We start from the raw sequence: 230,686 nt of genomic DNA, 5'->3' as shown, positions 1-230,686 counted from the left end.
ACCAAGAGCGGATCAGGCTTTACGGGACGTAAAGTGAAAGGCACGATCCACTGGGTAGAGGCTACTCAAGCGGTTCCTGCCGAATTCCGTTTGTATGAGCCTTTGATTAACGCAGAGGACACGGAAGAGATTGAAGAGGATGCATCAGAAAAAACATTCCTTGACCAATTGAATCCGAACTCTTTGGAAATTGCTCATGGCTATGTCGAGCCGAACATGAAAGAAGCTCAATCGCAGGACAAGTTCCAATTTTTCCGTCATGGTTATTTCAGTGTCGATCCGAAGCTTTCCAAACCGGGTGAGCCTGTATTTAACCGTGTTGTATCGTTAAAAAGCTCTTTCCAATTGCCTAAGCAATAGGCTGTTGGAAAGTGTGGGAGAGATGGTAGCTTTGTGCGACCAGTTGAAAAGGAGTCTGCCGTTGGCAGACTCCTTTATTTTACGCATGCACGCTCTTTATACATTTGGCGATACTTGCTAACAAGCCAGAAGGGAAGAGGGGATACCTCATTCCTCTAGTGTTGTTAAGGGGCACTTTCTATTCGTTTGTGCCCGCTGGCAGTCCTGGCTGATAACCGTTCTTGTACAGCATGTACCACATAATGGAAAATCCCGCAGAGCCAAGTAGGGCGAAAAAGACCCCTGCATGGTACATCATTTCTCCACCAAAGTTCTGGAATAGCCAACCTCCCGCAAAACCTGCTACGATACCGGATATACCACTCCAGGTCAAGGTATATACGGCCTGTCCGGATGATCGGTATGCTGCAGGGGTAAATAGGACGGTCAACTGGGTGCCTACATAGAAGTATCCACCGAAGGTGACGCAATGAAGTGCCTGAATAAACACGATCTGAATCGGGTCTGTGGCCAGAGCCATCAGTTCCCACCGTAAGGCAAACAGCAAACTGACGAGTGCCAAACAACCTACCATCACGGTCATCTTTTTCTTCAAGAAGCGATCAAACAGCAAAAATACAATAATTTCGAATACCGATGACATAAAAACAGCAAAACCAAGCATCTGTTTGGACCCACCCAGCTCGGTGATGTACAGGGACATAAAGGCGCTGTTGATCGAATTTGGGATGGATACAAGGATGCCCAATAAAATAAAGGATATAAAGTATCCGTTCATTAAAACGCTGCCAAAGCCACGCAAATGAATAGTTGCTGTCTCCACAGAGCTTTTTAGTGGTGGGATCGACAAGGTGCAGATCAATGCAGCCAGAAGAAGTACCGTAAAGATGGTGGATATGCTGGATATCCCCGTTTGGTCAATAACGATGCCGGCAACTGCTGCTGTCACAGCCCAGCCGAAGGAGCCCCATATACGGAATGCACCAAATTTCCGGTCTGTGCCCTCAATATAGCTGAGAATTAGACTGTTGCTTTGCGCAAATAAAGGGCTTTGGAAAAAATAAAAACCAATCATCGACACATAAATCATGATATACGTATGGACATGAAATAAAGCTTGCAACAATAACAATGTACCTATAATCATAAATAGCAGAATACGTCGGAGGTTACGGCTCCGGTCGCTTGTATAGCCCCAAAAAGGGTTCGCGAATACGGATACAAAAGGTCCGATAGCCATCAGACTCCCGATCTCCAGCTTGTCCATGCCGATATCTTGCAGATACAACGGGAAGAAGCTGGAGAAAATGACCATAGCTCCATATAGAAAAAAATTATACAGTTTTAAGGAATATAGAGGAGTCTCTTGAATTTCTCTCTTTTGCAAGACAAGCCATTCCTTTCTTAGCCCGATAGAGAACTGCGCATCGATGCCGATCTGTGGGAGGTTCTTTATTCCAATGTATCATGTGTTGAAAGGGTTAACAAACCAATTAATTAACAATTATGTAATAATTAAATTTTGTTCAAAAAGTTCATGATGCACATTTGCAATTGTTTTCAGAAAAAAAGGAGGGCATATTTGTGAAAGTGACTGGTATTATCGTCGCAGGAGGACGTTCCAGACGAATGGGACAGGATAAGGCTCTGCTTGAGATTGATGGAGCCACTATGCTTGAACGGATGTATACTACATTGCAGCAGGCGGCCCAGCGGGTTGTAGTAGTCACTCGTGACAACCAAGGATATGGCCTGAGTGGTATGGAAACTGTGTCTGATGTTTTTCGGGGTATGGGGCCCTTGAGTGGTATCCATGCAGGATTATCTGCATCTACTACGGAGTGGGGGATGGTTGTCGCTTGTGATATGCCTTTTGTACAGCCAAAGGTGCTACATGATCTGCTCGCTGTAACTAAGAAGTGGACGGAGTTGCAAGGAACGAGGGAACCAGCATTGCAAGCAGTGATACCTTCTATGAATGGACGTATACACCCGTTGCTGGCTGTATACCATCGGAGCGTGCTACCGTCTGCCGAGGAATGTTTGCGTAGTGGACGGCTTCGTCTCACCGATTGGTTGGACAAGCTGAACGTTCGTTATGCGACAGTAGAAGATTTGCCGGGAGTGAGTGAAGACATGTGGCATAAGGCAGTGTTCAATATGAACAATCCGCAGGACTACCAGCTTGCTATAGAGCAGTTGAAGCATAGTATAAAACAGACCACGCAGAGCGTGAAGAATTTAAAGGAAATGCAAGAGGATTAGGAACGTACAAGCTTCCTGTTCAGGGACTATTTAGGAGAGAAAATACCAGAGAAATATAATGGGTTAAATTTGGGGGAATATATTTATGCTGGAAGCTATTATCCATGCCCTTTTATTGGCGCTGGGTTTGATTTTGCCTTTGGGGGTACAAAATGTATTTGTGTTTAATCAAGGGGCGTGCCAGTCGCGGTTTCGCAATGCATTGCCTGCTGTCATAACAGCGGGTGTCTGTGACACAATCCTGATTACGCTTGCGGTTGGGGGCGTATCTCTTATTTTGCAGCAATTTCTATGGCTCACGAACGTACTCTATGCGGCGGGCTGTTTGTTTCTGCTGTATATGGCCTGGACTTTATGGAGATCGAAGGCAGCTTCCTCGGGAGAAAGTCAGGCGATGCGGCCGAAACAACAGATGATTTTTGCCGCTTCGGTATCGCTATTGAATCCACATGCCATACTGGACACGGTTGGCGTAATTGGAACCAGCTCCCTTCAATATGACGGCGGGGAACGCTGGGCCTTTGGTCTAGCCGCCGTGTCCGTATCTTGGATATGGTTTATCGGTCTGGCAACGGCGGGGCGTCTCGTGGGACGTATGGATTCAGAAGGGAAGTTTGGGACTGTGCTCAACAAAATATCGGCACTGATTATTTTAGGCTTGGCCATTTATATGGCGATAAATTTCATTACCAGTATGTGACCCAATCCTTGTTAGAGGAAATACTTCAATACAGCGAACACCCCGCTCAAAGCAAAGGGAACACCGATCAAAAATAGCATAAAGGCCAGACAGCCTGCACCATTTATACCGCCTGCAATTCGGGCGTCCCGAGGGTTGGATGGATTGTAAATCGGAAAAGCGCATAGTTGGAATATAGAACATTCGGAATCGGAACAACTGTGTTTGTGGTATGAAAATGAGCGAATGTGTAGATGAAATAAAAAAGTGACGCTGAATTACAACAGCGTCACCGTAATGCCTTGCTCCAGACGCTTCACGTCCTGGAGCTCGATCTTCCCGGCCATGGCGTGCAGAGCTGCCGCTGTGCCGCAGGCCGCTCCCTGCCGTAGCATGGCAGGGAGATCCAGCCCCGTAGCTGCGCCGGTGACCAGCCCGGCGACCATGGCGTCACCGCTGCCGAGCGCGCTGACAATGTCCGCGTCTGGCAGGCTCACGCGGTAGCGCGCATCATGCGTTACCGCCAGCGCCCCGCGCGCGCCGAGCGAGATAACGGCCAGCTGCGCTCCGGCTTCCAGCAGCTTCGCTGCCGCCGCTTCAGCGGCATCCGGGCGCGCTGCGTCGATTCCCGCAAAGTGGGCGGCCTCGTCCTCGTTAGGCTTCACGAGGTCGGGCTTTCCGCGCATCCCCAAGCGCAGCGCCTCACCGCTCGCGTCCAGCGCCACCCGCGCGCCACGTGCCTTTGCCAGCGTGCACAGCTCGGCGTACAGATCGGGCGGACAGCCGGGTGGCAGGCTGCCGGAGAATACGACCCAAGCCGAATCCTCGGCAAGGGTCTCGATTTTGCGCCGCAGTGCGGCTAATTCAAGCGGCCCAACGGTCGGTCCGCTCTCAATCAGCTCGGTCTGCGTGCGCGCGGACGGGTCGAGCACGGTAATGGCGAGACGGGTCTCCCCATGTGCCGTTTCAATGAAATCGGCGCTTACGCCTTCCGCGCTCAACCCGTCAATGAGCAGCCGTCCGGTGTGTCCGGCAGCAAACCCGGTTGCTCGTACTGGCTCGCCTAGTGTGCGAATGACGCGGGCGGCATTCACGCCCTTGCCGCCCGGTACCGTCAGGCCGCCTTCAATGCGGTGGACGGCATTCAAACCGAAGCCTGCAACTGTGTAGATTTTATCCACAGCCGCGTTAAGCGTTACGGTGGTAATCACAAGGCATCACTCCTTTAAGATCAGCAATTTGCAGCATTTGGTGCCATTCGCTTATGCTAAGATATTAGCTTTAATCCCAATGCTGCGGCAAGAATCATGGCGATGAATAAGACACGCAGTACGCTTTTTTGTTCACCGTACAAGAACATGCCTGTAATCGTGCTACCAACCGTTCCGATGCCTGTCCATACGGCATAGGAAGTCCCCATAGGCAAACTTTTCATGGCATAGCTGAGCAGGGAAAAGCTAAGAACAAAGGATAAGACCATAAGCACTAAGGACTTCCAGCCTTTGCCCACCGTAACTCCCTTCATACCAATGACTCCTAATACTTCCGAGCATCCCGCGATAACCAAAGCAATCCAAGCCATTATGCGCCACTCCCTTCCTGAACATCACGGTCGGTAACTAACTTCAGGCCGACCACACCTGCCAGCAAAAGGGCGATTAACAGCGTTTTGGACCATTGAAACGGTTCCCCGAATAGCAGCATTTCGCCTACGACCGTTCCCCCTGTCCCTAGTCCAGTAAATACAGCATATACCGTGCCTACAGGCAAACGCTTCGCAGCCTTCATGATCAAATAAAAGCTGGCCACCACAGCCAGCACGGTTACAGCCCAGGCGAGTATAGAATCCGCATGCTTCAAACCCGATACCCATACGACCTCAATCAGGCCGCCAACAAAGACGTAAATCCAACTGCGATTCATGATGAATATTCTCCTCAAAAATAAATTTTATAAGTTCGACGGCTTCATGCTTCATGAGGTGAGGTTAACGTAATCCCACGCCAAAAAATAGGCCATGCAGCGTCCAGTCTTCGGTGGTAGTTGACGCTTCCACTGTACAGGAGCTCCACCATGACTCCGTCCACCAGTGTCATAAAGGCTAAAGCCACATCCACTGGCTCCATATGCCCAAAGGGTTCCCGATCCCGTGCATTACGGAGGTGACGAGTTAATTTTCGCTCCATTTTGTCCAGAAAAGGATTAACAATATCCAGCACCTCGTTATACAACGATACAGGCGGAAAGAAGGAAAAGCGAAGCATAAACTTGGCTGAGTCGTTGCTCTCATATTCCTGTCCCATCCAAAACAAGAAGTCATGCAGGGTATGCTTAAGCGGCTGATCTTTACGTTCCGTAAAGTACTCGAAAATACGTAGATTCTGCTCTTGAAAAGCATACCTCGCTACCTGTAGGAACAGATCCTCTTTGCCTTGGAAATGCGCGTATATAGACGGTTTTCGGATACCGACCTCAGCGGCAATACTGCTCAAGGATGCTCCTTCATACCCATTGGTGGCAAATTGAAAAAGAGCGGCCTTTCGAATCTCTTCCATTCCCATTATTGTCACCTACCTAACGTTCGTTAGTTTATTCTTGCACGAAAAAAAGTAAGTGTCAACCCAGCATCATTGTGTTTTGTATAAAGCTTTTCTTTGGATTTTTTTATCAACATTTTAATAAAAAAGTGGGAAGAAATAAGGGGCTCATGTACAATATAATGAAGAATACTTGTCGAATGCAGTCCACTGGAAGTGAGGTTAGTTATGAGGCGAAGCTTACTAGCCGTATTGATCGCGGCTATGGTGTTTATTATTTATTATTTTGGCTTGTTTAATTACATCGGCAAAAATGAAGGAACTGTCATCAGTATTTTTTCCACCCTGACAGTGATCTCCATCAGTCTGATTATTTTTACGGAGAATCGTAATCCCTCCACTACGATGTCCTGGATTTTGCTGCTGGCATTGCTGCCAGTCGTTGGACTTCCTCTCTATTTTCTGTTTGGGCAAAATGTATTCAAGCGTCGCAAGTATGATAAAAAGGCATTGCGTGACCAACAGGCTTACGACCGCATAGAAAAGGATGCTTTGCGAGTCAAACGGGATCTGACCTGCTTTACAGATGAGCAGCAGCAGTTGATGCGTTTGGCCCGCAGACTGGCCCGCTCCCCGATTTATTTTGCGACCGAAACTCAAATTCTGAACAATGGAGATGAAACCTTCTCCACTTTGCTAGAAGAGCTGCGCAAGGCGCAGCATCATATCCATATGGAATATTACATTTTCCGTTCGGATGATATCGGTACCAGCATTCAGAAAATTTTGATTGAAAAGGCTAAAGCGGGTGTTAAGGTTCGGTTTATGTACGATGCGGTGGGCAGTATTCAGTTGTCAAAGTCATTTTTGAAAGAAATGAGAGATGCAGGAGTAGAGGTTGTTGCGTACGGCGGCGCTCGGATCTTGTTCTTCTCCAGCCGGGTAAACTATCGTAATCACCGTAAAATTGTAGTCATCGACGGTAATATCGGATTAATTGGTGGTCTAAATGTGGGAGATGAGTATCTCAGCCGCAACAAAGCCTACGGCTTTTGGCGTGATACGCATATGATTGTGAAGGGCGAAGCTGTGCGGACGTTGCAGCTTATATTTCTACAGGATTGGCTTCACATGACGGGTGAGTCGGTGCTCGATAGCGAATATCTGTCTCCCAGTATTGAACCCATTACAGACGGAGGCGTGCAGATTATTGCTAGCGGCCCGGATAATGAGCGGAGAGTGCTTAAAAATCTGTTTTTCTCCATGATCACGTCCGCCCGAAAATCAGTCTGGATTGCCACTCCTTATTTTATCCCGGATGAAGATATCCTGACTGCCTTACGGATGGCTGCCTTGTCCGGGTTGGACGTACGTATTCTGTTTCCCGCAAAACCGGATAAATGGCTACCTTTTCTCGCGTCTCATTCGTACTTCCAGTCGTTACTGGAGGTTGGAGTCAAGGTATATGAATATGAAAAAGGGTTCCTCCACTCCAAGCTCCTCATCATTGACGGGGAAGTTGCGACCATCGGGACAGCCAATATGGATATGCGTAGCTTTCATTTGAATTTTGAAGTTAACGCTCTGTTAATTCAAACGCACAGTGTGCAGCAGATGGTAACAGACTACGAACGAGATTTGCATTCTGCCAGTCTGATCGTACGCGAAGAATTCATGAAAAAACGTCTGTTCAAACGTTTGATGGAATCGCTCGCGCGGCTGCTTTCACCGCTGTTGTAGGTCATAAACGAATTCGCTACAGCACTATTCGGTAGTTAAAATGTAGTAAAGCCTAAAATATCCTGTAGACGGTATATAATATCTTTCCAAAATGTTGAATGATCCTCGTAAGCTGCTAGATCCAAGCTGTATTCAGCCCCCTGATTATTCCATAGCTTATCGAAATAGGCCGCAACCTGTCGGGTCAGCTTGCTGTCCGCCGGAGCGGCCACCCACAATTCATTTTCCAGATTCAAATCATCCAGATTACGGGGCGTCAGATTGGTAGAGCCACCCCAAATGATATGCTCTCCTTGCGCCTTGGCGATATAAATCAGTTTGGTATGGAATTGCTCATGGGTGGTATGATACCAGCGAATTTGAATGTTCCCGCCCGATTTATCGGACAACTCTTGGGCGACCGGACGATTGGGGATGCCGATTTTTTCCTGACCAAACGCGTTCTCATTGGGGTCCAGCAGTAATTGGATGTTTACACCGCGCGCAGAGGCATCCAGTAGGCTATTCAATACTTTGCGGTCAGCCAAATAAAACATGCCCATATGAATGCTGTCACCTTTCTTCGTCTGCCCGATGCCATCCAGAACCGAGGTGTACACCTTGCCCTCAGTTAGATATTTGATTCGATAGCTGTCCTTACTCGATGGAACTTTGGGTTCGGCCTGTGGTGTATAGGCAGGAAGCTGCCCACCGCCCGAAAAGTCCAACACCGCCTGTTCCGTTTGTAAAATGTCTCCGATGATGGGCCCCTTCACCTCCAGCGCTACATTGGAGTGGTAGGCGCTCGCGTCGTGCACATTGCCTGTAGAAATGAGCGCTGTCTGTTCGCTGACAACCAATTTTCGGTGATTGGCCTTGACGTTTAACAGCTTAAGATAGGAGCGAGCCGTAACATCCGGTCCGTCACTGGCCATCAGGTTGGGAATCCAGCCTGTGCCTTGCTGCCCGAACCATTGGAAGAAGGTACGCCACACCGCCGAATAGATGGGTGTAGAGTCCCGCAGGGGATCTACATCGGTCTGCACGACCTGAATCCCTGCTCGCTTCATATTTTCCAACAAAGGGTTGGGAGCAGAATTGTAGTTGGTATTGACTTCATCTGTAATGAAAAAGATAGGCATATCAGGATGAGCTTTCTTTTTGGCAATAAGATGATCGGTCATTTGTGCGCTAACTTGGGGGAAGTGCTGACCTTTATGCTTATAGTCGTTGAACAGAAACAGATCGATGACGATAAATTGCTCGGCTTCATCAATGATCCCGAGCATACGCTTCAAAATTTGTCCTTCATGCTGTGCAGTACTACCATCCCCGGTGGGATAGGTCAAATCCGTCCAGAAGTTTACCTCATGGGTTGAATACTCCTGGCTCTCATAAGAGACGAACGGAGGCAAGGGTTTATGGGTCTGATACAGCATGACGGCAATCAGCCAAAGGATAAGTACCAGAATGGCGATTTTAAGGGCACGGCCCTTATGCCTGGATTTTCTTTGATATTCCGGCTTAGAATGCAGCGGATCACGTGTAGTCATATGACGATCAACTCCTCAATTGGATGCTGCATTCCGTTTTACCGTGCCGGAACATGCAGTTTTATGATGGGATACTGTCAAGTTATTAACGCAAGTGTGCAGGATTGACGCGGATACTGAATGAAATGAAGGATGTTTTACTATTCGTTGAGGACATATGTCCTTTATAGAGAGTCTGCCCTATAATTTAATATATAGAAAAGTCATTTACATGGGGAGAATAACGATTTATGAGAGGAATCTTGTTTGCTTTTCTGGGAGGAGCGTGTATTACGCTACAAGGTGTAGCGAATACACGGATTAGTCAGGATATTGGTACATGGCAGGCTGCTGCTGTTACTCAGCTAATAGGGTTTATTTTGGCAGCATTAGTCTGGATGTTTACAAGGGATGGCAATGTGGCTGAAATGAAACAGGTGAAGCCAATGTATCTTTGGGGCGGTGCCTTTGCAGCTATTATTATATTTAGTGAAGTCACGGCGATCCAACATATTGGGGTTACGTTCACGATCTCGGCGTTGTTGATTGCGCAGTTGTGTTTAACCTTTCTGGTAGATATTAAGGGATGGTTCGGTATAGTGAAGCAAAAGATGAAGCTGCCACAATTTATAGGTATTGGTATGATGATCGCGGGTGTAATTATTCTGAAGCTTTAAAATAGAAATTTAACTTGTAAAGAAAGCTTAGAATGTAGAGATTGAAGGTGAGCTTAGGAATGAGAGAAATTCAGGATCAAGAGCAGCTAAAATATTTTTTGCAGCTGCATGAGTTGGAATCCATACTCTACGAGCCACTACATCCTTATTTGTCGTTGCATCGTTTGGAGCAAGGGGAAAAGCTCTGTTTACAGGGGGATCCCATTGAGCATCTATATATACTGGTGCAGGGCAAGGTCAAGATTTATACCAGTTCTACAGAAGGGAAAACCCTGATCCTTTGCTTCAAAACACCGATCGAGGTCATAGGAGATGTTGAATATATTCGGAATAGTCACGTCATCAACACGGTAGAGGCAGTGTCTCCGATCTATGTGATCGGTATTCACCACCAATGGATGAACAAATACGGCAAAGACTATGCTCCTTTGCTGCAATTTCTATTGGATGTTGTCACGCGAAAGTTTTGCCTGGACTCCGACTTTTCCAGTTTTAATCTCATGTATCCGGTGGAAGTCAGACTGGCGAGCTACCTGCTATCGGTTTCTTTTGACGAATCGAATACAGCTTTTCATGAGGAATTACGGGCATCCAGTCTGGTAGATGTGGCGAATTTGATCGGAACCAGCTATAGACATCTCAACCGTGTTATTCGCAAAATGATTGAAGATGGATGGGTTGAACGGACAAAAGGCTATATTGTCATTCGGGACAGAAAAGGTTTGAGTGAACTGGCAGGACATAATATTTATGAATCATTGTAATAGGAGCATGTAGTAAAAAACAGAAGAATATCAAGGATCATCAAGGGAGAGTTAACATATGTTATTAGGAATTGTATTGGCGGTTATCGCAGGTGCCTTGGTCAGTCTGCAAACGATATTCAATAATAAGGTGAATGAACGGACAGGATCGTGGGCCACAACAACATTGGTGCTGGGCACAGGGTTCTTGGCTTCCTTACTCGGGAGTCTTATTTTTGAAGGGAAAAATACATTTGCTTTACAGCATATGCAGCCGTGGTACTGGTTCAGTGGCATGATTGGTGTCGGTGTTGTGTTCTGTCTGGTACAAGGAATGAAGCGACTTGGCCCGACCTATGCGATCTCCATTGTATTGACAGCGCAATTAGGGACCGCCCTGTTGTGGGATTCATTAGGATGGCTAGGATTAGAGAAAATTCCGTTTACCATTAACAAGCTGATCGGTGTATTGGTCATTATCGGTGGTATTCTTGTGTTCAAATTTGGACACGGGCGTACGAAGGAGCAAGGAGAAAGCATTTCATCTGTACCTGATTCGATGAAGGGATAAAGGAGAATGTAATGACCTTTATCTTGCTGGGATAGGGATCATACTTTCGAGTAGGCATTTTGTAGAAAAGCTGCAGCTCAATTAGGGGCGGCTTTTCTGTAAAGTTTCCGAAATAACTGGTTTATTGCGTATTTTGAACATGATCTATGGGGGAGAAAAAATGTTCACGATCGTGTATATATTTTCCCATCCATGATACAATGAGAGTATCTTAAAATAGCCACTTTAAGGGCATACGATATTTGTATAAGAGACGATAAATAGATCGGTTACCGTGTTCGGGAACGGTCTTATTTGTGCTTCTTGAACTTGATACAATAAACAGAGTGACTTTGGATGAGGTGGAACATAGATGAGTAGTACAGAGAATAAAAAAGGAGCACCTGACGGCTTTAACAGATCCGGCTCTTTGTTGCCTGCCGCGCGGACAGGCGAACGGAAGATTGAGCACGTCCGCCTTTGTTTGCAAGAAGATGTGGCCGGACAAGGTATCACCAGCGGGCTGGAGCGGTATGTCTTTAAGCACTGCGCTCTGCCGGAGTTGCATTTTGACGAGGTTCGCCTGGATACTACTTTTTTAGGACAGGCTGTACGAACACCGTTGCTTATTAGCTCCATGACAGGCGGCAGCGCCGAGACAGGAGCGATTAATGAGCGATTAGCAGAGACAGCGGAGAGACGCGGCTGGGCATTGGGCATCGGCTCGGTACGGGCTGCGGTGGAAAGGGAAGAATTGGCTCCAACCTTTGCAGTCCGCCGTCTGGCACCCAGTATCCCGATCCTTGCCAATCTGGGTGCGGTGCAGCTGAACTACGGATTTGGCGTGGACGATTGTCGCCGTGCAGTAGACATTGCTGGAGCAGATATGTTGGTGCTGCATTTGAACGGATTGCAGGAGATTTTCCAACCCGAAGGGAATTTGGATTTTAGCGGCCTGCTTAATCGTATCGAGGAGTTGTGTCGTCAGCTTTCAGTGCCTGTAGGAGTGAAGGAAGTAGGTTGGGGCATAGATGGCGAGACGGCATCAAGACTGTATGATGCGGGTGCAGCCTTTATTGATGTCGCTGGTGCAGGCGGGACAAGCTGGAGCCAAGTGGAGAAATTTCGTAACCCTGATCCTGTGCGTCGCGCGGCGGCGGAAGCGTTTGCGGACTGGGGCAATTCGACCGCTGATTGTATCGTGGAAGTCAGAGCCGCTCAGCCACATGGTGCTCTGATCGGCAGCGGTGGACTGAGAGACGGTGTCAATGCAGCGAAGGTGCTTGCTTTGGGAGCTGACATGGCAGGCTTCGGGCGTTCTTTGCTCGGTTCTGCGGTTGCCTCTAGTGAAGCGCTGGAGGCACGTTTGGAGCAGGTCGAACTGGAACTCCGCACGGTCATGTTTGGCATTGGGGTAGATGGAATAGAAGGGCTCAAAGATACGACTCGACTAAGAAAGAAGGTAAATGGATGAGCGGACTTATTACATTGGTTCCGATGAATGCGGAGCAATATGATCGATTTGAACAACGCTCGCTTGCCGACTATGCGGATGAGAAAATCCAAGCAGGTACATGGACGGTTGAAGAAGCACCAGAGCGAGCGGCAGAAAGTTTTGCTCAATACCTGCCACAGAGACTAGACACACCTCATGCTCACCTGTATATGTTGATGTTTTCCGATGACGGGGGGCAGAGTCAGGAGGAAGCTGGCTACATCTGGTTCAATATTACGGACGGCGTGCAAGGAGAAGAAGCTTTTCTACTGGATATCCTTGTAGACGATTCATACCAGGGGAGGGGTCTAGGTACGATGGCGATGGAGGCTTTGGAACAGGAGGCTCGCAGGCTGGGAGCTGTCCGCATCGGGTTGCATGTATTTGGGCATAATGAGCGAGCTTTGCATGTATATCGCAAGTCGGGCTATCGGATTACAGATATCCAGATGAGCAAAGAAATCTAAATAGGGATATAGTAAAATCCTGAATTCCATAACCGTATGCTTGCCGCGTGTATAGGTTCTCATATATAATGTGGGTTGGTAAACTAACGGATGGCATAACGCATATTTTATATAAACGGGAGTTGTTCTGATTATGGCTTTAAAAGCGGGGATTGTGGGCTTGCCGAACGTGGGCAAATCAACACTTTTTAACGCAATAACGCAGGCGGGTGCGGAATCCGCAAACTATCCATTTTGTACGATTGACCCCAACGTAGGCGTCGTTGAAGTACCGGACGAGCGGTTGGATAAGTTGACCGAACTGGTTGTGCCGAATAAAACGGTGCCAACGGCTTTTGAATTTGTTGATATTGCAGGACTTGTGCGCGGTGCGAGCAAGGGCGAGGGTCTGGGTAACAAGTTTCTGGCTCATATTCGTGAAGTGGATGCGATTGTACATGTGGTACGTTGCTTTGAAGATGAGAACATTACCCATGTAGACGGCAAAATTGACCCGATCAGCGACATTCAGACCATTAATTTGGAACTGATTCTGGCGGATATCGAAAGCGTAGACAAGCGTATTGAACGTTCCCGCAAAAACATGAAGGGTGGCAACAAGCAGTACACCCAAGAAGTTGAAGTGTTGGAGCGGATCAAAGAAACGCTATATGCTGATAAACCTGCGCGTAGCTTAGAATTGTCGGATGAAGAACGGCTGATTGTACGCGATCTTCATTTGCTGACGATGAAGCCTGTACTCTATGCCGCTAATGTTAGCGAAGATGGCGTAACGGAAGCCGACAGCAATCCATATGTGCAAAAGGTACGCGATTTTGCTGTGGCTGAAAATGCAGAAGTGGTGCCGATTAGCGCCAAGGTAGAATCTGAAATTGCTGAGCTGGAAGGCGAAGACAAGGCGATGTTCCTCGAGGAGCTGGGATTGGCTGAATCCGGATTGAACCGTTTGATTAAAGCAGCATATCGCTTGTTGGGCCTGTATACGTATTTCACAGCAGGTGTGCAGGAAGTACGCGCTTGGACGATTCACAAAGGAACGAAGGCACCGGGTGCTGCGGGCGTAATTCATACGGATTTTGAACGCGGATTTATTCGTGCCGAGGTTGTATCCTACAACGATTTAGTCGCTGCTGGTTCGATGAATGGGGCCAAGGAACGGGGTCAGCTTCGTCTGGAAGGTAAGGAATATGTAGTGCAGGACGGAGACGTTATGCATTTCCGTTTTAATGTTTAATATAAAATTTCTAGAGTACAATACTCGATTCGGATATATAAAAGACGATGTCTCAAGTATGTGTGTTCTAAAATGTGCTAGATAATGCGGTCGCTGCCTATATTAGGGCGGCGACTTTTTTTATTGAATTACATGTCGTGTGGATTTTTGCAAAATCCTAAATTAGTCAGTATTTCTTGTAGCTAATTCATGAATTAGTTGGTATAATAAAGAGCTGTAGCCAGTGAAATTGAAGCTGGCTTCATATTAATTTAACTGAAGAGGTGAATCGCTTGTTGGACCGATTGCAATCATTGGCGGACCGCTACGATAAACTGAGCGAACTGCTCTGCGATCCGGATGTAGCGAACGATAGCAAAAAACTTAGAGATTATTCCAAAGAACAGTCTGATTTACAGCCTGCTTATGAAGCATATACCGAATATAAAAATGTCGTTGAAGAGCTGGAAGCTGCAAAAACCATGCAGGGTGAAAAGCTGGACGACGAGATGCGTGAAATGGTCAAAATGGAGATTGAAGAACTGAGTGTTCGTAAGCGGGAGCTGGATGAAAAAATCCGTATTTTGCTGCTGCCGAAGGACCCGAATGATGATAAAAACGTTATTATTGAGATTCGTGGTGCAGCGGGTGGTGACGAAGCAGCACTATTCGCAGCTGATTTGTACCGGATGTATACCCGTTATGCCGATACCCAAGGCTGGCGTGTAGAGCTGATGGACGCGAACATGAATGATCTCGGGGGCTTTAAAGAGGTTATTTTCATGATTAACGGCCGCGGTGCATACAGCAAAATGAAATTCGAAAGCGGCGCACACCGCGTCCAGCGGATTCCGACGACGGAATCAGGTGGACGTATTCATACATCGACATCTACAGTATCCGTTATGCCTGAGGCAGAAGAAGTGGATATTGAAATTTCCGACAAGGATATTCGCGTGGATACGTTCTGTTCCAGCGGTGCGGGCGGACAATCCGTTAATACGACCAAGTCGGCGGTGCGTGTAACGCATATGCCAACAGGTATTATGGCAACCTGTCAGGACGGAAAATCCCAGAACTCCAATAAGGAGAAGGCGCTGCAAGTTTTGCGTGCCCGTATTTCGGATATGTTGCGTCAGGAAGAGGAAGCCAAATATGCAGGCGAGCGTAAGAGCAAAGTAGGTACCGGGGACCGCAGTGAGCGTATCCGTACCTACAACTTTCCGCAAAGCCGTGTAACGGATCATCGTATTGGACTAACTATGCATAAGCTGGACCAGGTGATGAACGGGGAGATCGAAGAAATCGTATCGGCGCTCACGATTGCAGAGCAGGCTGATTTGATGGAACAAGAGGTTTAAGTTTTGGGGAACGAGCGCGATTGTGTGTATCGGATGTCGCCGGAACGAAACATGAGTGTCAGAGAAGCCTTGGTTGAGGCTTCTTCTTTTTTAGGAAGCTGTGGCGTTCTGGAGCCCCAGCATAATGCCCGTTTGTTGCTGGAGCATGTGCTCGGATTGGAAGGTACGGCGTTTTACGCCGCTCTGGGTGATCCGTTCCCTTCCACCGCCAAGGAGGCGTGGGAACGGATCATAGCCCGCAAAGCTGCGGGTGAACCGGCGCAGTATATTATCGGACGGCAGGAATTTTATGGCCGCCCGTTCGCGGTTTCGCCGTCGGTGCTGATTCCGCGCCCCGAGACAGAACTGCTCGTCGAGGCGATACTCCAGCACGGCGATCGGCTGTGGCCAAGCGGTGCTCCTCAGGCGCTCGACATCGGCGCGGGCAGCGGTGCGATTGCCGTGACGCTGGCGGCTGAGCGACCGAGCTGGCGCGTAGCGGCAGGGGATATTTCGGCTGCCGCGTTAAAAGTAGCGGCTTATAACGCTGCTGCGAACGGCGCAGCCGTAGAATTCCGCGAGGGCGATCTGCTGGCGCCATTTGCGGGAACGACGGTGGACATTCTCGTGTCCAACCCGCCGTACATCCCGGCTGCTGACATCGCTGGCCTACAGCCGGAGGTCCGCGACCACGAGCCACGGATGGCGTTAGATGGTGGTCCTGACGGGCTCGGCCCGTATCGGGCAATGCTGGAGCAGCTCGGACTCCTTCAGACTCCGCCCCGGCTAATCGGGTTTGAGCTGGGGATGGGACAGGCCAGAGACGTGGCTGGCCTGCTGGAACAGGCAGGTCATTGGAAGGATATTATAATCGTTCCTGACCTTGCAGGGATTGAACGACATGTCCTAGGCGTCTCGGAGTAGTGGTGCATTTTCTTTTTGCGAGTCTTTCCTTTAGAATAAGAGGAGTATGACCGAGAAACGGCTCAGGGGGAAATCATGCTTCAGAAATTGAAAAAAATTGACGGTCCGGTTATCTTTATTCTGGTTTTGCTCATGGCGATTAGTATCATAACGGTATACAGCGCAGGTAGGGGCCCTACGAACTTGGCAGAGCACGGCAACGACTATCAAAAGATGATCGGGTATTATATATTGGGTTTTGTGGCGATCTTGGGTTTAGCGATGGTCGATTTTCGGATATTCATTAAAAAAGCCCTGTACGTATATGGAGGCGGAATATTCCTGTTGGGTCTCGGATTTTTTGGTGGGACGGTTAACAACTCTCAGGGCTTTCTGAAAATTGGTGGCTTGAATCTTCAGCCTGCCGAGGTATTCAAGCTGGTTCTTATCATTTTTCTGACTTATATGCTGATCAAAAAGCGCAAGAGTAGGCTGTATTTCATTCAGGATGTTCTTCCAGTGGCTCTGGTGAGCTTTGTCCCGTTTGCCATGGTTATGGCACAAAATGACTTGGGTAATGCGCTTGGTTACATTGTCATCGTCATTGGTATGCTATGGATTGGTAATGTGAAGGCATCCCATGCGTTAATCGGATTCATCGTATTTGCAGTCGCCGTTGGCGGCGGGATCAAAGCTTATATTTCGTTTCACGATGAGATTGATTCCTTTATGAAGGGGATTGGCCGTAGTCACTGGGTTGAGCGGTTGGACCCTTGGTTGGTACCGGAAGAGGCAACCGCGAAGGCGTCTTATCATACCAAAAATGCCAAGCTGGCGATAGCCTCTGGCGGGATGATGGGCAAGGGCTTTTTGCAAGGAACCTCGGTACAGTCCGGGCGTGTTCCTTATACGTATGCGGATTCTATTTTTGTGGTCGTAGCGGAGGAATTTGGCTTTGTAGGCTCTTCAGTGCTGTTATTGTTATATTTTATTTTGATTCACCGAATGATCCTGATTTCGCTGGAATGCCGGGATCGCGCCGGACCGTATATTATTGTCGGGATTGTGTCCATGTTACTGTACCAGATTTTTGAGAATATTGGTGCGTTTCTGGGCATTATGCCGCTTACGGGGATTACGCTCCCGTTCATAAGTTATGGTGGTACCTCGTTGCTTATTAACATGGCTAGTATCGGCTTGGTTATGAGCATTAAGGTGCACGGCCAAGAGCTGGAGGATGATCTGCCACAGCCTTCCAGATTGAACTTGACGAAGGCGAAAAAAGCCTAGTACAGTTGGATTGTGGCTAGATACTGATTGGTATTTGTGTGTGAGTTGAAACGGTGCAACGCGAGAGTCCAGATTGTGAAATCTGGGCTTTTTTATATTCCTCGGCGAGGGTCTGAAGCTTGGTGTAGCATGATTCGAGGGTGTATTGAAGAAAATCTGTAAAGTGGTTATGAATATTTTACAAGACTTATAGGTTTAGACTCTCCCAAACCGGACAAACTGATAGACATGATAGAGTTTGGGTTTGGGGGGGCGAAGATGAGAAGTTGGGTAAAGCAAGCTGCAATGATACTATTTTGTATTTCGATATTAATGATGTCTTGGGAAGGTCAAAAGACGGATGCTGCTATGACCATGGGAACAAGAGGAGCCTTAGCATCAGGAGTGACTACAACAGGGCTGGAGGTGATTCCACACGACTCCATTCGACTGCGTATTTTGGCCAACTCGGATCGCCCGGAGGATCAGCTAGTTAAACGCGAAATACGGGACGCTATTGTGCAGCAGATGAATGCTTGGGTGAGTGAGTTGGAAAACCCGCAAAGCTTAGACCAAGCCAGATCATTGATTGATGCTCATTTACCTGAAATTGACCGTTTGGTAGGTACGGAACTGGCTCGTCGCGGCATTGCGTATGATCATCAGGTGGAACTGGCGAGCGTACCTTTCCCGACGAAAATGTACGGTGGTCTTGTCTACCCGGCAGGGAATTATGAAGCGCTACGGGTTACGCTGGGGCAAGGAAAAGGTCAAAATTGGTGGTGCGTGCTGTTTCCTCCGCTGTGCTTTATTGATGCAGGCAGTGGGGAAGCAGCGGCACAAACGGTATCAGCAAAAACGGATCATGGAGATAGTCGGACGAATACCATTGACAAGGAGCCGGAAGTGCGTTTTTTTCTGTGGGATGCACTTGCGGGACTGTGCAGCTGGGTGAGTGGCTTGTTTGCCTAAACGTTGAGGAGTGTAAGTTTCCCCATATGCTATAATGGAGCTTACGATAGATATACACATGGCAGAGCCAAATAAACTGATCTTTCAAAGTAGCCTTATAGGATCAAGCGAAATCACTGGCCTGTATACGACAATAAGATATGGGATGATCTGATATGAGCGATAAATTGAATCAAATGCAAGACTTGCGCGGAGATTTTGTGCAAAAGGAAAAATCGGAGCAAAAGCTGGACGAACAGGGGAATTGCGAGCTGAAGCAGGCATTGAAGTCTTCCCATACCCAATGGTGGGATGTAAGATGTTTGGTTCCTGTGAACAACACTGACGGGGGTGTTTCTGACGAAACTTCGGCTGAACAGACTCGGATCGCGGCGGAAAAAGGCATACGCGAGGCTGCTGTACTCCTCCAAGCTGGAGAGACGGTAGCCTTTCCTACAGAGACCGTGTACGGACTGGGAGCCGATGCTCGTAGTACAAAAGCGGTGGAGGCGGTATTCGCTGCCAAAGGACGCCCTTCCGATAACCCGCTCATTGTACATGTTTCTGATGCTGATCAATTAGAGGGTATGGTAGCAGAAATAAACGATACAGCCCGGGCGCTGATGAATATGTTCTGGCCGGGACCGCTGACTCTCGTATTGCCAGTGGTACCGCAGGCACTGTCATCGCGTGTAACGGCCGGGCTGGACACGGTTGGTGTGCGCATGCCAGATCATCCGATAGCGCTGCGCTTGATCGCTGAAGCGGGTTGTCCGTTGGCTGCGCCAAGCGCCAATCGTTCGGGAAGACCCAGTCCCACTCTTGCACAGCATGTGCGGGAGGATCTGGAGGGCCGCATCGGCGGCATTTTAGACGGAGGCCCCACAGGTGTGGGGCTGGAGTCCACGGTGGTGCAGGCGGCTGACGACGGAACGGTCACCATCCTGCGCCCCGGCGGCGTGACGGCTGAGCAGCTCGCTGCAGTTGCTCGCGCCGTCGTGCTGGACCCGGCGCTGGCCGCTACGCCCGGGGAGGATGCCGACAGCCCGGCGCCGCGCTCGCCGGGCATGAAGTACACACACTACGCGCCGCGAGGCCGCTTGAGCGTGGTACAAGGCCCGTCGTCCGTTGAGGTGACGGGCTGGATTCGCGCCGCGCTGGCGGAGGCTTCCGCCAGCGGAGAGCGCACAGCAGTGCTCGCGTTCGACGAGCATACCGCCGGCTACGCCGGAGAACGCGTCTACACGCTAGGCAAGCTGGACGCGCTCCATGAGGCAGCGCAGCGCCTATACGGCGTGCTGCGCCGCTGCGACGAGGACGGCGTCACCTACATTTTGGCGGAATCCTGTCCGCCGAAAGGATTGGGCGACGCCGTTATGAACCGCCTGCTTAAAGCGGCAGGTCACCGAATCGTCCGCCTGTAGCTTCTGTCGAATCAGAGCCTCTTATATTAAATTTTCCTCCCTCCTCGTCTCGGTATTGGGTACTTTCAGTGCATGCTTGTACTGATTTGCCTCTTGTCCGCATAACGTGTACAAGAACAGACGGATAATGGAGGGATGGAGTATGCTGGCAGCCTCTGCCCATGCCGGGCAGGTTGTAACGATTCTGATCATGGCGGTAGCGCTAGGAATGGATGCGTTATCGCTGGGCGTAGGGATCGGCATGAAGGGGATACGCCTGCGAGACGTGCTGCGCATCAGCACTGTTATTGGCTTTTTTCACATTCTGATGCCATTGCTGGGAATTTTCACAGGCCATTATATGAGTTCTTTATTAGGTCATGTGACGACCTACTTCGCAGGGGGGCTACTCATCCTTTTAGGCGGGCATATGGTGTATAATTCCTTCAAAGGGGACGGCGTACAGGTATTGGATCATCGTTCGCCTTTAGGTCTTTTGCTGTTTGCACTTGGGGTGAGCGTGGATTCATTTTCTGTAGGAGTGTCACTGGGGATGTTCCAGAGTGATCTGGTGCTGTCTGTTCTGGCATTTGGTTTTTGCGGGGGAGCAATGGCGATGTTGGGCCTGCTGCTGGGTCGCAAGGTCAGCCGCAATCTAGGAGATTACGGGGAAGCAGTGGGCGGTGCCATTTTGCTGGCATTCGGCTTTATGTTTATGTTTTGATTTTAGCGCAGACAGTGTAAAATAAGTGCAGGGTTAAAGTAAGGGATTAGGATTATAGTAATCCTCTGTTTATATATTTTTTAACATACGGGGGGTGAAAACGTTGAAGAATATCTTATTTGTATGCACTGGGAATACCTGTCGTAGTCCAATGGCTGAAGGGATGCTGCGTAAGTTGGCTGCTGAGCATGGACTAGAACTGGAAGTGCGTTCTGCGGGAGTGGCAGCGATGGAAGGCACGCCGATATCCCGACATGCAGAGGCGGTTCTACGTGATCACGATATATCCGATCAGATCACTTCAACCCCTTTGAGCGACGGGCTTGCCGGGTGGGCACATCTGATCTTAACCTTGACGCAAGGACATAAACAGCACGTAATTCAGCGCTTTCCCCAAACGGCGGGCAAAGTATTTACGCTTAAGGAATATGTGGAGAACCGGGATGCGGTGTTGAATGATGTACAGGAGTTGGACGGTTTATATGCTTCACAGCAGTTGATGGCTTCACTTGGACAAGAGCTATCGGCGCAGGAGCGTGAACGAATGATTGAATTACACCAACGGATTCCGGGCTTTGATATTTCAGATCCGTTTGGCGGTTCACGAGAAGACTACGATGTCACAGCTGCGGAAATCCGCACGGCGCTGCATAAGCTGCTGGACAAGCTAAAGGCCTCTTCCGAATAAAATCGCTCTTACTCATCTATTTTGTACGGAATCTGTTGATTTTCGACGGTTAATCCGTTAAGATAAGGTGGAAAAATGAGAATCCGATGTAACTGGCGACAAAAGTGGGATTAACCACGATGGAGCATCGGATATACGGCCGGTCGCCTGGGCAAAAGAGCAATTCCACATAGGTGTGGACTGCTCTTTTTTCATATACAAGTTATGCCAGATGTTTAGCTGAGGGTTGATTCCTTCAAAGGTTCTTCCATTTTTTCTGCTCGAAATCTGAAACATCGGCTATAATATAGTGAGATTGTGATCAGGAGAGAGTGTGTTGAACTTGGGGCATGAGACCGTGCCTAGTCTCTGAGAGGCTGTTCAACCAAAGGAGGTTCCAATGGTGGGACAATTGGATCATGAGATTTCGCTAGAAGCACAGACCACTTCTGTTGTGCGGGAAATCGCAGAAGCAGCCAGTCTCAGGGCTGGTCGCCTGCTGGTTATCGGCGTTAGCACAAGTGAAGTGGCTGGAAGTCGAATTGGCACGGCGGGAGCGCTCGATGTGGCTCAACAACTGTTATCTGGAGTAGAGTCCGTTCGCAGGCAGTATGGCTTTGATGTAGCGTTTCAATGCTGTGAGCATTTGAACCGAGCGTTGGTCGTTGAACGGGCTGTACTGGAGCGACTGGGACTGATGGAGGTTGCGGCTGTTCCTGTTCGTACAGCAGGAGGCTCTATGGCTACCGTCGCCTATCGTTCTATGAGCGACGCGTGTTTGGCGGCGAACGTGCAGGCTCATGCCGGGATAGACATCGGCGAAACGCTGATTGGCATGCATCTGCGACCGATTGCTGTTCCGTTTCGCCCAAGCCTTCGCTGGATTGGCGAAGCACGTGTGACAGCGGCGTTCACCCGTCCTCCACTTATTGGCGGACAACGGGCGGTGTACAGTCTGGAGCAAGAAGTCGGCGGAAACTGCGATTAGCATTTGGCATGGCGGCATGTTTGTACTAATCGTTTTTGCAATGATGATGAGGTACCCAACAGAGGAGCAGGCGTTAGCTTGTATACCCAACAATTGACTATGGAGAGGGAGTAATCAATCATGATGGAACACCTGCGTAAAAGTGACCCAGCAGTGATGGAAGCAATGGGACTTGAACTGAAACGACAACGCCACAATATCGAGCTAATCGCATCCGAGAACATTGTCAGTGAAGCAGTAATGGAAGCCATGGGCTCCGTGCTGACGAATAAATATGCTGAAGGTTACCCAAACAAACGCTACTATGGTGGCTGTGAGCATGTAGATATCGTTGAAGACATCGCACGTGACCGAGCAAAAGAACTGTTCGGCGCTGAGCATGCTAACGTGCAGCCTCACTCTGGAGCACAAGCCAACATGGCGGTGTATCTGGCAGCTCTCAAACCTGGAGATACTGTACTGGGTATGAATCTGGCGCATGGTGGCCATTTAACACACGGAAGTCCGGTTAACGCTTCCGGCTTGTTGTATAACTTTGCTGCCTATGGTGTCCGCGAAGACAACTTCCGCATCGACTACGATGAAGTGCGCAAGGCAGCCTTCAAGCACCGCCCTCGTCTGATTGTAGCTGGCGCGAGTGCATATCCGCGTACTATTGATTTTGAAGCTTTTGCTTCCATTGCCAATGATGTAGGTGCTTTGTTCATGGTGGATATGGCACATATCGCAGGTCTTGTGGCAGCGGGAATTCACCCAAGTCCAGTTCCGCATGCCCAATTTGTAACAACAACGACACACAAAACGCTGCGTGGTCCGCGTGGGGGTCTGATTCTGACTCGCAAAGCATGGGCGCAAGCGATTGATAAAGCTATTTTCCCTGGTACTCAAGGGGGGCCACTGATGCATGTGATCGCGTCCAAAGCGGTTGCTTTGGGTGAAGCGCTCCAGCCATCGTTCAAAACCTATGCGCAAAATGTAGTCCGCAACGCACAGGTGCTGGCTGAAACACTGTTGGCTGAGGGCATTAACATTGTATCCGGTGGTACGGATAACCATCTGATGCTGTTGGATACGCGCAATTTGAATATCACAGGTAAAGAAGCGGAGCATGTATTGGATTCCGTGGGCATCACGGTCAATAAAAATGCGATTCCTTTTGATCCGACCAGTCCATTCGTAACAAGCGGGATTCGTATTGGTACACCTGCTGCAACATCTCGTGGGATGGATGAAGAGGCTATGGTCAAAATCGGTAAAATCATTGCTGAAACCCTTAAAAACCCGAAAGATGATACTGTATTGTCCAAAGCAAGCCAAGCGGTTGGCGAGTTAACAGATAAGTTCCCGATTTATTCAGGAACTCAATACTAATTCATCGACATTCATAATCTTTATGTTATAGGCTGTTTTCCTTCCGTAAGCCGGAGGAGAGCAGCCTTTTTTTGCTTCCAAACGACTCGAAACTTACATTTTTGGGTAATAAGCGATTACAGTAAAGGTTTATGTGCGCTTTCCTTTATATCTACGACAAAGGAGTGATTACATTGAGTCAAAGAAAATCCGCGCAATTATTGCAGCAGCTCGTATTTGTGGGACCGATGGCGTTGTTTTTCGTCTTGATTATGGTCATTCCGTTCCTGCTGGGGCTGTATTATTCCATGACGAACTGGGATGGAGTATCTGAAAATATCCGATGGCTCGGGCTAGGGAATTACGTTCATATATTTAGGGATGATCCAGATTTCCGTAATGCGTTCTGGTTTACAGTTCGGTTTACCGTATGTGGTGTCATTCTAACGAACCTGATTGGCTTTTTCCTAGCCTATGCACTTACCAAACCGTTGCGTACCCGTAATGCACTGCGAACTGTATTTTTTATGCCCAATATGATTGGCGGCTTGCTGCTCGGCTTCATCTGGCAATTTATATTTGTACGCGGCTTTTCTGCGGTAGGGGAGGCAACAGGGCTTTCCTTTTTTAAACTGCCGTGGCTGGGTGATGGGCCAACTGCTTTTTGGGGAACTGTCATTGTGTTTGTATGGCAATATGCAGGTTATCTCATGGTTATTTACATATCTTCGTTAAATAATGTCCCGTCTGCCCTGATTGAATCGGCTCAAATTGACGGCGCGGGCCGAAGACAGATTTTGCGTCATATTGTAGTGCCACTTATTATGCCAGCGGTGACCGTCTGCTTGTTCCTGGCGATATCCTGGTCCTTTAAAGTATTTGAATTGAATTTGGCTCTCACAAAGGGGGGACCTTTCAAGTCGACAGAGTCTGTAGCGTTGGACATATATAATGAAGCGTTTACAAATAATCGACTTGGATTGGGAACTGCCAAGGCTATGATTTTCTTCGTGGTCGTTGCGATCATTACCAGCATTCAGGTGCGTCTCACGAAGAAAAAGGAGGTCGAAATGTAATGGAAAAAACGTCAAACTACCGTTTGGGCACATGGGTTGCTGAAATATTGCTTATTGTGATCGGGTTAATTTTTCTGGTTCCATTCTATTTTTTGCTCGTAAACTCCGTTAAATCCTTTGGTGACATTTTGGCCCATTCCGCTTCGTGGCCGACAACCTTCCGTTTTGAAAACTATGCTAACGCCTGGAATAAAATAAACTTTCCCACAGCACTGGGGAATTCACTGATTGTCACGATCGTCAGTAATGCGCTTTTGCTGCTCATCAGCTCGATGGCCGCTTACCAGATGGTTCGGCATGACACTCCTTTTAATCGGTTTTTATTCGGTTTACTTGTGGCAGCAATGGTAGTTCCCTTTCAATCGATTATGTTGCCGCTTATGGAAGTGTCCAACGTATTGAGCTTAAACAACAGTATACCAGGACTGATCCTATGTTACCTGGGTTTTGGGGCGCCTTTATCCGTTTTTCTTTTTCATGGCTTTATTAAAACGGTACCTATTGAGATCGAGCAGGCGGCAAGGGTGGACGGTTCATCCCGGTACGGGGTGTTCTTTCGCATCGTTTGTCCACTCCTGCTGCCTATGTTCGTAACTGTGCTTATTTTGAATACCTTATGGATATGGAATGACTATCTGTTGCCTTCGCTCATTTTGAATGATCCTGAGCTGCGCACCATTCCGATTGCAACCTATATGTTGTTTGGTCAGTACACCAAGCAATGGGACTTGGCGCTGCCAGCACTGGTGTTGGGGATCACGCCAATTGTTGTGTTTTTTCTGGTGATGCAAAAATACATCGTTTCTGGCATTGCAGCCGGTGCGGTCAAAGGCTGAAGGGAGGGATATCCGATGAAAAGAACAGCGTTGCTTGTCATCTCCTTGATGGTGCTGCTCGCATGTACACTTGCAGGTTGCGGAAATACGAAGGCTCAACAGAGTGAAACGAAAACGATACACATTTATCAATTCAAAGTAGAGATTTCGGAACCGCTAAATAAGCTGAAGGCAGAATATGAAAAAGCGCACCCTGGCATCAAGTTGGATATCCAATCTGTCGGTGGTGGTACGGACTACGGTGCTTCGTTGAAGGCTAAATTCGCATCAGGCGATCAGCCGGACATTTTCACAAATGAGGGCTACCAGGACCGCGATACGTGGTTGGAGTACTTGGAGGATTTGTCGGATCAGCCATGGGTAAAGGATCTGGACGATTTCGCTCGTAAGCCGATGACGGTTAACGGTAAGATTTATGGACAGCCTATGAACCTAGAAGGATTTGGTTTTGTTTATAACAAGGATTTGTTCAAAAAAGCGGGCATAACCAAACTACCTCAGACGATAGATGAACTGGAGGAAGCGGCCAAGCGACTGAAAGCGGCAGGGATTATACCTTTTGCTAACGGGTATGCGGAATGGTGGGTTCTGGGGAACCATTTTATCAATATTCCGTTTGCCAGACAGCCGAACCCGGAAAGTTATGTTGAGGATTTAAACAAAGGAACAGCTCGCATCCCCGGTAACCCGGTGTTCGATCAGTGGGTGAAGTTGCTTGACCTGACTATAAAATATGGGAACCGCAATCCGCTCACGACGGATTACAATACACAAGTGACGCTGTTTTCGACAGGTAAGGCTGCTATGATGCACCAGGGGAACTGGACGCAACCGCAAATAGATGGAATTAATCCTAACTTGAATTTGGGTATTCTGCCTGCGCCTATAGACAATGATCCCTCCACAGGAGGTAGACTCGCGGTGGGAGTAGCCTCGAACTGGGTGGTCAACAAAAATTCGCCTGTGAAGCAGGAGGCAAAAGAATTTCTCAATTGGTTGGTCACATCAGAAACAGGCAAGCATTATATCACCAAGGAGTTTAAGTTTGTTCCCGCCTTCAAAAGTATTACGTCCAGCGACGAGACGACAGGCGATCTAGGTGCAGAAATATCTCGGCATGTGAGGGAAGGCAAGATATGGAGTTGGAACTTCCAACGCTTTCCGAAGGGGCTGAATCAGGATTTAAGCAGCAGTATGCAAGCCTATATTGCAGGGGTTATCACAAAGGATGAAATGCTTCAGCAATTTCAGGGGGCATGGGACAATTTGAAGTATAGATAAACACAGATGAAAAGCTTTCCGATTCATTTATTGGATAAGCTTTTTCATTTGCATACTATTGTATATAAATTGCTTTTATTCAAAAAAATATTCATTTGAGAGAATGATCACATTAATATGGAATCAATTGTATTATTATTTGTTAAGAGATTTTAAAGTCACAAGGCGAGGGGCTAGATTATGGATTATATTAAACATCCAATAACCCTGAAATTACTAGGACGTATGTGGATGCTAATCCGTCCTTATAAAGTACAATTTTTAGTGAATATAGGTGTGATAATAGCTTCAGTTGTTTTAAGTCTTGCTCAGCCTTTATTATGGGCAAAAATTCTTACTTCCCTATACGATCAAAATCTAAATGAACTATATAAATTTACATTATTTTTTATAATATTCTTTTTGATTCAAACAATGGTCAATATTGGTAGGGCACATTTTTTTTCGTTTTTAAATGAATCTATTATATTAAACTTAAAACAAACGTTATATAAGAAAATAATGAACTTATCAATTTATGACTTTGACAAAATAGGTGTGTCTGAATTTATTTCTAAGTTGCATAATGATACTGAGGTAGTTGCCGACGTCATTGTGGGTAAGTCGGTACACTTTATCGTGAATTTACTAACGTCTTTGGCTATAGGTGTAACTCTTTTTTTCATTGAGTGGAAATTAGCTCTCTTGATTGTTGCCTTAATTCCAATTTTATATTTCATTGTAAAGTTATTTTCTAAGCATATTAAAGCTAGAAGTACCGAAGCTTCAAGTATTAATGATTATATATATTTCATAGTACAGCAGTCTTTTATTGGTATTAAGGAAATTAGAAATCTTAATATACGAGATCAGAACTTAGTTAACTTCGGTACTGCTACGGAAAAACTTAAAGTGAAAAAAATCAAAATCGTACATTTACAGGCTATTTCTCAAAACCTCGCTCAGATTATTAGCTTCATCATCCAAATTCTTATAATTTTAATAGGTGCATATCTTGTTGTTGAAACTAAAACATTATCTATAGAAATTTTTATCGCTTTAAACACATATTCATTTCAATTAATTAATTCATTAATGCAAGTTACAGAATTCAATACTGATTTTCAAAGATTAGTTGTATCACTTGAAAGAATATTTGCTGTTATGGATAGAAAAGAATACAACTTTGAATTAGAAAAGGTGGAGATAACGGATAATTTAATTGGAGGAATAAATTTTACAAATGTGTCTGTATCCTATGAGACGGATCGTGTAATTCTCGACAATGTAAGCTTCGAAGTATCACCTTTTTCCAAAACAGCAATTGTAGGAAGAAGTGGTGCTGGGAAATCAACAATTTTCAATATATTACTTAGATTTTATTCACCTTTAAGTGGTCATGTCTATATTGATAATTATAACTTACAAGAAATTGATGAACTTAGTCTTAGAAAGTATATTACGCTTGTTCAACAGGTACCCTACTTTTTTGGTGGATCAATAAAAGAAAATTTGCTTGTCGCTAATCATGATGCCACTGTTGATGACCTTTATGAAGCATGTAAAAAGGCCTACATTCATGATGCAATTATTAATTTGCCAAATGGGTATGAAACAATAATTGGTGAAAACGGTACCAATTTATCGGGTGGGGAGAAACAAAGGCTTGCAATTGCAAGAGCAATATTAAGAAATACTAGGATTATTTTGTTAGATGAACCTACTTCTTCTGTAGACAATGAGTCACAGTACTTTATTAATAAGACCCTTAACTTACTTTCTCATAATCATACAATAGTCATTATAGCGCACCATCTATCTAATATTATTGATTGTGACAAAATAATCATTCTTGATAAAGGAAAGGTTATTGAGAGTGGTATCCATACTAGTTTAACTAGTAATAAAAATTATATAGATCTGTTTAGTTCTGAAATGCCAATCTAACAATAAGGAGGGAGAAGGTGATTCGAACCAATACTTTTGCTTGTAGACCTGTCAAAATTGTTGTTTTAGATAGCGGAATAGATTTAGAGAAAGGGGGGCTCGTAGAGCATGTAAAGGAATCTATACATTTCAGTTTCGATAATAATGGTTTTTTATTGGAGGAAGAACAATTTTCATATAATAATGATCATGGAACAGCAGTTGCAATGGCCATTAGGCATATCACGCCAAATGTTGAATTTATAAGTATGAACATACTAAATGAACAACTAAGATCTGACGGAAGATTATTATTGTATGCTTTTAAGAGGGCAATAGATTGTAATCCTGATATTATACACATGAGTTTGGGGACGAAAAAACTTAGGTATGCAAAGCCGTTAAAAAAATTGGCATGTGAAGCTAGGAAACATGAAGTCTTTGTTGTAGCCGCTGCTAATAATAATAAAGTTAGATCCTTACCTGCTAGATTAAAGAATGTTATTGGTGTCTTGGGCTTATCTAATTTAAATCCTGAACATTATTGTTTTACTAATAAATATTTTTATGCTTGCGATAATGTTAATGATGTCAGGAGAATTGGCGAAATACCAAATTATAAGTATTTAGTGGGTTCCAGTATAGCAGCAGCATTTATAACTGGTCATATAGCCAGATTAATTAGCAAAAGAGACTTTAGGTATGATGAAATAAATTCATTATTAAAAAGAGGGATTATGGGAGGGGAAGTATGAGTACACTGAATTATATGTTAGGTAAAACCGTAGAGGAGTGGAGAGCAGAAGAAGGGAAACAAATTACTTTTTGTGTTACTGAGGACTGCAACTTAGTTTGTAAGTACTGTTATATAGTAGGTAAAAATCATAAAAATAAAATGACATTTGAAATTGCCAAAAAGGCGGTAGATTATATACTGAGTCATCCGGAATATTTTCCAGAAAAAGCGGTGATTTGGGATTTTATTGGGGGCGAGCCATTTCTGGAAATTGATTTAATTGATAAAATTTGTGATTATATAAAAATTCAGATGTATCAATTGAATCATCCCTGGTTTAACAATTATCGTTTTAATTTCTCGTCGAACGGTCTTTTATACCATACGCCTAAAGTTCAGAGATTTATTAAGAAGAACCATAGTAAGTTGAATATTGGAATTAGTGTAGACGGAAATAAGACCAAACATGATATGCAAAGGGTTTTTCCTGATGGTAGTGGTTCATACGATCTTGTGAAGAATAATATTTCGTTGTGGCAGAGACAGTTTCCGAACAGTCACACTAAGGCTACCTTTTCACATGATGATTTACCACATCTTAAAGATAGTATAATTAGTTTGTGGGAATTAGGAATAAATGATGTGTCAGCAAATGTAATATTTGAAGATGTGTGGGAAGAAGGAGATGACCAGATTTTTGAGGACCAACTCAAAGAATTGGCAGATTATATTTTAGATCACGATCTATGGAAGGATCATAATGTAAGATTTTTTGAAGAAAATTTAGGTAAGCCACTTGATGAGGAAAAGCTAAATCAGAATTTTTGTGGAGTTGGGAAAATGCTTGCTATAGATTATAAAGGTGACTTTTTCCCGTGTGTTAGATTCGTTGATTATTCCTTAAGTAACAGACCTGGATACTCCATTGGTAATATACACACTGGAATTGATAAAAACCGTTTAAGACCTTTTATGTTACTTAATCTCCAAAATCAAAGTACAGAAGAGTGTATCAATTGTGAAGTTGCGTCTGGATGCGCATGGTGTGTTGGGCATAATTATGACACTGCATCTACTGATACCATATTTCAAAGGGCAACGTTTATTTGTAAAATGCATAAAGCAAATTGTAATGCGAATGATTACTTCTGGAACAAGTTTGAAAAAAGAACGGGAATAAAGCCATCAGTATCAGTACCGGATGGGAAAGAGAAGTATTTAATGTTTTTGGAATCGGATCATATAACAACGCATTGTTCATACAAGAGTAAAATCAGATCAGAAAGTGAATATATGGATGAGGAGACTTATAAGCTTGGACTGCAGTTTTGTAAAAATCACAACTTAACGCCTATTCTATTAGGAGACTTTCCTTACGCTGATGCATCAATACTACGAATGAGTGAAACTAATTATCACAAAGGTAATAAATTTATACAAATTTTTGATAACGACGTATATCAAATTCAAAATACACAAATAGATAAAAATGATAATCAATTATGCATTCTCAAAATAAATAAGGGGAATATAACCAGTATAGAAGGGCTTATTAAAGTTTTAAAGCCTAACTTTAATAGAATTAATCTTATTTTAGATGATATCGAACTTTGGAATAAAGAAAACTTGGAGAGTTATGAAAGAGAGTTAAGTAAACTCTCCACGTTAATAATTAAAAGTTACAAAGAGGAAAGCCCCTTGGAGATTAATGTACTGACTGATATTCTAGAACTGGATAAAATGTGTAACTGTGGTGCTGGAGAGAATACATTCACACTTGCTCCCAATGGAAAAGTTTATATGTGCCCTGCTTTTTATTTTGAAGACTCTGAAAAATATATGTGCGATCTTGACCTAGATAATAAGTTGATAACAAAAGAATTAGTGGGCTTGGGACAATCACCATTATGCAAGGAATGTGATGCATTCCACTGCAACAGATGTAAATATTTGAACCATAAACTCACGACTCAAATTAATGTACCTTCTGAGATTCAATGTATCATTAGTCATATTGAAAGGGAATGTTCAGTTCAAATTAAAAATTGTCTGGAGAAAGAAGGCATAACGTTTAGAAATAGTTTAAAAAGTGTTGATTATTTAGACCCTATTCATAAGTTTTATAAAACAAAGTCAAAGCAATTGATTAATTAATAACTTTTATTAACTAAGGAGTGTAAATCATGAAAAATGAAATGGTAGGGGTCGTTCTGGAATCCGAAAAAGAAGAAATCTTGCAATTGTATGAACGTAAAACTGCATTGCAAGAGCTAATCAATTCTTTTAATGATACTGCAATGATTCATGATAATTTATATGAAAGGATTGTAAAAGATCTCGGTCAGACTATGGTAGCTATGGAGAACTGGTGGGCTTGTACTTCTAAGAAATATCAATGGAAAAGACACCCTGACTCTAACTGGACCATTGATTTTAATACTAATGAAATAAACTTGGTGAGGAGTGAAGTAAATGCTTAATGATTAGACAATTACACCTGAAAGGAGGTGAAAAAATGAGAAATTTATTTTCTAAAAAAAATATTGGAAATAGAGAAGATGTTCAAGGTTATTGTGGAACATGTAGCTTTTCCTGTACAGGTGGCTGTGCAAGCACATGTACTTTTTCATGTAGTTCAAATTGCACGTATACATGCAGTGGAAAAGCGGTATGGTAATCTCATAATTAATTAACAAATGCTTGGACAAGAGACTGTCAGTGACAGTCTCTTGTCCATTGAAACTGTAGTATAAGTAGCACCTATTAATGAAACATACTAATTTTAGCTTATGATTTTTGTACATATACAGCCTTTAGTGTAAAAGCGCGATTAGAATGATATAATAGTTAGGATTTATGAAGGATACTCGCTAACTTATTAAAAACAACACAGTATCTGAAGAAGCAACGGAGGGAATATATTATGGCGAAACTGGTGGTTTGTGATCACCCTTTGATCCAACACAAACTTACATTTATCCGCGATGTGCGGACCAACACCAAGGATTTCCGCGAGCTGGTGGATGAAGTAGCAACCTTGATGGCTTATGAAATTACACGGGATATCCCGCTGGAAAGCATTACGGTGCAGACACCGGTTGCTGAGACAGAAGGTAAAGTGATTTCCGGACGTATGCTGGGTCTTATTCCGATTCTGCGTGCAGGCTTGGGTATGCTGGATGGCGTAGTAAAACTGCTGCCTGCAGCAAAGGTGGGCCATGTGGGACTGTTCCGCGATCCTGAGACGCTGCAACCCGTAGAATACTATACGAAGCTGCCTACAGATGTAACTGAGCGCGAATTGATCGTGATTGATCCGATGCTTGCAACGGGTGGCTCTGCAATTGCGGCGATTGATGTGTTGAAAAAGAGAGGCTGCACTCAAATTAAAATGATGAATCTGATTGCTGCTCCTGAAGGAGTCAAAGCTGTGCAGGATGCACATCCTGATGTAGACATCTATGTCGCTGCACTGGACGAGCGTCTGGATGATCATGGATATATCATTCCGGGTCTTGGTGACGCGGGAGACCGCTTGTACGGAACCAAGTAGACTGCCTTTGGCAGTTCGGTAAAATCTATGGACGTTATACAGGTCCTTATTTTAAATAATGGAAGATCTGTGAAGCGGACATTTATTATGAAAAGGGGTTCAACAGAAAATGTCCAAAATCAAAGTGATGACAATTTTTGGTGTGCGTCCGGAAGCAATTAAGATGGCTCCTCTTATTTTGGAGCTTCAGCGTCACCCGGAGCATATCGAGTCCGTGGTATGCGTTACAGCTCAACATCGCCAGATGCTTGATCAGGTTCTGGAAGTTTTCAATATTCACCCTGATTATGATCTGGACGTAATGAAGGATCGCCAGACACTGAATGAAATCTCCATGCGGGTACTTCAAGGTCTGGAACCTGTATTGCGTGAGGCCAAGCCCGATATCGTGTTGGTTCACGGTGATACACTGACGACTTTCCTCGCCAGCTATGCAGCCTTTATGCAGCAGATTGAAGTAGGGCATGTGGAAGCGGGTTTGCGAACGTGGAACAAGCTTTCTCCATATCCTGAAGAAATGAACCGTCAGCTCACAGGCGTGCTGTCTGATCTGCATTTCTCGCCTACTTCTTTATCGGCTGGAAATTTGCGGAAGGAAAACAAGCCTGAATCGCGAATATATGTTACAGGCAATACAGTAACTGACGTATTTCAGTATACGGTTCGCCAGGATTACGAGCACCCTGTACTGGAGTGGGCTCAGGGCAAACGCCTGATTCTTATGACAGCACATCGCCGGGAATCCCAAGGGGAACCGCATCGTCAGATTTTTAATGCGGTTAAGCGAATTGCGGATGAGTTTGAGGATATCGCTATTGTTTATCCGGTTCATCCGAGTCCGGCTGTGAAGGAACCTGCATTTGAGATTTTAGGCAACCATCCGCGTATTAAGCTGATTGATCCGCTGGATGTCGTGGATCTGCACAATTTTTACCCACATACACATCTGATCCTTACGGATTCCGGTGGGCTTCAGGAAGAAGCGCCTTCGTTCGGAGTACCTGTTCTGGTGCTGCGTGATACGACTGAAAGACCGGAAGGAATTGAAGCGGGCACCTTGGAACTGGTGGGTACGAACGAAGAGAACGTGTACAATCGGACCAAGGCACTTTTGACAGATTCCGCGTTGTACGATTCTATGAGTCAGGCAGCGAATCCTTACGGCGATGGAAAAGCATCAGTAAGAATTGTCAATGCGATTTTGCACCATTATGGCGTTCAATCCGAACGTCCTGAAGAATTTCACACAATGTTCACAAAAGGTGTTCGTCCGATATAATTATTCTTTACAAGGCAAGCATACAGTTAAACTGTACGGTTACCAAGGGATACAGCAATTTAAGATGCTTTGTCGTTTGATTTTATACTTTAGGGCGCTAAAATATCTCAATTGACAAAGCATCTTATATTTAAGTAAAATGGACTGGAATTGCAGGGGTGACATGGAAAAGTGGTCAAACCTTCCAAGCAAAACAACAACCGAAATAACACCGGGAATGCCTTCAAGGCAATTGGATTGGTGAGCGCGATCGGCATTGATTTGGCGATATGCACATTGGGTGGTTTCTATGCCGGAAAGTGGCTCGATGCTAAACTTGATGGCTCCGGAATTTGGATTGGCGTAAGCGTTCTCGCAGGCTTGGTTGTAGGCGCATTAAGTATTGCCCTTGTGATCGGAAAGGTATTGAGGGATAACCATGAATGAGATGACCCGTATGCAAAAAATGTTATGGATCGTAGCGCTTGGTATTATGGCTCTGTGTTTCCTGGTCTCCGCCTTCATGCCCCAACATCGTGACATTGCTCACGGAATCATTCTGGGAACGGGAGTAAGCTGTCTTAATGTGCTGTATATGGCCTACAAAATTCGACAGGTTGCGAATGCAGCCGCCGGTGAAGGCAAGAAGAAAAAGGTGGGCATTGGCTTTGGCGTTCGAGTAGGGACCTCTATTTTGGCAGTAGTGCTGGCGCTAGAATTTCCAGCCTATTTCCATGAGATCGCTGTAATGGCAAGCCTGGTGACTGGACAATTTCTTCTTTTAATTATAGGCATCATATTCGCGCTACAGGAAAAATGATGGCTCAACTGAGAAAGGGGTGAGAAAACATGTTGCATGAATCACCGATTATCGAATTGGGCGGATTTAACATTGACTTGTCCGTCATTATTATGCTGGTTGTGACTTGCGCGATTGTATTTGGACTGGCATTTGCTGCAACGCGCAATTTGTCTGTGGACAATCCAAGCAAGCTGCAAAATTTTATGGAATGGGTCGTCGAATTCGTTCAAGGACTGATTACCAGCACGATGGATTTGAAAAAAGGGAAGCCATTCCTCTCCTTGGGGATGACGCTGATCATGTTCATCTTCGTCGGAAATATGCTAGGCTTACCGTTCGGGATTGTGACCGAGTTCGATAATGCGCAAAGTGCCCAAGTATTTGGACATGAAATCATTCCAGTCAAAGAAGCATTAGAACAAGCACAGGCGTCTCACCCGGGCGAAGCTGCCCATGTAGGTATCAGCTGGTGGAAATCACCTACCGCAGATGCAGGGGTATCCATTGGACTGGCTTTGATGATCTTTGTCCTGGTTCATTTCCTGGGGATTTTCCGTAATACCAAAGCTTACTTCAAGCATTACATTCAGCCATTTCCATTCTTTTTGCCAATTAACTTGATTGAGCAGTTCTCAAAACTGTTGACACATGGTATGCGTCTATTCGGTAATATTTTTGCCGGCGAAGTTTTGATCAGTGTTCTGCTGAAAATGACAGCACTTGGTGTGGGAGGTATGGTTGCTTCCGTATTGGGACTCGTGGTCTGGCAAGGATTCAGTATTTTTGTCGGCAGTATTCAGGCGTTCGTCTTTACCATTTTGACGTTCGTATATATTTCGCAGGCAATTGACACGCATGAAGAAGAGCATTAGTTAAAATTAGTTTCGGGTTTTTAGTTAAGTTCAGGAGTACGCTTCGCTCTTAACTGCAAATACATGTACAACACAAATACACATCTCTAAGGAGGATTTTTTAAATGGGAGCTTGGGCATTAATAGCAGCAGCTATCGCAGTAGGTTTGGGTGCGCTCGGCGCAGGTATTGGTAACGGTCTGATTGTAAGTAAAACAGTTGAAGGTATCGCTCGTCAGCCTGAGGCTAAATCAACTTTGCAAACGGTAATGTTTATCGGTGTAGGTCTGGTTGAAGCCTTGCCTATTATCGGGGTCGTTCTGGCGTTTATTTTCTACGCTAAGGCATAATAATTTGAAACTTGCAAGGTTTGGCGGGGAAGGCCACAGCCATCCGCGCCTTCTTTGTTGCTTGGCTTAAGGGATAACTAGGACTGACGTTCACCGGAAAGGAGTGACTTCAATTGAGTTTAAATTGGACAAGTATCGTTTTCACAATTATTGCATTTTTGATCTTGTACTGGTTACTAACGCGTTATGCATTCGGACCTCTCTTTTCCGTTATGGAGAAGCGGCGTCAGCTTGTATTACAGCAAATGAATGAAGCGGCACAGACGCGTGAACAGGCTGCTGCTTATGTTGAGGAGCAAAAGCAGGCTCTCCAGCAGGCACGTAAGGAAGCGTACGACATTATTGAGCAGTCAAAACAAACAGGTAACAAACAAGCGGAGCAAATTATTGTTCAGGCTAAAGACGAAGCTGTCCGCCTGAAAGACGAAGCTGTTCGTGAAATCACAAGCGAGCGTAATAAGGCGGTTGCCGAACTGCGCAGCGAAGTGGGTAAAGCTTCGGTACAAATTGCTTCCAAACTGATTCAAAAGGAAATCAAGGAAGACCAAGTCCAGGGAGAGCTTGTCGACCAATACCTTAAAGAGGTAGGAGGCAAAGCATGAGCCGGGATACGGTAGTAGCCAAACGGTATGCGAAAGCTTTGTTTGAAGTGGCAGAGCAGGAACAGACCATTATGGAAACCGAGCAGGAGCTACGTGCTTTTGTAGAGGCTGTATCGGGGGATGCTGAAATCCGTAAATTCATTAATTCTCCTAACATTACGGAAGCGGTCAAGCTTCAAGTTCTGGCTAACAGTTTTGAAGGCAAGTTGTCTGCCTCGCTAATTAACACGATCAAACTGTTGATTCAGCGTAGTAGAGCAGATTTGTTTGAATCTCTCCTTGCCGGATACCTCGATATTCAGGAATACAAGCTGGGACTTGCTCATGCAAAGGTGTATTCGACTTATGCTTTAAGTGATCAGGAAAAAACAGCGGTAGCCGAGGAATTCGGAGCCCGTGAACATAAAACAATCCGTGTGGAAAATATAGTGGACCCGAGTCTGCTGGGCGGATTAAAAGTGGTTATCGGCGATACATTGTACGACGGCAGTCTGGCCGGCAAGCTGGATCGTCTCGAGAAATCCTTTAACAGACGAGTATAGAAGATAGGGGTGAACACACTTGAGTATCAAACCTGAGGAAATCAGTTCATTGATTAAAAGTCAGATTGAACAATATAAAAATGATATCGAGGTCGTTGAAGTCGGCACTGTTGTTGAAGTCGGCGACGGTATTGCCCGCGTCTACGGACTGGAAAAAGTTATGGCCGGTGAATTGGTTGAATTCGACACTGGCGTATTGGGCTTGGCGCTCAACGTGGAAGAAAGCAATGTCGGTGTTGTTATTTTGGGTCAATTCTCCGACATTCGTGAAGGTGGTCAAGTAAAACGTACAGGCCAGATCATGCAGGTCCCTGTAGGGGAAGCAATGATTGGACGTGTAGTTAACCCATTGGGGCAACCAGTAGACGGTAAAGGACCGATTGCTACAACAGAATTCCGTCCGGTTGAAAGTCAGGCTCCAGGCGTTATGGCCCGTAAATCGGTACATGAGCCTATGCAGACGGGGATTAAAGCTATTGATGCGATGGTTCCAATTGGTCGTGGTCAACGTGAGTTGATCATCGGTGACCGTCAAACAGGTAAAACATCTATCGCAATCGATGCAATTTTGAACCAAAAAGGTAACGGCATGAAATGTATTTATGTCGCTATTGGTCAAAAACAATCCACGGTAGCTCAAGTTGTTGAAACATTGCGTCGTCACGGTGCGCTGGAATATACGATTGTCGTTACGGCATCAGCTTCCGAGCCATCACCATTGCTGTACATTGCTCCTTACTCTGGCTGCGCTATGGGTGAGTATTTCATGTACAAAGGCGAGCATGTCCTTGTTGTTTATGATGACTTGACTAAACAAGCGTCAGCTTACCGGGAATTGTCCCTGTTGCTGCGTCGTCCACCGGGCCGTGAAGCATATCCGGGTGACGTTTTCTATCTTCACTCTCGCTTGCTGGAACGTGCAGCGAAGCTGAATGATGAGTTGGGCGGCGGATCACTTACCGCATTGCCGTTCATCGAGACACAGGCTTCCGACGTTTCTGCATATATTCCAACCAACGTTATCTCCATCACAGATGGACAGATCTTCCTGGAAGCTGACTTGTTCTATGCAGGACAACGTCCGGCGATCAACGTAGGTATTTCCGTATCTCGTGTAGGTGGTTCAGCTCAGATTAAAGCAATGAAAAAGGTAGCAGGTTCCCTGCGTCTGGATCTTGCTCAATATCGTGAGCTTCAAGCGTTCTCCCAATTCGGGTCCGACTTGGATAAATCCACAAAAGCCCGTTTGGATCGCGGCGCACGCATGATGGAAATTCTGAAACAGGGTGTTAACCAACCGCTTGCTGTAGAGCAACAAGTAGTGAGCTTGTATACTGCTGTAAAAGGCTTCCTTGATGATATCCCTGTAGCGGATGTAAAACGTTTTGAAAAAGACTTCCTGTCTTTCATGGTGTCTGACCATCAGGACGTGCTTCAATCTATCCGCGACACGAAAGACTTGGTGGCTGATAACGAAACGGCTTTGAAGGCAGCTATCGAGAAATTCAAAAAATCATTCGCCACGTCGGTATAATACATTGGAATTTGCCTGTTTATGATGAAAGATGTTCTAAGGAAGCGTGCCCTCCGGGTTTTGGCTTCCTTGGCATGTTTTACCCTCAATAACAGGCCCTTTAACATATGCCCGGCTGGATTTGAATCTTACGAAGTTAGCTTTGGCTTTGCCAAAGCTTGAAGGTGGTGAAATCATGGCAAAAGGTATGCGCGAGATTAAACGTCAGATTAAAAGTGTGCAGAGTACGAAGCAGATCACGAAAGCGATGGAAATGGTCGCTGCATCCAAGCTGAGAAAAGCTCAGGAGAAAGCGGAGTCGGCTCGTCCTTACTCGGAAAAGCTTAAGGAAGTTGTGAGTAGCATTGCTTCTGGAGCGAATAACATCAAGCATCCAATGCTGGAAACGCGTCCGGTTAAAAAGACTGCTTATCTCATCATTACATCTGATCGTGGTCTGGCTGGTGGTTATAACGCCAATATTTTACGACAGGTTACGCAGACGATTTCTGAACGTCACCGTTCACAGGATGAATTTGTGATTTTCATCATTGGACGAAAAGGACGGGATTATTTCAGACGTCGTGAATTTCCTATCGCTGAATCGGTAACAGATCTGTCGGATACACCTGCTTTTGCAGATATCAAAACGATTGCAAGCAAGGCTGTACAAGGCTTTGAACTTAAAGAATTTGATGAGCTTTATCTATGCTATAACCGCTTTGTCAACGCATTGACTCAAATTCCAACAGTTGACCGTCTGTTACCAATGGCAACACCGGATTCAGCTACAGCTTCATCCTCAATTAACTATGAGTATGAGCCTTCACCAGAAGGAGTGCTGGAAGTATTGCTACCGCGTTACGCGGAAACGCTCATTTACGGCGCTTTGCTGGATGGTAAAGCTAGTGAACTGGGAGCGAAGATGACGGCAATGGGATCTGCTACGAAGAATGCTTCCAAGTTAATTGGTGAGCTTTCCTTGACCTATAACCGTGCTCGTCAAGCGGCTATTACCCAGGAAATTACGGAAATCGTTGCAGGGGCAAGTGCTCAGTCTTAATCAGGCTTATAGCGACTGTTTTATAGCAGAGTCTACACTATTATGATAAATTGCGGGCGCAAAACAAATCAGAGTGGTTCGGATTTGCGGCTGTGCAAGCTTGTAGGAGGGAAACCAAAAGATGAACAAAGGACGCGTAGTGAGCATCATGGGTCCGGTTGTCGACGTTGAGTTTGAACGTGGACAGCTTCCGGAAATCCTGAATGCCATTCATATTGGGACTGTGCTGGAGAGCGGAGTCAAAATTGACCTGACGCTCGAAGCTTCAAAACATCTAGGTGACAACCGTGTGCGTTGTATTGCCATGTCTTCCACAGATGGTTTGGTTCGTGGAGCTGAAGCCATAGATCTGGGAGCACCTATTTCAGTACCTGTCGGCGAAGCAACTCTTGGACGCGTATTTAACGTACTTGGAACGCCAATTGATAATGGTGCTGATATGAGTGAAACGGCTAGAAACCCAATTCACCGTCAAGCTCCTTCTTTCGATGAGCTGACAACTCAAGCAGAGATGCTCGAAACCGGTATTAAAGTTATCGACTTGCTGGCTCCTTATGCCAAAGGTGGTAAAGTCGGATTGTTTGGTGGTGCTGGTGTAGGTAAAACCGTAACCATTCAAGAATTGATTAACAATATCGCTCAGGAGCATGGTGGTATTTCTGTATTTGCGGGTGTAGGTGAACGCACACGTGAAGGAAATGACTTGTACCATGAAATGAGAGATTCCGGCGTTATCAACAAAACAGCGATGGTGTTCGGACAAATGAACGAGCCTCCGGGTGCACGTTTGCGTGTAGCTCTCACAGGTCTGACGATGGCGGAATACTTCCGTGACCAAGAAGGCCGTGACGTGTTGCTCTTTATTGATAACATTTTCCGCTTTACCCAAGCGGGTTCTGAGGTTTCTGCCCTGTTGGGACGTATGCCTTCAGCAGTAGGTTACCAGCCTACGCTGGCTACTGAGATGGGTCAATTGCAAGAACGGATTACTTCTACTAAAAAAGGTTCCGTTACTTCCATTCAGGCGATCTACGTGCCTGCGGATGACTACACTGACCCTGCTCCTGCTACAACGTTTGCCCATTTGGATGCTACAACGAATCTGGAACGTAAAATTTCCGAAATGGGTATTTACCCGGCGGTTGATCCACTTGCATCAAGCTCCCGGATTTTGGCTCCAGACGTTGTGGGTGAAGAGCATTACAATGTAGCGCAAGGGGTAAAACAAATTTTGGCCCGCTACAATGAGCTTCAGGATATCATTGCCATCCTGGGTATGGATGAGCTGAGTGAAGAAGATAAAATGTTGGTAGCACGTGCACGTAAAATCCAGCGTTTCCTTTCTCAACCTTTCCACGTTGCCGAAACATTTAACGGCTTCCCAGGTAAATATGTGCCGGTTAAAGAAACTGTACGAAGCTTCAAAGAAATTTTGGAAGGCAAGTATGACCACCTTCCAGAAGCGGCCTTCCTTTTTGTAGGAGCCATCGAAGAAGCAGTTGAAAAAGCTAAAACACTGTAAACATACAGGCAAAGATTAGCCGAGCCTTACGAAGTGAGCTGTCTGCGGACAGCTTCCAGGAGGGATTCAAGTGAGCACGTATTTACTAGAGATTGTGACGCCGGAGCGCCTGGTCTATACAGAACAGGTAAACAGCATCAGTGTTCGCGGCTCGGAAGGCGATCTTGGGATTTTGCCCGGACACCTTCCCTTGGTCACTCCCTTGAAGATTGCACCGATACGCATTAAAATCGGTGGTCAAACTGAAGTGATCGCGGTCAATGGGGGCTTTCTTGAAGTCCGCAAGGATAAAGTGGTCATTTTGGCTGAGAGTGCGGAACGTTCCGAAGAAATTGATGTGGAGCGTGCCCGTGCGGCAAGGGAGCGGGCAGAACTGCGGCTCCAGAGCAAGCAGGAACAGATAGATCATCATCGGGCGGAAGTAGCTCTGCAACGGGCGCTTAACCGTCTAAATGCTACAAGCATCAGAACCAATAAGAATTAATATTGGAGTTTAAGTGGAATTTTAAAAGGGTTCGGCATAGTATACGGATGGAACGACAAGGAGACCAATTCATAACTTCTGCCAGAAAATGTCCGGTAGAGGGTGAGGAGGAACCTTGCTTCCTTCGATCACTGTGATCGGACTCTTTTTTTAGCTGTTATTACCAAATGTACAGTCCTATTTCTTGCCTGGCTGCTAGGTATTTAGTACCTTTTAAATTCACGAAACAGAAGTGATTAATCACATTTTGTCGAAATAAATGTCCTAAAAACAGAAATAGCACTGGCATATTAGGCGTTCGCCGAGTATTATAAAGAAGTCTGTGACGCAGATGGGGGGAATTATGGTTGAACGGGAAACAGCAATTGGCTGAACAGCTAAGTCAATCGGCGAGTATGACCGCGCTGATCTCTATGATCGTATCGCTCCTCTGTATAGCATTAGCTTGGTGGGCTTTACAGAGCTTAAAGCTGGATTTGTTAATCCGACAACCCAAAGGACCGCAGGGCAGATTGCTGCACTTGTTTCTTGCTATTATTTTGGGACAGTTGGTTTCGGGGTTCCTGTTGAGCTACATCTCTTGGAGCCAGATGCTCTAGAATTTGTTTTAACATGAAGTAGGCGGGTTATATGACCTTATGACTGTGTCTCTGCGGGAATTGTCGAATAACATCGCGTCATATTGTTAACAATGGTAAACAAAAGAACCATACATGTATAGCTGGCTGAATCAGTTAGAGTACAATGGTCGTCAAGTACAAAAAAACGCTTGTATACTTGTTTTAATCAGTGGTATGATGGCAGTTAGGGTATTAGTAAAATCTTGTTTTTTTATGTAATGAAAAAGCAAGGCATGAAAATAGCGGAATATGTTCTTTTTTTCCAGAATGGAAAAGAGAAATGACGCGCGGAGGGAACCATAGATGAGCAAATTTATCGTCCGCGGTGGCAACAGATTGACCGGGAGTGTCAAAGTCAGCGGAGCCAAAAACTCAGTTCTGCCGATCATCGCCGCTTCTCTGCTAGGAGAAGAAGGAGAAAGTGTCATTATTGATGCACCTCCTCTAGACGATGTGATGACCATTAACAAAGTGCTGGAGTCCTTAGGAGCAGGCGTTACATACCAAGATGAGGTCATTCGTGTTGACGCGCGGAAGATAATTTCCTGTGAAGCCCCTTACGAGTGGGTTAGGAAAATGCGCGCTTCATTCTTGGTTATGGGACCGTTGCTTACGCGTTTGGGACGTACAAGAATCTCGCTTCCAGGCGGATGCGCAATCGGAACGCGACCCATTGATCAGCATTTGAAGGGTTTTGAGGCATTGGGCGCGGAAATTAGCCTGGGCCAAGGTTTTATTGAAGCTAAAAGTAACGGGCGTCTGCGTGGAGCTAAAGTTTATTTGGATGTAGCCAGCGTAGGGGCAACCGAGAATATTATGATGGCCGCTACTCTTGCTGAGGGCGTAACTACCATCGAGAATGCTGCTAAGGAACCTGAGATTGTTGATCTCGCAAATTTCCTGAATGGAATGGGTGCCAAAGTACGTGGTGCGGGCACGGGCGTTATTCGTATTGAAGGCGTTGAGAAGCTGCATGGTGTAAAACATACCGTCATTCCCGACCGGGTAGAAGCAGGTACTTATATGGTTGCTGCTGCGATCACAGGCGGGAACGTATATGTAGAAGGCGCAATATCCGATCATTTGGGTCCGGTTATTTCCAAGATGGAAGAAATGGGTGTAACCATTCAACCTGATGAGAACGGAATTCGTGTCATTGCAGATAAGCCGTTAAAAGCCGTTGATGTTAAAACGTTGCCTTATCCAGGTTTTCCTACCGATATGCAGTCACAGATGATGGCACTTCAGCTTGCCGCTGAAGGAACGAGCATTATTACGGAAACCGTGTTTGAAAATCGTTTCATGCATGTGGATGAATTTCATCTCATGAATGCGGAGATTAAGGTCGAAGGCCGTTCTGCCATTGTAACGGGTAATGCTAAGCTGACAGGTGCGAAAGTAACCTCTACAGATTTGCGTGCAGGTGCTGCGTTGATTCTGACCGGACTCATTGCAGAAGGTACAACGGAAGTATCCGGCGTACATCACATCGATCGTGGTTACGTTCATTTGGCTGAGAAGCTGACCGGATTGGGAGCGGACATTTACAGAGTGACCGTGGAAGAGTCCAAACTGGATCATTCACCCAGTACAGAGCGCGTAATGCCGGAAGAGGCGTCTGGGAATCTGTTTAAGAAGATTCAGCCTTCCCTCGCCTAAGCTTTAACGCATGTAGCTTCATGTTGCATACGTATATTCTTAAACAACGAAGAACCAAGTCCGAAAGGACTGGTTCTTTTTATTGTTTATAGCCAGTCTTTTTCATTCTTTCAGTTCTCTTAAAATGGTTCTATCAAAGTGGACGACTTCATATGATTGAAAATATCTGCTGGAGTATATCTATACTTCCAGCCGGACACTTAGCCCTTTGATGGAGGTTTCAGCCTATGAAAGATTCGCAGGTTCGCATCCGTATACCCATTCATCATCCTAAGGAACATCGCCAGGCTTTATTTGCGGAGGAAGACACTGGCTCTATAGCTACCTTGTTACAGAAAAATAAGCTTATGCAACAGCAGCCGGACGCAAGAGGTACATTGCCGACTGGCGTCAAGCCCAATCGGGGTACAACAGCCGTGCCTTCCGCTGTGAACTCTGTTGATACGGCTCTGCCTATCGCTGGAGTAGCGGCCCATGACACACGCGCTGCAAGCCCGCTGCCGCACCTGCGTCCTTCCGCCGGGCGTGCCCCACGCTGGGGCAGCCGCCGCCCATGGCTGCCATTCGCCGCCATGGCAGGGGTGCTGGTGCTTGCCATGGCTGTGCCCGCGCTAATGGCGTGGCCTCGCCAGACGGCGCAGCCGGTGCCGCCAAGCAGCCGCACGGCAGTACCGGCTGCGCCTAGCGTGACGGCAAAGGGTGAGACGCCCGTCACGCGCTTACCGGGCGTCCCGCCGATGCCAGCGGTGCCCGCTGCGCCAACGCGTAGCGTACCGGTGGCGGCAGAGCCAGACGTGCGTGTGTATGTCACGTCCACCGGTCGCACGGAGACGTTACCGCTGGAGCAATACATTGTCGGCGTAGTAGCTGCCGAAATGCCGCCCAGCTTTGAGGGGGAGGCACTGAAAGCGCAGGCCATAGCCGCGCGTACCTTCATTGCCCGGCGCTTGCTGGCTGATGACACTAGCGGTGCCCCTGCGGGAGCAGATGTGACGGATACTGTTAAACATCAGGCTTATATCTCCAAAGCTAAACTTACTAGAGAATGGGGGCATTCTGGTAAATCCGCAGAGCTGGCTAAAATTCAGCAGGCCGTACGAGACACCAAGGATACGATCATGGTATATGAAGGCAAGCCCATTACGGCATCTTTTTTTTCTACTAGCAATGGCTACACCGAAAATTCAGAGGATGTGTGGGCGAAGGCAGTGCCCTATTTACGAAGCGTATCAAGTCCATGGGACAAGCAGTTGGCCCCGCGTTATTCAGAAACCGTCACACTGAGTCGTCAAAGCGTGTTCGATAGATTGGGGTTAAGTCGTACTGCAATTGCCGCCTCTACTGGAGGAGGAAGTATGCCAGAGATTCGTATACTCTCCAAGACAGAAGGACATCGCATCAAGAAGATTGAAGTTGGTGGCTCAATCTTTACGGGACCGGAGATCCGTAACAAACTGGGGTTGCGTTCGGCTGAGTTTACTTGGAAGGCTGAAGGGGACCGGATTGCTATAACAACCTATGGCTATGGTCATGGTGTTGGTATGAGTCAGTGGGGAGCCAATGGAATGGCCAAAGAAGGTCATACTGCCACTCAAATACTCCTTCACTATTATACTGGCATTTCTTTTGCGCAAGCCTCTCGTATTCTAAGTTAGTAAATATTTCGAAACTTTGAAGTATAAAAGAGTTGCACCCGGTAACACTGGTTACTGAGGTGATGAGCAAATGAATGAACAAAATAAAAACCAGAACCAAAACCATGAAGAAACACCCAAAACCTTTCAGGGTGGAAGAGCTTCACGGCCGTCTTCGTGGAAAAAGCTGTTGTCCAAAAGGTGGGCATACCCGGCAGCCTACATTGCCGCAGCAGCCATTATACTAACTTTAGTGTGGGTCTATCAGGATGCCAGCCAGAAGTCTTTCAAACCTGACCCAGCTAGTCCATCGGTACAAAGCACAAGTGCAGTGAATACCGATGTTAACGGACAACAGCCAGAAAGCGTGGAAGTCGTTGCCCAGTCGGAAAATATCGCATGGCCAGTGGCAGATGCTGGCGCAGTACAGGTCGTAAAGCCGTTCTTTGATGAGAACGCGACCGCTGATGAGCAGGCGGCAGCTATGGTAGAGTACGATAAAACATTTACCGCTAACACTGGGATTGATCTTTCCCGGACTGACGATCAGGCGTTTGAAGTAAGAGCCGCCCTGAGTGGCAAAGTATCTCGTGTGGAACAACATCCGCTGGTAGGTAATGTCGTAGAAATTACGCATGATAATAATCTCAAAACGGTGTACCAAAGCTTGAGTGATCTGAAAGTAAAAGAAGGCGATCAAGTGAAACAAAACGATGTGATTGCTTCAGCGGGTCGTAACGAGCTTGAAAAGGATTTGAAAACACATTTGCATTTTGAAGTGTATCAGGATGACAAGCCTGTGAATCCAGCAGGTCTGCTTCCTAAAAAATAAATCTGGTCATGGCTTTGCATGCAAAGCGGGGAATCCATATTCCCTGCTTTTTTCTTGTGTAGTTTTTGTGCATAAGGTAAACATAAGCTGCTTTTGCCAAATAAATAGGCCTTCCGAAGCATGTCTTCCCGCCAAACCGCGAATATATAGGCACGCTCCTCATATAATGTACCAAACTATCCACAGTAGGGAGGCGGGAGCGTGCACGATTACATCAAGGAACGGACCATCAAAATCGGTCGCTGTATCGTGGAAACAAGGAATACGGTCCGTACGATTGCCAAGGAATTTGGTGTCTCCAAGAGCACGGTGCATAAAGATCTGACCGAACGGCTGCCTGAAATCAACCCGGATCTTGCCGATCAGGTGAAGCACATTCTTGAATACCATAAATCCATCCGCCATCTGCGGGGGGGAGAAGCCACGAAAATTAAGTACAAAAAAACGAGTGGCAAACGAAGGGAGATTCTCGTTTCCGGCAAGTCCTAAAAATATATAGTGAATTGGCTGGCAAAGCCATTGAATCAACCCCCTGAAGTATGATATGTTAAAAGATGGTACAAGACGAAAAATGACATGTAACCGTAGGTTTATACATATATTTGCCGCTTCTTGTCGAATCTTAGCTTTTTAAAATATCACTTTGGGGGCCTTTTTAATATGTTCAGTAATGATATCGGTATCGACCTCGGTACGGCCAACGTGCTTATCCACGTCAAAGGGAAGGGGGTTGTTCTTGACGAACCTTCCGTTGTCGCGATAGAAAGCGATACAAAAAGAGTCCTGGCTGTCGGAGAGGAAGCGCGCCGTATGGTGGGACGTACTCCTGGTAATATCATAGCCATCCGTCCATTACGTGATGGTGTCATCGCCGATTTTGAAGTAACAGAAGCGATGTTAAAATATTTTATCAATCGGGTGGGGGGGAAAAGCTGGTACAGCCACCCTCGTATTCTAATTTGTGCGCCAACGAACATTACCTCAGTGGAGCAAAAAGCGATTCGTGAAGCGGCGGAACGTAGCGGGGCCAAGGAAGTATTTTTGGAGGAAGAGCCAAAAGCGGCTGCCATTGGAGCAGGAATGGATATTTTTGAGCCTAGCGGCAACATGGTAGTGGATATTGGTGGCGGAACGACTGACGTTGCAGTCCTCTCTATGGGGGATGTCGTAACAGCTTCTTCCATTAAAATGGCAGGGGACAAATTTGATACAGCCATCATGAAATATGTAAAAACGAAGTACAAGCTTCTGATCGGAGAACGTACGGCTGAAGATATCAAGATTGCTATCGGAACTGTGCATCCGAGTGGACGTCGTGCAGAGATGGACATCCGTGGACGGGATATGGTATCCGGATTGCCCAAAACGTTAAGTATATCTGCAGATGAAGTGCAGGATGCACTTAGAGATCCTGTGTCAGCGATTGTTGCTGCGGCCAAGTTTGTATTGGAGCAGACCCCACCGGAACTGTCAGCTGATATTATTGACCGTGGTGTTATTTTGACTGGTGGCGGTGCCTTGCTTAGCGGATTGGACGAGCTACTTGCTGAAGAACTGCGCGTTCCCGTACTGGTTGCCGAAGATCCGATGCATTGTGTTGTTAAAGGTACAGGAATTATGCTAGATAATTTGGATCATGTGGTTAAGAAAAAGTTCTAATCTGCCGATAGTGACTATAAGAGACTCGTGTGCGGTCAGGCAGGTTGCCTAGCATTTTGGCCTTCGTGCCTCCGCGCGAGCATATGATTTTAGCAGAGTATAGGATTGGGGTGCACGTTACATGTTGAGAGGTTTATATACTGCGGCCGCCGGATTGATGACACAACAACGACGCCATGACACCGTGACGCAAAATATTGCTAATATGAATACGACGGGATACAAACAGGAGAACAGTGTTCAGCGTTCTTTCCCCGAAATGCTTATTTCCATGACGGGTGGTAACCCTGATAACCCGGACCGTACGGTCGGCAAGCTCAATACTGGCGTTTTTGCTGAGGAAAGCCTCTCCCCTTACATTCAGGGAGCATTAAAGGACAGTGGACAAGCGACGGATTTTGCGATACAGTCCAATATTAATGTGAACGACCCAGCTACTGGTCAACCTATGGCTTTTGATCAGGCGGGAAAATTCATCAATGCTAACGGTGAAGTCACCTACCGTCCAGAAGCGTTTTTTTCGGTGCGGGACAGTAATGGTAATGTTCGTTATACACGTGACGGGCATTTTCAAGTAAATGGAGCGGGAGCATTGCTTTCATCGACTGGCTCAGCGGTGCTGGATACGAATGGAAAACCAATTCAATTGACCGGGGCTGTCTCAGCGCTTAAAGTAAATGAGCGGGGCGAATTGGTAGATAGCCAGTCCAACCAGACGTTGGGGACGACGCTCGGTATTAGTGTCATTGATCGTCCGTATCAGCTCGTTCGTGAGGGTAATGGGAATTTCCGCCTGAATGATACTGATGGTGCTACAGCTAGAATGATGACCGCTAATGATGCTGTATCCGTTCGTCAAGGTTACCTGGAGGTATCTAATGTAGATGCTTCACAGTCAATGGTGGATATGATGGCTGCGTTAAGAGCGTACGAAGCGAATCAGAAGGTAATTCAATTTTATGATAAAAGCTTGGACAAGGCCGTTAATGAAGTAGGCCGTGTATAACAGGGGGTAAGTGATGAACAACTCCATGATTGGTGCAATGGTATCTATGGCCAGTGTGCAGCAGCGTTTGGATTTAATTGCCGATAATATTGCCAATGTCAATACAGTTGGTTATAAGAGTAAACAGGGTTCCTTTGAAGATGTATTGGCCAATGTGAAACAACAGCCTTCAACGTATCTCCAAAATGGACGGGCCATGCCGCTCGGTTATAATTTGGGCTACGGAGTTAAAACGGCTGCAATCATGAAAAATATGGAGCAAGGTCCGCTCAAGGAGACGGGACTTCCTACTGATCTGGCGATCCAGGGTAATGCCATGTTTGAAGTTCAGGGAAATGGGCAAAAAGCTTGGACCCGTGATGGTAGCTTTCATTTTATTCCTGATCCGAATGATAGTGCGACGATGATGTTGACCACTGCTGAAGGTTATTCCGTGCTGGATAACAATGATGTTCCTATTACAGCTCCAGCGGGTTCCAAGGTGGCTATTAACTCGGATGGCGAGTTGCTGATTCGTGCTAATGGAATTGGGGATCCGACAGTTGGTCAGAGAATCAAGCTAATGGATGTACAGCGTCCAGAAGGACTGGAACAGCGGGATGATAACCTGTTCGTGTTGTTGAATGGTGTGACAGAGGCAAATGTATTCGGAGCTGCAGGTGTGGCAGGTGCTGTTCCAGCGGACGTATCTGTGCGTTCCGGTTATCTTGAGGAATCTAATGTGGATTTAGCGGGCGAAATGACGGATATGATGCAAGTTCAGCGGATGTATCAACTGGCGGCACGGGCATTAACTTCTAGCGATACGATGATGAACATGGCCAACAATCTGAGGGCTTAAGGATTTGGTGATGAAAGAAGAACAATCTGATTCCCGTCCGGTGCCTGTAAAGACGAAGTCCCGCTGGCGTACTGCTCGTTATTTCATAGTTCCGTTGCTGCTCCTGTTATCGCTGTTAGGCGGCTTAATTGCAGGATATGTAATTGTAGGTAAGCAAGGGTTGTCAGGCGTATTCGAGTGGAAAACCTGGCAGCATGTCATTGATCTTATTTTTGCGCCTTAAGTTTACTTTAAAAGAGTGGGGTGGCGGGAAAAGACCGCTCCGCGAATGATTTGATCTTACGATCGCTGTTGCAACGCGATTTTCCTAATTATTAAGTTTTTAGATGTGAAAATCCCGTTGCAAAGGCGAACGCTCACGCTTCTCCAGATTCAAATCCTTCGCTCCGCTGCTACCCGCCATTAGTGCCACCCTTATTAAAATAAACCACCCGCCATTGTGTGGGGAGTATATAAAAACAAAACCCTGTGCCAACGGCGCAGGGTTTTGTTCGTCTTCAATGGCAGGAAACTCCCACGCATGGATTGCGGTCAGTGAAGGCCATCGCAGAGGCCTTCACTTTTGTTCCGCCTTTCCCGACAAGCGAGTATTATTGAAGCGACGCTTTTCTTTTGAGCTAAAAGTAACTCGGCAGAGGGGATGGAATCGTTCTGAAGAAGCGATAGCTTCGCCTTTAACCTCGGATTTTACCCTTGAATTCTTATACAATGGAAAATCCGAGGTTAACAGCGATCGGAAGAATGATCCATCCCCGTAGTCCCTCCCTTTAGCTCAAATGAATTCCCGCTTTACACCATATTAGGAGCACTCAATATGGTACTTCCGCGTAATTTTCTTTTTGCATCTGATAACTGTATAATGATGGGGAAGTTTATAACACTGCGGGGTAAAACCAAGCACGGGCAAAAGGGCTTCTTCGCGCCTCAGGTTGCATAACCGGCGGAAAAAGCCCCTTATCTCAACCTCCACTTCTGCAGTAGGTGAAGGATATCTAACATTGTTGCCGCCAAGAGCTGTTTTTATACAGCGTAGGCGGGGTAATATTATGCTTGCAGTAACTCATGATTGATACAGAGTCAGACCTGCAAGCGGGAGGAGTTATTAAGGTAAATGGACAAATTGCAATTGGATGTTAATCAAATTCAGGAGATTATCCCACATCGAGCGCCATTTTTATTGGTGGATCGTATTATTGAGCTGGAGGAAGGGAAAAGAGCAGTAGGCATTAAAAATGTAACGATGAATGAGCCTCATTTCATTGGACATTTTCCGGGGTATCCCGTTATGCCTGGTGTGTTGATTACCGAAGCACTGGCTCAAGTTGGGGCAGTCGCATTACTGCACCTAGAGAGCAATCGTGGCAAAATCGGATTCTTGGCAGGATTGGATGGTTTCCGTTTCCGAGGACAGGTGGTTCCTGGGGATACGTTGACGCTTGAAGTGGAAATCACTCGTTCCAAAGGCGCATTTGGCAAAGGGAAAGCTACGGCTAAAGTAGGCGATACGGTAGTAGCTGAGGGCGAAATTATGTTTGCTTTATCTGACCCTCCCCAATAAATAAAGCTCTTCCGACATAAGCACGAGGTCTGAACCGAGTGCAAGTGTACATAGAAATCCTGTTTTGATAAACCAAAAATGGAGAGGGGAAATTCCGTATGACGCAGTTGAGTAAAAAAGCATTAGAAGGCATTGAGAGCTGGCTGCAAGACCCTTATATTGATGAAGAAACCAAACAGGAGTTGCGCGCATTGGAAGGCAACGAGCAGGAACTGGAGGATCGCTTTTACAAAGAGCTGGAATTTGGCACAGGCGGTCTGCGTGGAGTGATCGGAGCAGGGAGTAACCGGATGAACCGTTACGTCATCGGACGTGCGACTCAAGGGTTGGCTCGCTATATTTTAGAACAGCATGCTGGTAAAGAAGGCAAACCTTCGGTTGTTATTGCACATGATTCGCGTCACTTTTCGCCAGAGTTTGCTCTGGATGCAGCTTTGGTGCTGGCAGGCAATGGTATCGTGGCTAAGTTGTTCCCTTCCTTGCGTCCAACGCCACAGCTTTCGTTTAGTGTACGTCATTTGGGAGCCAGTGGAGGGATCGTTGTAACAGCCAGTCACAATCCTCCTGAGTATAATGGATACAAGGTATACAACGATGAAGGGGGTCAGCTTGTTCCTGATCAGGCTGAACAGGTAATTAGTTATATCCGTGAGGTTCCTTCTTTTGCTGACATTCGCAGTCTGACACGTGAGGAAGCAGAGGCACAGGGATTGTTGGTTTGGCTTGGAGAAGAGGAAGATGAAGCGTTTGTAGATACGGTAGCCAGTGTGAGTGTGAACCGTGAGCTGATTGCAGCCGGACCAGGCAAAAACTTCAAAGTTGTGTTTACGCCTCTCCATGGCACTGGAAATGTACCGGTTCGTCGTGTACTGGAGAAAATCGGCTTTGAACAGGTGCATATTGTACCTGAGCAAGAGCTGCCAGATGCTGAATTTTCGACTGTTAAGTCGCCAAACCCGGAAGAACGCGATGCGTTTAAACTGGCAATTGCGCTAGGTGAGAAAATTGGTGCAGATCTGTTGATCGGAACAGACCCTGATGCTGACCGTATGGGTGCAGTTGTGAAAAACCGTGATGGCGAATATGTAGTATTGTCCGGTAATCAGTCTGGTGCGATCATGGTTTACTACTTATTGAATCAGCTGAAAGAAACAGGCAAGCTTCCGAATAATGGGGCTGTTATCAAAACCATCGTAACCAGCGAAATGGGTGCAGTTATTGCCGAACATTTTGGAGCAACCGTGTTTAACACGCTAACTGGCTTCAAGTATATTGGCGAGAAAATGAACCAGTTTGACCAAACTGGCGAGTACACCTACTTGTTTGGCTATGAAGAGAGCTATGGTTATTTGGCAGGGAATTACGCTCGCGATAAGGATGCTGTCTTGGCGGCTATGCTGATCGCTGAAGCTGCTGCTTATTACAGCACACAAGGTAAGACGCTCTATGATGTTTTACAAGAGCTGTACGAGCAGTTTGGCTACTTCCTTGAGAAGCTGGAGTCTCGTACTCTTAAGGGTAAGGATGGAGTAGCACAGATTCAGGGCAAAATGACCGATTGGCGTAGCAACGCGCCTCAAGAGATTGCAGGCGTGAAGGTAGATAAGGTACTGGACTACTCACAAGGTCTGGACGGTCTTCCACAGGAAAATGTACTCAAATTCTTACTGGAGGACGGTTCGTGGTTTTGCCTGCGCCCTTCGGGAACAGAGCCGAAAATCAAAGTATACTTTGCGGTACGCGGTTCCTCGCTGTCAGACGCGGAGCAAAGAATCAGCCACCTGGTCGATGCTGTTATGGCTCGCGTAGACGCTTGAGAAAAATCCCTTTATAATAGAATAGGTTAAGGTAATTGGATAAGATATAGTAATCGGTGACCTCTCACGGCAAAGGGCAGTACGCCGTGGAGGTCATTTCTGTATTGCAGAATAACCTGGAAGAGGCTTTGGGAAAATAGGCTTATTCCGGCAACGGAGGATTTTGCAAAATTCAATGAGTGACCTACCAAAAGGTTGAGTACGACAAGGTGGGCAGCATTGAATTTTGCAAAATCCCGAATATTAAGGAGGTTCTTTGGTGTATCAGAAATGGCAATATTGGAATACGGCTTCTCGAAAATGGTTATGGATTTTGGTGGCTGTCGGCTTGCTGGCTTCCATTCCAGTCATCGCCGATCGTGTGAAGACAGAATCCTCGAGTAAAAAAGTAGAGATTGTATTCGATTATCGGGATTTGACGGAGGCAGCCTCGTATCAGGCTCATCCGCAGGACTATCTGAATGAGCAGCTTGACCGCTTACAGCAAGCGGGTGTGAACAGCATGGCGATGTATGAAAGTACGTTGGATGATTTCCGTAAAGCGGGCCGTGTCGTAACCTATACGACTCAGAACGTTGCCGATATGGAAAAACGGCTTTCACCTGCAAATGAGAATTTTACGTATATTGTTTTTGCTGACAAAGAAAATGCGGAGGCATTAAAGCCGTTAATTTTACGTACGTTTACAAGCCTGGACATAAATGTAAAACCTTGGACTTATCAGGGACAGGAAGGGTTAGTTGTGGAAACATCTCCAGAGGATGCGTACCTCAAGCCCATGCAGCCTGACCCGATTGCGATGAAGCAGCTTCGGAGCAAAGGATTTTTTATTGTTCCACGGATGAGCGACAGTCTTCCTTACAACCAGGAGTTGACAGAAGAGATGCTTGCTTCCTTTCAGCAGAATGGTGTAAAACGCATTTTGTTTGAAGGTGATTCAGTCAAAGGCTTCACCGATAACGAGAAAGAGCATAGCTTAGCGGCATTTGCTAAATTGCTGAACAAATACGATATTGGCCTAGCTGCTATCGAAAACTTAAAAAAACCGCAAGCAGGCTTCAATAAGCTCGCTTACGATATCCACTATAACGTTGTGCGTTTATACTCATTGAGCGATAAAGATGCAACGCTGGATGTGGAAACGTTGGCCGATCGTTTTGCTCTGGCTACCAAGGATCGTAATATTCGCATGTTGTATCTGAATACCGCGCCTAGCCGTAGTATTGCTGAAGCCAAGGTGAAGGATTCGGTAGATAACCTGATCCACAGCTTGGACAAGCCGGGTAACGCTGTACAACGGATGGAGAAAAAGGGGTTTGAACTCGGACAGGCTGAACCATTCCAAGTAGTCGATTCGTCCATTCAGCGCTATCTGAAAATGATTGTCGTACTAGGTGCACTGGCATTCTTCTCCATTATGGTGTCCTATTTCGTCCCGGCATTGACTTTGCTGGCATTTGCACTCGGTTTGGTAGGTTCAGCAGGACTTTATGTTTTGAACTCCAGCTTGATGGAGCAAGGTCTAGCCCTACTCGCGGCGATTAGCGGACCAACGGTTGCAATGATCATTGCTGTGCACACGATTAGAATTAAACGTGAACAGGGGTCTGAACTTTCTGCAGGTCAGCGTTTGATTCAAACGCTTATACTGTACGTACGGACAGCGATTTTGTCGCTGGCTGCAGTACCATTTGTTATTGCTCTGTTGAATAATATTGCTTACAGCCTTGTGCTGAACCAATTCAGAGGTGTAAGCTTGCTTCACATTCTGCCGATCTTCTTGGCAGCGATATATATTTTCTTTTATCGTGGCGTTTCTATACGAGAGGAAATTTCCAAGCTGCTACGTACGCCGATTACTGTATTGTGGGTGATCGCACTGGCTGTTATCGCAGCCGCAGGTTATTACTATTTGACTCGTACTGGAAATGCGGGCACAGTGTCGAACACGGAGCTGGCATTCCGGAACTTCCTTGAAAATGCGTTTGGTGTACGTCCACGCAATAAGGAATTTTTGATGGCTCACCCACTGTTTATTGCAGGAGCGTTCCTGAGTTTGAAATATCGCAAAGCAATCTATTTGCTGATTATAGCTGCTATTGGTCAAGCCTCTATGGTGGATACCTTTGCTCACATTCACTCTCCAGCGGCACTGTCGCTTAGTCGCGGGCTGTTAGGATTGGGCTTCGGTCTGGTGCTGGGAATCATCGCAATTGTCGTGTGGCAAGTGCTGGAAGGGTGTTGGAAGAAATGGTCACCACAGCTCAAACGATAATCATCTCGGGTTATTACGGCTTTCACAATAGTGGGGATGAGGCGGTGCTCAAGTCGATTTTGACAGCTTTAGAGGAGGAGAGCCGTCAGGCGGGTATCACGGTCAAGCCTGTTGTTCTATCTTCTGACCCTGCTTGGACACAGAAAATGTACGGAGTAGAAGCTGTACCGCGGATGAGTTTGGGGGAAGTTCGTAGAGCGATTAAAAACAGCGATGGGCTAATAAGTGGCGGCGGGAGCCTGCTCCAGGATGCAACAAGCCCTAAAAGTATTCCGTATTATCTGGCGATTCTGAAATTGGCCCAATGGGCTGGAAAGCCGACATTTGTATATGCTCAGGGCATTGGCCCGGTACAACGGAAGATATTTTATCCTATGATCCGTTCTGTGTTTCAGCGCTGTGAATATGTTTCTGTAAGAGATGAGCAGTCTGCCGCACTACTGGATACTATGAAACTAAAGAACCCGGTTGTTGAAGTTGTTCCTGATCCGGTAATGGGGCTTCCATTGCCCCCAGGTTCCGAGCTGCATAAAGCAGCAACTGAGACTGATCAGGATCAACCTCCGATCGTTGGCGTATCTGTACGTTACTGGGATAAGGAATGCCGCGATTTGAAGGCTATCGCGGAGGGCTTAAAAAAATTAGCTGCTGAGCGCCGTGTACACTTACGCTTTTTACCTTTCCATCTGCCTGATGACGAGCAGGCTTCAAGGATGGTAATGGATTTGTTGGGGGATATTAGGGGGACGGGAAGCCTTGTAAGCATGTGTGATCAAGTCACCGATCCTCAACAGATGCTTTTGGAAGTCAGTCGTTGCAGTTTGATGATCGGGATGCGATTACACAGCTTGATCTATGCAGCATCCCATCAGGTGCCTCCGTTAGGGATATCCTATGATCCTAAAATTGATCATTTCCTCAGCCGTGTCGGTAGCCAGCCTGTAGGCACTACAGAGGCACTGGATGGACAAAAACTGGCTAATGAGTCTATGCGGTTGCTGGATCAGCGAAGTCAATGGATCGAGAGCCAGGGAGCAGCCATTGCTTTGTTAAAAAGTGAGGCTCGCTTACCGGCGCAGCATATCGTTAATTACTTGTGTCGCAAAGGATGATGGATACAGTGACAGTTGATAAGGTTACGAATGTGCCTACCGTCCCGATTTTCGGTGTTCCGGTATCAAGGCTTAATATGAAAGATACATTAAATGTATTAATTCAAGCAGTGGAGTCTCGCCGGCCCCATCAAGTGATCACTGCCAATCCGATAATGGTAATGGCAGCATTGGAAGATCCAGTGTACATGAACGTTATGAAACAGGCGGAGCTGATTGTCCCGGATGGGACCGGCGTAGTGTGGGCTGCAAACTATGTAGGACATCCTGTACCTGAGCGTGTAGCGGGCTTTGACTTGTTACATGAATTACTTGCAGCTGGCGAAAACTATCATTGGAAGGTTTATTTACTGGGATCAACATCTGAGGTGATTCAAGCGACCGCAAAGCGGGTACATGAGCTTTATCCCGCAATTACGGTTTGTGGCAAGCGTGATGGTTTTTTTGGACCAAAAGAGGATGAAGCCGTAATTGCAGCTATTCGTGAAGCAAATCCTGATTTATTGTTTGTAGCACGTGGAGCGGACACACAGGAACCCTGGATTGGTAAATATAAGGAAAAGTTGGGTGTACCGGTGATGATGGGGGTTGGCGGCAGCTTCGATGTTATATCAGGCAGAACCAAACGCGCACCTAAATTGTTTCAAAAGCTACGGGCTGAATGGTTATATAGACTCCTCAAAGAGCCAAGCCGTTACAAAAGAATGCTTGCGCTGCCGAAATTCGCCGCGAAAGTGATGCGCGAAAAAGAAAACGTCACAAAAGTGTGATAAATAGCTTGAATCTGCCTCCAAAACCCGCTAATTTGCCAGAATATGAAGCTTGGTATTTATTTTTGATCAGAGTATAATTCAATGCGGTTACATCTGAAAAGGGATTGCTTTAAAATTGGGGGTCGAATGATCAAATGTTATTGATCTATATTATTGGGTTCATCATGGCACTGGGACTTGCGCTGTTACTGACACCGCTCGTCAAGAAATTCGCTGTGAAGGTTGGAGCCGTCGATGTACCGAATGCCCGAAAAGTACATACCCGAATTATGCCGCGTCTTGGCGGACTGGGGATTTTCTTGGCATTTCTGTTGTCCTTATTGGCGGTGTTACCTTTTGTGCCTGACGGAATGCTGTCCTCTCGGGATATTAACTTTATCGCAGCCTTTCTGATTGGCGGTACGCTGATTACACTGATTGGTGCTCTCGATGATCGTTTCGATCTCAATGCAAAATTGAAATTTTTGGCTCAAATTGCCGTTGCGTGTATGGTCGTGTTTGCTTTTGATATTCGTGTAGATTTTGTAAATGTACCTTTTCAGGATGCATACTCATCTTTGGAAAGCTGGATTTCCATTCCACTTACGATTTTTTGGATCGTAGGTGTAACGAATGCCATCAATTTGATTGACGGTCTGGATGGACTGGCTGCAGGTGTCTCAGGCATTGCGATTGGAACTATTTTTGTGATGTCGATATTGATGGGTAATTACATGGTAGCTATGCTTTGCCTTGTGCTGCTGGGCAGTATTATCGGATTCTTATTTTTTAACTTTCATCCTGCAAAAATATTTATGGGTGATACTGGGTCATTATTTTTAGGTTTCTGTCTGGCCATGCTATCCATGCTTGGTTTCAAGCAAATTGCTATCGTATCTTTTATTACGCCATTGATTATTATCGGTGTACCATTGTCAGATACATTCTTTGCTATCATTCGTCGCAAGTTGCAGAAAAAACCGATTTTCTCTCCGGATAAAGGTCATTTGCATCACTGCCTACGCGAACTAGGTTTCAGTCACAGACAGACGGTGTTGATTATCTACGGTATTGCTGCATTTTTCGGTGTATTGGCCGTGATTCAATCGTCTGCTGCGCTTAATGAAGCGAACTGGGTCACCTTTGTCGTGATTTGTATTATGATGTTCTTCCTACAGATCGGTGCAGAGGTTATTGGTCTTGTTGGCAAAACCAAACGCCCAGTTATTAACACACTGATTCGGTTGTTGGCTAAGCCAGATTCCCAGACGCGTTCGAAATTATAATTTTAATTTAAAAGTAAGCCTTCAAGCTTGGCGGTATACCGCGGGTTTGAAGGCTTTTTTGATGTTTGCTGTAAAAAAACTCCCTCCTTTTTTGAGAATTTACTAATTTTTTGTATGTTTACTACCGATAAAAAAAGTATTGAATGATTACGTACCCCAAGGTGCGACAGAATCAAAGGAGGACAATGATTTGAAACGATTGCTATCCATGTTGCTGACGGTTGGTCTCATCATTGGCTTGGTGCCGGCGGCCCTGGTAGGTACGGCTCATGCTGCGACAGGAACTTATTTCATTTTTCCAAATGAGAAGTATGATGCGGATTCGGCCAGATCGGTGAACACCGACCGTATTACAGTTAACGGTACGATTAACGGAGTGAACGGAAGCACGATATCATATAGTGTATTCCAGCTCTCTAAAAATGGAACGACCCTTAATGTGGTGAATAAAAATGAGAGTCAAAAAGGCGGAATTACGGTCAGTGGCTCTACACTTCAAATTACAGACATCAAACTGTTTCCTGGTTTGAACCGAATTACATTCCAAAGTAGCCAAAACTCGGCTGAGATGAAGGATTCTATTTACGTAGAGTACCAGGATGGACCCAAGGTTTATGATCTGTCTGCTACGCTGAATGGTGAAACAGAACAATTAGTAGAGAACCAGACAGCTGTGTTAACAGACGCTCGCAATAGCGGTACGGATGATGTTAAAGTAGTCATTCAAGGTACGGCGCCTAATGCCGACAGTGTAACGCTTACGTCTGCAAAAAGCAGTAATACGTATAATGTATCCTCTTACACTGGCTATAAACTAACAGGTAGTGTGGTACTCAGTCCAGGTAAAAATATAGTGAATATTAAAGTGAATAACGGAACTCAGGCTCTTACAGTTACACGTGAAATTACGATTTATACGGGAAAACCGGAATTCTCTGATTTGACCTTGAATAAGGATGGGAATGTTTCTGCCGATCTGACCACTTCGCCTGACTTTACCGTATCGTCTACAAGTGGTGTGGTTTTAAAAGGTAATGTTTTGGTGCCAGGCGGTCCAACCGATCCAGGAGTTGCCACAATCAATGCGCGTTTTACCGATGTGAGTAACAATGGTAGCGCTGTGGGTAGTGCGACTGGAGTTGATGCCACAATTGATACTGCAAATGTGGTTACATCAAATGGTTATAAAGTATATCCATTTCAGGTGACTGTACCTTCAGAAGCTGTTATTGATCATTTGACCAGGGCATCTCTGGGCATAACCTATACGGATAGCAGTACACCTCCAGCTCCATCGGCTGTCCAATTTACATTGCGCAGCAGCACTCAGCCGTATATTGATGATATTAACTATCTTCCTGATTTTAATAATCAATTGTTGAGCAGAATTAAGGGAAGCGGGTCTGATCAAGCAGCTGCTATAGATGAAGCTCTGAAATTAACTGGAAGCTCTATGAAGAACAAGACTACAGATGCTCCATCTGTTCCTGTTGGTATGGAGTTCATCGTTGTTAACGGTGCACCTTCTTCAATTAGTGAACTTTCTGGTGTGTCAGTTCATACTGTAGGATCACCTCAAGATGTGATTCGGACAATCAATGGTAAGTCAACACAAGTGAAGAAAATCGTTGCTTATGTAGACACTTTGCCTAAAGAAGGACAAAACGTACTGAATTTTTACCTGAATGGCGACTCGACCAAATTAATTAAAGCAACGGTGAATCTGTTGCAGGGTCCGTTCATGAAATACGATACGATTTATGATGGGCAACAAATTCCGTTAAATACATCCAGCTCAAACTTGAATACCTATAAATTGACTCAACTGGGCTACTTTAAAGGTAAATTGCTTGATGTGAGCAACGCAGCGGATATTCATTACACTGGAAGTAACCGAAATGTATTCCTGTATGTTAATAATGTATTGGTTGATCTGGATGGTTCAGGAGCGGACTTCAAGCTTGCTGCTTCCTCAGAGACAGCCGCAGCCAATGCCTTGGCGAACGGGAATAATGAAATCAAGTTTGTGTACAAGCCAGGTATTGAGTACAGCAATACGGTAAAAGTAAACTTTACACAGACGAATATTCCAGTAATTCCTGTTCCAAATACACAAGGAATCATCCCTTTTACACCAGTTAGCGGCTTGAGCAATACACCGAAGTATAGCGAAATTGCTCCGAAATCAAAAGATGCTAATTTCACCAAAGTGGATGATACTAACTACAATACATCTCTGAAAAATATCAATGTATTTGGTACTTTCAGTATTGCCGATTTGGGTAAAGCAGATCAGGTAAATGGTTCGTTAAGTGATATTGCCAATAAAGATCAATATATTTTGGAGATTAAGGGATCGGATGACAGTGAATTCAACTGGACGTTGAGTAACGAGTTTTTCTCAGCAGAAGATGCTAAGACAACATACAATTCCGGTTCTACTACAGATAAATTTACTAATAAAGATTTAAAAGACCTGCTTGTGTACTACCATCCGGACAAAAAGTATTTCAGCTTTGTGTTGAAAAACCAAACTATTTCGCAAGATGGAACACCAGTAGCTTATAACATTACCTTGTACAATAGCGGCAAGAGCGGACCATTTGCTACTTTCCGACTGCAAGTATCAGGTCAATCTACATCTTTTGATATTTTGCGTCCGCTCCCTGAAAAGAGAATCGTGAATCAAAACTTTGTGCAAGTTGTTGTGAACGCAGGTAACGCAGATAGTGTTATGGTAGGTAAGGAAAAAGCGGTTCAAGAAGGATTTGATTCTGACTATGATGGTACCGTTGATTACCCATCAACTTACAAAGCCATCGTAACAGGTCTAAAAGCCAACAAAGATAATAAAATTGACGTAGTGGTTACAGTAGGCAAAGAAAAACTGAAACAGACCATTACTGTTAAATATGTGCCTACAAATATTCCTGGCGAGCAGTACATGGAAGCGATGAAAACATCGCACAAAGTGTTCGATGGTAATCTTACACTTGCTTTTGCGAAGGGAACGAGTCTAATTCGCCGGGATTACGATCAACCACAGCAATTCAAAAACCAGGTTTTCTCTGGGCATACTTTGTACTTTGCGATAGCAAATAGCGAAGATGGTGTGGTAGACCGTCATGAATTTGAAACTGAAAAAGCATTGTCCGATATGCGGAGCTTGATTGCAGACGGAAGTAGATACTTCAACCGGGATTTCCCAAGTCGTTTTACCAAGTCCAGTCCAGTATTCTGGATTGACCCAGGTACCGCAGATGATATCAAAACGGATGCTTACGATCCAGTGACATATGGTGCTGATCCTTATCAATTGGCTAACAAGTCGCAAAATGACAGCAGCAAGATCAAAAACTTCTACTGGCGTGACCCATCTAACGAGTTAGTACCTTCCAAGCGTGCTACATTGACGCTGACGTATGATAGTAGTATTGCTCAAGATGCAGGGAAACAAATGTCGGTGTTCTATTTTGATTCTGATCTTAAAGACTGGCAGAACATTGGTGGTGTGGTGGATCCGAAAAAACACACCATTAAAGTACCGTTTGATCGTTTCGGTTACTATGTAGTTGCTAAAGTTGGAGAAACGTATAGTGATGTCATTAAGCACAAATACGCCAGAGATTACATCGAAGCCATTTTGGCTAAAGGTGTCATGAACCCAATGGATCCAATTAATAGCTTTGGACCTGACAGCTACATTAAAAGAGGCGAATTTACGTCTATGATCGTCAAAGGTCTGCAAATTCCGCTTAATTTCAGCGGAGCGAAGCATTTTGACGACGTGTCTATTCCAAATACGATATCAGCAGATGCGCTCTATGATTATCGTTATATTGAAACAGCTGCACGCGCTGGTATTGTCAAAGGTTCGCAACCAAGAATCTTTATGCCGGAAGATGTAATCACACGCCAAGATGCAGCAGTCATTATCGCTAAGGCATTGAATTTGAAGCTTGAAACAGATCATGACAAGATCATGAAGAATCTGTCTAAGACCTTTAAAGATGCAGACAAAATTGATTACTATGCACAGGCATCTGTGTTGGCTATTGCCAAGAAAGGCTTTATTACGGGTTCACCTGTTGATGCAAGCGATCTGAAAAAAGGATATATGTTTAATCCTACTTCTCTGACCTTGCGTGGAGATGCAGCCATTATTGTAGCTAAAGTTATGGCTGATAAAAAGCTGCTTCCTAAAATCTAATTAACAAAACACCTGAAATTATTAAACATCCCTCCATGCGAAATGGAAATTCCCTTTCATATACATGAGAGGGATGTTTTTTATAAATCAGCTATTTGACTGGAATTAAGGGCCTATGCCATAATATCAATGAGGTAAGAACTTTAGATTAGCCTTACAACGTTTTTTATTTTGGATATAGCTTAAACGTCTGTAATTAATTTCTTTTTTTTAAGCTTTTATCTCAAAATGTGTTTATTATTTTTTTATATGTTTTTTTTGCGCATTTATCTGAAACTTTACGCTTATTTCATCGTAGTAGTGGATGTGTGTGCTTAAATATTACATAGAGAAGTGAGTGGGGAGTGATGAGATGTCTCAGTTTTCAATACGCCGTCCTGTAACAGTATTTATGTTAATTATTGCTTTGTTAATCGGGGGCGGTATTTTTGCGTTAAGACTTCCTGTAGAGCAAATGCCGGATATGAAGCTGCCATTCGCTGCAGTGGTGACTAGTATTCCAAATGCAACGCCTACAGAAGTTGAGGAATTGGTTACTAAACCTATTGAGAAAAGTCTGGCTTCTATTGAGAACGTGGATAAAGTCATGTCCGAGTCTTCAGAAGGAACATCTATGGTCATGATTCAATTTAACTGGGGAGTAGATATCAATCAAGCAACCCTCGACATGCGAGATAAAGTTGATGGGGTTAAAGGGTCTCTTCCCAAGGCGGCTAATTCGCCGCGTGTCCTTAAGGTGGATCTCAACGCAACGCCGGTTATTACGCTCTCTCTTACAGGAGACCAGGATATTAACAAGTTGAAGCCTATTGCTGAAGATATTATTGAGCCGCGGCTTGAAAGAATTGCGGGAGTAGCTGCAGCCAACATGTCAGGTGGGCAAACTCGGCTTGTGAAGATTACCGTAGATCAAGCCAAACTTCAAAGCTATGGCATTACGTTAGATCAAATCAGCCAAGCGCTATCGTCTAATAACGTAGCGGGTTCTGCTGGTTCGGTGTACCGAGGCAATACAGAAATCCAACTTCGGGTTCAAGGTGAATACAAAGCTGTTTCAGAAATGGGTGAAACGCCAATTCCAGTAGGGAAGGGAAGCATTAAGCTAAAGGACATCGCGAAAGTTGAAGATTCCTTGGATGATGTTACAACCATTTCTACCTATAACGGAAAGCCAAGTATCAATATTTCTGTTACTAAAGCTACAGGGGGGAATACCCTTTCAATCGCCGATTCTGTAAAGGATAGTTTAGATTCGATACGGAAGGAATTGCCTCCGGGAACTCAATTGGAGATGGTAACAGATGCATCCAAACCCATTAGCGACTCCGTACACTCATTAGTAGAGCATGCTATATTGGGAGTTATTATCGCAGCTATTGTGTTGCTGTTATTTTTGAATAGTATACGTTCTACCATTATTGCTACTATCGTTATTCCAATTTCCTTCGTAGCTACGTTTATGATGATGTATTTCACCGGACAAACCATTAATATTATTTCACTGAGCGGTTTGCTTCTGGGGTTAGGATCCTTTGTCGATTTTGCGGTTGTTATTATTGAGAATATTTTTAGACAGCGACATGAAGGGAAAAGCATGCTACAAGGGGCTATTGATGGCTCCAAGCAGGTGGGTAATGCCGTTATGGCATCTGCACTTGCGCAGATCGTAGTATTTTTACCAGTTGTTTTTGTTGACGGAATTGCGGGAGTTCTATTTAAACCGTTGGCGTTAACAGTTATTTTCTCTCACATTGCAGCCTTGCTTGTATCCCTTATGATTGTGCCGATGCTGGGCTCACGTTGGCTACCTACCGTGCCAGATGAATCCATTTATTCTTCAGGTACTTATAAGGGTGTTAACCCTATTATGTGGTTTAATATTGGCTTCGAGAAATTTAAGAGTGGGTATCGCCGTATACTGAAGTGGGGAATTAACCATAGAAAATCTGTGTTAATTATTACTTTATTAATGTTTGTGGCAGCTGGGGCTCTAGTTCCTTTCGTTAAGGCTGAATTTATCCCAGCATCCGATACTGGGGAATTCACAATTAACGTGAAACTTCCTAATGGAACGGTCTTGGAAGAAACGGAAAAGGTTGTTCAAGATATAGAAAAAGAAATTTTGAAAGTTCCGGATCTAGATAAAATGACAGTGACTGTTGGTTCTGGTGGCAATTCTGGTTATTCAGGGGCAGCTCCAACTAATTCGGCGGATCTAAGCGTAACGCTGAAGGATGGACATCAGCCAACAGATGGTGTAGTTGAGGGCCTTCGTAAGAAATTTGATAGCATTCCGGATGCAGAGATTACAATGGCGTCTACAACAGGCCTTTCAAGCGGAGCGGCTGTTAATATTAACTTAAAAGGTGACGATATTGACGTCCTGAGAGAACTTTCAGACAATCTCGTTGCGGACGTAAAAAACATACCGGGTACGGTCAATGTGAAAAGTACCTTGAGTGCTGTTCGCGAAGAATATGAGATTACCGTTAATCGGGAGCTTGCGAGTCGATATGGCTTATCAGCAACTCAAATTTTATCAGCAGTGAATACTTCTTTTAATGGATCAGTCGCCACAAGCTATCGTACAGGTGAAGATCAGATTGATGTGAAGATATCGTTGCCAGAGCAAAACCGCCATGATTTGTCAAATCTTAAAGCCTTACGGATTACCACTTCGCAAGGTATTGATGTACCTTTGTCTTCCGTAGTAAGTATTGATAAACGGACTGTACCCGATACTGTTACTCGTGAAGACCAGACACGTCAAGTACAGATTACAGCTGATATTGATGGAACAGGGGATATTCTTACTATTAATCAAAAAATAGATGCTCTTTTGAAGAGTACTCACTTCCCAGAAGGCTACAGTGCAGACACGGGTGGTGGACAAAATGAACAAATGCTGGAGTCTTTCATGAACTTGGCGATAGCTATTTTGCTATCTGTCGTGCTCATTTATATGGTTATGGCAGGACAGTTCGAATCGTTGCTCACACCGTTTGTTATTATGTTTTCCGTTCCACCTACGGTAATTGGTGTGCTTATCGGTTTAGCTGTAACCGGGGCGAGCCTCAGCGTTTCAGCTTTGACGGGTTACATCATGCTCGTCGGTTTGGTCGTCAACAATGCCATAGTTATGATTGACTTTATAATTCAGCTCCGAAAAGACGGCCAAGATCGGGATGAAGCTATTATTCATGGAGCGTCTGAGCGGTTGCGTCCGATTTTGATGACCACGCTGGCTACTGTACTAGCTTTGATCCCAATGGCATTCGCTACAGGAGAGGGTAACGAAACACAAGCACCGATGGCAGTTGTTGTTGTATTCGGGTTATCCTTCGCAGCTGTTATTACATTGATTCTTATTCCGGTAGTCTACGTCATCATGGATAATATGATACAAAAACGTAAGAATCGGAAATTAAAAAGACAAGCGAAGAGAGAATTAAAAAAAGAAGCGAAACTACAAAAAAGTGTTCATATATAAGGTGAGGTGGAGAAACATAATGAATAAAAAAAGTGCTCTGATTGCTACAACTTTGCTTTTATCAGTTGCATTAGCGGGTTGCGGTGGGGGAGAGGCCCCTGCCGCACCGACTACGGCGCAGCAAGCCATTCCAGTTCAAGTAGCAAAAGTGGCTAAAGGTAGTATTAACGATTCAACAGGTATTATTGGAAGCTTTGCTCCCAAAGAGACAGCTCAGGTGTCTCCGAAAATTAGTGGTAAAATTCAAAGTATTAACCTTACAGTGGGCCAAAAAGTAAATAAAGGCGACACATTGTTTACTATAGACCAAAAGGACTTGCAAGACTCGATTAAGCAATCCCAGGAGTCTTACCAGGTTGCCCTGGCCAATTTAAAACAAGCAGAGTCAGGTGCGGCGCAATCGGTACAGCAGGCAGAATCCAGCGTGGATCAAGCCAAAAGTGCGCTTGTCCAGCAAGACAACACTATCACCCAAGCTCAGACCAGTCTGGTCGATGCTCAGAGTTCCGTGCGTGATGCTCAAAATACGCTCAACCGCAACCAACAGTTGTTTAGTGCGGGTGCTCTATCACAATCTGAGTTAGAGCAGTCTCAAATAGCGCATAGAAGGGCTTTAACTGCAGTGGAGAATGCGCAGATAACACTTCACAATGCACAAACGTCCAAGCAAAGTGCGCAAACAACATATAGCAATGCTCAAAAATCATTACGTCTTGCCCAACAGAAAACAGGCATTGACGTAGCTCGTGCTTCTGTCAATCAAGCTAAGTCCAGTTTAGACACAGCACGTAGCCAACTGGTGGATACTGTGGTCAAAGCTCCGATTTCCGGTACGATATCGGTAGTAACAGGAACCCAGGGGCAAATGGTTAGTGCACAATCCGCGGTTGCTACAATAGCGAATACCAATCCTATTATTGCTAAAGTTAACGTTTCTGAATCTGAGCTTCTCAAGATGCAGGTGGGTTCATCTGTGACTGTAGGCGTGGACTCGTTAAATAAGCGAATTGAGGCCAAAGTATCGGCTGTCAATCCGGTAATGGATAATGATCTGAAGGCATACCCTGTTGAGGTATCAGTTCCTAATGGTTCTGGCGAATTAAAATCAGGGATGGTTGTAACTGTATACATGAAATCAGAAGCTCCTAAAAACATTTTGGTATCGCAGGATGCCATTACGGAGCAGGCAGGGAAAAAGTATGCTTATGTAGTGGAAGGAACAGTGGCTAAGCGGGTAGAGGTGCAGACAGGCCAGGAAAGTGCCAAACAGGTTGAGGTAACCAAGGGGCTTGCTGAAGGACAAAATGTTGTCGTTAAGGGCGTTAGTCTGCTTACGGATGGCGCGAAGATTAATGTAGTGAAGTAATTTGTCGCGGCTATATTTACGGTAAATCACTGTTACTCCGTCATTTCTACTACCTAAAGTGTATTAGAGTATTAGATTTCAAGGGAATCTATAGACTTTATGTACTTTATATATTCTATGGATAATTCTTAACGAATATACTCCATTAAAGGCCGATTTCATGTACGAAAATAACCCTTGTACATTTAAGGTTGATAAGGTAAAAGTTGTAGGATGACGGAGGAACAGGTTCAATAGTATAATTATGACTGTGGAAAGCGGAATACATAATTCAAAAAAATAATTTTTTTTTTGAAACAGACGCAACTTTTTGAACCCATGCTACGTCTAATTGGGTGAGTATGAAACAAAGGGGTACAAAAGCGTAAAGACAAAATTCGCTAAAAAAAATCTTTACTGCATTGTTATCACATTGTATAATACTGGAGTACGTCATAAATGGACGCTTTCTTTCAACTAGATTCCAAGCTTCTGTGATATTGTCACAGATATCATTTTATAAGGGTTCTCATAAAGCTCGGAAAGGAGGTGTAACGACTGATGAGTGACAAGATCCGACAAAAAGACAAAAATAATATTTCTGGTTATATTCAAGGAGGAGAAAAAAAGGTTATGACAAAGTTTAATAAAAAAATGATCAACGTGCTGGCAACAGCAACATTGGTTGCTGGTGTAGCAGCTCCAATCGCAGCATTGACTGCACCAACTGCAATCCATGCATCTTCTAGTTTCACAACTGTGAATACTCCTACTATTAGTGGAAACGCTGAAAACTTCACTAATCTTGATAGCAGAGTGAAAATTACAGTGAGCAAAGCTTCTGTAAGAGATGGCTCTTCTTTTACTGTTACTTTGCCTAAAGGTTTTTATTTTAACAGCAGTGATGTTGCGAAAATTGCTGGTGTAACTGGAACACAAAATGGCCCAGGTAGTGTAAGTGATGCTACTTATGGCTTAGGTGTATACGCTGATTTTGATGATAATAAAGATACTGGTATTAAAGTTGATCCAATCATCAACAATTATGACACTGATGGTAAACCAGTTAATGTAAACTCTGCAAAAATTACTTTTACGGGTCAAGATAACATTAAAGATGATGTTACTCTCTTCTTGAACTTCAGTAGAATTAATGTAGCTGGTCCAAGTAACGGTCCAGTTAAAGCAGCAATTGATGCTGCTTCCAATAGTGGTTTGACTAGTGGCGAAATTACAATCGCAAACGTTGTTTCTTCCGGTCAAGTTTCTCTTGCTGCAAACGATACAGTTTCTAGTGAAGATAACTTCACTGCAACATTGAAAGTTAAAGAGGAAACTGCAGGTTCTTTGACAGGTAGTAACTACATCAAGTTGAAATTGCCAAGTGGTTTTAAATGGGATGCTTCTGGTACAGCAGCAATTCTTTTTGGTGATATAAAAGCTGCTGACATTGATGCTAAATCCGATGGTGATACTCTTACTGTAAGATTGAAAGGTACTGTGAAAAGCTCCAAACAAAATTCTTTCCAATTGCCAGTTAAATTCCATGTAGATGATGAAACAAATGCTAAACAAGGCGATGTTACTGTTAGCGTTTCTGGTAATGCAACAACTGATGTTAGCTCTCTTGTTGTTGGTAACTATGGCGAAATCGGTGGTGGTGTTACTGTAGCTACTCCAACAACTATCCTTGCTGGACATGACGAACAAAAAGTTGGCGACATCGTAATTAAAGAAACTGTTGCTAAATCCTTTGTAAAAGGACGTACTGTGACTTTGCGTCTGCCTGAAGGTGCTCGTTGGCAGGAAACTTTCAAGAGTAACAACCCAGGAAACAGCTTCGCTGGTTCTATGGAAAATACTAACGGATTGGGTGGAGCAGAGGTATCTTACACTGACTCTGACAAACGTACTTTGAAACTGACTTTCAACAACCCTAACAGCACAACTGACGCTGGTACTTTGAAACTGAGAAACGTTGAAGTTGCTACGCAACCTGGTTTCTCCGGTGATCTGAACGTTGAAGTTGCTGGTAGCCAAGGTCTGAGCGGTAATGTTAAGGTTGCAACTGTGAAACAAGCAGTTACTCTGGCTGCTGCTTCCAAACCAACCCTGACAATCGGTCTGGGTGACCAACAAGTTGGCGATATCACAATCACTGAAGCTGCTAAAGAAGCTTTCGTTAAGAAAGACGGTAGCCGTGAAGTAATCTTGGAATTGCCAACAGGCGTACGTTTTGCTTCTACTCCAGAAGTAAAAGTTACAGCTGGTGACGTTAAAGTGAAGAGCGTATCTACTGATACTTACGGCGAAAGCAACAAAGGCCGTCTGAGCTTCTACATCGACAGCGAATCTGCTACTCCAAGTACAATCACAATCTCGGCTCCTAAGCTGACTGTTGACCGTACTGTAGCTCAAGGCGACATCGTTGCTAAGCTGAAAGGTAGCGCAGTATCTTACACTGCATACAAAGGCGCAACTGACAACACTCAAAACTGGAAAGATAACAACACTGCAGCTGCTGAAGTAGCAATCGCAACTGTTGGAACTCCAGCTCCAGGTGCTACTAAAACTAAAGCTGTCTTCACATTGGGAAGTACTTCCTACACTGTGAACGGCGAAACTAAAACAGCAGAAGTAGCTGCTTATGCTGAAAACGGACGCACTTACTTGCCAGTACGTTATGCAGCTGAAGCTCTGGGTGTATCCCCACAAAACATCCTGTTTGACAAAGCAACTTCCACAGTTACCCTGATCAAAGGTAGCACTGTTGCTCAAATCAAACTGAACACAAACCTGTTGACTGTTAACGGTTCTGTGATTCGTATGGACGTTAAAGCTGTAACTAACAAAAACCGTACTGTACTGCCAATCGCTTGGGTGAGCAGAGCGCTGGATGCATCCATCACTTATGATGCAACTGCAAAAACAGTTACTGTTGAAAACAAAAACTAATTTAAGAGCAACTCTTTTGAGTTAACTGAATTAGATGAGAAGAGGGTTCCTTTTGGAGCCCTTTTCTTTTATTAGTCTTATTGACAAAGGAGAGAAATTATGAAACGTTTTGGAGTGGCAGTACTGTCCACACTGGTTCTTTCTTCTGCGTTCGCCAGTCTTGCAGGAGCTCAACCAGGTGATATAAAGGTTATTATTAACGGCGTAACTCAGCAATATACCCAGTCCCCGGTTGTTAGTCAAAATACAACCTTGGTGCCTCTGCGTGGAGTTTTCGAAAGCTTGGGTGCGAAAGTCGATTGGGATAGCAAAGCTAAAAAAGTGACAGCATCTAAAAATGACGATACGTTAACTTTAAATGTTGGTTCTAAACTTGCTTATAAAAATAGTAATCCTGTACAGCTTGATGCAGCTACTCAAATTCAAAAGGGTCAAGTACTCGTTCCTTTACGTTTTGTGAGCCAATCATTAGGCGCCAAAGTAAATTGGGATCAGACTACACGAACAGTGACCATTTCGAATCAAGGTAGTGGTAGTGCTACTGACACCAATAGCTTGTCTAGTAAGCCACTTGCAGCTCCTGTGACCAAAGTTACTTATGATACTTACTATAATAACTCCTTGACCTATGACGATGCAGTCAAACTGGCTATTGCTGATAGTACTTCAGTGAAAACAGGAGAAGTGAGTATTGATCAGGCAGGAAAAATTTTAAAAGAGACAGGCAAAAATATTGACTTTGTTCCAGCAGAAGCAGGTAATGAGGGTCAAGATAAAGCTTACAAAGGTTATGCCCAAACGAACCTTAATTATGAGGCTACCAAGAAGAATCTGGAAATGACCAAAGAAAGTATTGAATATAATGTAAAAGATCTTTACAATAAGCTCCTTCAAAAGCAAAATGCCGTTAAGCTGGCTGCTTTGAATATCGAAGATGCTGAGCGCAAGCTTAAAGTTGCACAAATTAAAAGAGATAATCAAATGTCGAGTGATTATGAGGTCACGCAAGCGACTAATCAGTTGACTCAAAATCAAGCTGCTTTAGAGAAGGCAAAAAAAGATTTAGATAGTGCATATGTATCTTTGAACCAAGTGATTGGTTACAAACCAGAGCAACGTTATGAACTGAAGGATAAGCCTGTCTATTCTGAATTTAAAGATAATGTAGAGACAAAAGTAAGCCAAGTACTTACTAGCAGTACTGCTATTTGGTTGAGTGAGCAAAAAGTGGATTTGGCTGAATTGAGCTTGAAGCTTTACAACTTCAATACTCCAGGAAATACCCCTTATGAAGCTGAACAACTTAATGTTGAAAAAGCTCAATATGCTACAGAAGGCACAAAGAGACAACTCGAAGAAGCTGTAAGAACAATTTATAACAATATCAAAGCATTGGAAAGTCAATATTCACAGATTCAAGCTGGCTTAGTGAGTGCTAGAAGTGCGGCTGATATGGCTAAGAAGCAATTTGATGTTGGGTTGGCTACAGAGCTTCAGGTTTATGAAGCTAATTTGAAAGTAACTACTGCTGAGCAACAGGCGGAAGATATAGTTTCAAGTATTGATACTTTGAAGGTGGCTTTCAATAAGCCTTGGGCTATGCAAGGTTCCACTGGAGCAAGCGCGCAATAATTAAAACTTAACTATACTTGCTATAACCTGCTGTAGGAGGACTTCATGAAATCACGCTATAAAGTATCGTTGGCTGCAGCTTTACTTGGGGGAGGAATTGTAGCAGGCTCCTTAATGAACAATTCAGTTAACGGAGCCTCCAGTTCTGGACAACCTGGTACAGCTGATGATCCAGTCGTAACCAAAAGCTATGTTGACCAAAAAATTGCCCAGGCAATCAAAGGTGGAGTGCCCGCAAGTAACACGAGTAGTAAAACGACTAGTTCGCCTACTCCAGCGACAAACGCTACCTCTAACACAACGGCGTCAGGAACTTCTAGTGCAGGAAAAACTTCCACACCAGAGCAGACAGAGGTTTTAAAGGTTGTTGATGTAAAGCCTGGTCAAAAACTGATTGCCAAAGCAGGCTCGGAATTTATTTTACGTAATGGTTATGCTGTTGTGTATAGTATGGACGCCAGTGGGGCTATTGATATTACTTCTGGAACGGAAATTGTTCATAATCAGGCTGTCGAAAAAAATCATTTATTATCGTTTCCTAGAGAAGGAAGAGGTATTCAAGTAAAAGAAGGTCAGAAGTTTGGTCTGGTCGTTATGGCACGAGGCGGTTATACTGTACAATAAACTGTTTTGTATATAAGCTGCTTTCGGCGGCTCTTTTTCTTAAATACTGTTTGGGATAGCAAATTGTTCTTGGCTAAGTTGAACCTAATCGCTGCACACTAACCCCATGAAAGACAATACATTTAGTGGAGGGTGTATACGATGGCGTCAAGAGGTCAAAGGCGATTAATTCCCGAAAGTCGTGCCAGGTTAGATGATTTGAAGTATGAAATCGCTGCTGAGTTTGGGCTACCTGTTTATAATCCCCAATATACACATATACAACCTAAGGCTGACAGTGAATTTGCTGCAGAATTGGGGGAGTTTGCGGGGGGCGGGAATGTAGCATGGCGTGATTTAACTTCAAGACAGAACGGTTCGGTTGGTGGTGAAATTACTAAGCGACTGATACAATCTGCTGAACGTAGCTTATCTGAATATGGTACATTGTAAGTTGCAATAATTTCTACAGTTTTTGAACATATAGTAGCGTAAAATCTGGGGTAATTTACATGTAAATCAAAAATGGTTTGCATGTAGATTTACCCTAATTTCGAATGTTGTCATTGGGTGACACGAATTGACACCTTGTTTTAAATAAGATATCATGGCATTTGAGGCTTGTACGCAACCTTTTCCTACCGGAGAAGGTTCATTTTTTATTAATCAGGTGTAACAAGATACCTCCCGCCATTTGATGGCTTGAAGGTATCTGAATAATGCCATTACCATGTCAGGATTTTTTTATTAAATCCTCATGTATTTTAATTGTGGGAGGTTGAAATTCATGTCTGTAAAAGGCCGTCATTTGTTCACGTCCGAGTCTGTAACAGAAGGCCATCCGGATAAAATCTGTGATCAGATATCCGATGCTGTATTGGATGCCTTTCTGGCTAATGACCCTAATGCACGGGTAGCATGTGAAGTATCGGTAGCTACTGGTCTCGTTCTCGTCATTGGTGAAATCAGTTCCAAATCGGAGTACGTGGATATTCCATCCATTGTACGTAATACGATTAAGGAAATTGGCTATACACGTGCGAAATACGGTTTCGACTATAATACTTGCGCTGTATTGACTTCTTTGAATGAACAGTCGCCGGACATCGCTCAAGGGGTTAATGCTGCCTTGGAAAGCCGTGATCCTGCTGAAGTAGATAAAGAAACGGAAAACATTGGGGCTGGAGATCAAGGATTGATGTTTGGTTTTGCTACGAACGAGACGCCGGAGTTGATGCCTTTACCTATCGCTATGTCTCACCGTATTGCACGGCGCTTGTCTGAAGTGCGTAAGGATGGAACACTGAATTACCTTCGTCCTGACGGTAAAACCCAAGTAACGGTAGAGTATGAAAATGGTAAACCTGTTCGTATTGATGCTATTGTAGTTTCTACGCAGCATGCGGAGGATACTACTTTGGAGCAAATTCAAGCAGACATCAAAGAAAAGGTTATTTTGCCAGTTGTTCCTGCCGAATTATTGGATGAGCAAACCAAGTATTACATTAATCCGACAGGACGCTTTGTTATCGGTGGTCCTCAAGGAGATGCAGGTCTGACAGGTCGTAAAATTATTGTGGATACGTATGGTGGTTATGCACGTCACGGCGGGGGAGCATTCTCCGGTAAAGATCCGACCAAAGTGGACCGTTCCGCTGCTTACGCTGCTCGTTATGTAGCGAAAAACCTCGTAGCAGCTGGATTGGCAGACAAAGTGGAAATTCAGCTTGCTTATGCCATCGGTGTAGCTACGCCTGTTTCGATTAACGTCGATACATACGGTACGGGTAAAGTGAGTGATGAGAAGCTGGTTGAATTGATCCGAAATAACTTTGATCTGCGCCCAACAGGTATTATTCGCATGTTGGATCTGCGTCGTCCAATTTATAAGCAAACTGCTGCCTACGGTCACTTTGGACGTACAGATTTGGATGTACCATGGGAGAGCGTAGATAAAGCTGAAATTCTAAAAGAACAAGCGGGGCTGTAATTCCTCGTATGTTATCAAAATAAAAGCAATAACCCAAAAAGACTGTTTCATGCTTTGCATGAACAGTCTTTTTTTGATGTGTTTCGCTGTTAAGTACGAATTTGTTCTGATGTACCGAATGCTGAGTGACTACTCGGATATCGGAGCATGGTCCAATAAATTTTTAAGTAAACGACAAACCTTTTGCAGTTCCTTGTACTGCTCCAAATACGCAAAAAGGGCTTTCAGGAGACCTTTCTGAGGGTTCGATTTCAGAGCCTCTTCCTTTAAATGAGCGTAGATTTGCTGACACTCCTGTTTCTCCTCTGAACTCCAAGAAGACAGCAGTATACTGTCTTCCAAAGAGTGGAGAAGGCTGTTAATTTGACGGCCTTGATCAAAAGGATTACTTAGAGCACTTTCGGGTAACCAGCCTTGCTTGCTCCAGAACAAATGTGGAGCTGAATCAGCATTGTTCAGGCTGGTTGCCAAGGAACTGGATAAGAAGATAATAAACTGTGTCAGATGTTCAATCGTTTCATCATTCATGCGATCGGCAAAGAAGCGAATATATTCAAACACAATGCTTTTAAGTACAAAGGTCACGTCCCATGCATGATCTTCAATGCTCGGTCCAAAAATATCAATCAGGCAGTCGCGAACCCATCTGTACAATTTGTATTCATGATTCTCGAATGCGTAATTAAGTTGTTCATTCTGGAAAATAAGCATGGAAGGCTCAGGAAGATCCATCATGAGATACACTTTGTTTTCAACGAGATTTTTCAAGTAAAGTACAATAAAACCATGTAGTTTATCGTGCTTAGAAAGATCAGGTTTACTGTAGAGAGCCCGGATGTCTTGTTCAATATTATTTTCCAGAATGATACACATTTCTAGAGGGAGTTCTTCTTTTCCCTGAAAATATTTATAAAAGGATGCCTTCGCCATCCCACTTTCTTTGGCGATTTCTTCAACAGATGTTGAATAATAGCCTTTTCTGGAGAACAGCCGAATGGCGGCCTGTAAAATATCATTTTTTTTGCTTTCCATACATACTTCCCCCTAGGGACCGACTAACTCGACAGCATGCGAACTCACTTCATACATCATAAAGATTGATCAGGTGTGATAACTGTGTGCTGCTGTCTTTTGAGTTGACGGCGCATCTTGTATTTGGCCATGATCATATACAAGGACGGCACGACAAACAAGGTTAACAAGGTCGAGAATAACAAACCGAAAATGACGGTAAACGCCAGTGGCTTAAAGAGCAGGCTTCCCAATAGTGCCAACGGAATCATACCTACAATGGCGGCCAAGGATGTCAATAAAATTGGTCTGAAGCGAGCGGCGGCCGCCTGTATTACGGCTTCCTTTAATTCCATTCCTTCATGTCGTGCATCCTCGATAAATTCAATTAACACAATCCCATTCCGCACAACAATGCCCGCGAGTGCAATGATTCCCATGATGCTCATAAAACCGATAGGCATATCGGTTAAGAAAATACCAATAATCCCGCCGGCTGCTGCCAGGTACACGGTCGTCATAATAATAATAGGAATGGAGAGAGAATAAAATTGCATAGTAATCAAGAGTAAAATGAGCAAGACTACAACGATAGCCAGCTGTCCTAAGTCCTTGAATATGGTCGATTGGTCAGAGGTTTCCCCACCAACCTCCCATTTGTAGCCTTCTGGGAACTTCATTTGCGCCAGCTTACTTTCAACATCAACCATCGCTTCGCTTGCAGTTCGTCCGTTCAAATCGGCTTCCACCGTAATCGTCCGCTCCATATTGTAATGCTTGATTTGCTGAATAGCAAATGACGGCTTAATCTGGACAAGCTGGTTTAATGGAATTTGCTTACCAGCTGCATTAACTACACTTAATTGTTGGAAAAGCTTACTTGGCTCCTCGTCGCTGTGATTCAAATACATTTTAATATCTACCAGACTGTTTCCAGTATCAAATTGACTGACTTGGGCTCCTTCTTTTAATAGAAGCAGGGTGCGAGTCAAATCTGTGTAACTTACCAGGTATTGATCCATCGCTTGTTTGTTGACCTCAAGCTCCAGTGCATATCGTTCAATTCCTATATCATCCACGATGCCTGTTGTGCCCTCTACTGTCGCGATCTGCTCCTTTGCCTTTTGGGCAAGAGTTTGCAGTTCATTCAGATCCTGACCTGAGATACGAATAGAAACGGGCTTACCCACTGGAATCCCGAGACGAGGAACATACATCGTAACTGTAACTCCAGGGTAGGATTTCTTAACATGTTGTTCCCAAGCATCAACTGTCGTATTGAGATCGAATACGTTTTCTTTGCCGACGACAGCAATCTGCCCCACCGTTTCGTTATAACTAATATTTCCACCCGAACTATTAATGTCACTAAACAGTTGTGGGGCAGTCCCTCCAGTGCTGTAGACGACCTTGGAAGTTTCAGGTTGCTTTTTCACCCAGCCTGCAAGGTCTTTAACGACCTGGTCCGTTTCCGCAATTGAAGTGCCTACAGGCATTTTTACATTTAGTGCAACATGAGGATCTTCCGACTCAGGAAAAAGTTCAACTGAGGTAAAGGGAACTAATCCATAGGCGGCTGTTCCAAGCATGAGTCCGACCATGGCTGTCAACAAGGGACGCTGAATGACCTTAGGCATCAGTTTTTGTGAATAGAGCTTGTTTAAAGAATGAATCTGCTGGCCGAGCAAGCCTGCTGGTTTAGATTTACCCTGAGGGTGACGAGCCTGTCTGCGCTTCTCATACCATTCTCGAAAAATAGGGATGATGGTGAGCGACATGATCATAGAGGCAAGCATGGTCAGGGAGACAATAGCAGGAATAGGTTTAATAAAGGCACCTACATTTCCAGGAAGAAACAACAATGGCGCGAAAGCTGAGATGGTAGCCAGAGTTGCAACCAAAATAGAAAGCATGACCTCTTTGGTACCTTTTACAGCTGCGACTGAGGGCGATTCTCCTAATTCCGTAAGTCTACGCTCAATATTATCATTTACAACTACGGCATCATCCACGAGTATGCCGAGTACGATGATCAGACCGACAACGGAAATCTGATTTAGAGTGATGCCGAACATAGGCAAAAAGATAATGGCAATCGAAACCGAAATAGGAATGGCCAGTGCAACAAATGCAGAGGTGAGCAAATTCAGCCCCAACATACAAACGAGAATAACGGCCACAATCGCAAGAATCGTTTCACGCTTTAAGTCGTCAAAGATATGGCTTACCTGATCCTTTTGTGCAAAAAGAGTTTGAAAGTGAACACCTGCGGGGAGTGTTTTTTCCAGTTCTTTGAGCTTGGTATTGACCTTTTCGCTCATAGAAGGGATGTCTGTGCCTGTTTCTGCTCCAATACTTAACGTAATGGCCGGTTTACCCTCTACATAGGCAAAGTATTCTGTATTAGGATGGGCCAGCTCCGTTATGCCGATATCTCTCAAATAAACAGGATTACCCTCTTTGGTGCGTGTCAAAAGGACCTGATTCAATTCATCAGCTTTTTCGGTCTCGCGAACAATAAGTTGATAGGTACGTCCGTTGTATTCAATATTACCAGTAGGGACCCGATCAATTTGAGCCTGAATCGCTTGAGCCACTTGTCCCCACGAAAGCTGGTATTGCTGAAGTTTCTGATTGTCAATATGGACACGTACTTCTTGATCAGGGAGACCATTGAATTTGACGCTAGATACGCCAGAAATGGTATTGAGCTGATCTTTCCAAGTCGTTGTTAAATCATTTAGTTTATACAGCGGTGTGGAAGAGTCAGCCGTCAGGGTATAGGAGCCGATAAAAGAGCTGGTTAGTTTGTCATTTACAACAGGTACTTCAACGCCTTGAGGAAGATCAGCTTGTGCATCTTGCACTTTTTTACGCATATCATCCCAAACCGTTTGAGGATCAACTCCGTTTTTGGATTCGATTAAAATAGAGGAGAATCCGTTACCAGAAGTCGAACTAATCGTTTTAACACCTTCAACTTCCTTAATGCGTTTCTCCAGCTCTTTAGTTACGGTTTCTTCTACTTTTTGTGGTGAAGCACCAGGGTAGACTGTTGTTACCATAGCATTCTGTATGGTGACATCCGGCATTTCCTGCTGTGGTAACTGGAAAAAGCCGAAGATTCCGACCAAAATCAGCATGACAAAAAACAGCAATGTAATTTTTCGTTTTTTTACGATGTACTCAATCATGGGCGTCCGCCTTCCTCCGACTGAATCGCATTTCCATCAAACAGGTTTTCTGCCCCTTTAACGATAATACGTTCGCCTTCACGAAGTCCCAATACGATTTGCAACTGATTATCTACAACCTGATTACCAAGCTCCACAGGGGTTTTAACAGCTTTTCCTTGAATGTCTTTGAAAATAAAAGGCTTGCTTCCCGTGTTAATGACTGCTTCGGCAGGAACGAGAATCCCATTCTTGTCGGTCACCTGTTGAGCAGCTTTAATGACCTGACCGGGTAACCAGTCTCGCTGTGGATTGTTTATAACAATCTCTACGTTAACCCTTCCTGTGTCGGTGCTGGTTGAAGGATAGACGTTAGACACCGTACCTTGACGGGTCTCTTCATAGAGCGCCACTTCTACTTGTTGACCCTTTTTCCAATCCTTAATTTCACTGTCTGGTACAGGAAGTAGTACTTTGAGGCGGTCGATGGTGCCTATGCGATAGACGGCTTGCCCTGACGCGACCAAATCACCTGTATTCACGATTTTTTCTAAGATTACACCGTTCACAGGAGAGATTAGACGTGTGCGTGAAAGTGCAAGTTCTGCCTGCCCCTTGGCAACAAGGGCTTTTTCGTAGTTGGCATGGGCTTGTTTTTGGGAAGCCACAGCCTGTTCACTGGCCGCTAGGGCTTTGCTTTTACCTGCAAGCGCATCTTGAAAGGAAGCTTGGGCGGATTGATGATCTTCGGCTGTGGCCCCTTCCAGCAAAAGGGACAGGGATTCCTTGGCTTGTTCCAAGTCTTTCAGGGCTGCGGTAGCATTCAGGTGAGCATTTTCATTATCTGATGCGGTAGCAGCGCCTGCCTCAAACAGCTTCTGTGTGCGCTCGCTATCCGTCTTGGCCTTGTTATAAGCGCTTTGTGCCTTATCTACAGTAGCTTGCGCTTGTTGTTTCTCTTGAGCACGTGCGCCTTTATTGACCTTGTTAACATTCGCGCGAGCTCCTGTAATGCCGGCATCGGCGGATTGAATTGCGGAGGTAGCAGCCTGTAAATTAGCCTGTGCGTTATCAATACCAGCCTGTGCCTCCAAAATGGAGGCTGTCGCCTGTGCAACCTGCAGTCTATAGTCAGCGTCATCTAGACGGGCAATGGTTGTACCTTTCTGTACAGCCGTCCCGGTAGTGATTTCTGCGCTAGCGACGATACCTCCGTTCTGAAAAGCCAGTGTACGTTCTTCATAGGCTTGAAGAGTGCCTGACAAGTTATAGGCAGTATGAAGTGGCGTTGATTTGACGATTGCGGTCCGCACAACGGTTGGCTGTACAGATGAACCTAGAGCGGCATCTTTTTTTTCTGTAGAACATCCGGTCATTGCGATGCACAGGGATAAAGTAGATATGATGATGGCCCGTTGTTTATTCATGATTATCAATCCTTCCGATAGGGTCATAATTAGAGAAGTGAACTAATAAGTATTATTTGAACTAACGAGTTCAAATGTATTATAGTGCGCCGATATTGCATTCGTCAATTCATCGTTTTAGATTTTATGAATTAGTTGACGGGACTTTCGTAACTTTTGCCTATATAATAAGTCTATTAACATAAGAGGATTTTTTTGTTTATTGATAGAGTACATGCGCGGAACAAAACCGTTTAAATACATTGAAGATGGGAGCTATTATCCAAATGTTTTTAAGTAATAAGAAACAGAGTGAAGTGAAAGTTAATGGCAGAGGAATCGCTAAAAGATGGGCCGTGTTAACACTGGCAGGGGTATTATGGGTCGGTCCAGTTGCTGGAACTGGGGCTCTAATCCCCTTGAATGGCTGGATGTCTGCTCCAATCGCAAGTGCAGCCTCTGGTTCAACTGTAAAATTGGGAGAAGAGATCATTACTTCGGGTGCAACATTATTGAAATATCGTTTTAAAGGGTCCAAAGGAACAGCACTGGCTGATATCATTCGAGTAGACTTGCAAAATCCGTACGTTAAGCTGGATGTCATGACGGGGAAGAATGGACAGTTTACGACCCGGCAGAGCACAGGCGGCATGGCAAAAGAGACTGGAGCGGTTGCTGGTGTAAACGGGGATTATTTTAATACCTCAAGCGAGGGAGCTCCGATCGGTGGACAAGTATCCAAGGGTGTGTTGATGTCTACTCCATCTGATTTAACGGGCATGTATGCCTTTGCTGTAACCAGAGATGGTTCTGCGATGGTGGAGCAGTTTACTTTTGAAGGAACAGTAAAAGCTGGAGACGGGTCGTCTTTCTCTTTGGCGGGGATGAACAAGGCTTCGTATTCGCCTGAGACGAGTGGGGGCAGTTATAGTCACTCTAATGCTATGTATATTTATACATCTGCTTGGAAAGCAATTGAGCGGCCCAAAAACAGTTCGACAACGCCTACCGAGGTATTGGTACAAAATGGTGTGGTTACGCAAGTCTCCGACAATGCTACATTGAATATGACCGTTCCGCAGGATGGCTATATTTTACGTACTCACGGTAAAGCGGCTGATTATGCCAAAGCGCATCTGACCGTGGGACAGACCGTAGAAACGAGCTATCGCCTTCGTGTTAAATCGACAGGGAGTGAAGTAGATCCTTCCAACCTTCAGATGATGATTGGTGGACATACCATATTAGTAAATGACGGTCAGAAAACCTCCTTTTCCCGGAGCACAACAAGCATAGGCGGGACGCGTGCGCGTACAGCTTTAGGATATTCCCGTGACAAGCGTTACGCTTATGTCATTGCCGTTGAGAAGAATGGGAACAGCGTTGGTGTATCCCTGAGCGAGCTGCAAACGCTGATGAAAGATATTGGCGTCTGGAAGGGTATGAACCTCGATGGGGGCGGTTCTACGACCATGGTGACTCGTGATTTGGGAGATACGACAGCGGGACTTACGTTCAATACGGAATATGGTACAGAGCAACGTAGTATCGTAAATGGAGTGGGGGTATATACCAATGCTCCTAAAGGAACGCTCAAAGGTTTCACCATCAAGGGCAATAAAACGCTGCTGATTGGTCAGACCGGAAGCTATTCCTTCAAAGGCTATGACAACTACTACAATCCCTTCGATACCTCAAAAGTACAAGTGACGTGGAAGTCCAGCAACCCGGCTGTTGTGTCAGTGAGCGGCGGCGTTGTGAAGGGAGCCAAACCGGGAACGGCTACTTTAACCGCATCCAGTGGCTCAGCCAGCGCTACAACTAAGGTCACCGTGCTTGGAGCAGATGAAATTTCATCACTCACCGCAGGAAGTGGAACTGGCTCGCTTACCGCTGGAGCTAAAATCGCTGTACCGGTAACGGCAAAGACAAAAGATGGACAGAGTGTCAGCATTACGTCAGATGCGCTCAAATGGGAGTTCATTGGCTTTAAGGGAAGCGTTAAGGACAATCAACTTACAGTAAATACGGTGGATGCAGGCGTGAAAACGGGCTATGCCATCGGTCGCTATGATGGTTTCAGCGCTGTCGTCTTCTTGTCTGCTGGCGGAGCAAGTACGAACAATTGGGAGAACTTCGAAAATGTTTCGTATCCGATTGATTTTACTTCGAATGTGGAAGGTGTTACCGGCACAGTGGCTGTTGTACAAGGAGATGGCGACCATGCCAATTCCAAAGTGCTGGAACTGAACTACGATATGACAAATGGCAGTGGTAAAATGTATGCTTACGCCCAATTGAACGGCACGTCCGGGAAAACGCTTGAACAGGCGGCTACTTCCATCTCAATTGATGTCAGAGGGGATAAGAGTCTGAACTGGCTGCGTGCGGAGCTAGAGGATGCCCAAGGCAAAACAGCATATATTGATCTCGCTAAAGTGATCGACTGGAACGGTTGGAAAACCATTAATGCAGATATGAGCGGTTTGAATATTTCGTATCCAGCGAAGCTGAAACGTCTTTATGTGGTCAATGTGGCGGAAGGTCAGGACGAGCGTGCTAAAACAGGCAATGTTGCTTTTGATAATATTTCTTTTAATACACCGGGAACGGTCGGCACAGAAGGACTTAAAAAGGGAACAGCTCAAATGACGATCGGACAAAAATCAATGACAGTAAACGGAACACCTACAACAATTGATGCAGCTCCGATGACTCGCGATGGTTCAACGTATGTTCCGATTAAGTATGTGCTGGACGCATTTGGCGGACAAGCCAAATGGAATGCGGGCGATCAACGGATCACCGTTATGCGCGGTGGTGTGCTGATGGATTTGATCGTAGGGAAAAAAGAAGTTGTTCTGAACGGGAAGCGTCAAAGTACTGATGTTGCACCCGTTGTGCTAGGGGGTAGGACTTTAGTCCCGTTGAGACTCGTGTCTGAGCAGTTAGGAATGACTGTAAAATGGGAACAAGAAACGAAGACCATCACCCTTCAATCATGATATGGTATGATATATACTTGAAATGCTAGGATTGGAGTAGAACATTTGTGGACTTTCAAGCCGATATCATAGACCGAGTCATTAAAAATGCCATCCAGGTGATGGAGAACAGCAAATATCAGATGTTCGAAATATTGGACACGGCCCGGACCGAGCTGGTCACGTTAAATCAGGAGCTCCAGAGCGTCTTGAAGGAAACAGCAGAAACGATCGAAAAGGTGGACCAGCTGGAAATGAACTATCGGCGGTCCCGCATTCGGTTGACTGAGGTCAGCCGTGACTTCGTTCGCTATTCGGAAGAGGATATCAAGCAGGCTTATGAGAAGGCAACACAGCTTCAACTCGATGTGATGATTTTCCGCGAGAAGGAAATGTATCTCAAAGCCAGAAGAGATGATCTTCAAAAGCGGGCCAAAAGTGTTGAGGCTTCTGTCGAGCGCGCCGAAACCATCGGTTCGCAGATGGGAGTCGTGCTGGAATATTTGTCGGGCGAATTGGGACAAGTGACGCGGATCATCGAATCGGCTAAAAACCGGCAGTTTATTGGTCTGAAAATTATTTTGGCTCAGGAAGAGGAGCGCAAACGCATATCTCGTGAAATTCACGATGGACCTGCGCAGCTCCTTGCGCATCTAGTGCTTAGGACGGAAATTGTAGAAAGAATGATCGCCAAGCAGGAATTTAAGATGGTTCAGGACGAAATAGTAGACTTGAAGAAACAGGTTCGCTCCAGTCTTGAGGAAATGCGAAAGGTCATTTTCAATTTGCGTCCTATGGCCCTGGATGACCTGGGACTTATTCCGACGCTCCGGAAATATGTGCAGGATTTTGAAGAAAAAACGAAGATTAGATCGCTTTTTGAAACAAGGGGCAAGGAACACCGTCTCTCTTCCGCGATGGAAGCAGCCATTTACCGTCTGATCCAGGAAGCTTTGACCAATGCTGCCAAGCATGCTTATCCTACCTATGTGCTTGTTGAGATTACCTATCAGGCGCAGCTTGTAAAAATCGTGGTGCAGGATAATGGTTTGGGCTTTAAGCCAGAGCTTTTTCAGCAAAAAAGCAAAGATCATGGGCATTTTGGTCTGATTGGTATGCGGGAAAGGGTTGAACTGCTCGAGGGGAGAATGGAGATCGAATCAGCTGAGAATCAAGGCACCAAGATAGTGATTCATATCCCAACCAACGTGGAAAAGGGAAAGGAGTAACAACATGGAAAATCAGGAAATTAGCAATACACCCATCAAAGTTCTCTTAGCGGACGATCATCAGTTGTTCCGTGAAGGACTTAAACGTATTTTGAATATGGAGGACGACATTGAGGTCATCGGAGAATGTGGCGATGGTATTCAAGTGTTGGAATTCTGTAACGTAGAGAAACCGGATATTGTTCTGATGGACATTAATATGCCAATCGAAAATGGTGTAGAGGCAACCGAAAAACTGCGTGAGATGTTCCCAGATGTCAAAGTGATCATTTTATCCATTCATGATGATGAAAGCTATGTATTTGAGACGTTGCGCAAGGGAGCCAATGGTTATCTGTTAAAGGATATGGAGGCCGAGTCCCTCATTAATGCTATTCGTTCGGTTCATGAAGGCTATGCGTTTATCCATCCGAAGGTAACAGGTAAGCTCATTCAGCAACTCCGCCGGATGACCTACTTGAATGAAACAGGGGCTATGGCTGAAGGTCATACGAAGGAAGCCGGCGTGAAGTTTGTCGCAGGTGAGAATAATCCATTGACCCGTCGTGAAGCTGAAGTATTGCGTCTGATGGCTGAAGGTAAGAGCAACAAGATGATCGGTGAATATTTATTCATTAGTGAGAAAACGGTCAAAAACCATGTCAGCAGCATTCTGCAAAAAATGGAGGTTGATGACCGTACACAAGCGGTTATTAACTCAATCAAATATGGATGGGTTACGCTGTAAAGTGTAGTTTTTTCAGGCATTAGACGATGCAGCTGCTAATAGATATGAATGCTGTACCGCCTTTCACTCCGGGCGATATGTCCGCTCATACAGAAACCCAGTACATAACCGTGACACCTCTTCCTGTTATACGGCATATATTGTCGCTATAGGAGGAGGTGGAACCCTCGTGACGGCTCACTTGGTTTGGATATTGCTTATATACGGTGTGGGGGCCGCTGTCGTGCATCTTATGTATATACGACAGGCGGTTCAGGCTTATCATAATGGCGAAGATTCATGCGCGATATCTTCAGGTCATCGCGCGATTCGCTATATTGTGATTACGTCCAATGACGGAGATCGTGTGGAATGGGTGATGCGTTCGTTGAACATACTTGCCTGGCTGCACCGGAGGCCGCTACATGTGACGGTACTGGATGATGAATCTATGGACGATACGCTACCGATTCTGACACGGCTAGTGCGCTATAGTCATATGGATGTTTCAGTCATTTCAAGTCGTTTTTCACCGGGGAACCCGGTTTTACCGAAGTCAGGCGGTGAAAAGCAGGTTGTTATTGATCTTAGAACAGTCAAGTCGTTGGCGGACGCTCCGCTTGTTCCTTAGCAACAGGGGATTGTGGACATCGTGGTCAAAATCGGATATAAATGTTTATAAACAGTTGCATAGGCAAGACAACAGGGATATCGTTGAGATCTACTTGATGTGAAGCACACTTCAGGCTATTAGCCACAGAAGTGTGCTTTTTTGCTGTTCTCTGGGGTGATAAGAACCCAAAAAGTAATGAATGGGGGGAGAAGGGGAAGGTGAAAATTGCAGTATATGCAGTGAGGTATAAGGGGAATTGGAATCTCCGATTATCTGTGGATATTCGAGTAGATATGACATGGTGGATGAATCCAGATGAGGGGCAGGGGAATGTTGTCGAAAGGTGGGTGTTATTAGGAGATGAGCTCCCCTTGTCCTGGGGAACAAAGCTGTGTGAAACATTTAAGGAATTAGTAGGTATGGAGCGATGGGGGAAACGGCAGTGGTGGGCTTATATTATCGCACAGCTAAAAAGTGAACTGGCTCTTGAACCTTTTGACGGAGAACGAATTTTATCTGGAAGAGTAGAGAATATATGCATTTGGGATCATGTACAAGGTTGGACTTCTCGCACAGAAAGTGGGGATGAGAGACGAGAAACAAAGGGAGTTTTACGTTCTATTCAAAAAAGGGACCTCGTCACGGGAATGGATGGATTGGAGAGGGAGTGTTTAACACGACAAGCGAATGAACTGGCTAATTTGTTGTCAGGACGCCAGTTACTCGTTCCAGAAGTCGAAGCGCTACTGGCAGAGGCAGCGCCAGGTTTGGAGCGTACTTGGCGATCCGCTGCACAACTTGCATATCTGCAAGGCCGACTCAGCTTTGCTACTGGCCTCGATCCAGCACCTCGCACGCGCTGGTCTGCCGCGCGTACGCATGAACTCCGCTGCAACCGTTGTGGCAGCGGGATAGTGCACCGCACGAGCTGCGCATCGTGCGGCCGTAAGGCGTGCGCCTACTGCGAGACATGTCTCGCACTTGGACGCAGCCGTGAATGCTCGCTGCTGCTGCGCGGTGCAGCGAAACCCGCGCTGCCGTGCACAGCAGGCATAGCCCCGGCGACGGAACTCGACCGCTGGGGGCTAAGCCCAGCGCAGCGTGCCGCCGCCGAAGCGGCGCTGCGCTTTTTAGCCGCACCGCACGGCGAAGTGCGGGGACATTTTCGCCCGGAAGGCCGTGGGCTCCGGGCGTTGTTCCGGCGCGGCATGGTTGCGCGCCGGGGATCAGAAGCTGCCTCTTCGCAGAGCAGCAACCTTGCCCGTAGCAGGCAGCCTTCGCCGAAACCTGGCGAAGGTGCGAGGCACAACGCTGCTGATCAGCAGGTGCCTGGTACTAAGGTAGAGCGTTTTTTGCTCTGGGCCGTAACGGGCGCAGGCAAGACGGAAATGATGTTTCCGCTCTTGCAATATGTGCTAGACCACGGAGGAACGGCACTTGTGGCAACACCACGCCGCGACGTGGTACTGGAGTTAGCCCCTCGTTTGGCCATTGCTTTTCCCGATGTGAGCATGGTGACGCTCTATGGGGGAAGCGCAGAACGCTGGCAAAGGGGACAGCTGACACTGGCAACGACACATCAGCTATTGCGTTATCGTCAAGCTTTTGATTTGGTTGTGATTGATGAGATTGACGCGTTTCCTTATCACAATGATCCTATGCTTGCCTTTGCTGCACGAGCAGTATGTAAGCCGAAGGGGAAGTTTATCTATTTGTCTGCTACACCACCGCAATCCTTGCAGAAAGAGGCTGCACGAGGTCTGCTGCCACACGCCAAGGTTCCCGTTCGTTTTCATCGTCATCCTCTACCTGTCCCATTTCGTTTGGGGGCTGATTCAGTGCAACAATGGCTGCAAAAAGGTCGGCTTCCCGCATCCTTTATTCAACGCCTACGCGTATCCATACAACGTGGGGCACAGGTTTTCCTGTTTGTGACACGAATCTCACATATTCAGGGACTTGTGAAGCTGCTGATTAAACATTTGCCTTATGTACCTATTGCGGGCACCTCCTCACAGGATGAAGAAAGAACCGCTAAAGTACGCTTATTTCGAGCTACTGAAATACGTGTTCTGGTTACAACGACTATTTTGGAGCGAGGGGTAACTGTTCCACGGAGTGATGTGTACGTATTAGACGCGGACAGTAGTCTTTTTGATGAAGCCTCTCTTGTCCAAATGGCTGGTCGCGCGGGCAGGTCCAAGGATGACCCATGTGGAGTTGTTATTTTTACATCCCCCCAATGGACACGAGGTCAAAAAAGAGCAATTAGACAGATTAAACGTATGAATGAACTGGCTCGGAAAAGAGGATACCTGAAGGAGGCGAAGCACTAAATGCATTAAATAAAAAAAGTTTTTTTGGAAATGTGAAACCTGAAACAATGTCGGTACGTAAGCTACCAAGAAAGGTGCATTCTGATATGGAAATGATTCCAACAACCCGTCTATTTTTGAATTGGTTATTCCATCGCCAGTCCCAAACATGTATGGCTTGCGGCACTCTCACAGGGCGTTTTTCCGAATTCCCCGGGATTTGTACTTCTTGTTCACTTCAAATTCCTTGGGTTTACGATATTCGTTGTGTTTATTGTGGACGTCCGACGTCTTGCCCGGATTGCGTAAGGCTTGACCGATTAGTACGTTACTATGTGTGCAATCGGAGTGCAACCAGCTATACACCGATGATGAGAGAATGGATTGGGCAGTTCAAATATCGCGGGAATGAAAAGTATGGTTCCCTGCTGGGTGAGATCATGAATCGAGCCTATCAGGCGATGAGGTATGAGTTTGCAGGTCTTAAACATTCTCGTTTCAAGCGATCTTTGTGGAGTGTGGATGTAGTGACCTGTGTTCCGGTAAGTGAGAAGAGGCTGACAGAGCGAGGTTTCAATCAGGCTCGGATCTTGGCAGAAGAGATTGCTAAGCGGAATAAGCTCCCCTTCCTATCTTTACTTGCTCGTCCACAAGATACAGGCAAACAAAGCTTTAAATCAAAAAAGGAACGCATGAACACAATGAATAATGCGTTTTCTGTTCACCCCAATATGACAAATTTACTGAAGTCTTTTATTTTAAAAGCTAAATCTCAATGTGTTACGGAAAATAAGCTTTCCGTTACCGTTTTGCTTGTTGATGATATTTATACAACGGGGAGCACATTGCAGGCGTGTGCACGTGTTTTGAGAGAAAAGGCATTAGAGCAAGGAATACATTTGACTATTTTTTGCCTGACCTTAGCAAGATCATAAGTCTAAATATCTGGTATTCCCCATGAAATTTCGCTTGAAACTATGAAAAAAAGGTTATAATTCTCTTGAAAGAAGGGTTAAATGATAGAGCAAGAAGTCTTTTAAGCCGTACAATCAGCAGGATTTGACAACAAGCTAGAGAGAGGTATATAATAAAAAATATAGAGACAAACAAAAAGTAAGGAAGTGAGGGATGAAAACAGAATATTTCAATTTAGAGGTTGATTTTTTTGGAAAAGAGGAGTACAATTTCTATCTGTTGATAGCTAACATGATTGGTAATAAGTGATTAGCTAATGACTAAAGAGCGGACATTGGGAGTGTCTCGCTCAGTAGTAAAGCAGTTAATTAAAATTTAAAGTTAAAAAGAGGAGAGAACAAATCATGAAAAACGTTATGAAAAAAGTAGCAGTATCTAGCATGTTGGCAGTAAGTTTGGGTGCAGTATCTTTGTTGAGTCCACTTGCAACAGGTCAAGTAATGGCGAAATCCGGCTCCGATTACGAAAAACAACAATTGGAAGACCAAATCATGAGAGAGCAGCAAGAAGCAGCACAAAAAGCATTTGAAGCTAAGTATTTTAAAACTGAAACTACTGAAAATGCAGCAACTGTAACACCGGCTCAACCAGCTACTGAGAACAACAATCAAGCAACAACCACAAAACCAGTAACGACTACAAATGAAGCACCAGCAACTGTAAATACAATCAAAGTAAATGTTCAAGAGGGCGAAACACTGGCTTCTATTGCTGAGAAATACGGTGTAACTGTTGAGGAATTGGTTAAAATTAACAACCTGGTTAAAGTAGGTCAAGAACTGCAGGTACCGCAAACAAAAACAAATAAATAATTATTATTATAAATGTATAATGAAGTATGGTTTTTAAACCAAGCGTTTGACTATAGTATACGGGAAGGCCACTATTAAAACAATGCTTTTTTGAATAATTATTTGTGAAATAGCTTGTTTTTTTGGGTTGCAAATTTCCACTGGTGCATCTAGCTTGGTTTCAGATAGGTTATAAGTTGAGATGATGTTAGGTCCATGAGATTTATGAATACCCACACTCCATGTGCGGAGCATTCGTATGGCGCCGTTCCCCCGGATTTACAGGACTTTCTTATTGTCATTCGGGGCACAGGTGAACATGAATTCTTCTGAGGATTGTTTCGCCCGGTTTTTCCCTCATCTTGATAATTAATTTCTACATTTACTCATATTCATATAGCTATTTTAATTGTATAATGAAGCGCTATTCCCGAAAACAACTGGAATGGCGCTTATTTTATTTTCTATCTAAAGTAGGGAGCAATGTTTGACGATAAATAGACACATGCAATAGGCTGAACATTAGCTTCCATGAGCTTCTTTATTTTATGTCATTGCATATTGATGCATATAGATGTTAATAAAATTTCACTGATGGATCTTTCTCTCTTATACTCTTATTATGATAACTTATAAGATGTGCGATTGTGTAAAATCTGAAAATCCCTTTTTGAAATATTTGCTAGACGAGGCTCTCCATTATAAGGTAATGTAAGGATAAAAGTATTTTAAAGATCGGAAATTGGAAAGGGGCGCTACAGAGGATGAATTTGGATAACTGTCCTCGATGTGGAAAGCTGTTTATTATGAACGTCAGGGGAATCTGCCAGAACTGTATTAAAGAAATTGAGATTGAATACGAACGCTGTGTCAGACATATACGTGAGAATAAGGGCATTCATATGCATGAGCTTTCGGAGGCTACTGAGGTATCCGTAAAGCAAATCACGACATTTATACGCGAGGGACGTATTTCCATTGCTAATGCGCCCAATATGACGTATCCTTGCGAGGTATGTGGGATACCGATTCGTGCAGGACATATGTGCGATTCTTGTCGAACACGTCTGACTAAAGACCTGCATCAGGCTGTGCGCGAAAGTAGTAATCAGGATCAAAGTAATAATATGGGCTCAGGTACCTACAGCGCGATTGATAAACTTCGTGGAAAGTAGTACAGGGGAATTAAAAACGCATTCAGCTATTCAAAAAGTTTCAAATACCGCCGATAATCTTTATAGAGCTTATCGGTTTTTTTATTTTTAGCAACCATGCACAAAATAAAGAAGTGAGGCATAATACGAACCATGTTCGACGCTATGTCGTCTGATACATTCTGACCATATCAAATAACTAAGGAAGGTGGAAGTTATGAAAATTAACGAGACCAACCGCATCGGAGCTATTAATCCATACCAACGAAATATTGAAACAGGACGTCAAGAGGAGCTTAAGAAGTCTCGCCGCAAGGACGAGGTCTCGATTTCTCCGGAAGCGATGGAAATGCTGAACCGCAGCAGTGATGCAGATCGTGTTAAGAAAATTCAGGAGCTTAAGCAACAAGTAGCTTCGGGAACCTATCGTGTAGATGCCGATAAAATTGCAGATAAGCTGTTACCTTACTTCAAGCAGTCTTCCGAAAGCTAGGTGAAGGAATATGCCTTTAGAGCGTTTGATTGATGTGCTGGAGCAGCTAGATCAAAAGCATCTTATCTTATTAGAATTAGCTAAAAGTAAGAAAAAAATTGTTATGGAAAATGATATGGATAGCCTGGTTCAGCATTTGAATCAGGAATCCAGACTCCTTAAACAGGTGGAACAGCTAGAGGAAGCTCGTATGGAGTTTTCGTTTGAGCTTCTTCGTGAACGTGGTATTAAGTCTCAGCTTAACTTGACTATAACCGAGCTGGCACGCCTTGTTTTTGATCCTGAAGATAAGAACAAATTCCTCAGTGTCCAGAGCCGCTTATCCCACACTCTCTCAGAATTAAAGAAAATTAATGCAATCAATCAAAAGCTCATCGAGCAATCGTTGGTGTTTATTGATTACTCGTTAGATCTACTTGTAGGTCGTCCTAATCAGGAGATGACTTATATGCATCCAGATCAGAAAAGTAATCAACCTGCACGACCTGGATTGTTCGACACTAAGGCTTGATCCGAGGAGGAAAATAGAGTGCCATCCACATTTCATTCCATAGAAACAGCTAAAAGAAGCCTTTTTACACAAACGGCAGCTTTAAATACAACAGGACACAATATAGCTAATGCCAACACAGAAGGCTATACACGGCAAACGGTTAAGATGAGAGCTTCTATACCTATGGAGGCATATGGTATTAACCGTTCTAATGTGCCTGGTCAGTTGGGAACAGGTGTTGAATTTGATGCTATTGAACGCATTCGTGAGAAGTTCTTGGACAGTCAGTACCGCGGAGAAAATACTGAGCTGGGTAGTTGGACAATTAGAAGTAACACACTTGATAAGCTACAACAGATTATGAATGAGCCGTCTGATACAGGGATTCGCAAGGTTTTGGATAACTTTTATAAATCTTGGTCTGATTTAAGTAAAGACCCAGAAAGTGTAACCGCACGAACTATTGTTAAAGAAAATGCGCTTGCGTTGACTGATGCAATGAATCATATGAGTAAACAGTTAAGCAATCTATCTGCGGATTTAACCTCAAATGTGGAGGCTAAGTCTAGCGAGCTACAAAGTTATGTGAACTCCATAGCGGACCTGAATCAATCAATTACTAAAATTGAAGGCTTGGGAGATAACGCTAATGATCTACGTGACCAGCGTGATTTGATCGTCGATAAAATTTCGAAGATCGTTAATGTAACGGTAACTGATACTGATCAAGGCTACAACGTTAATATGGGTGGTCAAGCATTAGTAACTGGGTTTGCACCGACTACTGGTATTAACGGCGCTTTTTTACAAGCTGCTTTTGCTTCCAATGATTTGCAAGGAGGCGAAATACATGGAATGATCATTTCCAGAGATCAATTTGTAGCAGATTATACTGCACAAATGGATAACCTTGCTAATACATTGGCCAACGGTGATATTTCTGTAACGCTACCTAAAGGCTCAGTATTGCCAGAAGGCACTGTACTGAACGGAGTGACTTATACAGGGACCAATCGCACACTTCAATCGGATTTAACAGTTACGGTTAAAGGTCTTAATGGTTTGCATCAATTGGGTTATACCCAAGAGGATAAAGATGCTAACGGTAATATGGTTGCAGGTAAACCTTTCTTTGTAGCTTCAAATAATGGCGGGGCGATAACGGCAGGCAACATCACGTTAAATACTGCTATAGTAGATAATCCTAACGCCATTGCAGCATCCCTTCGTGTAACAGGCACTGCTCCTACTGAGGAATTGGTTAAAGGCAATAATACATTGGCGTCCCTCATGTCCAATTTGAAATTAAACAATTTCACTTCTGTTTCTACAGGGAACAAGGCTACTATTGATAGCTTTTTCAGTTCTATGGTTGGTCAGTTGGGTATAGAGGCTCAAGAGGCGACAAGACAGACACAAAACTCGACAGCCCTCGTATCTCAGGTTGAAACTATGCGCCAGTCTGTGAGTGGTGTTTCACTGGATGAAGAAATGTCCAATATGATCAAGTTTCAGCATGCCTACAGCGCCGCTGCTCGGTTTATGACCACATTCGATCAATTATTGGATAAATTAATTAACTCCACAGGTGTAGTGGGAAGATAAGGATGATTAAATATCTTGTGTTTTTATATACAGGTGGTATTTAGTTACGGAGGGGTGTAATTATGCGAGTTACTAACAATATGCTGAGCTCACAGCTTCTGCTGAATTTGAATCGAAATTCTGAGCGTATGAATAATACGCAAAACCAGATGGCGACTGGACGTAAACTGAACAAGCCCTCTGATGATCCTGTAGGGATTACGTATTCCTTAAGGTACAGGTCTGAATTGTCTTCAAATGAACAATACCAACGGAATGTGGACAGCGCAGTGTCTTGGCTTGATTTTAATGATACGGTCATGGATCAGGCAGGCCAAATTATGCAAAGAGTACGTGAACTTACAGTACAGGCCTCTACGGGAACTAATCCACAATCTGCGCTGGACAGCATCAATAAAGAAATTGGCCAGCTTAAGGAACAAATGATTGATGTTGTGAACAGCCAATTGAATGGGAAATATATATTCAACGGTCAAACCTACGACAAGAAGCCTTATGACCTCCCTTTGAATGCTGATAATACGCATGATACGTCTGGCGCAGCATCCATTGCTACGGATACAGGAAATGTTAATTTTATAGTGGGTGAAAATGTAGCTTTGCCCATTAACGTTACTGGTAATGAAGTCGTAGGAACAAGCACGGATGCCGATAATTTATTTACAATTTTTAATCAGCTATCTGCAGCTTTGGCAAGTGGTGATATTAAAGCGAGTGGGGATCAACTGGCCAATATTGATACGCGTATGGACAAAATGCTGAAAGTCCGGTCGGAAATGGGAGCTAAATCCAACCGTGTGGAGTTAATGCAAAGCCGATTGAGCGATCTGGAAGTAAACTTAACGGACTTGCAGTCTAAAACGGAGGATGCGGATTACGCTGAGCTTTTAATGAATTCCAAGATCCAAGAGAATATTTACAATGCTTCTTTGTCAGCTGGAGCTAAAATAATATCCGCATCATTGGTTGATTTCTTGAGATAGTCTAAGGAGGGGGAGAGATGTCCATCATTCCGACACTTCAGATCCGGCAAACTCCGGCTATCCTGCATATTGACGCAGACCCTGGGCAGTATTCGATTCGACAGCCCTCGGCAGATATGGAATTAACGACACGCCGTGCTCAACTGGAAATTCATCAGTATAAGCCACAGCTGACCATAGATCAAAGTGCAGCCTTCTCTGCCTATAACGGTGGCAATTACCTTGAGATGAATAATCGAATCTATTCAGGGGTGCCACAGATATTTTTACAAGCTCTTGCACATAAAGTGGAGCAAGGTAATCGGATGGCGGATATTCACATTCCTGGGAATACTATAGCCAATGTTTTTGGAGAGGATACTGAAACGCATGTGCTTCCTGAATTTAGGGGTCCAGCATCTATGGATAATGTTGATATTCATGTTGAAACGCGTGCACCTGATATTGCCTTTACACCTGCTGTATCGGAAATGCATGTGACCGTTAATCGTCCAGAAATTGAGTATACTCGGGGGAAACTGGAGATTTATATGCAGCAGTATCCATCAGTGGCCTATATTCCACCTGAAATTGATGTCGCGATGTAAAATAAGTTAAGGTTATAGAGGTTATTCAAGCCATCTATAGCCTTTTTTTTATAATAAAATGTATATATCTGATTAAATATTGGAGGAATATTAGTGATTATATCCACATCTATTTGGGGTGACATTGAAGTTAATGAAAAAGAAGTATATCGTTTTGAAAAAGGAATTCCGGGATTTGAGGAGACGACCGAGTTTGTGTTGCTTGATCAGGATGAGGCACCCTTTTACTATCTCCAGTCCCTTCAGCAGAAAGAACTATCTTTTGTCTTAGTGGATCCTTTTATTTTTTATCCTGAATATGAGTTTGAATTACCTGATAGTGAAACGGAAGAATTGGAGATTGAATCTAATTTAGTCGTACGCAGCATATTAACATTACATGAGCAGGTAGAAAGCTCAACGATCAATCTATTGGCACCTTTGGTATTCAATCCTGATAATAGGAAAGCCAAGCAGGTTGTTTTGCACCAGTCTCCGTATTCGACCAAGCATTCACTGCAACCCACTAAGGAAGACGAAACCATCCGTTCAAAGGAAGGTGAATAATCATGCTGGTACTTTCGCGTAAGAAAGGCGAGTCTATTATCATTCAGGATCACATTGAGGTGACGGTGCTCGGAGTAGAGGGAGATACAGTGCGTATAGGGATTTCGGCTCCCAAACAGATGGACATCTTTCGCAAAGAAATCTATTTATCCATTCAAGAGTCCAATCGTGAATCTGCTGCCCATACGCAGTCAAATTTGGATGCTTTGCGCAAGATGATAAATAAAAATAACGAAAAATAAAAAAAAACCTAAAATGCTATTAAAAGATCGACGAGAATGTCGATATATATAGTACAAGCTATTACGGAGGGGCGGCCGACTTCAACGAATAGCTGTAACAACAATAAACCACATGGATGTGGGACATTTACCTTCAGGGAGGAAATTTAAAATGATTATCAATCACAATATCGCTGCAATGAACACGCACCGTCAATTGAACGCGAACACTACTAACACAAACAAAGCAATCGAAAAGCTGTCTTCTGGTCTTCGTATCAACCGTGCTGGTGACGATGCTGCTGGTTTGGCAATTTCCGAAAAAATGCGTGGTCAAATCCGCGGTTTGGATATGGCTTCCAAAAATGCTCAAGATGGCATTTCTTTGATCCAAACAGCTGAAGGCGCGCTGAACGAAACACACAGCATTCTGCAACGTGTTCGTGAACTGGCTGTACAATCTGCGAATGATACAAATACTGATGCTGACCGTCAGGAACTTCAAAAAGAAGTAGCAGAATTGACAACAGAAGTAACACGTATCTCCACAGATACTGAGTTCAATACTAAAAAATTGTTGGACGGCGCTGGTGTCAGCGGTGCAGTTTTCCACATTGGTGCTAACATCGACCAAAATATTAAATTGTCTATTGGGAACATGAGTGCTGCATCATTGGGTATTTCCGCTGTTTCTATCTCCACTCAAACAGGCGCTAACGCAGCTATTTCAACTCTGGATGCTGCTATTAAATCGGTATCTTCCGAGCGTGCTAAATTGGGTGCAAACCAAAACCGTTTGGAGCACACAATCAACAACCTGGGAACTACTTCCGAGAACCTGTCTGCTGCTGAATCCCGTGTTCGTGACGTAGACATGGCTAAAGAAATGATGAACCAAACGAAAAACAATATTCTTGCTCAAGCTTCCCAAGCTATGTTGGCACAAGCAAACCAACAACCGCAAGCCGTTCTTCAATTGCTTCGTTAATCGTTTTTTTAATGGAACTGCTGAGATTATTCTCAGCAGTTTTTTTTATGCGCCCAGTATGGATCTATCTATAGGATTAAAGCCTCGAATGGCGAAGGCAGCAGTAGTCATTAGCTTTAAGAAGTCATATCCACCGTAAGGTGGGATTGGAAGGAAGACAACAGGAAATCTCCGACCTGAGGAATACGAACTTCATACAAGGCTAGCGTTTATTTATTAAACCAAAAAAAATCTACTGCCAAAGATGTACGTAAGTAAAAGAATCAGAGTATGTTTTACACAAGTAAGGTTGCTCCTTTTAGGTTGTCCTGTTAACCGAGTGAAGAACAAGTGGGAAGTGTGTGATGATAAAGTCCATGCTTAGGAGAGATCGGCGAGCTTGCGACCTCATGTATGACATGATACATCGAGGAATCGACTAGGATAATTAGGGTGTGAGGCAGTGCTTAAGAAGATAGTTGCGAATTTTAGCTTAATTCGGTACCATGTTGGAATGAAATATGTTAGTGCCTTCTAGTTTTGTTGTGGAGACTAATTATCCTATATTAAGGAAGTTAATAGTGTAAATGAAGATCCAAACGTTCAGTGTGGAGGCAAGCTCTCATTAATTATACAATTGAATCCTTGAACCGAATTTTTTGTGGTAAGTAAGAGCCTGATAATCATTGAAACACTCGACTTACCATAGGCTCGCTCGTTCGACATGGTAAGGATACCAGGAGGGGAGTGAAGAGGTGGTTATGACCAGGGTCTTGGAGTTTATGGGTAGCGTTGTAGGAATCGGAGTTTATTAGCACAATTAATCTCATTATTTTTTTAAAACTTTAATTAACTTTTTGGGAAACAAGGATTGGATTTTTTTAAATATGAATGAATTTTAAGGGGTGTAAAAATTTGAATATCGGAAGCATAATTGACAGCAAGTGTGACGGTCTGAAGGCGTTAATAAATGAGGTTAGAGATAATGAGGTTGGCGTATATATCCTCTCAGACGTATATCCGGAAAATTATTCTGATAAATACCATCTTGAAATCCCAGTTGGCACTAAGTCCTTGTATCTTGATATACGTTTGAGGACTATTATCAAGAAGGATGAGCTAGAACTTATTACCACTATATCGTCTGTGTTGCTTGAGAAAGTTTTACGCTTGGATATTCTTTCTAAAGTAGAAGGGTATTATGAATTATTCCATCTTGATAAAAATAAAGAATTTAATTTGGAATCTTCTACGGTATCATATGGTGGGCGTGTGTATGACGAAAAGGAAATGAGGAGTTTGGTGGACTCTTCCTTGGACTTTTGGCTAACCGCTGGCCGTTATAATAAACAATTCGAAAAAGAATATGCAGAGTTTTTAGGTGTAAGATACGCCCTCCTTACTAACTCCGGATCTTCGGCTAACCTCCTAGCGTTTTCTACGTTGACGTCCCCAAAACTGAAAGATCGTCAGATCAATCCGGGAGATGAAGTAATTACGGTAGCTGCAGGGTTCCCAACGACTGTTACTCCAATCGTTCAGAACGGTGCTGTCCCTGTTTTTATTGATGTTGAATTAGGTACATATAACATCATTGTCGATCGTATTGAAGAAGCTATCACGTCGAAGACAAAAGCTATTATGATTGCACACACAATGGGAAATCCATTTGAATTAGACAGAGTTATGGAGATCGCTGAAAAATATAATTTGTGGGTGATTGAAGATAACTGTGATGCTCTAGGTTCTACATTTAATGGGAAACTCACAGGTACGCACGGGCATATCGGTACATCAAGCTTTTACCCTCCCCATCACATGACTATGGGTGAAGGTGGAGCAGTCTATACTAATAATGCTCTGCTAAAGTCAATTATTGAGTCATTCAGAGACTGGGGAAGAGATTGCTGGTGCCCATCAGGTTGTGATAATACTTGCAATAAGCGTTTTGGTTGGGAATTAGGCTCGTTACCATATGGATACGACCATAAATACACCTACTCTCACATTGGTTATAATCTACGTGTTACTGAGATGCAAGCAGCTATCGGAGTGGAGCAACTTAAAAAGGTCCCCACTTTTACTCAAGTACGTAAAGATAACTTTAAGCGGCTATATGAAGGTTTGAAGGATTTGGAAGACTACTTCATTCTTCCAAGAGCAACTGAAAACTCTGATCCTAGTTGGTTCGGTTTCATTCTGACTGTGCAGGACGGCGTAAAATTTACGAAAAATGAGATTGTTTCTTATTTGGAAGCAAGTCGCATCCAAACGCGCATGTTATTTGCTGGGAATCTAACTCGTCAACCTGCATTCAACAATGTTAATTATCGAATTAGCGGTGACCTTAAAAACACCGATAAAATCATGCGTGATACTTTTTTGGTCGGAGTATACCCGGGATTAACCGAGGAGAAAATTGAATATGTAGTGAGTAAGATCAGATCCTTTGTATTAAATAGAAAATAAATTTAGAGGATATATATTGAAGATGGTTATTCTTGCAGGAAGATACTGAACATGAATTAGCGAACGTTCCCCTCTTAGACTGAAACAACGTTTGAAATCATACGATGGATAAGGAGAACTCTAGGAAAGAGAATCGTTCTCAGTGTGGCCCCTATGGCTTTTTGGATCAGAGTGATAGCCGTTTAACAAACTGAGTAGGAATTCATTCTTCCTCGGGTTCCCGCAGATCGCGGGAACCTTGTTTTATTTTTACAGTTGAGCCACTTAGTTGAGAAGTGGAAAGCCTAATCCCCAACACGTACGGTCTATATGGAATTCTTCACTACTAAAGAGACAAATTTGTGTGATATTGCGATTACCGAAGCGAGAGTTCATTGACCAAGCCGTAAAAAATATGCTCGCTTTACCTTACTACAAAGGGTTAGATATCTATTACTCGGCTTGGAGATCTGTAGCTCTAAAACGTAATTGAGAGAATGATGGAATTTGCATGTAGGTTATCATACTATCTATCTTCCTTTCCTATATTCAAAAGGGGTGAGTGACCCAGTTACCATGCAGGAGTTTCTCGCTAGTAGCCCGGCACAGTCAAGTCTGGGCGAGATTTGGCAAAAAAGGACTCTATGCTTACTTCGAGATCAATGTTCCGACCTAGTAACAATTTATCGGGAACTTAAATTGTTACTCGGGTAATTAAATGTTATTGAACGTGTCTCTATCTAATATGTAAAATTTGAAATTTTCATTACTTTATAGACTGCTTCCCTTCCGCTATTTCCAAACTCCCTCCATCTGGCTTCCTTTCTCAATTTGTAAACGACCTTTTCTGTTACGCCAATGTCTCTAGCAATTAACACACTGATTCATTTTTCGATGACATCATACATATTATCATGAATTTTATGATTGAGTTCTGTACTAAGTAGCTATTGCCCGTTCCATCTCATTCTATCTACTGATCTATCGTAAGGTGCAATAGCTATTGTGGCAAAGAGGAAAGGTAAAGGGATTCTACTGCCCAAGATGAGATATATTTGCCCGTCAATATGAATTGAAAACACTATTGTAATCTGCATGTCGATGAGTACGAACATTGGAAAGTACAGCAGGGTGGAAACCTCATGTATGTGTTGATGAGTAGGGTTAGCCCATAGCTCTAAATATTTACATCTTGACCCACAATTTCATAAGTCCAGTCTAACTTATGATTATCAACTGACCGATATATATCCTAACTGATTCGTAAATGCGAAATGAGAGGAATACACGATGAAAACAATTGCTTTATGTATGATTGTAAAAAACGAGCAAGAGTATCTTAGAAGATGTCTTGATAGTGTAAAGGGCAAAGTAGATCAGATTGTAATTGTAGATACAGGTTCAACAGATGAAACTGTTAATATCGCTAAAGAATATACTAATGATATACATCATATGGATTGGAATAACAATTTTGCTGCTGCCAGAAACGAATCCATTAAATATGCCACTACAGATTATATTTTAGTGCTAGACGCAGACGAGTACTTAGAAGAATCCGCTGATTTACAAAAAGAAATCGCATCAGGAGCAGATTACTATTTCACAAAAATACACAATATTATGTCGTCTGAACGTGCTCTAAACCATTTGGCAATCCGGATTTTTTCAAAAAATAAAGACCTGTATTATCAAAACCGTCTTCATGAACATTTGAACATTATGGACGAAGAACATAAATTGATAAGTGGACAAGCCGGTCTTGTTATTATGCATACTGGCTACACAGATGAAATGATGGAGGGAAGGGAAAAAGCCAAAAGAAATCTCCCTCTTATGTTGAAGGAAGTTGAAGAAAATCCGACGGTGTATAACCTGTTTAATATGGGAAGAACTTATATGTGGGTCGGTAAACATGAAAAAGCAATAGCCTTTCTGAAGAGAGCTTACCCAATGAGTAAGAACTTAACGATCGCTTCAGATTTGATTATAACTTTATGTCGAAGCTTAGGGGAAATGAAAAGGTATAATGAGGCTCTACAAATTTTGCAAGAAGCTGTAGTGGTTCATCCTAAAGAAGTAGACTTGCTTCATCTACAAGCTCTTTACTTTATGGAAGCAGGATACTATAGAGATGCAATAACTACGATGACAAAATGTCTTGATATTGGTGATCAAGGGATCACCGTTACAGAAGGCCATGGGAGTTATATAGCACACTTTAGATTAGCAGAATGGTATGAACTGCGAAATGATTTGACGAAGAGTTATGAACATATTTTAGAAGCTTTTAAGCTGAAAAATGACTTTGCGCCGATTATGGGGAAATATTTTAAAATCATAGAGAAAGCAAATGTTCCATTAGAAGAAGTATTCGTAAGTACAAACCAGTTGTATCCGATATCAAATAGTGGTCAGCTGGAAAAAATGTTAGAAGTGATGTATCAGTTGAGACATCCCCTCTTGCAAAGATATCTGACAGAGTATAACGTGACTGTTCAAGATAATGTAATGGCAACTGCGCGGCAATATGCTAGAGATTATGAGGGAGCGCAGGCCTTGTGGTTGGAAATAGCGGCGGATGTTGATGAGCAGAACGGAGAGGATATTTTATTATTGTCCATTATCCTCAAGGATGAAACTCTATTTAGAAGGGCCAAACCATTATTTAATCTGAGTCAAAAGGAACAAAAAAAATTATACAAAATTTTGATGAATGAAGTTTCTGAAGATACAAAATTAACATCACATCTCGAGAATATATTAGAGAGAGCAGTGATACATCTAATTCGATTACAGGAATTTGAAACCTTTGAAATAATACTGGATTATTTGTGGCAAGGTAGTGTTGATGTAAAAGTTAAGGTTTGTGAGCATCTTGTTGCCTATGGTTTCAACGAGATAGCTATCGATCTATTAGTTAAACTGTTTGAACAATATCCAAGAAATATAAAGATTATTGAAATGTTGGGTGATGCTTGCCTTAGGTCGAATTATATACAAGATGCACAGCTCTTTTATACAAAACTACTTGAAGTTTGTGATGATTATGTGGCTTATGAGAGAGCTTACGAGCTATATGAAAGAGTGGATGATCAAATTGCAAAGAATTCTGTCCTAACTCAAATAAATCGTAAGTTCCCATTCTGTTCATGGTCTAAACAGAATTTTAATAGATAATATAATGCTAAAAATAAGGAGTTTATTATGGAAAATTTTACAACAGAAACTAAACCTCGTCTGGTAGCTCTGTGGCCAGAATGTTTAAATGTTCATCTGACTAAAGATCTCGGAATGATACCGTTTATTCTTCATAAGTATCATAATTATGATTCTGCAATAGCATGTTATGGCATTGAGGATTTCCCTTATATAGAGGCAGAAGTGAAGGGCTTAAAAATTGATTTGGTTGAAAATAGAGGTGACATCTTAACTGATGGTAATGATTATCTTGCAAAAAAGGCAAAAGAGATTGATATATTATTCTTAATAGGTATATATCCATTTACGCTGAGTTGGATAGTGAATTATAAAACCCTTAATCCGGAAGGTAAAATTTATTTAAAGCTGGATGCAAATATCTACTGGATGAATCGTATTGACTTAACGGATAATCTATTTGAAATACTTAAAAAGTGCGATGTAATCAGCGTTGAGAACAAGAGATTATATCATTATTTGAATAAAAAGTGGCCCTTAAAGATAGAGTATATTCCAAATGGATTTTATAATTTTTGCTCAAGTCCTAATGTGAATTTCGAAGAGAAAGAAAATGTGATTTTAACAGTTGCAAGAATTGGAAATCATCTAAAAGCCAATGAAATTTTATTAGAAGGATTCAAATTAGTTGCTGAAAAAATTCCAGATTGGAGACTTAAACTGGTAGGGAATGTTGAAGACCATTTCATTCAATATATTCATCAGTTTTTCACTGAAAATCCGGAGCTTAGAGACAGGGTTGAATTCGTCAGTTCAATAGAAAACAAGAGGGTTTTAGAAAACGAATATCGGCGAGCTAAAATTTTTTGTTTAACCTCAAGAATGGAAGGATTCCCGTTAGTTTTCACGGAAGCAGCTAAAGGGGGATGTTTTATTGTTTCAACCGAACTTGACTCGGCTTTTGATATTACCAATGACAGCACATTTGGGGAGCTTTTTCCTATAGATGATTCTCATAGACTGTCTGAAATATTATTAGAGGTTTGTAATGACAACGTGAGACTAGAACAGACGACTTATGAAATTCAAAACTTTGCAGAGACTAATTTCAGTTGGACTAATATATGTAATAAGCTTGATCTTTTATTACATTTAAATTAACGGGGGAACTCCAGTGATCGAAATAACATTTCAAAATGATGAAGTGAAGTTAATAAATACACAAAATAATGTTTCGGTAACTGTTTTACATTTCGGTGGGATTCATAATAACCATACAACGATAAGTTCTCCAAAGCTGCTACAGGAATACATTCATATGTTGGAAAACTATTCAACTATCCAAAAGTACACTTACGGCGAAACTACCATGATTGATATCGTGGCACTTACAAGTCTTATATACAACGAATTAATGGCTGGAAAACATACTGAGATCAGGGCTCTAGAGGTAGGAAGTTGGTTCGGATGTTCAAGTTATTTCTTTGCAAATAGTCTCAAAACATTCTCAGATAGTAATATCTTATTCTGTATGGATACGTGGCAGGGCAGTCCGGATACAGCAAGCCATAATATTGCAAATTATGAAAATGCATTCGAACATTTTAAGAGTGTAATGAGATATACCGGTGTTTACGATAATATAAAGCCTATTGTGTGCGATTCAACGGTGGGCATGGACATTCTACAGGATGATTATTTTGATATTATTTTTGTGGACGCTAACCATACGTATGACTATGTTTATCAGGATATAATCAAAGGAATAAGAAAAATTAAAGTCGGCGGACTATTAATGGGGCATGATTGTGAGTGTTATGCAGATGAACTTCCTCCTCATCTTTTGCATGGTGACAACAAGCATTTAGACGGTATAGAGGGTTATCATACAGGAGTAATTAAAGCCTTGGATGATATTTTTGGCAGATCCTATAGTCGGTTCAATCAAAGTCTTGTCTGGTATAAGAGAATAACTCAAGAAGACAAGGATATGTTGTTAAAAATGACTTCTGAGTTTGACTATGATCGAGAAGGTATTGTACAGCTGGTTGAAACTATGAAGGAAGCTATCCAATTTATATATAATAACATTTCAGAGGGAAAATCAGAAACACTTCAAACACTTATCTATGATACAGTGCAGGCAGCAAATCAACTGGAGAAAGAAATAATCCCGCTTTGCGAGAAATGTAATAACAAAGACTTAAAAATTAATACTAATGTGTTAAAAAGTTGCCTTCTGGATTTTCGAATTGCGTATGATAAGGATTTCCCACAAGCACTTTCTGTGCTGGAATCAAGAGTTATCGAAAGTTTCAATGTCTGGGTAGAATGTTTCACTGAAAGTGGAATATAACCATTTTCATATGTGATTTGGTGGGGTCGTTGTGTTTGAATATTCAGATAGGGAAGTGAATAGAGATGAAAGTTGTTATTTTGGCAGGGGGCAGAGGAACACGAATTAGCGAAGAATCCTATATAAGACCTAAGCCTATGATTGAAATCGGTGATGCGCCAATACTGTGGCATATCATGAAGACCTATTCTTATTATGGATATAATGAATTCATTATCTGCTTGGGTTATAAAGGTTATATTATTAAAGAGTATTTTGCCAATTATTATCGACATATGTCAGAAGCAATTACCTTTGACTTCTCCTCTGGCTCTGGAAACACTGTAGAAGTTCATCAAAATTCAGTGGAACCATGGAAAGTCACTTTGGTTGAAACGGGTTTAAATACAATGACTGGCAGTCGTATAAAGCGTATTGAACCTTATGTGGGGAACAATTCATTTATGCTCACCTATGGCGATGGTTTGGCAGATATTAATATTGGGAAGCTGGTAAAGTGCCATAAAGAAGGTGGCAAATTGGCTACGATTACTGGCGTACAACCAGATGGAAGATTTGGTCGACTTGAATTGGAGGGTGAGTCCGTTACAGGGTTTACTGAAAAAGTAAAAGGGGATGGAGGCTGGATTAATGGCGGGTTTATGGTCTGCCAGCCTCAAGTTTTCAATTATATACAAGATACTGAGAAAACAATTTTGGAGCAAGAACCTTTGCAAAACCTGGCACGTGATGGGGAATTGAACGTTTATAGACACCACAGCTTCTGGCAGCCTATGGATACTATACGTGAAAAGATTATCCTTGATGAGCTTTGGGAGAAACAGAAGGCCCCCTGGAAAGTATGGTCGGATTCATAAAACGTAATCTATGGAGTGGAATATGTTTAAAATAACTTTAAGCACAGATGATCTGCAAAATTATGTTTTTCAGCAGTTAAATAATTTTTATCCAGATAATCGTTTATTGAATAAAGATACATTATTCAAACAATCATTTAATCATGCGCTCGAACGTACGGAGTATTGCTTTCAGCATGTAGCCTTACAAGCATATCATCGCAAAGGGACTACATTTTTCTCTCATCTGCATTCAGATCAGTATACTTTGTTTTTATGGTTTTTATCCAACTCGGTATGGAAGAGATATGAAGATACTGAACTGGCATCCAAGCTTTTTAATCTAAACAAGACTTTAAATGGTGTATTATGCATGTATGATGCGGGGATGCCAAACATTTTTCTCATTGTACATGGTGGTGCTGTATTAGGCAAAGCATCCTACAGTGATTTTTTTGTGTGTTATCAAGGATCTACTGTAGGTGCCGTTAATGGAATCTATCCTAAGCTAGGAAAAGGAGTTATTTTGGCTCCTCAGTCATCGATTATCGGTGATTGTACTGTAGGGGACCTGGTTACAATTGGAAACCAGGCTTTGCTGAGAAATAAAGATCTGAAGAGTAGGTCGTTGTATTATCGTCATATCGATACTGGGCAACATTATGTTAAAAAGTCTAGCACATCTTGGGTGCAGTCGTTTTTCAATGTCCCAATCATACCGAATGGAGATGATCTCTAAAAGTGAAGACAGTCTTAATCAGTGGTGCAAGTGGTTATATAGGCCTTCACATAGCACAGTTACTAAGATCCAATAATTATAAAGTTATCACGGCCACACGGGACTCGGATGGAGATATTATGATGGATTTCTCAATTCCATCCAAGGTATCTGTCTTAAATTATCATGGTATTGATGCGATGATACACACGGTTTCACCAACTGAAGATCTTTACAGACATGATCCTTATCGTGCCTTATCAGAAAATGCAGCTGGAATACATGCAGCAATCGATTTCTGTAAGAATAATAACATTCGTGACTTTATATATCTCTCCAGTTTTCATGTTTTTGGCAAACAAAGTGGACTATTAAGAGAGGATTCCTATGTCACGCCAAGTAATGATTACGGACTTGCACATTATACAGCTGAACAAACTGCCAGAATGTTTGATCGTAACAAACAGATCAATGCATGGATAGTCCGTCCTTCTAATCTTTTTGGAGTCCCGGCAAATTTAGGGAAATTCAAGAGATGGAATTTGGTACCTTTTCTGTTTTGTAAGGAAGCAGTAGAGCAACAACGAATAACCCTTTTAACTCCAGGTAATCAGATTCGTAATTTTGTAGGCATTTCTGATGTGTGTAAAAAAATACTATGGACACTAGAGAAAAAACCGGTTGATCGTGTTATACATGCTTATGGAAAGGAAACTATGAGCATCTTACATTATGCAAATCTTGTTAAAAAAGTTGCTTTGGAAAAATTTAATCTTCCTGTACAGATCATTCGCCCAGAAGGAGATGACCAGGTCGTTCAATTCCAATTTACAAGTTTATATAACGATTTAGAAATTTTACCGGAAGATAATATAGAAATATTTGTGAATGAGATGCTGAAGGCCCTTCTTACGCATTGATATAAAGGAATACTCAAATATAATAGGTTGAATATCGATTTGGTTGAAGGTACGAATGGAAAACGTATTTTTGACTGGGTTAACTCACTGCAAAAGTTTGTTAACCACGAACAGACTTGTTATTAAATAGCTTGTGGCACATTATAGGGGGATATTGATGTTAATTCATTCTACACCTTTGAACCAAGCAGCAGTAATTGAACTAGAGCCTATTAAAGACAATCGGGGGTACTTTGCTAGAAGTTTTTGTAAAGAGACAATGATAAACTATGGGATTTCTTTTGAAATGACTCAATCTAACGTGACATTTAATCAGAATGCTGGGACTCTTAGAGGTATGCACTTTCAATTACCTCCTTATTGTGAAGATAAAATTGTTACTTGTTTTAATGGCGCAATCTATGACGTTATTATAGATCTAAATCGTGAAAGCTCTACGTTTGGAAAGTGGTATGGTCTAACGCTATCTGATAAAAATTGCTTATCTTTATATATACCCAAAGGATTTGCACATGGCTATAAAACAATGACAGATAATACAATAATCCACTATTTGATGAGTGAAAATCATACTCCTTCCCATGAGTCTGGGGTTCGTTGGAATGATCAAGTGTTTGGTATAAATTGGCCTGAGAGCGAGCGTTTAATTATTTCAAAGAAGGATGAAAGTTGGAAAGACTTCGATATGAATACCGATGGAGTTTCAGTTTCGTTACAAAAGGGAGAGTAAGATGGATAATTATACAGCTACTCAACTCCTTCAGTCTTTGCAAGCTGGACATGAAGGAATCAGGCATTTGGACAATTGTATTCAAAATGGTGAATTAAATATTTCGGATCTTGCAATACTGGATGATCTGTCAGATTTATTGAGTGTGGTGGAGAATTCGACTGCTACAGTATCTACTCCTAACCGTGTGAAGGAAATTAACGCTAATATTATGTTTTATATCAATGAGCTTAAAGAGAATGCAACTCATGATAATGTGGAACTATTTTTATATGATTTTCGCTTCCATTTTAGTTCATTGTATAGAATATTGGAGTTTGAGGTTGCCTATATTGCAGAGGACTTGGTTAGCAAACGAGATTATCCGCGGTTCTATCCGGAAATAGGAGTCGTGGATCATGATGATATTTCTGCAAGGGGTGCGAATTCACTCTGTAAAGTCAGTATCGTTTTATTAGCATACAATAACCTCGATTATACGAGAGATTGTGTGGAGAGCATTTTAATGAATACTAATAATGTAGATTATGAATTGATTTTAGTAGATAACGGATCTACAGATGGAACTAAAGAGTATTTTGATTCTATTCCAGGTGCGAAAGTTATCCATTTAAAATATAATATACATCTTGTTAAAGGATTCAACATGGGCCTGATGGCAGCAGAAGGGAAATACTCTGCTGCTGTATGTAACGACTTTATTTTTACTCCAAATTGGTTAGAAAACTTAATTATTTGCATTGAATCAGATGATCAAATCGGATTTGCCTCTCCAGGAGCAACCTCTATTTCTAACTTGCAGCAGATTTCTATTCCGTTTATATCCAAAGAAGATTTTCAAGAAAAAGCTAAAGAGTACAATGTAAGCGATCCCTCTAAATGGGAAGAACGGGTGGTATTACTACCTAACGTTTTATGTTGTCCAACAGCACTTCTAAACAGGATAGGATATTACGATACTCGCTTTTTCCGTGGTGAATTTCTGGATGATGATATAAGTTTTAGAATTAGACGTGCTGGTTATAAGCTCATATATTGTGGAGATACAGTAACGCATCATTACGGTAGTCTGACTACGGTAACTGACCATCAGACCAATTCTCTTGAAGAAGGTCGGGAAACATTCAAAGAAAGATATGGACTTGACGCTTGGATGGACGCGCGTATGAGTTCGACATACCTAGATATAGAGGCTAATCTTCTGTCCGGGGTGAATTCAATTCTAGGTATTGATGTAAAGTGCGGAGCTACTTTATTGCAAATAAAAAATCGCATTTGGTCAATACATGGAAATAAACCAAAATTATCTGTTTGTACTACTGAGCGGAAGTATGATGTGGATGTTAGTAGTATTGCAGAACAAGTATTTCCTCTTGATAGTTTAAGCCAGCTACCAGAAGTTATGAAAAAAAGTATTGACTTAGTATACATTGAAAAACCACTGGATTGTTATTCAGATAATCTGGAAACCATCTTTAATAGCCTTTCTCACACAATGAATGCTAATGGTAAGTTGGTCTTCACGGTTAACAACATTATTAGTATCGAGTCATTGTATGAAATGTTGAATTCGTCAAATTCAGTTCATAATCGTAAAATCTACATTCGAGATATGGTTTGTGCACAAGCAAGAATTAATGGTTTTGAACTTTATTCAATTGTGAATTATGCCCCACAACGTAATCCTGAGAGTGACCAAATGGTTGAGAACATAGCTCAGTTTTTGGGTAATGGAAGAGAAAATGAAGTGAATTACCTGAAGTCCTTATTGAATAGTACGTATGAAATATATCAAATGAGCTACATTGGAAATGAATCTATATGAAAGTAGAGAAGCTTGTATGAGGAAATCTGGTATTGTAAATCGCAACTTTTGGTTCGGAAAACGTATATTTCTTACTGGTCATACAGGATTCAAAGGAGGTTGGCTTAGCCTATGGCTTCATAGTATGGGTGCACATATTACAGGTTATTCTGTGGATATCCCCTCAACTCCATCTTTATTTGATTTAGGTAATATAGGGGATGTTCTGGTCGAGTCTATAACAGATGGGAATGTAACAGACTTTGAAAAGCTTAAACAATCCATGCAGAAGGCAAACCCTGAGATCATTATTCATATGGCAGCACAACCCCTGGTTAGAAGATCATATGAAAGTCCTGTCGACACATACGCCACAAATGTAATGGGTACAGTTAATGTAATGGAGGCTGCGCGTAGTTGTCCTTCGGTACGTGTTATATTAAATGTTACAACAGACAAATGTTATGAGAATCGGGAATGGCAGTGGGGGTATCGCGAAATTGATGCATTAGGTGGATATGATCCATATTCTAGCAGCAAAGCTTGCTCAGAGCTGGTTACCTCAGCCTATCGAAGCTCCTTTTTCCAATCTTCTAAAATAAAGGTAGCTACGGCGAGAGCTGGCAACGTGATCGGTGGAGGAGATTGGGCAGAAGATCGACTGATTCCTGATTTGATTAAGTCATTAAGGAATGAAGTCCAGATTCAAATACGAAATCCTGAAGCTATCCGACCTTGGCAACATGTGCTTGAACCATTATCAGGATATTTACTGCTTTGCCAAAATTTATATTTGGAGGGTAATGATTTTGCTCAAGCCTGGAATTTTGGACCACGGGATAATGACATCAGATCAGTTGAATGGGTTGTTAAACAAATGCTTAGCAAATGGCCTTATGAGCACCCAGGATATCAGGTGGTAAATCAAGACCTTAAACATGAAGCCAATATGCTTAAATTGGATCACTCCAAAGCACTTAATGAACTTAATTGGTCTCCAAAATGGGGTCTCGATAAAGCGTTAGATGCTACTGTCCAATGGTTTATCGATTATTTACGAGGTAGAGATGTAAAGGAACTGTGTGAACAACAGATTGCTCAATATGAAGCAGATTGTTTGGATGATTACAAAATATCAGTTTTAATATAAATGTCTTCTCTGAATGCTTTTTTTTCGAGTTGATGTCTATTCGTAATATGATTATTCGGATTATATGACAGAAATCCGTTTTCTGAACCTTGGAGTTGGCTGAGCGAAATGGCCATTACAGCCTGCCGTAGTTCACATATGCAAGAAAGGGATAACCCTCAAACGACCCGCTTGAGGGTTGTTCCTTTCTTGCATATCTATTAAAAATAAATCGGTTATAAGATTGCATTCCACTCGGCGCACAACGTATAAAGGTAATCAATTTTAACTATTCTATTCAAACTCATGCATTGCGAACCGATAAATATAATAAATAATCCCATCGGAGGTTGCAAGATGAATCTACAGTTTTCTCTTTCAACAAATGCGGTGAGTGGCAATACAAACGGGATAAGTCAACATAGCGATTCTGTAGCTCATCAGGACAGCCAACTAATACAAGCTGTGAAAAGTGGTTCAGAGTTAAGCAAGCTTGAAAGGCAGGGAGTTTCATTCTCCATGGGGGATGAGCAACTTATTAAGGCAATAGATAGAGCTGTTAAAGCTCTTCAAGGACCTACAACCACGTTAGAAATGAGTGTGCATGAAAAAACACACCAGATCTTGGTCAAAGTCCTCAATAAAGACACAGGGGAATTGATTCGAGAGATTCCTCCTGAAAAAACGCTTGATTTAGTAGCAAAGATGATGGAGATTGCAGGAATTCTCATAGATGAAAAAGTATAAGGAGGCAATTAGATGCGTATAAATGGTTTTTCAGGAATGGATATAGACAGTATGGTGACCTCTTTAATGACCGCGAAGAAGTCTCCATTAAACAAGCTGAATCAGCAGAAGCAGACATTAGAGTGGACGCGTGATAGTTACCGTGAATTAAATACTAAGATCGTTCAGTTTAGCGATAAGTTGCGCGATTTAATGACTAAGTCTGACAAAATGAACACTCAGAAATCGACGTTAACTGGTAATACAACGGCTATTAAAGCGGAAGCTAATGCTGATGCTAGCTCTACACCTATGTCTGTAGTCGTTAACAAGCTAGCAACAAAGTCCAATATGCAAACCTCTACAGGCCTACGTACTGCCGGAAGCAGTACGGCAGATGCTACTAAAAATACAACATTGGAGCAAATTGCAGGTGGCAGTGCGTCAGATACTTATGAGTTAAATATCAATGACAAAACAATCACTTTTCTTAAAACTGATACAATATCTGCAGTGATGACCCGTATCAATTCAGAAGGGGCGAACGTGACAGCAACCTTTGATGAAATCAGCGGCAAGTTCTCCATTACAGCTAAAGATTATGGGGATAGCAATAATATTAAATTAACAGGTGCAGATAAGCAGGTTAAAAGTAGTACGCTCATGGACTTATTCCAAATTAGTTCTACAGATGTAAAGGCGGCTGAAAAAGGGGAAGTTATAGTAACGAATACGGCGGATTCGAGTTCCAAAACTTATAATCCTGATAACAACTCCCTTGTCGTTAATGGAGTGTCACTGACTCTGTTAGAGACCACGGGAAGCACTGGACCGGCTAAAATTACAACCCAATCAGATCCAACAAAAGCTATGGAGACCATTAAATCTTTTGTGGATACTTATAATGACCTATTAAGTACATTTAATACGAAACTAAGTGAACAAAAGTATCGCGATTTTCCTCCACTGACAGCCGATCAAAGGAAAGACATGAAGGAAGATGAAATTAAGCAGTGGGAAGAAAAGGCGAAAAGTGGTCTTCTTAAAAACGATTCCATAGTAAGTTCTGCTGTGTCTTCTATGCGTATGGTTATTTCCAGTAAATTAGGCGATTTAAGTTCGGTTGGTATTACTACAGGTCAATATTTCGAAAATGGTAAATTACAAATTAATGAAGAGAAGCTGAAAGCTGCTTTGACGACAAATCCGGATAAGGTTATGAATATATTCAAAGGGTCGTCTGATGTTGTAAACAGCAAGCCTCTCTTTAGCGAATTAAGAAGTAAGCTTGATACTACGTTAGACATGTTTGTAAAAAAAGCAGGTACATCAAAATTCGATACAAATGCTAGTATGACCTTAAAGGCTGACAGTATAATGGGAAAGCAGCTTAAAAACTATAACAGCGATATTACAGAGATGACCAAAAAACTTGCTGATGCTGAAAAACGGTATTACAAGCAGTTTTCGGCTATGGAATCGGCTATGAACAAGTACCAGTCGCAGTCGTCCAGTTTGACAAGCTTTTTACAATAGTTTAGAAAAGGGTGATTCGTTTGATCTCATCTCCTTATGAAAAATATAAACAGTCTTCGGTGCAGACCTCTACCCCGGGGCAGCTCATTATTATGTTATATGATGGTGCCATTCGGTTCGTAAAGGCCGGTCTTGATGGAATATCATCCAATGATATTGCTAAAGCAAACATAAACCTGGGTAAAGCCCAAAGCATTATTAGTGAGTTAATGTCTACGTTAAACTACTCGTATGATATTTCCAAAAATTTATATGCTTTATATGAATATATGAACTATTTATTGATTCAAACCAATATCAAGAAAAAGATTGAGTCAGGTGAGGAAGTTCTGGGTTACCTGCAAGAATTGCGTGAAACTTGGATTGCAGTGAACAAGCTAACGGCAGGTATGTCATTGTCAACGGAACAGTAAGCTATGATAAATGACGCTTTATCTCAATTAGAGCAATTAACCCAACAATTCATACTTCGACTGAATGAGACAAATTACGAGGAAGTTGAGATTTTTGTCGAAGTTCGTCAGATGAAGGTGGATAAACTGCTGAGTGTCTTGAAAAATACGCCTATGACAGCGGAGCAAAAACAGAAATTAGAGTCTATTCTAAGCCACGATGCAATAATTGATCAGCACATGCAATCGCTGAAACAGGAAGCCCAAAATTGGCTTGTCCAGCGAAATATGGCCAAATCGCAACGTAATGCTTATGAATCTAACTATACGCCTGATAGCTTTCTGATGGATCGTAGGAAATAAATGTTAAAAGCTCTCTCCCAACATTGTTGTACGGTGTGGTGAGAGCTTTTTAATATTTGTGAAAGTATCTAATGTAAAAAAATGTAGAGAGAATGTAAATCCTAATTTGATAATCTGGGAAGATTAGAGGATATGATGAATATTAAACCAGCAGAGCAAAAAAAGGAGCTAGCTATTTACAATGTTGAATGATTCCAAAATATTATTTGAATTAGAAAGATTAGTATTAGACACTGGACTGTGTATGCTAAAAACTCAAAAAATTATGAGAGAGGGCGTATTTGACGATCAAGTTATATCAACTATAAATATTTTGATTGATGGTATTGTGACAATAGACAAATTATTACGTTCCCCTTCATGTGTGTACATTTTTGATGAAGTAAATGAACTATTCAATGAAGTCGGGAGTATGTTTGAAGAGCTTGTCTTAACATATGAAACTAATAATTCGGATAAAATTGTAACTCTTTATAGTGATTGCTTAGTTCCTAAGTACTTTGAGTTTAGAAATAATCTCAGTAATTATATAGACAAAGCCACAGGAACACAGAGCATTGTAATCAGTGGTATTAATCTCATTTCAATGAACATTAATAAACTAATTGATGCTTCAAAAGCTAGAATAGTAGCATTTATCTCTGATGAACCAGAATATTACGGAGAGTTTATTGAAAATATAGCTGTTGTAAACTCACAAGAAGTTGAGAATATTATTGTTAATTTTCTAATTATAACTGATAATTATTTTTACTCTAAGGCTACAACAATTATAGATTTGAAAAAATTTGTAGAGAGTTCGTATGATTTTGAAACTTATAGAGCCTATAAATCTTTTATTTCCTATAAGCATGATGATAATACAGTAAATGGTTTTGTTACAGGGCTTTCTTATGCAGAAGTAGGAATAGATATAAATGAATTAGAGCCTTATAATGCTGTGAATTTAGCTGTCTCAAGTCAAGATTTATACTATGATCTTCAATGGGTAAAATCTTTTGTAGAAGAGCAAAATGCTGATTTTGCATTTGTAGGTCTGAGTTACTATAGCTTTGAATACGATTTATCTAAAAGCAGCATGAGAGATAGAATGAAAATTTATTCCTCGTTTCTAGAACAAGAGACCGAAAGAATATCACCTGAAACTGAGTTGTTTAAACAAGTTGCTAATAAAGTTTTTAAATACAATTTTATAGAAATACTCTATGACATCCTTAAGGTTGTAGGCGAATCATGGTGGGATAATTATGTCAGTCGGATAATGGAGAAAAATGACAAGGTAAAAGGGGAAGATATCGCCTTTAAGGATTGTTCCAAAAATTACCCAAGTACTGTTTTGAAAAATATAGAAATATTAAGAGAGATAATCTCACGATTGCAAAGCAAGAATATTAAACCTATTTTAGTGGTATGTCCAACCAGTAAGTATTATTACAATTTTTTCTCTTCACGTATAAAGAAAGATTTCAAAGAGAATATAAAGAAAATTATGGATGACTTCAAAGTAGATCTTATAGATTTATTTGAATCCGACAGCTTTGACGACAATGACTTTTATGATGTATCACATCTAAATAAAGAGGGATCCAAAAAGTTCACTTTAATATTAAAAAGATATTTAAATAATGTTTTCGAGGGAATAAAAGCTGAAAGCAGTTGAATATAATTGCAAGATATTCTCGGAAGAACACCGCTTTACCGAGGCCATAATAAATCATACCAATGAACTTTTGAAAGGGTTGCTTAATGACCTCACTTCTGAACGAATATGGGTTTCATCAAATCGCAAAATCTTCTTGGAGGGGAATCATCTTATGAAGATATTACTAACTGGAGGGAATGGGTACATAGGAACCCATATTTGTGTAGAGTTAATTAAAGAAGGGTATGAAGTGATCATATTAGACGATTTATCGAGAAGTCATTTTGTATCCTTCAATAATTTGTGCGAATTAGTTGAGGAAAAGTAAAGTTTCATCAGGTAAACTTATTGAATTTAAACGATATCGACTCTGTATTTAGAGAAAACGATATTGAGGCTGTTGTGCATTTAGCCGGATATAAATCTGTAGCCGAATCTAATCGTAACTCTCTTAGGTATTATCATAACAATATGGTTGGAACCATTAATTTATGCGAAATAATGCAGAAGTATAAAGTGAAAAAAATGCTATTCAGCTCTTCTGCAACAGTGTATCGCCCTAGTAAAGAAGGAATATTTTCCGAGAACTCTCCTACAGGGAGTCCTAATCCGTATGGTCGCACTAAATTAATGATAGAACAGATGCTCCATGATCTCTATTTGTCAAATAATGAATGGAGTATAGCGCTACTAAGATATTTCAATCCGGTTGGAGCCCATCCCAGTGGAAAGCTGGGTGAAATTCCACGGGGGGTTCCTAATAATTTAGTGCCATACATCATCAAGGTATTACTGAAAGAATTACCATTTATAAATATATTTAGTAATTATTACGAGACAAGAGATGGGACAGGAATTAGAGACTATGTTCATGTAGTTGATCTTGCATTAGGACATGTGTCTGCCCTGAAAAAAATAAGCTCAATGACTGGTATTGAGACGTATAATCTGGGTACCGGTAAAGGCTATAGTGTACTGGAAATTACATGCATTTGAAGAGTTAACAAACAAGCGCATTCCGTATAGGTTTGTTGATAGAAGACCAGGTGATGTTGCTGTAAGTTATGCTAACCCTGCAAAAGCTAATGAAGAATTAAACTGGATTGCCCAACGAGGCATTGAAGAAATGTGCGTAGATACCTGGCACTGGGAGATGAACAGGCTTGGAGTCCAAGCCTAGTTGTTGAGAGAAAATTGTATTTGCTGAGGTCGTGAATGAGGAGTTTGGAATATGTCTTTAACCTGATGAATAACAGTTCATGGATGCTTCTAGAATAGAAGTGCGGTTTAGTAAATCATTTTTAGAATTCTTTGCTTATTGGGGACATGCAAACATAGCCCCCCGTTCAAAATCCAGATGGAGATGCCAAGCTTGATCCAGGTTGTCAAACTCAATATGCGTGAGTTTCCATGGTTCTTCCAGTTGCAACGCCACTTTGAACATATCCATGATTAAATAAATGTTCATTGCTACTTACTGAGGTCCACATCGTCAATCCGCTCCTATTAACGTATTACTGAGCAGTATTGACTATTTTTTTCTAGGATTCAGACTTTCAACCATTAAGTATAGCGACGAAGCTACTTTTAGTTATTGACTATTTACCCATTGTATTATATATGGAATAACTATACATGAAAACATTATCAATTCCAATTGACAATGGATAACTTTGGGTGGTATAGTCGGAAATGTGGGCGAGAGCTTCACTTCATTTGATGACGAAGGGAATGTTAGTGCATGCAAGGTAAAGTAAAATGGTTTAACGCAGAAAAAGGTTATGGTTTCATTGAAACATCTGACGGCGGCGACGTATTTGTACATTTTTCCGCAATTCAAACAGAAGGCTTCAAAACACTTGAAGAAGGACAAGACGTGGAGTTCGACATTGTCGAAGGCGCACGTGGACCACAAGCCGCTAACGTAACCAAATTATAATCATCCCCGGCATAGCCGACCTACATAATTGGTAAGATGGTTAGCAATGGATAACGCGCTAGCAACTGCCCTGGAATATACTCCAGGGCTTTTTTATGTTATCTAATTACATAAAAAAGCCCCTTACCCAGTGGTAAGGAGCTTAACACAATAGAACATTTACTCTAGAGAACCGTCAAAGTCAGCCATCTCCACAAAAATGGTATTGGAGGAGGCAGATTGTTTCTCTACGCTTCCGTCTGGATAACGGAATTGATAGCGCAGGATAACCTGGGCGATCAGATACGCGCGGAGCGCAGATTCGATGTCGAAAGAGAATACGATGGAACTGCTTTGTGGTTTGGATCAAGCCGACCTAACGGAATACCTTGGAGCAGGTTAGGATGCGGAAGTGGCACAGAATTCACGGTGACCGTTCGTAGCAAAAGGAAATCTTCGGCTGCAAATGGTGCAGTGAGCAAGAGCTCTTCCAGTGGGGTGTTTCCGATGTTTTCCACATGGACGGTAAAGGACAGGGTATCTTCTTGGCCGACACGCAAAGCGCTGGAGCTAAGCGTAGGTTTAGGGATGGCTGCAATAACGGTCACGCCGACGGTGTTGGTCTGGGAGGTTTCCTGAATGGTCTCTCTTCCACTACGACGTGAGGTATATTCGATGGTGGCCTGGTTGCTGAATGTTCCATCTGCAGGTGCTTCACGGATTTGTGCCTGTAATGTAAGGGTGAGCATCTCCCCTGGTGCAATATCCGGGAGCGTGATACCTGCAGCGAGATTAGCGCCTGGCTGTGCTTTTTCTTGAATAGTCAGGCTGTTGGGTACATAAATGAGTCCATGCGGCAACGGGTCTGTGAACAGCGGATACTGAGCTGGGATTCCTCCTTTGTTAGTAATCTGTATGGTGAAGGTGAGTGTTTCGCCTACAGAGGCATCCGTGGTACTCACCTTTTTAACTAATTCGAGCAGTGGGAATACAACTGGGATCGTAACGGTATTGGTATTCAATGTCCCCGATACGACTCTTCCTCCAGGTAACGTAAACGAGTAGGCAAAGGCAGCTTGATTTACGATGTAGCCGGATGGAGGCGTCTCTAATACGGTCACTTGATAAGTCAGTGTCAATGACTGTCCGGGTTCCACAGACCCAAGGCTAACACCGACAGTAGGATCGGTTCCTGACAGTGATTGACCGTTCAACTGTATGCTGTCAGGAATCAATAGAGTCCCGGCAGGAATGAAATTTTGCAGTGTAACTTCGGATGTTACGTTGCCAAAGTTGTTGAGCAGTACCGTATAAGCAAGGCTTTCTCCTGCGATGGCCTCCGTATTTTCCGTAGAGATACTTGCGGCAAGCTGTGGATCAAAAACAGTTATAGTCACGGTGTTGCTGGTAACCTCGCTCGCACCGTCACTGCCAGCATATTGACGGAGCATTGATATCAAAATGTACCGTCGTCTCCGTTTATTTGAGAAGCGAAAAAATTAGTTGAAAAATTATTAGGCCCAGACAGCGCAGTCAAACTGGATGTGGTAGGTCCAAACAACGCACGGTCACCAGTGATGTCCACGTCACCCTCTTGGGCGCTAATCAGCGCCCTTCCACGCAAAGTCCCCTGTATAGGCGTGGCAAAGCCACTCACCACCACATTGACCGAGCCTGTAGCGGTACTGACCCCTTCACCACCAACACGTAGCGACAGGTTACGGAAGGGCAGAGATGGGTTGTTGTACACCACAGCCAGCGTCCAGCCGGCATGGTTGGTGTTGGTGGAATCGGGAACCGTGATGGTGCCCGTCACATTTCCGACCGTGTATGCCCCTGCACCGCCTTGAATGACCAGATTTGTGACATTCGCTGTTCTCACATAGGTACTGAGACTGGTGACGTTGACTGATGTTGCAGATTCAGGGCTGACCGTAGTAGATAAAGCAGGTGTCTGAAATGTGACCGGGTTGCTGGCGCTGGACAATACATTGGTACTGCCGTTGGCATAACTTCCTCCCCAAATAAGCTCAGCATACAGCACCGTACTGCCCGCAGGGAGCACAAGGAATGCTGTCGATGAGTTACTGGTAAAGACAGAAGTCGTACCGAATGGATACGTGCCGAATCGAGAGGCTGTATTGGTTGTGATGAACGCGCCAATGCTGGTCGTCGTTCCTGGCACTCCTACCGAATTAGAGCGTGCCAGCCCAAGTGTATTCCCTATAAAGGTGACAGCCCCCGTCTGGTTCGTTACGTAACGCTGAATAAAAGCCATGGATTAGCTTCCTACTTTCCATCTCTTCCAAATCCGTTATCTTGGGATCTCCGTATAGGGAAGAGCCAGCTAGGCTGGGTGTAATAATCCTTTCGTATAAATTGTCTGGATTGTAACCAGGCCTTGCATACCGCACAAGTCCATGTACCTGTCCAGCGGGGAATATTTATATATGCACTCATTATTCACATATGTATGCAAATCAATTTTAAACATATCTGTTTTCAAAGAATGACGTTATCGGAAGTGTTTTAGCGAAAAAAGAAGAATTTTGTAAAATAGCTTCGAAATGTTGGTCTCTTTTTTTACTTGGCGTTAACAAATGTGCTATACTGGAGGAGCAAAGGAGGCGTGCCCTATGAACTTAACAGTACGAGGTCAACAGATCGAGGTTACCGACGCTTTGAAGGACTACGTTGATAAGAAATTCAGCAGACTTGAAAAGTATTTCGATGCACCCCCGACGTCTGATGGAAGTGTAACGTTAAGCACAACCAGAGATTTGCACACTGTAGAAGTAACCATTCCTTTGCCGGGGCTTGTACTCCGTGCCGAAGACGAGAGCGATGACATGTATGCATCCATTGATGCCGTAGTAGACAAGCTTGAACGGCAAATTCGCAAGCACAAAACCAAGCTAAACCGAAAATTCCGTCAGGAAGGTAGTTTGAAAACCCTTTTTGTGGAAGATCCGGCAGGTGGCGTGGCTGTTGCTGAAGATGAGGATGTAGAACTGGATGAGCTGGAAGTCGTCCGCACCAAGCGTTTCTTATTGAAACCTATGGATGTGGAAGAAGCCATTCTTCAAATGAACATGGTTGGACATAATTTCTTTGTATTTTCCAATATAGACAACGAAGAAGTTAACGTAGTTTACAAGCGCAATGATGGTAAATACGGTCTGATCGAACGGGAATAGCCTGTAAGTAGGAACTTTTTACATTTTAAAATGAATAGAACGATTTCGATTGAAGCATGCTTCATGGATATTAGGAAAATGAAAACAACACGAGCCTTATCCTTGCGAACCTGGCGGGATAGGGCTCTTTTATATGTTTTTTTTGTAAATATAAGGAAATTTTAACTTGGATAAGTGTAACGAAGTTGTGTATTTCGTGCGTCAATTGTTTTGGTATCTTTAACCGGATGCAAATCTGGAGGCTGCTTGTGTTGCGGCATGTCCTACAAACTGTTACAATTTATGCAAAGAACATCGCACGATGGGCTGGTACAGCCGGGCCTGTCAAACATATCGGGAATCAATTTCATCATGGACCCTTTCTTATTGTGAAATTGATTCTATTAATTGTTTTGCGCGAAAGGGGTAAACCATGCTAGGAATTGTTAAGAAAATCTTCGGAGATACCAATGAACGTGATGTTAAGCGTTTAATGAAGACGGTTGAACTGATCAATAAGATAGAGCCGGATTTCGAAAAGCTCTCGGATGAGGAGTTGCAAGCGAAAACGGCAGAATTTAAAGCTCGGGTCGAACAAGGGACTACGGCTGAAGAAATTTTGCCGGAAGCTTTTGCAACGGTTCGCGAAGCGTCCAAGCGGGTGCTGGGTAAACGTCATTATGACGTACAGATGCTCGGCGGTATTGCGCTGCATGAAGGTAAAATTGCCGAGATGAAAACCGGTGAAGGTAAAACACTGGTAGGAACACTGCCGGTTTATTTGAATGCTCTGTTGGGCAAAGGCGTGCACGTGGTTACGGTCAATGACTATTTGGCGCAACGTGACAGCGGAGAAATGGGACAGATTTATAACTTCCTGGGAATGTCCGTAGGGCTGAATTTGGCCAACATGGATCATGCCGCCAAGCAGGAAGCGTATGCTTGTGACATCACGTACGGTACAAACAATGAGTTCGGGTTCGATTATCTGCGCGATAATATGGTGCTTTACAAAGAGCAGATGGTACAACGTCCGTTGTACTTCTGTATCATTGATGAAGTCGATTCCATTCTCGTCGATGAAGCTCGTACACCATTGATTATTTCAGGACAAGCTCAGAAATCGACAGAGCTGTATTTCGCGGCCGACCGTTTTGTGAAGAGCCTGAATGTTGAAGAAGATTACACGCTAGATATTAAGGTGAAGTCGGTTGCTTTGACCGAAAACGGCGTATCCAAAGCTGAAAATTTCTTTGGTCTCGAAAACTTGTACGACCAGGAAAGTGTTACAATCAATCATCACATTGTACAGGCATTGAAGGCTAATGCTATTATGCGTTTGGATGTGGATTATGTCGTAGCTGACGGTGAGGTTCTGATTGTCGATGAGTTTACAGGTCGTCTGATGGCTGGACGCCGTTATAGTGATGGTTTGCATCAAGCCATTGAAGCGAAGGAAAACATCATTGTACAAAATGAAAGCATGACGCTAGCGACGATTACATTCCAAAACTATTTCCGTATGTACCGCAAATTGGCGGGGATGACGGGTACAGCGAAAACAGAAGAAGAAGAATTTAAAAAAATATATGGTCTGGAAGTACTCCAAATTCCAACGAATCGGCCTAACCAGCGTGTAGATATGCCTGATGTTGTATACAAGAGCGTAAAAGGCAAATTCCATGCAGTGGTAGATGAAATCCTGGAGCGCAATAAAAAGAACCAACCGATATTGGTAGGTACGGTTTCTATTGAAAACTCGGAGCTTCTTTCTGAAATGCTGAAACGCAAAGGCGTTCGTCACAAAGTGCTTAACGCCAAGTATCATGCTGAGGAAGCTGAGATTATTTCCCGTGCAGGTGAAGCTGGCGCAGTTACCATCGCTACCAACATGGCTGGACGCGGTACTGACATCGTACTGGGCGAAGGCGTATCAGAACTCGGTGGTTTGCACATCATCGGTACAGAACGCCATGAATCCCGTCGTATTGATAATCAGCTTCGCGGACGTGCAGGACGTCAGGGTGATCCGGGCTCTACACAGTTTTACTTATCGCTGGGCGATGAGTTAATGAAGCGTTTTGGTGCGGACAATGTACTGAATATGATGGAGCGGTTGGGTTTCGAGGAAGACCAACCTATCGAGAGCCGTATGATTACACGTGCTATCGAATCAGCTCAAAAACGTGTCGAAGGCAACAACTTTGATCAGCGTAAAGTCGTTCTCCAGTATGATGATGTAATGAACCAGCAGCGTGCTATTATTTACAAGCAACGCCGTGAGGTGCTGGAATCAGAAAACATCAAGGAAATTGTGTTTGACATGATCAAGCCTGTCATTGAACGTGTGGTGGAAGCTCATTGCGGTGATGACATTCCTGAAAACTGGGAACTTGAAGAAGTAGCAGAGTATGTGAACAACAACCTGCTTGAGGAAAATACACTTACACGTGACGACCTGTGGGGCAAGGAAAAAGAGGAGATCGTGGATATGATCTTCGAGAAAGTTACCAACAGATACCACAGCCGTGAAGAAATGATTGGCGAAGATATGGTACGCGAGTTCGAGAAAGTTATCGTACTGCGTGCAGTCGATAGCAAATGGATGGACCATATTGATGCTATGGATCAATTGCGTCAAGGTATTCACTTGCGTGCTTACGGCGGTACCGATCCGCTGCGCGAGTATCAATTTGAAGGCTTCGAAATGTTCCATGCTATGATTGCTAGCATCCAAGAGGAAGTAGCGACATACATCATGAAAGCACAAATTGAATCCAATCAAGAGCGTCAAGCTGTCATCGACGAAGACAAAATCTCGACGAGTGGTGAACCCGCGGCTCCTAAAAAGAAATCCGCTCCTTCGCGTCCGCGTAGAAAATAACGGATTGAAATTAAGGGAGAAATCTTGAGATACACTATTCCCTGCAGTGCATATAATGGCAGGCGGCAGTTCAACCACTGACCGTCGGCCATTTTGTGCCATACAGGGGTGAGACTGATGTGTTCAATTTATAGCTCTTCTGTTTGAGGGTCAGTTTGAATATTGATGAATGGCTAGATTGCTCTCAATTCTTTTAAAACAATTATGACAAGCAAGCAGGTATCTGCTTGTTTGTCAGTTAATTCAGCAGTTAATCTGGCTCACATAACCAGAGCCAGTTATTTAAAAAGCAGTTTGACTTTACGGCGTTTACGGCGGTCGGTAGCGAAGCGGAGGATTTGAATCTGGAGAAGCGTCAGCGTTCGTAAGATCAAATCATTCGCGCAGCGTCTCCTCACCCAGCCGTAACTCACAACGCTCCACTCCCCCTAACCATATATTAAAAGGAGAATGACATCATGATTGATCCAAGTGTAAAGCATGATTTGCGAGAAATAGGCAAGAAACTAACAAACCTTAGGGGGTCTCTTTGACTTAGATCTCAAACAGGAAATGATCGCAAACTTTGAAGTAAAGATGGCTGCACCTGACTTTTGGGATGATAATGATAAGGCTCAAGGTGTAATTGCAGAAATGAACGCTGTTAAGTCATCAGTAGACAGCTATGAACAGCTTCGTCAGGAATATGAAGACGCTGGTATGATGGCTGAGCTGGCTGATGAGGAGGGCGATGAAACACTGGCTGGAGAGATCGAGAACAGTGTCACTTCTCTGCTGAGTAAGCTTCAGGAGTTTGAATTGCAATTGCTTTTGAATCAGCCGTATGACAAACTTAATGCCATTCTGGAGTTGCATCCGGGAGCAGGTGGAACTGAGTCCCAAGACTGGGGACAAATGTTGCTACGGATGTATACACGCTGGGCAGAAAAACGGGGCTTTAAGGTAGAAACCCTGGATTATCTAGCGGGTGATGAAGCAGGGATTAAGAGCGTAACCCTTTTGATCAAAGGTTACAATGCCTACGGCTATTTGAAAGCAGAGAAAGGCGTGCATCGGCTTGTTCGTATCTCTCCATTTGATTCCTCCGGCCGTCGACATACATCGTTCGTATCCTGTGATGTGGTGCCTGAAATTGCGGATGATGTGGACGTTGAAATCCGCACGGAAGATCTTAAAATTGATACGTACCGGGCCAGTGGTGCGGGCGGTCAGCATATTAATACGACTGATTCAGCCGTTCGGATTACGCATTTACCTTCCGGTATTGTCGTGACCTGTCAGAATGAACGTTCCCAGATCAAGAACCGAGAGCGTGCCATGACGATGCTCCGTTCCAAGCTCTACGAGCGTAAGATCGAAGAGCAGCGTCAGCATTTGGACGAAATCCGCGGAGAACAGTCCGATATTGCATGGGGCAGCCAAATTCGCTCCTACGTGTTCCATCCATACAGCATGGTTAAGGATCACCGTACTAGCGTGGAGACTGGTAACGTAGGAGCTGTCATGGATGGCGATCTCGATCCGTTCATCGATGGTTACCTGCGCAGCCAAATTAAGCTGGACGCAGAATAATAGCCTGTACGTTTTCCTACAGTCCGCAGACCATGTGCCTGCAGACTGTAGGAATTTTTGTGTAACGGTATTTTTTAACTAAAGGAGAACACGAATGATGTCTCAATTAAATCCTCCCGCTGCTCGCCGAAGACGACGCAAGCCTCTGATTGCCGCCAGCGGACCCGCACGCAACGTGACCGATATTTTACTGATTATACTCGGATCTTTCATTACAGCGCTGACCTTTAACATGTTCTTGCTCCCGAACCGGATTGCATCCGGGGGGGTATCGGGCTTGTCTATCTTGGGCGAGGAGCTGTTTGGCCTGGAACCAGCCTATACGCAGTGGGGAATGAATATTCCGTTATTTATAGCAGGGGTCCTGCTGTTAGGGAAAAAATACGGTTTGCGTTCTCTGCTGGGAAGTATTATGCTGCCACTATTCGTTTATGTGACGAAGGACTGGGCAGTTCCGACAACAAATCCGTTGCTGGCTTCGCTATATGGTGGAATCGGAGTAGGGTTGGGTTTGGGTACCGTGTTTCGGGGCAGGGGCTCGACGGGTGGACTGGCTATTTTGGCGCAGATTATTCAAAAGTATACGGGGTTTAGTCTTTCTCTCTGTGTCATGTTGATGGATGGCACAGTGATTACACTGGCTGGTTTCGCCCTCTCGCCGGAACGGGCGCTGTATGCGTTGATCGGCTTGTTTGTAACGGGCAAGGTCATTGATGCCGTGGAAATGGGACTGAGCTACTCCAAAGTGGCTTACATCATATCGAATCAGAAAGAAACGATCACGCAGGCTATTTTGCAGGATCTGGACCGAGGATTGACAGAACTGGCGGGACGGGGCGGTTACACGAACGAAGAACGTCCTGTGCTTATGGTTGTAGTCGGACAAAACGAGGTAACTCGCCTTAAAACGCTCGTCCGTTTGGTAGACCCGGAGGCTTTTGTGATTATTAGTAATACTCGTGAGGTATTGGGTGAAGGGTTTAAGAGGGAAAGCTGAAACAAAGGGGCCTGTCTGAGGCATGCTCTTAACTGAATCCATGCAGGAGAGCCCACTAATATAGTAGGCTCTTCTCTCTTCAGTATGGCTTTACTAGATTCATTTTACTAATCGTTCAAGCCAATTTGCAGGTTGTCCTTGATTAAAATACGAGGTTGGCGTTCCTTTCACCCCTGTTTTGACCATAAATAGACCGCCTGCTAAGGGTTGATCGGCACTGTCGTCATCTTGAGCAGTTGTAATATATAACTCATCCAGATGTTCACCGCCAAAAGCGCACGAAGTCACACAATTGACGGGAAGCGACACCTCAGCAATCACTTCTCCATGAGCAGGATGGATACGGGAGACACGTTTACCACCCCATCTCGCGATCCACAACATGCCCTCTGCATCGATGGTCATGCCATCTGGATACCCTTCACATTCATCCAATCTAGCCACCAGTTGCTTATCCTTAATAGTGCCTTGCACCACATCGTAATCGAAGGAGACCACCTCCAATGTTGGAGTATCAATGTAATACATTGTACGATGATCTGCGCTCCAGGCTAATCCATTAGATATGGAAGCTTTACCAACCAGTAAGGAGACCTTGCCTTTTGTGTTCAGACTATACAATGCTCCTTGCGCATGTTCGCCATTTAGACTCATGGTTCCTGCTAAAAAACGTCCGGCAGGATCGCATTTTCCATCATTAAAACGATTACCTAGTCTACCTTCCTCAGGATCATGAATTAATACTTTGGCCCCTGTCTCAATATCTAAACAATATAGACCGCTAATCAGCGCTACGATCACTTTATTTTTGAGATAAGGTACAACTGCACCAATATGTTCACCAACATTTATTGTACGATCTGTGCATGTAGAAGGATCGTAGATATGCAATTGAAAGCCTTTAATATCGACCCAAAATAAACGTTGAAACCGCTGATCCCAGCTGGGACCCTCGCCTAACTTTGCTTTTGCATCTATAACGATATTCGCTGTATATGTTTCGATGTGTAACACCCCTAACGTATAGGTTTATTTTCGACCCCAATTATCCGCTTCAGCGGTTCCTCTGAGCAGATTCACTAGATGCAGTGCATGTGATTTCCTCTTGTATGTAGTGCTACATGTACTCCCTTCATGTTCAACAAGTCCATAAAGTGCAGCAAATGACCAATCGAGATGAACTCCAATAAGTGAGATCATGTAAAGGGAATATCCCCCTTATTCTTTATGCAAAGTGGCAAGCTGTATTCAAGAAGTTCGCTGTCTATTTTTTTATTTACTTTATTATAGCTCGTATAGCTTGTCGGTCAAAAGAATAGACAAGAGCGCATATTTTAAATTAGGGGGAATAACATGACATGAGGTGTTGTATTTATATAAATAGAGTCGTATAATAATACATATTTCATACGAACGGAATGGAGGAAGGTCTGTGAGCAGCAAGTTAAAAGTGGCAATTGTCGGTTCCACCGGGTATGGCGGGGTGGAGCTGATTCGTTTTTTGGTTCATCATCCGCAAGTAGAGATTGTATCTGTTATTTCTTCGTCCAGCACGGGTGTCCCAATCAGTGACGGATTTCCACATCTGACGGACATTGTGGTGCAGGATTTGGACGGTGTCGAAGTCCACGAAATTGCTGCTAAGGCCGATCTGGTTTTCACTGCTACGCCATCGGGCGTTAGTACCAAGTTAGTGCCGCAGCTTCTTGATGTCGGACTGAAGGTCATTGATCTTTCCGGGGACTTCAGGCTTCGAAGCGGGGAAACGTATGAAGCATGGTATAAAAAGCCTGCAGCTTCACCCGAATATCTCAAGCAAGCGGTATACGGACTCAGTGAGGTGTATGCAGAAAAGCTGGCGGGCGTTTCTTTTATTTCAAATCCAGGCTGTTATCCGACTGCAACATTACTGGGGATTATTCCTGCGCTGAAAGCGGATTGGATCGACCATCGGTCGCTGATTGTGGATGCCAAATCCGGTGTATCCGGCTCGGGTAGGGGAACAAGCCTCGTTTCGCACTATGCGGAAATGAACGAGAATTTTAAGGCTTATAAGGTGAATAAGCACCAGCACATCCCTGAGATCGAACAGGTACTGGGCGATATTGCGGGCGAGGACGTTACGATTACGTTTACAACACAACTTGTTCCTATGACCCGAGGAATTATGAGTACGATTTATGTCACGCTGAAGGGTGAGCATACAGATCAAGATCTTATCGGGTTATACCGGGATTATTATAAAGGCCATCCTTTTGTCCGTGTACGTGGCGAAGGTATATGGCCAGCAACGAAGGAAGTAATGGGTTCGAATTACTGTGACATTGGTTTTGCAGCAGATGCCCGAACCGGGCGTCTTACGATTATTTCTGTCATTGATAATGTTGTGAAGGGTGCCGCTGGGCAGGCGATTCAGAATTTAAATTTGATGATGGGATGGGAGGAGAACCTCGGGCTAGGCTTCATACCGGTATATCCGTAAGTAGCAAGTAACTGCAACATGGATACGGATAACGGCAGCGAGCGGGAATTTGGAATACAAACAGCTGTCATTCATCGAATATGTTGCGAACGAGGGCACATAATTATGGGCAAAGTAGAGTTTACAGTAGTAAACGGGGGTAACATCGTAACTCCGCGTGGTTTTACAGCCGGAGGATTACACTGCGGGCTAAAAAATTCGAACCGCAACGATATGGGCGCGATTCGTTGTGAGGTAGAAGCGACAGCTGCTGCGGTGTACACCACCAATGTGTTTCAGGCTGCACCGCTGAAGGTGACCCGCGAGAGCTTGGCAGATGGTCGATTGCAGGCAGTAGTGGTGAACAGCGGAAACGCTAATGCCTGCACGGGACAACAAGGAGAGCAGGATGCCTACGCTATGCGTTCGGCTGCGGCTCATGAACTGGGTGTTGCTGAGAGCAATGTAGCCGTCGCCTCGACAGGCGTGATCGGCGAGCATTTGAAAATGGATTGTGTGCTTGAAGGTATATCCTCCTTACCTGACCGTATGAACGGGGCAAACGATGGAGCAGAGCAATTTACCCAAGCCATTCTGACAACGGACTTGGTTAAAAAGGAAGCATGTGTGGCGGTTGAAGTGGACGGTGTGACCGTGCACATCGCCGGGGCGGCCAAGGGATCGGGCATGATACATCCGAATATGGCAACGATGCTCGCTTTTATGACCTGTGATGCAGTAATCGGACAGACGGCGCTTCATCAACTATTAAAGCAGGCAACGGATACCAGCTTTAATATGATTACGGTGGATGGGGATACGAGCACGAACGATATGCTGATTGCTATGGCAAGTGGGCTGGCTGGCAACCGTGAACTGCACGTAGGGCATCCCGATTGGGACGCTTTTGCCGAGGCGTTCACCTATATCTGCCGAGAACTGGCGAAGGCAATTGCTCGCGATGGAGAGGGTGCTACGAAGCTAGTAGAGGTGTCTGTAAGCGGAGCGGTAAGCGATGCGTCCGCTCAAGCGATAGCCAAGACGGTGGTTGGGTCTAGTCTGGTCAAGTCAGCCGTCTTCGGAGCAGATGCGAATTGGGGACGGATTATTGCGGCCGTAGGGCGTGCTGGAGAGCCAGTTAATCCAGAAACGGTAGATATTCGCTTGGGTGATATTGTTGTGCTAAGCCAATCAAGTCCGGTTGCTTTTGATGAAGAAGAGGCGCTAGCCTATTTGCGGGGAGATACGGTGCAAATTATTGTTGATTTGCATCACGGAGACGGAACCGCTACAGCATGGGGCTGTGACCTAACCTATGATTATGTGCGGATTAACGCAGCTTATCGGACATAGATACCCGAATAAAATACGGATTGAATAAGGATAGTAGTTAATAGAAGCAAAGAGCGGATATAAGTCCAGCATCATTTAAAAATTGCACGGATATGCGGAGAAGAAAAGGAGAGATGATATGCAATCGGCAGTGGAACACGCGGATCAAGCGAATCATGCGGGAGTGGCACGTCGTAATTTTGTGATGAAATGCGGAGGAAGTACGCTGGCTGCGTTACCTGATTCCTTTTTTGAAGATTTGGCGCGTTTGCAGTCGGAAGGTCTTCAACCTGTCATTGTACATGGCGGTGGCCCTGCGATCTCCGACAACTTGGCGAAGCTGGGGATCGAAACAGAGTTCATTCATGGATTACGCAAAACGACCGAACCCGTGCTGGATGTCGTGGAGATGGTACTGGCGGGTAGCATTAACAAGCAGATTGTACGTAGAATAGGACTGCATGGGGGCCGAGCGTTGGGGTTGTCAGGTAGTGATGGTTATTTAATCGAAGCCAAGCCTGTGTCGAATGCTGCTGAGGTCGGTTGGGTCGGAGAGGTAACATCTGTTCAAGCCTCGATTATTACAGGTGTCCTGGATATGGACTATATGCCTGTTATTGCCCCCATCGGGATTGATCGATCTGGTCAGCGTTACAACATTAATGCGGATACAGCGGCGGGTGCGGTAGCCTCTCATCTGGGGGTCAGTCGGATGATCGTCGTTACAGATGTACCAGGCATATTGAAGAAGTATGGCGGAGAAAAGAAAGTGCTGGACTCTATCACCGTACAGGAAATTGAGGATATGATTAGCACAGGTGAAATATATGGGGGTATGATCCCGAAAGTGAGAGCGGCTATTGCCTGTATCCACGGCAAAGTGAAGGAAGTCGTCATTGTGAACGGTAGCGAACCGCAGGTACTAAGTCGTGTGCTAGGCGGAGAATCGATTGGAACACGCATCGTGCGTATGCAGTAATTGTAATATATATAGCTCGACCTATATAACCAAACGATAAAGGAGCGTGAACATAATGAGTAAGGAACCGAATACGCTGGTGAGCAAGGAAATGCCAAGTACGGATGGAAGTGGAGTGCAAGCGGAAATGGAGCCGGCAAAAACGCAGACAAATAGCTCTCTTTTTCCAAACTACGCAAGATACCCGCTTACACTGGTGAAAGGACAAGGAAGCTGGCTGTGGGACGATCAGGGCAAGCGTTATCTGGATTTCATGTCAGGCATTGCCGTTACCAATCTCGGCCATGCGCCTCAAGCAGTAGCTGAACGATTGAAAAAACAGATCGATGAATTGTGGCATGTATCCAATCTGTTTCATATACCGGGGCAGGAACGGGCAGCTGCCTTGCTGACAGCCCATAGCAGCGCAGATGCCGTGTTCTTCTGCAACAGCGGGGCCGAAGCGAACGAAGCTGCAATTAAGCTGGCGCGTCGTTACCACCAGAAGGTAAAGCAGACCGGTCGCTACGAAATCATTACGTTCACGCAATCCTTTCACGGACGGACGCTGGCAACCTTGACCGCTACGGGTCAGGACAAAGTGAAAGAAGGCTTTTTACCGCTTCCCGCCGGATTCAAAAGCGTTCCGCTTCATGATCAGACGGCGCTTGAAGCAGCCATCAGTGAGAATACGGCGGCAATTATGCTGGAAATGGTGCAGGCCGAAGGCGGCATGTATCCGGTAGACCCTGCTTTCGTAGACGTGATCACCAAGCTATGCCGCGAGCATGGTTTGCTGCTGATCATTGACGAAGTGCAAACAGGTATGGGACGGACGGGCAAGCTGTTTTCCTTTGAGCATTATGGTATAGAGCCAGATATCTTTACATTGGCGAAAGGACTGGGCAGTGGTTTCTCTGTGGGTGCGATGCTAGGCAAAGGATATTTGCGTGAAGCGTTCACAGCGGGCAGTCATGGTTCTACCTTTGGAGGTACGCCACTTGCTATGGCGGCGGTTCAAGCTACTATTGAAACGATTATTGATGACAAGCTGCCAGAACGTGCAGCAGAGATGGGAGATTACCTCTTCCATAGCCTGCAAAAGCAGCTTGGAGATAGTCCTTTTGTAAAGGATATCCGTGGAAAAGGTTTGATGGTCGGCATTGAGTGTGCAGAGCCGGTAGCGGAGCTTGTTTTGGCAGGACAGAAGAAGGGCATTCTGTTCATTACAGCAGGACCGAATGTGATTCGCCTGTTGCCTAACTTGTATGTAACGAAAAACGAAATAGATCAGGCTGTAACATGGATTGCTGAATTGATTCGGGAGCATGTGGCTTAGTGTAAAGATCAAATCATCCCAGACTAGAGTGTAAAAGGAGACGATAGCATGAGCCAGGGCGGCGCACTGCAGCAGATGAATTTGAAAGGACGGGACTTCCTGGAGCTGGACGATTACTCGCCAGAGGAAATCCAGTATTTAATTGATCTCGCTGTTGAAATTAAGCGTAAGCATAAAAACGGGGAAACCTATCAGCCGCTAAAAGGGAAAACGCTCGGACTGATTTTCGAGAAATCCTCTACCCGCACACGGGTATCTTTCGAAGTCGGTATGTATCAATTGGGTGGGCATGCCCTTTTCCTCAGCAAAAATGACATTCAACTGGGACGCGGCGAACCGATTAGCGACATGGCCCAAGTCATGTCACGTTATCTGGATGGCATTATGATTCGTACCTTTGGACACGATAATGTGGTAGAGTTGGCACGTTATGCGTCCATTCCTGTGATCAATGGATTGAGTGATTTGGCGCATCCGTGCCAAGTGCTAGCAGATTATCAAACCTTGTATGAGCAAAAGGGTGAGCTAAAAGGGCTCAAATTGGCTTACATCGGAGACGGTAACAATATGGCTCATTCTCTCTTGATTGGGGGGGCGAAGCTTGGAGTGCATGTGTCGATTGCAAGTCCAGCTGGATACGAGCCTGACCCGAGTGTGGTCGCAGCTTCCCGTGAAATTGCCAAACAGACAGGTAGTGAGATCGTTATAACCCAAAGTCCGCAGGAAGCAGTACAAGATGCGGATGCGATCTACACAGATGTGTGGGCGAGCATGGGATTTGAGGAAGAGCAGAAGGAGCGGGAGCTTGCTTTTGCCGACTTTCAGGTGAATGAGGAGCTGGTTAAGCTGGCAAAGCCGGATTATTTATTCCTGCATTGTCTCCCTGCGCATCGTGGGGAAGAAGTGAGTGCAGGCGTAATCGATGGTCCGAATTCGGTCATCTTTGATGAAGCGGAGAATCGTCTGCATGCGCAAAAAGCGCTGTTAGTTGCTTTAATGGCATAAGATTGATAGGTATTGATAGGTAAAGAAGATAAGGGCTAGAAGCATTCGGGGAGGACTTTAACAATGGCAAAAGAAAAAATCGTACTCGCATATTCCGGCGGTCTGGATACGTCGGTTATTCTGAAATGGCTCAAAGAAACTTATGATGCTGAAATCATCGCTTTCACCGCAGATATTGGTCAAAAAGAAGAACTGGACGGTTTGGAGGAAAAAGCACTCGCTACAGGGGCTTCCAAAGTGTACATTGATGATCTGCGTGATGAATTCGCCAAGGATTTTATCTATCCGATGTTTCAGGCGGGTGCTTTATATGAAGGACAATATTTGCTCGGAACGAGTATTGCACGTCCATTGATCGCTAAGCGGATGGTCGATATTGCGATTGCCGAGGGAGCAACAGCCATTGCTCACGGGGCAACAGGCAAAGGTAACGATCAGGTACGCTTCGAGCTGAACGCGGCGGCGTTGACGCCGGATATCAAGGTGATTGCACCTTGGCGGCTGGAAGAGTTCCGCAATCAGTTCCCGGGCCGTGCAGAAATGATTGCCTATGCGGAAAAACACGACATTCCGGTAACTGCTTCTGCAGCCAAGCCATACTCCATGGACCGTAATCTGCTGCATATCAGCTATGAAAGCGGCGTGCTGGAGGACCCTTGGTTTGATCCAAGTGCTCCTGAAAATAAAGAAATGTTCTTGCTCAGTAACGCGCCTGAGGACGCTCCTGATGAAGCAGAATATTTGGAGTTGGAATTTGAAGCAGGTAACTGCATCGCTTTGAACGGAGAACAGCTTAGTCCATTGCAAGTGATGGAAAAACTGAATGAGCTCGGCGGCAAGCATGGTATCGGACGCGTGGATATGGTGGAAAACCGTTTTGTTGGTATGAAAAGTCGGGGAGTCTATGAGACGCCGGGCGGTACGATCCTGTTCACAGCTCACCGCAAAATGGAATCCATCACGATGGATCGCGAGGTTATGAATCTGCGTGATAGTCTGATTACCCGTTATGCTACCTTGGTTTACAACGGTTTCTGGTTCGCACCGGAACGTGTCGCTTTGCAGGCTCTGGTTCATGAGAGTCAGAAAAATGTCAGTGGTACCGTGCGTGTGAAGCTGTACAAAGGCAACATTATCGGCGCAGGCGTTAAAAGTCCGGTTAGCTTGTACAACCCGGACATTGCGACCATGGAAGCCGATCCGACACAAGCCTACGATCAAGGCGATGCAACAGGCTTTATCCGCTTGAATGCTCTGCGTTTGAAGGTCAATGCGGGTGTAACACAAAATCATAAATAATGATGTAACCTAAAAAATGTACGGGATGCGGGCCGTTCTTGTCCAAACGACGAGGGCGGCTTGTATTGCAGAGAGGGGATCATGCAATGAGTAAGCTATGGGGCGGACGGTTTACGAAGCAAACGAACAAGCTGGTAGAGGAATATACGGCTTCTATCGGGTTTGATCAGGCGTTGGCGGAAGAAGATATTCAAGGCAGTTTGGCTCATGTGGCCATGCTAGGAAAATGTGGAATTATTCCGCAGGAGGATGCAGACACGATCAAGGAAGGACTGCACACCGTTCTGGAGCGTATCCGCCGTGGGGAAATTGAATTTTCCGTTTCGGATGAGGATATTCACATGAATATCGAAAAAAATCTAATCGAGGCTATTGGTCCAGTGGGGGGTAAACTACACACTGGGCGTAGCCGTAACGATCAGGTAGCAACGGATATGCACTTGTATTTGCGTGGACGTGTGGTATCGCTGGTGGGTATGCTGCATGATGTACAAGCTGCATTAATCGGCCAAGCAAAGGATAATCTGGACACGATTGTACCTGGATACACACACTTGCAGCGTGCGCAGCCTATTTTATTTGCACATCATCTGCTGGCGTATGTGTCTATGCTGGAGCGTGATATTGACCGACTCAAAGACAGCTACAAGCGGATTAACGTGTTGCCGCTTGGCGCGGGTGCTTTGGCCGGGACCACTTTTCCGATCGACCGTCATTTTGTAGCCGAGCAACTGGGATTTGATGGCGTATATGAAAATAGCCTCGATGCCGTCAGCGATCGGGATTTTATCGTAGAGTTCCTGGCTGGCGCCTCGCTGATTATGACGCATTTGTCTCGTCTGAGCGAAGAATTGGTGCTATGGAGCAGCACGGAGTTTGGTTTTGTCGAGCTGGATGATGCTTTTTGTACAGGCAGCAGCATTATGCCGCAGAAGAAAAACCCGGACGTACCGGAGCTGGTACGTGGTAAAACCGGACGTGTCTATGGAAACCTCGTGGGCTTGTTGACTGTACTGAAATCCTTGCCGCTGGCATACAACAAGGATATGCAGGAGGACAAGGAAGGGATGTTCGATACCGTTGCCACGCTGGAAGGAGCCTTGCAACTGTTCGCACCGATGATCGCCACGATGAAGGTGAACAAGGATCGCATGCGTCAAGCGGTCAACCAGGACTTCTCCAATGCAACGGATATTGCGGACTTCTTGGTCGGCAAAGGGCTTCCGTTCCGTCAGGCGCATGAGGTCATTGGCAAAACCGTACTGTATTGCATCCAGCATGGAAAATATTTGCTTGATCTGACACTGGACGAATTTCAGCAGTTTTCGGATTTGTTTGATGAGCGTATCTATGAGGTACTTCAACCGGAAGCGGTAGTGAATGCACGGAATGTATATGGTGGAACCGCTACCGGTCAGGTACAGGCAGCCATTGGGCGCAGTGAACAGCTCCTGGCGAATACATCAACATGGTTTGAAGGGCACAAGCAAAAAAAATAATCAGTAAAGAAAGATATTATTCTCTTGCATAGCAGCGGGATGCTGTGTAAAATCAAATTTTAAGGAATTAGCAATCAAAGATTCTAAGGCACCGTTCGCGGTGTCTTTTGTGCTTTTTGGGGCATTAATTCATAGTTCCAAATACCTATTACTACACTAGTGTGAAAGTTTCTAGAATTTACATTTTTGTATACTACGTCTACGGTGATTATGGTAGAATAGCACTAAGTTTTTCATTGAATTACCAATTCAATAGGACAAGAACTATATTCAATAAATAAATGTCAAGTTACTAGGGGCTCTTTTGGTCAAGTGAATTTCATAAATGTGTAAATGAAGGGCTTGAATGAGAACAGAGGTATGTCCTGGTTTTGGGAGAACGGCATGTATATGCTTTAAAGTAGTGACGTAGCAAAAGGCAGAGTCGGGATGATTCAGGGAGGTATTATGAGAACTAAAAGGACGGCGCGTCAGTTAAAGAGCGCTTGGATCGGTTATCGCGCTTCTGAAGCCGATCAACTGATATCTTCATTGCATGAGGAACGGATACAAGCGGAGGAGTTACTGCGCGAGGAGCGGGAACTTTTTCACGCGGCGCTGGAACGAAAAAAGCAGCGGGATGCGGAGTTAAAGCAGCTGCTTGCAGATGCGCTTGCGGAAGAGCGGCGCTGGATTGAAAGGGCGGGAATTCATGGGTGACAAGCTTAGGTGGCAGGTTGGAGGAGTTTCAATTCGCCAAACCAAGAGAAGAATAAAAGAAGAGCGTCAGCGAATCGAACAACTGCAACAACAGCTAGAGGCTCAGCGGGCAGAGCAGGCTCCGGTGCTGTACAAGCTTGATTTTCATATCGAAGAGTTGGAACGGCGACTTCAGGATACAGAACTTCGTATCGAGGCTATACGGAACGCCAATGATACAGCAGCAGCTGTGGAACAATTGCTGGATGAAGGGATACAGGATGGACAGGCGCAGGAGGCTCAAGTCCAATATGCATCTGGCCAGGAACAGACAGCAGCAGGAGCTGCTATGGTCACTGCTTCCAGTATCCCTGGTACGGAAGGCGAAGAGGCAGCAACAGGAACGCGGAGCGGCCGAAACGGCAAGGCCCGTCTGGGGGATCAACTGGTGGAGAACGGGATGATCACCCGCGATCAGCTGACAGATGCCATCCGCAACCAGAAGCGCTACGGTGGTAGGCTGGGCGATATTCTTGTAGAAATGGGCTTCATTACAGCCGAGCAGCTACAGGAACAGGTTGGCGGCGACGAGTCCAAGGAGCGCCTAGGCGATATGCTGGTTCGTTCCGGTTATATATTGCCGGAACAACTGGAACGCGCACTGGAGTTCCAGGCGAAGAGCGGCGGGCTGCTGGGCGACATCTTGCTGTCATTGCAAATGCTGGAACCTGCGGATTTGTACCGCGCGATTGCTACACAGAACCGGATCGGGCGTATTGGTGAGGAACTCGCGCTGGATGCGGCGTACAAACTACCCGAGCAAGTGGCAATGGCTTATGGCGTGGTCGTTATCCATCAATATATGAACCGATATATTGTGGCGGTCAGCGATCCGCTGCCAGAAGAGCGACGCTTGAAGCTGGAGGGAATTCTGGGTATGCCGGTAGAGCAGGTGCTTGCTACGAAGGAAGAGATGGAGCAGCTCTGGGGTAAAATCTACGGTGAAGAAATGATGCAGGAGAGCACGACCGGGCTGTTGGAAAAAGAACCGCACAATTCGGCGCGGACGACTTTTACAAAGGGACAACTTTGGGTGTTCGCAGCCATGGGTATGATTACACTGCTCGGTCTCTTCTGGAACAGTTGGAAAACGGTGTTGATCATCAATATGATGATTCAGCTGTTTTATTTTGCGATGACGCTATTTAAATTTGGCATTATTTATCTTGGTTCCCGGCGTGGGGCGCAGCTTCGTTTTACGAAGGAAGAGGTTGACGCCATGGATGAAAAGAAACTGCCGATCTATACCATTCTTGTACCTATGTATAAGGAAGCGGGCGTGCTTCCGATGTTGTTGCGAAATTTGGAGCAGCTGGATTATCCCAAGTCCAAGCTGGACGTGCGGCTGCTGATTGAAGAGGATGACATTGAGACGATTGAGCTACTTCGGGAAATGAAGCTGCCGGCCTATTACACGACACTGGTCGTTCCAGACGGTTTGCCGAAAACCAAGCCGAAGGCATGTAATTATGGACTTATTCGGGCACGTGGCGAGTTTGTCGTGATTTACGATGCTGAGGATCGTCCTGACGCTGATCAGCTTAAAAAGGTCATTGCAGCGTTCGATTCACTCCCTGAGCATTATGCGTGTATTCAGGCGAAGCTCAACTATTTTAATAGTACACAAAATTTGCTGACCCGCTGGTTCACTCAAGAATACAGTATGTGGTTCGAGCTACTGCTGCCGGGTATTATGCAGTTAGATACCCCAATTCCTTTAGGTGGCACATCCAATCATTTTCGGGTATCTGTATTGAAAGATATTAATGCGTGGGACCCCTATAATGTAACCGAGGATGCCGATCTGGGCATACGTCTGTATAAAGGCGGCTACAAAACTGCTATTGTCGATTCCCGTACATGGGAGGAAGCTAACAGCCGCGTGGGCAACTGGATTCGTCAGCGGTCGCGCTGGATCAAGGGGTATATGCAGACGTGGCTGGTTCATATGCGCAATCCGGTGAAGCTGGTGCGCGAAGTGGGCTGGAAAGGTTTTTTCGGCTTTCAGGTGATGATTTTGGCAACTCCAATGTTGCCGTTGCTGAATCCGATTTTTTGGGGATTGCTTATTTTATGGTTTGGCTGGGAATTGTCCTTTATTCCCAAGCTGTTCCCGGGATATGTGTATTACCTGGCCAGCGCGGAATTTTATATCGGTAACTTTCTGTTCGTATTCAGTAACGTGGCCGGAATGTATTGGGTCATCGGGGAACTGGAAGAGCGCGGTGAACGAACATTTTCATACGCGATGGTCAAATATGGGCTACTCTCGCCGTTATATTGGGTACTAATGAGTATAGCTGCGGTGAAAGCAGCTTGGCAGCTCATTACCAAGCCGTTCTATTGGGAAAAGACGACACATGGTCTGACCGATATGCACGACTTGGATGATACCCCGGCACAGTCCTCCTGAATATGAAGAAAGAAGGAGCAAGAATGGAGACAAAAACACCTTTTTTATCCGTCGTCATTCCCATGTACAATGAAAGCTCGCATCTTGAGCGTTCGCTTAAGGTGATTGATGGGGTACTGTCTGTTGTCACCTCACGCTATGAACTCATCATTGTAGATGATGGTTCCAAGGACGATACGTGGCTTAAATTGTCTGAATTATCCCATCGAATGCCCTCTTTGCTCGCGCTCCGGTTGAGTCGGAACTTCGGTAAGGAACTGGCGTTGTGCGCAGGTCTGGAAAATGCCTCTGGCGATGCAATCATTGTCATGGACGGTGATTTGCAGCACCCTCCTGAGATGATTGGAGAAATGGTGCGTTTATGGCAAAATGAAGGTTATGATTTGGTCGAATGTGTGAAAGAATTCCGGGGAGAAGAGTCGGTGGGCAAAAAGCTTGGAGCTTCTTTGTTCTACGCGACCTTGAACCGCTTGACGGGCTTTAATCTCAAGGATGCCTCCGATTATAAGCTACTGGATCGACGAGTGGTGGATGCCTGGATGGCGATGCCAGAGCGGATGCCGTTTTTTCGCGGAATGACGGCCTGGCTCGGTTTCCGTAAAACCCAGATTTCTTTCCGAGTGGCTCCACGCGAAGAGGGTCCAAGCCGCTGGAGTCCGTTAGGGCTGACTCGACTGGCAGCAGAAGCGATCGTTTCGTTTTCGACAGTACCATTGCGGGTTGTAAGTCTAATGGGCCTCATTTTTATGCTGATTTCAGTCGTATTGGGGATTCAGACCTTAATGCGTAAATTAATGGGTGACGCTGTGACCGGTTTTACCACTGTCATTTTGCTGCTCTTGATTATCGGCAGTGTACTCATGCTGTCGATCGGAGTAGTAGGAGAATATATTGCCGCCATATATCACGAAGTCAAAGCTAGACCTCGCTATCTGATAGCAGATAAACGGGCGAATGCTGACCGATTGTGGGTGGACAGGGAGTTTAATCAACATGATCAGACGTTCATATCTAAAGTATCCAATCATTAAATACGGTATTGTAGGACTGCTGGGTACAGGTATCCATGTTGGTGTACTTGTGCTGCTGGTGGAGCTGTTTACGGTACCTGCAGTAATGGCTACTACAATAGGATTCGTGGTTACGCTGCTCGTTTCCTATGTGCTGAACCGAAACTGGACGTTCGAGCCTACCGGTGAGGGAAGCCGCACCCAGTTTCTTAAATATTTATTGGTCTGTACCTGTGGCTTACTCTTAAATGCCGCCCTGATGTACGTGACCATTCACTGGATCGGTTGGTCGTATCTGATCGGTGAAGTACTAACTACCATCATCGTGCCTGTTCATAATTATTTCTGGAACCGCTACTGGATCTTCTCCGTTCCGCAACAGCGTCAGAAAGAGGTTTCATGATTTTAAGAAAACACGGAAAATTGCTGTCATTGTTTGCTTTTATTGCTGCTCTTGAACTGGCGGTGGGTGTGTATTTTGCATGGCATCTTGGCTATATGCATACCGATGCGCTCAGTCGAGTGGCTAATGCATTTTATGTGCTATACAGTCGTGATCCACACTTGGGTGCTATCGGGTTTGTATGGAATCCGCTGCCCAGTTTGATGGAACTGATCGTGCTGTTGTTTTATCCTTTATTTCCAGTACTCGCTTCCCACGGGCTGGCGGCAGTGATTGTGAGCAGCCTGTTTGCAGGGGCGAGCGCGGCATTATTGTATGCGACGGGCAAACAGTTGGGGCTTCACGGTGCAACCAGCTTGCTGATTGCGCTATTATTTTCACTGAATCCATTTATGTTTCTGTTTGGCTTCAACGGCTTAAGTGACTCGCCATATATCTTTTTCATCCTGTTGACAGTGAGTCGATTTTGTATGTGGTTGAAGGATCGCAAGGCGGCGAATTTGATCGTATCCGGTTTTGCACTTGCACTCGCTTTTTGGGTGCGCTATGAAGCGGTTCCGCTTGGCGTTGCGATGGCTTTGGGTGTATTGCTGACGATCTTTTTTCTGCATCGGTGGCGTACAAACAGAGAGAGCGTTAGAACGCAATTGTCTTTAAAAGAGCGCCTGTACAAGGTAGAAGCGACATGGCTTCTATTGTTGCTGCCGCTTGTCTTTTCCGGTTTGCTGTGGCTCTTTTTTAACTGGATTATCATGGGCGACCCGCTTTACTTTTTACGCTCGCAATATTCCAATTCCACACAATCAGCGGCTTTGTTAGAGGATCAGCGCTTTGTAGAAATGTTTGCTCACCCTGTGCTGATGCTAAAGTTTGTCGGGCAACGAACCTTATGGTATGCGGCTCCGTTAATTTCCATTTTGCTTATACGCCTATTGGACAAACGTCTGTGGAGTTGGAGCACGCTTACGCTATTAGCAATCTTTTTATCGGTACCCGGGCTTCAGCTTTTACTGATGTTTAAGCATTCTTCGTTTGGCTGGTTCCGATATTTTATGTATGTATTCCCGATTACGGTTGCTTGGCTGCCGTATGAGCTTAGTCTGTTGAAGGGGAAAATGCGGGGGATCGGAATCTCACTGGTAACGGCAGGGATGTTGGTAACAGCAGGCTTGTTATCCTACGCACTGACGAACCCCGCGATTGCAGCAGATGAACACAGCTATTTGACGCATAGTGGTAATGAAAGCTACGAACGTCAAATTATTGAGCGGAAAATAGCGCCGTGGCTGGATGAGTATTATGGTTCATCTCTTATTTTGACAGATTCTTATGCCGCCTATCCGATCATTTTGAGCAGCAAAATTCCGAAGAAGTTTATGATTACGAGTGATTATGATTTTGGGGAATCTTTAATAGATCTGCCTGCTTCCAAGGTGGATTATGTCTTGGTCACGCGCTTGGTGGATGGGGTACCGCTGGATCAGGTAAACCGGAGCTATCCTGATTTATTCGAAAAGGGAGCGCCGTGGGCCTCGTTGGTACATGACTTTGACGGGCAGTGGCGACTGTACAAAATAGAGCATGAAGAATCGAAATAATTATTATATTTTAGTGCATCGTAGCGGAGGGAAGAATACAGCTGTAGGGTGTGAGTGGGCTACAGCTGTATCACCGCAAGAAGTTTGAGGGGGAACGAGAGGAATGTCCTTTCGCAAATGGTCTGCAAGCAGATGGATGGCTATAGGTCTGTTTGTATTTATACTTGCATTGGAACTTTCTGCGGGCATCTATTTCAGCTATGTTCTGGGATATATGCACACAGACGCGCTCAGTCGCGTAGCTAACGCATTTTACGTGCTGTACAGCCGCGACCCGCATCTGGGCGCCATCGGATTTATCTGGAATCCACTACCCAGTCTTCTGGAAATGGTGATTCTACTGCTGTATCCAATCTTTCCGGCATTAGCCACCTATGGATTGGCTGCTATTATTTTGAGTGCTACCTTTTCTGCTTTGACCGCTATGTTGCTATATCGGGCGGGTGTCAGAACAGGGCTTAGCTCTAGTATGAGCTTGCTGCTGGCTTTGTTGTATGCACTGAATCCGTTTATTTTACTGTTTGGTGCCAATGGGCTGAGTGATTCGCTATACATATATTTCATTATGATGACGGTGATTGAGTTTGCATTGTGGCTCAAGGATCGCATGACGGCAAGTCTGATTGTTTCTGGATTAGCGCTTGCCATGGCGTTCTGGACTCGTTATGAAGCGGTTCCTCTGGGCGTGGCAATGGCAGGTGGCGTGGTCTTGGCGGTTTTGTTTCTCCATCGAAACATGGGCAGACGCGAGCTGGCCTTGCGAGAAAAACTGCACAAGGTCGAGGCAACGTGGTTACTGCTTCTGATCCCCGTGGTCTTTTCCGGGCTGTTATGGATTTTCTTTAACTATCTCATTATGGGGAATGCTTTTTACTTCCTGAATTCGGAGTATTCGAACACGGCCCAATCGGCAGAGCTGCTGAATGATGATAAGTTTGTAGAGATTTTCTCCAATCCGCTGGTGGCCTTGAAATTTATTGCTTCCAAAACACTTTGGTATTCGGTACCGTTGTTGGCTATTCTGTTCATTCGTCTGTTGAGTGGACGCTTGTTCCGATGGGGAACACTGATTATTTTGCTGCTGTTCCTATCAGTGCCGGGATTGCAGTTTTTACTTATGATGAAGCAATCTTCGTATGGATGGTTTCGTTATTTTATGTATGTATTCCCAATTACCATAGCCTGGTTGCCTTATGAGTTGAGCCAGCTTCAGGGACGATGGCGGAGGGCAGCCTTTGGCCTGGTATCCGTCAGTCTGCTGCTTACCGCTGGATTACTTTCCTATGCGTTGACTCGCCCGGATATTGCACCGGATGAGAACAGCTTTCTCACACGGACAGGTAATGTGAACTATGTGAGACAGGAGTCAGATCGTAGGATTGCCGTTTGGTTGGATGAGCATCTGCCGAAGTCTACCATTATGACCGATTCGGCTTCAGCCTACACCATGATTGTTTACAGCCAACATCCTAAACGCTTCCTGATCACCAGCGATTATTCGTTCAATAAGGCATTAAGTTATCCGCAGGATCACCATGTGGATTATATCCTTGTACCTAAGATCATGTCAGGCATGCCACTGAGTAAAATCAATATGGTATATCCGAACTTATATGAACATGGTGCCCCATGGGTTCAGCTTGAACGTGAGTTTAATGGCGAGTGGCGCCTGTATAAAGTACTGCCTAAGTCACTAACTAAAGAATCTCCATCAACGGAGACCACAACAAATCCCTAATGTGCATATAATAAATCCCCGAGCCTATCCCTTCGCCATGGTGCGATGAGAGAAGCTACGGGGATTTTTTTAACCTGTTTAGTGCTCTTTGAGCGGTAGCCATGCCAGAACATCCTGAATTTTCGCGTCCCAGTATCCCCATTCATGCGCTCCAGGACCTTCTTCGTAGGTCAGCGGAACCCCGACGGTACTACATGTTTCACGAAAAGCCTGATTTCCCTTATAGAGGAAATCCTCTGTGCCGCAGCATTGGTAGAGTCGGGGGAGTGAGGTCCCCAAGGCAGCATGACGTTGTAGCAACTCTAGCAAGTCGTGATCTGTTCCGCGTATTTCATCTGGCCCAAAAATGTTAAGCCATTCCGCTGGACTCATCGCATTTTGCATAGGATCGGTGCGTGATGCGTGTAAATCCATGACTCCCGAAAGACTGGCAGCGGCTGCAAACCGCTCTGGATGCTGGAGTGCCAGTTTGAAAGCACCATATCCACCCATAGAAAGTCCGGCTACAAAATTATCCTCACGCTTGTCGGATAGAGGAAAGAATGAACGTGCCAAAGCCGGCAATTCTTCACTGATAAAAGTCCAATAAGCCGCTCCTTGCTCCATATTCGTATAGAAACTCCGATGTACTTGGGGCATAACGACAGCCAGGCCCAATGAGGCCACATAGCGTTCAATGGAGGTTCGACGCAACCAGGTTGAATCATCGTCCGATAGGCCATGCAGCAAATACAGCGTCGGATGTGGCCCGGTTCCTTGCTTGCCCTCTAGTCCAATTTGTGAACGGGTTGCCTGAGGAAGAATAACATTCATGGATGTGCTCAGACCAAGAACTTCCGAATAAAACTGACATTGAATAAGAGCCATAAGAAGACCTCTTTTCCTAGGGAATTGTGACCTCATTGCGGTGTTCAGCATATGACTGAGTATTCATTCAGTATACCTTAGCCTGTCTAAATATACATATCCAAGTGAGTGACTAGGTATTAAGTCCCGTTTCTTATTTATCCTACATTAGGAGGGGGTATGGTTATATGGGACGATTTTTTTAATTTGGGGGCTATTTGGGTTTGATTTCTGGTAAAGTGTTTAAAAAAGAATGATGAATCCAATCAGAGGAGGAATTTATAGCATGGGAAAAAAGTTAAGAAATACAGTTACAGGTGTATTGAGTACAGGTCTTATTCTTAGCGCATTCAGCGCAGCGGCAGCTGCTCCTCAAACTACAAATGGACATTGGGCAGGAGATCAGGTGCAACGCTGGTCAGCCACAGGACAATTGGACGGCGCGGTAAAACCGGATGCGGCAATCACACGTGCAGAATTTATTGTTCTTCTGAACCGCAGCTTGGGTACGTTCACGCAGGATACTCCAGCTGTGACAGACGTAACGTATGCGGACAGTGTAAAAGTAAACGGTAATGGAGGCAGAACGTTCACAGATGTACCAGCTTCTCACTGGGCATACAACGAGCTGACAAGTGCCGTGAATGCAGGTTACATAAGCGGCTATGCAGGTAACAAGCTCAAACCAAATGGTAAGGTAACACGTCAAGAGGCTGCGGCTATCGTAGGCAAAGCTATTGGACTCACTGCGGGTAACGCAGCAGATGTTACTAAATTTATTGACTCCGACAAAATTGGATCTTGGGCAAAGAAAAGTGTAGCGGCAGCTGCGGAGCAAAAAATCATCAACGGTTATCCGGATGGTAAATTTCAGCCACTGAAGTCGCTGACTCGTGCAGAGGCAATTGCTATTCTGGACGCTGCTTCCGGCTACAACCTGAGCCCTGTTGATAATCTGACGACGACTCCTGGTGGAACGGTAACGGATTCCACATACAGCAACGTGACAGATTCCACTTATGGTAACACGTCGACTACTTCTGGCAGCGAAACAGAAGATAGCAGCACAAATACCAGCACAGATAGCACGACTACGAACAACTCTACAACAATAGATACCAACACAGATGCAGACACAACTACGGATACGACTACAGATAGCACTACAGACACAGTTGCAACTACGGGAGTACTGAAAGTCAACAATGTGTATGACGGAGAAAGTACAATTACGGGGACAGCTAAAGCAGGTTCCACAGTAACCGCCTATTCCAACGAACTGCCTATCGGTAGTGCAGTAGCCAAAGATGATGGCACATTTAGTATCAGTGTGTTTACTCAAAAAGCAACGGTTAGACTGGTAATCAAAGCTAAAGATGCAGACGGTAACGAAAGTGAGCCTGTAGAAATTTCTGTTTTGGGTAAACGCAGCGAGTAATTTATAGCTAAAATCCCCCTTTCATACTGTCTGGAACAAGTCCAGCCGACAGTGGAAGGGGGATTTTTCGTTTATTCGCTTATACCATCCTCGACAATAGACTTCTCGGGTTCACGTGTTTGTGGCTCAGACGATGTGCCACCGCCATAACTAGCTATAATGCGTTGCTGCGCTCGATACGTATCGCGGCTGATTCGGGTGCGATCTACGGCTTTTCCGTCTACCTTTTTTACCCGAAATGTTTCTACCACATACCCTTCTTTGCCCTGCCGAAGTACTTGATAGAAGCCAGGGGAAAGTGAGTCATTACGCAGCCTCTTCTCCGGTATGGGAAGTACGCGAACCGTATGGGATTCCAGTTCATACGAAACATTGGACGGAAATGTACCAAAAAATTTAACAATAAGTGTTCGGTTTTGGACAGCCGCACGAAGTAACAAATGCTTGCCTGTATTGTTTTTAAAACGGAAATTAATGGACCCCGTAGCGAAAGTCGCATCCTGACCTTTGGGCAGATAGCTGACCGGCAAGGAATGGTTGCGGCGCTCAACAATGTCCAAACCGACTCGCAGCGCTGCATTATACACCGTGCTGGATACCTGACAAATCCCCCCGCCTATACCGGACTCCAACTGACCGTTCACGATCACTGGAGCTTCACGAAAGCCATGAGTGCGCTCAGCCTTGGCAATCAATTGGCCATAGTCAAAAATGTCACCCGGCTTGAGAATTAAACCATCAACGGTGCTTGCCGCTGAGTTAACGTTGTACACGCGTCCTTCCGAGCTGCTGCCCAGACTGGTGGAGAACTGGACAATTTTGCGCTCAATCCCTTCGTTACGTAGACTGTCCACCGAAATTTTCGGTTCCAGCTGACGGAAAGGTAATTCCACTCGTACGGGCTCTTCCGAAGCGGTAAAATCCTTGGGCAGCGCCTTATCTAGTGCGGCGTCCAATCTGGGCCAATCTAGGCGTCGGGCAGAGCGCCCCGGAATATAACGAATCTGATCATTCCCGTCAATCTGTCGCACAGCATTGATAGGCATGCCATATCGTTGCTCCTCCCAATCGGCTCCGAATTGGGCCCTTAATATCTCCTCCTGTCGGAAAGATGTGATAGACCATTCCTTCTCAAAGTTAAAACGTGTCTGCACACGAGTCCATAGATGCTCCGAGCTGAGTGCCGTCACGGCATTCCGAAATGCCTCCGCTTTATAATGAATTCCTGCTTCTCCGAGTGTAATTTTTATATCCTGTGCACTGCTGTCACTGTCCGTCAGAAGTAGTGGACGTTGCTTCAATGCATCCAATTTTTTATCCACCAGCCGAAGAGCGGCTGTGTGATCCATGCTTCCTACGTTAATTCCTCCGACCCTCACTCCCTCCGGCAGTGTTTGTCTGTCGGCGTACAGATGAAGTCCCCCCCACAACAGGGCCAGCGCCATAAACCCAGACCATATCCAAATAACAGATAAATGAATTTTTTTCATAATGCAGATGTCTCCTGTCTGATAAGCTTGATAGCGTGCTCGTGTGCCATAATATTCATATATATGTGCCAAAAGCAGAAAACTTTCGGTACTATTTAGGTAACAAATTTGTTACAATGATAAACGGTATGATGAAATAGAGAAGTTTTTAAAGGAAATGCATGGAATATGTCGAATGGATATTAGGTTATGCGTAATATGATTAAGCAACGGGAAGTGATCGAGTGATTGAAATGCAGGATGTGTGGAAGACCTATACTAACGGAACCCACGCACTTCAAGGAGTATCGGTCAGAATTGACCGCAATGAATTTGTATACGTAGTCGGCCCGTCTGGAGCGGGGAAATCGACTTTTATGAAGCTTATTTATAGAGAAGAAGTACCTACCAAGGGGCAAATTTCAGTCAATGGTTTTAATATCGGGAAGCTCAAGCAGCGTAAAATTCCCTACGTTCGTCGTAACATCGGAGTCATTTTTCAGGATTTCCGGCTTTTGCCGCGTTTGACGGCTTATGAGAATGTGGCTTTTGCTATGGAAGTTATTGAAGCTCCCAAGAAGCTGATTCGCAAACGGGTACCCGAAGTGCTTGAACTGGTTGGCTTGAAAACAAAAATGAATCGTGAGCCTGCCCAGCTTTCCGGTGGGGAGCAACAGCGTGTAGCGATTGCACGGGCCATCGTAAACAATCCTTCCGTGATCATTGCCGATGAACCTACGGGAAATCTGGACCCGGAAACATCGTGGGAGATCATGCAGTTGCTGGACGAAATTAATTTTCGAGGCACGACCATTGTGATGGCGACCCACAATAAGGACATCGTGAACTCTATGCGTAAACGCGTGATTGCCATTGAAAATGGCAACATCGTAAGGGATCAGGTAAGAGGGGAGTACGGATATGACTTTTAACACCTTCTTACGTCATGTGCGGGAAGGTTTCAAAAACATATTCCGCAATGGCTGGATGTCCGTGGCATCCGTCACCTCGATTATTGTGTCACTGCTCATATTGGGCGTATTTATCATGCTGGTGCTCAACGTCAATTCCCTGGCTGATCAGGCAGATAGTCAGGTGGAGGTTAACGTATTTCTGGAGCTGAATGTAGAGCAAAACATGCGTGAAACACTGCAAAAGGAAATCGCGGCGATGCCAGAAATCAGCAAAACGACCTTTGTGACTAAAGCTCAGGGTTTGGAAGAGCTGCGCAAAGATTTGGGTGACAGCGGCAAGGAGCTGCTGGAGGGTTTTGACAAGGACAGCAATCCACTGCCGGACAAAATTGTGGTAGAGGTTATTGAACCAACAACGGTTCCATTTGTGGCCGAAAAGATTGAGAAGCTGAATACGTTGCATCCAGAGAAACCGATTTTAAAGGTTCGTTATGGAAAAGGCACCGTAGAGACGCTCTTTACGATTACGAAGCTCATTCGTAATGTAGGCTTTATATTCGTCGCTGGACTGGCGATCATGTCCATGTTCCTCATCTCGAATACGATTCGCGTGACCATATTGGCACGACGAAGAGAGATTGGCATTATGAAGCTGGTCGGTGCGACCAACTTTTTTATACGCTGGCCGTTTTTTATTGAAGGAGCGCTTATCGGTCTCATTGGTTCCTTGATTACCGTAGGTATTTTATTTACTGGCTATCAGCGTTTGCTCACAGCCGTTCAGGGCGATATAGCTCTGAATATGTTGAAGCTTATGCCACTTGAAGGCATTTGGATTCAGTTGAGTGCATTGCTGATTATTTTGGGGATGCTGGTCGGAATTGTTGGCAGTACCCTGTCCATGCGCAAGTTCTTAAAAGTATAAGAAGCGCTGGTTGGACGTCGTGGTCGATTTAATAGAACGGGGAAGCCCGGTGTTATTTTGCGATAAAGGATGGGGAGTGCAAGTTGAAAAAAACAGGATCTGTGTTGGCCGCTACCTTGGTAGCCGCATTGCTAATCCAGCCTTCTGACGGATATGCCAAAAGCATGAGTGAGATCAATTCGCAGCTGAATAAATTGGAAAAGCAGGCCCAATCTGCCAAGCAACAACAGGAAAAGGCTGCTCAAGATAAACAGTATGCCCAACATTACAAAAATAAAACCGTGCAAAACCTAAAAATTGTGCTTGCTCAGATTAACAGTGTCAGTGATCAGCTGACTCGTGTTGCGGTTCAGATTGATCAAACGGAAGATAATCTACGTGCGACTAAAAAAGATTTAGCTGAGGCCATTGATCGTATCCAGTCACGGGAAAAAATGCTGGAAACTCGTGTGCGTTTGATGTATACGGATGGAACCGTCTCATATATGGACGTGCTGATGTCTTCGTCCAGTTTTAGTGACTTTCTTAGCCGGGTAGATTCCCTGAAAACGATCGTGGAGCAGGATCAAATCCTGTTGGACGAGCATAAAAAGGACAAGGCTCTGGTCGTAAGTAAGAAGAAGCAGCTGGATACGGAATATAAAAATGCCAAGAAGCTGTATGCGCTCAAGCAGGGCGCCAAAGCAGAACTGAATTCGAAGGAGAAAGAGAAGCAAAGACTGATTTCCAATTATGATCATGATATTGCGGAGTCAGATGAAATCAGCGAAGAGCAAAATGACATGCTGGTAGCCCTCGCGAACAAACGTGTGGGTCTGGTGCAGGAGAAGAACAAGCTCAGAGCGGAGCAGGCTGCCAAAGCAGCACGCGCCAGAGCGGCTGCACGTGCGGCTGAAGCCAAACGATATGCATCTTCTTCCTCAGGCGCTGCCTCGAATTCCAGCCATGCCGCAGCCAGTACGTATACGGGTGGATCAGGTACGTTGGCTTTACCTGTATCTCATTACAGACTCTCATCTACTTTTGGTATGCGGGTACATCCGATTACTGGCAAGCTTAAAGGCCACACAGGTATTGATATGGCGGCTCCGCAGGGAACTGATATTCATGCAGCTGAAGACGGTGTTGTCATTGTTGCCGAGTGGTGGAGTGGTTATGGAAACACAGTTGTAATTGACCATGGAGACGGACTATGGACCCTATACGGACACATTCGCAATGGCGGTACGGTGGTTCATACGGGGCAGACTGTGAAACGTGGTCAAAAAATTGCAGAAGTTGGTTCGACGGGCAATTCCACGGGACCTCACTGTCATTTTGAGGTGCGCGAAAATAACAAACCTGTAAATCCGATGAACTATTTATAGTAAATAAGGTAAGCCCTATTTATAGCCATTACGGTTGTAGATAGGGCTTTGCTGTAATGGTTAATATCCGATGAAGAACATGTGCATTGAGACACGGAGTAGGATACAATTAACATATTCCGTACAAGCTAGACGTATACTTCGTGGATGGATATGCGTTGTAAGGCAATAGGATACAAGATAACGAGAAGGCGGTGGACGATTAGATGTTGAAAAAAAGTACAGCGATACTCTTGATGGTGATCGGGCTGCTTGGCGGCAGTCTGCTCACTTTTGCCTATACTGGAACGACTACAGTAGGGAACAGCGCTCTGGGCGAAGGACTGCTGGCGAGTGTGACAGGTAGCAGTTCTACCTCCAGAAGTGATATCCGCAAAATCGAGACGGCGATGGACCTGATTCAGGGACAATATTATCAGGATGTGGATCGTACCAAGCTGGTGGATGGCGCCATCAATGGTATGATGGAGTCGCTCGGCGACCCGTATTCCTCTTATATGGGTAAAGAAACTGCACAACAGTTCGAGCAATCTATAGAAGGCTCTTTTACCGGGATCGGAGCTGAAGTAGCGGCTGAAAACGGAAAAGTAGTTGTAGTCACGCCAATTAAAGGCTCGCCGGCTGAAAAGGCAGGGCTACGCTCTAAGGATATTATTTTGTCTGTTAATGGTGAAACACTGGACGGATTGGATCTGAACAAGGCCGTTTCCAAAATCCGTGGACCTAAAGGCAGTCAGGCGAAAGTCAAAATTCAGCGCAGTGGCTCTCCTGATCCGCTCGAATACACGATTACCCGTGACAATATTGATATGGAAACTGTAACAGCTCATATGGAAAGCGACGGTGTAGGCGTCATCACGATCACCCAGTTCTCCTTGAATACAGCAGAACGATTCAAGGAAGAGTTGGCGAAGCTCGAGAAGCAAGGGCTAAAAGGGCTCGTCATTGACGTGCGTAATAACCCGGGCGGCGTGCTTTCCGTTGTCATTGAGATTGCGCAGCAATTTGTACCTTCCGGCAAAACGATTGTACAAGTGGAAGACAAGAATCAGAAGCGTGAAGAAGAGAAATCCAAAGGTTCACGTAAAAATTACCCTGTGACTTTGCTAATGAATAAAGGTAGCGCAAGTGCGTCCGAAATTCTGGCAGGTGCTCTCCAGCAATCAGCAGGTGCTGTGTTGATCGGGGAAAACTCCTTTGGTAAAGGTACTGTACAAACCAGCTATGACAAGCAAATGGGTGACGGTAGCCTGCTCAAAATCACGATTGCCAAATGGTTAACGCCAAATGGAACGTGGATTCATAAAAAAGGGATTAAGCCGAACATCGCGGTGGAACAGCCTGAATACTTCACAGCAGCACCGCTGAACAAGGAAAAGTCCTTGAAATACAATATGAATAGCAGTGATGTGAAAAATGCACAAATCATTCTGCAAGGTTTGGGTTACAAACCAGGTCGCGAGGATGGCTATTTTGACAAAGTAACTGAAAGCTCTGTTATTGCTTTTCAAAAACAAGCGAAGCTGACGGCTAGTGGCATCATTGATGCGAAGACAGCAGCAGCGATGGAAGCCAAGCTGATTGAGAAAATTCGTGATCCGAAAAATGATAATCAACTCAAGCAGGGGATTGAAGAGATTCGGAAGGAAATGAAGACAAGCGTAGCGAAATAATAGTGAGGCTACAACAAGGGGGCTGGAAACAGCCTCCTTTTATATTGGGATTTATTTGCAGTCTGTCGGTTTGTCTTCCCTACGTTGGCAATTTCATATAGAATAAATGGATATGAAGTGTACGTGATCCGCTATACAGCGGGCCAGGGGCATAAGGGAGTGTGAATGGACTTGGAATGGGCATTACAATGGGGATGGAGCGTCTTGAATGCTTGCTTATACCTGCTTATGCAGCCGTTTTATTATATCTCAATACTCATTGTCGCACTTGGTTATCGTCGGCAAATGCTGCTGGAGCGCAAGCTATTTCATACTAAAATGCATAGCTGGGCCTCAGAGACCTGGCGTGTCGTATGGAGTGGTTTGCTTGCTGGAATGGCGCTATCCGCTCTGGGAATGTTCGTCAGCGTGCATCTGAACCCGGCTTCCATCGTGTGCCTGTGGGTAGCAACATTACTGCTCATGCTGGTACGCGTCCGTTACCTGTGTCTCGCTTATTCGGTAGGTCTGCTAGGTGTGGTTCAATTTTTCCTAAATGTGGCCAGTGGCTGGCAACCTGTGGGAGTGCTCGGAACTTCAGTAACGGCTATCCGCGGATTGGATATTCCAGCACTGTTGGTGTTGGTCGCCGTGCTGCATGTGGCTGAGGCGCTGTTGGTTCGCTGGCAAGGGGGGAAAGCTGCCACTCCACTGTTTGTCGAGGGCAAACGGGGGAGATTGGTTGGCGGCTATCGGATGGAAGATCTCTGGCCCATTCCGTTGTTATTGCTGGTACCCACTCAGGGAGGATTCATGCTTCCCTGGACACCGTTGTTCGGCGGCGATGCCGGAACCGGGTATATGCTGGCAGCCTTACCAGTCCTGATGGGCTTCAGCAGCGTGACGCTAGGCCAGCTACCACGACAGAAGGCGGTACTCACTTCGAACCGCTTGCTTCTGTACAGTGTCGCTTTACTTCTGCTGAGCTTGCTGGCTGCATGGTGGAGTCCGCTGATATTGTTAGCAGCGTTATTCTCTTTTCTGGCTCATGAGGCACTGATCTGGTATGGTAATATGGAGGAAAGTCGTCTTAGCCCGATGTTTGTCCATCCGGAGCAAGGGATGCGTGTGCTCGCTGTGCTGCCAGACAGTCCGGCGACAGCCATGGGCATACTGCCGGGCGAGGCCATTTACCGCGTGAATGGAGTTATTGTGAATACCCGTGCCGAGTTACACCAGGCCTTGCGGATCAATTCTGCCTTTTGCAAGCTGGAAGTACGCAATCTGCAAGGCGAGAGCAAGTTTGTGCAGCGAGGCATGTACGATGGCGATCATCACCAGCTAGGGGTCGTGCTTGCACCAGATGCAGACGCGAGCTGGGCCGTATCCCTACAGCCGGCCTCCATCTATCGGATTGTTGCCATGCATATAGGCGCTCGACGACGTAAAGCTGGACAGGCATCGCAGGCAGAGGGTACACAGTTGGATACCATGAACAAATAGATGTTACAATAAGAGGGTAGTCATTATTTGATTAGAGTCGAATAAGGCTACGCTCTTTTTATATGCCGACAGTAGCCTGCTTGAAATCAATATTCTGATCGGTATACAATGAATATGTAATAAGAAGCGTCGATGAACCGAATGTCTATCATGTGTGTCAAGCAGGGAGAGGAAAAGATGAACGCGATTCACTTTATTCGAGAGTACATCAGGCATCCACGCAGCGTAGGCGCTGTTATACCCAGCTCAAGACAGTTGGCCAAACAAATTGCCACACCGATTTACTTTGACAAAGCATCGTGCATTATTGAATATGGTGCAGGGACCGGTGTGTTTACGCAAGAGCTGATTTTGAACAAGCGTCCAGAAACGCTACTTTTAGTGATTGAAGCTAATGAATCGTTTTACAAAACGCTACAAAGCAAGTACGGACACTTGGAGAAGGTACACATCATTCATGGATCGGCTGAGCATGTGGCGCAGTATATACGACAGTATGAGGTTCCAAAAGTGGATTATGTCGTATCAGGGCTCCCTTTCACCAGCCTGCCAGGCGCGTTATCTAGCCTTATTTTGGGACAAACGGCTGAGGTTTTGGGCCAGGAAGGCAAATTTATTACGTTCCAGTACAGCAAGGTCAAACACAATTTTTTCCGCACCTTTTTTGCTGACATTCAGATTAAAAAGGTAAACTGCAATGTCCCGCCCGCTTATGTGTTCACGTGCAGCCTGTAACCTTGCAGCTATGTAGAAGATTAGAATAAATACGAATGCGATTATACGGATGATTATGAGAAGACTTGGTCAGCGTCATTAAGATACTGAAACGGTCTTTTTTTGTTGTCCACTTTCATAGATATATAAGAAGGGGATATGTTAAAAGGCAAAATTCATTTAAGGAATCATATTTTAAAATGGGGCTTAACCTATATATTACATAAGATGGAACCCACTAGATTTTTGTAAGATTCATGATAAATCTGAACTTTTGTTAAAGGAGATTTATATATGGTAAAACCACTGATATTCATGCGTTGGTGTGAGTACTATAAGTTAAGTGATCGTGAGACGGACTTTGTATCTTTTTTTATGATGAATTTCTCGGCTGCCCGTTCAGGCAATCAACCGAAGCTTAGGGAGCAATTTGTTGAAATTCAGAAAAAAACCTTTCCTGAGTACCCGTTTGATATTACCCCGGAAGAACTGGATTACTCCAAATTCGAAGGTTTGATGAAGCAGGTGTTGAAAATTCATTTTGACACGGCCGAGCTACTATACTCCTTTTACCTCCAAAAGCTGTGCGCACCTTTGGCAGAATACATTTTATCCACTGGAGAATCAGAGCCTGCGCGCATCTATTATAAGCTTATTCAAAAGGATAAAGTACGGTAGGAAGGACGAGTGTGGATAAGCAAGAGCTATTGGGATACTCAAGCGATATGGTTATTTAAGAAATTAATACTAGCTAATTAAAACAATAGTTAAAAATGTCAATATACCTTTGTGTTAAGGTAATATTATAAATCCAGTTTCAAAGAAAGAGGGTGTTGTCTTCGGCTGGAACATTTCAAGCAGGGATATGACGCTGTACCAGAACGATAAACTCGTTTGGAATCAGGAGCCTTAAAGCCTTGTAGAGCGGCACTCGTATGGGTGCCGCTCTTTTCAAACTTAAAGGAGGAAAGCGGCATGAAGGAGAAAAATAGTAGTGGTATTTGGTCCAAACGTTCCAAATGGCTGCCGGTCGTCATGGCATGCACGATTATAGTAGGGGGGGCTCTACCGACTCCAACTGTAGTTCACGGTCAAACGGCAAAGACCGTTACCATTAAAGTCGATACATCCAAGGATCGTAAGCCGATTAGCCCTTATATTTACGGTACGAATCAGGAATTGGCAGGCGATGAGAATCTGACTGCCAGACGACTTGGTGGCAATCGAATGACCGGATATAACTGGGAAAACAATATGTCCAATGCAGGAAGTGACTGGATGCAGTCCAGCGATAGCTATTTATGCGACAACGCCGGATTGACAAAAGCCGAATGTGAAAAGCCAGGTGCGGTGGCAACCTCGTTTCACGATCAATCGCTGAAGCAGGGCACATATTCTTTAGTCACGCTGCCGATGGCTGGTTATGTGGCCAAGGATGGAAACGGAAGTGTGCAGGAAAGTGAAAAGGCCCCTTCTGCTCGTTGGAATCAGGTCGTAAACGCTAAAAATGCGCCGTTTCAACTACAGCCTGATCTGAATGACAATCAGGTTTATGCGGATGAATTCGTCAACTTTTTAGTGAAAAAGTACGGCGTTGCTTCAACAAAGACGGGCGTGAAAGGATATGCGCTCGACAATGAACCCGCTCTCTGGTCGCACACGCATCCGCGCATTCATGGTGAAAAGGTCGGAGCCAAAGAGTTGGTAGACCGGTCGGTAAGTTTATCCAAAGCTGTTAAAGCGGTTGACGCGGGTGCGGAAATTTTTGGGCCCGTTCTTTACGGTTTTGGCGCCTATACAGATCTTCAAACCGCACCTGATTGGAACTCTGTAAAAGGCAACTACAGCTGGTTCGTGGACTATTACCTGGATCAAATGCGCCTTAGCTCGCAAGCTGAAGGCAAGAGATTGCTGGATGTTTTCGACGTCCACTGGTATCCCGAAGCGATGGGCGGAGGCATACGAATTACGAATGAGGTAGGCAATGACGAAACGAAGAAAGCCAGAATGCAGGCGCCTCGTACTTTGTGGGATCCGACCTACAAGGAAGATAGCTGGATCGCTCAATGGAACAGTGAATTCTTGCCTTTATTGCCTCGATTAAAGCAGTCGGTGGATAAGTATTACCCGGGAACCAAGCTGGCTTTGACTGAGTATAGCTATGGCGGCGAAAATGATATTTCTGGCGGTATCGCTATGGCCGATGTGTTGGGCATCTTGGGCAAAAACGACGTTTATATGGCAAACTACTGGAAGTTAAAGGAGGGTGCCAACAACTACGTTAGTGCCGCTTACAAGCTTTATCGCAATTATGACGGAAAAAGCTCTACTTTCGGTGATATCAGCGTTAACGCGCAAACGTCGGATATTGTTAATAGCTCGGTGCATGCTTCCGTAACAGATGCATCCTACAAAGAACTGCACCTCGTTGTCATGAATAAAAGCATGGACAGCGCATTCGGCGCCCAATTTGATCTTTCCGGCGAGACGACTTACGGTTCCGGTAAAGTATGGGGCTTCGACAAAAATAGCTCGCAAATTAAGGAATCCGCACCAATCACGCAAATTTCAGGCAACCGCTTTACCTATACAGTACCACCATTGACGGCTTATCACATCGTGCTGACTGTTGGCAATGATACACCTGTGGAAGGTCCCGAAAACTTTGCGCTGAGAGCTGAGACTGGCGATGGGAAAGTCGATTTGTCCTGGGACGCTTCCAGCGGAGCTGTAGGGTACAGTGTACAGCGGGCTACGTATGAAAATGGTCCTTTTACTGCTGTAGCATCCAACTTGGTCGAAACGTCTTATACAGATACCAACGTAACGAACGGCACTTCTTATTATTATAAAATAACCGCAAAAACAAAGGCGGGAATGAGCGAATCCAATGTTTTGAAAGCGGTTCCTAGAGCGCCTGTAGACGGATCGAATCGCTATGAAGCCGAAGAGGGCACGCTGAAGGGAACCATTGTGGAATCCAGCGGGACTGGCTTCTCAGGTACTGGTTATGTAACTAATTTCCACAATCCGGGGGATTCCCTGGCGATGACGATTCAGGCAGAGGCGGCAGGCTTGTACAATCTTACAATCGGCTACCGTTCTCCTCATGATGACAAACGCACGAACTTCTCTTTAAACGGCAAAGCGTCTGGCGAGCTGATACTTTCGAAATCGGCTGATTTTAAAGAGACTTCCGGTGGTAAGGTTCTGTTGAATGCAGGGGCCAATACGATCGGTTTTGAAACAGGCTGGGGCTGGTATGATATCGACTATGTCAAGCTGGAGCCAGCTACTGACCGTCCACCGCATGCGGTAACCAAAACGCTCATTAATCCGAATGCGACGATAGAAGCAAGAGCATTGATGAACTACCTGGTTGATCAATACGGGAAGAATATGCTCTCTGGTCAGGAGGAGATAAACGAAATTGATTGGCTTCAAGCCAATGTAGGTAAAAAACCAGCAATTGCAGCGCTTGACCTGATCGACTATTCGCCAAGCAGAGCGGAACACGGTCTTAGTTCCACAGAGACGGAAAAGGCGATTGCATGGGATAAGCAAGGGGGCATCGTTACCTTTGCATGGCACTGGAACGCGCCGAAAGGTCTGATCGATACGCAGGGAAAAGAATGGTGGAGAGGCTTCTATGCCGATTCGACCACATTCGATATCGAATATGCGATGAATCATCCAGAGTCCGAAGATTATACATTGCTTATTCGCGACATCGATGTGATTGCAGGGCAATTGAAGAAGTTGCAGGATGCGAAAGTTCCTATGCTGTTCCGTCCTTTGCACGAAGCGGAAGGCAAATGGTTCTGGTGGGGCGCCAAAGGCCCTGAGCCTGTTAAAAAATTGTATATTTTGATGCATGACCGTTTGACGAATATGCACAAACTGAACAATTTGATTTGGGTATGGAATTCTGTAGCGCCTGATTGGTACCCGGGAGACGAGTATGTGGATATTTTGAGCTTTGATTCTTATCCGCAGGCAGGCGACTACAGTCCGCAAATTGCAAAATACGAAGACCTTGTTACATTGGGCAAGGACAAAAAGTTAGTTGCCATGAGCGAAAACGGACCTATCCCGGACCCAGATCTGATGAAGGCGTATCAAGCCCATTGGAGCTGGTTCGCTACATGGTATGGGGATTTCCTGAGAGACGGCAAACAAAACAGTCTTGAGCATCTGAAAAAAGTGTATAACCATCCAAACGTCATTACGCTTGAAAAGCTCCCGACTAACTTAAAAACGTATGGTATTACCGAGCAACCGTCTGTACCGGGTAGCTTCACACTGAAGGCAGCGGGCGAAACGGCGAAAGTAAAGCTGAGCTGGACAGCATCGGCGAATGCCGCAAGCTATGAAGTGAAGCGTTCGACGGCTGAAAACGGTACGTTCGCCACCGTAGCGAGCGATGTATACGAAAGCAGCTACACCGACACAGCCGTAACGGCAGACACGATGTACTATTACCAAGTCGTAGCGAAGAACGATGCAGGTCAAACGGTTTCGAACACGGCTAGCGCAGCACCGAAAGCGGATACTCAGCAGCCGACAACGGGACTGGTGCTCCAGTATCGCGCAGCGGATACAAATGTGGACGACAATAACTTGAACCCGCACTTCCAAATTGTAAACAAAGGTACAGCCTCCGTACCGATCAACGAGTTGAAAATTCGCTACTACTACACGATCGACGGCGACCGCGCGCAGACATTCAACTGCGACTATGCAATGCTGAGCTGCTCAAAGCTGAATGGTAAACTGGTTAAAATGGATAAGGCCGTCACCGGCGCTGATTATTATTTGGAAGTCAGCTTCAACTCGGATGCAGGCGTGTTAGCATCTGGAGGAAGCACGGGCGAAATTCAAACCCGTATTCATAAAACAGACTGGTCGAACTATAACGAAAGTGACGATTACTCGTATAAAGGCACGCAGACTTCATTCGCCGATCATACGAAAGCTACGTTGTATCATAATGGCGTACTTGTTTGGGGAACAGAACCGGTAGCTAATTAAAATGATATAAATACTATCGCTGAAATGAGCAGGGGGATTTAGTAGCCTACCTGCTCATTTTTTTATACGAGAAAACACCTATATGATTATTTTGTAAAAAATGAAATGATATGTTTATTTATATTCTTTTTGTAACATATCAAGAATTAGAATGGAATTAATTAGAAGGAAGGGGGTGGAAAAATGTAACAAAAACGTAGCCACAGACATAAAGCAAGGTGTTTAGTAGCTTAAGAACTTTTAAAGAAGACTATTAAAGAGGAGAAATGACAAATGAAAAAAGCAATCTTAGCACTATCAATTTCCGCGTTAGCCTTATCTTTAGGGGGAGTAGCTTCCGCTTCACCAGTAAGTTCAACGGCATCAGCTGTAACTCCAGCAAAAGTAACTGTAACCTTTAGTCCTGCCAACGGAGAAAAAGCGCCCATTACAAAGCAGGATACTCCTCCACTTCGTTTAGGTATAGGTAGCTCATATGCTATGGAAGGTTCTAACTGGATGATTTTATACGGAAGTGATGTTGTCGAACTTCATGGAAATAAGGCCAAAATGATCGGTTATGGAACAGCCCAAGTAGCCGCATATAAATCTAATGGAGACAAGCTTGGAGTTTATACTTTTGATGTTAGAAGATAGATAGTACTTATATGCAGTGAAGGAGGTGAAGTACGCTTCACTTCCTTCACTTATTTATTATCATGGATTAATCGGGTAAGTAATCTCTAGATCAGGGAAATACTCTATTTTTGGATTTCCATCTTTGTCTAATTCAAATTTGCTCTTATCATCTTTTCTTAAGATAACCTTGTCGACCTTTATAGTAATTGATTTGGGGAGAGAGGTGAAAGGTTCAAAACGTGAATCATTTATCAGAACGTTTCCATCCGTAGCACTCCAACCGTTGTTGCTTATAAAATTTAGTTGCTTTCCTTTGTCATCGTAAATTTCATAACTCAAAAAAGGAAGTGACGAAGAAATTTTTAAATTGTCAGGTAGCTTTATGCGAGTTGTGATGCTGGTTGTAATCGGCGTGAGCTCAATCTTTTCCAGAGTATAGTCGATGTTTTGGTACTTTCGTTTAAGAGATGGCGTAAAAGTCAGGTTATTTTTTGTGTTTTTTTCCACTGGAATTTCTATTTTGAAGGGCTGCTTGATACCAGAGACAGGCATGGAAATTGTTAAATCAAACTTATCTGGGAAAGATTTACCCCCTTGGTTGCGTAAATCTGAAAACTGTATAATTGTTGAGTTTTTATTTTTTCCAGGTATCATATATGGGTCAATAGAGTTAGTAGTGTTTGCAGGCGCATAAGAAGAGTTGATTTCTTCTCCATTAATGGAAAGTATTAAATCATCAAGTAATAAGGGTAATTCGGTGTTTAAAAATCTTTTGTCAGTGGTTTGCCGTTCTAAGGCAATGGATATACGTGTTCCATCAAACATAACTTCCGGTACGCTGAGAGTCAGGCCATCGTGAGTGTCACTAAGATTTGGCTTTGATAGTAGCCCTTTTTCGTCTGCTGTTTGTAAACCAAGATCACCAGCAAGCTGGAATATAGAATCAATACCTGGAATTTGTTTTAAGGACGAAGCCATTGTTGGTGAAATAAATCCAGTACTAACGACAAGTGCAAACGCTACTACAAGTGCAGCGGAGGTTCCGAGAAAGGTATTGCGAACTCTTTTTGAACGAGAGTTAGAGCGCTTATAACGTCTTGTTTTCATATTGCTATAGCGTTCCATAGTTCTATCTATTAAATCCACTTGTAATGGAGTATTCCGAATAAGCTTTTGTAAGTGCTCGATTTCTTTATCTTCCGGGTTTAAATGAATGCTCAATTTGTTTTCCTCCCTTTTCATTGTAGTTAATTAGCTTTTTACGGAGTCGCTCATATCTTTTTCGGATCGTGGATGATTTCAGTCCCATAATTGTAGCAATCTCTTCGTAGTTGTAATCCTCAAGCGAACGTAATAATAAAATCTGGCGATCTTTTAATGTTAGCTGGTCCAGTAACTCGTGAATTAAATTTGTATATTCATGTATGGGTTGTTGCTTTAGGTTCAGTTTGTACTGAATGAAGGATTTGAATGTTCTAGCGTTTCTTTTTAATAAGTCAGTGCAGTGATTTTGAGCGATTTTGTAAAGCCAAGCTGAAAAAGAAACTGTAGGTACGAACTGACGGATGTGCTCAAGCCCTTTGATGAATATTTCTTGAGCGGCATCTTCTGCTTCTTCCTGATTTTTAAGTAAGTAGTAGCAATATAAAAAGATCTGTTGTTGATAACGCCGTATGATATGTGTGTATGCTTGTTTGTCGCCTGCTTGGACCTGCTCTATGACAAGATTGATATCTGCGTTTTGATTATTTGTATTTAGCTTTTCCATTAACGCCCCTCCCTTCTGCCTATATAACTGAAAAAGATATGCATTTGTGACATTCAACTAAAAAAACTTGAAGTTTGCTTTTAATGCTTCTCCAGATGTACCTCATTTAACTTTTCAATTATCACGGGATTCATTAAAAAAAGACTTCCTTCTAAGGCATCATAAAATAAAATGACTTTATAGACCATATATTTCACTATTTTAATTATTTTGTAATGTAATGAAGTTCTTATGGTCGAAATCACATGTTAAGTATGACTTACGATATATCTGTAACTATATTGAGGGGGATTGAAATGGAACATACACCTACGATCCGCTCGACGATAGAGACCGAACTCAAGCAGAGAGGCTATACATTTAGCAGCTTCAGTAAAATATCCGGTATTAACCGTGGTACATTCAGTACCATGCTGAACAGTAACCCACCCAAGCCAATCTCCGTTCGGCAGATGGACCTGATTACCAAGGCATTGGAATATCCCGAGGGCTGGCTGTATGAGTTGTACATAGATGAATGCTTTTACGAGGGAAAAGGGCACTGGAAACGGATTAAGCCTTTTTTATTGCGTTGTGTAGAGTTAGGAAAGGTAGACTGTATTCAAAAGGTATTGTCGAGACTGACCGAGGATTTGTCCTATGTGTCGATGATATTTGAGCTTGCAGAAGAACTACACGAAGCAGGTAAGGAAAAAGAAGCTGTCCCTTTTTACGAATGTGTGGTAGAGAACGAAAGATATTACCACTCGGAGAGGCTGGCGATCAGCCAATATCGTTTGTTTTGTTATTCTCTAAATACTGATTTGGATAATAATCGTCAAGCAGCTATAAAATTTGCCCCGTTTCGAAGGAATCTTCCTGAAAATTACCAATTAGACGCTTTATTAAAACTGGCTAATGCCTATTTTCAACTTTATGATTGTGAGACGGTTATACAGTATGCTGAAGAACTAAGAGTACTAGCTACGAGTATCTATCAACAGCAGGTTAGAGGAAAATTAAAAAATCGTGAAGTTAAGCCTCTAAATACAGAAAGACGTCTAATCGTTTATTATGGTCAGTCCTTTTTACTGAAAGGGAATGCCTACGAGATACAAGGGCAATATAAAAAAGCTATGGAATTTATCCCCTACTATGCAGATTTAACTGATTTTGAAGGACTGGACGATATAGGAAAAATAGAGGCACAAAAATTTAAAGTGTGGGCAAAAGCAAATCAGTTGAGTATGGAAATCTTAATGGGGAATATGGAAAGCTTGCCTGCCTATGTTGAGCTTCTTAGAGATAATTCCCAGGAGATATTACATGGGCTACTGACTATTGTTGAGTCAGCTAATATTTACAATTATCCAATAGATGATATTTTAATTCTCTTTGCTGAAAAAATTGATGAATTCAGAGAACTAAATGTAAATATTTCTTACTATCATACGAATTATAATCTGGTCACTTATTCTCGTTTTTTTCTTGAGCTTAGTCGCTACTATTTCAATACAGGAGCTTATTCGAAAGCTATGGACGGTATGCTGAAGAGCTTCAAAGCATCTTCTCAATTGAATGATAAAGCGTACTATATCAAGTCTATTACATTATTATTTGAAAAGTATAAAGATCATTCCACATACGAACAACAGGAGGAATATGGAAAATTGCTTGAAGAAGTACAGTATAATGCGAAACACATGCTTCCTTGAACTACAAAAAGGCTACGTATTTTGCTACTTAATTGAGCAGAACAGCGTAGCCTTTTTTAATTTTTCTTAGCCTAGATGGCTAATAGAGAACAATATTAAACTTATCCTTTTCCTTTGGAATCATCAGAGTTATTTTCAGAAAGCTCATTCTCTGTCGAGAAAAGCTCCTTTAGAATGCGATAAGCTTTATTCTGTTCCGCTTCACTCTGCTGGGAAAGAATATGAATACATCCCCATATCCAGGGCTGGCTTTTGAGTTCTTCATATGAATTAAAGTTAAAAAATGCAAATACGTTTGTGTTCAGCGCCTCTGCTATTTTCTCTAATGTTTTAATCTGTACATTGACTTCACCGCGTTCCAACTTCCCTATGTAGGAGCCTGTTGAATCGGATGCTTCTGCCAGTTGTTCTTGAGTAATATCACGCAATTTTCGAAATTGGCGAATCTTCGTTCCTATAAGTTTCGTCGTTTCCATAGACCTCCACACTCCTATAGTATGAGTGTAGACAAAGCTAGATCAGGCGTGGAGGTAATTAAATTGCCTAAATTAATATATATTTAGTCTCTGTGAGGACTATTTAAAAAGCATCAAATACCATAATATAATAAAACAGTGTAGAAAAGGGGTTGACCATCATCCAATTTATTCATATAATTTCTAGTATATTGTAATTGATTATCGAGGAGGGTGATTTTTTAAAATCATCTGAATATGCCGGGGGTGTTTTTATTGGAAAATGCAACCACGATTCGTTCGGAAATTGAGAAAGAATTAAAACTTGGTGGCTACACGTTTAATAGTTTTGGACAAGCTACGGGGCTTAACCGGGGCATATTTAGTGCGATGCTTAACGGAAATCCACCTAAACCTATTTCTGTGAGACAAATGGACTTGATTACCAAAGCCTTTAATTATCCAGAGGGCTGGTTATACGACCTGTATGTGGATGAATGTTTTTATGATGGAAGACCACATTGGAAAAGGGTCAAGCCGTTCCTGATTCGTTGTGTTGAAGTGGGGAACTTGCGATGTGTTGAGAAAGTGCTTTCACGCTTAATGGAAGATCTTAACCACATTCCAACGATCTTTGCTTTGGCAGAGGAGTTATACGAAGGGGGGAAGCTGCAAGAGGCAATTCCTTTCTATGAATGTGTCATTGAAAATGAAAAGTATCAGCATTCTGAGAGATTGGCGATAAGCCATTATAAATTGTTTGTTGCTTCTGTGGGTCAAGATCTGGAGAAAAATTTGGAATCTGTTCTGAGATTTATTCCTTATCGTAATCGCTTACCAGAGAGTTATCAGCTAGATGGGCTTTTAAAAATTATCAATATATATTTTTATCTACATAAATGGGACAGCGTTAAGAAGTATGGAGATGAGTTGTGTACTCTCGCCAAAACTGTTTATTTAAATCGATATGAAAATAATAATACTAAAAGACGTGTTAAGGACGAATTTAAAACAGAGAAAAATCTTGTTTTCTATTACGGCTACGGATATTTATCTAAATCTACAGCTCTCCAAAAAATGGAGAAATTTGAGGAAGCACAATCTTATATTAAATATTACGCGGATTTAAGTTGGTTCAAAGGACTTAACTCAGAAGGTGAGCAATATGTAAAGATGTTCAGCCTTTGGGCAAAGGCAAACTCTTATACACTTGATATGCTTTTAGGAAAAAGAGATGTTTTAGTAGAATATATTTCTTTTCTCAATCAACATCCGGAAGAAAAATTATCTGGTCTTTTAACTATCTTGGAATCAGCTAACAAATATAACTTCTCGGTAGATTATGTACTTGAAAGTTTTTCAGCAGAGATTGATCAGTTCAAGTTTCTTGATGATGTGAAGAATAGAAACTATTATTGTTGTTTTTTATATCAAAGGGCAATTTATGAGTATAGAAGTAATAGCTTGGAGAAAGGAACAAACTATGTTCTAGACTGTCTTGCACTTTCATTGATTAGTCGGAATGATAGTGACTTTAAACAATGTGTTGCGTTGTTTGAGGTTTACAGAGAATTTGCTACTTATGAACAAACAAAGAGATACGAAAATATAATTAAGGAGGTGAATATCTATGAAAAAAGGTTATTTAGTGGTACTAGCCTTAGGTATTCTATTTTTTAGTATATTCCCTTTCTATAATCCAAGCAGTGTAGAAAGTTCTAATGAAATTATATTATTTAATCATGGCATGGGTTGAATTTGTATAGATGTGTATAATTCATAGAAGAGAACCACCGTTCTCGAAGCCAATTCCTATGGATTGGCTTTTTTGATTTATCCCGTTAAAGGGATGAATTGGGTTTTATTATATTTTTAACCTGTGGGGAAGGTATCAGCTTGTAAACTAATGTAAATACCACACCGAACAGGAGGTTTATTGATGTGAAATGGAAACAATTGGAGGAATGCATCGAAGAAAAGCGGAAGGAACTAAATGATTTGGCGAATGAGGTGGGATTGAAGGATCGGCGGGTGTTAATCAAGTCCATGGAGTTAGATCGACTTCTTAATAAATACAGCGACTGGAAATATAGCTATCGTAGACAACAGAGCATCCCCCAAAGTTCACAAATACAAGAGAAGCAACACGAGCTTGTCCTATCTTATTAATCTTCAAGCATCATGACAAGATAGAATCTAACTTCACCAGGGCTTCTAATACATAGTGGGATATAGAATAAACAAAATAATCTCTATTGCATCTCGTACGCTGCTCTTATCCACGTTGTTCGTACGGTTTATTGTTCTGCGTCTACATCAGGCGGAAGCCATGTATTAATGATGAATATGTATCAAAAAAACCTCCCGATTCACGTTATTACGTGACTCAGGAGGTTTTTGGGTTTTACTGTTGAAGTTGGCGTAGTACGGTGATTTCGACACGGCGGTTTTTTTGTCGTCCAGCTTCGGTGCTATTGTCACCAACCGGTCGAGTATCTGCATAACCCGCATACTGAAATCCTGAGGGTGAAAGTTGCTCTCTGTCGAGAAAGAATCGGAGTACAGATAGTGCCCGTGCGCCGGAAAGCTCCCAGTTATCCTTATACATCGATGAGTTCGATGAGCGCGTGAACGGAATGTTGTCCGTATGGCCCTCAATGCTAATCGGTGTTTTCAAATCTCGAAATAGACTGGCCAACTTGGATAGTGTGTTGGCAGAGCCTTGCTTGAGTGCAGCTCTACCTTGATCGAATAAAAAGCGGTCATTCAGCGTAATGACAATACCACGCGGCTGATCTGACACAAAAATCTGATTTTCCAGTTTGTTGTCCGTAATATATTCTTGAATGACACCCATTAAATTTTGCAGCTCTTTTTCCTGCGTACGAAATGCTTGTTCACGTTCAGTGAGCTTTGTCGATCCAGCTTCCTTTTTATCGGTTGCTGGTTGTTTGGTCGTGGGTGGATTCTTGCTGGTGTAACGATCGGCAGTACCTGTAATGCCCGAGCCCTGCTCCAAAATAGAATCTCCCTTGTGGAACGTATCCTGGAGGGATTGAACAACGACATCGTATTTTTTAGCATCCAGACTACTCATGGCATACATCACAACGAAAAATATGAGCAGCAGGGTAATCAGATCGGCATAGGTAATCATCCAGCGGTCACGATGGTCTCCGCCGCCTCCTTGGCCACCACGGCGCTTACCGCGCGCTCTCATGGAAATCCTCCTTTGGAGAAGCGTCCTCTGTGCGTGAGCGACGAGGCGGTTTGCGATCTATATTTTGCTCTGAGCGGATAAAGAACTCCAACTTTTTGCGTACAAGCTTTGGATTCTCTCCGTTTTGGATAGCCAGAATACCTTGCAGCAGCAAATCCATCGTGATAATTTCACTCTCACTGGCTGCTCTTATTTTGGATGCGATGGGCAGAAAGATCAGATTGGCGCTAGTCACGCCGTATAGGGTTGCGATAAAAGCAACAGCAATGGACGGACCAAGCGCAGTAGGCTCGGTCAGGCTGCCCAGTACATGGATCAGGCCCATGACAGTACCGATAATCCCCATCGTAGGGGCATAACCGCCTGCGGATTCAAATATTTTGGCGTACCCTTCATGTTTGTGTTCAATGGCATCTAACTCAAGCTCTAAAATCTGTTTGATCTGTTCCTGCTCGGTGCCGTCGATGACCAACTGAAGACCTTCGCGCAAAAATGCATTCGGATGCTCTGACGAAATACGCTCTAGCGCAAGCACACCGGATCGGCGTGAGGTGGCAGCCATGGAAACCAAATCTTCTATATATTGCTCCGTAGGATTTTCCTCACGGCTAAATGCCATCCGTAGAGCGGTGGGGATCGTCTTCAGCTTGGAAGCGGGGTAGCTGATCACAACTGCGGCGAAAGTTCCCCCAAATACAATGAGAGCCGATGTACCTTGAAGCAGCCCGGTAAATTCGCCGCCTTCCCATAAGAAGCCACCGATTAATGCTATGATTCCTGCGATGATGCCCAATACGATGGTGATATCCAAAATTTAATTCACTCCTATTCAAGACTTATCGTTTGCATCCGCGGTAAGAAAGAGGTATAATACGGGAACAAACATTCTTATCCAACCATATTTCCCAAGTATCATTGCTCGGGAAATATCGACATAGAGTTACAGGTAAAGACGTTAAAGCTCGACTGGTGTAAAATCATGATGTTTCCATTTTAGACGATAAGGGTGATGCAGGGCAATGAGTGATATCGTTGTTAGCGATAAGACTTTTGAAATTCAGTCGGAATTCCAACCTCAAGGCGATCAGCCCCAGGCCATTTTTGAATTGGTAGAGGGAATTGCAGAAGGAAAGAAGCATCAAACGCTATTGGGTGCTACGGGAACAGGTAAGACGTTTACCATCGCACAAACCATTGCCAAGTTAAATCGGCCTACGCTGGTTATTGCACATAATAAGACTTTGGCTGCTCAACTGGCGAGTGAGTTTAAAGAATTCTTTCCGAATAACTCCGTCGATTATTTTGTCAGCTACTATGATTACTATCAACCGGAAGCATACATCCCGTCTTCCGATACGTATATTGAGAAGGATTCCAGCATCAATGAGGAGATTGATAAACTTCGCCACTCAGCGACAAGCTCTCTGTTTGAGCGTCGTGACGTTATTATTGTAGCGAGTGTCTCCTGCATTTATGGTTTGGGTTCGCCGAAAGAATATTCAAGCCTGCTGCTTTCGCTTAGAGTTGGCATGGAGAAACCCCGCAATCAGATTTTGTCCCGCTTGGTCGATATTCAATATCAGCGGAACGATATCAACTTCGTGCGGGGTACTTTCCGTGTACGGGGGGATGTTGTTGAGATATTCCCGGCTTCCCATGGGGAACATGCTATACGTGTAGAACTATTCGGGGATGAAATTGAACGAATTACCGAGATTAATGTGCTTACGGGTGAATTGATCGGTGAACGTGATCATATTGCTATTTTCCCGGCATCTCACTTTGTTACTCATGAGGATACGATGAAGGTAGCATTGGTCAACATTGAACGTGAGCTTGAAGAGCGGTTAGCAGAGTTGAAGGAGCAAGGGAAGCTGTTAGAAGCGCAACGTTTGGAGCAACGTACCCGCTATGATATCGAGATGATGAAAGAGGTTGGTTTTTGTTCCGGTGTCGAGAATTATTCAGGTCCACTGACATTCCGTGAGCGAGGAGCAACACCATATACGCTAATGGATTATTTCCCGGATGATATGCTGATCGTCATTGACGAGTCCCATGTTACATTGCCGCAGATTCGTGCCATGTATAACGGTGACCAAGCACGTAAGAATGTACTGGTGGATCATGGTTTTCGTTTGCCGTCTGCATTGGATAATCGCCCGTTGAAGTTTGAAGAGTTTGAGGACAAGGTAAGTCAGATTATCTATGTATCAGCTACTCCAGGACCCTATGAGATGGAGAAGTGCGAAACGATGGTGCAGCAGATTATTCGTCCTACCGGGCTTCTTGATCCGATTATTGAGGTGCGTCCGAGCAAGGGGCAGATTGACGATCTTATTAATGAAATACGGCTTCGCATAGAACGTGAAGAACGGGTGCTGGTGACCACACTTACGAAGAAGATGTCCGAAGATTTGACTGACTATTTAAAAGAAGTAGGCATCAAGGTCCGGTATATGCACTCCGAGATTAAGACGTTGGAGCGGATGGCTATTTTGCGGGATCTTCGTCTAGGGACCTTCGACGTGCTAATCGGGATCAATCTTTTGCGGGAGGGTCTTGATTTGCCGGAAGTATCTCTGGTCACGATTTTGGATGCAGACAAAGAAGGCTTCCTGCGTTCTGAGCGCTCTCTGATACAGACAATCGGACGGGCAGCACGGAACAGTGACGGTCGTGTTATTATGTACGGCGATAAGATTACCGATTCTATGGATAAAGCGATAAAGGAAACGGAACGTCGGCGTGCGATTCAAATTCAGTATAATGAAGAACATGGGATTACCCCGCAAACCATACGTAAAAAGATTCGTGATGTTATTGAAGCAACTAAGGTGGCAGAATCGAAGAATGATTACCTTCCTAATGAGACGGGTAAACTTTCCAAGAAGGAGCGCCAATCACTCATTCAGCGTCTGGAAGCAGAGATGAAAGACGCCGCCAAGAACCTACAGTTCGAGCGGGCAGCCGAGCTGCGTGATGCTTTGCTGGAGTTGCGAGCTGATTAAACATTGAGAATAAGCTAGAAGCAAAACATATGAAAATAAAATGTTTGATTGCTTTGCTTTTAAAAATAGTGAGGGCGGCCTATGTGGTCGTTCTCTTTGCGATATATCACTTCCATGGGATAATCCAATGCGATATAGCATGACGTGAACTACGGCTAAGGAGATGAAACATTTGGCGAATGAAAGCATCATCATCAAAGGCGCACGCGCGCATAATCTCAAAAATATTGACGTGACGATTCCACGGGACAAGTTCGTCGTCCTGACAGGGCTTAGCGGCTCAGGTAAATCGTCGCTGGCTTTCGATACGATCTATGCGGAAGGGCAGCGGAGGTATGTGGAATCTTTATCTGCGTATGCCCGTCAATTTCTCGGGCAAATGGAGAAGCCGGACGTTGATTCGATTGACGGTCTGTCTCCTGCCATTTCCATTGACCAAAAAACAACAAGTCGGAATCCGCGTTCTACTGTCGGAACAGTTACCGAAATCTATGACTACCTGCGGTTGTTGTTTGCCCGGGTGGGTCATCCTCATTGTCCTGAACATGGCATTGAAATCACGTCACAGACCGTCGAACAGATGGTAGACCGCATTTTGCAGTATCCTGAGAAGACACGACTGCAAATCCTAGCTCCATTGGTATCGGGTCGCAAAGGTGAGCATAAAACACTGTTTACGGATATAGCCAAGCAGGGCTTTGTGCGGGTACGTGTGAATGGCGAACTGCGTGAATTGTCTGAGAAGATTGAGTTGGAAAAGAATAAGAAGCACTCGATTGAAGTGGTCGTAGACCGCATCGTTGTCAAGGAAGATGTGCGTGCGCGTCTGTCTGACTCTATTGAGACGGCATTGAATCTTTCAGGCGGGCAGTTGCTTGTAGACATTATGGGGCAAGAGGAGTTGCGGTTCAGCTCCAACTTTGCATGTCCTATTTGTGGATTCAGCATAGATGAACTGTCTCCGCGGATGTTTTCCTTTAATAGTCCGTTCGGCGCTTGCCCGGATTGCGATGGGTTAGGAGTTAAAATGGTGGTTGACCCTGATTTGCTCATTCCCGATCCTGAAAAAAGTGTGGAAGATGGGGCGTTTCAGGCTTGGAGTGGGGGAACTTCCACTTATTATCCTCAATTTTTACAGTCAGTATGCGAGCACTACGGTATTCCACAGGACATTCCTGTTAGTCAATTGACGACAGAACAAATGAACCTCATTTTACATGGAACGGGTGAGCAGAAGATCCGTTTCCGCTATGAAAATGATTTTGGTCAACGTAAGGAAGCCTATGTGACCTTTGAGGGGATTATCCCCAACTTGGAGCGTCGGTATCGTGATACGGCTTCTGAGGGCATACGTGAATTTATTGAAGGCTTTATGAGTGCAAAGCCATGTAACACCTGTAAGGGACATCGACTGAAAAAAGAAAGCCTGTCGGTAACCATTCAAGAGCGCAATATTGCTTATGTAACAGCCCTGTCTATCGGTGAAGCCTCAAACTTTTTCCATACACTGGAGCTGAGTGAGAAGGAGAAGTCGATTGCCAATCTCATTTTAAAAGAAATTAACAGCCGACTGGGATTCCTCGTTAACGTGGGTCTGGAATACCTGACTTTAAGCCGTGCGGCAGGCACGTTGTCAGGCGGTGAGGCACAGCGTATCCGATTGGCGACACAGATCGGGTCCAGTCTGATGGGTGTGCTTTATATTTTGGACGAGCCTAGTATCGGGCTGCATCAGCGAGATAATGATCGTCTGATTAGTGCTTTGGAGCATATGCGGAATCTTGGCAATACCTTGATCGTGGTGGAGCATGATGAAGATACGATGATGGCGGCGGACTATATCATTGATATCGGGCCGGGAGCTGGAATCCACGGTGGGATGATTATGTCGCAGGGGACCCCGCAGGAAGTTATGGAAGACCCGAATTCCTTAACCGGGCAGTATTTGAGCGGACGCAAGTTCATTCCGGTCAATACCGAGCGGCGCAAGCCTGCTGATAAGTGGCTGGAGATTCGCGGAGCTAAGGAGAACAATCTCAAAAATGTGAATGTCAAAATTCCGTTGGGTGTTTTCTCGGCTGTTACTGGTGTATCCGGCTCTGGAAAGTCGACGCTGGTCAACGAAATTTTGTACAAAACGTTGGCGCGTGATCTGAACCGGGCGAGAGTGCGTCCAGGGCAGCACAAAGAAATTCGCGGGCTAGAGCATATCGAAAAGGTTGTTGAGATCGATCAATCGCCAATTGGCCGTACACCGCGTTCCAATCCTGCAACGTATACTGGTGTATTTGATGATATCCGTGACTTATTCTCGCAGACGAACGAGGCCAAAGTACGAGGCTACAAGAAAGGCCGCTTTAGCTTTAACGTTAAGGGAGGTCGTTGTGAAGCTTGTAGAGGCGACGGCATCATCAAGATTGAGATGCATTTTCTGCCAGATGTGTATGTTCCATGTGAAGTGTGCAAAGGCAAGCGTTACAACCGGGAGACCCTGGAGGTTAAATACAAAGGAAAAAGTATTGCCGATGTGCTGGAGATGACGGTAGAGGATGCGACGGAGTTTTTTGAAAATATTCCGAAGATTCATCGCAAGATCCAGACGCTGATGGATGTAGGTTTGGGGTATATCAAGCTGGGTCAGCCTGCGACTACCTTGTCTGGCGGTGAAGCACAGCGTGTGAAGTTGGCCTCCGAATTGTATCGTCGCAGCACAGGCAAAACCATTTATATTTTGGATGAGCCGACAACTGGTCTGCATGTTCACGATATTGATCGATTATTGACGGTGCTGCATCGTTTGGTTGATTCAGGAGAGACGGTGCTGGTCATTGAGCATAATCTGGATGTGATTAAAACAGCCGATTATCTGATTGATTTGGGACCGGAAGGCGGAAGTGGCGGTGGAACGATCTTGGCTACCGGGACACCGGAGCAACTCGTGAAAGTCGAAGAATCCTATACAGGTCGATACTTAAAGCCGATCCTTGAACGGGATACAGAGCGTAGCCAAGCGCTTCAGACAGTCGATCTATAGATATCATTTAACGTGCGCTTTAAAAGCCCTGCACAGGCAGGAAGGCAGAATACGAACTACTGTATTTATGCCTTCGCCTTGGCAGGGCTTTATTTTTTTTGTAAAAAAAGAAAACTTTTATCAAATTCCTGCGTTAAAGCATGTGACACGTAGTTTACCAAGCGCTGGGATAATAAATCTATACGTATATTCATCGACAGAAAGTCTCTGAGTAGTCTCTAAATTTGGGGGTTTTGGATGTTTAGGCTCGGACTTGAAGAGGTAAATATATAAATCGTCATAGCATCATACAAAGTTCCGTGCCCACGTGACACCATTACAAGTTGAAGCGAAACCGTCTCTAGTTTTATCACATCTAAGGTTCATACAACATCTCTGAGGAAGTCATGAAGGGAGCTGGAACGCTTGAAGGTTAAGCAAAGTAGAGTTTTACGTACACGTGTGTATACATGGGCAGCAGGAGCTGCTTTGGCGGCATGCTTGATGGGATATAGTGCTGCACCGTCCTATGCCTCCGAGGTGTCCGAGGCGTTTGTGCCCAAACAAGCCGAAATCGAAACAAGTGCGGCCATTGGCAGTATTAAGGATTTAGGAAACGCTCACAATTACATTCAACCCACAGCAAATGGTGGGTTTTTAACGCTGAACGTCGAGGACGATACAGAAGCAAGTGTAGTACACGTCACATATGGCAAGCTGGACAGTTCTGTGGAGGCTGTATGGAAACATCAGCAGGATCTGAACGTACAGCCTGGAACAAGCAGCAGGGGAGTCCAGCGGGAGACGTCGGATGGTGGCTTGCTGTTTCTGATTGAATATACAAAACCGAACGGAATACGAGAGTTGCAGGCTTCACGATTGGACGAGGATGGAAACACCTTGTGGTCCAAAACATTACCCACAGATGGCTTGATATCTCATGGGGAGGATTCTCAGGTTGGCTTGGAGCCACTGGAGGATGGCGGTTTCCTGGTCTCCTATCTGAACCTTGCGGAACAGTCCTTCACTGTACTCAAATACACTGAAACTGGCGATATACAATGGAATCGAACGACGGCCGGAGTGACCTCGGGTTGGCTGGTCGGCAGTCACAATGGATATTATGCGCTTTTGAACAGCTCAGATGGTCCCGTGGGGGTACAAGCAGATGTATATGGTCGCGATATCCGTGACATCCATCTGGACTTGGGATCAGGTAAAGAAATTTCCGCAGTACGAGAGTTGCCGAGCGGTCATATTGCTGTAACAGGGCTTAAAGGAAACAGCAAGCGTACACAGGTGCTAAGTAATGGTCTGCAATTATTTAGTAATACAGAGGACTACGCGGCTGACCGGGTGTATCTGCCTGAGGAGCAGCTGTATGTCCAGTTCAGTGATCAATATGATCCACTGGGGAAAACCACGAAGATGCATGGCATCACTATCACAGGCTTGAAAGGAAACGGTACGAAGGTGTGGGAAACGAGGACTCATTATAAGGAGGACAATTCCTTCGGCATCCGGTATGATACGGGATTGATATATAAGATACCTTCAGGCTACGCGGTGGTGACATTTACAACAGGCGCTCATAAACCGACAGTACTCGATTTTGCGAAAATATTGATACCGGAGTAATCCGGTGTCTTTTTTTGTGAATGTGAGGGAAACGATTGCGGGGCTGTATGGCGATAAGAAACAGCCTGCTTGTATATGGGATACAGGCAGGCTGTTAATAGACTCTATATTTAGGATGCAACGTGGCTGGACTGTAAAATGGCAGACAGTTTTTCCTGGAAAGTCGGAATACCTACACGCTGTACATATGCGTAAAAGCTTTCGCCAGCGCTCCTGTTTTCTTTGTAGAACAGAATGAGCTCCGCCAGTACAGGTCCAACCTGATCCCCGCGTACGCGACCTTTGAGCGCCTTGTTAAACTGGGCGCCTGCCCCAAGCGCTCCGCCGACAGCGATGTCGAACGCGTCGACCAAACCTTCCGGTGTCTTTATGAGCGAGCCTTGCAGACCGATGTCCGCAATATGCTTTTGACCGCAGGAATTTGGGCAACCGATAAAATGAATGCGCACTTTTTCATCCAATTGTACGTGCTGATCCAAATACTCGGCAACGTCAATCGCCCGTTTTTTGGTTTCCACAATCGCCAGATTGCAAAACTCATTTCCTGTGCACGATATCGTACGACTCATAAAATGCTTGGGTTGTGGTGTCAGGCGTTGCAGCACGGGGGCTTCCAGTAGTTCATCCACTTGCTCATCCGGCACGCCGCTCAGCAAAATATTTTGCGACATCGTGGTACGAATCTGCCCATCGCCATAGCGGTCAGCCAGTTCGGCCAGTTCATGCAACTCGTCAGCACTAAGGCGACCGACAGGCACGTTCAGACCGACATAGTTCAGGCCTTTTTGGGCTTGAGGATGCACACCGTCAAAATAGGCGGCTTGCCAGCCAATCGTTTTGTCCTCGCCTCGTCCGGGCATTTCACCGATGTACTCGGTGAGCTTAGCTAGAAATTTGTCCGGGCCCCAATCGACAACGAGGAATTTCAAGCGAGCATGGTGCCGCTTTTCTCGATAGCCGTAATCACGGAAAATGGTGGTGACAGCAATAGCAACCTTCAGCACTTCCTCTGGACGAACAAACAAATCCAGAGACTGTGCCATATGCGGCTTGGCGGACAAACCTCCACCAACCATCACATGGAAGCCGATCACTTCTTTTCCGTCGAGGATCTTGGTGGCCGGAGTGAAGGACAGGTCGTTAATTTCAGCCTGTGCATTGTTGTACGTATTACCGGAGATAGACATTTTGTACTTACGCGGCAGATTGGAGAAGTCTCGATTTAATAAGAAAAAACGGTTTACTTCATCTACAATCTCTTGGGTATCTACCAATTCATTGGGATCAATACCAGCCAGCGGATTACCGACAATGGTACGCGGGCAGTCTCCACAGGCTTCGAAGGAATACAAGTTGACTTTTTCCAGTCTTTCAAAAATATCGGGCAAGCTTTCGACTGTCAGCCAGTGAAATTGAATCGCCTGGCGAGTGGTGACGTCCACAAGACCGCGTCCGTATAGCGCGGATATGTCTGCCAATGCATGTGCCTGTGCTGAAGTCATGATCCCTGTGTTGATGCGGACTCGCATCATGAAATGACCATCCTTGGGCTTTTGTTGATATACCCCAGCCCATTTGAAACGGTCCATATCGTCCGCAGAGATCGAGTCATAGCCTTCGTTGGCATAGTTTTCGATAATGGTACGGATAACGTCGAGACCGTCCTTTTCCAGCTTGACTAACTCGAATTTGTTAAGCTTATCGGGATGAGCGTTCCAGATTGGTTCGTAGGCCATTCGTTTAACCTCCTGTAGATGCTTATTTATACTTTAGTGTTTTGGATAGAGGACTCATGATTTTATTCTTTATTTCCGACAATAAAACTAAGATATAATGTGATGGTATCATAGTTGGTTATGCCCGTAAATGAAGGAATGACCTAAACGGTATAACGATTATTTATCGTTTTTGCTTATTTTTTTGATATAAGGATTTGGAAAATTTATAATATAAATAGCATGAGAGGACAGGGATGCAGCAAACGGCGCCTTTTAGAAAAAGATAGGGCTTAAAGCGATTGTATACGTGTCCCCTCTATGGTAGATTTGGACTAACTGATAGAACAGGGTCATGTAAGAGAGGAAATGGTGAGTATATGCGTAAGATGGGGAAAAGGGCAGTTGTTCTGGCTTTGGGCAGCGCTCTATGTGTTTCTGGTACGGCAGGTGCAGCCAGCAGTGGGACTGCGTTAAAGGCCAAAGTCATTAATGGTGGGGTCTATGTTAACGTAAGCGATATGAATAAGGCATTAGGAACCAGCGGCGCATATAACAGCGCAAATGGTACATATACGTTATCGGCCGGTCGTGTGCCGCAGGTGGTTAAAAATGTATCTCCTTCTGTGGTTGGTATCATTGGCCGTTCAGCCACGGGAGAGACCGTAGCAGGAGGAGATCGATACAACCTGGCTCACGGCACGGGTGTCATCATTCGTACAGATGGATGGATTGTGACGAATGCGCATGTTATCGAAGGATTAGGTGATGCCGTGGTCGTAACCTCGGACGGAAAATCTTACGGAATCACCGACAGCTATAGCGATCCGATCAGTGATTTGGCATTAGTTAAAATCAAGGCAAGCGGCCTCAAACCCGCTACCTTGGCAACTTCAACGAACAGTCTACAGGTAGGTGAGCAGGTAGTGGCTATTGGTACGCCTATATCCTTTTCACTTCGCAATTCGGCAACCTCAGGTGTGGTTAGCGGGCTGAACCGTGGTGTCAACGCTGCTTATCGTTTGATCCAAAGTGATACCGCGATCAATCCTGGTAACAGCGGCGGTCCGCTGGTCAATCTCAAGGGTGAGGTCATTGGGATCAATACGATGAAATTCTCGGCGGTCGGCATTGAAAATATGGGCTTTTCGATTCCGGCGGATACGGTGAAATATGTCATCGGCCAATTTTTTAAATACGGAGAGGTTCGGCGCGCTAGTCTTGGTCTAGGGCTGGAAGAGAGCTGGTCAGCTATCGTCGGATTACCTACCGAGGATCCTTTGAAAGTTACGAAAATTACTTCAGCCAATGCCGTTCAGGCCAAAATCAAGGAAGGCGATGAGCTGTATAGTATTAACGGTAAGCGTGTAGCTTCCGCTATTGATGTCAATGAACTGCTTAAAAACTATCAACCAGGTCAAACGGTGAGTGTACTTATGCAGTCTGACGGTGATATTGTGAAGCGCAAGCTGGTACTGACACAGGATAATGGTGAAATCTATGAGTCCATTCAGTCTGGAGAAGATAGTGAAGATTCGAACGGTTCGGAAGCCGCTGAAGATGGTGGTGTAGCGCCTTCTAAGGAAGCATCGGAGCCAGCTCAAGGAGCAACTACTGGAAAGTGAACAATAACGCCTCTTGAATCTATAAAATAAAGCTAAAGGGAGATTTACTGTGAAGCATATTCAAAGAAAAATGATGCGTAAGCTGGGGGTCGGCGCTGTCGCATTGTCCCTTCTGCTTTCCGCTTTGCCAGCAGTTGCAGCAGATCATGATAAAACCATGCTGGAATTAAGGTTGCAAAGCGGCAGCAATACAGCCATCGTGAACGGTCATAATGCCAATATTACGAAGCCGTATTCCAAAAGTGGTGCACTGATGGTTCCGGCTGGTGTGTTTAAAAAGGCATTTAACAGCAAAATTCGATTAGCTGAAGATAATGTGGTTAAAATCACTAGCGGAACTCATGTTGTATCGCTAACCATTGGTAGCCGTACAGCTTGGGTGAGAGGTCACAAGGTGACACTTCCAGCTCCACCGGAAATGTCATCCGGTATTCTCATGGTGCCTCTGCGTCAAGTAGCAGAAGGGCTTGGCGGTAAGTTGGAGAAGAATGGTGCCGGAATCATTATTCGGATGGAAGCACAAGAAGAGGCGGGCACGGTAGTTGAAGAGACACCGAACATTGATAATGATGAGGGTAAGACACAGATCGGGAACAGTTACTATGACTGGTCTATGAACTATCCAACAGGGCTCGTCATCGGTCAGGGAGGTGGAGATGAGAGTATTTCCACATTTATGGACGAGAACAGTGCGTACTATATGGAAGTGCACACAGCGTCACAGCCGGTTCCACTGAATGCGGACGATCTGTTGCAACAATTGGTGCAGGCAGCCAAGGAAACGGGAGAAACTGTGATCGATCGAAAATCCTTCCCGAAAGCGAAGGTACCTTATGCTCGTGTCATTACGAAGGATGGGGACGGCGTGCTGTGGGAAAATCGTCAGTACTATGACAACGGACGATTGTATGTAGTTTATTTCTCCGATGCTAAAGCAACGAATTATAAAGATCTGGCCCAGTATGCGGGACTTTTAAATTCCTTCAAGACCTCCTTTAATGCGCAGGATAAAAGTATTAAAGACTTGTCTACTGTCGTAGGAGGCACACGCGAGGCCGGGAATCCAGACTACGGTGTGTCACTCAGCATACCCGCAGGCTGGAAAATGGACGATCAACGGATGCAATATGAAAGTAATGATGGATCGAGCTTCCGTGTGAAAGTAACCTCAGCTCCAGCAGATGGAAAATTGGAGAACTGGGGCCAGCAGCTGCAAAAATGGCTGAGCGATTCATTTGTGTCCACGGCTTATGAGGCACAGAAGACGTATCCGCTGGAGGTTGCAGGCGTTCAAGGGTTAGTACAGGAGTACCGCTATAATTTTGGCGATGGATGGGTCAAAGAGTACAATGTGCTGATTCAGCAAAATGGATACCGCTACTTGGCTGAATACGCAGTGCCTGAAAAAGTAAGCAAAGGAAATGATCAGTTCAACGCGCTCATTTCCTCGCTTCAAATCGATTTTCAAACCGTAGCGAGTAACTTTGGACAGTTGGAAGAAGACGACTATTTGACAGACAAAACGAAAACGGTCAAAAAGACGTCAAAAGCCTATGAATATACAGTGAATATCCCACGATATTGGACCGCGATTAGCGATCAATTTGAATTGGGCGATGTAGAGTACCAGTTTACCGGAGGACGTTTTTCCATCAAAATCGACAACGACCAATCATTTGAACTAACGGTATCCCAGCTCAAGGACTTCTACGATAAGCAAGCAAAGAACTACAAAAACCTCAAAGTTGAGGAGGTTAAGGACGTAACATTTGCTGGTGTTCCGGCAGTGTCCTTTACATTCCATCGTATCGAGGAAGGCATTGGCTACACAGGCCACCAATTGGTTTTAGAACGTGATGGAAAAACGTATACCGTGACAACGACATTGAATGATGCGAACAACACGGCTGTACAGTCTAACGCACTGGATTCGACGTTAAATTCGTTTAATTTTGTGAAGTAAGAGGGTGTAGGTAAGAGATTAGCGAGGTTGTGGGGGAAGCGCTACGCGTGCCATTTGAGCCTACGAGCGCTGACGCTTCTTCGGATTCAAATGGCCCGCTTCACTGGCGCCCGCCAAATACCGCCAATCTTTTGATGAGTGAGGTAAGCAGGGAAGAGCGAAGGCAGATATTTACGGTACTTAGATCAGCCAATACGAACCCCTTTTCTCGGATTCATTGTCTGGTACGCTGTTAGCGTCAACGAGGATACCGTATTCTAAAAAGGCTGGTGTAGCTTACTAGCGCTCTAAATTGCCTAGTCTTCATCACTATTTGGCTTCCTGCTCGATAGTACTGATTACTTCGTTGTTCCTCTTGTTTTATAGGATTCTTCACCTCCAAAGTACCGTTTGACGGGAATGGGGGTGTTTTTTATGTTTTAGTAAGAGGATTTTTATGAGGAATCGCTTGGAAAGTGTAGAAGCTTGGGACGCAGTCTGGTACACTAGATTAGTTACAAGATAAGAATAACTATGCCGCAAATGTTCGTGATGCGGATTTTTTGAGTTGGATTCCATTTATCCCTCGAGCCAGTGGTTCAGAGTGGGGATGATCGGATAGGATGATAATTCATAGGGCTATAAAATAAGCAGCATCGCTGCTCTGGAAAATAACGTTTAACTCAAGGTTAATCAGTTATTTCTCCATATAGGGAGGACAAAAATGAAATCAGTAGTACGAAGAGAAGATGTTGAGCTTCTGGCACCAGCCGGTGACTGGGATTGTATGCGTGCGGCGGTGGCAAACGGGGCTGATGCGATCTTTTTCGGGGTGGAAAAGTTCAACGCACGGGCACGGGCGAATAATTTCCGCATGGAGGAACTGCCTGAAATTATGGCGTTTTTGCATAGCTATGGGGTTAAAGGTTTTTTAACATTCAATATATTGGTATTTGAAAACGAGTTGGAGGACGCTAAGGAGCTGGTCGATGCCTGTATTGATGCTGGAGTCGATGCTTTAATTGTCCAGGATATGGGCCTGGTGAAAATGATCCGCGACATTTCACCGGATTTTCCGATTCATGGTTCTACCCAAATGACGATTACCTCGCCGGAAGCGGTAGAGTTTACAAAGCCGTACAATATGGAACGGGTCGTGCTTGGACGTGAAAACAACCTGAAACAGATCCAAAAAATAGGCGATCAGGCGAGACTTCCAATGGAGGTATTCGTACATGGAGCATTATGCGTATCTTATTCTGGCCAATGCCTGACTTCAGAAATGTGGGGCGGCCGCTCTGCTAACCGTGGTGAGTGTGCACAGGCATGTCGTTTGCCTTACGATCTGATGGTGGATGGAGAGCAGAAGCCAATGGCAGATGTGACGTATCTGCTGTCACCTAAGGATCTAGCAGCGATTGACCTGATGCCTGAACTGATCGACGCGGGTGTGGTTTCTTTTAAAATTGAAGGGCGACTGAAAACACCTGAATATGTGGCAAATGTGGTCAGCAAGTACCGCAAGGCTATTGATAAGTATTTTGATGGAGATACATCCAAGACGAGCAAAGAAGATATCCGCGAGCTGCAGCAGAGCTTTTCACGCGGCTTTACGCACGGTTTTCTCGAAGGAACCAATAACAAGAAGCTGGTTGACGGGACGTTCCCGAAAAGCCGGGGGGTGTATCTGGGCCGAGTGGAACAAATCCTTCGTGATGGCGTAGTGTGCCGTATTGATGCACCGCTCAAGCGTGGCGATGGTATTGTATTCGATGCGGGAGATCCCACGCAAAAAGAAGAAGGCGGACGCGTATACGATATCCGTCGCAAGGGCGTGAAGATTGAAGGCGAAGCCGGAGAAGGCTGGATCATTGACATTGTAGCGGGACGCAACGATGTCGATCTGCGCCGTGTACACGTGGGCGATCGCATTTGGAAGACCAACGACCCGGCGCTGGACAAGCGTCTGCGCCAGTCGTACGACACGGACAAGCCGTACCGGGTCTTCCCAGTACATGTGCGGGTCAGCGGCTCCCCAGGACAACCGCTGTCGACATGGTGGACCGACGTGCAGAAAGGCACAACGGTCCGCGTGGACTCCGAGCTGGAACTTGAAATTGCCCAGAAGCGTCCGATGACGCACGAGCTGCTCGAAGAGCAGTTCGGCCGACTGGGCGGAACGGTGTTCCAGCTGGAAGAGCTGGACGTCCATCTGCATGGGGACGTCATCGTGCCGATGCGCGAGCTGAACGGTATCCGCCGTCAGGCGGTGGAACTGCTCGCGGGCGAGCGCCCCAAACCGCCCGTGTACACGAAGCGGGCGGTCGAGGTGTATGACGATGCATCGACTCCGGCATCGTCTGTGGCACGCGGTCAGGCAGAGCTGACCGCGTTGTGCCGCAGCCTCCCTCAGGTGGAGGCTGCGCTCGAGGCCGGCGTGGAGTTCATCTACGCCGACTTCGAGTTCATCAAGCAATTCCCGGCAGCCGTAGAGGCAGTGCACGCTGCAGGCCGCCGAATTGCGCTGGCGACCCCGCGTATTCACATGCCGGGTGAAAATGGCTATCACAACAACATCCTGCGCCTAAAGCCGGATGCTGTGCTGGTACGCAATCCAGGGGCACTGTATTTCTACTTGCGACATCGGTTGGAGAACCCGGACGCACATCACCCGCAATTGATTGGTGACTTCTCGCTGAACATAGCCAATCATAAAGCGGCTGATCTGTTCTTGGATTCTGGCTGCGACCTGGTTACGCCGTCGTACGATCTGAACATCCAGCAAATGGTCGATATGCTCAGACGTACGCGTACCGATAAGCTGGAGATCGTGATCCAGCAGCATATGCCAATGTTCCATACTGAACATTGCGTATACTGTACCTTTATGAGTGAAGGCACCGACTACACCAACTGTGGTCGCCCTTGCGAGGATCATCGCGCATCCCTGCGTGATCGTATTGGGATGTCACATCCGGTCCGTGTGGACGAAGGCTGCCGCAACACGGTGTACAACGCGATTGAGCAATCCGGCGCGGAATACCTGTCCAACTTCCTGGAGCTGGGCGTGTCCCGTTACCGCGTGGAATTTTTGGAGGAGACACCGGAGCAAGTGCATGAGGTTATTGATCTCTATAACCGTGCCCTGCGCGGAGAAATCAGCGGAACACAAGTATGGAAGACGCTGAAGGCGACGAATCAGTTGGGTGTTACACGTGGTCAGCTGGTGAAATAAATAACTGTATATTTGTTCGGGAGCCAGAAAGATTCCGGCAGCATAATATATTTATATAGAAAGCTAGTGATTGGAAGACATGTTCTCTTTAAGGGAAGATGTCTTCTTCTTTAATCTATTACAATAATTGACCTTCCTGTTATAATCATAGATAGTATATCTTACCGTTATATTGACGACAAAGGAGTTAAACCTATGAAAATCCGTAAAGCGATTATTCCTGCTGCGGGATTAGGAACCCGGTTCCTTCCTGCTACGAAAGCGATGCCTAAAGAGATGCTTCCCATTGTAGACAAACCAACAATTCAATATATTATTGAAGAAGCTGTTGCATCTGGTATAGAGGATATCATTATCGTTACTGGTAAAGGCAAAAGGGCGATTGAGGATCATTTTGACTACTCCTTTGAGCTGGAGCATAATTTGACTGCGAAGGAAAAATGGAACCTGCTCAATGAAGTGCGTAAACCATCAGAGATGGCAGATATCCACTATATTCGTCAAAAGGAACCTAAAGGGTTGGGGCATGCCATATGGTGTGCACGTAAGTTTATCGGTGACGAACCTTTTGCCGTCCTTTTAGGGGATGACATCGTTGAGTCTGAGAATCCATGCCTCAAACAGATGATTAACGTGTTCGATGAGTATCAGCGTTCTGTTGTAGGTGTAAAACAAGTGGATTGGAACGAGGTACATCGTTACGGCATAGTTGAAGGCCATGCACTTACTTCCAAAATCTCTGAGGCGGAACGATTAGTGGAAAAGCCAAAGAAGGAAGAAACTAACTCCAACTTGGCGATCATGGGACGTTATATCTTGACGCCTGATATTTTTGATATCCTGGGTCAGCAATCTGCGGGAGTAGGCGGGGAGATTCAACTGACGGACGCATTGTCCAAACTGGGAGAAAAGAGCCCCATTCTGGCCTACGAATTTGATGGCAATCGCCATGACGTTGGCGAGAAATTAGGATTCATTGAAACGACCATTCATTATGCTCTACAGCATAACGAGATTAAGGATGAAGTACTGGCTTATATGAGACAGGTTATTAAAGAGATTGACCAACAAAAGTAAACATCTCACTAAACCTAACTATGCTTCCTCAATATAAAAAAAAGAGACTATCAGTATGATGTAACATCATCTGCTAGTCTCTTTTTTCTTAACTATTTCTCCGATTTCAACTGTTCAATCTGCTCCTTCTCCTTCAGATCAGCCTGAATCAGCTTATCGTACAAAGCTTTGTCATCTTGTCCCTGCTGCTGTAGGGCAGCAACGTAATAGCGAGCAACCTCACGATTCGTAGCATCGCTTAAGTCGTCCTTCAAGCCGTTTTTGAGGATGCTTGCAGCCTCAGCAGGCTTACCTGACATGAACTCAATTTTGCCAGTACTGAGTGCAATACTTGGAGTTACTTCAAAAGTACGTGGCAACTCAATTTCAGGTGGAAGCGTCTTAATATGGGCTACCCTATCCAAAACCTGCTGATAAGCAGCAAGACCTGCTTGGAAAAACTTCTGTTCTTTGGTGGTGTCTTTTTGCTCACGTGCCTTAATGCCAACAGTGTAAGCTTGGGTAATCAACATATTGTACCAGTCATTGTCCCAGTTAAAGTTGGAAATGTTATTTTCCAAAATACTGAAGGCTTGCTCGTTCTCACCTTTTGCTCGTAAAAGGTTAACTTTGGAGTTTAACATGATTTTATTATACGGTTCTGCCTTCAGACCTGTATTTAGTACTTCTATTGCAGCGTTATAAAATTCCTCTTTTTTCGTTTGATCATACACATTCTTGTACAGTGCAGCCAAACTTATAACCGAATCCGGATGTGTAGGACGAAGTTCAAGATCCTTATTAATCGCACTTTGAATTTCCTCGAATGATGTGCTTACCGCCATAATCTGTTTGGCATATGTAGCAGCATTGGCCGATTGCACGAAGCGGAGACCTGCAAAAAGCAACACAATGCTTAGAATGCCGATGGCTGCACTATACATGATTCGAAATGCAGAAGCACTCATGGACAGGCGTTTAAGCGGTTTGCTGTCCATAGCAGCGGCCATACCACCAAGACTCATAAATACCAGTACGCCCATAAACACGTAACTCAGATTAAAGTCCAGCAAGCTATGAAGTAAGATCGAGAGTGCCAAAATGAGATATAGGAAGTGAGAATCCCGTTCTTTATCATTTTGTCTAATATAGCTGCGAATATATTTGTAGAAAATATATATGATGAATGACATTAAAATTACAAAACCGAAGATGCCTACTTCAACCAGGTACTGCATGAAAAAGTTATGGGCCTGGCGGCTGCTATAAGGATAATCCTGGTACCTTTCGTACAAGGTAGCCCACCCGCCACCACCGCTCCCAATAATAGGGTGATCTTTAATCGATTTGGCAGCATCCTGATAGAATACAAGTCGTTCCAGTACACTATGCTGCCGGAAATTGATATTTTCAAACCGGACCTGGACGTTTTCAGGCAGAACACTGCGTAGGCCAGTTCCAATAAACAGAAAAGCCAGCAAGCCAATCACTACAACTGATCCGACAGGCAGCCACAGGTTGGATAACTTACGGGAAGTCCACCCTGTGAGGGCACTTTCCAACCTTGGTGCCAGATAACGTTCAACAAGCCACAGTACGACAGCGACAGCAAGGGAGACTCCAATAAGTAATCCCCAAGCCTTGGCAGCCTCTCCGCCGTTGTAGGTCTTATTGAGTTGTAATCCCATATTTGTAATTGGCGACAAGATAGATATTGACGCTACACCAGCAATGGCGCAATGCAAGATCCATATAATTTGGCGTGCAGGTTTAAGGAAAAGCAAGAGCAGGACGAACACGACTGGCAGCATAACCAGACCGCCCCGTGACAAAGTCAGGAATAGCGAGACTAGAATAGGCACCAACATGAAGCCGTGGATAGCCTTGCCATACCATAGTTTTGATTTCATCAGACAGAAAACGGCAGCGAATAGGAAAGCCATTAGAAAGGCCGCATATGTATTCGCATATTGAAACACTGATGTCAGCCGGAGACCATTTGTATCTGTCATAACTGCATTGGTATAGCGATATTGATACACATATTGGGTAAACCAGCCTACCATTTTGCCGGCAAGCACCCACTGTCCGAACCAGTTAATGAAGCCAAAGCCTACGATGATATAAGCAATAGTCATAATCAGGTTGTGAATAATCTTATTGCCTAAGCGATCCTGTAGTAGATAGATTGAGATAATAAACAGAGCGGCATAGATGCACTGTACCACAACCATATTCATGGCCAGGTAATGTGAAGCTGCTGAAGTCAGTGAAAGCACATAAGTTAGGGGAAGCAATAATACTAATACAGTCAGCCAATCCCTTTGCTCTTCTAACTTGAATTTTTTAAAATAGGTTACGATTCCTAAAATTAATAGAATTGTGCTGATGATCAAAGCCCAATAGAGTGGCTTTTCAAAATCGAGCATTTGCCCATTGAAAAGTGCAGCCTGGAAGGGAGACCAAGTTAAAAACAGAATCATGCCAACAATTAACACCCAAAACATAGCCGGCCTTTTATCGTCACGGGTCGACGTTTTGGCCTGTTTCCCGTATACTGGATTCGACAAGGTTTACAATCTCCTTTTTTTGAAGTTAATGCTAGTATTTTAACATAACAATTATTACAACTGTACAGTTAATAGTTTTTATCAGTGCAAGGTGAATTTTAATTGAATTATGTGTACACGCACATTCACATAAAGAAATCCAACATGAGCTACACTTATCTTACCATAGTCTAACACAGCGAGCTAGAAAGCCTACACCAGTAGGGGAACATGCCAGAGCCTTTGTCAAGTAGCGTGGCAGACATTCTGCCATGACTAAGCCGAGAGCTTTGTCGGAATGCAGAGCAGGTAAATCTATCAAGCGAAACGATTTCAGGAAAGTTATGCCCAGCGCTGTTGCTCCTTGACTGCAGAAAAAAATACCTGAAGAGGCTTAGGCTCATCGAAGAGGAGCTTTAGACCTCATGGCTTCCGAACAGATTGTGTGAAAGGCTCTGTCAACCAGGACAGCATGCGTGTAACGTTGGGGAATTGGACGAAGAAATAATAGGGATCTACATTGTGAATCAATTTTGTTAGGAAAAGAGCGGGTTTTCAAAGTGAAGATGAGTTTTAGGGAAAATAACTTTGTTGAAGGAAATGCTTTGTGATCGTATTTGTATCTAATGAGTTATCTTTGTTTCATTACTAGCAAAAATTGTACAGCCAATTTTTACGTAGATACAAAATGAATAGAATCGATATTCAGTTGAATATGGAATTGATGGGGAGTAATATTCATGAAATTATTAAATTGGTTTTATAAAATTTCGAAAAAGGAAAGAATATACTATTTTGATTACAAAAAAATTAAAAATTACAAGCTCTTAGCAATGTTGCGGATAAGAAATGAATCCCTAATTCTCCAAGATACATTAGATCATTTGAGTGAATTTGCTGATGGGATTATATGTTATGATGACGCCAGTACGGATAATACTTTTGAAATTTTAAAAAATCATAAGAAAGTTATAGCAATAATTAGAAACTTTCATTGGGAGACAACACCTGAGGAACGGTTAAAAAGTGAAACAGAACATCGTGATAATCTTCTTCGGTTATCTTCGCGTTATTCTCCTGAATGGATATTTTGTGCCGACGCTGATGAGCGGTATATAGGAGAAATTAGAGAATTTATAAACTCAGATGATTCTCAAAACGTTGATATAGTTAAAATTCAACTGTTTGATGCCTATATAACCAAGGAAGATCAGCAGTCTTATGCACCTACGAGCAAACTCCTCAACTTCAGGAAATATTTCGGGCCTGAAAGACGAGATATTGTTATGTTATGGAGACCAAATGCGAGTATTAAATATATTGGATTGGATTCGAGAGAGCCTTCATATACTGAGGATAGTAGTATAGTTACCATGTTTTATTGTCAACATTATGGGAAATCTCTGTCAATTCAGCATTGGGAAGAAACTTGCGATTATTATGCTAATTATTTTCCATATGAGCCATATGGAAAAAAGTGGACTGAAAGAAAAGGAAAGGCGGTTCATGAAAAGTCAGACTTTGATCGTGCTTTGTATAAATGGGGATATGAGCTTTTCAGTAATGCAGTTAATATTAAGCCATAATTTAATTGTACAGGACGAGTTCTAAATCGTCTTTTAAACGGTTTCTGTTTTCCATAAGGGATCGGGAAATACTTTGCTACAGAGGAAAGAGAATAAAACAATAGGAGACTTTTTACGCAACGGCGGGAAACTTGACTGAGGAATGATACGGAATTGCATTATGAGTCGAATCGGCAAAGAGCTACATTTTCAAGACAAGGGCTATTTTTGGTTAAAGTTGAAGTACTATTAGAGCGAATGCTCTTTCAGAAGAGCTTCAGTCATACGAAACGATTTTTAGCATCGACATTAATGTAGTTGTATAATCCTATCTGCCTTGGGCAGATGTCGTTTAATTAAATATTTCGGTTAATCGGCAGACCTGAAATACAGATGTTAATGACCTAGAAGGAGCATGCCATTATGTTTGTCGTCTAAGGTGAGACACTTTTATCTAAAGGGTGAAATAAATATTATGTCAAAAAAGTACGTTTGGGTCTCAGGTATAACTGGGATCTTGTTACTCGCTTATTTTTATGCATTAAATGTGATGGAACCGTTGTTTGCGGATGACTTTGCGTATAGCTTTATTTTCGCAACAGATACCAAAGTAACGAGTTTATTGGATATCTTCCAATCCTTGCATGTACATTATTTTACCTGGGGTGGTCGGTTAGTTGCACATTTTTTCGGCCAGCTTTTTTTGCTACTGGGAAAACCGATCTTTAATATCATGAATGCCATCATGATGGTGTTGCTGATTGGAACAATTTTGTGTTTTGTGCGTTTAAGAATGATGAACCGTGTACAAGATGTTGGATCTTTGCTTGCGGTAGTAATTTTGTGCTGGTTCGGTCTGCCAAACTTCGGGGAAACTTCAATCTGGTTAATTGGCTCTGTCAACTACTTATGGACTACTGTATTTATTATGCTTTTTTTATTCCCTTACCGCTATCTGGCCGTAGAAAAGCCAATGCTGAAAGATAATTATCTGATTGGTGTGTGTATGGCCTTGCTTGGTTTTTTGGCCGGTATGACTAATGAAAATACTGGTTCAATTGCATGTATGCTGGTGGCAATTTTATATGTGTATTTAAAATGGATCAAGTCAAAAAAATTACCCAATTGGTTCTATACAGGCGGTATAGGCGTTTTTCTCGGATTTGCAACTATGATTGTTGCTCCGGGCAATAATAAACGATCTGAAGCGATCAATTATCATGCACCATTACTGCAGAGATTGAAAGATTATGCGCATAATCTTGAAGGGGCATTGATCGAGCAAAAGTATTTGCTGCTTGTTCTGGCTATTCTGCTTGTTATTAACATTTTTGCACTGATCTATTTCAAAGCTTGGAAATTGAAAAAGGAAAATGTCTATTTTGCGATCCTTTTTATGTTTGCTGGCTTTATGAGCTTTTTTATTATGATTGCTTCCCCTATTTTCCCTATCAGAGCCTCTTATGGGGGGGCGGCTTTTTTAATCGTGGCTTGCTTGTTTTTAATCGAAAACCTGAATATTGAATTGAAATTCTCAAGAGTACAAGCGGCGATAGTTGTTGTTTTTACGGTAGTGATGCTAATATCCATGTTTTCGGCTTTCAAAGGCTATGTGCAATTAAATCGGGAGAATACAGCTCGAATTGCGACCGTGAACGAAAACAAAAACAAAAACAATTACGACATTATTCTACCGCTGTTTACAGATGGCAATAGATACGTATTTGTCAGAGATATTGAGGATCAGCAATTTGCGTACTATTTCAATAAGTATTACGGTTTAAGCAGCGTAATTGCCGAGGATCAGGCCGTGTTGGATGCTTTGGAAAACAAGGATACTCTTTATGGCTTACCGTCCATTCTTGACCACAAAAACTTTTATTTTTACAAAAGCATAACCATTAATGACATCAAGCTGATTAAAGAGGATAATAAAGAATACTTATTGTTCATTTTTAGAAACGATACTAATGTTAATGATATGAGCAACTTAAGATTTTTTATTAATGCTTTTCCTTTAAATAATGATATTTCGCTGCTGCAGGAGGATCGCCAAAAGTTTGGATATGATAATTGGGATATGGCACCTGTAGCAAAAAAAATTAATGGAACCACATTTTTCGTTCGTGAGATTAATGGGAATCTTGGGAATTATCAAAATGTAGAAATGGGATTTTATTCAGTCGCTGACGGGCGCAAAGGAAACGTGCTTGGTTTAAACAAAGAAGAGCTTGCAGGAAAAATTGAGCCGAGCCATGATATCAAAACAAGCGGCAAGGCTTTAATGAAAGAACCATTTAAGTTGAGTGACAATATTACGATGGATGAGTTCAAACTTAATCAATTCAGTCCTGAGGAACTTCAGGTAATAACACGTCTTGCGATTTCAGACTATCAAATGCTGCATGGAATGTATCTGTTTATACACGCATATCCTGCAGATTCAGAGATCAATAATTTGCCTGCAGAGCGTGTTAAGTTCGGTTACGCCAATTGGGACTTTGAATTGGGCGCTGCAACACAAGATGGATTTTGGACTCACACAGCTAAATCCCGAATAAGGTCCTTCAAAAAAATAGATATTGGTCTTTATAATGAAAAAGGCAATATTGGCAAGGTTCTTACATTATATGATGTCCAACTATAAGATAATTGGATGATATCATGCGAAAGAAGTGATAAAGATTCTAACTCTTTTTAAAGAATTTTATAATTCCAAAGGCCTTATTTTAAAACTAGCTAAAAATGATTTTTGGGCTAAATATGCCAGTTCTCAACTTGGGATTTTGTGGGCTTTTGCCCAGCCTTTGATGACCATTATTGTATATTGGTTCATTTTCGAAATTGGATTCCGTGTAGTTCCGCTCAACAATATCCCATATATTTTATGGCTGATGTGTGGTCTTATTCCATGGTTCTTTTTTTCTGAAGCCCTTGGCAACTCGACCAACAGCTTAATTGAATACAGTTATCTGGTAAAAAAAGTTGTGTTTAAAGTCAGCATTTTGCCAAGCATCAAAATTATTTCGGCACTGTTTGTACACGTATTTTTTATGGCTTTTTTATTGTATGTGTATTTCTTGCATGGTTATGAGCCCACAATTTATATGTTGCAACTTTTTTATTATCTTTTTGCGCTGTGCTTTTTATTGCTGGGTTTGTCTTACATTACGGCTTCATGCGTCATTTTTTTTCGGGATTTGAATCAAATCGTGGCTATCATCTTGCAATTTGGAATATGGCTGTCACCTATTTTGTGGCAACCCTCTTTGTTTCCGGCCAAATATTTAACTTTATTGAAACTGAACCCTATGTATTACATTGTTGAAGGATACAGGGACTCGCTGGTGAGTGAGGTCTGGTTCTGGCAAAAGCCCGAGATGACGCTGTACTTCTGGTGTGTTTCCTTTATTGTTTTTCTGGTTGGAGCATTGTTCTACAAAAAATTAAAACCTCATTTTGCTGACGTTTTATAAGGATGGAGTGTTAAGATGAGTGCTGAAGTTGTAATTGATGTAAAAAATGTCAGCAAAATATACAAGTTATATGCCAAGCCAGCTGACCGGCTTAAAGAAGCATTGCATCCGATGAAAAAAAAATATCATAACGATTACGCTGCTCTTGACAATGTCTCATTTCAAGTTAGAAAAAAGGAAATTGTAGGAATACTCGGTACAAATGGTTCCGGTAAATCCACCATTCTGAAAATTATTACCGGTCTATTGAATCCAACGAGTGGTACAGTGAGCGTTCATGGTAAAATATCCGCGCTTTTGGAACTGGGTGCAGGGTTTAACCAGGAGCTTACTGGCATTGAAAATATTTATTTAAATGGAACTATGATGAATCTGAGCAAGGATGAAATTGATGAGAAGTTGCAGCAAATTCTCGATTTTGCTGATATTGGGGATTTTGTTTACCAGCCCGTAAAAACTTATTCAAGCGGTATGTTTGCCAGATTAGCTTTTGCAGTAGCCATCAATGTTGAGCCGGATATATTGATTGTGGACGAGGCGCTGGCTGTTGGGGATATGTTTTTTCAGGAGAAATGTTATGAGAAAATGAAGGAAATGGTGCAAAGCGGAGCTACCATTCTGTTTGTGAGTCATAGCCTAAGCGCAATCCGTAACTTTTGCAGTCATGCAGTCTGGATTGAAAAAGGCATACTGAGAGAAGAGGGACCGGCAGATGAAATTTGCGAAAAATATAAATATTTTATTGAACAAAAAGAAGCAAAAGAAATTGTAATGGCTACTGATGCAGAAGAACTTACCGATGAGCTTGCCGGTAAAGCTAAAAATAAGATTTTTGTAAAAAAAATTCAAATTAATAAAAACGTAGTGGTTACCGGAGAGGATATTGTATTCACAATTGAACTCGGTTTCAGAGAATCCGGCCTGAAATACGGTGTGGGATTGATCGTTTATAATGAGAAAGGCGACATTGTCACTCTGTTTAATACTGTTCGTGATGATGTGAAATTAGACCAGCCTTATTCCGTATTTAAAATCAAAGTGGAGAATAATGACTTTTTAGATGGACGATATTTCATTTCCGTTCATATCTCTGATGAAATGGCTATGTATCCTTATGATCGTAATGACTATGTGTCCGAATTTAGAGTATTGCCCAAGAAAAATCTGCGCGGATTGCCTGTTGGGGAAGGATATTTTAGATGTAAGCATGAATGGGAGATACTAGAGTGATATACATTGTTGGGATAATTTGGTGAATTTGGGTGGTGTATGATGATTAGAAAGATGTTGCGCTTTATTATTGTAATAATCGTCACGTTTGCTTTTGTATTTTCAGTATCTGCTATCAAAAATAGCAATCTTTTTGCCCCGGAGGTGTATAAACTCAAGACGATCAATTTGGGCACAAATCTGAATGCAAACTTTGGAGAGATTACAAATGCTAAAGTAATTGAACAGTCCTTTTCTGCCAAACAGGATGGTCTTGCTAAAGTCGAACTGTTTTTTTCTACATTTAACAGGCAAAATGACAGTGAAACGCTGTTATCTCTATATGAAGCAGATACAAACCAATTAATAAGACAGGCAAAATTCAATAACATTCAGGCCAAAGATAATGCCTATAGCGAGTTGTCCTTCGATCCTGTTGAGAATTCAAAAGGCAAGATGTATATTTTGAGGATAAGCTCTAATACAAGTGATCCTTCCCAGGCAGTAACCCTCTGGAAGGACAACACCAGCCTGGCGGACGGACATCTGTCATTTGCGGGGCAGCACCAGGAAGGCAGTCTGGTAGGCAAACTTATTTACCAGAACCAATTTACTATTAAGGATATTATAATTAACGGTCTTTTCTTTAGTTTTTTGAATATTATTCTGTTTGAATTGTTGCGATTCATAAAAAATAAGTAGGGGACAATTATGATTAATAAGTTCCGAGTAATCATGCGTGCAATTCACCTGGTTCGCGATAAAGGCATAAAAAGCTTTATCAACAAGGCTCATGAAAAATGGTTTCAACTTTCTTTTTCAGAGCCTCCTTTTGTGCCGTTGGCTGAACAGCAGCTTGAAGAGCAGAAAAACAGAATATTCGACATCCAACCCAAAATTAGTATTGTCGTCCCTGTTTACAATACAAACCCCCTGTTTTTGAAGCAGATGGTTGAATCTGTACTGAACCAGACCTATTCCAATTTTGAATTGTGCTTATTTAATGGCGGGAGTACAGAGGGCGATGTCGAGAAAGTAATAAACCATTTTATATCCAAAAGTGATAAAATAGTCTATGCGTGCTCGGAAACTAATTATGGAATCTCTGAAAATACAAATCGCGCACTGGCACTGGCAACGGGAGAATATATTGGGTTGCTTGATCATGACGATTTGTTGACGCATGACGCATTATATGAATGCGTAGACGCTATTAACAGACACGGTGCAGACGTCATTTATTCCGATGAAGATAAAATTATCGGTAATACACGGAAACATATCAGTGTTCACAAAAAACCAGACTGGTCTCCAGATACATTGCTGAGCTACAATTATATCTGTCATTTTTTGGTTTTTAAAACTTCGTTGCTTCAAAGCACGGGACTATTTAATAGTCAATTCGATGGAAGCCAGGACTACGATTTTATTTTAAGATTGACTGAACGAGCAATCTGTGTCCATCATATCCCAAAGGTTTTGTATCATTGGCGAATTAGCGAAAATTCCACAGCTGCCAGCTATTCAGCCAAGTCTTACGCCCTGCAGGCTGGAAAAAATGCCCTGCAGAACTATGTGTCAAACCGAAACGAATCATTGACAGTGAATGAAGGCGCATTTCATGGCGCTTTTAATATAACTCCAGTTTTAAATGAGATACAGACAGCAGCTTTGTTTTGCCTGGGCAATTGGGAAAGTACACAGTCTATAAAAGAGTACTATGCCAGTCTTAATATCTCTTCCGAATACCGACCGTTTGATGTAGTGATGATGAATTTTACTCCATTTCATAAAGATGCATACAGCATTGCCGAGCAGTCTTCATACTATAAAGTGTATGACTGCAGTGATAAAAATGTTGCTGAAGCATTAAATGGTTTGTTAAAAAAAAGTAATGCTGATCATGCCATCGTTATAAATGCGGATATTCACTCTTTGGCTGATAATTGGTACAAGATTTTAATAGCGGAAGCTGTCTCAACCGAGTCAGCTGTTATAGCTCCCAAAGTTTTGAACAAAAAAAATAAAATCAGCAGTTATGGACTTGCGGTTAGCCAAAAAGGAATTATAAATCTATATCATAATATCAATTCTAGCTTTTTTGGTTATTTCGGCCGACTTAAAATCGCACAAAATATTACGGCAATCAGTCCTGAATTGTTCCTGTTAAAAAAAGATGCCTACAAATATTATGGGGATTTTGATGAAACCTATACTACCGATTTGACCATTGTGGATTATTGCCTGCGCGTCAATTTTCTTTCTGGTCACGTTAAGCTAGTGAATCATGAGCTTTTATATACTCGACAATCCCATTCCTATTCATGGCCTAAAAATGAACGGGAAGTTATGCTAGAGAAATATAAAGATTATTTGCAAGATAGGGATCATTATTATCCACTTGATTTTTTATATAAACCTGAAGGACTTTGAATGTAATCTTTTATTTTGATAGGAGCGCCTGGTCAAATGAGAATTTTATTTACTCTTCATGATTTACAATACAGTGGGGGGACGGAAACCTTTACTTATAGTCTCGTCAAAGAATTTTTGCGACAAAACCATGAAATCTTTCTTTATTCCACTCGTATTGGTCAGTTAGCAGACAAATATACCGAGATCGGTGTACTTGTCACAGACGAAATCGCTTCTTTACCTGATGATGTTGACATTATACATGCCCAGCATCGTGCAGAAGCAATCTCCGTTTATTATAAATATCCTTCTGTACCTATGGTATTCACATCGCATGGCATTATTCCATGGCAAGAGAAGCCAGTCTTTATTCCCTCAATTGTCAAGTATGTAGCTGTTAGTGAAGAGGTACAACAACATTTGATTCATAACTGGAGCATTCATGAAGATCAAATATCCATTATCCGTAATGGAATCGATCAAACCCGGTTCCATCCTAGGACCCCGGCTCATGAAAAACCCGAGACCATTTTGTTATTGTCTAACCGTTATACTTCATATGTTAAAGAGGTTTTGGAAGAAGTAGCCAACAAAGCAAACATGAAACTTAACATTGTTGGACAATCACACAACAATGTGTGGGATGTAGAAGAGGAAATTTTGAATTCCGATGTGGTTGTATCATTGGGTCGAGGCATATTGGAAGCCATGAGTTGCGGCAGACTTCCGCTTGTGTTTGATTATAATGGCGGCGATGGTATTGTAACACCGGATACTTATTATGAATTCCGTCAGAAAAATTTTTCTGGAAGGATAAACAGTGAAAAGTACAATGCCGATCAAATTATTGAATTAATTCAAAAATTCTATACGCGTGAGATTATTGAAGCCAATTTGGAACTTGCTGTTCAATTCCATGACATTAGAACGATTGCGGAACAGTATTTTGAGCTATACAAGCTTGGCGAGCAAAAAAGAGATAGTATCGTTACGATCGATCCGCAAATTATGGAGTATCTCATAGAAGGATATTCTTTTGCTGGAAAAGAGATTGTACAAAAAGAGAAGAACTTAAAATATTTGCTGGAAGTTAAAAAAGTCAATGAGGCCAATGAAGTCAGATTGAGTGAAAGCCTGACAGAGATGCAAGCTGAGCAAGCAAAACTTATGCAAGATCGAGATGAAGCAGTGAAGCAGCAGGCACAATTAAAATCTGAACTGGAAAAGACGGAAGCAACTTTGAATCGCGAAATTGTTACTTTGACGCAGATGGCAACCAGTAAAGACATTCAAATTCAAGATCTGGAATTTGAAAAAGAAGGGGTTCTTAATCAGCTGGAATTTGAAAGAGAAAGATTTCTTAACCAACTGGACCAAAAAGAAAACAATACAAGATACTTGCTCGAACTCACAAGGGAAAAAGATAAGGAACTGGAAAGTATTTATAGTTCTCGCTCCTGGAAATTGATTGCCAAAGTCAAAAAATATAGAAGATGGGTCAAAAAAGGCATAGCTAATCCAAAATTGGCGATCAAGAAACTGGCTAATCGGAATCAGTCCCTTCCTGCCCCTACTCCTGTGAAAAAATATGCGGAACAACAAGTAAATGGAGATATTCCTCGCATCAGTGTAGTCATTCCTGTATATGACCGAACAGATGTGTTGCGACAAAGTATAGATTCGATTTTGAATCAAACGTATCAAAACTTTGAACTGATCATCGTTTGCGATGGTTCTCCGGATGAAACGCTAAAAATCGTAGATGAGTATAAAGATCATGAGAAAGTTCGCATTTTTAAATATTATAACAACAGTGGTAACGCGGTACGTGGACGAAACAAAGCCATTCGTGAGGCGCGCGGAGAATTTCTGGCTTTTCAAGATAGTGATGATATTGCAGAACCAAATCGCCTGGAAATTTCGTTGAATTATATTAATGAATTTAAAGCGGATGTTGTTTATGGAGGCTGGCGAGCTCTTGTGGACGGATCACGCATGATTGATATTAAGAATGGGCAGGAAGTATTAAGTCCAGATTGCGGATATGATGAATTGCTCAAAATGTGTGTCCCTTGCCAAAGTACCGTAATGTTGCGGTTGGATGCTGTCAGAGCCGTAGGTGGACTAAAAACAAATATGCGCTATCGCGAGGACCACGAATTATGGCTCAGAATGGCGTATAAAGGATATAAGTTCAAATCAATTCCTTTGATGTTAACTAATCTTAGATTACATGGCAACAACCTGGAACTTTCGTTTAAAGACGACGATAATCACTGGTTTGATCTGATGCTGGAGGAGCACAAAAACATTGTAGTAATGAAGCCTAAGATTGCCTATCTTATTCCAGGATGCGGCATATCAGGTGGTATCGCAGTAGTGTGTCAGCACGCAAACCGTTTGTTAAATCGTGGATATGATGTGCTGCTTATTACTGAGGATATTCATCGAGAGATCAACTGGTTTCCGAACCAGAAAGTTGAGATAATCGGTATTGATGAAGCACCGACTAATTTGGATATTCTTGTTGCAACAGGTTGGAGCACTGCTTATACCATTGCTGATATTCCTGCAAAGAGAAAAGTATATTTTGTTCAATCCGATGAGAGCCGCTTTTATCCTGCAGGGTCTTTTGAAAGTCAAAAGGCATGGGATTCATATAAATTCGATTATGAATATATGACGGAAGCAAAATGGATTCAAAAATGGTTGAAAGAAAAGTTTGGTCACGACTCTACCTATGTTCCTAATGGATTGGATGAGAATATTATTTTCCAAACAGATCCAATTACCAAAAAAGGCGATAAAGTAAGGGTACTGCTTGAAGGACCGATCGATATTCCATTTAAAGGGATGGAAGATGCCTTTAATGCTATTAATGATCTGGATTGTGAAGTGTGGTGTGTAAGTTCAGCGGGGAAACCGAAAAAAGAATGGAAATGCGATGTATTCTTTGAAAAGGTGCCAATGGGCCAGATGAATCAAATCTATTCCAGCTGTGATATCCTCGTTAAACTGAGTAGGGTCGAAGGATTTTTTGGTCCGCCTCTAGAAATGATGGCTTGTGGAGGAACTTGCGTAGTTGCAGATGTAACTGGTTATGATGAGTATATTGTCGATAATTATAACGCACTGGTCGTGGAGATCGGGGATGTTGAAGGCGCAAAGCAAGCTGTTAAAAAGCTTATCGAAGATACTGAGCTTAGACAGCGTCTGACTGCGAATGGTAGAAAGACAGCAGAAGAATGGAGATGGGAGCCGAGCATTGACACATTGGAAGAACTGTATTACAAAAATCTTAGTACTGGAAAGGTAGAGGTATGAGAATATTAGTAACCGGAGGAGCTGGATTTATCGCTTCTCATATTGTTGACAGATTGATTGCTGAACAACATGAAGTATGCATTGTTGATAATTTGTCCACTGGAAAGCAAGAAAATATTAATCCTTCGGCTATTTTTTATAATGTGGATATTCGCAGTGAAGAGTTATTGGAAGTGTTTGAGAACTTCAAGCCGCAGATTCTAATACATCATGCTGCCCAGATTAGTGTGTCGCATTCGGTTGTTGATCCTTCACAGGACGCATCGATCAATATTAGCGGGACGATTAATATCTTGGATTGTTGCTATAAAACCGGAGTACAAAAAATTATCTATGCTTCTTCAGCAGCAGTGTATGGCTATCCAGAAGAACTTCCTGTAAAGGAGAGTGCCAAGCTTTCTCCGCTGTCACCCTATGGACTGTCCAAGTTAACACCTGAATTTTATATTCAGTTGTACTCCAATCTTCATGGTCTTAAATATACGATTTTGCGTTACAGCAATGCTTACGGCGAACGGCAGGATCCTAAAGGAGAAGGCGGTGTGATCTCAATTTTCCTGGATAACCTTCTTGCTGGCAAGGAGATTCAAATTCACGGTGATGGTGCTCAAACTCGTGATTTCATTTATGTCAAAGATATCGTTAACGCCAATATTGCGGCTCTTACCAAAGGGGAAAATTGCATTACTAATATCAGCACACAAACAGAAATTTCGGTGAAAGAATTGTTTGAAATGATGCGTAATATACTGGGAATCGATGTTTCCGCTTATTATATGCAGGAGCGTATAGGCGATATTAAATACAGCTCATTAAGCAATCAACAGGCGCAGCTCATCCTTGGCTGGACAAGTCAATTCACTTTATATCAAGGCTTGAAAGAGACAATCAACTACTATCAGAATATTTCTGTTAAATAAACGATATAACTAATAGAAATCGGAGGATTTTTGATGAAAGGTATAATTCTTGCAGGAGGTACAGGCTCTCGCCTCTATCCCTTAACCAAAGTAACGAATAAGCATCTGTTACCTGTGGGGAAATATCCAATGATTTTCCATTCCGTATCCAAGCTCAAGCAAGCTGACATACACGATATACTTATCGTTACAGGTAAAGAGCATATGGGAGATGTCGTTAACCTTCTTGGTAGTGGCCGTGAAATGGGCGTAACATTCACTTATAAAGTTCAAGATGAGGCAGGTGGGATCGCACAAGCCCTTGATTTGGCTGAACAATTTGTAGGTGATGATCAGATGGTTGTTATTTTGGGTGATAATGTATTTGAAGATGACATTGCACCATTTGTGGACAATTTCCGCAATCAAATCACGGGTGCGAAGATTCTTCTTCAGCAGGTACAAGATCCACACCGTTTTGGAGTAGCTGAGCTTGAAGGGGAACGGATTGTATCTATTGAAGAAAAACCTAAAGACCCAAAAAGTAACTACGCTGTAACAGGTATTTATATGTTCGATCATAGCGTGTTTGAAATTGTAAAAACGCTTGAACCTTCAGCTCGTGGAGAACTTGAGATCACTGACGTCAACAATGCATATATTGCTAAGGGAACATTGACATATGATGTTCTCCAAGGATGGTGGACAGATGCGGGAACTCATTCATCTCTTGCGCGTGCTAATGAATTAGCCAAAGATATAGTGTTTGGTGAAGAGTTTGGAAAGCTAAAGATTTAGAATAAAGGGAGGATATGAACGAAATGAAAGTAATCCCTTTGAAACTAGAAGGTGCAAAAATTATTGAACCCGTGGTCCATGGTGATCACCGTGGTTTTTTTATGGAAAGCTACAATGAACAAATCATGAAGCAGCATGGAATCAACTATGCTTTTATTCAGGATAATCAGTCCTTATCTGCAGAAGCTGGCGTGATCCGAGGGCTGCATTACCAGCTTCATCCTAAAGCCCAGACCAAACTTATCCGAGTGCTTTCTGGAGCCATCTATGATGTTATTGTGGATATTCGTAAAAGTTCCCCAACATTCGGTCAATGGGTCGGGGTGATCTTAAGCGAGCATAATAGACGTCAGTTACTGGTGCCTAAAGGATTTGCTCATGGGTTCTGTACGCTCGTTCCAAATACTCAAGTGTTGTATAAGGTAGACGAGTATTACTCACCCGAAAATGATCGGGGAATTCTGTGGAATGACCCTGCGCTGGGGATTGATTGGCCAACTTCTCATGCTATTCTTTCAGAGAAGGATCAGAAGCATCCGACATTAAGGGATGCAGACATTAACTTTGATTAGAGTGATAATAGGCGGCTGTTTTGTCGTTCTGTTTCAAAATAACATGTTAAATGTATTGAAGCACGTTTGAGGAGGTATTTATGAAACTTCTTGTCACCGGCGGTGCCGGATTTATTGGCAGTAACTTTGTATTGTATATGTTAAAGCAGCATCCAGACTATGAAATTGTGAATGTGGATGCCCTCACTTATGCAGGCAACTTGGAGAATTTGAAATCGATCGAAGATCATCCCAAGCATACCTTTGTGAAAGCGGATATTACTGATGCACAAGCGATGGATCAGCTGATGCAGCAGGGAATAGATGTGGTGGTGAATTTTGCGGCAGAGTCGCATGTGGATCGGAGTATTTTGGAGCCGGAAGTGTTTGTGAAAACAAACGTACTGGGCACACAGGTGTTACTGGATGTCGCCAAGAAATATAATGTGACCAAATTTGTGCAGGTATCGACAGATGAGGTGTATGGCTCTCTGGGTGAAACCGGATTGTTCACAGAGGAAACTCCGTTGCAGCCTAATAGTCCCTATTCTGCTTCCAAGGCAGGCGGTGACCTGTTAGTTCGTGCATATCATGAAACCTTCGGTTTGCCAGTGAATATCACACGTTGTTCTAATAATTACGGTCCATATCAATTCCCAGAAAAACTGATTCCGTTAATGATCTCACGTGCATTGAGCGACCAACAGCTTCCTGTGTATGGGGATGGCTTGAACATTCGCGATTGGTTGTATGTAGAGGATCACTGTAGTGCAATTGATCTGGTCATTCATCAGGGCCAGCTGGGTGAAGTGTATAATATCGGGGGAAATAACGAGCGGACGAATGTGCATATCGTCAAAACGGTATTGGAGGAGCTAGGCAAGCCAGAATCTCTAATCTCTTATGTGCAGGATCGTCCGGGTCATGACCGCCGTTACGGTATTGATCCGACCAAAACCATGAACGAGCTGGGCTGGAAGCCCAAGCACTCTTTTGAGACTGGCATTAAAGAAACGATTCGCTGGTACTTGGACAACGAGGAGTGGTGGACTCGCATTCAATCTGGCGAATATCAGCAATATTATGCTAAGCAGTATGGTTCCCGCTTAGGTGATGTGTAAAATGAGAATATTGGTTACTGGAGCATCCGGCCAACTCGGTAAGGATGTGGTAAAGGTCTTCCAAGAGCAGGGACATGATGTTGTTGGCTATGATCGGGAACAGCTGGATATTACGGATCTGGACCAGGCGATAAAGATAGTAGGACAATATCAGCCAGAAGCGGTAATCCACTGTGCAGCGTATACAGCGGTGGATGCGGCGGAGACTGATCTTGATACAGCTTATCAAGTAAATGCGGCAGGAACACGTAATATGGTACTGGCTGCAGAAAAAGCAGGAGCTAAACTGGTTTATATCAGTACAGATTATGTATTTGATGGGACAGCCGAGCAGCCTTATCACGAATATGACAATACGAATCCGCAGAGTATCTATGGAAAGTCCAAACGGGCGGGAGAGGTGTTAACCCAGACGCTTTCCTCAAGGTACTTTATTGTTCGGACGTCATGGGTGTATGGGCTGTATGGGAACAATTTTGTAAAAACAATGCTAAAGCTTGGGCAGGAAAAGCCGCATCTTCAGGTTGTGAACGACCAGAAAGGCTCGCCTACTTATACGGTGGATTTGGCACGTTTTTTGGCAGAATTAATTCAAACGGAAAAGTATGGCGTATATCATGCATCCAATAGCGGTTCTTGCACCTGGTACGAGTTTACAAAAGCTATTTTTGAAGAAGCGGTAGACATATTGGATGCTACGATAATTGCCATACTTGAGCCATGCTCGACTGATCAGTTTCCAAGACCGGCAGCGCGCCCAAAAAATTCGGTCATGGAGCATATTGCAATTCGTACCAACGGTTTGAACAATCTTCGTCATTGGCGGGAAGGTTTACATTGTTTTATAAAAGAACTAGCTGATTTTCGAAATGATAATTAGAATGTTAGAAAGATCCCCCTGTAAGCTAGAGTTTGGGGGGATTTTTTCTTGTGCTTAGTAAGAAGGACAGTCTATAGTATAGTAGTCAGGATATATCTTCATTTAGTAAGAGCACGAGAGTGTTTTATAAGGGGGGGATCATCTGCTAACTTTCAGAGTTCAGATCCTATTATCTACTTATAATGGAGAACAGTATATTGACGAGCAAATTTTAAGTTTGATTAGGCAAGAAGGCGTGTCGGTTCAAATATTGATTCGTGATGATGGTTCAACCGATAATACTTTGGAAAAACTAGAGCATCTTAAAAAACTATATCCACAACAAATTGTTATATTTAAGGGTGAGAATAGAGGGGTTGTGCAAAGTTTTTTTGATCTCGTGCTAATGTCCTCCAATGAGTTTGATGTTTATGCATTCTGTGATCAAGATGATGTTTGGAATAAGGATAAGTTAATAACTGCGGTATCCTCTCTGAATAAATTTGCTAATAACGTTCCTTTAATGTACTGTTCTGCAACTCAAATGGTGGATCAGTGGCTAACTCCCATGAAAAAATGGCCTGTAGCTCCGCGAAGACCCTTATCTCATTACAATGCATTAATTGAGAACGTATGTGTCGGTTGTACAATGGTATTCAATAAAACCACAATGGAATTGGTGAAGAATAATATTCCGTTAAATGTAAAAAATGTTATCATGCACGATTGGTGGATATATCTGTGTGTTTCATCTTTTGGAAAGGTCGTGTTCGATCCACAGCCAAGCATTCTCTATCGTCAACACCACAATAATGTTCTGGGAGGAGCAGCTGATGGCTGGAAAAGCAAGTGGAGCAAGAGGTGGAATAGATTTATAAACGGAAAAAACCATTATATTTTAAGTAAACAGGCTATAGAGTTTGCGCAAACGTTTCAACAGAGACTTGATGATCAAAAACAACAGGAAATTTCTAGGTTTATTAGTTTTCAAAACAAAAATATAATTAAGCGTGCTATATATATTTTTAGTGCACCATTTTATAGGCAGTCTGTAATAGACAATTTGATTTACAAGTTTGTTTTTATAATAGGTAGATTATAAAATGATTGATGCTTATTTTTAAATGGGATTTTAAATAGTTAATCTAGTTGGTAATACAAGTTCACCATTTCTGAGCGTTTTGTAGAGCTAATTTTAAAAACTTATTCTGGATTGCCTAATGTTGAAGTTAGGTTAATACCGGATAGAATAGCAATTCATCCTGGAAAAACCAACGATTCTAAAGTGTTTCCTCTATAGGAGTAGATTCACAAAAATCTCTTAAAGGACTCGCTTTAATACTTCTATGGACCCCAAGTATTTGATGTAGATATTTTTTATACAAAAAAGTGGTAATTTAGGTTAATAAGAAGGAATATTCAAATAATAGAGATATTACTCAGATTAATAATCAGTTGGCTTTTTTTGCGTCGAAAGTTTTTATAATTACAAAAAAAGTTTTAAATTTTAATAAATATGCTATAAAGAAGGGGCTTCTATGTTTAAAACTATAACAGTTCTTATACCTGCATATAATGAAGAAGAAGTTATTTACCAACTTTATTCTCGCTTAACTAAAGTAATTGATTCTATTTCTGGTTATAATTTTGAATTATTATTCGTAAATGATGGGAGTAAGGATAACACGGTTGAAATTCTTAAAAATTTAGGTAAGAAGGATAGAAGAATTTCATTAGTGGACCTATCACGTAACTTCGGAAAGGAGGTTGCGATGATTGCTGGATTAGATTTTTCCGTAGGGGATGCTGTGGTGATTATCGATGCAGATCTTCAGGACCCTCCTGAATTAATTGTTGAGATGATTAAATACTGGGAGCAGGGCTATGATGATGTATATGCGAAGCGGGCAACCAGAGCGGGGGAAACCTGGTTTAAAAAATGGACAGCATCCAGCTTTTATAAATTGCTTCAAAGAATGAGTAGAATTCCTATCCAAGAAAACACAGGGGATTTCCGATTACTCGACAGGCGTTGTATCGAGGCATTAAAACAGTTGAGAGAAACACAAAGGTATACAAAAGGTATGTTTAGTTGGATTGGATTTAACAAGAAGGAGATTTTATTCAATCGTGACTCTCGTGCGGCGGGAGAAACAAAATGGAATTATTATAAGCTTTTAGATCTGGCTATTGAAGGAATTACTTCTTTCACAACGGCACCCTTAAGATTCTCTGCAATGCTGGGGGTATTTATTTCGATAGGAGCATTTTTCTACATGATTTTTATCATAACTAGGACTCTTATTTTTGGAGGTTCTGTTGCTGGTTATGCTTCACTTATGACAGTAATTTTATTTCTTGGAGGAATACAATTGTTGTCTCTCGGTATTATTGGGGAATATCTAGGCAGAGTATTTAATGAAACCAAAAGTAGGCCACTGTATTTTGTCAAAGAGTATAGAAATGGTAAGGGTGCTATATCGGAACAAAATTATATGGAAAACAGATTCTCTCGGGGTCGGTTATGAAATTAGGTAAGGAGCTTGTAAATTACGTTGTTTTTGGAATTCTTACAACTATTATAAATTTGATTATTTATGCCCTCTTTACAAAAGTATTAGGTGCAGATTATAAGCTTTCTATTACAGTAGCTTGGTTGATATCTATAATATTTGCTTTTGTAACGAACAAGCTATATGTATTTAAAAAAAATAACTCTCAATTAACTTCGTTACCTAAAGAGTTCTCTTTATTCTTCCTTATCAGATTGTCATCTCTTTGCCTGGACTTCATTTTAATGATTGTGCTTATCCAAAATGTAAGGATGGATGATTTTCTAGCAAAAATTATTGTTAACTTTATAGTTATAGCAGTGAATTACTTGGCAAGCAAATACTTGGTATTTATGAAAAGAACAAGTGACTAAATTATTAGAAATTATCACGATTTTCTAATTAATTACAGGGTTTTCTGAATACAATTAAGATGAATCAATTCCATATAAGTATGGCAAGTGCTCTTTCTGCGGATGGCTTTCTAATTAACTACGTTAAATTATAATGCTGGTGGCTCATGATGGTTTATTGCGTAATGGTGTATATTATCATTTTACGCAGAATCAGCATGGGCTTTTCTTTGCTCTTAACATACTCCATATGTCATACTACTACAATCTACATTGGAAACATAAGTAATATTTTCTGCATAATAATAAATAAGTTCTGAAGTTCAATATTTATGGAAAATCGTAATTCATCGGTGGTTTTTTGTTAATTGAGTGGGGATTAAAGCTTCATTTTGATAATTGTTCAAGCTTATACTCTTTTATTAGACATAACTATTTTATTAAAATACCATCGAATGCGTGTTCCTTTTTGGAAATATATAGTATAATTGAAACGTGCAACTGATAGAGCTGACAAGGGCGGTCGGCTAACTCTCCCGAGGAGGGGGGTGAAGCCTGTGACAGTGTTTGAGGCGCTCAGTTTAATGCTGACGTTCGGGGCGTTAATCGTCACACTGTTAGAGTTTAACAAACGAAAATAGACCGCCCCCGCAAGGAAGGGTCTATTTTCGGCCTGATTGTTCCAAAACCGTCCGCTCTTGGAGCGTTGGTTGCGCAGGGGCTGGCTGGCACCAGCCCTTTTTCCATGTATATCTTACCACGATGAATTTTAGACCTCAACCGAGGATTTTACAAAAATCTAATAAACGACTTCCAATGAACAATATATAGATCGAAATGATTTCGTTTGTCTATATTTGCGCTTTGGAGTGACAGGAATCGAATTTTGCATAATCCTTCTAAACTATGTAAGGTTACAAGTTATGTGCTTTTTTGCGCCCCGTGGTCTGCGCGGTATGCTATAATAGGCGATAGTAGAATAGATTACTGAATTTGTCAGGAGCGTTTTAAATATGGATGTAAGCATACTGGTCGTCAACTATAATACGTGTCAATTGACGCTGGATTGTTTGCAGTCGGTGTATGCGTCCGAGACGCAATACCGATATGAAGTGATTGTTATTGATAATCACTCCAGTGACGGATCTGTTGAGGCTATTCGTGCTGCATACCCGGAGATTATGTTGATAGCCAATAAGGATAATACAGGTTTTGCCAAGGCGAACAACCAGGGGATGGAAGTAGCCAGCGGGCGTTATGTATTGTTATTGAACTCCGATACGTTGGTGCAACCGGACACGCTGGATACAATGATCCAGTTTATGGATACGCATCCGGAGATGGGGGCATCGGGCTGTAAGGTCATCCTGCCGGATGGATCATTAGACAAGGCTTGTAAGCGTGGTTTTCCAACGCCATCAGCTTCTTTTTACTATGCTTTTGGCTGGTCGAAGCGTTACCCGGATAACCCGAAGTACAATCAATATCAGCTTGGGCATCTAAGCCCGGATGATGAGTATCCAGTAGATGTACTGGTAGGTGCTTTTATGCTGGTGCGCCGAGAAACGATTGACCAGGTCGGTGGCTTGGATGAAACCTTTTTTATGTATGGTGAGGACATTGACTGGTGTTACCGGATTAAGCAAGCCGGGTGGGGCATTTACTACTACCCGCGCACATATATTATTCATATCAAAGGGGGCAGCGCTCGCCGTCGTCCTTTGAAAATTATTTATGAGTTTCATAGAGCTATGTGGGTATTTCATCGTAAGCATTATAAACAGCAATACAGTTGGATCACCAATATGGCTGTATATGCGGGGATTGCCGTGAAATTTGGAATGGCTTTCCTAAAAAATAAGTTGTCCGCACCGGTCAAGCCGGACGGCGGGGAACAATCTCATACTGAGGTGAAAGCATGATACGCAGAAATCAGCGTTTTTTAACCCAATTATATATTGTGGCGGATTTCGCGGTCATTCAGTTGTCCTTTCTGATCGCTTGGTTTTTCAAATTTGAAAGTGAATGGATCACCTATACAGAACCGCTTCCTATTCAAGTATATGGAGGCTGGAGCTTAATCTACGGCCTGATTGCCGTAGTGCTGGGGATGTTGTTTTCGCTCTATTCGCCCAAACGCAAAAAACGATTTGCAGATGATGTATTTCGCGTCACCCAGATTCATATCGTTGGACTGTTCGTGCTGTTGAGTGTGATGTTCTTCGTGAAACAAATCGACATCTCGCGGTCCTATCTGGCAATCTATATGGTTGGAAACGTGCTGCTTATTTTGTTTTATCGATTTTTCTTGAAGCAAGTTCTTAAAGCTCTCCGTCAAAAAGGGTACAACAAACAATTTATGCTTATTCTTGGGGCGGGTACTCTAGGCCAGCGATTTTATCATAACCTTGGACAGTATCCTGATCTGGGATACGAGGTAGTGGGTTTTCTGGATGATAAGCGGCATTGGAGTGAAGAGGAAGAGGCGCATTTCCGCCCGATTCTTGGAGGCTTAGATCAATTGGAGGCTACGCTGTCGCGTCTGATGATTGACGAGGTCATTCTGGCGCTGCCGCTGGATGCTCATGATAAGTACCCCAAGATTATCAACATGTGTGAAAAGGCTGGAGTGCGCACGCTTATAATCCCCGACTTTTTCGATTATTTGCCGGCTCGCCCGTACTTTGATAACTTTGCAGGTATGCCGATGATCAATGTGCGGGATATTCCACTGGATGTAGCGGGGAATCGATTGTTTAAGCGCCTATTCGATATTTTATTCTCTTTATTCGCGATTCTCCTGACCTCTCCGATCATGCTAGCAGTAGCGATTGGTGTGATGATTACATCCAGAGGGCCAATCATTTTTAAGCAGGAGCGGGTAGGCTTGAATCGTCGCACCTTCCGAATGTACAAATTTCGTTCGATGAAGGTGTTACCTCCTGGAACTGAAGATACGGGCTGGACGACTGCTAATGACCCAAGACGCACACGTTTTGGTACTTTTATTCGTAAAACGAGTCTCGACGAGTTGCCGCAATTTTTCAACGTTCTGCTCGGCGATATGAGTGTCGTTGGTCCACGCCCAGAACGACCCTATTATGTGGATCAGTTCCGTGAGGAAATTCCAAAATACATGGTGAAGCATCATGTTCGTCCCGGGATCACAGGCTGGGCACAGAGCAACGGATTGCGTGGAGATACATCTATTGAGGAGCGGATTAAGCATGACATCTTCTATATAGAGAACTGGTCGCTCTTATTCGATATTAAAATTATTTTTCGTACGATTCGCAATGGTTTCAAGAACGCGTATTAATCCAGAGTCACCCTTCGGCTGAGCCGAAGGGTGTTTTTGCGTCTGGTAGTTGTTTTGAGTATGCGTCTGGTAGTTGTTTTGAGTATGCGTATGTGGGGTATTGACCTGTACGAAAAGGATGTGACACCCTATGAAACGACTAATTGCTGCGGTCATTCTTTTAATGTTAATCAGCACGTTTTTACTGGCATACAAAGGACAATCTACAGAAGAACATACTGGCTTTACCACGCACCACGTCATTTCGCATGCCATGGGAGCCGTTAATGGTTTGGTCTATACCAATGCGCGTGAAGCGTTTGTGGAAAATTATAAAAAAGGCAGCCGCGTATTCGAGGTCGACCTGATGTTTACTTCGGATGGACATTTGGTGGCGCGCCATGAATGGACAGAATCTTTTACAGAGCAAATGCAACAGGAACACGCAGTTGCTACAGAACAGGGAGGAGAACCTTGGAGCTATCATCAATTTAAGAACACCCCCATACACGGTTCCTATACCCCAGTAGATTGGAAGGATGTATTGGATTTATTGGAAACATACCCGGATGCTTATATTGTGACCGATACGAAAGAACAGGACTCTGCCCAGATCAAACAGTTGTTTGCACAACTGACCCGTCAGGCACAGGAGAAAAACCCCGAGCTTTTGTCTCGTATTGTTCCCCAAATTTATAATGAAGAAATGCTGCAAACATTGCGGAGTATTTATCCCTATCCATCCGTTATTTATACGCTCTACGCCACAGAGGATAAAGATGACCAGATCATTCGATTTGTACAACAAAATGATATAACGGCAGTAACTTTACCAGAGAATCGGGTGAGTGGTGCTCTAGTGGAAAGTTTGCGTCAGGCCGGAGCGGTATGCTACGTAAATACCATTAATGAGTTGAAGGATGCGGCTGAGTATGAACAGATGGGTGTGCAAGGTTTCTATACAGATATTTTAACGGAAAAAGAACTTAGTAAACGTAGTTGGTTGTATGCGCTACGCCCCTAGGCTGTCTGAACGGGGTGTTCCCATTTGATACGAACATTGACACCTTTTAAGCACTGTCATAGACTTAGCATAGAACGCTTTTGGATATTGGAATTCGGTTCGACTGGATCATGACAAAAGCAATGGATGCTGGAGGAATGTGTGTTGGCAGATTCAATTCAATCATGGAGGCATGTGTTTAAGCTTGATCCTGAAAAGGAACTGGATGATGAGGCACTTGACGCCGTGTGTATGTCTGGTACGGATGCGATTATGGTAGGAGGTTCATCAGGTATTACCTACGAAAATACGGTGGATTTGCTGTCGAGGGTTCGACGTTATGAGGTGCCGTGTGTGCTTGAGGTGTCCGATCTGGAAGCTGTAGTACCAGGGTTTGATCTATATATGATTCCTATGGTACTGAATACCGCTGACAGTAATTGGATTCTAGGACAGCACCAACGTGCGATTGAACAGTTTGGTTATATGATCCCTTGGGATTTGCTTGTGACGGAAGGATATATTGTTTTGAACGGTGATTCTACCGTCGCTAAGCTTACTGGTGCGGAAACTTCGCTGAGTGCTTCTGCTGCCGCCTCATATGCACAGATTGCTGACAAGCTTATGCATCTGCCGATTGTATATGTGGAATATAGCGGTGCTTTTGGGGATATGGAGCTGGTGCAAAAAATACATCGCAGTACAGAGCGCTCTCGTGTCCTATACGGGGGAGGAATCGTGGATAAATCTACCGCGTTACAAGCGGCTGCCGTTTGTGACACCATTGTAGTAGGAAACATCATTTATCGTGACTTGGCGAAAGCGCTGGAGACGGTAGCTGTGAAATTGGAAGTATAGAACGTGATTTTATGGAAGCTCAGGGAAAGGAGCATGCACGCATGCAATCAATAGATATACACGAGGCGGTAGCTCGCCTTAATCCGCCTCAGCGTCAGGCTGTGGAGGCGGTAGATGGTCCGCTGCTGATTATGGCTGGCGCAGGCAGTGGTAAAACACGGGTGCTCACGCACCGAATAGCCTACCTCATCGCAACCCGCAAGACGGCTCCATGGGGCATTTTGGCGATTACCTTTACGAACAAGGCCGCGCGTGAGATGCAGGATCGCGTATCCAAGCTGATTGGCCCACAGGGAAGAGATGTGTGGGTATCCACCTTCCACTCGATGTGTGTGCGTATTTTACGTCGGGATATCGAGCGGATTGGATTTACCTCGAATTTCAGCATTTTGGATTCTACGGATCAATTGTCTGTCATTCGGAGCTGCATGAAGGATCTGAATATAGACACCAAAAAATTTGAACCCAAAGCGGTTCAGTCTATGATGAGTACGGCAAAAAATGAACTGGTCACTCCCGAAATGTATGAGCGCAAGATTGGCGACTATTTTGAAGGGATTGTGGCGAAGGTATATACCAAGTACCAACAGCGGCTCAAAAACAACAACTCTCTTGATTTTGATGATTTGATCATGGCAACGATTCAGCTGTTTAAAGAAGTACCTGAGGTACTGGACTTCTACCAGAAGAAATTTCAATACATTCATGTTGATGAATATCAGGATACAAACCGTGCGCAGTACATGCTGTGCAAAATGCTGGCCGACAAGCATCACCGGATTTGCGTAGTAGGTGACAGTGACCAATCCATCTATCGGTGGCGAGGTGCCGATATTAGCAACATTTTGAATTTTGAAGAGGACTACCCGGAAGCGCGTACCATTTTGCTGGAGCAGAACTACCGGTCCACCTCGAATATTCTCAATGCTGCCAATGAAGTCATTGGTCAAAATACAGGCCGCAAGCCGAAAAAACTATGGACTGACAAAGAAGGCGGCGCGAAGATTAAGGTTTACCGTGCTGATTCTGAACATGATGAGGGCTACTTTATCGCCTCAGAAATTCATAAGAATATTAAAGCGGGCAAAACCTATAGCCATCATGCCATTTTGTACCGTACGAATGCTCAGTCTCGGGTTGTCGAGGAAATTTTGATTAAATCGGATATTCCTTATCAGATCGTGGGCGGTATCAAGTTCTATGATCGGAAGGAAATTAAGGATTTGCTGGCGTATCTTCGCCTGCTCTCCAATCCTGACGACGACATCAGCTTGATCCGAATCATTAATGTGCCAAAACGAAGCATCGGAGACACAACCGTCGGTAAATTGCAGGCAGCTGCAGCGGAACGTGGAGTTTCGATTTTCCGTGTCCTACAAGTGGTAGACGATTTGGGCTTTGCAGGACGTACGCGCAATGCGTTGGTAGAGTTTTACGATATGATCGAAGGTTTAAGTCGGATGGTAGACTACCTGTCGGTTACCGAGTTAACAGAAAAAATGCTGGAAACCACCCAATATCGATTGGAACTGCAAAACGAGAATACACTCGAGTCACGCTCGCGTTTGGAGAATATTGATGAGTTCCTGTCGGTAACCATGGAATTTGAAAAAGGTGCGGAAGACAAGTCACTCGTCTCCTTCCTGACCGACCTTGCGCTGATTGCCGATATTGATTCCATGAATGACGACGAAGAAGAGCAAAGCGATGCGGTTGTATTGATGACCATGCATAGCGCCAAAGGTCTGGAGTTTCCCATCGTATTTATTGTCGGTATGGAGGAGGGAGTGTTTCCTCATAGTCGTGCCTTTCTGGATAACGAAGAACTGGAGGAGGAGCGCAGATTGGCGTATGTCGGGATTACCCGTGCAGAGGAGCAGTTGTTCCTTACATGCGCACAGATGCGCACTTTGTTTGGCCGCACCACAGCTAACCCGCCTTCCCGCTTTCTCGAAGAGATTCCGGACGAGTTAAAAGAGGATACGATTATCAAACGTGACCGCTACCGTCGTTCAGGCAATGTAGGCGGATCTTATGGTGGTCGCGGCCTGAATAAAGGTAGTGGTAGCAACTTTGGTGGAGAACGCTCGTTTGATACGATGAGCCGCAGTGGTTCGTCCGCTTCCGCGTCTCCCCGTGTAACCGTAACGACATCTTCATCCGCAAAACCAACTCCGGCTGCTTCGGCAGGAGGCCCATCCATTTTTGCTGCTGGAGACAAGGTACAGCATGGCAAATGGGGAATTGGAACCATTGTCGCAGTAAAAGGGACTGGTAATGATATGGAGCTTCAAATTGCTTTCCCGGCTCCAGTAGGGGTTAAACGACTGCTGGCTGGCTTTGCACCTATTACAAAAGTAGAATAAATCTCAAACATCACTAAATCTCGAACCTCATGAGTGGCAGTTTGGCTTAGCCTCTGCCCTGATGAAGTTCCCGGAGGGATACGCCTGCATGAACCCAATGCACAGGATGGAGCAGCTTGTTGCTGAACTGAACACATATAACTATCATTACTACACACTGGATGAACCCAAGATCAGCGACAAAGAATATGATGTGCTTTATGACGAGCTGGTAGCGCTCGAACAGACAAGCGGTCTTGTGCTGCCGGATTCGCCGACACAGCGTGTGGGCGGGGAGTTACTCAAAGGTTTCACACCACATCGCCACCTGGCTCCATTATGGAGCCTTGATAAAGCTCAGAATATGGAACAGCTGCGTGCATGGAACGCGCGTGTCGTGAAGCTGGTCAATGATTACAATACCAAGAACCCGGAGTCACCTTTGCCATCTCCAGGCTATGCCATAGAACTTAAATTCGATGGACTGACGCTAAACCTGACGTATACAGATGGACAGCTTGTACAGGCTTCTACCCGCGGTAATGGGGTGGTGGGTGAGGGAATACTGGCACAGGTAAAGACGATTAAATCCGTGCCACTTACAATTCCTTTTCGAAACGGAACCATTGAAGTACAGGGAGAAGGGATCATGAATCTCTCTGTATTGTCCAAATATAATGAGACTGCCGCGGACCCTCTTAAAAATGCACGCAACGCCGCAGCTGGTGCTTTGCGTAACTTGAATCCCAAAGTGACAGCAGAACGGCGATTGAATGCATTTTTCTACAATGTGGGATATGCAGACCGTATCCAGTTTAACAGCCACCAGGAAATGATGACTTTCCTGCGCGAAAATCATTTTAAGGTAAACCCTTACTTGACTTACTTTGATAATTTTGAAGATGTAATGGAGCAACTGATTGAGATCGAAGAGTCTCGTGCCGGATTGGATTACCTTATTGATGGGGCAGTATTGAAAATTACAGATATGCGCACACGTGAGGCTCTCGGGTATACCGATAAATTCCCACGCTGGGCGGTGGCATATAAGTTCGAAGCCGAGGAAACGACAACGGTGCTTAACTCGGTTGAGTGGAATGTAGGACGAACCGGTAAAATCACCCCACTCGCAAGGGTAGAGCCGGTAGAGCTGGCGGGAGTCACTGTACAAAATTGTACACTGAACAATGCTGGTGACATCGAGCGCAAAAACCTGAAGTTTGCTTTGGGTGCACGTGTGTTTATCCGTCGCTCAAACGATGTCATTCCGGAGATGTTAGGAAAGGTAACGTCTGAGAACGACGGGGAGGAAATTGTCGTACCAGATCATTGTCCAGCCTGCGGGTTTCCGTTACAGCAGCGAGGTGCCCATTTGTTTTGCGACAATAAGCTGGGGTGTAAACCACAAATTGTAGCTCGTATTTCCCATTTTGCTTCACGTGATGCTATGGATATTGAGACATTCAGTGACAAAACGGCCATACAGCTGCATGACGAACTGGAAGTGCGCGAGCCTGCGGATTTGTATACACTCCAATATGATGATCTTGTGAAGCTGGAGCGGTTTGGTGAGAAAAAGGCCAGTAACCTCTTGGCGGCACTTGAAAAGAGTAAAGAGAGAGATTTGGCTTCTTTCCTTTATGCTCTGGGTATACCGAATACCGGTAAAGCAACAACACGCATGTTGGCTGAACACTACCGTGATTTGCACAAGACGATGTCCGCTACGGTGGAAGAACTGATAGAACTACCGGATGTGGGCGGGATTGTAGCCGAAAGCATTGTTGCTTTCTTTGCAGATCCATTTACTCAGGCGGGAATTGAAAAGATGCTGTCTCTAGGGGTGAAAGCTCAGGCCCCTGAAGCTCCGCAGGAGAAGAAGACAGACAGCTTTTTCAGCGGCAAAACGGTCGTGCTTACAGGTACCTTGCATCAGCTTACGCGTGACGAAGCTGCATCCAAGCTGGAGGCACTGGGAGCCAAAGTTGCGGGGTCTGTATCGAAAAAGACGGATCTAGTCATAGCTGGTGAAAAGGCTGGGAGTAAGCTGGCTAAGGCCCAACAGCTCGGAATTGACACCATAGAAGATGAGGATGAATTTATCAGACTGCTGGAACAAGAATAATAGTTTTGCAATGAGTGCAGTCATTCCGCTCTGGGGCGGGGTGGCTGCCTTATTATCTGTTGTATAGTAGGAAATAAAATAGATATAAATAAATGCTTGCTAAATAACTTTAGGCATGATATATTATTAGACGTTGCTTTGAGAGTATCATTTCTTGAAGCGAGGTTGCTGAAAAGATAATCGAAAAAAAAGATTTGACAAGAAAGTAACTAACATGATATGATCTAATTCCTGGCTCGTTGAACGAACGAGAACAGACAAGTTCTTTGAAAACTGAACAAATGGATGATGAAACAAAGATTTCTTCTTTTATAAAGAAGGATCGTTAGCATTAAAAATGAGCTTATCGCTCTTTCTATAAACCAACTTCTGTTGGTCTTTAATGGAGAGTTTGATCCTGGCTCAGGACGAACGCTGGCGGCGTGCCTAATACATGCAAGTCGAGCGGGGTTGTTTAGAAGCTTGCTTCTAAACAACCTAGCGGCGGACGGGTGAGTAACACGTAGGCAACCTGCCCACAAGACAGGGATAACTACCGGAAACGGTAGCTAATACCCGATACATCCTTTTCCTGCATGGGCGAAGGAGGAAAGACGGAGCAATCTGTCACTTGTGGATGGGCCTGCGGCGCATTAGCTAGTTGGTGGGGTAATGGCCTACCAAGGCGACGATGCGTAGCCGACCTGAGAGGGTGATCGGCCACACTGGGACTGAGACACGGCCCAGACTCCTACGGGAGGCAGCAGTAGGGAATCTTCCGCAATGGGCGAAAGCCTGACGGAGCAACGCCGCGTGAGTGATGAAGGTTTTCGGATCGTAAAGCTCTGTTGCCAGGGAAGAACGTCTTGTAGAGTAACTGCTACAAGAGTGACGGTACCTGAGAAGAAAGCCCCGGCTAACTACGTGCCAGCAGCCGCGGTAATACGTAGGGGGCAAGCGTTGTCCGGAATTATTGGGCGTAAAGCGCGCGCAGGCGGCTCTTTAAGTCTGGTGTTTAATCCCGAGGCTCAACTTCGGGTCGCACTGGAAACTGGGGAGCTTGAGTGCAGAAGAGGAGAGTGGAATTCCACGTGTAGCGGTGAAATGCGTAGAGATGTGGAGGAACACCAGTGGCGAAGGCGACTCTCTGGGCTGTAACTGACGCTGAGGCGCGAAAGCGTGGGGAGCAAACAGGATTAGATACCCTGGTAGTCCACGCCGTAAACGATGAATGCTAGGTGTTAGGGGTTTCGATACCCTTGGTGCCGAAGTTAACACATTAAGCATTCCGCCTGGGGAGTACGGTCGCAAGACTGAAACTCAAAGGAATTGACGGGGACCCGCACAAGCAGTGGAGTATGTGGTTTAATTCGAAGCAACGCGAAGAACCTTACCAGGTCTTGACATCCCTCTGACCGCTGTAGAGATATGGCTTTCCTTCGGGACAGAGGAGACAGGTGGTGCATGGTTGTCGTCAGCTCGTGTCGTGAGATGTTGGGTTAAGTCCCGCAACGAGCGCAACCCTTATGCTTAGTTGCCAGCAGGTCAAGCTGGGCACTCTAAGCAGACTGCCGGTGACAAACCGGAGGAAGGTGGGGATGACGTCAAATCATCATGCCCCTTATGACCTGGGCTACACACGTACTACAATGGCCGGTACAACGGGAAGCGAAGCCGCGAGGTGGAGCCAATCCTAGAAAAGCCGGTCTCAGTTCGGATTGTAGGCTGCAACTCGCCTACATGAAGTCGGAATTGCTAGTAATCGCGGATCAGCATGCCGCGGTGAATACGTTCCCGGGTCTTGTACACACCGCCCGTCACACCACGAGAGTTTACAACACCCGAAGTCGGTGGGGTAACCCGCAAGGGAGCCAGCCGCCGAAGGTGGGGTAGATGATTGGGGTGAAGTCGTAACAAGGTAGCCGTATCGGAAGGTGCGGCTGGATCACCTCCTTTCTATGGAGAATCGTTTCCTGCGATGGAAACATTCAAATATGAAGTGTAAGCTTCAAAATTCATCATTCCATTTGTTCAGTTTTGATGGAACTTGTGAGGGGCCATAGCTCAGCTGGGAGAGCGCCTGCCTTGCACGCAGGAGGTCAGCGGTTCGATCCCGCTTGGCTCCACCAATTACAATTTCATCATAAACTGTATGAGAATCGTTAACTCCTTGGAGATTGATTGATAATCAAACAGCCTTGCACCTTGAAAACTGGATACCGAAACGAAATTGCGTTTTAGAATATTCCTTTAAGCTGATCTTGTGTAAACAAGTGAAATAAAGGTAGTTGCCTTGAATTTCATTCACACGTAAGTGTTGAACCGAAATTCAAAGCAAATCGTATTTACGATGTAAATACTAGGTTAAGCTACAAAGAGCACACGGAGGATGCCTAGGCGCCAGGAGCCGACGAAGGACGTGGCGAACAACGATAAAGCCTCGGGGAGCTGTAAGCAAGCTTTGATCCGGGGATGTCCGAATGGGGAAACCCGGCTGTCTTCATCGACAGTCACTACTCACTGAATTCATAGGTGAGTGAGAGGCAGACCAGGGGAACTGAAACATCTAAGTACCCTGAGGAAGAGAAAACAATAGTGATTCCGTCAGTAGCGGCGAGCGAACGCGGATTAGCCCAAACCAAGGAGCTTGCTCCTTGGGGTTGTGGGACGTCTCATATGGAGTTACAAAGGAACCGGTTAGATGAAGAGGTCTGGAAAGGCCCGCCAGAGAAGGTAAAAGCCCTGTAGTTCAAAACTTGTTCCCTCCGAGACGGATCCCGAGTAGTGCGGGGCACGTGAAACCCCGTATGAATCCGGCAGGACCATCTGCCAAGGCTAAATACTCCCTGGCGACCGATAGTGAAGCAGTACCGTGAGGGAAAGGTGAAAAGCACCCCGGAAGGGGAGTGAAATAGATCCTGAAACCGTGTGCTTACAAGAAGTCAGAGCCCGATCTAGGGGTGATGGCGTGCCTTTTGTAGAATGAACCGGCGAGTTACGTTCCCGTGCAAGGTTAAGGTGAAGAGCTGAAGCCGCAGCGAAAGCGAGTCTGAATAGGGCGAATGAGTACGTGGACGTAGACCCGAAACCGGGTGATCTACCCCTGTCCAGGGTGAAGGTGCGGTAACACGCACTGGAGGCCCGAACCCACGCATGTTGAAAAATGCGGGGATGAGGTGGGGGTAGCGGAGAAATTCCAATCGAACCCGGAGATAGCTGGTTCTCCCCGAAATAGCTTTAGGGCTAGCCTCGGAAAGAAGAATCGTGGAGGTAGAGCACTGATTGGGTGCGGGGCCCGCAAGGGTTACCAAGCTCAGTCAAACTCCGAATGCCATAGATTTAGTTCCGGGAGTCAGACAGTGAGTGCTAAGATCCATTGTCGAAAGGGAAACAGCCCAGACCATCAGCTAAGGTCCCCAAGTGTGTGTTAAGTGGGAAAGGATGTGGAGTTGCACAGACAACCAGGATGTTGGCTTAGAAGCAGCCACCATTGAAAGAGTGCGTAATAGCTCACTGGTCGAGTGACTCTGCGCCGAAAATGTAACGGGGCTAAACACACCACCGAAGCTATGGCTTGATGCTTGCATCAGGGGTAGGGGAGCGTTGAATGCGGGTTGAAGGTGTACCGTAAGGAGCGCTGGACTGCATTCAAGTGAGAATGCCGGTATGAGTAACGAAAAGATCTGTGAGAATCAGATCCGCCGAAAGCCTAAGGGTTCCTGAGGAAGGTTCGTCCGCTCAGGGTAAGTCGGGACCTAAGGCGAGGCCGATAGGCGTAGTCGAAGGACAACAGGTCGAAATTCCTGTACCACCGTAATCCGTTATGAGCAATGGGGTGACGCAGTAGGGTAGTGACGCGGACTGATGGATGTCCGTCTAAGCAGTGAGGCTGGTGTGTAGGCAAATCCGCACATCGTTAAGGCTGGGCTGTGATGGGGAGCGAAAATTATAGTAGCGAAGGTCATGATCTCAGACTGCCAAGAAAAGCCTCTAGCCAGGAGAAGGTGCCCGTACCGCAAACCGACACAGGTAGGCGAGAAGAGAATTCTAAGGCGCGCGGAAGAACTCTCGTTAAGGAACTCGGCAAAATGACCCCGTAACTTCGGGAGAAGGGGTGCCTCGGTAGGGTGAATAGCCCGAGGGGGCCGCAGTGAAAAGGCCCAAGCGACTGTTTAGCAAAAACACAGGTCTGTGCGAAGCCGCAAGGCGAAGTATACGGGCTGACGCCTGCCCGGTGCTGGAAGGTTAAGGGGAGTGGTAAGCCTTCGGGCGAAGCTATGAACCGAAGCCCCAGTAAACGGCGGCCGTAACTATAACGGTCCTAAGGTAGCGAAATTCCTTGTCAGGTAAATTCTGACCCGCACGAATGGCGTAACGACTTGGGCGCTGTCTCAACGAGAGATCCGGTGAAATTTTAATACCTGTGAAGATGCAGGTTACCCGCGACAAGACGGAAAGACCCCATGGAGCTTTACTGCAGCTTGATATTGAATTTGGGTACGATCTGTACAGGATAGGTGGGAGCCGTAGAACTTTGAGCGCCAGCTTGAAGGGAGGCATCCTTGGGATACCACCCTGATCGTATCTAGGTTCTAACTTGGTACCGTGAACCGGTGCGAGGACAGTGTCAGGTGGGCAGTTTGACTGGGGCGGTCGCCTCCTAAAGAGTAACGGAGGCGCCCCAAGGTTCCCTCAGAATGGTTGGAAATCATTCGAAGAGTGCAAAGGCAGAAGGGAGCTTGACTGCGAGACCTACAAGTCGAGCAGGGACGAAAGTCGGGCTTAGTGATCCGGTGGTACCGCATGGAAGGGCCATCGCTCAACGGATAAAAGCTACCCTGGGGATAACAGGCTTATCTCCCCCAAGAGTCCACATCGACGGGGAGGTTTGGCACCTCGATGTCGGCTCATCGCATCCTGGGGCTGAAGTAGGTCCCAAGGGTTGGGCTGTTCGCCCATTAAAGCGGTACGCGAGCTGGGTTCAGAACGTCGTGAGACAGTTCGGTCCCTATCTGTCGTGGGCGTAGGAAATTTGAGAGGAGCTGTCCTTAGTACGAGAGGACCGGGATGGACGTACCGCTGGTGTACCAGTTGTTCCGCCAGGAGCACCGCTGGGTAGCTATGTACGGAAGGGATAAGCGCTGAAAGCATCTAAGCGTGAAGCCCCCCTCAAGATGAGATTTCCCAATTAGTAAGACCCCTTGAAGACGACGAGGTAGATAGGTTGGGGGTGGAAGTGCAGTAATGCATGGAGCTGACCAATACTAATCGGTCGAGGGCTTATCCTAAGATAAAACGCAAATAAGTTTCGGATCCAGTTTTCAGGGTGTAACCTTGAACGTATGTACAAGTGACATACAACAAGCGCATGGCTATTTGTTCACACGATATGTGATGAAGCTAATAACCTTACGGAAGAATTTGCATAGCAAATTCATGTTTGGTGGCGATAGCGGAGGGGTTCCACACGTACCCATCCCGAACACGACCGTTAAGCCCTCCAGCGCCGATGGTACTTGGACCGCAGGGTCCTGGGAGAGTAGGACGTCGCCAAGCAAAAGTGAAAAGGATGATAATCTCAATGAGATTATCATCCTTTTTTTATGCATTTTTAGATGGCCACCTGCTTCTAAGGTTGACAGAGAGAATGGGGTTTGCCACACTCTAAGTGTGTAATCTTTTTTATGGATGTCCAAGTATACGAGCGAGGTGATGAAGATATGGAGATCAGACAATTACAGCGTGAGGAATTTGAAGCGGCTATTGAATTATCTCAATATGCTTTTCAGTTTACAATGTCCCTAGAGGATCTGGAAAAGGCCAAGAAGAAATTCAAACCAGAACAAATATGGGGAATATTCGACGGACATGACTTAAATGCTAAACTGACTTTGTTACCGCTTCAGGTATACATAAACGGTCAGGTTTTTGATATGGGGGGCATTGCTGGTGTGGCGACGTGGCCAGAAAAGCGTCGCGGAGGCATGGTATCACGTTTATTGACGCATGCACTTGAAGAGATGAAGTCTGCGGGACAAAGCCTTTCTTTTTTGCATCCATTCTCCTTTGCCTTCTACCGTAAATTTGGATGGGAAACGTATACAGAGTACAAAAAATACGTCATTCCCATTGATAAATTCCCTGCAAAACTTAAAACAGAAGGTACAGTCAAACGCGATATCAAGGATATTTCAGAACTGGACCAAGTGTATCAAGCGTATGCCTCTCGTTATAATGGCACGCTGGTACGAGATAAGGAATGGTGGCAAGAGCGGATTTTAAATGAGAACTATCGAACTGCGGTATATTACTCAGAAACAGGCATTCCGCAAGGATATGCACTATACAAAATTGAAGATAAACAGTTGAATTGTGATGAGTTGGTATATGAAAATGAGACGGTTCGTCGGGCTTTATGGACTTATTTTGCAAATCATGACTCAATGATAGCCAAAGGTAAATTTATTTACGTTCCAGCAGATGACAATTTGCCATTTTTACTCGATGATCCACGGATTCAACAGGAAACTGTGCCTTATTTTATGGGACGTATTGTGGATGCAGCTGCTTTTGTAGAAAGATACCCTTTTGAACAGCTTGAAGAGGAAACAAGTTTAACCTTAAATCTGACAGATCGGTATGCTCCATGGAATGATGGATTATGGAGATTAACGATTACTACGGAGGGGCAAGGACATCTGGAGAGAGTGGATATAAGCAATTCATCTGAAAACGCCATAGTAGCTGACTTGAAACTTGGGATTCAGTCACTGACGACTCTGATGCTTGGCTATCAGCAGGCTGATGATCTGTATAAGTGGGAGCGGATTGAAGGGAGTAGTGAGTCTGTGTCTGCCCTTAAACGCGTAATACCAGTAAATCAAACGTTTTTATTAGATTTTTTCTGATAAAGGCCTATTTAGATCTTTTAAGCTCATCTTTCAGAGAATATAACTTGTGTGGTTATCATTATTTTCAAAACTCTTTCTGTAATGGGAAGAGTTTTTTTATGGTATTGTATAAAACATAATTAGATTGCGAAAAATGGTATTGACCCCTTGGCAAAAATGAATAATGTGCTATAATGTGAATATAGTCAAAGAAAGTCAAAGTCAATCAAACCTAGTGTGATTCTGTAAAAGTATTATGCTGATGGATTGGCCGTATGAAGTAATTTCGATAGTAAAGAAGCAAACGAGGATTGAAATGATTTGCGTATAGTTAGGAGCTGACTCTTATGAACATAAGAGAAGTGTAAGATTAATCGCAAATAAAGGCCACACTAGAGACAAAACGGTACATTTCAATGAATGTAGAACAGGCAATAGCCTCAATACAGCTTAGATTCGTGACTTTACCGTTTGGTTAAGTTCAATATACGGCGGACTCTGTGGAGCGTGAAATGTACTTGAATACTTGCGTTTCCGTTAGTGGAGGATGATGAAATGCGCAATGTTTCCGATATTATTGAACAATATTTGAAGAGTATATTGCTGGAAAGTCCCCAAGGTTTAGTGGAGATTCAGCGTAATGATCTGGCTGACCGCTTTTCCTGCGTGCCGTCGCAAATTAATTATGTAATTAGCACCCGGTTTACGCTGGAAAAAGGCTATGTGGTGGAAAGTAAACGCGGTGGTGGAGGCTACATTCGTATTCAGCGAATTCAGCTACCCGCACAGCATGCCATCCATACACATCTTCATCAGAGCATCGGGGAGGAAATTAGCCAATCAGCAGCAGAAGGACTGATTTATCAGTTAAAGGAAGCCCATTTTTTAAGCAAAAGGGAAGCTAATCTAATGAAGGCTGCTTTATCGAGGGATACATTATTACTGAAGCTTCCCTATCGTGATCAACTGCGAGCAAGATTGCTTAAGGCTATGCTGATCTCATTGCTGGCGACCAAATAATGTGTGAATAGAGACTAATTTTTGGATGTAGGGTGGGTATTAAATCCTGACATTGAAGGAGGTGCTTTTATGCTGTGCCAAGAATGTAATATGCGGCCGGCAACTTTGCATTTCACCAAAATTGTGAATGGCGAAAAGACAGAGTTTCATATTTGTGAGACGTGTGCGAAGGAAAAAGGGGAGATGATCCCTGGAACACCTAACGGCTTTTCAATTCATAGCTTGCTGTCGGGGATGTTGGATTTTGACTCCAGTACAAAGAGCCAGTCACCAGGCCACAGTGGTCCGCAGAACCTGCAATGCAAGGATTGTGGCATGACCTATGCACAGTTTAGTAAGCTGGGACGTTTCGGATGCCCGTCGTGCTATCAATATTTTGATAATCGTCTGGACCCTCTGTTCAAGCGTGTGCATGGCAGTACGAATCATGTTGGTAAAGTTCCGGTTCGCACTGGTGGCCGACTGAAGGTTAAACGGCAAATTGACGATTTGAAAAAAGAGATGCAACAGCATATTGTACAGGAAGAGTTTGAATCAGCTGCTGAGCTTAGGGATCAAATCAGAGAGCTTGAAAAAGAAATGACTGAAGAGTAAAGTTTGTGAAGAGTAGGAGGGATGCGTAATGCCCAATGTTCGGTTTACGGAGAAGCCGCTAAGTGACTGGATGCGTGGTGATGCTGCGGATTCGGAGATTGTCATTAGCAGCCGGGTAAGAATTGCGCGTAACTTGCAGCATCTGCCTTTTCCCATGCTTGCTACCAATCAGCAGTCGGCAGAAGCACTTCAGCGCTTGACGGATATCCTTCAGTATGATGATTTAGGCGGTTTTGGTACTTTTCATACGTTGAAAATATCCGAGTTGGATGAGATCGACAAGAAGGTGCTGGTTGAGAAGCATTTGATTAGTCCTAATTTGGCGAACGAATCTCGTAACGGTGCTGTCTTAATTAGCGATGATGAATCGGTTAGTGTTATGATAAACGAAGAGGATCATCTGCGTATCCAGTGCTTATATCCGGGATGTCAGGTTAGAGAAGCTTGGGAACGCGCTATGGTTATTGATGATGCATTTGAAGCGCATGTTGATTATGCATTTGATGATCGGAGAGGTTTTCTAACCAGTTGTCCAACGAATGTCGGCACAGGTATGAGAGCTTCGGTGATGATGCATTTGCCCGCATTAGTCATGACTCATCAAATCAATCGTATATTGTCTGCTGTTTCACAGGTAGGTCTTACAGTTCGCGGCATTTACGGTGAAGGCAGCGAAGCGGTCGGAAATTTGTTTCAGGTGTCTAATCAGATTACACTGGGACAAACCGAAGCGGAGATTATTGAGAATCTACATGGCGTGGTGCTACAAATTATTGAGCACGAGCGTTCTGCCAGAGAAAGGCTAATGAATGAATCTATGCTGCGAATTACAGATCGGGTGATGCGTTCATTCGGTATTTTGTCGTATGCAGCAGTATTGGATTCCAAGGAGGCTGCACAGCGGCTGTCTGATGTACGTCTTGGCGTAGATTTGGGGATTTTGGAGCGTCCTTCCACCGCAGCGATGAATGAGCTGAATGTGATGACACAACCCGGGTTCCTGCAAAAAAGCTTTGGGGATAAAATGAATACCGAAGAGCGCGATATGTACCGGGCGAAGCTGATCCGGCAAAAATTAGGCACAACCCTTTAATATATAAAATGATCTGAAATACACACTGTGGAGGTGCAGGATATATGATGTTTGGAAGATTTACGGAACGTGCACAGAAAGTGCTTGCTTTGGCTCAGGAAGAAGCAGTTCGATTGGGACACAACAACATTGGTACAGAGCACATTTTGCTAGGCCTCATTCGTGAAGGTGAAGGAATAGCAGCGAAAGCCTTAATCGGTTTGGGCCTGGGACTGGAAAAAATCCAGGATGAAGTGGAAACGTTGATTGGACGCGGTCAAGAGCAACCGACGAACATTGCCTATACTCCACGTGCCAAAAAAGTCATCGAACTGTCTATGGATGAAGCCCGCAAACTGGGCCATACCTATGTAGGTACAGAACATATTTTGCTTGGTCTTATTCGTGAAGGCGAAGGCGTAGCAGCACGCGTACTGAACAACCTGGGCATCAGTCTGAACAAAGCGCGTCAGCAAGTGCTTCAATTGCTCGGCAGCAGCGAGGCTGTTTCCAGCCATCACGGTGCTCCAGCTAATGTCAGCACGCCAACCCTGGACAGTCTGGCACGCGATCTGACGGCATCTGCGAAGGAAAACAACCTGGACCCTGTTATTGGGCGTAGCAAGGAAATTGAACGCGTAATTCAGGTGCTCAGCCGCCGTACAAAGAACAATCCGGTTCTGATTGGTGAGCCTGGGGTAGGTAAAACGGCGATTGCCGAAGGATTGGCTCAAAAAATCATAGCGAATGAGATTCCCGAAACATTGCGCGACAAGCGCGTAATGACACTGGATATGGGCTCTGTGGTAGCAGGCACCAAGTATCGTGGCGAATTCGAGGATCGTTTGAAAAAAATTATGGACGAGATTCGTCAAGCGGGAAATATCGTGTTGTTCATTGATGAGCTGCATACGTTGATTGGTGCTGGTGGAGCGGAAGGCGCAATTGATGCGTCCAACATCCTGAAACCTGCTCTGGCACGTGGTGAGCTACAATGCATTGGTGCGACCACGCTGGATGAATACCGCAAATATATTGAGAAAGATGCTGCCTTGGAGCGTCGTTTTCAACCCATTACAGTGGATCAACCTTCTCCAGAAGAGGCGATTCAAATCTTGTATGGTCTGCGTGACCGTTACGAAGCGCATCACCGTGTAAAGATCACAGATGAAGCTATTGAAGCGGCCGTAAAATTGTCAGATCGTTATATCACCGACCGCTTCCTTCCAGATAAGGCTATTGATCTTATTGATGAAGCGGGCTCCAAAGTAAGGCTGAATTCTTACACTGTACCGCCAAACCTGAAACAGCTGGAAAACCGTCTGGAAGATATCCGGAAGGAAAAGGATTCAGCGGTACAAAGTCAGGAGTTTGAAAAAGCGGCAGCCCTGCGTGATACAGAGCAAAAAATCCGTGAAGAGCTAGACGTGACCAAAAACCAATGGAAAGAACAACAGGGTCGTACAGATTCTGAAGTTACACCAGAGGATATCGCTCAAGTCGTTGCAATCTGGACAGGTGTTCCAGTCAGCAAGCTGAAAGAGGAAGAAACACACCGCTTGTTGAATATGGAAGAGTTGCTGCATGAGCGGGTAATTGGACAGGACGAAGCAGTTAAGGCAGTAAGCCGGGCGATTCGCCGGGCACGTGCCGGACTGAAAGATCCGAAGCGTCCAATTGGGTCCTTTATTTTCCTCGGTCCAACTGGGGTGGGTAAAACAGAGTTGGCACGCGCCTTGGCTGAATCCATGTTTGGAGATGAAAATGCGGTCATCCGTATTGATATGTCCGAATATATGGAGAAACACTCCACGTCTCGTCTGGTAGGAGCGCCTCCAGGGTACGTTGGATATGAGGAAGGCGGTCAACTGACCGAGAAGGTACGTCGTAAGCCATACTCTGTTGTATTGCTGGATGAAATTGAAAAAGCACACCCAGAAGTATTCAATATTCTTCTGCAAGTACTGGAAGACGGTCGTCTGACAGATTCCAAAGGTCGTGTCGTTGATTTCCGTAATACACTCATCATCCTAACATCAAATGTTGGTGCACAGGCGATTAAACGTAACTCCACGCTTGGCTTTACAGCTGTAGTGGACGCTGGAGCGGATTACGATAATATGAAGGGCAAAGTGATGGATGAGCTGAAGAAAAGCTTCCGTCCTGAGTTCTTGAACCGGATTGATGAAATTATCGTTTTCCATTCTCTCGAAGAAAAACATATTGCTGAAATTGTGTCACTCATGTCTGAGGAGCTGCGTAAACGCCTGAATGAGTATGAGGTTGACTTCGAGTTGACAGACAACGCTAAAAAATTCCTTGCGAAGGAGGGCTTTGATCCAGCGTATGGTGCGCGTCCATTGCGTCGTGCAATCCAGAAGCATATCGAAGATCGCCTGTCCGAGGAATTGTTGACTGGCAACATTACTAAAGGTGACTCTCTCTTCATTGATGAGGAGAACGGTGCATTGACTGTAACCAAAAAGGATAATGTATCTGCCAAGTCCTAAAGCAGTTTACTAAATAAACAGTAGAAAAGGGTGTCTCGCAGGCTGGAAAGCTATTGCGAAGGCACCCTTTTTGTGTATAAAACACGGTGAAAAGGTTGGGTAAATGCTTTGGGAAAGTTTGTGATATTGCTTTACGTCCGCCAAGCTTCAATGGTAAACTTTTATTGTTACAGCTCTTTCTGGGCTGTATGAACATAAATTTGACATCATCGTCGTCAATAAGGAGCCAAGGAACAAAGTATGGCTAAAGTGAAAACTAAGTTTTCCTGTACGGAATGTGGTTATGAATCGCCCAAATGGTACGGAAAATGTCCTGGATGCCAGGCATGGAATTCCATGGTCGAAGAAACAGAAAGCGTTGTAAAAACTCAAGGAATGGGGTCTTCCCTTCTTACTCATAGCACAAAAGACAAGCCACTCCCTATTATAGAGGTGGAGAGCGGTAAAGAAGCACGAATTTTGACGGGAATTGGCGAATTGAATCGAGTACTCGGTGGAGGTGTGGTGCCGGGTTCACTCGTTTTGGTGGGCGGTGATCCGGGAATCGGTAAATCTACGCTTATGCTGCAAACATCTAATGAGCTGGCTTTAACTGGTTTAAAGGTGCTGTACGTGTCTGGTGAGGAATCTGTCCGTCAAACGAAACTACGTGCAGATCGACTCGGTGCCTTGTCCCCCAGCCTATACGTATTATGTGAGACGAATTTGGAGACGATTGAAGAAGCGGTGGACAGCTTGAAGCCGGAGTTTTTGGTCATCGACTCGATACAGACTGTATATTTGCCTGAGGTGACGAGTGCACCAGGTAGTGTGGCTCAGGTGCGAGAGTGTACTTCACGCTTTATGCGAATTGCCAAGGGGCTAGGTATTGCTACGGTATTGGTAGGACATGTGACCAAGGAAGGGGCCATTGCAGGTCCGCGTTTGTTGGAACATATGGTTGATTGTGTACTTTATTTTGAAGGAGAGCGTCACCATACGTATCGGCTTTTGCGTGCAGTTAAAAATCGTTTTGGTTCTACAAATGAAATTGGTATTTTTGAAATGGCTGAAAGCGGTTTGCGTGAGGTTTCGAATCCTTCTGAACTATTCCTGTCTGAACGGCCACTGGGGGTGGCAGGTTCTACTGTTGTAGCCAGTATGGAAGGAACCCGACCTGTATTGGTTGAACTGCAAGCATTGATTGCAGCTACACATTTTCCATCTCCACGCCGAATGGGCACAGGAGTCGACCATCATCGAATGGGATTAATCATAGCCGTGCTAGAAAAGCGGATGGGCATGTTTTTGCAAAACCAGGACGCTTATCTCAACGTAGCCGGAGGCGTGAAGTTGGATGAACCGGCGGTGGATTTGGCTATAGCTGTGAGCATTGCTTCCAGCTTTAGGGATGCTCCTACAAAGCCGTATGATGTGATTTTTGGCGAGGTGGGACTGACAGGTGAGGTGCGCGCGGTATCCCGAGCAGAACAGCGAGTACGAGAAGCGGAGAAACTAGGTTTCAAACGGGTGATCATGCCGGAGAAAAGCTTGAAGGGTTGGACACATCCGAAAGGGATACAAATTATAGGAGTAGGAACGGTGGCAGATGCACTAGCAGCCGCATTAGATTAGGGGGCATTGAGAATGAAAGAAGCGA

General features: G+C 44.1%; 181 protein-coding genes, 1 tRNA gene, 3 rRNA genes, 2 pseudogenes and 1 riboswitch (2 of these 188 only partly in view). Of the genes and pseudogenes, 165 read left to right on the top strand and 22 right to left on the bottom strand.

What is annotated here, in order from left to right:
• Positions 1–360, top strand: partial view of a glutamine--tRNA ligase/YqeY domain fusion protein gene (locus tag MKY75_RS23000; protein WP_340886640.1) — the 3' end only. 1,359 nt of this gene lie to the left of the window's left edge; only the last 360 of its 1,719 coding nucleotides appear in the window; its start codon lies off the left edge, out of view; the stop codon is at positions 358–360.
• Positions 361–538: 178 nt separating this feature from the next.
• On the opposite strand, the gene MKY75_RS22995 is transcribed toward MKY75_RS23000, so the two are convergent.
• Positions 539–1,747 (bottom strand): MFS transporter, encoded by a 1,209-nt coding sequence (locus MKY75_RS22995; RefSeq protein ID WP_340886637.1) that lies wholly within the window; start codon positions 1,745–1,747, stop codon positions 539–541.
• Positions 1,748–1,944: 197 nt separating this feature from the next.
• Here MKY75_RS22995 and mobA point away from each other — a divergent pair, with 197 nt between their 5' ends.
• Both mobA and MKY75_RS22985 read left to right on the top strand, forming a co-directional pair.
• Entirely contained in the window at positions 1,945–2,625 is a 681-nt protein-coding gene (mobA, locus tag MKY75_RS22990; RefSeq protein ID WP_069010029.1) for a molybdenum cofactor guanylyltransferase, read from the top strand.
• Between the two features lie 85 nt (positions 2,626–2,710).
• Complete coding sequence (locus MKY75_RS22985; RefSeq protein ID WP_069010028.1) at positions 2,711–3,325, top strand: LysE/ArgO family amino acid transporter; 615 nt, start codon at positions 2,711–2,713, stop codon at positions 3,323–3,325.
• A 257-nt stretch (positions 3,326–3,582) separates the two neighbouring features.
• Here MKY75_RS22985 and MKY75_RS22980 read toward each other — a convergent pair whose 3' ends face one another.
• From MKY75_RS22980 to MKY75_RS22965, 4 genes are read right to left on the bottom strand one after another with little or no spacing between them, the layout of a single operon-like run.
• The gene (locus MKY75_RS22980; RefSeq protein WP_340886635.1) at positions 3,583–4,515 is read right to left on the bottom strand and encodes a 1-phosphofructokinase family hexose kinase; all 933 of its coding nucleotides are present in this window, start codon (positions 4,513–4,515) and stop codon (positions 3,583–3,585) included.
• A gap of 56 nt (positions 4,516–4,571) precedes the next feature.
• Entirely contained in the window at positions 4,572–4,886 is a 315-nt protein-coding gene (locus tag MKY75_RS22975; RefSeq protein ID WP_013312355.1) for a DMT family transporter, read from the bottom strand.
• A complete protein-coding gene (locus MKY75_RS22970) occupies positions 4,886–5,227 on the bottom strand; it encodes a DMT family transporter (RefSeq protein WP_013312354.1) in 342 nt (113 codons plus the stop codon). Before MKY75_RS22970 ends, MKY75_RS22975 begins: the two co-directional genes overlap by 1 nt.
• A gap of 44 nt (positions 5,228–5,271) precedes the next feature.
• Positions 5,272–5,865 (bottom strand): TetR/AcrR family transcriptional regulator, encoded by a 594-nt coding sequence (locus MKY75_RS22965; protein ID WP_069010026.1) that lies wholly within the window; start codon positions 5,863–5,865, stop codon positions 5,272–5,274.
• A 204-nt stretch (positions 5,866–6,069) separates the two neighbouring features.
• Here MKY75_RS22965 and cls point away from each other — a divergent pair, with 204 nt between their 5' ends.
• Positions 6,070–7,581 carry a cardiolipin synthase gene (gene cls, locus MKY75_RS22960; protein WP_029518528.1) on the top strand — a complete coding sequence of 504 codons (1,512 nt, stop codon included), beginning with the start codon at positions 6,070–6,072 and terminating at the stop codon, positions 7,579–7,581.
• Between the two features lie 35 nt (positions 7,582–7,616).
• On the opposite strand, the gene MKY75_RS22955 is transcribed toward cls, so the two are convergent.
• Positions 7,617–9,113, bottom strand: a complete 1,497-nt coding sequence (locus MKY75_RS22955) for a phospholipase D family protein (protein WP_069010025.1) — start codon at positions 9,111–9,113, stop codon at positions 7,617–7,619.
• A gap of 230 nt (positions 9,114–9,343) precedes the next feature.
• Between MKY75_RS22955 and MKY75_RS22950 the strand changes: the two genes are divergently transcribed.
• The 58 genes from MKY75_RS22950 to metK all read left to right on the top strand — a co-directional run bounded on the left by MKY75_RS22950 (position 9,344) and on the right by metK (position 75,482).
• Positions 9,344–9,769, top strand: coding sequence for a DMT family transporter (locus tag MKY75_RS22950; RefSeq protein WP_069010024.1), 426 nt, complete (start codon positions 9,344–9,346; stop codon positions 9,767–9,769).
• Positions 9,770–9,828: 59 nt separating this feature from the next.
• Positions 9,829–10,533: a Crp/Fnr family transcriptional regulator gene (locus MKY75_RS22945; protein WP_029518525.1), complete on the top strand. Its 705-nt coding sequence runs from the start codon at positions 9,829–9,831 to the stop codon at positions 10,531–10,533.
• A 58-nt stretch (positions 10,534–10,591) separates the two neighbouring features.
• Positions 10,592–11,083 carry a DMT family transporter gene (locus MKY75_RS22940; protein WP_318627943.1) on the top strand — a complete coding sequence of 164 codons (492 nt, stop codon included), beginning with the start codon at positions 10,592–10,594 and terminating at the stop codon, positions 11,081–11,083.
• 352 nt (positions 11,084–11,435) lie between these two features.
• Positions 11,436–12,536: a type 2 isopentenyl-diphosphate Delta-isomerase gene (gene fni / locus MKY75_RS22935; RefSeq protein WP_029518523.1), complete on the top strand. Its 1,101-nt coding sequence runs from the start codon at positions 11,436–11,438 to the stop codon at positions 12,534–12,536.
• The gene (locus tag MKY75_RS22930; protein ID WP_340886634.1) at positions 12,533–13,024 is read left to right on the top strand and encodes a GNAT family N-acetyltransferase; all 492 of its coding nucleotides are present in this window, start codon (positions 12,533–12,535) and stop codon (positions 13,022–13,024) included. The genes fni and MKY75_RS22930 overlap by 4 nt, the downstream gene beginning before the upstream one ends.
• 133 nt (positions 13,025–13,157) lie before the next feature.
• Complete coding sequence (gene ychF / locus MKY75_RS22925; RefSeq protein ID WP_013312345.1) at positions 13,158–14,258, top strand: redox-regulated ATPase YchF; 1,101 nt, start codon at positions 13,158–13,160, stop codon at positions 14,256–14,258.
• Between the two features lie 272 nt (positions 14,259–14,530).
• A complete protein-coding gene (gene prfA / locus MKY75_RS22920) occupies positions 14,531–15,598 on the top strand; it encodes a peptide chain release factor 1 (RefSeq protein WP_013312344.1) in 1,068 nt (355 codons plus the stop codon).
• A gap of 3 nt (positions 15,599–15,601) precedes the next feature.
• Positions 15,602–16,501, top strand: coding sequence for a peptide chain release factor N(5)-glutamine methyltransferase (prmC, locus tag MKY75_RS22915; RefSeq protein WP_340886632.1), 900 nt, complete (start codon positions 15,602–15,604; stop codon positions 16,499–16,501).
• 75 nt (positions 16,502–16,576) lie between these two features.
• Positions 16,577–17,770: an FtsW/RodA/SpoVE family cell cycle protein gene (locus MKY75_RS22910; RefSeq protein ID WP_029518520.1), complete on the top strand. Its 1,194-nt coding sequence runs from the start codon at positions 16,577–16,579 to the stop codon at positions 17,768–17,770.
• Positions 17,771–18,028: 258 nt separating this feature from the next.
• Positions 18,029–18,721 (top strand): stage II sporulation protein R, encoded by a 693-nt coding sequence (gene spoIIR / locus MKY75_RS22905; protein ID WP_340886630.1) that lies wholly within the window; start codon positions 18,029–18,031, stop codon positions 18,719–18,721.
• A 155-nt stretch (positions 18,722–18,876) separates the two neighbouring features.
• A complete protein-coding gene (locus tag MKY75_RS22900; protein WP_340886628.1) occupies positions 18,877–20,124 on the top strand; it encodes an L-threonylcarbamoyladenylate synthase in 1,248 nt (415 codons plus the stop codon).
• Positions 20,125–20,266: 142 nt separating this feature from the next.
• Positions 20,267–20,827: a manganese efflux pump MntP gene (locus MKY75_RS22895; RefSeq protein WP_029518517.1), complete on the top strand. Its 561-nt coding sequence runs from the start codon at positions 20,267–20,269 to the stop codon at positions 20,825–20,827.
• Between the two features lie 103 nt (positions 20,828–20,930).
• Positions 20,931–21,515, top strand: coding sequence for a low molecular weight protein arginine phosphatase (locus MKY75_RS22890; protein ID WP_029518516.1), 585 nt, complete (start codon positions 20,931–20,933; stop codon positions 21,513–21,515).
• A gap of 78 nt (positions 21,516–21,593) precedes the next feature.
• A riboswitch (ZMP/ZTP riboswitch) is annotated at positions 21,594–21,675 on the top strand.
• 219 nt (positions 21,676–21,894) lie between these two features.
• Positions 21,895–22,482 (top strand): TIGR01440 family protein, encoded by a 588-nt coding sequence (locus MKY75_RS22885; RefSeq protein WP_029518515.1) that lies wholly within the window; start codon positions 21,895–21,897, stop codon positions 22,480–22,482.
• A 120-nt stretch (positions 22,483–22,602) separates the two neighbouring features.
• Positions 22,603–23,853, top strand: a complete 1,251-nt coding sequence (gene glyA, locus MKY75_RS22880) for a serine hydroxymethyltransferase (RefSeq protein WP_165146166.1) — start codon at positions 22,603–22,605, stop codon at positions 23,851–23,853.
• Between the two features lie 173 nt (positions 23,854–24,026).
• The gene (locus tag MKY75_RS22875; protein ID WP_029518514.1) at positions 24,027–24,908 is read left to right on the top strand and encodes a carbohydrate ABC transporter permease; all 882 of its coding nucleotides are present in this window, start codon (positions 24,027–24,029) and stop codon (positions 24,906–24,908) included.
• Positions 24,908–25,744 carry a carbohydrate ABC transporter permease gene (locus MKY75_RS22870; protein WP_318627941.1) on the top strand — a complete coding sequence of 279 codons (837 nt, stop codon included), beginning with the start codon at positions 24,908–24,910 and terminating at the stop codon, positions 25,742–25,744. The genes MKY75_RS22875 and MKY75_RS22870 overlap by 1 nt, the downstream gene beginning before the upstream one ends.
• Positions 25,745–25,759: 15 nt before the next feature.
• Complete coding sequence (locus tag MKY75_RS22865) at positions 25,760–27,025, top strand: ABC transporter substrate-binding protein (protein WP_340886625.1); 1,266 nt, start codon at positions 25,760–25,762, stop codon at positions 27,023–27,025.
• 180 nt (positions 27,026–27,205) lie between these two features.
• Complete coding sequence (locus tag MKY75_RS22860) at positions 27,206–28,951, top strand: ABC transporter ATP-binding protein (RefSeq protein ID WP_340886622.1); 1,746 nt, start codon at positions 27,206–27,208, stop codon at positions 28,949–28,951.
• Between the two features lie 17 nt (positions 28,952–28,968).
• Positions 28,969–29,685 carry a S8 family serine peptidase gene (locus MKY75_RS22855; RefSeq protein ID WP_340886619.1) on the top strand — a complete coding sequence of 239 codons (717 nt, stop codon included), beginning with the start codon at positions 28,969–28,971 and terminating at the stop codon, positions 29,683–29,685.
• Positions 29,682–31,820 (top strand): radical SAM peptide maturase, CXXX-repeat target family, encoded by a 2,139-nt coding sequence (locus MKY75_RS22850; protein WP_340886616.1) that lies wholly within the window; start codon positions 29,682–29,684, stop codon positions 31,818–31,820. The genes MKY75_RS22855 and MKY75_RS22850 overlap by 4 nt, the downstream gene beginning before the upstream one ends.
• Positions 31,821–31,849: 29 nt before the next feature.
• Positions 31,850–32,146, top strand: a complete 297-nt coding sequence (locus MKY75_RS22845; RefSeq protein WP_250240607.1) for a CXXX repeat peptide modification system protein — start codon at positions 31,850–31,852, stop codon at positions 32,144–32,146.
• Entirely contained in the window at positions 32,146–32,343 is a 198-nt protein-coding gene (locus MKY75_RS25650; protein WP_445671526.1) for an AC3_0185 family rSAM-modified Cys-rich RiPP, read from the top strand. The genes MKY75_RS22845 and MKY75_RS25650 overlap by 1 nt, the downstream gene beginning before the upstream one ends.
• 246 nt (positions 32,344–32,589) lie before the next feature.
• Positions 32,590–33,219: a uracil phosphoribosyltransferase gene (gene upp / locus MKY75_RS22840; RefSeq protein ID WP_013312332.1), complete on the top strand. Its 630-nt coding sequence runs from the start codon at positions 32,590–32,592 to the stop codon at positions 33,217–33,219.
• Positions 33,220–33,328: 109 nt separating this feature from the next.
• A complete protein-coding gene (gene wecB, locus MKY75_RS22835) occupies positions 33,329–34,498 on the top strand; it encodes a non-hydrolyzing UDP-N-acetylglucosamine 2-epimerase (RefSeq protein ID WP_029518511.1) in 1,170 nt (389 codons plus the stop codon).
• A gap of 171 nt (positions 34,499–34,669) precedes the next feature.
• Entirely contained in the window at positions 34,670–34,924 is a 255-nt protein-coding gene (locus tag MKY75_RS22830) for an AtpZ/AtpI family protein (RefSeq protein WP_069010013.1), read from the top strand.
• The gene (locus tag MKY75_RS22825; RefSeq protein WP_069010012.1) at positions 34,917–35,297 is read left to right on the top strand and encodes an ATP synthase subunit I; all 381 of its coding nucleotides are present in this window, start codon (positions 34,917–34,919) and stop codon (positions 35,295–35,297) included. The genes MKY75_RS22830 and MKY75_RS22825 overlap by 8 nt, the downstream gene beginning before the upstream one ends.
• A 29-nt stretch (positions 35,298–35,326) precedes the next feature.
• Positions 35,327–36,151, top strand: a complete 825-nt coding sequence (atpB, locus tag MKY75_RS22820; RefSeq protein ID WP_069010011.1) for a F0F1 ATP synthase subunit A — start codon at positions 35,327–35,329, stop codon at positions 36,149–36,151.
• 104 nt (positions 36,152–36,255) lie between these two features.
• On the top strand, positions 36,256–36,480 hold the full coding sequence (atpE, locus tag MKY75_RS22815) for a F0F1 ATP synthase subunit C (protein ID WP_025683777.1): 225 nt from the start codon (positions 36,256–36,258) through the stop codon (positions 36,478–36,480).
• A gap of 113 nt (positions 36,481–36,593) precedes the next feature.
• Complete coding sequence (atpF, locus tag MKY75_RS22810; protein ID WP_023990709.1) at positions 36,594–37,082, top strand: F0F1 ATP synthase subunit B; 489 nt, start codon at positions 36,594–36,596, stop codon at positions 37,080–37,082.
• Complete coding sequence (locus tag MKY75_RS22805) at positions 37,079–37,624, top strand: F0F1 ATP synthase subunit delta (RefSeq protein WP_029518507.1); 546 nt, start codon at positions 37,079–37,081, stop codon at positions 37,622–37,624. Before atpF ends, MKY75_RS22805 begins: the two co-directional genes overlap by 4 nt.
• Before the next feature lie 19 nt (positions 37,625–37,643).
• Positions 37,644–39,158, top strand: coding sequence for a F0F1 ATP synthase subunit alpha (gene atpA, locus MKY75_RS22800; RefSeq protein ID WP_029518506.1), 1,515 nt, complete (start codon positions 37,644–37,646; stop codon positions 39,156–39,158).
• Between the two features lie 175 nt (positions 39,159–39,333).
• Positions 39,334–40,200: an ATP synthase F1 subunit gamma gene (gene atpG, locus MKY75_RS22795; RefSeq protein ID WP_023990707.1), complete on the top strand. Its 867-nt coding sequence runs from the start codon at positions 39,334–39,336 to the stop codon at positions 40,198–40,200.
• 121 nt (positions 40,201–40,321) lie between these two features.
• Entirely contained in the window at positions 40,322–41,722 is a 1,401-nt protein-coding gene (gene atpD, locus MKY75_RS22790) for a F0F1 ATP synthase subunit beta (RefSeq protein ID WP_029518505.1), read from the top strand.
• 70 nt (positions 41,723–41,792) lie between these two features.
• On the top strand, positions 41,793–42,206 hold the full coding sequence (locus MKY75_RS22785; RefSeq protein WP_013312322.1) for a F0F1 ATP synthase subunit epsilon: 414 nt from the start codon (positions 41,793–41,795) through the stop codon (positions 42,204–42,206).
• A 347-nt stretch (positions 42,207–42,553) separates the two neighbouring features.
• A complete protein-coding gene (locus MKY75_RS22780) occupies positions 42,554–42,805 on the top strand; it encodes a DUF1146 family protein (protein ID WP_039271550.1) in 252 nt (83 codons plus the stop codon).
• Positions 42,806–43,129: 324 nt separating this feature from the next.
• Entirely contained in the window at positions 43,130–44,485 is a 1,356-nt protein-coding gene (gene murA, locus MKY75_RS22775; RefSeq protein ID WP_029518503.1) for a UDP-N-acetylglucosamine 1-carboxyvinyltransferase, read from the top strand.
• A 227-nt stretch (positions 44,486–44,712) separates the two neighbouring features.
• Positions 44,713–46,140 (top strand): stage II sporulation protein D, encoded by a 1,428-nt coding sequence (gene spoIID, locus MKY75_RS22770; protein ID WP_241113436.1) that lies wholly within the window; start codon positions 44,713–44,715, stop codon positions 46,138–46,140.
• A gap of 70 nt (positions 46,141–46,210) precedes the next feature.
• Positions 46,211–46,951: a M23 family metallopeptidase gene (locus tag MKY75_RS22765; RefSeq protein ID WP_029514614.1), complete on the top strand. Its 741-nt coding sequence runs from the start codon at positions 46,211–46,213 to the stop codon at positions 46,949–46,951.
• A 201-nt stretch (positions 46,952–47,152) separates the two neighbouring features.
• Positions 47,153–47,440 (top strand): sporulation transcriptional regulator SpoIIID, encoded by a 288-nt coding sequence (spoIIID, locus tag MKY75_RS22760; protein ID WP_007432737.1) that lies wholly within the window; start codon positions 47,153–47,155, stop codon positions 47,438–47,440.
• 171 nt (positions 47,441–47,611) lie between these two features.
• Positions 47,612–48,610 (top strand): rod shape-determining protein, encoded by a 999-nt coding sequence (locus tag MKY75_RS22755; RefSeq protein WP_023990703.1) that lies wholly within the window; start codon positions 47,612–47,614, stop codon positions 48,608–48,610.
• Positions 48,611–48,731: 121 nt separating this feature from the next.
• Positions 48,732–49,616 carry a flagellar hook-basal body protein gene (locus MKY75_RS22750; protein ID WP_069010009.1) on the top strand — a complete coding sequence of 295 codons (885 nt, stop codon included), beginning with the start codon at positions 48,732–48,734 and terminating at the stop codon, positions 49,614–49,616.
• Between the two features lie 13 nt (positions 49,617–49,629).
• A complete protein-coding gene (locus MKY75_RS22745; protein ID WP_340886614.1) occupies positions 49,630–50,457 on the top strand; it encodes a flagellar hook-basal body protein in 828 nt (275 codons plus the stop codon).
• A gap of 10 nt (positions 50,458–50,467) precedes the next feature.
• The gene (locus tag MKY75_RS22740; protein ID WP_029514611.1) at positions 50,468–50,680 is read left to right on the top strand and encodes a DNA-directed RNA polymerase subunit beta; all 213 of its coding nucleotides are present in this window, start codon (positions 50,468–50,470) and stop codon (positions 50,678–50,680) included.
• Positions 50,681–51,568: 888 nt separating this feature from the next.
• Positions 51,569–52,015, top strand: a complete 447-nt coding sequence (gene fabZ / locus MKY75_RS22735; protein WP_013312312.1) for a 3-hydroxyacyl-ACP dehydratase FabZ — start codon at positions 51,569–51,571, stop codon at positions 52,013–52,015.
• Positions 52,016–52,113: 98 nt separating this feature from the next.
• Positions 52,114–53,832, top strand: coding sequence for a phospho-sugar mutase (locus MKY75_RS22730; protein ID WP_029514610.1), 1,719 nt, complete (start codon positions 52,114–52,116; stop codon positions 53,830–53,832).
• A 259-nt stretch (positions 53,833–54,091) separates the two neighbouring features.
• Positions 54,092–56,107, top strand: coding sequence for a DUF5693 family protein (locus tag MKY75_RS22725; protein ID WP_165146184.1), 2,016 nt, complete (start codon positions 54,092–54,094; stop codon positions 56,105–56,107).
• The gene (gene csaB, locus MKY75_RS22720; RefSeq protein WP_165146187.1) at positions 56,083–57,219 is read left to right on the top strand and encodes a polysaccharide pyruvyl transferase CsaB; all 1,137 of its coding nucleotides are present in this window, start codon (positions 56,083–56,085) and stop codon (positions 57,217–57,219) included. Before MKY75_RS22725 ends, csaB begins: the two co-directional genes overlap by 25 nt.
• A gap of 8 nt (positions 57,220–57,227) precedes the next feature.
• On the top strand, positions 57,228–57,989 hold the full coding sequence (locus tag MKY75_RS22715; protein WP_029514607.1) for a WecB/TagA/CpsF family glycosyltransferase: 762 nt from the start codon (positions 57,228–57,230) through the stop codon (positions 57,987–57,989).
• A 137-nt stretch (positions 57,990–58,126) separates the two neighbouring features.
• Entirely contained in the window at positions 58,127–59,257 is a 1,131-nt protein-coding gene (locus tag MKY75_RS22710) for a glycosyltransferase family 4 protein (protein WP_029514606.1), read from the top strand.
• Positions 59,258–59,447: 190 nt separating this feature from the next.
• On the top strand, positions 59,448–63,467 hold the full coding sequence (locus tag MKY75_RS22705; protein WP_165146190.1) for an S-layer homology domain-containing protein: 4,020 nt from the start codon (positions 59,448–59,450) through the stop codon (positions 63,465–63,467).
• Between the two features lie 352 nt (positions 63,468–63,819).
• Positions 63,820–66,957, top strand: coding sequence for an efflux RND transporter permease subunit (locus MKY75_RS22700; protein ID WP_165146193.1), 3,138 nt, complete (start codon positions 63,820–63,822; stop codon positions 66,955–66,957).
• 19 nt (positions 66,958–66,976) lie between these two features.
• The gene (locus MKY75_RS22695) at positions 66,977–68,323 is read left to right on the top strand and encodes an efflux RND transporter periplasmic adaptor subunit (protein WP_029514603.1); all 1,347 of its coding nucleotides are present in this window, start codon (positions 66,977–66,979) and stop codon (positions 68,321–68,323) included.
• 540 nt (positions 68,324–68,863) lie between these two features.
• The gene (locus tag MKY75_RS22690) at positions 68,864–71,257 is read left to right on the top strand and encodes a copper amine oxidase N-terminal domain-containing protein (protein ID WP_340886611.1); all 2,394 of its coding nucleotides are present in this window, start codon (positions 68,864–68,866) and stop codon (positions 71,255–71,257) included.
• 99 nt (positions 71,258–71,356) lie between these two features.
• On the top strand, positions 71,357–72,889 hold the full coding sequence (locus MKY75_RS22685; protein ID WP_165146199.1) for a stalk domain-containing protein: 1,533 nt from the start codon (positions 71,357–71,359) through the stop codon (positions 72,887–72,889).
• Between the two features lie 45 nt (positions 72,890–72,934).
• Positions 72,935–73,513, top strand: coding sequence for a hypothetical protein (locus tag MKY75_RS22680; protein ID WP_340886610.1), 579 nt, complete (start codon positions 72,935–72,937; stop codon positions 73,511–73,513).
• A gap of 141 nt (positions 73,514–73,654) precedes the next feature.
• A complete protein-coding gene (locus MKY75_RS22675; protein ID WP_029514599.1) occupies positions 73,655–73,945 on the top strand; it encodes an alpha/beta-type small acid-soluble spore protein in 291 nt (96 codons plus the stop codon).
• A gap of 334 nt (positions 73,946–74,279) precedes the next feature.
• A complete protein-coding gene (gene metK / locus MKY75_RS22670; protein ID WP_013312298.1) occupies positions 74,280–75,482 on the top strand; it encodes a methionine adenosyltransferase in 1,203 nt (400 codons plus the stop codon).
• Between the two features lie 129 nt (positions 75,483–75,611).
• On the opposite strand, the gene MKY75_RS22665 is transcribed toward metK, so the two are convergent.
• The 3 genes from MKY75_RS22665 to MKY75_RS22655 are packed head-to-tail and all read right to left on the bottom strand — an operon-like array spanning position 75,612 to position 81,093.
• Complete coding sequence (locus tag MKY75_RS22665) at positions 75,612–76,514, bottom strand: TetR/AcrR family transcriptional regulator (protein WP_029514598.1); 903 nt, start codon at positions 76,512–76,514, stop codon at positions 75,612–75,614.
• A gap of 56 nt (positions 76,515–76,570) precedes the next feature.
• The gene (locus tag MKY75_RS22660; RefSeq protein ID WP_069009996.1) at positions 76,571–79,687 is read right to left on the bottom strand and encodes an efflux RND transporter permease subunit; all 3,117 of its coding nucleotides are present in this window, start codon (positions 79,685–79,687) and stop codon (positions 76,571–76,573) included.
• A complete protein-coding gene (locus MKY75_RS22655) occupies positions 79,684–81,093 on the bottom strand; it encodes an efflux RND transporter periplasmic adaptor subunit (RefSeq protein ID WP_340886607.1) in 1,410 nt (469 codons plus the stop codon). Before MKY75_RS22655 ends, MKY75_RS22660 begins: the two co-directional genes overlap by 4 nt.
• A gap of 266 nt (positions 81,094–81,359) precedes the next feature.
• Between MKY75_RS22655 and MKY75_RS22650 the strand changes: the two genes are divergently transcribed.
• The 32 genes and pseudogenes from MKY75_RS22650 to galE all read left to right on the top strand — a co-directional run bounded on the left by MKY75_RS22650 (position 81,360) and on the right by galE (position 117,673).
• A complete protein-coding gene (locus tag MKY75_RS22650; protein ID WP_340886604.1) occupies positions 81,360–84,077 on the top strand; it encodes a stalk domain-containing protein in 2,718 nt (905 codons plus the stop codon).
• A 47-nt stretch (positions 84,078–84,124) separates the two neighbouring features.
• A complete protein-coding gene (locus tag MKY75_RS22645; RefSeq protein ID WP_013312293.1) occupies positions 84,125–85,285 on the top strand; it encodes a sensor histidine kinase in 1,161 nt (386 codons plus the stop codon).
• 4 nt (positions 85,286–85,289) lie between these two features.
• Complete coding sequence (locus tag MKY75_RS22640) at positions 85,290–86,012, top strand: response regulator transcription factor (RefSeq protein ID WP_340886602.1); 723 nt, start codon at positions 85,290–85,292, stop codon at positions 86,010–86,012.
• Positions 86,013–86,181: 169 nt separating this feature from the next.
• Positions 86,182–86,622, top strand: a complete 441-nt coding sequence (locus tag MKY75_RS22635; protein ID WP_039271515.1) for a hypothetical protein — start codon at positions 86,182–86,184, stop codon at positions 86,620–86,622.
• A 200-nt stretch (positions 86,623–86,822) separates the two neighbouring features.
• The gene (locus MKY75_RS22630; protein WP_340886599.1) at positions 86,823–88,940 is read left to right on the top strand and encodes a DEAD/DEAH box helicase; all 2,118 of its coding nucleotides are present in this window, start codon (positions 86,823–86,825) and stop codon (positions 88,938–88,940) included.
• A gap of 347 nt (positions 88,941–89,287) precedes the next feature.
• Complete coding sequence (locus MKY75_RS22625; protein WP_039271511.1) at positions 89,288–89,854, top strand: ComF family protein; 567 nt, start codon at positions 89,288–89,290, stop codon at positions 89,852–89,854.
• A 384-nt stretch (positions 89,855–90,238) separates the two neighbouring features.
• On the top strand, positions 90,239–90,706 hold the full coding sequence (locus MKY75_RS22620; protein ID WP_039271509.1) for a LysM peptidoglycan-binding domain-containing protein: 468 nt from the start codon (positions 90,239–90,241) through the stop codon (positions 90,704–90,706).
• Positions 90,707–91,449: 743 nt separating this feature from the next.
• Positions 91,450–91,860 (top strand): TIGR03826 family flagellar region protein, encoded by a 411-nt coding sequence (locus tag MKY75_RS22615; RefSeq protein ID WP_340886597.1) that lies wholly within the window; start codon positions 91,450–91,452, stop codon positions 91,858–91,860.
• Positions 91,861–92,056: 196 nt separating this feature from the next.
• On the top strand, positions 92,057–92,332 hold the full coding sequence (gene flgM, locus MKY75_RS22610; RefSeq protein ID WP_029514589.1) for a flagellar biosynthesis anti-sigma factor FlgM: 276 nt from the start codon (positions 92,057–92,059) through the stop codon (positions 92,330–92,332).
• 10 nt (positions 92,333–92,342) lie between these two features.
• Positions 92,343–92,843, top strand: a complete 501-nt coding sequence (locus tag MKY75_RS22605; RefSeq protein ID WP_340886595.1) for a flagellar protein FlgN — start codon at positions 92,343–92,345, stop codon at positions 92,841–92,843.
• Between the two features lie 18 nt (positions 92,844–92,861).
• Positions 92,862–94,430, top strand: a complete 1,569-nt coding sequence (gene flgK / locus MKY75_RS22600; protein ID WP_029514587.1) for a flagellar hook-associated protein FlgK — start codon at positions 92,862–92,864, stop codon at positions 94,428–94,430.
• A 62-nt stretch (positions 94,431–94,492) separates the two neighbouring features.
• On the top strand, positions 94,493–95,413 hold the full coding sequence (gene flgL, locus MKY75_RS22595) for a flagellar hook-associated protein FlgL (RefSeq protein ID WP_029514586.1): 921 nt from the start codon (positions 94,493–94,495) through the stop codon (positions 95,411–95,413).
• 17 nt (positions 95,414–95,430) lie between these two features.
• Positions 95,431–96,000: a DUF6470 family protein gene (locus MKY75_RS22590; protein WP_029514585.1), complete on the top strand. Its 570-nt coding sequence runs from the start codon at positions 95,431–95,433 to the stop codon at positions 95,998–96,000.
• 93 nt (positions 96,001–96,093) lie between these two features.
• Positions 96,094–96,546, top strand: coding sequence for a flagellar assembly protein FliW (gene fliW / locus MKY75_RS22585; protein WP_029514584.1), 453 nt, complete (start codon positions 96,094–96,096; stop codon positions 96,544–96,546).
• Between the two features lie 2 nt (positions 96,547–96,548).
• Positions 96,549–96,788: a carbon storage regulator CsrA gene (gene csrA / locus MKY75_RS22580; protein WP_029514583.1), complete on the top strand. Its 240-nt coding sequence runs from the start codon at positions 96,549–96,551 to the stop codon at positions 96,786–96,788.
• A gap of 151 nt (positions 96,789–96,939) precedes the next feature.
• Positions 96,940–97,755: a flagellin N-terminal helical domain-containing protein gene (locus MKY75_RS22575; protein ID WP_235306493.1), complete on the top strand. Its 816-nt coding sequence runs from the start codon at positions 96,940–96,942 to the stop codon at positions 97,753–97,755.
• A gap of 894 nt (positions 97,756–98,649) precedes the next feature.
• Complete coding sequence (rfbH, locus tag MKY75_RS22570) at positions 98,650–100,203, top strand: lipopolysaccharide biosynthesis protein RfbH (protein ID WP_340886593.1); 1,554 nt, start codon at positions 98,650–98,652, stop codon at positions 100,201–100,203.
• 1,269 nt (positions 100,204–101,472) lie between these two features.
• Positions 101,473–103,362, top strand: coding sequence for a glycosyltransferase (locus MKY75_RS22565; RefSeq protein WP_340886591.1), 1,890 nt, complete (start codon positions 101,473–101,475; stop codon positions 103,360–103,362).
• A 27-nt stretch (positions 103,363–103,389) separates the two neighbouring features.
• Positions 103,390–104,502: a glycosyltransferase gene (locus MKY75_RS22560; RefSeq protein WP_340886589.1), complete on the top strand. Its 1,113-nt coding sequence runs from the start codon at positions 103,390–103,392 to the stop codon at positions 104,500–104,502.
• Positions 104,503–104,515: 13 nt separating this feature from the next.
• A complete protein-coding gene (locus MKY75_RS22555) occupies positions 104,516–105,697 on the top strand; it encodes a class I SAM-dependent methyltransferase (RefSeq protein WP_340886587.1) in 1,182 nt (393 codons plus the stop codon).
• Between the two features lie 65 nt (positions 105,698–105,762).
• Entirely contained in the window at positions 105,763–106,554 is a 792-nt protein-coding gene (gene rfbF, locus MKY75_RS22550; protein ID WP_340886585.1) for a glucose-1-phosphate cytidylyltransferase, read from the top strand.
• 10 nt (positions 106,555–106,564) lie between these two features.
• Positions 106,565–107,272, top strand: coding sequence for a hypothetical protein (locus MKY75_RS22545; protein WP_340886583.1), 708 nt, complete (start codon positions 106,565–106,567; stop codon positions 107,270–107,272).
• A 2-nt stretch (positions 107,273–107,274) separates the two neighbouring features.
• The gene (locus tag MKY75_RS22540; protein ID WP_340886582.1) at positions 107,275–108,171 is read left to right on the top strand and encodes an NAD-dependent epimerase/dehydratase family protein; all 897 of its coding nucleotides are present in this window, start codon (positions 107,275–107,277) and stop codon (positions 108,169–108,171) included.
• Between the two features lie 157 nt (positions 108,172–108,328).
• Positions 108,329–108,901, top strand: a complete 573-nt coding sequence (gene rfbC / locus MKY75_RS22535) for a dTDP-4-dehydrorhamnose 3,5-epimerase (protein ID WP_340886579.1) — start codon at positions 108,329–108,331, stop codon at positions 108,899–108,901.
• Position 108,902: 1 nt separating this feature from the next.
• On the top strand, positions 108,903–110,726 hold the full coding sequence (locus MKY75_RS22530) for a glycosyltransferase family 2 protein (protein ID WP_340886577.1): 1,824 nt from the start codon (positions 108,903–108,905) through the stop codon (positions 110,724–110,726).
• 16 nt (positions 110,727–110,742) lie between these two features.
• Positions 110,743–111,855: a CDP-glucose 4,6-dehydratase gene (rfbG, locus tag MKY75_RS22525; RefSeq protein WP_340887119.1), complete on the top strand. Its 1,113-nt coding sequence runs from the start codon at positions 110,743–110,745 to the stop codon at positions 111,853–111,855.
• Positions 111,856–112,191: 336 nt separating this feature from the next.
• Positions 112,192–112,581 carry a flagellar protein FlaG gene (locus tag MKY75_RS22520; RefSeq protein WP_340886575.1) on the top strand — a complete coding sequence of 130 codons (390 nt, stop codon included), beginning with the start codon at positions 112,192–112,194 and terminating at the stop codon, positions 112,579–112,581.
• Positions 112,582–112,593: 12 nt separating this feature from the next.
• The gene (gene fliD, locus MKY75_RS22515; RefSeq protein ID WP_340886573.1) at positions 112,594–114,096 is read left to right on the top strand and encodes a flagellar filament capping protein FliD; all 1,503 of its coding nucleotides are present in this window, start codon (positions 112,594–112,596) and stop codon (positions 114,094–114,096) included.
• Between the two features lie 20 nt (positions 114,097–114,116).
• Positions 114,117–114,509, top strand: a complete 393-nt coding sequence (fliS, locus tag MKY75_RS22510; protein WP_165146241.1) for a flagellar export chaperone FliS — start codon at positions 114,117–114,119, stop codon at positions 114,507–114,509.
• Positions 114,510–114,620: 111 nt separating this feature from the next.
• On the top strand, positions 114,621–114,851 hold the full coding sequence (locus tag MKY75_RS22505; protein WP_340886571.1) for a hypothetical protein: 231 nt from the start codon (positions 114,621–114,623) through the stop codon (positions 114,849–114,851).
• A gap of 181 nt (positions 114,852–115,032) precedes the next feature.
• Complete coding sequence (locus tag MKY75_RS22500) at positions 115,033–116,511, top strand: hypothetical protein (protein WP_340886569.1); 1,479 nt, start codon at positions 115,033–115,035, stop codon at positions 116,509–116,511.
• Positions 116,512–116,665: 154 nt separating this feature from the next.
• A pseudogene (gene galE / locus MKY75_RS22495) lies at positions 116,666–117,673 on the top strand (UDP-glucose 4-epimerase GalE).
• 135 nt (positions 117,674–117,808) lie between these two features.
• Here galE and MKY75_RS22490 read toward each other — a convergent pair.
• Complete coding sequence (locus tag MKY75_RS22490; RefSeq protein ID WP_203055933.1) at positions 117,809–117,961, bottom strand: hypothetical protein; 153 nt, start codon at positions 117,959–117,961, stop codon at positions 117,809–117,811.
• 273 nt (positions 117,962–118,234) lie between these two features.
• Between MKY75_RS22490 and MKY75_RS22485 the strand changes: the two genes are divergently transcribed.
• Positions 118,235–118,432: a cold shock domain-containing protein gene (locus tag MKY75_RS22485; protein ID WP_013312263.1), complete on the top strand. Its 198-nt coding sequence runs from the start codon at positions 118,235–118,237 to the stop codon at positions 118,430–118,432.
• A gap of 278 nt (positions 118,433–118,710) precedes the next feature.
• Here MKY75_RS22485 and MKY75_RS22480 read toward each other — a convergent pair whose 3' ends face one another.
• Both MKY75_RS22480 and MKY75_RS22475 read right to left on the bottom strand, forming a co-directional pair.
• On the bottom strand, positions 118,711–119,862 hold the full coding sequence (locus MKY75_RS22480) for a hypothetical protein (protein WP_340886567.1): 1,152 nt from the start codon (positions 119,860–119,862) through the stop codon (positions 118,711–118,713).
• Positions 119,863–119,868: 6 nt separating this feature from the next.
• Positions 119,869–120,689, bottom strand: a pseudogene (locus MKY75_RS22475) (DUF7507 domain-containing protein); the annotation flags it as partial.
• Positions 120,690–121,047: 358 nt separating this feature from the next.
• Between MKY75_RS22475 and hpf the strand changes: the two are divergent.
• The 4 genes from hpf to MKY75_RS22455 all read left to right on the top strand — a co-directional run bounded on the left by hpf (position 121,048) and on the right by MKY75_RS22455 (position 127,040).
• Positions 121,048–121,608, top strand: a complete 561-nt coding sequence (gene hpf, locus MKY75_RS22470) for a ribosome hibernation-promoting factor, HPF/YfiA family (protein WP_013312261.1) — start codon at positions 121,048–121,050, stop codon at positions 121,606–121,608.
• A 412-nt stretch (positions 121,609–122,020) separates the two neighbouring features.
• Complete coding sequence (gene secA / locus MKY75_RS22465) at positions 122,021–124,471, top strand: preprotein translocase subunit SecA (protein ID WP_134903256.1); 2,451 nt, start codon at positions 122,021–122,023, stop codon at positions 124,469–124,471.
• Positions 124,472–124,929: 458 nt separating this feature from the next.
• Positions 124,930–126,043, top strand: a protein-coding gene (gene prfB, locus MKY75_RS22460; protein ID WP_103047450.1) for a peptide chain release factor 2 whose coding sequence is annotated in 2 segments (ribosomal slippage) — positions 124,930–125,001 and positions 125,003–126,043 — 1,113 coding nt in all. Because the reading frame shifts where the segments join, the coding sequence is not laid out codon by codon here.
• A gap of 97 nt (positions 126,044–126,140) precedes the next feature.
• A complete protein-coding gene (locus MKY75_RS22455; protein WP_340887117.1) occupies positions 126,141–127,040 on the top strand; it encodes a YitT family protein in 900 nt (299 codons plus the stop codon).
• A 99-nt stretch (positions 127,041–127,139) separates the two neighbouring features.
• Here the strand turns inward: MKY75_RS22455 and MKY75_RS22450 are convergent, their stop codons facing one another.
• Positions 127,140–128,054, bottom strand: a complete 915-nt coding sequence (locus tag MKY75_RS22450; RefSeq protein WP_340886564.1) for an SMP-30/gluconolactonase/LRE family protein — start codon at positions 128,052–128,054, stop codon at positions 127,140–127,142.
• Between the two features lie 418 nt (positions 128,055–128,472).
• Between MKY75_RS22450 and argC the strand changes: the two genes are divergently transcribed.
• The 13 genes from argC (at position 128,473) to MKY75_RS22385 (ending at position 144,833) form a co-directional block, all read left to right on the top strand.
• Positions 128,473–129,522, top strand: a complete 1,050-nt coding sequence (argC, locus tag MKY75_RS22445; RefSeq protein ID WP_340886560.1) for an N-acetyl-gamma-glutamyl-phosphate reductase — start codon at positions 128,473–128,475, stop codon at positions 129,520–129,522.
• A gap of 105 nt (positions 129,523–129,627) precedes the next feature.
• The gene (gene argJ / locus MKY75_RS22440; protein WP_069010676.1) at positions 129,628–130,854 is read left to right on the top strand and encodes a bifunctional glutamate N-acetyltransferase/amino-acid acetyltransferase ArgJ; all 1,227 of its coding nucleotides are present in this window, start codon (positions 129,628–129,630) and stop codon (positions 130,852–130,854) included.
• 118 nt (positions 130,855–130,972) lie between these two features.
• Positions 130,973–131,812: an acetylglutamate kinase gene (argB, locus tag MKY75_RS22435; protein ID WP_029514564.1), complete on the top strand. Its 840-nt coding sequence runs from the start codon at positions 130,973–130,975 to the stop codon at positions 131,810–131,812.
• Positions 131,813–131,867: 55 nt separating this feature from the next.
• A complete protein-coding gene (locus MKY75_RS22430; RefSeq protein ID WP_340886558.1) occupies positions 131,868–133,130 on the top strand; it encodes an acetylornithine transaminase in 1,263 nt (420 codons plus the stop codon).
• 48 nt (positions 133,131–133,178) lie between these two features.
• Positions 133,179–134,135: an ornithine carbamoyltransferase gene (gene argF / locus MKY75_RS22425; RefSeq protein ID WP_165146279.1), complete on the top strand. Its 957-nt coding sequence runs from the start codon at positions 133,179–133,181 to the stop codon at positions 134,133–134,135.
• Between the two features lie 63 nt (positions 134,136–134,198).
• The gene (locus MKY75_RS22420; RefSeq protein ID WP_069010680.1) at positions 134,199–135,434 is read left to right on the top strand and encodes an argininosuccinate synthase; all 1,236 of its coding nucleotides are present in this window, start codon (positions 134,199–134,201) and stop codon (positions 135,432–135,434) included.
• Between the two features lie 86 nt (positions 135,435–135,520).
• On the top strand, positions 135,521–136,933 hold the full coding sequence (gene argH / locus MKY75_RS22415; RefSeq protein WP_340886555.1) for an argininosuccinate lyase: 1,413 nt from the start codon (positions 135,521–135,523) through the stop codon (positions 136,931–136,933).
• A gap of 447 nt (positions 136,934–137,380) precedes the next feature.
• Positions 137,381–137,632: a hypothetical protein gene (locus MKY75_RS22410; protein ID WP_029514559.1), complete on the top strand. Its 252-nt coding sequence runs from the start codon at positions 137,381–137,383 to the stop codon at positions 137,630–137,632.
• Positions 137,625–140,084: a glycosyltransferase family 2 protein gene (locus tag MKY75_RS22405; protein WP_340886553.1), complete on the top strand. Its 2,460-nt coding sequence runs from the start codon at positions 137,625–137,627 to the stop codon at positions 140,082–140,084. Before MKY75_RS22410 ends, MKY75_RS22405 begins: the two co-directional genes overlap by 8 nt.
• Positions 140,085–140,107: 23 nt before the next feature.
• Positions 140,108–141,115: a glycosyltransferase family 2 protein gene (locus MKY75_RS22400; protein WP_029514557.1), complete on the top strand. Its 1,008-nt coding sequence runs from the start codon at positions 140,108–140,110 to the stop codon at positions 141,113–141,115.
• The gene (locus MKY75_RS22395; protein WP_029514556.1) at positions 141,078–141,497 is read left to right on the top strand and encodes a GtrA family protein; all 420 of its coding nucleotides are present in this window, start codon (positions 141,078–141,080) and stop codon (positions 141,495–141,497) included. Before MKY75_RS22400 ends, MKY75_RS22395 begins: the two co-directional genes overlap by 38 nt.
• Positions 141,494–143,095 (top strand): ArnT family glycosyltransferase, encoded by a 1,602-nt coding sequence (locus MKY75_RS22390; protein WP_069010683.1) that lies wholly within the window; start codon positions 141,494–141,496, stop codon positions 143,093–143,095. The genes MKY75_RS22395 and MKY75_RS22390 overlap by 4 nt, the downstream gene beginning before the upstream one ends.
• Before the next feature lie 103 nt (positions 143,096–143,198).
• Entirely contained in the window at positions 143,199–144,833 is a 1,635-nt protein-coding gene (locus MKY75_RS22385) for a glycosyltransferase family 39 protein (protein ID WP_340886551.1), read from the top strand.
• 78 nt (positions 144,834–144,911) lie between these two features.
• Here MKY75_RS22385 and MKY75_RS22380 read toward each other — a convergent pair whose 3' ends face one another.
• Positions 144,912–145,700 (bottom strand): alpha/beta hydrolase, encoded by a 789-nt coding sequence (locus MKY75_RS22380; RefSeq protein ID WP_029514553.1) that lies wholly within the window; start codon positions 145,698–145,700, stop codon positions 144,912–144,914.
• Between the two features lie 265 nt (positions 145,701–145,965).
• Here MKY75_RS22380 and MKY75_RS22375 point away from each other — a divergent pair, with 265 nt between their 5' ends.
• The gene (locus tag MKY75_RS22375) at positions 145,966–147,117 is read left to right on the top strand and encodes an S-layer homology domain-containing protein (RefSeq protein ID WP_029514552.1); all 1,152 of its coding nucleotides are present in this window, start codon (positions 145,966–145,968) and stop codon (positions 147,115–147,117) included.
• 71 nt (positions 147,118–147,188) lie between these two features.
• Here MKY75_RS22375 and MKY75_RS22370 read toward each other — a convergent pair whose 3' ends face one another.
• Positions 147,189–148,607 (bottom strand): VanW family protein, encoded by a 1,419-nt coding sequence (locus MKY75_RS22370; protein WP_340886550.1) that lies wholly within the window; start codon positions 148,605–148,607, stop codon positions 147,189–147,191.
• A 224-nt stretch (positions 148,608–148,831) separates the two neighbouring features.
• On the opposite strand from MKY75_RS22370, the gene ftsE reads away from it, so the two are divergent.
• From ftsE to MKY75_RS22325, 9 genes are all read left to right on the top strand, one after another.
• Positions 148,832–149,518: a cell division ATP-binding protein FtsE gene (ftsE, locus tag MKY75_RS22365; protein WP_023990620.1), complete on the top strand. Its 687-nt coding sequence runs from the start codon at positions 148,832–148,834 to the stop codon at positions 149,516–149,518.
• Complete coding sequence (ftsX, locus tag MKY75_RS22360) at positions 149,508–150,425, top strand: permease-like cell division protein FtsX (RefSeq protein WP_013312238.1); 918 nt, start codon at positions 149,508–149,510, stop codon at positions 150,423–150,425. The genes ftsE and ftsX overlap by 11 nt, the downstream gene beginning before the upstream one ends.
• An 83-nt stretch (positions 150,426–150,508) precedes the next feature.
• Positions 150,509–151,792 carry a M23 family metallopeptidase gene (locus MKY75_RS22355; protein WP_029514550.1) on the top strand — a complete coding sequence of 428 codons (1,284 nt, stop codon included), beginning with the start codon at positions 150,509–150,511 and terminating at the stop codon, positions 151,790–151,792.
• A gap of 206 nt (positions 151,793–151,998) precedes the next feature.
• Entirely contained in the window at positions 151,999–153,465 is a 1,467-nt protein-coding gene (locus MKY75_RS22350) for a S41 family peptidase (protein WP_029514549.1), read from the top strand.
• Between the two features lie 165 nt (positions 153,466–153,630).
• The gene (locus MKY75_RS22345; protein ID WP_318627917.1) at positions 153,631–154,947 is read left to right on the top strand and encodes a PDZ domain-containing protein; all 1,317 of its coding nucleotides are present in this window, start codon (positions 153,631–153,633) and stop codon (positions 154,945–154,947) included.
• Positions 154,948–155,124: 177 nt separating this feature from the next.
• The gene (locus MKY75_RS22340) at positions 155,125–155,682 is read left to right on the top strand and encodes a class I SAM-dependent methyltransferase (protein WP_029514547.1); all 558 of its coding nucleotides are present in this window, start codon (positions 155,125–155,127) and stop codon (positions 155,680–155,682) included.
• Positions 155,683–155,955: 273 nt separating this feature from the next.
• A complete protein-coding gene (locus MKY75_RS22335) occupies positions 155,956–156,339 on the top strand; it encodes a hypothetical protein (protein WP_029514546.1) in 384 nt (127 codons plus the stop codon).
• A 297-nt stretch (positions 156,340–156,636) separates the two neighbouring features.
• Positions 156,637–160,692, top strand: coding sequence for a glycosyl hydrolase (locus MKY75_RS22330; protein WP_340886548.1), 4,056 nt, complete (start codon positions 156,637–156,639; stop codon positions 160,690–160,692).
• Positions 160,693–160,965: 273 nt separating this feature from the next.
• Positions 160,966–161,328: a hypothetical protein gene (locus MKY75_RS22325; RefSeq protein WP_318627915.1), complete on the top strand. Its 363-nt coding sequence runs from the start codon at positions 160,966–160,968 to the stop codon at positions 161,326–161,328.
• Positions 161,329–161,388: 60 nt separating this feature from the next.
• Here MKY75_RS22325 and MKY75_RS22320 read toward each other — a convergent pair whose 3' ends face one another.
• Positions 161,389–162,531 carry a DUF4179 domain-containing protein gene (locus tag MKY75_RS22320; RefSeq protein WP_318627914.1) on the bottom strand — a complete coding sequence of 381 codons (1,143 nt, stop codon included), beginning with the start codon at positions 162,529–162,531 and terminating at the stop codon, positions 161,389–161,391.
• On the bottom strand, positions 162,503–163,078 hold the full coding sequence (locus MKY75_RS22315; RefSeq protein ID WP_165146323.1) for an RNA polymerase sigma factor: 576 nt from the start codon (positions 163,076–163,078) through the stop codon (positions 162,503–162,505). The genes MKY75_RS22320 and MKY75_RS22315 overlap by 29 nt, the downstream gene beginning before the upstream one ends.
• A gap of 296 nt (positions 163,079–163,374) precedes the next feature.
• Here MKY75_RS22315 and MKY75_RS22310 point away from each other — a divergent pair, with 296 nt between their 5' ends.
• The gene (locus tag MKY75_RS22310; RefSeq protein WP_209947883.1) at positions 163,375–164,772 is read left to right on the top strand and encodes a helix-turn-helix domain-containing protein; all 1,398 of its coding nucleotides are present in this window, start codon (positions 163,375–163,377) and stop codon (positions 164,770–164,772) included.
• Positions 164,773–164,873: 101 nt separating this feature from the next.
• On the opposite strand, the gene MKY75_RS22305 is transcribed toward MKY75_RS22310, so the two are convergent.
• Positions 164,874–165,248, bottom strand: coding sequence for a helix-turn-helix domain-containing protein (locus MKY75_RS22305; protein WP_165146326.1), 375 nt, complete (start codon positions 165,246–165,248; stop codon positions 164,874–164,876).
• A 255-nt stretch (positions 165,249–165,503) separates the two neighbouring features.
• Here MKY75_RS22305 and MKY75_RS22300 point away from each other — a divergent pair, with 255 nt between their 5' ends.
• Positions 165,504–166,907 carry a DNA-binding protein gene (locus tag MKY75_RS22300; protein ID WP_185156346.1) on the top strand — a complete coding sequence of 468 codons (1,404 nt, stop codon included), beginning with the start codon at positions 165,504–165,506 and terminating at the stop codon, positions 166,905–166,907.
• A 261-nt stretch (positions 166,908–167,168) separates the two neighbouring features.
• Positions 167,169–167,396, top strand: coding sequence for an aspartyl-phosphate phosphatase Spo0E family protein (locus MKY75_RS22295; protein ID WP_023990607.1), 228 nt, complete (start codon positions 167,169–167,171; stop codon positions 167,394–167,396).
• A 235-nt stretch (positions 167,397–167,631) separates the two neighbouring features.
• Here MKY75_RS22295 and MKY75_RS22290 read toward each other — a convergent pair whose 3' ends face one another.
• Entirely contained in the window at positions 167,632–168,447 is an 816-nt protein-coding gene (locus MKY75_RS22290; protein ID WP_340886546.1) for a flagellar motor protein MotB, read from the bottom strand.
• A complete protein-coding gene (locus MKY75_RS22285) occupies positions 168,431–169,258 on the bottom strand; it encodes a flagellar motor protein (RefSeq protein ID WP_340886543.1) in 828 nt (275 codons plus the stop codon). Before MKY75_RS22285 ends, MKY75_RS22290 begins: the two co-directional genes overlap by 17 nt.
• Positions 169,259–169,466: 208 nt before the next feature.
• Here MKY75_RS22285 and uvrB point away from each other — a divergent pair, with 208 nt between their 5' ends.
• The 3 genes from uvrB (at position 169,467) to MKY75_RS22270 (ending at position 176,109) form a co-directional block, all read left to right on the top strand.
• Entirely contained in the window at positions 169,467–171,458 is a 1,992-nt protein-coding gene (uvrB, locus tag MKY75_RS22280) for an excinuclease ABC subunit UvrB (RefSeq protein ID WP_029514536.1), read from the top strand.
• A 172-nt stretch (positions 171,459–171,630) separates the two neighbouring features.
• Complete coding sequence (gene uvrA, locus MKY75_RS22275; protein WP_029514535.1) at positions 171,631–174,492, top strand: excinuclease ABC subunit UvrA; 2,862 nt, start codon at positions 171,631–171,633, stop codon at positions 174,490–174,492.
• A 405-nt stretch (positions 174,493–174,897) separates the two neighbouring features.
• The gene (locus MKY75_RS22270; protein WP_340886541.1) at positions 174,898–176,109 is read left to right on the top strand and encodes a hypothetical protein; all 1,212 of its coding nucleotides are present in this window, start codon (positions 174,898–174,900) and stop codon (positions 176,107–176,109) included.
• Positions 176,110–176,219: 110 nt separating this feature from the next.
• Here the strand turns inward: MKY75_RS22270 and MKY75_RS22265 are convergent, their stop codons facing one another.
• Entirely contained in the window at positions 176,220–177,845 is a 1,626-nt protein-coding gene (locus MKY75_RS22265; protein WP_340886538.1) for a nitrite/sulfite reductase, read from the bottom strand.
• Between the two features lie 359 nt (positions 177,846–178,204).
• Between MKY75_RS22265 and MKY75_RS22260 the strand changes: the two genes are divergently transcribed.
• From MKY75_RS22260 to galU, 4 genes are all read left to right on the top strand, one after another.
• On the top strand, positions 178,205–179,449 hold the full coding sequence (locus MKY75_RS22260) for a S1C family serine protease (RefSeq protein WP_039271412.1): 1,245 nt from the start codon (positions 178,205–178,207) through the stop codon (positions 179,447–179,449).
• A gap of 49 nt (positions 179,450–179,498) precedes the next feature.
• Positions 179,499–181,412 (top strand): stalk domain-containing protein, encoded by a 1,914-nt coding sequence (locus tag MKY75_RS22255; RefSeq protein ID WP_340886535.1) that lies wholly within the window; start codon positions 179,499–179,501, stop codon positions 181,410–181,412.
• 703 nt (positions 181,413–182,115) lie between these two features.
• On the top strand, positions 182,116–184,626 hold the full coding sequence (locus MKY75_RS22250) for a U32 family peptidase (protein WP_029514530.1): 2,511 nt from the start codon (positions 182,116–182,118) through the stop codon (positions 184,624–184,626).
• A 195-nt stretch (positions 184,627–184,821) separates the two neighbouring features.
• Positions 184,822–185,703, top strand: coding sequence for a UTP--glucose-1-phosphate uridylyltransferase GalU (galU, locus tag MKY75_RS22245; protein WP_165146335.1), 882 nt, complete (start codon positions 184,822–184,824; stop codon positions 185,701–185,703).
• Between the two features lie 92 nt (positions 185,704–185,795).
• Here the strand turns inward: galU and MKY75_RS22240 are convergent, their stop codons facing one another.
• A complete protein-coding gene (locus MKY75_RS22240) occupies positions 185,796–188,252 on the bottom strand; it encodes an O-antigen ligase family protein (protein WP_340886533.1) in 2,457 nt (818 codons plus the stop codon).
• Positions 188,253–188,971: 719 nt separating this feature from the next.
• Here MKY75_RS22240 and MKY75_RS22235 point away from each other — a divergent pair.
• The 33 genes from MKY75_RS22235 to disA all read left to right on the top strand — a co-directional run.
• Positions 188,972–189,817, top strand: coding sequence for a glycosyltransferase family 2 protein (locus MKY75_RS22235; RefSeq protein ID WP_107733867.1), 846 nt, complete (start codon positions 188,972–188,974; stop codon positions 189,815–189,817).
• 454 nt (positions 189,818–190,271) lie between these two features.
• On the top strand, positions 190,272–192,443 hold the full coding sequence (locus tag MKY75_RS22230; protein ID WP_165146341.1) for a DUF3329 domain-containing protein: 2,172 nt from the start codon (positions 190,272–190,274) through the stop codon (positions 192,441–192,443).
• A 28-nt stretch (positions 192,444–192,471) separates the two neighbouring features.
• Positions 192,472–193,272, top strand: coding sequence for an ABC transporter permease (locus MKY75_RS22225; protein WP_107733869.1), 801 nt, complete (start codon positions 192,472–192,474; stop codon positions 193,270–193,272).
• A gap of 15 nt (positions 193,273–193,287) precedes the next feature.
• Positions 193,288–194,502, top strand: a complete 1,215-nt coding sequence (locus MKY75_RS22220; protein ID WP_107733870.1) for an ABC transporter ATP-binding protein — start codon at positions 193,288–193,290, stop codon at positions 194,500–194,502.
• A 42-nt stretch (positions 194,503–194,544) separates the two neighbouring features.
• On the top strand, positions 194,545–195,183 hold the full coding sequence (locus MKY75_RS22215) for a hypothetical protein (protein WP_165146344.1): 639 nt from the start codon (positions 194,545–194,547) through the stop codon (positions 195,181–195,183).
• A 9-nt stretch (positions 195,184–195,192) separates the two neighbouring features.
• Entirely contained in the window at positions 195,193–196,914 is a 1,722-nt protein-coding gene (locus MKY75_RS22210) for a glycosyltransferase family 2 protein (protein WP_165146347.1), read from the top strand.
• A 36-nt stretch (positions 196,915–196,950) separates the two neighbouring features.
• Positions 196,951–200,220, top strand: coding sequence for a glycosyltransferase (locus tag MKY75_RS22205; protein ID WP_165146350.1), 3,270 nt, complete (start codon positions 196,951–196,953; stop codon positions 200,218–200,220).
• Entirely contained in the window at positions 200,217–201,140 is a 924-nt protein-coding gene (locus tag MKY75_RS22200; protein ID WP_165146353.1) for an NAD-dependent epimerase/dehydratase family protein, read from the top strand. The genes MKY75_RS22205 and MKY75_RS22200 overlap by 4 nt, the downstream gene beginning before the upstream one ends.
• Positions 201,141–201,173: 33 nt before the next feature.
• The gene (locus MKY75_RS22195; protein WP_107733875.1) at positions 201,174–201,917 is read left to right on the top strand and encodes a sugar phosphate nucleotidyltransferase; all 744 of its coding nucleotides are present in this window, start codon (positions 201,174–201,176) and stop codon (positions 201,915–201,917) included.
• 23 nt (positions 201,918–201,940) lie between these two features.
• A complete protein-coding gene (gene rfbC / locus MKY75_RS22190) occupies positions 201,941–202,489 on the top strand; it encodes a dTDP-4-dehydrorhamnose 3,5-epimerase (protein WP_107733876.1) in 549 nt (182 codons plus the stop codon).
• 80 nt (positions 202,490–202,569) lie between these two features.
• Complete coding sequence (gene rfbB / locus MKY75_RS22185) at positions 202,570–203,589, top strand: dTDP-glucose 4,6-dehydratase (RefSeq protein ID WP_107733877.1); 1,020 nt, start codon at positions 202,570–202,572, stop codon at positions 203,587–203,589.
• A gap of 1 nt (position 203,590) precedes the next feature.
• Positions 203,591–204,469 (top strand): dTDP-4-dehydrorhamnose reductase, encoded by an 879-nt coding sequence (gene rfbD / locus MKY75_RS22180; RefSeq protein WP_107733878.1) that lies wholly within the window; start codon positions 203,591–203,593, stop codon positions 204,467–204,469.
• Between the two features lie 142 nt (positions 204,470–204,611).
• Entirely contained in the window at positions 204,612–205,550 is a 939-nt protein-coding gene (locus MKY75_RS22175) for a glycosyltransferase family 2 protein (protein WP_181323668.1), read from the top strand.
• 436 nt (positions 205,551–205,986) lie between these two features.
• Positions 205,987–206,976, top strand: a complete 990-nt coding sequence (locus MKY75_RS22170) for a glycosyltransferase family 2 protein (protein WP_107733880.1) — start codon at positions 205,987–205,989, stop codon at positions 206,974–206,976.
• On the top strand, positions 206,973–207,374 hold the full coding sequence (locus MKY75_RS22165) for a GtrA family protein (protein WP_165146356.1): 402 nt from the start codon (positions 206,973–206,975) through the stop codon (positions 207,372–207,374). The genes MKY75_RS22170 and MKY75_RS22165 overlap by 4 nt, the downstream gene beginning before the upstream one ends.
• A 527-nt stretch (positions 207,375–207,901) precedes the next feature.
• Positions 207,902–207,994 carry a putative holin-like toxin gene (locus tag MKY75_RS25645; RefSeq protein ID WP_219727884.1) on the top strand — a complete coding sequence of 31 codons (93 nt, stop codon included), beginning with the start codon at positions 207,902–207,904 and terminating at the stop codon, positions 207,992–207,994.
• Between the two features lie 372 nt (positions 207,995–208,366).
• Positions 208,367–209,275 carry a glycosyltransferase family 2 protein gene (locus MKY75_RS22160; protein ID WP_165146359.1) on the top strand — a complete coding sequence of 303 codons (909 nt, stop codon included), beginning with the start codon at positions 208,367–208,369 and terminating at the stop codon, positions 209,273–209,275.
• Positions 209,272–210,672, top strand: coding sequence for an undecaprenyl-phosphate glucose phosphotransferase (locus MKY75_RS22155; protein ID WP_039271378.1), 1,401 nt, complete (start codon positions 209,272–209,274; stop codon positions 210,670–210,672). Before MKY75_RS22160 ends, MKY75_RS22155 begins: the two co-directional genes overlap by 4 nt.
• 130 nt (positions 210,673–210,802) lie before the next feature.
• The gene (locus MKY75_RS22150) at positions 210,803–211,675 is read left to right on the top strand and encodes a phosphatidylinositol-specific phospholipase C/glycerophosphodiester phosphodiesterase family protein (protein ID WP_340886531.1); all 873 of its coding nucleotides are present in this window, start codon (positions 210,803–210,805) and stop codon (positions 211,673–211,675) included.
• 126 nt (positions 211,676–211,801) lie between these two features.
• Positions 211,802–212,512 carry a heptaprenylglyceryl phosphate synthase gene (locus MKY75_RS22145; protein WP_165146365.1) on the top strand — a complete coding sequence of 237 codons (711 nt, stop codon included), beginning with the start codon at positions 211,802–211,804 and terminating at the stop codon, positions 212,510–212,512.
• Between the two features lie 41 nt (positions 212,513–212,553).
• Positions 212,554–214,878, top strand: coding sequence for a DNA helicase PcrA (gene pcrA / locus MKY75_RS22140; protein ID WP_029514509.1), 2,325 nt, complete (start codon positions 212,554–212,556; stop codon positions 214,876–214,878).
• Positions 214,879–214,966: 88 nt separating this feature from the next.
• Positions 214,967–216,982: an NAD-dependent DNA ligase LigA gene (gene ligA / locus MKY75_RS22135; RefSeq protein ID WP_340886528.1), complete on the top strand. Its 2,016-nt coding sequence runs from the start codon at positions 214,967–214,969 to the stop codon at positions 216,980–216,982.
• A gap of 379 nt (positions 216,983–217,361) precedes the next feature.
• Positions 217,362–218,917: ribosomal RNA gene (locus MKY75_RS22130) — 16S ribosomal RNA — on the top strand.
• A gap of 97 nt (positions 218,918–219,014) precedes the next feature.
• Positions 219,015–219,090: transfer RNA gene (locus tag MKY75_RS22125), tRNA-Ala, on the top strand.
• A 233-nt stretch (positions 219,091–219,323) separates the two neighbouring features.
• Positions 219,324–222,249 (top strand): 23S ribosomal RNA (locus MKY75_RS22120).
• 151 nt (positions 222,250–222,400) lie between these two features.
• Positions 222,401–222,517 (top strand): 5S ribosomal RNA (rrf, locus tag MKY75_RS22115).
• Together the 16S, 23S and 5S rRNA genes with 1 tRNA gene alongside form the textbook arrangement of a ribosomal RNA operon.
• 164 nt (positions 222,518–222,681) lie before the next feature.
• Positions 222,682–223,869: a GNAT family N-acetyltransferase gene (locus tag MKY75_RS22110; protein WP_340887116.1), complete on the top strand. Its 1,188-nt coding sequence runs from the start codon at positions 222,682–222,684 to the stop codon at positions 223,867–223,869.
• 537 nt (positions 223,870–224,406) lie between these two features.
• The gene (locus tag MKY75_RS22105) at positions 224,407–224,871 is read left to right on the top strand and encodes a CtsR family transcriptional regulator (protein WP_340886523.1); all 465 of its coding nucleotides are present in this window, start codon (positions 224,407–224,409) and stop codon (positions 224,869–224,871) included.
• Between the two features lie 69 nt (positions 224,872–224,940).
• Positions 224,941–225,465 (top strand): UvrB/UvrC motif-containing protein, encoded by a 525-nt coding sequence (locus tag MKY75_RS22100; RefSeq protein WP_029514506.1) that lies wholly within the window; start codon positions 224,941–224,943, stop codon positions 225,463–225,465.
• Positions 225,466–225,493: 28 nt separating this feature from the next.
• On the top strand, positions 225,494–226,558 hold the full coding sequence (locus MKY75_RS22095) for a protein arginine kinase (protein ID WP_340886521.1): 1,065 nt from the start codon (positions 225,494–225,496) through the stop codon (positions 226,556–226,558).
• A gap of 44 nt (positions 226,559–226,602) precedes the next feature.
• On the top strand, positions 226,603–229,047 hold the full coding sequence (gene clpC, locus MKY75_RS22090) for an ATP-dependent protease ATP-binding subunit ClpC (RefSeq protein ID WP_023990572.1): 2,445 nt from the start codon (positions 226,603–226,605) through the stop codon (positions 229,045–229,047).
• Between the two features lie 240 nt (positions 229,048–229,287).
• Positions 229,288–230,661, top strand: coding sequence for a DNA repair protein RadA (gene radA / locus MKY75_RS22085; RefSeq protein ID WP_029514504.1), 1,374 nt, complete (start codon positions 229,288–229,290; stop codon positions 230,659–230,661).
• A gap of 12 nt (positions 230,662–230,673) precedes the next feature.
• A protein-coding gene (disA, locus tag MKY75_RS22080; protein ID WP_013312183.1) for a DNA integrity scanning diadenylate cyclase DisA crosses the window boundary here: on the top strand, positions 230,674–230,686 show its 5' end (the start). The gene runs 1,064 nt beyond the window's last position; the window shows 13 of its 1,077 coding nt (coding positions 1–13); its start codon is at positions 230,674–230,676; its stop codon lies off the right edge, out of view.

Origin of the sequence: Paenibacillus sp. FSL L8-0663 (assembly GCF_038008125.1) — a bacterium.
Taxonomy (GTDB): Bacteria; Bacillota; Bacilli; order Paenibacillales; family Paenibacillaceae; genus Paenibacillus; species Paenibacillus polymyxa_D.
The sequence above is the reverse complement of the archived record's forward strand: the minus strand, read 5'-3'. Positions and strand labels throughout refer to the sequence as shown.

Excerpts from the sequence above, each read along its gene's own strand:
- MKY75_RS22110 (WP_340887116.1), top strand. The coding sequence starts at position 222,682 with ATGGAGATCAGACAATTACAGCGTGAGGAATTTGAAGCGGCTATTGAA.
- MKY75_RS22845 (WP_250240607.1), top strand. The coding sequence starts at position 31,850 with ATGAAAAATGAAATGGTAGGGGTCGTTCTGGAATCCGAAAAAGAAGAA.
- MKY75_RS22965 (WP_069010026.1), bottom strand. The coding sequence starts at position 5,865 with ATGGGAATGGAAGAGATTCGAAAGGCCGCTCTTTTTCAATTTGCCACC.
- MKY75_RS22970 (WP_013312354.1), bottom strand. The coding sequence starts at position 5,227 with ATGAATCGCAGTTGGATTTACGTCTTTGTTGGCGGCCTGATTGAGGTC.
- MKY75_RS22745 (WP_340886614.1), top strand. The coding sequence starts at position 49,630 with ATGAACAACTCCATGATTGGTGCAATGGTATCTATGGCCAGTGTGCAG.
- MKY75_RS22675 (WP_029514599.1), top strand. The coding sequence starts at position 73,655 with ATGGCGTCAAGAGGTCAAAGGCGATTAATTCCCGAAAGTCGTGCCAGG.
- atpB (WP_069010011.1), top strand. The coding sequence starts at position 35,327 with ATGTTGCATGAATCACCGATTATCGAATTGGGCGGATTTAACATTGAC.
- MKY75_RS22375 (WP_029514552.1), top strand. The coding sequence starts at position 145,966 with ATGGGAAAAAAGTTAAGAAATACAGTTACAGGTGTATTGAGTACAGGT.
- uvrB (WP_029514536.1), top strand. The coding sequence starts at position 169,467 with ATGAGTGATATCGTTGTTAGCGATAAGACTTTTGAAATTCAGTCGGAA.
- MKY75_RS22985 (WP_069010028.1), top strand. The coding sequence starts at position 2,711 with ATGCTGGAAGCTATTATCCATGCCCTTTTATTGGCGCTGGGTTTGATT.
- MKY75_RS22755 (WP_023990703.1), top strand. The coding sequence starts at position 47,612 with ATGTTCAGTAATGATATCGGTATCGACCTCGGTACGGCCAACGTGCTT.
- atpE (WP_025683777.1), top strand. The coding sequence starts at position 36,256 with ATGGGAGCTTGGGCATTAATAGCAGCAGCTATCGCAGTAGGTTTGGGT.
- upp (WP_013312332.1), top strand. The coding sequence starts at position 32,590 with ATGGCGAAACTGGTGGTTTGTGATCACCCTTTGATCCAACACAAACTT.
- MKY75_RS22195 (WP_107733875.1), top strand. The coding sequence starts at position 201,174 with ATGAAAGGTATAATTCTTGCAGGAGGTACAGGCTCTCGCCTCTATCCC.
- MKY75_RS22235 (WP_107733867.1), top strand. The coding sequence starts at position 188,972 with ATGAAATTATTAAATTGGTTTTATAAAATTTCGAAAAAGGAAAGAATA.
- csrA (WP_029514583.1), top strand. The coding sequence starts at position 96,549 with ATGCTGGTACTTTCGCGTAAGAAAGGCGAGTCTATTATCATTCAGGAT.
- fliD (WP_340886573.1), top strand. The coding sequence starts at position 112,594 with ATGCGTATAAATGGTTTTTCAGGAATGGATATAGACAGTATGGTGACC.
- rfbB (WP_107733877.1), top strand. The coding sequence starts at position 202,570 with ATGAAACTTCTTGTCACCGGCGGTGCCGGATTTATTGGCAGTAACTTT.
- MKY75_RS22265 (WP_340886538.1), bottom strand. The coding sequence starts at position 177,845 with ATGGCCTACGAACCAATCTGGAACGCTCATCCCGATAAGCTTAACAAA.
- MKY75_RS22145 (WP_165146365.1), top strand. The coding sequence starts at position 211,802 with ATGCTGGAGGAATGTGTGTTGGCAGATTCAATTCAATCATGGAGGCAT.
- hpf (WP_013312261.1), top strand. The coding sequence starts at position 121,048 with ATGAACTTAACAGTACGAGGTCAACAGATCGAGGTTACCGACGCTTTG.
- MKY75_RS22690 (WP_340886611.1), top strand. The coding sequence starts at position 68,864 with ATGAGTGACAAGATCCGACAAAAAGACAAAAATAATATTTCTGGTTAT.
- MKY75_RS22710 (WP_029514606.1), top strand. The coding sequence starts at position 58,127 with ATGTTATTGATCTATATTATTGGGTTCATCATGGCACTGGGACTTGCG.
- MKY75_RS22420 (WP_069010680.1), top strand. The coding sequence starts at position 134,199 with ATGGCAAAAGAAAAAATCGTACTCGCATATTCCGGCGGTCTGGATACG.
- MKY75_RS22410 (WP_029514559.1), top strand. The coding sequence starts at position 137,381 with ATGAGAACTAAAAGGACGGCGCGTCAGTTAAAGAGCGCTTGGATCGGT.
- MKY75_RS22220 (WP_107733870.1), top strand. The coding sequence starts at position 193,288 with ATGAGTGCTGAAGTTGTAATTGATGTAAAAAATGTCAGCAAAATATAC.
- MKY75_RS22730 (WP_029514610.1), top strand. The coding sequence starts at position 52,114 with ATGACGCAGTTGAGTAAAAAAGCATTAGAAGGCATTGAGAGCTGGCTG.
- MKY75_RS22895 (WP_029518517.1), top strand. The coding sequence starts at position 20,267 with ATGCTGGCAGCCTCTGCCCATGCCGGGCAGGTTGTAACGATTCTGATC.
- MKY75_RS22945 (WP_029518525.1), top strand. The coding sequence starts at position 9,829 with ATGAGAGAAATTCAGGATCAAGAGCAGCTAAAATATTTTTTGCAGCTG.
- MKY75_RS22455 (WP_340887117.1), top strand. The coding sequence starts at position 126,141 with ATGTCTCAATTAAATCCTCCCGCTGCTCGCCGAAGACGACGCAAGCCT.
- MKY75_RS22740 (WP_029514611.1), top strand. The coding sequence starts at position 50,468 with ATGAAAGAAGAACAATCTGATTCCCGTCCGGTGCCTGTAAAGACGAAG.
- wecB (WP_029518511.1), top strand. The coding sequence starts at position 33,329 with ATGTCCAAAATCAAAGTGATGACAATTTTTGGTGTGCGTCCGGAAGCA.
- pcrA (WP_029514509.1), top strand. The coding sequence starts at position 212,554 with ATGCAATCAATAGATATACACGAGGCGGTAGCTCGCCTTAATCCGCCT.
- MKY75_RS22590 (WP_029514585.1), top strand. The coding sequence starts at position 95,431 with ATGTCCATCATTCCGACACTTCAGATCCGGCAAACTCCGGCTATCCTG.
- MKY75_RS22865 (WP_340886625.1), top strand. The coding sequence starts at position 25,760 with ATGAAAAGAACAGCGTTGCTTGTCATCTCCTTGATGGTGCTGCTCGCA.
- rfbD (WP_107733878.1), top strand. The coding sequence starts at position 203,591 with ATGAGAATATTGGTTACTGGAGCATCCGGCCAACTCGGTAAGGATGTG.
- MKY75_RS22565 (WP_340886591.1), top strand. The coding sequence starts at position 101,473 with ATGAAAACAATTGCTTTATGTATGATTGTAAAAAACGAGCAAGAGTAT.
- MKY75_RS22930 (WP_340886634.1), top strand. The coding sequence starts at position 12,533 with ATGAGCGGACTTATTACATTGGTTCCGATGAATGCGGAGCAATATGAT.
- MKY75_RS22850 (WP_340886616.1), top strand. The coding sequence starts at position 29,682 with ATGAGTACACTGAATTATATGTTAGGTAAAACCGTAGAGGAGTGGAGA.
- MKY75_RS22680 (WP_340886610.1), top strand. The coding sequence starts at position 72,935 with ATGAAATCACGCTATAAAGTATCGTTGGCTGCAGCTTTACTTGGGGGA.
- MKY75_RS22205 (WP_165146350.1), top strand. The coding sequence starts at position 196,951 with ATGAGAATTTTATTTACTCTTCATGATTTACAATACAGTGGGGGGACG.
- MKY75_RS22210 (WP_165146347.1), top strand. The coding sequence starts at position 195,193 with ATGATTAATAAGTTCCGAGTAATCATGCGTGCAATTCACCTGGTTCGC.
- MKY75_RS22955 (WP_069010025.1), bottom strand. The coding sequence starts at position 9,113 with ATGACTACACGTGATCCGCTGCATTCTAAGCCGGAATATCAAAGAAAA.
- radA (WP_029514504.1), top strand. The coding sequence starts at position 229,288 with ATGGCTAAAGTGAAAACTAAGTTTTCCTGTACGGAATGTGGTTATGAA.
- MKY75_RS22325 (WP_318627915.1), top strand. The coding sequence starts at position 160,966 with ATGAAAAAAGCAATCTTAGCACTATCAATTTCCGCGTTAGCCTTATCT.
- MKY75_RS22940 (WP_318627943.1), top strand. The coding sequence starts at position 10,592 with ATGTTATTAGGAATTGTATTGGCGGTTATCGCAGGTGCCTTGGTCAGT.
- spoIID (WP_241113436.1), top strand. The coding sequence starts at position 44,713 with ATGAAAGATTCGCAGGTTCGCATCCGTATACCCATTCATCATCCTAAG.
- MKY75_RS22750 (WP_069010009.1), top strand. The coding sequence starts at position 48,732 with ATGTTGAGAGGTTTATATACTGCGGCCGCCGGATTGATGACACAACAA.
- ychF (WP_013312345.1), top strand. The coding sequence starts at position 13,158 with ATGGCTTTAAAAGCGGGGATTGTGGGCTTGCCGAACGTGGGCAAATCA.
- MKY75_RS22395 (WP_029514556.1), top strand. The coding sequence starts at position 141,078 with ATGATCAGACGTTCATATCTAAAGTATCCAATCATTAAATACGGTATT.
- MKY75_RS22405 (WP_340886553.1), top strand. The coding sequence starts at position 137,625 with ATGGGTGACAAGCTTAGGTGGCAGGTTGGAGGAGTTTCAATTCGCCAA.
- MKY75_RS22660 (WP_069009996.1), bottom strand. The coding sequence starts at position 79,687 with ATGATTGAGTACATCGTAAAAAAACGAAAAATTACATTGCTGTTTTTT.
- MKY75_RS22350 (WP_029514549.1), top strand. The coding sequence starts at position 151,999 with ATGTTGAAAAAAAGTACAGCGATACTCTTGATGGTGATCGGGCTGCTT.
- murA (WP_029518503.1), top strand. The coding sequence starts at position 43,130 with ATGAGCAAATTTATCGTCCGCGGTGGCAACAGATTGACCGGGAGTGTC.
- MKY75_RS22765 (WP_029514614.1), top strand. The coding sequence starts at position 46,211 with ATGAATGAACAAAATAAAAACCAGAACCAAAACCATGAAGAAACACCC.
- MKY75_RS22975 (WP_013312355.1), bottom strand. The coding sequence starts at position 4,886 with ATGGCTTGGATTGCTTTGGTTATCGCGGGATGCTCGGAAGTATTAGGA.
- MKY75_RS22105 (WP_340886523.1), top strand. The coding sequence starts at position 224,407 with ATGCGCAATGTTTCCGATATTATTGAACAATATTTGAAGAGTATATTG.
- MKY75_RS22505 (WP_340886571.1), top strand. The coding sequence starts at position 114,621 with ATGAAGGTGGATAAACTGCTGAGTGTCTTGAAAAATACGCCTATGACA.
- MKY75_RS22885 (WP_029518515.1), top strand. The coding sequence starts at position 21,895 with ATGGTGGGACAATTGGATCATGAGATTTCGCTAGAAGCACAGACCACT.
- rfbC (WP_107733876.1), top strand. The coding sequence starts at position 201,941 with ATGAAAGTAATCCCTTTGAAACTAGAAGGTGCAAAAATTATTGAACCC.
- MKY75_RS22490 (WP_203055933.1), bottom strand. The coding sequence starts at position 117,961 with ATGAACATTTATTTAATCATGGATATGTTCAAAGTGGCGTTGCAACTG.
- MKY75_RS22650 (WP_340886604.1), top strand. The coding sequence starts at position 81,360 with ATGTTTTTAAGTAATAAGAAACAGAGTGAAGTGAAAGTTAATGGCAGA.
- ftsX (WP_013312238.1), top strand. The coding sequence starts at position 149,508 with ATGACTTTTAACACCTTCTTACGTCATGTGCGGGAAGGTTTCAAAAAC.
- MKY75_RS22520 (WP_340886575.1), top strand. The coding sequence starts at position 112,192 with ATGAATCTACAGTTTTCTCTTTCAACAAATGCGGTGAGTGGCAATACA.
- ligA (WP_340886528.1), top strand. The coding sequence starts at position 214,967 with ATGAACCCAATGCACAGGATGGAGCAGCTTGTTGCTGAACTGAACACA.
- MKY75_RS22160 (WP_165146359.1), top strand. The coding sequence starts at position 208,367 with ATGGATGTAAGCATACTGGTCGTCAACTATAATACGTGTCAATTGACG.
- secA (WP_134903256.1), top strand. The coding sequence starts at position 122,021 with ATGCTAGGAATTGTTAAGAAAATCTTCGGAGATACCAATGAACGTGAT.
- MKY75_RS22620 (WP_039271509.1), top strand. The coding sequence starts at position 90,239 with ATGAAAAACGTTATGAAAAAAGTAGCAGTATCTAGCATGTTGGCAGTA.
- atpD (WP_029518505.1), top strand. The coding sequence starts at position 40,322 with ATGAACAAAGGACGCGTAGTGAGCATCATGGGTCCGGTTGTCGACGTT.
- MKY75_RS22950 (WP_069010024.1), top strand. The coding sequence starts at position 9,344 with ATGAGAGGAATCTTGTTTGCTTTTCTGGGAGGAGCGTGTATTACGCTA.
- MKY75_RS22500 (WP_340886569.1), top strand. The coding sequence starts at position 115,033 with ATGTTGAATGATTCCAAAATATTATTTGAATTAGAAAGATTAGTATTA.
- MKY75_RS22700 (WP_165146193.1), top strand. The coding sequence starts at position 63,820 with ATGTCTCAGTTTTCAATACGCCGTCCTGTAACAGTATTTATGTTAATT.
- MKY75_RS22805 (WP_029518507.1), top strand. The coding sequence starts at position 37,079 with ATGAGCCGGGATACGGTAGTAGCCAAACGGTATGCGAAAGCTTTGTTT.
- MKY75_RS22860 (WP_340886622.1), top strand. The coding sequence starts at position 27,206 with ATGGATTATATTAAACATCCAATAACCCTGAAATTACTAGGACGTATG.
- MKY75_RS22605 (WP_340886595.1), top strand. The coding sequence starts at position 92,343 with ATGCCTTTAGAGCGTTTGATTGATGTGCTGGAGCAGCTAGATCAAAAG.
- fabZ (WP_013312312.1), top strand. The coding sequence starts at position 51,569 with ATGGACAAATTGCAATTGGATGTTAATCAAATTCAGGAGATTATCCCA.
- MKY75_RS22665 (WP_029514598.1), bottom strand. The coding sequence starts at position 76,514 with ATGGAAAGCAAAAAAAATGATATTTTACAGGCCGCCATTCGGCTGTTC.
- MKY75_RS22170 (WP_107733880.1), top strand. The coding sequence starts at position 205,987 with ATGTTTAAAACTATAACAGTTCTTATACCTGCATATAATGAAGAAGAA.
- MKY75_RS22100 (WP_029514506.1), top strand. The coding sequence starts at position 224,941 with ATGCTGTGCCAAGAATGTAATATGCGGCCGGCAACTTTGCATTTCACC.
- MKY75_RS22380 (WP_029514553.1), bottom strand. The coding sequence starts at position 145,700 with ATGGCTCTTATTCAATGTCAGTTTTATTCGGAAGTTCTTGGTCTGAGC.
- MKY75_RS22345 (WP_318627917.1), top strand. The coding sequence starts at position 153,631 with ATGGACTTGGAATGGGCATTACAATGGGGATGGAGCGTCTTGAATGCT.
- MKY75_RS22695 (WP_029514603.1), top strand. The coding sequence starts at position 66,977 with ATGAATAAAAAAAGTGCTCTGATTGCTACAACTTTGCTTTTATCAGTT.
- argJ (WP_069010676.1), top strand. The coding sequence starts at position 129,628 with ATGGGCAAAGTAGAGTTTACAGTAGTAAACGGGGGTAACATCGTAACT.
- MKY75_RS22625 (WP_039271511.1), top strand. The coding sequence starts at position 89,288 with ATGATGAGAGAATGGATTGGGCAGTTCAAATATCGCGGGAATGAAAAG.
- cls (WP_029518528.1), top strand. The coding sequence starts at position 6,070 with ATGAGGCGAAGCTTACTAGCCGTATTGATCGCGGCTATGGTGTTTATT.
- MKY75_RS22685 (WP_165146199.1), top strand. The coding sequence starts at position 71,357 with ATGAAACGTTTTGGAGTGGCAGTACTGTCCACACTGGTTCTTTCTTCT.
- MKY75_RS22095 (WP_340886521.1), top strand. The coding sequence starts at position 225,494 with ATGCCCAATGTTCGGTTTACGGAGAAGCCGCTAAGTGACTGGATGCGT.
- MKY75_RS22390 (WP_069010683.1), top strand. The coding sequence starts at position 141,494 with ATGATTTTAAGAAAACACGGAAAATTGCTGTCATTGTTTGCTTTTATT.
- MKY75_RS22165 (WP_165146356.1), top strand. The coding sequence starts at position 206,973 with ATGAAATTAGGTAAGGAGCTTGTAAATTACGTTGTTTTTGGAATTCTT.
- MKY75_RS22335 (WP_029514546.1), top strand. The coding sequence starts at position 155,956 with ATGGTAAAACCACTGATATTCATGCGTTGGTGTGAGTACTATAAGTTA.
- MKY75_RS22230 (WP_165146341.1), top strand. The coding sequence starts at position 190,272 with ATGTCAAAAAAGTACGTTTGGGTCTCAGGTATAACTGGGATCTTGTTA.
- MKY75_RS22530 (WP_340886577.1), top strand. The coding sequence starts at position 108,903 with ATGGATAATTATACAGCTACTCAACTCCTTCAGTCTTTGCAAGCTGGA.
- MKY75_RS22400 (WP_029514557.1), top strand. The coding sequence starts at position 140,108 with ATGGAGACAAAAACACCTTTTTTATCCGTCGTCATTCCCATGTACAAT.
- rfbF (WP_340886585.1), top strand. The coding sequence starts at position 105,763 with ATGAAAGTTGTTATTTTGGCAGGGGGCAGAGGAACACGAATTAGCGAA.
- MKY75_RS22545 (WP_340886583.1), top strand. The coding sequence starts at position 106,565 with ATGGAGTGGAATATGTTTAAAATAACTTTAAGCACAGATGATCTGCAA.
- argF (WP_165146279.1), top strand. The coding sequence starts at position 133,179 with ATGAGCCAGGGCGGCGCACTGCAGCAGATGAATTTGAAAGGACGGGAC.
- MKY75_RS22215 (WP_165146344.1), top strand. The coding sequence starts at position 194,545 with ATGATTAGAAAGATGTTGCGCTTTATTATTGTAATAATCGTCACGTTT.
- MKY75_RS22155 (WP_039271378.1), top strand. The coding sequence starts at position 209,272 with ATGATACGCAGAAATCAGCGTTTTTTAACCCAATTATATATTGTGGCG.
- MKY75_RS22480 (WP_340886567.1), bottom strand. The coding sequence starts at position 119,862 with ATGCTCCGTCAATATGCTGGCAGTGACGGTGCGAGCGAGGTTACCAGC.
- MKY75_RS22430 (WP_340886558.1), top strand. The coding sequence starts at position 131,868 with ATGAGTAAGGAACCGAATACGCTGGTGAGCAAGGAAATGCCAAGTACG.
- MKY75_RS22260 (WP_039271412.1), top strand. The coding sequence starts at position 178,205 with ATGCGTAAGATGGGGAAAAGGGCAGTTGTTCTGGCTTTGGGCAGCGCT.
- galU (WP_165146335.1), top strand. The coding sequence starts at position 184,822 with ATGAAAATCCGTAAAGCGATTATTCCTGCTGCGGGATTAGGAACCCGG.
- clpC (WP_023990572.1), top strand. The coding sequence starts at position 226,603 with ATGATGTTTGGAAGATTTACGGAACGTGCACAGAAAGTGCTTGCTTTG.
- rfbC (WP_340886579.1), top strand. The coding sequence starts at position 108,329 with ATGTTAATTCATTCTACACCTTTGAACCAAGCAGCAGTAATTGAACTA.
- MKY75_RS22315 (WP_165146323.1), bottom strand. The coding sequence starts at position 163,078 with ATGGAAAAGCTAAATACAAATAATCAAAACGCAGATATCAATCTTGTC.
- MKY75_RS22370 (WP_340886550.1), bottom strand. The coding sequence starts at position 148,607 with ATGAAAAAAATTCATTTATCTGTTATTTGGATATGGTCTGGGTTTATG.
- MKY75_RS22910 (WP_029518520.1), top strand. The coding sequence starts at position 16,577 with ATGCTTCAGAAATTGAAAAAAATTGACGGTCCGGTTATCTTTATTCTG.
- csaB (WP_165146187.1), top strand. The coding sequence starts at position 56,083 with ATGGTCACCACAGCTCAAACGATAATCATCTCGGGTTATTACGGCTTT.
- fni (WP_029518523.1), top strand. The coding sequence starts at position 11,436 with ATGAGTAGTACAGAGAATAAAAAAGGAGCACCTGACGGCTTTAACAGA.
- MKY75_RS22340 (WP_029514547.1), top strand. The coding sequence starts at position 155,125 with ATGAACGCGATTCACTTTATTCGAGAGTACATCAGGCATCCACGCAGC.
- MKY75_RS22250 (WP_029514530.1), top strand. The coding sequence starts at position 182,116 with ATGAAATCAGTAGTACGAAGAGAAGATGTTGAGCTTCTGGCACCAGCC.
- spoIIR (WP_340886630.1), top strand. The coding sequence starts at position 18,029 with ATGAGAAGTTGGGTAAAGCAAGCTGCAATGATACTATTTTGTATTTCG.
- MKY75_RS22305 (WP_165146326.1), bottom strand. The coding sequence starts at position 165,248 with ATGGAAACGACGAAACTTATAGGAACGAAGATTCGCCAATTTCGAAAA.
- flgL (WP_029514586.1), top strand. The coding sequence starts at position 94,493 with ATGCGAGTTACTAACAATATGCTGAGCTCACAGCTTCTGCTGAATTTG.
- rfbG (WP_340887119.1), top strand. The coding sequence starts at position 110,743 with ATGAGGAAATCTGGTATTGTAAATCGCAACTTTTGGTTCGGAAAACGT.
- MKY75_RS22575 (WP_235306493.1), top strand. The coding sequence starts at position 96,940 with ATGATTATCAATCACAATATCGCTGCAATGAACACGCACCGTCAATTG.
- MKY75_RS25650 (WP_445671526.1), top strand. The coding sequence starts at position 32,146 with ATGATTAGACAATTACACCTGAAAGGAGGTGAAAAAATGAGAAATTTA.
- MKY75_RS22200 (WP_165146353.1), top strand. The coding sequence starts at position 200,217 with ATGAGAATATTAGTAACCGGAGGAGCTGGATTTATCGCTTCTCATATT.
- argH (WP_340886555.1), top strand. The coding sequence starts at position 135,521 with ATGAGTAAGCTATGGGGCGGACGGTTTACGAAGCAAACGAACAAGCTG.
- MKY75_RS22385 (WP_340886551.1), top strand. The coding sequence starts at position 143,199 with ATGTCCTTTCGCAAATGGTCTGCAAGCAGATGGATGGCTATAGGTCTG.
- MKY75_RS22560 (WP_340886589.1), top strand. The coding sequence starts at position 103,390 with ATGGAAAATTTTACAACAGAAACTAAACCTCGTCTGGTAGCTCTGTGG.
- MKY75_RS22655 (WP_340886607.1), bottom strand. The coding sequence starts at position 81,093 with ATGAATAAACAACGGGCCATCATCATATCTACTTTATCCCTGTGCATC.
- metK (WP_013312298.1), top strand. The coding sequence starts at position 74,280 with ATGTCTGTAAAAGGCCGTCATTTGTTCACGTCCGAGTCTGTAACAGAA.
- argB (WP_029514564.1), top strand. The coding sequence starts at position 130,973 with ATGCAATCGGCAGTGGAACACGCGGATCAAGCGAATCATGCGGGAGTG.
- MKY75_RS22330 (WP_340886548.1), top strand. The coding sequence starts at position 156,637 with ATGAAGGAGAAAAATAGTAGTGGTATTTGGTCCAAACGTTCCAAATGG.
- glyA (WP_165146166.1), top strand. The coding sequence starts at position 22,603 with ATGATGGAACACCTGCGTAAAAGTGACCCAGCAGTGATGGAAGCAATG.
- MKY75_RS22825 (WP_069010012.1), top strand. The coding sequence starts at position 34,917 with ATGAATGAGATGACCCGTATGCAAAAAATGTTATGGATCGTAGCGCTT.
- MKY75_RS22640 (WP_340886602.1), top strand. The coding sequence starts at position 85,290 with ATGGAAAATCAGGAAATTAGCAATACACCCATCAAAGTTCTCTTAGCG.
- MKY75_RS22290 (WP_340886546.1), bottom strand. The coding sequence starts at position 168,447 with ATGAGAGCGCGCGGTAAGCGCCGTGGTGGCCAAGGAGGCGGCGGAGAC.
- MKY75_RS22485 (WP_013312263.1), top strand. The coding sequence starts at position 118,235 with ATGCAAGGTAAAGTAAAATGGTTTAACGCAGAAAAAGGTTATGGTTTC.
- MKY75_RS22615 (WP_340886597.1), top strand. The coding sequence starts at position 91,450 with ATGAATTTGGATAACTGTCCTCGATGTGGAAAGCTGTTTATTATGAAC.
- MKY75_RS22900 (WP_340886628.1), top strand. The coding sequence starts at position 18,877 with ATGAGCGATAAATTGAATCAAATGCAAGACTTGCGCGGAGATTTTGTG.
- MKY75_RS22310 (WP_209947883.1), top strand. The coding sequence starts at position 163,375 with ATGGAACATACACCTACGATCCGCTCGACGATAGAGACCGAACTCAAG.
- MKY75_RS22870 (WP_318627941.1), top strand. The coding sequence starts at position 24,908 with ATGGAAAAAACGTCAAACTACCGTTTGGGCACATGGGTTGCTGAAATA.
- MKY75_RS22150 (WP_340886531.1), top strand. The coding sequence starts at position 210,803 with ATGAAACGACTAATTGCTGCGGTCATTCTTTTAATGTTAATCAGCACG.
- flgM (WP_029514589.1), top strand. The coding sequence starts at position 92,057 with ATGAAAATTAACGAGACCAACCGCATCGGAGCTATTAATCCATACCAA.
- atpG (WP_023990707.1), top strand. The coding sequence starts at position 39,334 with ATGGCAAAAGGTATGCGCGAGATTAAACGTCAGATTAAAAGTGTGCAG.